The sequence below is a fragment of the Blautia sp. MSJ-36 genome, from assembly GCF_018917985.1.
Classification (GTDB): Bacteria; Bacillota; Clostridia; order Lachnospirales; family Lachnospiraceae; genus Blautia_A.
Genome location: NZ_JAHLPQ010000005.1, coordinates 1 through 168,246, shown reverse-complemented (window position 1 = coordinate 168,246; position 168,246 = coordinate 1). Strand labels below are relative to the sequence as shown.

The window sequence follows — 168,246 nt, the reverse complement described above, 5'->3', positions numbered from 1 at the left end:
GACCGCTGGTGGACCGGTTGGCTTGCCAAAGCCATGGCCGGGTAGCCAAGTCCGGAAGGGATAAACGCTGAAGGCATCTAAGCGTGAAGCCCCCCTCAAGATGAGATATCCCATTCTTAGTGAAGTAAACCCCCTTGAAGACGACGAGGTAGATAGGGCAGAGGTGGAAGTGCAGTAATGCATGGAGCTGACTGTTACTAATCGGGTGAGGGCTTGACCAACTAGCCGAGGAAGCGGGCAGGATGTAGCAGAAATGGGGCGGAGCAAGCTTGCTTGTGGAGAACCATTTATGATGCAGACTGAACATTTGCGAAGCAAATGACATCGAACGACGGAGTCGTGAGATGACCACCGCTGGAGTAGCCTAAAAAAACAGGCGATGCAGCTTTAGCTGCGAGCCCGTGAAAAAAAGGCAAATCGGCACGCAGGTAAAACTTGATTCAAAAAGATTAACCATCAACAAACATGTATGTAGTTTTGAATATACAATACCAAAGAAAGTGGCTAAAACAGCCGCTTTTTTTATTACCACAAAAAACTGTCCCCTAAAAAAACATAAAAATTGCCCCTTGTAATACACCCAAACAAGCAGTACCATAACACCCGTGTTATTACATTCATACACTAAATTATTCACACACTAAAGTAATAACAAAACACGAGAGGGGAATTATTATGAACACACAGAACAACACAGTAGTCAAACTTGCAGAAACTGCATTATTAGCAGCTTTATGCTACGTATCCTTCACATTCCTGCAGATCAAGATCCCAGTACCAGGCGGAGATGCAACATCTATCCATATCGGAAACGCATTCTGTGTACTGGCAGCACTGCTTCTGGGCGGTGTATACGGAGGCCTTTCCGGAGCAATCGGAATGGGAATCGCAGACATTATGGACCCTGTTTACATCACAGGAGCACCAAAAACTTTTGTACTGAAATTCTGTATCGGTCTGATCGTAGGTCTTGTAGCACACAAAGTTGCAAAGATCAACGAAAGTACAGATAAGAAATATGTATTCAAATGGAGCGTGATCGCATCCATCGCAGGACTGGCATTTAACGTAGTAGCAGATCCTATCGTAGGATATTTTTACAAACAGTACATTTTAGGACAGCCTCAGGAGCTTGCACAGGCACTTGCAAAAATGAGTGCGGCAGCAACCTTCATCAATGCAGTGGTATCTGTAATCCTGGTAGCAATCATCTACAACGCAGTACGTCCGGTACTGATCAAGAGCCATCTGATCACCGTTACCAACAACAAGAATCAAGTTGCATAAAACAACATAACACAAACTTATTAACAGAAAAAACATTAAACAGTGAAATGGAAACGAATATCCATTTCGCTGTTTTTTTATGCAGGCAGAGGATCATTTTATTTATACGTTTGTCCTTACGATTTTTCCTATATTTTGTGCAGACTGAAATAAAAAAAGCTCTCTTTTTTGTACAGAATTCCAACATATTTTAAAAATAATATTGACATACGCCATCAATATAGTTATAATTCTAAACGTTTGAATTATAACTATTAAAAAAGGGAGAAAGATATATGAACGATTCCTTTCACTATCTGTCCATGGCAAACCACATGATGGTCCAGAAAAAACTGATGGAACAGCTGAAAGATACAGGCCTTACCCTGGGTCAGCCCAAAGTCCTGGATTACCTGAAAGATCACGACGGCGCCAGCCAGAAGGAAATTGCGGCAGGATGCCTGATTGAAGCAGGATCCCTGACATCGATCCTGAATCGTATGGAAGAAAAAGGGTTGATCGAGAGAAAAATGCTTAACGGAAACCGTCGTACCTTTCATATTTTTATGACAGAATCCGGAAAGAAAAATCAGAAGCTGGTAGAAGAAACTTTTGAAAAGATTGAAGAAACGGCCTTAAACAATATTTCAGAAGAAGAGCAGAAAGTATTTATGGAGATATTTCACAGGATCTACAGAAATCTTGCTGAGATAAAATAAACAGGCGGAGGTCCGCTTTATGATAACCGGATAATGGCTGCATAGGCATAATTATCCGATTAAAATCTGTACAACGAGGAGGAGACAAAAAATAATGGAGAAACTAAAACGATACTTGATATTTCTGGTGGGACTGTTTGTAAACTCCCTGGGAGTCAGTCTGATCACCAAGGCAAACCTGGGAACTTCACCGATTTCATCGATTCCCTATGTGTTAAGCCTGAATTTTCCATTTACACTTGGAAACTTTACCATTTTTTTCAGTATTTTTTTGATCGTGCTGCAGCTGATCATCCTGAGAAAGAACTTTAAACTGGAGCACATCCTTCAGATTCCGGTATCCATCATATTTGGATATTTTATCGATCTCACCATGATCCTTTTTTCCTGGGTCAACCCGGAAGCGTATGTCATGAAGATCGTATACCTGCTCATCGGATGTCTGATTCTTGGTGTCGGTGTATATATGGAAGTTCTGGCAGACGTTGTTATGCTTCCTGGAGAATCCTTTGTCCGCGCCATTGTCCTCACATGGAAAACAAACTTCGGAACAACCAAGATCTGTTTTGACGTATCCATGGCAGTGATCGCTGCAGTACTTTCCTTCGTATTCGCAGGAAGACTGGACGGCGTGAGAGAAGGTACGGTTATCGCAGCCCTTCTGGTAGGCTTTATTGCCAGACTCATCGGAAAGAAACTTGCATTCCTGAAAGACATGATCTTCCTGGAAACAGCATCTGTGGAAAACGAGAGCGAAGCAAACGAGCAGACAGCAGGAACTTATGGAAAAAATGTCATCGCCATTGGAAGGCAGTTTGGAAGCGGTGGCCACGATATGGGCAAGGCACTCGCAGAAAAGCTGGGCTACGATTTCTATGATGCAGAGATCATCCAGATGACAGCAGGAACCACAGGCTACACACCGGAATTCATTAAGAAAAATGAGGAGATCATGACAAACAGCCTTCTCTACGATCTGGTCAATCAGATGTATCTGAACACAGATATGCAGGACGAAGCACCGAAGGACAAGATTTTTGAAGCAGAATGTCAGGTCGTACGTGATCTTTCGGAAAAAGGCAGTTGCGTCATCGTAGGCCGCTGTGCAGATTACGTTCTCAGAAATTCCGCAAACTGCCTGAAAGTATTCTTCTCCGCGCCACTGGAAAGTAGGATCAAAAGAGTAGCAAGGAGCCAGAACATCTCCGAGAAAGAAGCAAGAGCTGTTGTCCAGAAAAACGAAAAACTCCGCGCAGACAACTACCGTTATTACACACGCCGTATGTGGGGCGCAGCAGGAAATTTTGATCTCAGCCTGAATACAGATCTGGGTGAAGAGTATATTGAGAGCTGCATCCGCGGTGCTATGAAACTGTAAAAACATAGAAAGCCTTATTATATTTGCTGTAAATAGTATAGTTACTCAAAGACTGGCAATTTAAAAAGTCAGATTTTAGGACATATCAGACCTATCATTTACAGTAATATTATAAGGCTTTTTCTTTTCTTACATATAGAAACACATACAGGTTTTATAAGGTATTCCGGTACTCCGCAGGCGTCATATGGAACTTTTTCTCAAATATTTTGTAGAAGTGTGTAATGTTGGAATAACCGATTTCTTCCATAACAGCAGTGACGGAACGGTCCGGCTGTTTTAACAGCTCCGCCGCTCTGGACAGGCGGATATTCTGGATAAGAGAGGAAAAAGTCTGTCCTGTATAGTTTTTCAGGATTCGGGTCAGCTGCCGTTCGCTGTAATTAAAAAAAGAAGCCAGCTCCGGAAGGGTGAGCGTTGCGTAATGAAGTTCAATATATTTTAGTATAAAAATAATATTTTTTTCCTGCTTCTTTCCTGCCGGGTTTGGTACGATCATGTTTTTCTCATGGTTTCTGAGAAGACAGATAAAGAAGATTTCAAGCAGAGCGTTTATCATAGAAGGACTGTACCGTTTTTGCGCCCGGTATTCCTTCAGGATTTTTTTGAATAAATTTACAAGCTGTGGGTCCTTTCCGGATTTAAAATACAGATAAAACTGAGAACCGGGAGAATAAAGTGCACGGCTGAAAAAATCATGTAAAGTACCATATTTAGGAAGCGAATTTAAGAATACAGCTTCAAAAGTCTGGCTCTTTATCAGAAAATTATAGATCACGCAGTCATCGCTAAATGCACTTAAAGCATGGATGATGGAAGGTGCCACAATACAGATATCACCAGCCTGCATGGAAATCGTATGAGAAGTAAATATATTTTCACAGGTTCCACGAAGCACATAGATCATCTCAAAAAAAGTGTGAGAATGTAAAAACGCAGGAGAATATCGGTTGTGGCGGAAAATGATCGTATCTTCATCAGAAGGAAGAATGGTTTCATCCAGAGCATTTCCCGGATGATAAGTAAAACCGGCTGCTGCATGGGAAGATGCTTCCGGACAGAGTTTTTCTATTTCTTCCACTGTATGTGCCTGGTCCAGATGAGCCTCCGGATATTCCAGAAAAATCCGTTTATAAAATATTTCATCAGGTTCCATTTCAGGAATCAGTTCTGTTAAACTTTTGTATTCTTTCATAAAATCACCTAAATTACTTGTCGACAAGCTTCAACAGGAAACACATATATGTCCGAAAAGGATAAACTATATGTCGTTTAAAGACGTTATCCTGTTCCCTTATTTCTGATAATATCACTATCAACAGGAAAACACAAGAATGACAGAAGGTGATAAATAAAAGTAATTTTATAAGAGCAGAAAACACGGAAGATGCAGAAAACCCATCAAAAGAAAAAGGGAAAAGGAGAAAGAGATATGTTTAGTTTGGCAAGTAAACACAACGATCCCAATGCCAGCCTGGCATGGAGCGAACGTATCGGTTACGGAACAGGCGGATTTGCCTTTAATATGATCAATGGTATCATTGGTTCTTTTCTGACGATTTATTTTACCAGTACAGTAGGACTGAACGCAGGTATCATTGCCACAATTTTTGCAGTATCCAAAATCTTTGACGGAATCTCAGATGTGATCGTAGGACGTATGGTAGACCGTACAAAGTCAAAACTTGGAAAAGGCCGTTCCTGGCTGTTACGAATGTGTATTCCATTTGGAATCACCACGATGCTGTTGTTTTTTGTACCGCAGAACTTCCCGGAAATGGCACAGTATGTATATATTTTCCTGATGTATAACATTGTAAATGCTGTATGCCTTACAGGAATGCTGGTACCGTATTATTCCATGATCTCATTGATGACAGCAAATCCTTATGAGAGAGGATTTCTTGGAAATATCCAGCAGATTTTCCAGACACTTGGAAATGTAGTTGTAAACTCAACATTTGTTACCTTACTTGGAATCTTTACAAGCAGTACAGAAACCATTTATACACAGAGAGCATTTACGATCACAATGTTAATCTACTGCATCGCAATGATCGTAATTACTTTCTTCAGTGTTTTCTCAACAAAAGAGAGAATACATTCTGCTGAAAGCGCAGAGGAAGATACTCAGAAATCAGCAAGTGCAGGCAGAGAAGCAGGCACATGGGAAACTGTAAAAGCACTTTTTAAGAACAAATACTGGGTGATCGTAACAGTTGCAAGTTTTGTAGTATTTTTCGTAATCATCATGTATGCAATGGGAAATGTATATTATTGTCAGTACGTTCTCTATGATATGGGACAGTACAGCTGGGTATCCAACTCCATTTCCATTGCACAGTTTGCAGTCATGTTTGTAACACCTGCATTTATGAAAAAGTTTGGAAAAACAGCTGTTTATGAAGCTGGAATGGTAGTTATGGGACTTGGATTCCTTGGATTCGCTGTTTTCAGCGGTTCCAGCACGATCGTAATGATCATCTTCAATGTACTGAAAGGCTGCGGCGTTGGGATGGCCGGCGGTATGGCACTTGGAATGGTTGCAGATACCATTACATACGGAACAAAGAAAACAGGAATTGATACCGTTGGCCTTGGAAATGCCGGTGTTTCTGCAGCACAGAAGATCGGTCTCGGACTTGGAACAGCTGTATTTGGCTGGGTTCTCAATGGTGCAGGCTATGACGGATCTCTGGATGCACAGGGCATCGCACAGCCGGAAAGTGTTTCCACAGCAATTAACTTCCTGTACAACTGGCTGCCATTTATCATGGTAATCGCTATCTTTGTACTGATGGTAATCCTGTATCATTGCGAGAGAGATTTAAAGAAAATGGAAGCAGCTGAATAAAGCTGATAAATAAATAACTGAGAAAAAGCAGAGAAAACTGCTTGCGCCTCCGAAAATTAGACATACATTCTAGTCTTTGGGGGCGTTTCTGAAGTTGTGATCGTGGATATTCCAGAGTAAGAGGAGAAATATAAATATATGAAAGTTGCAAATATAAGAATCAACGGCATGGAAAATCCGGTGGGATTTGACTTTGAGACCGTATGTGTATCATGGAAAGTTCGTGAGACATCTGCCAGAAGACAGCAGAATGCAAAAATAGAAGTATCTTTGAAAGAAGATTTTTCAGAGATTCTCTGGGAAAAAGAAGGAAAAGATCTTAACAGCGCGGCAGAAAAACTGGAGTTTACCAGGAGTGCATATACAAGATATTATGTAAAAGTAACCGTCACAAACGATAAAGGAGAAACAGCTGTTTCAGAGCCTGCATATTTTGAAACCGGAAAGATGGATGATCCATGGATGGGAAAATGGATCACAACAAAAAAAGAAGATACTTTTCATCCTCTCTTTATAAAAAACTTTGAAGTAAAGAAAAAACCTGCTTCAGCCAGACTTTATATTTGCGGTCTTGGACTTTTTGAGGCAAAATTAAACGGAAAAAAAGTCGGAGAAGAAGTTCTGACTCCTTATTACAGCAATTATCACGATGAAGAACAGTACCTTACATTTGATGTTACAGAAGATATTAAAAATATTGATAACCATACAGAAATGCAGAAAACAGCAGAAAACCAGCTGGCCGTATCGCTGGGAAATGGCTGGTATAAGGGAAAATTCGGACTGAACAGCCAGAGTAATAATTTTGGTGATACCTTTAAACTGATCGCAGAACTTCGTCTGATCTATGAAGATGGCGAGATTCAGGTGATCGGAACAGATGAAACCTGGAACTATATTGGCTCTGATGTGGAAGATGATGGAATTTATGACGGCGAGATCATCAATCATCTGTTATGGGAAGAAAAAGAAAATCCGGCGAGACAGGCAGTTCTTACAGAAGCAGAAGGAAAACTTGTTTCCAGATACAGCCTCCCTGTAATGGAAATGGAAGATATGCCGGTAAAAGAAGTGATCCATACACCGGCAGGAGAAACAGTCCTGGATTTCGGACAGAATTTTGCCGGATATGTAACCTTTAAGAATCATCTGCCAAAAGGAACAAAGATTACATTCGACCATGGAGAAATTCTGCAGGATGGCAATTTTTATAATGAAAATTACCGTGCTGCAAAATCTCAGTTTGTATATATATCCGATGGAAGGGAAGAGCTGGTGCGTCCTTCTTTTACATATTTTGGATTCCGTTATGTACGTGTGACAGGATGGCCGGGAGAAGTAAAAGCAGAAGATTTTACCGGAAAAGCAGTTTACTCAAAAATGGACAGGACCGGATATATCGAGACAGGTCACAAAGGAGTGAACAGACTGTTCTTAAATGCGCTGTGGGGACAGAAATCAAATTTCGTAGATTTTCCTACAGACTGTCCGCAGCGAGATGAAAGGCTTGGCTGGACCGGGGATGCACAGGTATTTGCCGGAACAGCAAGTTTTAATATGGACACTACAGCTTTTTATCAGAAATTCATCCACGACCTTCGAAATGAGCAGGTAAAATACGATGGAATCCTTCCGGGAGTGATTCCGGTACTTGATCCAAACGGACCGATCTTTTCCAGTGTATGGGGAGACATTGCCACATTCCTTCCAATGGTGGTTTATGAACATTCAGGAAATATAGAAATGTTGAGATCCAGTTATCCGATGATGAAGGACTGGGTGGATAAGATCACCAGGGAAGACCAGGCAAGAGGACAGAAATATCTTTATGATTTCGGAAATCAGCTGGGTGACTGGCTTGCACTTGACGGAAGAACCGAGCAGAGCATGGAAGGTGGAACAGATGCCTATTATATTGGCTCCAACTACTATGCAATGTCTGTGCAGAAGACTGCAAAAGCAGCAGAAATTCTCGGCTATGAAGAGGATAAGCGTTATTATGATGACCTCTATCAGAAGATCAGAGAAGCGATCATCCGGGAATATTTTACAGAAACGGGACGTCTGGCAATTGATTCCCAGACTGGATATATTGTAGCTTTATATTCCGGGATCTACAGAGAAAAAGAAGCTGTTGTGGCAGGACTGAAAGCAAGATTTTACAAAGACTGCTACAAATTAAAGGGCGGATTTACAGGTGCACCGATCCTTTGCAGGGTTCTCGCCGAAAACGGATTCGAGGAAGACGCTTTTTATTTCCTTCTTCAGGAAGATTATCCGGGATGGATGCACTGCATCAATCTTGGAGCAACAACAATCTGGGAAAGATGGAATTCCGTTCTGGATGACGGTCATTTAAGTGGTACGATGATGAATTCCCTGAACCACTATTCTTATGGTTCTGTTGTAGAATATCTCTACAGAGATGTGGCTGGTTTAAAAGCCCTGGAGCCTGGCTTTAAAAAAGCTCTGATCACACCGTTGATGAACGGAAAACTGAAATATATGCATATGACTTATGACTCTGCATATGGCGAATACAAAGTAAACTGGGAAATCCTGAAGAACGGAAAAGTAACAGTAGATATCCAGGTTCCATTTGGATGCAGTGCAGTGATCGGACTTCCGTTCTATGAAGGGGAAGTGATGGAAGTGGAAGCCGGAAATTATCACTATGAATATTGTCCCACAGAAGATCTTCGCCAGCGCTATAATAACAAAACCATGTTTAAGGATATGATGCATGATCCGGAGGCTATGAAAGTGATCGAGAGAGTATCTCCAATGCTGATGTATTTCCTTTCTACCGGAAATCAGGATTATTTTTACGAGAGTATCCAGAGTCTGGAAAAACTGTTTTATATGGGATTTACCAGAGAAATCGTGGATAATCTTCGAACAGAGTTATCCAAACTTCTTGATATGGAGGAAGAATAAAATGGCCGATTTTTACAGAGCAGAAAAAGTAAACGACAGAGTCACAGCAATCCTGAGTCTCACCGGTGAGATCATGTATCTGGTAAACGGATCGGAACGCTCCCTGCTGATTGATACCTGTGTGGGAGCCGGAAACCTTCGGGATTTTGTGGAAAAACTTACGGAGAAACCTCTTACAGTACTTCTTACCCATGGTCACGTGGATCATGCAATGGGAGCTCCGGAATTCACCGGGAACGATGGAAAAAAAGAATGTGAGATCTACATGAACCATGCAGATACCCAAGTTTATCTGGGGATGAATTCCATAGAAAACAGAAAAGGATATGTACTGGCAGGACTTGGCGGCCAGATGCCGGAAGGACTGGAAGAGACCTTTCTGCCGCCTGCACCGATGATTTTTAAAAACCTGAAAGATGGTGACAGATTTGACCTGGGAGGGATTTCCGTGGAAACCTATGCCCTCCCGGGGCACACTCCAGGAACCATGGTCATGTTGATTCCGGAAGAAAAGATCCTGATCCTTGGAGATGCCTGCAATAATGCAACATTCCTTTTTGATGAGAATTCCCTTACTGTGGAAGAATACAGAGAAAATCTGATCCAGATCCAGAACAGACTGGAGGGGCGCTTTGACACAACCTGTCTCTGCCATCATGTGATCTGGGCTTCCAAAGATATGATCCACAGTGTGATCGAAGTCTGCGATACGATCATGAAAGATCAGGCAGATGATGTTCCCTTTAACTTTATGGGGCAGCAGGCCTTTGTTGCAAAAAAAGCCAATGAATATTTCAACCGTCTGGACGGCGGCGAAGGAAACATCATCTACAGCAAAGAAAAAATCCGCAAAAAAGAGGTGACACCATGAATTACTTGGCGATTGATGTAGGAGGAACATTTATCAAATATGCAGTGATCACTGAGAACTGTTCCATCCTGGAAAAAGACAAAACCCCCACAAAACAGGATTCTCTGGAAATATTTATCCAGTCTCTGACAGATATCTGTGACAGAATCAAAGGGCAGTATGAGATTGAAGGAATTGCCTTAAGCATGCCGGGGATCATTGATTCCAAAAAAGGCTTTATGTATACCGGCGGAAGTCTTTTCTGCATCAGCAATGTAAATATCGTAGAGATTCTGGAGAAAAAAGTCGGGATTCCGGTAACTGTGGAAAACGATGCCAAATGTGCAGCCTTGGCCGAAATCTGGCAGGGATCTTTAAAGGACTGCCAGAATGCTATCGTTGTTGTCTGCGGAACAGCAGTAGGCGGTGCCGTGATCGTTAACCGTGAGATCGTAAGTGGCAAAAATTTCATGGCAGGAGAATTCAGCTATGTGATCACAGACAGCAAGGATGACTACAAAATGTCCAACAGTCTTGCAGAAACAGCCGGTGCCCAGGCACTGCTTAACAGTGTATCAGAGGAAACGGGCATTCCTGTAGAAGAATTAAACGGGGAAAAAGCGTTCTCTCTTGCAAACCAGGGAAATGAAAAAGCTCTGGCAGGAATTCGGAACCATGCAAAAAAACTGGCCATCCATATCCACAACTGCCAGTATATGTTTGATCCGGAAAAGATCGCATTAGGCGGCGGGATCAGTGAACAGCCTTTGCTTCTTCAGCTGATCCGTGAAGAACTTGCAAAGATCAACGGCATGTATCCCTGGACACTTCCGGTCCCGGAGGTGACAAGCTGCCGTTTTTACAATGACGCAAACCTGATCGGTGCTGTTTATGTACATATGAAAGCAAGAGAGAAAAAGATCAGTCTTGAAAAAGTAAATGAACTCATGGAACTGCTTGAAAACAGAAGAGAGGGCGAATATTTGAGAGCTCTCCTTACAGAATAACAGGAGGTAATTATGATCCGAAAATATCCAAACTTATGCAAACCGATCCAGATTGGACGTGTAACATTTCGAAACCGTATGTTTTCTGCTCCGATGGGCGGAACAGATATTACAAACGACGGATGTATCGGCCCGAAATCTACAGCCTTTTATGAACTGAGAGGAAAAGGCGGTGCAGGTGCCGTAACAGTCAGCGAGTGTATGGTACATCCGAAAACCGATGGCTCCCATGCCTATCATCTGGACACATCCATCCTGAATTCCCTGGCATCCGCAACTTATACTGCAGACGCCATCCGCCGTCACGGTGCCATCCCGAGCATTGAACTTTCCCATTCCGGAATGTATGCAGGAACTTATATGACAGATAAATCCAGACAGAAATCCATGAACCAGTGGGGCCCGTCTGATACTGTCCGTCCGGATGGTGTGGAGGTAAAAGTCCTCACAAAAGAGCTGATCGATGAGATCGTGGCTTCCTATAAAGAGACAGCATCCCTGGCAAAAAGAGCAGGTTTTGAGATGATCATGGTCCACGGCGGACATGGCTGGCTGATCAACCAGTTCCTTTCTCCGTATTTTAACAAGCGTACCGATGAGTATGGCGGAAGCCTTGAAAACCGCTGTCGTTTTGCAGTGGAGGTTCTGAAGGCAGTCCGTGAAGGTGTGGGACCTGGATTCCCCATCGAGTTCCGTATGAGCGGTTCTGAACTTTTTGAAGGCGGCTACACACTGGAAGACGGTGTGGAGATTGCAAAAGTTCTGGAGCCATATATTGATCTTCTTCACGTTTCCGCAGGAACTTATCAGAGAGGGTTCGGTGATACCCATCCGTCCATGTTCAAAGATCACGGATGTAACGTTTACCTTGCGGCTGAGATCAAGAAACATGTGTCCATTCCGGTTGCAACCATCGGTGGCCTGAACGATCCTGCACAGATGGAGCAGATCATTGCAGAGGGAAAAGCCGATATCGTTTACATGGCGAGAGCACTTCTTGCAGATCCCTTCCTTCCAAGAAAAGTCATGGAAAACAGAGATGAGGAGATCGTAAAGTGTTTAAGATGCTTTACCTGCATGGCAGAAAGAGCAGCAACTTCCACAAGAAGATGTACCGTCAATCCGCTGATCGGACGTGAGATGGAAGGGGATGAAGTACAGCCGGCACCTGCTAAGAAAAAAGTCCTGGTAGCAGGCGGCGGCCCGGGAGGTCTGTACGCAGCTTATACAGCGGCAAGAAGAGGCCATCAGGTCATTCTCTGTGAAAAAGAGGATACTCTGGGCGGAATCCTGAAAAGCGAGCAGGCCCTGCCATTTAAGCATGAGATGTACGAGCTTGCAGGAACTTACGAGCTTCTTGCAAGAAAAGCAGGCGTGGAGATCCGTACATCTACACCGGTGACAAAAGAGTATGCGGAAAAAGAAAACGCAGATGCACTGATCATTGCGGCAGGTTCCAGACCGCTGGTACCTCCGATTCCGGGACTGAACGGAGAAAATGTGGTAATCGTAAACAACTACTATAAAGAGAAAGAAAAAGTAGGAGATGAGGTAGTTGTCTTTGGCGGCGGCCTTGCAGGATGCGAGTGTGCCATCCACCTCGGAATGGAAGGAAAGAAAGTCCGCATTGTGGAGATGAGAGATGTTCTTGCACCGGATGCCAATGTAAGACACAGACCGCTTCTTCTGAAAGAGATTGACAAATACGCAGAAGTTTATACAGGATACAAGGGCCTCGAGGTAACCGAAGAAGGCGTATGGTGTGAGGATAAAGAGGGCAAAAAAGTTCTGGTTCCTGGAAACACCATTATCTGTGCCCTGGGTCAGAGATCCAGAACCGACATTGTGGATGAGCTTCGTGACTGTGCGCCATACGTGGCTGTGATCGGTGATGTAAGCAGAGTTTCCACCATCACCAATGCAGTATACTGGGGTTATCACGCAGCGCTGGATATCTGATGTCCGGAAGGAAAGGAATGAAAAAAATGTTTCCCAAGAATTTTTTATGGGGCGGCGCAGTAGCTGCCAATCAGTGTGAAGGTGCATACAACGAGGATGGCAAAGGACTTTCCATTCAGGATGTCCTTCCTCACGGGATTAAAAGCCCGAGGACGGCAGCACCCACAGAAGACAATATGAAGCTGGTGGGAATTGATTTTTACCATCATTACAAAGAAGATATCAAGCTGTTTGCAGAGATGGGATTTAAGGTATTCCGTACTTCCATTGCCTGGAGCAGGATCTTCCCGAAGGGGGATGAGAAAACTCCCAATGAGGCAGGCCTTAAGTTCTATGATGATCTCTTTGACGAGTGCAGAAAATACGGAATCGAGCCCCTGGTAACCTTATCTCATTATGAGACTCCGCTTTATCTTACAGAGCATTATGACGGGTGGGTAAACCGTGATCTGATCGGATTTTATAAACGGTATGTGACTACAGTTTTCAACCGTTATAAAGATAAGGTAAAATACTGGCTCACATTTAATGAGATCAATTCCATTCTGGAGTCTCCATTTATGAGCGGCGGGATCAACACGCCGAAAGAAAAACTTTCCCAGAGTGATCTTTACCAGGCAGTTCACCATGAGCTTGTAGCCAGCGCCTGGGCAACCAAGATCGGTCATGAGATCAATCCGGATTTCAAGATCGGCTGTATGATCTTAAGCATGCCGGTATATCCGCTGACACCTGATCCGGCAGATGTTCTTGCTGCCATGGAGCAGGATCATAAGAACATGATGTTTGCGGATGTTCATGTCCGCGGCTGCTATCCGGGATATGCGAAACGTTATATGCGGGAAAACGGGATCAGCATTTCTGTGACAGATGAAGATATGGAGATCCTGAAAAATACCGTAGATTTTGTTTCCTTCAGTTATTATGTCAGTGTCTGTGCAACTGCAGATCCGGAAAAAAATGTCCGAGGAGAAGGAAATCTTCTGGGCGGTGTGCCAAACCCGTATCTGAAAGCCAGCGACTGGGGATGGCAGATCGATCCGAAGGGACTTCGCTATATTTTGAATACACTCTGGGACCGCTATCAGAAACCTCTGTTTATCGTGGAGAATGGCCTTGGTGCATTTGATCAGCTGATTCAGGGAGCAGATGGCGAGATGACCGTAGAAGACGATTACCGCATCGCCTATCTCAGAGATCACATCCGTCAGATGGAAGAAGCTGTCATGGATGGCGTAGATCTGATGGGATACACTACCTGGGGCTGTATCGATCTTGTCAGCGCATCCACAGCAGAGCTTCGCAAACGTTACGGATTCATCTACGTGGACCGCAATGATGATGGCAGCGGAACTATGAAGCGTTATAAGAAAAAGAGCTTCTACTGGTATAAACATGTCATTGAGACCAATGGCCAGGAACTATAGATAATAAAACTTCCGGGAGTATGTTGTCCAGCTCCCGGAAGTTTTGATATTTAAGAAAATTTATTTCTTCATATTCTCCCGTACCTTCGTAGGTGTGCACCCGAAGTGATCCTGGAACATCCGGCGGAACAGCTTATAATTGGTGAAACCATGCCGTTCCAGGATCACATGCACGGGATCTTTCGTGTTGATCAGATCTTTGTAAATAAACGAAAGTCTGTATTCATTCTGATATTCCAGAAATGTAACCCCCATCTTTTTCTTGAAAAAACGGCAGAAATATCCAGTCTGGAGATAAGCAACACCTGCAATCTCATCCAGGGAAATAGGCCGTTTGTAATTCTCAGAAATATAATTCAGCACCAGATTCAGCCGGTCCAGATCTTTTTTTTGCTGGCTTAAGTCACTTTGAAAAACTTTGACACTGAAATTGTGATACAGCTGGAACAAAAGTTCAAAGATCAGGCTGTTAAATCGCAGGATAAATCCGTCAGGGCGGATATCATCAATGATCTGCAGCTGCTCCAGAGTGGTTTTCAGCATATCCAGTTTTGTCTTTTTTACCGGATCTTTCGTTTGATAATCCCAGATGAACATGAACTGCTGAACATCCGGGATATATTTTTCTATAAAATCCAGCGGAATCTGGAGGACGATAGCTCTGTTTGGAATAATACATTTAGTGGAATGGATCACATTGGCGTTGATCAGGATACAATCTCCGGGATAAATGGTGAAGCTGGAAGATTCCACTGTAACATCCAGTTCTCCCTCCTGCATGTAAAGGATCTCAACAGCTCGGTGCCAGTGAGAAGGAATGTAGCTTCCGTTATCCGTTGACGTATAAAATTTAACATTCGTGATACCGGAATAATCTATGATCTCATAGGAAATTTCTTTTTTATACATATAGCCTCCTGAAAAAGAGAATATCGACCTATATATTAGAGCTTTTCTGACCTAATCCGTGTAGAATCATTATGATAGTATAATACCATAAAACAAAGCTCCATGGCCATGGAAAAGCGAAAGAAAAAAAGGGAGAGGTAAAAAAATATGAATAAAAAGAGCAAATTGACCTTTGGAAAAATATTTGAGCGTTTTTCTTACGGATGTGGTGATTTTGGCTGTAACATTATCTACACGGCGATGTCTGCATTTCTTCTGTTTTACTATACAGACTATGCAAACGTAAGTGCAATGGCCGTTGGAACTATTATGATGATCTCCAGGATCTTTGACGGTGTCAGTGATATCATCATGGGAGTGATCGTAGACAGGACAAAATCGAAATATGGTAAAGCAAGACCATGGATCTTACGTATGTGTATCCCATTTGCAGTGTCCGGAATTCTTCTGTTTTCTGTTCCTGCATCCTGGGCTTCCACGCCGAAACTTGTATATGTATTCATTACATACAACCTTGTTTCCACAGTGATCTATACAGCCATCAACGTGCCATATTCCGCACTGAACGCGCTGATGACACAGGATCCATATGAAAGATCTGTTTTAAGTATTTTCCGTAACCTTCTGGCAACAGCCGGAACACTGACTATCAATACCTTCACACTTCCGCTTGTAGAATATTTCGGAAACAATGCAGCAGCATGGACAAAAACATTCGTAGTATTCGGTTTCGTAGCGATTGCCGCATTTTTATGCACATTCTTTGGAACAAAAGAGCGCGTACGTGCGGCAGAAAATGAAGGCGAAGTACAGACAGAAGATGTACCGTTTGTAACAGGGATCAAAGCACTTTTCAAGAACAAATACTGGATCATGATGACAGGAATGCTTGCTCTTTTCTTCCTGATGTACTCTGTCAACGGAGGAGCAACGGTATACTATGCAAAAGACATTCTGGGTGACAAAAATCTGGTAAGCACCATCAACGGAATCTTCAATATCGTACAGATCTGCGGCATGTTTTTCATTGCCATGCTGGTAAAAAAATTCGGAAAAAGAAATGTATTTGCACTTGGCCTGGTTCTGGATATCATTGGAATGCTGGTACTGAATTTTTCCGGCGGCTCCATGGCAATCATCGTGGTTTCCAGTGTGATCCGCGGAATCGGTAACGCCTGTGGCGGCGCTACCATGTGGGCTATGGTTTCCGATACCATTGATTATGGTGAGTGGAAAACAGGCTATCGTACAGAAGGACTTGTAAACAGTGCCTGCAGCTTCGGATACAAGATCGGCAATGGAATCGGTTCTGCACTTCTTGGTCTGATTCTTGAGATCGGTGGATATGTCGGAACAGCTGCTGTACAGACAGAATCTGCGCTGACATCCATCAAAGTATGCTTCGTATGGATTCCGATCCTTGTTTATGCCTGCGGCCTTGTGATCATGAAATTCTATCATCTGGATAAAGAATTCGATGGAATCATCGCAGACCTGAAGACACGTGCACAGAAATAGAAAAGGAGATCAGAGAGTGAACATCAAAGGCGTTAATCTTGGAAACTGGCTGGTACTGGAAAAATGGATGAGTCCGGTATTATTTGAGGGAACCACCGCAGAAGATGAATATTATCTTCCCACACAGCTTTCACCGGAGGTATATGAGGCAAGGATAAAGATCCATCGTTCAGAATACATTACAGAGCGTGATTTTATAACCATAAAGAGGATGGGGATGGAGTCCATCAGGATCCCGGTGCCATACTTTATCTTCGGTGACCGGAAACCATTTATCGGATGTATCGAAGAATTGGATAAAGCCTTTAACTGGGCGGAAAAATATGGACTTACCATTCTCATCGATCTTCATTCTGTACCATTAAGCCAGAACGGTTTTGACAACGGCGGTATCAGCGGCGTATGTAAATGGGCACAGAATCCGGATGAAGTGGAATTTACTCTCAGGGTTCTGGAACGTCTTGCAAAAAGATACGGAAACAGAAAAGGCCTGTTTGGGATCCAGCCATTAAATGAGCCGATCACAGAAAATATGTGGGAGACTATGGATGTGCAGAATCGTTATGCACCGGCAGATCCGGAATTGGCAAAAGGGTCTGCACCCATCACAATGGATTTCCTGAGACAGTTTTATCTGGATGCATATGACCGCATCAGTGAGTATATGCCAAAAGATAAATATGTTGTGATACACGATGGTTTTGAACTGATGGCGTGGAAAGATTTTATGCAGGAAGAAAAATATTCCAATGTGATCCTGGATACCCACCAGTATCTCATGGTTGCGGAGGCAAGAGGTTGCAGCCAGACGGTTGAAGGATACTTAAAATATATCAAAGAAGAACTGCAGCCACAGATTACAGAGATGGAAAAATATTTCCCGGTGATCTGCGGTGAATGGTGCCTGTTCAATTCCCTTGCATGTGGCTGCGATACAAAAGGCGGCCAGAGCGTTCTTAACGGTGTAGAAGGAAGCCGGCAGGAAAGTCTTTCACCGGAAGAGAAAAAAGAGATATATGAGACGCTGGCAAAAGCACAGCTGGAACTCTGGGAAAAAGGCAGCGGATATTTTTACTGGAGCTACAAGCTTCTCACGGATACCGTAAACACTCCGGGCTGGATCGGATGGGACAGCTGGGATCTGGGAAGATGTTATGACTTTGGCTGGTTTCCGGCTGATAAAGGAGGAAAATAAAATGATCGTAAATCCAATACTTCCGGGTTTTAATCCGGACCCCTGTATCTGCAGAAAAGGCGACGATTACTATATGGCAGTTTCCACATTTGAGTGGTTTCCGGGAATCCCGGTCTACCATTCCAGAGACCTGAAAAACTGGGAGCTGTACACACATGTAATTACAGACGATGAAAAAGTAGATCTCAAAAAACTTCCAAGTGCAAAAGGAATCTGGGCTCCCTGCCTGACCTACTGCGAGGAAGAGGATATGTTCTACGTTGTCTATGGAGTGATGAATTCCATGAACGCCAGATATTTTGATGTGGATAATTTCCTGATCTGTGCAAAAGATATCCGCGGACCGTGGAGCGAGCCGGTTTACCTTCATTCCTCCGGTTTTGATGCGTCACTTTTCCATGACACCAACGGCAAAAAATACGTGGTATCCCTGGAGTGGGAAACAAGGGAAGGCTACGAGAAGCCAGGGGCTATCTGTATGGTAGAATATTCTCCTGAGAAAAAAGAGATCATCGGTTATCCGAAGCGGATCTGGAGAGGCGGTACAGACAGAGGCTGCATCGAGGCACCGCATCTCACAAAACGAGGCGAGTATTACTATATCATGTGTGCAGAGGGTGGCACCGGATATAATCACTGCGTTACCATGGGACGTTCCAAAAATGTCTGGGGCCCATATGAAAAAGATCCGAAGAATCCCATCGTTACCAGTGTTCCGGGAGAATCCTACGAGCGCCAGGATCCAGACCATCTGAAACCAAAGTACTATAATCCGGACTCTGTACTTCAGAAATCCGGTCATGGAAGCTATGTGGAACTTCCCACAGGAGAAGTTTATCTGGTCCATCTCTGCTCCAGACCTTTTGTACCGGAACTTCGCTGTACACTTGGAAGAGAGACGGCCATTCAGAAAATGATGTGGACCGAAGACAACTGGCTCCGCATGGCAGATGGAAGCAATCTGGCGAAGATCGAAGTGCCGGAAACCTCCCTTCCGGAATACCCGGTGGAAAAAACTCCGGATTTTGACGATTTTGATGGAGATGAACTTGGGAACTTCTATTATTCTCCAAGGATCATGCCCCAGCGTTTTGCAGATGTGAAAGCAAGAAAAGGTTATGTACGCCTTCGTGGACAGGAATCCAGAACCTCTCTCAACAAAGTAAGTATCCTGGCCAGAAAGCTTACAAGCGTATACGCACGGATCACCACAAAAATGGAATTCACACCGGAAGTACACCAGCACAGCGCAGGTCTGATCCTGTATTACGACAACATGAATTACATCAATCTCCGGAAATATTACAGTGAAACCCTGGGACAGAGCGCCCTGTCCATCATCCATCTGGAAAATGGAGAAAAAACAGAGTTCCTGAATACCAGAATCCCGGTAGAAGATAAACCGGTTTATCTGAGACTTTATATAGAGGGAAGAAAATCCTGGTTCGAGTGGAGCTATGACGGAGAAACTTATGAAAAGATCGGACGTATCTTTGACACTACAAGATTTTCTGATGAGTACTGTAAGTACGGAGAGTTCACAGGAACCATGGTGGGAATCACCTGTGCAGACCGCGTTCTCCACAAAAAATGTGCAGACTTCGACTTCTTCGAATACATTGCAGATGAGAGCCGGATGGTAGAGTAAAAAGATATTAAAAAAGCTATTGAAAAAAGAAAATGTTTGTAGTAATGTAGTAGCTACAACGCTTACGAAAAAGAAGACTGTTTCGGAGGAGCAGTCTTCTTTTTGTGAAGAATTTTGGATGGAGGAAAACGAAAAGAACAAGGGGGAAAATTATGGAGAAGGTAAAAGAAAAAACATCTTTTTTCCGGAAGTTCGTAGGGGATAAGAAGTTTTATCTGATGGTTTTGTCCATTGCGGTGCCGATCATGATCCAGAATGGAATCACAAATTTTGTCAGTCTTCTGGATAATATTATGATCGGGCGGATCGGTACAGAGCAGATGTCCGGTGCGGCAATCGTCAATCAGCTGATCTTTGTGTATAATCTCTGCATTTTCGGAGGGGTATCCGGTGCGGGAATTTTTACAGCCCAGTATTTCGGGCAGAAAGATCACGAGGGTGTCCGTCAGACATTTCGTTATAAACTGTGGATGGCAGTGATCCTGACAGCGGTCACCATCGTACTGTTTCTCACAGCAGGGGATTCGCTGATCAGTATGTATTTAAAAGGTGACGGAACCGCACAGGAGATCCGGGATACACTTGTCTACGGAAGACAATATTTATGGATCATGCTTCTGGGACTGCCTCCATTTATGATGGTGCAGGTCTATGCGAGTACCTTACGTGAGTGCGGTGAGACCGTGCTTCCCATGAAAGCGGGGATTGTAGCGGTGCTGATCAATCTGACATTTAACTATCTTCTGATCTATGGTAAATTTGGATTTCCGGAACTGGGAGTGAGAGGTGCTGCTGTTGCGACGGTGCTTTCTAGATATGTGGAAGCGTGCATTGTCCTGATATGGACACATAAGCATACGGAGAAGAATATTTTTGCTAAGGGATTGTACTCAACATTGAAGGTCCCTGCAAATCTGACAAAGAAGATCCTGATCAAGGGAACACCGCTGCTTCTCAATGAGACTTTATGGGCAGCAGGAGTGGCCATGCTGACGCAGTGTTATTCCGTCCGGGGATTGAATGTAGTAGCTGGATTAAATATTTCCAATACGATCAACAATGTGTTTAACATCGTATTTATTGCGCTGGGAGATTCTGTAGCCATTGTTGTAGGACAGCTTCTTGGTGCCGGTAAGATGAAGGAAGCCAGAGATACGGACAACAAGATGATCGCATTCTCGGTGTTCTGCTGTACCTGTGTGGCAGCCGTGATGTTTGTGATGGCACCACTGTTTCCAAGACTTTACAACACCAATGCCGAGGCCCGTACTCTGGCGAAATATTTTATTATGATCACAGCATTTTTCATGCCGCAGAATGCGTTCTTACATGCAGCGTATTTCACGTTGCGCTCTGGTGGAAAAACTATTATCACATTCCTGTTTGACAGTGTGTTTATCTGGGTGGTAAGTGTGACGATCGCATTTACCTTAAGCCGTTTTACAGGACTCCCTGTACTTGGGATTTACGCAATGGTCCAGGTGGCGGATATGCTGAAATGTGTCATCGGATTTATCCTTGTAAAAAAAGGCGTATGGCTTCAGAATATCGTCTCATAGAATTTTTTGAAATCTTCCGGAAGGGGTGCTTCCAGGGAGATTTCTTTTTTGGCATTTTCAGTGCAGGGCATGGAAGAGAGGGGGCTGGAAGTCGTTTCACCATTTGGAAAAGGTGGCTGAAATTTAAGTTTCCATGCGTGGAGTGCAGCACGGGAAAAAAGATTTGTTGTGTCCGATAAATGGTACAGGGAATCACCCAGAAGCGGATGCCCCAGAGATGCCATGTGGACACGGATCTGATGGGTGCGGCCGGTTTTCAGGCGGAGCATTACAAGGGATGCAGAGATCCTGGAATCGGGGGCAGTGGATTTCAGGACGGAATATAAAGTTTCTGCCGGTTTGCTGCCTGGAAGGGAACCGTCCGGAGAGATCACCATTTTCAGACGGTTCTTTGGATCTGGGGCAAGGGGAGTTGTGATCCTATGAAACGCTCCATCTGTATCTTCCGGCATGGAACCGGAAACCGCAGCCAGGTAGGTTTTCTCTGAAATTCCACTTTCCCGCTGTTTTTGTAATCTGGCAGCAGCAGTCTGATTCCTAGCAAAGAGCAGGATACCGGAAGTTTCTTTATCCAGCCGTCCAATAGAGCGGACTTTGGTAGATTCACCTTTGGAACGGAAATAGGCGGCAACCTGGTTGGAGAGGCTGTCGCTGTAGTGGGAACCGGAAGGATGGGTGACGATCCCGGCAGGTTTGTTTACTGCGAGGATATCCTGGTCTTCGTATAGGATTTCCAGTTCAGGAAGAAACTGTGGAGCTGGAGCAGATTCCAGCTGTGCAGAGTCAACATCATTCGTTTCCAGACATACCGTAATCTGATCCCCTGGATAAGCAGTTTCCGTCACCCGGCACTGCTGTCCGTTTTTTTGGACACCACCGGGACGGAACTTCGCCTGGCTGATCTGCTTTTTTGTAAGACCGGCCTGGGTGCGAAGAAAGTGGGAGACAGGTGCCGGGGCAGATGTTTCCGGGATATGGATAGTAAGATAGCGGTTCATTGTAGTTCTCCTTATCTATGCTGATAATAAAACACCGCAACCTGTGTCCGGTCCCTCAGCTGCAGTTTATCCAGAATGGAACTGAGATAATTCCGTACCGTTCCTTCGCTGAGAAAAAGTTCCGCGGCAATTTCCTTATTGCTGTATCCATTGGCGATCAGCCGGATGATATCCAGTTCCCGTTCGCTGATATTTCTGGAAGCATAATCAAATCCGTCGGAAGACTGCAGAAGCTCCGGGATCTTGGACATGATCTCTGTACCGAATACGGTCTGACCGGAATAAACTGCCTGGAGAGCCGGAAGAATGCTGGCGTAATCCTGCTTTAGGAGATAGCCCTTTGTGCCGAGGCGGAGAGCTTTTATAATATATTCATCATCAGAAAATGTAGTGAGAAGAAGAATTTTTGCCTCAGGAAATTCACCCAGGATCTTTCTGGAAGCTTCCAGTCCGTCCATTCCTTTCATACGGATATCCATCAGAATGATATCCGGAAGATATTCTTTATACAGGGAGCAGGCCTCTTCACCATCAGAGCCGGTGGCAGCCACCTGGATATCCGGATTTGCCTCAAGAATGGTTTTTAATGCACCTGCAACCAGGCAGTCATCGTCTACGATTATAATCTTCATGTTAAAATCTCCTGTTTGTCTTAATTAGAACCAGATTTCGGAATCGTCACAAAGATCCGAAAACCCTTCTCCTGTGTAATCTGGACCGTACCACCCAGCGCTTTCACACGGTCCCGGATATTGGACAGTCCCATGCCGCCAGAAACAGTTTCCATTTTATTGCTGTCCGCATCCGTTTGTATATCCGGAATTTTACTTCCCAGCGTACCATTATCCTCAATGCACAGCTGATAAAGTGCAGGATGCTCCCGGAGAAGGATATTTACGGAATCCGCATTACTATGTCGCATCACATTGGAAAGCCCCTCTTTTGTAATACTGATCAGACTGTATTTCACCTCTCTTGGAACCTGTCTGGACATATCATAAGTAAGAGTTACCGGGCAGAAGGTGAAATCTTTTACAAGTCCCTTTATGGCATCTTCCAGATTCACCGCATCATCGTGAAGATCATGGACACTGGAACGGATGCTGTTCATGGCACCGTTCAGAGATTCTTCCAGATTTCCAAGAAGCGGATCAAGTGCTTCATTTTTGTTGATGGTTTTGCAGGCCGCAGTCATAAGAATGGAGCGAGAGAGCACATGGCCTACGTTGTCGTGGATCTCTCGCGCGATCCGGTTTCGCTCCCTGAGAGTTGCAGCATAGATCTCATAATCCTGTTTTTCCAGAAGCGCCTTGTTTTTTTCGGAAAGAAGAAGTGCGTGTTCTTCGCTGTCATCACGGCTCTGGCGGAAATTCCGGGTAAGGATCTCATATTGTCTGGTATGAGACCAAAGAAAAAACGCGAGGATAAAACCAAAGATCCCGGCGAGACAGAGAAATTCCGGAAACTTATGGAAACGAAAAGCGAGGAGTCCCCAGAATGGAAATTCCACCACTGCCAGAGGAAAAAGCCCGGCAGATAAAGTCTGATACAGAAGCAGGGGGAAAAATAAAAGAAGATCCGGGATCCACAGGGAAGAGAACCCAAAGATCACATAACTTCCGGTGAGAACCAGGATCCTGTTGTCGAAGCGTTTCAGCACTGGTAAAGAATTGTGGGACCAGGATTCTGTTTCAGATGCCCTGCACAGATAAGTAACGCATCCAAGGATCACTGTAAAAAGGAGGGAGAATACAAGGGCCTGGTCTGCCGGTACATAAAAAAATGCCAGCATACTGTATAAAAGCAATATAGCGGAATCTGTAAAATAACGCATAAAAAATAAACCCTCCTTTCCCGGAATTACAGCAATGTATTTTTATTATAGTATACCAGCTCCTTCCTGCAAAGAAAAATCTACGCTCTTACAAAAGACATGACATTTGTCATCTGCAGGTAATGACATCACACACTTGGAGCATACAGAAGAATAAGTTATAATGGCATCATAAAAGAAATGTAAATTTTTGAGATAAAACAGAAAAGTCCCGTTTAACGGACTGTGAAAAAGGAGGAAAACATATGCCACAGGGTATGGTTCACATAGAAAATCTGGTAAAACGGTACGGTGATCTTACTGCACTGAATCATCTGGATCTGGATATTCGGGAAGGCGAGATCTTCGGATTACTTGGCCCAAACGGTTCTGGAAAAACAACGGCCATCAGCTGTCTGTTATCCCTGCTGAAATACGACAGAGGACAGGTGGAAATTTTCGGAGAAGAGATGAAACCGGACAGTTATAAGATCAAAGAACAGATTGGCATCGTGCTTCAGAATGTAGCCGTTTTCGAGGAGTTGACAGTACAGGAAAACATCGATTATTTCTGCGGCCTTTACATAAGAGACAAAAAACGAAGAAAAGAGCTGGTGGAGGAAGCCATTGAATTTACAGGCCTGGAAGATTTCCGGAAAATGCACCCGAAGAAACTTTCCGGAGGCCTTCTGCGCCGACTGAACATTGCCTGCGGGATCGCTCACAAACCAAGACTGATCATTATGGATGAGCCAACGGTAGCCGTGGATCCCCAGAGCAGAAACAAGATCCTGGAAGGAATCCAGACTCTGAACCGGCAGGGTTCCACGATTATCTATACTTCCCACTACATGGAAGAGGTGGAGCAGATCTGCACCAGAATCGCCATTATGGACCACGGAAGAGTCATCGCCCAGGGAACAAAAGAAGAACTGAAGCAGATGATCAAAACAGGAGAGACCATCACAGTGGAAGCCATTGCCCTGGAAGAAAAAAATCTCCAGGATATTCGCACACTGGATCATGTGTTTGATGTACAGTATGAAAAACAGGTGCTGATCGTGCGCTGTACCGATGCCAAGCATAACCTGATCCGGCTTCTCAATTATCTGCAAAGCCAGGATATTTCTTTTGGAAGAGTCTTTTCCGAGCTTCCAACACTGAACGATGTATTTCTGGAGATCACCGGAAAACAGCTGAGAGATTAGGAGGGGATCGGAGATGTTGCATTTACTGAAATACAGTTTTCTTTCTAAGATCCGGAATTTTAATATCATCTTCTGGCCGCTGGTTTTTCCACTTGTGCTTGGAACTTTTTTCTACTTTGCATTTGGAAATATCAATGAAGCAGATTTTCAGACGGTTCCGGTGGCAGTGGTGAAGGAAGATTCCGCAGATCCGTTTTTTATGACATATCTGGATGAGGTGAAAAAAAGCAGCCCGGATCTTTTAAAAGCAGAAGAAATGCCGGAAAAGGAAGCTTTGGAAGCATTACAGGATAAAAAAGTAAAAGGAATTTATTATGTAGGAAAAGAACCTTCTCTTACAGTAGCAGGAACCGGAATGGAGGAGAGCATCCTCCAGACGGTTCTCGACAGCTGCGAAAACACCAGAATGACCATCACTAACATTATGGAAAAAAATCCCCAGATGGATGTGGAAACCATGAAGACCCTGTTAAGTTCCGGCAGCCTGGTAAAAGAAGTATCACTTGGGGGCCGTACCATTGACGGAAATGTGCAGTTTTTTTACGCACTGATCGCCATGGCCTGTCTGTACGGATGTTTTATCGGCTTTGGCTCTGCTATGGGGATTCAGGCTAACATCACACCTCTGGCAGCCAGGCGTTGCGTGACGCCAACTCATAAGCTGAAACTGATTCTTACAGACCAGCTTGCATCTTTTGCCCTGGGCTATGTGGACGTGATCATTCTGATCCTGTATCTCCGGTACATTCTCAATCTGGATTTTCAGGGACAGATGGGAAAAATGCTGGTGGTATCTTTTTTCGGAAGTCTTATCGGTGTGTCCATGGGAATGTTTATCGGCAGTTTCGGAAAAATGCAGGAAGGTGCCAAGATCGGGATCATGCTTGGAATCTCCATGGTAAGCAGTTTCCTTGCGGGACTGATGAATGGAAACATGAAAGATATGGTGGAAAAAAGCGCCCCGTTTGTAAACCGGATCAATCCGGCATCACTGATCGCCGATGCGTTTTACTGTATCAATGTATATGATGATACAGCCAGATATTACAGAAGTCTGGCTACACTGGCAGTGATGTGTGTGGTGCTGGTGATGGCATCCTTTTTCATGGTCAGGAGGGAACGTTATGACAGTATTTAAAGGCTATATGAGAATTATGAAAAAAAATACAGGTCTGATCCTCCTGTATCTGGGCATCTTTTTCGGGGTGACAATGGCACTTCAGGCAGCAGCCGGTAAGGAAACCTATACCAGTTATGAAAGCGAAAAAATAAAGATTGGTGTGGTGGATAAAGATAACGGGCCACTGGCAGAAGGACTGGTAAAATGGCTTGAAAACACCCATCATGTGACCATGCTGGAAGACAGCAGGGAGAAGCTTCAGGAAGAGCTTTTTTACAGAAATGTAGAGTATATCGTGGTGATCCCTGAGAATTTTTATGAGAGCTGTATGGTAAACGGGGAAAGTATTTCCGTGACAAAAGTGCCCGGATCCTACTCAGCATATTATGTAGATCAGCAGCTTGAGAACTGCCTCAACACCATGCGGACATATCTGGAAGCCGGTTTTTCCAAAGAGGAAGCGGCAGCAGCGATCCTGGATGAAAAAAGAGGAGAAGTCACCATGCTGAATACAGACGGAAATGGCAGTACCCCAGGATGGCTCTATTATTTTCGCTATATGCCGTATCTGTTTCTTGCAGTACTCTGCTATGTCATGGGATATGTGCTGATGGCTTTCAAAAAAAATGATATTCCTGAAAGAATGCAGGCGTCAGCAGTCTCGGCAAGAAGACAAAACCTGGAAGGACTTCTGGCCATGTTTGTCATGGGCGGGGGCTTATGGGGAATCGGTATGGCAGGTGCCATTCTTATGTATGGAAAAACATTTCCGGGGTCAGAAAACTTCGGGTACTATGTACTGAACACCCTGGTGATGATGGCAGTAGCACTTTCCCTTTCCTATCTGATCGGGCTTTTTGTAAAAAACAGCAACATGTTAAGCGGGATTGCCAATATCCTGTCTCTTGGAATGTGTTTCCTGTGTGGTGTTTTTGTTCCCATGAATGTTATGGACAGAAATGTCCTGAAGGTGTCTCAGTTTCTTCCTGTATACTGGTATGAAATGGTAAATGAGACTCTTGGAAGCTACAGCCACCTCACGAGGGAGGCAGCTGTATCGGTCTGGAAAGGCATCGGTCTGGAAGCTATGTTTGCGAGTGTTTTTATCTGCATGATCCTGGCAGTGACCAGATATCAGAGGCAGAAATAACGGACGCAATTCATCTCCTCCCTTAGAGGTCGGAGTCCTCTTGTTGAAAGAGGATAAAAATATCAGACAGGATCAGTCCCAGTTTTCATCCGGGTATTTCATATTCCATTCTTTACGAAGATAGGTCATGATATCCATAACGTCTTTTGTATAATTCAGATGTAAGCCGGAGGTATCACATGTAAGAACTGCATGTTCCATATCCTCCATCTCATAAAGCAGTGCATCGGAAGTGTCACCGCAGGAAATTTCAGTTTTTTCTCCTGTCTCTGCATCCACGATCACTGCTTTATCTGCACGTGGATATTCCATGATCTCAATATAGCCTTTTTCACAGCTGATCATGGCACGTTTCGGCTGTTTGGAATGCATGGAAAGTGCAACAGTTGCCATCTGGCCGGAAGGATTTTTAAGAAGGATGGTTGCCTGCTCGTCAGAACCAGTAGGAGAGGGCTTCCACTGACTTAAGATCTCGTCCGGTTTTTCATCCATAAAGCTCCGGACAATGGAAAGGGCGTAAACACCGATATCCAGCATGGCACCGCCTGCCAGATTCATATTGAAGAAGCGGTTGTTCATGTTATATTCTTTAAAACTTCCAAAGTTCATGGTGATCATCTGGACTTTTCCAAGAGAACCACTTCTAACTGTTTCCCAGAGTTTTTTGTAAATGGGCATATGCCAGATCGTCATGGCCTCAGCAAGGATGAGATTTTTTTCCCTGGCAAGAGCGATCATTTCATCCAGCTCCCGGCTGTTAAGAGTGATGGATTTTTCCACAAAAAGATGCTTGCCGTGAAGCAGAGCTTTTTTCATAAAGGCATAATGGGTATTGTGAGGACTTGTGATATAGATAATATCCACATTTTCATCCGTAAACATTTCATCAATTTCGGAATAAACTTTCTGCACACCGTATTTCTTGGCAAAAGCAACGGCTTTCTCATAAGTACGGTTTCCAACTGCGTACAGCGGTTTTCCCATTTTCTGAAGTGCCTGCGCCATCTGATTGGCGATCACACCGGTACCGAGAACTGCCCAGTTTAAATGTTCTTTCATGATCGGATCCTCCCTGTAAATGAAAAATATAAAAAGTAGATAAAATTTCAATTGTAAAGCACGAGGTTAGTATACTAACCTTACGAAGAAAACGCAATGGGCAGATTAAACAAGATTGCAAATATACCCTTTATAAAAAGAAAAGAAGGAAAAATTCCGTACTGTTTTTCGGAATTATGACAGACGTGGGAATGTTCGATAAGATTATCGGAGCATTAATGAAAAAAGTAGGTTATAACGTGGTGGGTGTAACACTTATGACAAGTATCATTGCCATGATCGCACATCTGGATGGAGCAGGAGCGGCTACCTTCCTGATCACAGTACCGGCCATGCTTCCAATCTACAAAAAACTGAAGATATGGCCTACCACCCTTCTTCTGATCTGCGTCACATCCATGGGTGTTATGAACCTTCTTCCATGGGGCGGACCTACCATGAGAGCTGCCACAGTACTTGGGATCGAGCCAAATAAACTGTGGATGCAGATCCTTCCTATGCAGATCGTAGGTATCATTATTGCACTTGCAACGGCTGTGTTCTGGGGATTTGTGGAGAAGAAATGTGGTGCCGGAGTGGCAGACGGTGAGGAAGTTTCCGGTACCCTCCAGGAGGAAACAAGAGAGTATGCAAGACCAAAGCTTTTCTGGTTCAATCTGATCCTTACACTTGTTGTGATCGTATGCCTTATTTTCGTAAAAGTACCGGCTTATTACGTATTTATGATCGGCTGTGCTATTGCGCTACTTGTGAATTTCCACGGAGCATCTTTGCAGAATAAGATCATCAAATCCCATGCAGGTCCTGCGATCATGATGTCTTCTACGATCTTATGTGCGGGAGTATTCCTGGGAGTTATGGAAAATACAGGAATCATGAACAACATGGCAACCGTCCTTGCGGGATTTGTTCCGGAGTCCATGGGAAGATTCCTGCCGATCATCATTGGTGTTCTGGCTGTACCGCTGACACTGATGTTTGATACCGATTCCTTCTTCTTCGGACTGATGCCTGTACTGATCGAGATCGCAGGAAAGTTCGGTGTGCTTCCGGCTCATATCGCCATTGTTATGGTTGTATGCCGTAACTGTGCAACCTTCATCAGTCCGGTCGTACCGGCAACCTTCCTTGGAATCGGACTTGCAGATGTGGAGATCAAAGACCATATCAAGAGATGTTTTCCGTGGATCTGGGAAGTCAGCATTATCTGCCTGGTCGCAGGACTGGTTCTTGGAGTAGTAAGGTTTTAAGTGAATAATTGATTATAATAAAAAATATTCTTTTGATAATCGAATCAAGAATGTCTCATGTTCGATTGCATATAATTTTGTGTCGTTTATAATCGATATTATCGGCTTAAGATTTCTTCGATTTTATCTTGCATTTCCGTGATCGTATGTTTGCGGGAACGGGCGCATTCCTGTGCCTGGCAGTCACAGATCAGACACTTCCGGTACGAAGGACGGGAAAGTTTCTGTCCGTCTGTGCCGATCACATCCATATCAAACAGTCGGCCGTAGGGATGGTTTTCTTCAATCTGTGTGGTGAGATCCTTGATCTTTTCAGCAGAAGCAGAAACACATAGCAGCATCTCAGGGCCGGTGATATCATCAAAAATCCGGGATTCCAGAACTTCCAGATTTTCTTTTTCAAGAGATGCCAGAAGAGCATCTTTCCCCGATCCGAAGCCCTTCCGGATCAGTGGTGTGGTTTTGATGGGCCCTGGAATATTCATGCAAAAAGAGATCACAGGATTCTGATATTTTTCTATAAATTCATTCTGGATCTGTACGCGTCTGTCGCGGCAGTACATCATATCGGTAATGGTAACTTCCTGACCTTCCATGGTTTTCACTCCTTATCAATCATGTTAATAGTGGATTACATTTTCACTTGCCTGAATTTTGTCGATAACAGGTCTGGCATCTGGGCTTTTGAAATAGTTCAGTGTTGTTTCCGGAACCAGTTCCGCTAGAAGTGGCCAGTTTTCTTCTTTCAGAGCCTGCCTTACCGTGGAGGCACTGATGACAGCTCCCTTGTTTTCTTTACGGGGAACGATCACACATTCAATTCCGTTTTCCGGTAATTTTTCAGACATGATCTGATTGTAGATGCCGGTAACCAGGCTTGTGGGTTCTTCACCGACATAACGCCTGTTGATTCCAAGTGCTGAGGCAATTTTTGTAAAAACAGTCAGATCCAGCATGGCATGGCTCTCGATCACAGCCTGCTCATCCTTCTGGAAATAACTTGGAAAGGTGGCGTTGCTGATAATGTAAGGTCCACTGTCGTGATAACGGATGTTTTTAAGATGTGCGGTTCCCTCCATAACCAGTTTCTTACGCACGGAAAAAGGAACCAGGCTGGCATCTTCGCTGACGATAAAAAGGTGAAGGATATCATTTTCAGAAGCGGCTTTTTCCACCAGATACTGATGCCCCAGAGTAAAGGGATTGGCGTTCATCACAAGGGCAGCAACGCGGGGAGCAGATTCCTTCTGCTTCTCCAGGGAATTCAGATAACCGGAAAAGCCGGTGCGCTTATTTTCCATAAAAACGATCTGACCGTTGATCCGGGCGATTTCATAAAATCCAAGATCCCCGAAAAATCTGGCAGAATCACATTTTGTATAGAGAAAAAGATGTGTGTTCCCGCGGGAAAACTGTACTTCGATCAGGTGGCTGACAATGGAATTCATCAGTCCCTCGCCCTGATGGGTGTGGCTCACTGCCATGCAGCGGAGGGTATTTCCAAAACAGCTTCCAGTTGCGATCAGATTCATCTCATCATCATACATCCCGCAGGTATAATCCAGGTTTGCATCCCTTCGGATCCCCTCAGCAGCAAGCAGCTCATCGACCAGATGATTTCCGTATTTATCTGCCTGACGGATCTGGGTGATAATATAATCAGACATGGCAATCTCCTTAGAATTCAAAGATGTTTATACAGCAATCTTATAACAACCGGAAAAAGATGTAAAGAAAAAGTCGGATTCACAAATGGAATAAAGTGATAGAGAAAATGAGGAATCCCCGTAAGTGTTATAGTTTTACATGGACAGAAATTGTCAAAATGATTATAATAAAAGAATTAACATTATTATCGTGTGAAGAGGGTTTTTATGGAAAAATATTTTACTATTGTAAGTGACGGTTCCTGCGATCTGCCGGAAGAGATCGTGAAAGAAAAAGAAATCGGCGAGGTGCATTTCCTGGTTTCTTTTGACGGAAAAGAATATAAAAAAGAAGGTGTAGAAATCCGTCTGGAGGATTTTTACGGGAAAATGGTGGCGGAGTCCAATGTTTTTCCGCTGACAGCGGCATCGTCCCCAAATGATTATTATGAAGTTTTTAAAGAAAAGGCAAAAGAGGGAAAAGATATCCTTTGTATCTGTATTTCAACCAAGCTTAGTTCCTCCATGCAGTCCGCAGAGATCGCAGCAAAGATGCTTGCAGAGAAGTATCCGGACATTCAGGTGAAGATCATTGACTCTCTGGCCTGTACGCTGATGCAGGGGCTCTATGTGCTGGAAGCCTGCAGATTGCGTGACCTGGGTTATACTCTGAAAGACGGCATTGAAAGAATGAACCAGCTGACAGATACCCAGAGAATCTTTTTTACGGTAGGAAATCTGGAATATCTGGAGCACGGCGGACGCATTGGAAAGGTTGCCAGCATTGCAGGTAAGCTTCTCAATGTAAAACCGCTGATTACCTTAAAGGACGGTGAGATTTATTCACCGGGGCTGAAAAGGGGCAGAAAAAAATCTATGGCAGGAACCATTGACCTGCTTCTTGATTACATGGAAGAGAACGGGTATACTCCAGAGAACTGTTCCCTGGTCATTGGTTACTGCTATGGATATGAAGAAGCGGAGAGCTTCCAGAAAATGCTGATGCAGAGCCTGGAAGAAAAATTCGGAACAACAGAGACAGTTCCCATTCACCGGATCGGAGCTACCATCGGTGTGCATACAGGCCCATATGCTATTGGGATTGGAATCATCCGGCGGAGTGATATGGTATAAGTTTAAGAAAGAACAGGGCCGGCAGACGATTAATGTCTGTCGGTCCTGTTTTGGTATCTGCGGGCCGGATGATAAACAAGCACTGCGATGAGAATAAGCAACGCTGTTGTGGACAGGCTGACAGGATAAACCATCATCAGGCTGGAAAAACTGCGGTGGTTCGGGAATACGGCATATACCCATGCAATCCTGGTTCCGCAGACACCGATGGTTGTAAGTAGTGCCGGGACAAAAGAAATCCCGAAACCCCGGAGATAGCCGGACATGATCTCATAGAGCAGACTGAAAATGTATGCGGAAAAGATAATGACCAGACGGGTATAACCGATGTCAATAACCTGGGGATCACTGTTAAACAGGGAGAGCAGGAATTTTCCGCTGGAGAGGATCAGGATAGCAGCTGCAGCAGTTGTTACCAGACCTTCGGCTACACATAACAGCAGAACTTTTTTGCATCGCCGGATCTGCTTTGCGCCATAATTCTGTCCCACGAATGTTGTGCAGGCCTGGCTGAATGAATTAAATACATAATATACCAGGATCTCAATATTGAAGGCTGCACTGGATGCTGCGATCACAAGAGTTCCAAGACTGTTGATAGCAGACTGGATCACCAGATTGGCGATATTAAATACGGCACTCTGGATTCCGGCAGGAAGTCCGATCCGCAGGATCTTCAGGAGACAGGCTCTGTCAATGGATAGTTTATGTAAGTCAAGATGTACCCATTTCTCTGTTTTTGTCAGTTTGATAAAAAGAATGGAGGAGCTGACAATATTGGCGATCACTGTGGCTGTGGCAACTCCGTTCACATTCATTCCAAGGACGATTACAAAAAAGAGATTCAAAAGCACATTCAATACACCGCCGCAGAACAGGGCCAGAAGAGGTGTCCTGGTATCGCCGGTACTGCGGAAAATAGCAGCCTCAAAATTAAAGAGAAAGATCACAGGCAATCCCAGAAGATAAATACGGATATACAAAAGTGCATATGGAAAAACATCTGCCGGAACATTAAGCAGATTTAAGAAATTTCCGATCAGCCATTCTCCAAGCAAAGTAGTCAGGATACCTGCCAGAAAAGCGGCCAGAACGGAAGTGTGCACAGCTTTCTGGACTTCATGCTCATCTTTTCTCCCGATAGCATTGGCAATGACAACATTGGTTCCCAGGGAGAGACCGATGAAAAGATTCAGGATCACGCCGATCACAGGGCTGTTGGCACCTACCGCAGCAATGGCAACAGTACGGTCTGTGCTGGCAAAATTTCCTACGATCGCAATATCCGATGCGTTAAACAGCTGTTCCAGAATTCCGGTTGCTGCTACAGGGAGAGCGTACAGAGGAATCTTATTCCAGATAGAACCGTTCAGGATATCCAGCTTTGCGGTCTGTTTTTTTGATTTCATAAAGAACACCTCATTGATTTTAGTAAAATGATAATGCAAACAGAAGCTTTTTTGCCTCATACCATATACAGTATATATCCTTGGAAAAATAATAGCAAATACCTATTAACTATGATATTATATAGCTAATAAGAATGATAGGAAGATGCTTATGGAAGTTCGTGAATTACGTTATTTTCTGGCAGTGGCAAGGGAAGAGAATATCACAAGGGCAGCAGAGAGCCTGCATATTGCACAGCCTTCTCTGTCAAAGCAACTGATGGAACTGGAGAAGAAACTGGGGAAAAAACTTCTGATCCGTGGAAAACGGAAGATCACTCTGACAGAGGAGGGGGTTCTTTTGCGCAAGCGGGCAGAAGAAATCCTGGAACTGGTGGAGAAGACCCAGCAGGAAATCAGCTCAGATACGGAAGATGTCATCGGAGATATTTATATGGGTGGAGGTACGCCGCCATCGGTTCTTGGGGCAGCTGCGAAGCTTCGGGAACGATATCCGGATGTGAAGTTTCATTTTTACAGTGGAGATGCCACAGACGTGTCGGAGCGATTGAACCATGGAACACTGGATTTTGCAGTTATGCTGCAGCCCATTGACAATATGAAATACGATTTTTTTTCCCTGAAAGAGATTTCACAATGGGGAATCCTTGCAAAGAAAGACGATCCATTTTCCAGCGGAAAAGTGATAACAAAAGAAGATATCAGGACAATGCCTCTCATCATGCATCAGAGAATTGGTCTTCAGAATGAGATTGCGCACTGGGCAGAAATGGATGTGGAGGACTTAAATATTGCGGCAACCTATAATGTGGTTCATGGAAGCCCCATTTCTTTTGTACAGCAGGGGTTAGGGTATTTTCTGACAACCAGAGAGATGCTGGCACCGGAACTGGATCCGGAAGTATGTTTTCTTCCGCTGGAACCCCAGCTTCCTACCAGACAGGCTCTGGTATGGAAAAAGCATGCGGTATTCAGTAAGGCAGCAGAGATATTTAAGAGTATAATTATAGAATAGATCAGGAGGAAAAAGTAATGAAAACAAGAAGATTAGGAAAAACAGAGCTTCAGGTCAGTGAGATCGGTTTTGGAGGAGAATGGCTGGAGCGCCATCCGGAGGAGGAAAGTATTGAGCTGATCCATTATGCATCTTCAAAAGGAATCAATATCCTGGACTGCTGGATGCCGGACCCGAAATCCAGAAATATCATTGGGGAGGGAATTAAGGAGAACCGTGACAAATGGTTTATCCAGGGACATATCGGATCAACCTGGAAGGATGAGCAATATTACCGTACCAGAGAGATGGAGTATGTGCGTCCTGCATTCGAAGATCTTTTAAAAAGACTCCAGACGGATTATATTGATCTTGGAATGATCCATTACGTAGATTCTGAGGAAGAATGGGATGATCTTCAGCAGTCTGAATATATGGATTACGTAATGGAACTGAAGAGAACAGGTGTGATCCGTCATATCGGTATGAGCTCCCATAATCCGAAAGTGGCGAAGAAAGCGGCAGAATCCGGCTATGTGGAGATGATCCTTTTCAGCATCAATCCTGCTTTTGACATGCTTCCTGCAAGTGAGAACATTGATACCATGTTTGCAGAAGAGTTTGACAGCAGTCTGAAGGGAATCGATGCAGACCGTGCCCGCCTGTACAAAGCATGCGAGGAAAATGATGTGGGAATCACAGTTATGAAGGGATTTGCAGGTGGAAGACTTTTTGATGAAAAACGTTCTCCTTTCGGTGTAAGCCTGACACCGGTACAGTGCATCCATTACGCACTTACAAGGCCGGCAGTCTGTTCCATCATGTGCGGCTACGATACAAAAGAGCAGGTCAATGATGCCGTAGCATATGAAACAGCAAAGGAGGGAGAAAAAGATTACGCGTCTGTGATCGCCAATGCACCGTTCCATTCCTATAAAGGAGAGTGCACCTACTGCGGACACTGCAAGCCATGTGCGGCAGAACTGGACATTGCCATGATCAATAAATTCTACGATCTTGCCACCATGCAGCCGGAAGTCCCCGCAACCATAAGATCCCACTATGAACTTCTGGAGCACAAAGCCTCCGAATGCATCGGCTGCCAGGAATGCGAAACCCGCTGCCCGTTTGGAGTGCCGATCGCAGAGAGGATGGAGAAAACTGCGAAGTTGTTTGGGTGTTGATATCTGATACAGGAGGCCTTGGGAATGATGAAACAAAACATAGAAAAGTCAAGAGAACTGGAGTTTGCGATATTTTGTATTGAAAATATAGCAGCAAAACTGGGTGTAAGTGCAGAAAAGGTATATGATGCGCTGACAGAAAAAAGTGATATTTTGAATGATTACATCATTCCGGAATATGAGATACTTCATACCCAGGGGAAAGAATATATTGTGGATGATATTATTGAGGTTATGAAAGAGAGAGGTGTTTTGTAATGATAGTATATCATGGCTCATGGCTTGAAGTGAAAAATCCAGATTTAAAACATTCCCGGTCAGATGTTGATTTTGGTAAAGGATTTTATGTGACACCTCTCAGAGACCAGGCTGTGAAATGGTGTGGAAAATTCAAACGGCGCGGTAAACAAGGGATTGTTACAACCTTTGAGTTTGAAGAAAACGCACAGGAAAATCTGAAAATTTTGAAATTTGATTCTTATTCTGAAGAATGGCTGGATTTTATTATGAATTGCAGAAGAGAAAAGGATGATTCAGATTATGATATTGTTATGGGCGGAGTGGCCAATGATAAAGTGTTCAATACGGTTGAACTGTATTTTGATCAGTTGATTGACAAAAATGAGGCAATTAGCAGACTGAAGTATGAAAAGCCGAATATGCAAATCTGTTTTCGCACAGAGGAGTCTTTGGAGCATCTTCATTATGAGAGGAGTTTTGAAGTATGAATGCTAATCCGATTTTGTTACAAAAGAAATATGTACGGATAGTAGAATTATTTGCAGAAAAAATGGGGATTTCTGTTGAAACAGCATTGGGTATTTTTTATCATTCACAGCTGTATCAGTTGATAAGTGAGGGAATTTCAGATATGCATTGTATGAGTGATGGATATCTGGCGGAAGAGCTGGAAATAGAATATAACAAAAAACAGCCATGGAACATGGAATAAGTAACAAGGGGAAAAATTCATGCAGGTAGAACAATACGTAATGGCCTATGGCATTGAGCAGGACAGGATCAGGGCAATCATTCCGGAGGGATTTGTTTCTCTGCGTCCGGTTCTCAGAATCAATGCAGAGATCCAGGACAACAGTAATGGTTATCTGGAATTTAACACACCGGTAGAAAAAGACAATGCGGGATGTTATTTCCTGAAAGAAACACCGGAATTAAAAAAGCCGGAGACGATCGCCGAGAATAAAGAATTCTGTGACTGCACATTTCAGTGGAAGTTTACTGAAAAGGATGCCCATGGTGTCAGCATCGGAAAAACCCTTCCAGCCTATCCACAAGAGCCGGAAACGACCTATCCCAGAGATACATTTACAGCAGAAAATGCAGCAAAAATTCCATGCAGACAGGTGCTGGGAACATATAAAGTTATTTTTGAAAGATAGTAAAGTAAAGATAACGAAAAAACAGTCATAGCAGACAGAAAATAGACTAATACAGGGCAAGAGGAGGACTAGCTTATGTTTCGAAAAATGAGAAGATCCAAACAGGAATTAACCAAAGAAGAATGTATCGAAATCCTGAAAAAAGAACCAAGAGGCGTGCTTTCCGTGCAGGGAGAGGATGGATATCCCTATGGAATGCCTATGACCCACTGGTATAACGAGAAAGATGGAAAAATCTATTTCCACGGAGCAAAATCTGGTCATAAGATTGATGCCATCAAAAATTGTGACAAAGTTTCATTCTGTGTTATGGACGAGGGATATCGAAAGGAAGGAGAATGGGCACTAAACATTCGAAGTGTGATTGTGTTTGGACGCCTCCGTATAGTGGAAGAACCGGAAAAGATCGTGGAAATCTGCACAAATTTATGCAAAAAATTCACGGATGATAAAGCATACGTGGAACATGAACTGAAACATTCCGGTCCTGCAGTTCTCTGCCTGGAGCTGGAACCGGAGCATATGACCGGAAAACTGGTAAATGAGTCCTGAAAATCGCCTGCGGAGAAGAACATCATGGAAAATACAGAGAAGAAAATAAAAGTCCTGATAAAGCCACAGTGTGACGCGGAAATCCGAAACAGGTTTATAACAAAATTTGGAGAGAAATGTGAGTTTGTTTTTGAAGAAAATGAAACCAGGGACTCCATTACAACAGCAGAGGTTGTGATCGGAGAACCGGAAGAATCGGAACTTCGGAAAGCCGAAAATCTCCATTGGATCCAGCTGACCTGGGCTGGCGCAGACAAATATACAAAAATGAAAATATTCCCGGAAACTATTACATTGACCAATGCTTCCGGAGCTTTCGGAAAAATTATATCGGAATATGTGATCGGGAACATCATTGCCTTGTATCGAGGACTTCCTGTTTACTGGAAAAACAAGCAGGAATGTCTCTGGGTACAGAATAGATCATCAGACACCATATATGGAAAAAATGTTCTTATCCTGGGAACCGGTGACATCGGAAAAAACATCGCTCACAGAATGCAAGCATTTGAAACCCATGTGACTGGAATAAAAAGAACAGCAGTCTCAGAACATTCGCAGCAGCTGAAAGACTTTGATGAGGTATACGATCTGACAGCACTGGATGATAAACTGCCACAGGCGGACATTGTGATCGGCTGCCTTCCGGGAACTTTGGAAACAAAAGGACTTCTGAATTACGACCGTCTGCATTCCATGAAAAAAGATGCAGTTCTAATCAATGTAGGAAGAGGAAGCCTTATTCCAACAGAAGACCTGATCCGGGCATTACAGGAGGGCCACTTAAAAGGCGTAGTCCTGGATGTATTTGAGACAGAACCACTTCCGTTCGATTCTCCGCTGTGGGAAATGGACCAGGTTATTCTCACCCCACACATCGCAGGCCCAAGTTTCGGAGGAAACGCAGAAGTTCAGGATATGATCTGGAACATTTGCATGGAAAATCTGGAACGATATCTGAACGGAAAAGAATTAAAGAATATTGTCCGGTTAAATGAGGGATATTAACAAAGGCGATGAATATCGGTGCAAGGCTCGTACCCGGAAGTATCTCAGGAAAATTTGCCGGGAAAATTAACGGATGATTTCGCTTCAGTTCGATATTGAGAGGGAGATTTTCCTACAAGTTTTTTAAAGATCCTGCAAAAATAACTGACATTGTCATATCCGACTCTGACAGAAACGCTGGCTATTTTGTCAGAGCTTTCCCTTAATATTTTGCAGGCGATGCTGATACGATATTGAATAAGATACTCGACCGGGGATATTCCGATATTTTCCCGGAAATAGCGTAAAGCGGTGTTGGGACTGATATTCGCTGCAGCTGCAATATCTGTCAGTGATATTGGGGCGGCGTAGTGTGTCTGGATATACTCGAGCATTATTGGAATCATGCGTTCAGAGTGTGAAGGCAGAACACTTGATCTGGGAGTAAGCTGTTCCGGGGAAAGATGCTCTGTCATAATAAGCCAGATTTCACTTAAAAGGTTATGAATGAGAAGCTCCTGTCTTTCCGGTGAGGCCAGATTAAGAAACAATTGACCGCAGAGATCCAGAATATGTTTTTGCCATGTTTGCTGCTTGAAAATAACGCAGGGAAGCATGGCATTTTCTAATGGCAGAATATATTTTTTGTAAATAAGACTTTCATTTGGAGCAAGAAAAGTGGGGGAAAATACAATATTAGGCATGACGCCATAGTTTTCGGCTGTGAAATGATGCAGCATACCACTGTTGATAAAAATTCCTTCGCCGGAATGTAAGGTATAGGTTTTCTGCTCAACCTGGCAAGTAACAGTACCCTCTGAAACGCAGATGATCTCAAATTCCTTATGCCAGTGCCAATTGATATCGTTATTATAAAATTTTCGAGTATCATCTATATAAAATTCCAAAGGAAAATCAGGTCCGCCGTGTTTTGTGGTTTCCTGCAGATTGCTGTTTGTATGAATGTTCTGCATGAGATTACAAAATTCCTTTCTGTTATATATAGTGATATTGTACTATAAAATGAAAGAAAAGTGCAATTACAATTTTAAAATGTGGTGATATAATACAAAAGATTGAAAAGGAATTACAATAATATGGAGGAGGATTTCTGATGAAAGACAAATATCAGAAAACGGTATATGCCTGTTTTGTGGGTTACATCGTGCAGGCAATCGTAAATAACTTTGTGCCGCTGCTTTTTCTGACATTTGAAAAAAGCTACCATATTCCACTGAGCCAGATCACAATGCTGATCACATTCAATTTCGGGATCCAGCTGCTCATTGATCTTCTGTCTGCAAAATTTGTAGACCGGATCGGCTACCGGATTTCCATTGTTCTGGCTCATGTATTTTCAGCGGCAGGACTGATCTGCCTGGTGATCCTGCCGGATCTTTTGCCTAATGCATTTGCGGGATTATTTATTTCCGTAGTGATCTATGCAGTAGGCGGCGGATTGATCGAAGTGCTGATCAGCCCTATTGTGGAGAGCTGCCCAAGTGATAATAAAGAAAAGGCAATGAGCCTTCTTCATTCTTTTTACTGCTGGGGGCATGTTGCAGTGGTTCTGCTTTCTACGATTTTCTTCCGGATATGCGGAATTGAAAACTGGAAGATCATGGCACTGATCTGGGCGATCATTCCAGTAGTGAATGGTATCGCATTTACAAAAGTTCCTATTGCAACGCTCATCGAAGAGGGTGAGACAGGAATGACCATAAAAGAATTATGCAGAAATAAAACATTCTGGATTCTGATGTTGATGATGCTGTGTGCGGGAGCCAGCGAGCAGGGCGTCAGCCAGTGGGCATCCACATTTGCGGAGATGGGACTTGGCGTAAGTAAGACCATCGGTGATCTTGCAGGTCCTATGGCATTTGCAATCCTGATGGGAAGTTCCAGAGCTTTTTATGGAAAATTCGGAGACCGGATCGATCTGGACAAATTTATGATCGGCAGCAGCATTCTCTGTATTATTTCCTATCTGTGTATCTCCCTTGCACCATCTGCATTTGTGTCATTGATCGGCTGTTCCATCTGCGGATTTTCCGTAGGGATCATGTGGCCGGGAAGTTTCAGCAAGGCATCCATGGCACTGCGAAGAGGAGGTACATCCCTGTTTGCGCTTCTGGCACTGGCCGGAGATGTAGGATGCTCCGGAGGTCCGACTTTAGTTGGATTTGTGTCCGGGATATTATCAGACAACCTGAAAAAAGGAATCCTGGCAGGGGTTATTTTCCCTGTATTTTTGCTGGTGGGAATTCTGCTTCTGGGAAAGAGCCGGAGTGCAGAGTGAAATAATTCTTAAATTTTATAAATTGCTATTGACAATAGTACGATTTCGAACTAATATCTAACGGTACGAAATCGTACTATTTTTTATGGAGGTAAATATCATTGACAAACCGGGAAAAAATTGACCGGATCTATGAATCAGCACAGAAAATAGATCAGGTATATGATGTATGGGCTACGAAACATAAATTAACTTTATATGAAATGATGATGTTTTATGAAATTTTTCAGAAGGAAAACAGGGAGATCACACAGAAAGAGTTAAGTATGAAACTGGGAGCACCTAAGACTTCTGTTAACAGCCTTATTAAGAAACAGTTAAATGCAGGATATATCTGGATGCAGGTTAATCCACAGAACAAAAGAGAAAAGATCATATCACTGACAGAAAGTGGAGAACGTTTTGCCAGAAATCTGGTTCAGCCGCTGTTTCAGTATGAGGAAGAAGTCATAGGAATGCTGGATGACAGAGATGTGGAAACTGTTATTACAGTACAGAATAAATTTGCGGATATCTTACTGAGTAAGATGGAAGATATATAAGAGAGGAGATATTTTTTGGATACACAAGTTAAATTAGAACATGAAGTCAGTTTCCGCTGGCTGATCGTATTTGCATTGCCAACGATTTTATCCAGTATTTTTTCCAGCCTGTATTCTACGGTGGATGGGATTTTTATTGCAAGACTGGTGGATACAGATGCGTTATCTGCGATCAATATCACAATGCCAATGATCTTTCTTGCGTCGGCAATCGGAATGATGTTTGGCAGTGGTGGAAATGCACTGGTAGCAAAAAAATTAGGAGAAGGTAAGCAGAGAGAAGCACAGGAAGATTTTTCACTGGGGACTGGCAGGCGCAGCTATTGCAACAGGAATCGGATATGCATTTCCGTCCATTGCAGGAATTTTATGGTTCAGCTTCAATCGAAAACAGATTTTGCACATTGTAAGACCAAAGTGGAGAATGCGGACTATTGTGAACAGCTGTATTAATGGCGCTTCAGAGATGGTCAATGTGCTTGCATTTTCTGTAATCGCGATTCTGTTTAACCGTATTCTGATGAAGATTGGCGGATCAGATGGAGTGGCTTCTCTGACGATTATCCTGTATGCACAGGAACTGTTCGGCGGATTGTTCCGTGGTTATATAAATGGAATTTCTTCTGTTGTCAGTTATAATCTGGGACGTGGAGATAAAGAACGGCTTTCCAAGCTGTTCTGCATCAGTATATGGACTTTGGGAATTGCAGGAATTGTGGTCACTGTGCTAAGTTATCTGGCAGGCGGTGCTATAGTAGATTTTTTTGCAAAAAACAACGCCCAGGTGGAGACGATCGCACTGTATGGATTCCGGATCGTGGCAACCAGCTTCCTGATGATGGCCTACAACGTATTTGCATCCGGCTGGTTCACTGCATTAAACGATGGAAAAACATCTGCGATCTTATCTTTCTGCCGAACTGTCATTTTCATGATCGCGCCGGTACTGATACTGCCAGGGATCTTTGGCATGGATGGAGTATGGATGTCCATTACAGCTGGTGAGGTTTTGAGTATTCTTATGAGTATTTTTTATTTCAGAAAATACAGAAATATGTGGAGCGTAAAAGTATAAAATGGGACAGGGAAGCTTCCGAAATTGAGGAGGCTGCTCTGGCTTTTTTATGGTATACTGATATCAGTTTGATATAAGATAAACGAGAGGATAAATAGATGGAAAAAAAGATCGTTCAGGTTCAGGAGAGAACTCAGCAACTGATCCGGCAGTTATTAAATGTCTGGGAAAGTTCTGTACGGGCAACCCATGATTTTCTTTCGGAAGAAGAGATCATCAAGATCAGGGAATATGTTCCCATGGCAATAGAAAATGTAGAATATCTGATCATTGCGGAAAAAGAATTCGGAGAGCCTGTTGCATTTATGGAAATTGACAGTAATCGGCTGGAAATGCTCTTCCTTTCTCCGGAGGTCAGAGGAAAAGGGCTTGGAAAGCAGCTGCTTCAGTACGGTATTGAAACTTATAACATTCAGGAACTCACCGTAAACGAACAGAATCCCCAGGCAGTCGGCTTTTATGAGCATATGGGATTTCAGACATATAAAAGAACGGAGTATGATGAGGAAGGGAATCCGTATCCGCTTTTGTATATGAGGCTATCCAGATAAGCAAAAGGTTTATTTGTCTGTTAACAGGTACAGGATGCGGGATTTACCAGTGGTGTATTGATATTGTGTTGATAAAGTCGAAAGGAAAGGATAACAATGAACTGCCAGAAACTGATCAATCAGATAAAAGAATATAAGCCTTATAACGAGCAGGAGGAGAGAGATAAAATCCTGATCCTGGACTGGATCAGAAATAATGAGAATGCTTTTTCCAGAGAAAATACAGTAGCCCATATGACGGCTTCCGCCTGGGTTGTGAACAGGGAGCGAACCAGAGTTCTTATGGTATATCACAATATTTACAACTCCTGGTCCTGGCTTGGAGGACATGCGGATGGGGAGACGGATCTTCTGTCTGTTGCGATCCGGGAGGTAAAGGAAGAAGCCGGAATCTCCAATGTTCATCCGGTGTCCGAGGAGATTTTTTCTATGGAATCCCTGACTGTAGATGGTCATGTGAAAAAAGGAAAATACGTATCCAGCCATCTGCACTTTAATATCACATATTTCCTTGAGGCAGACCCGGAAGAAGCGGTTTCCATAAAAGCAGATGAAAACAGCGGCGTAGCCTGGTTTTCACCGGAAGAAGCATTGGAGAGATCTACAGAACCGTGGTTTGTGGAGCATGTTTATAGCAAACTTTTGGAAAAAATGAAGGATGTGAAGGGGAACGGTAAATGAAAATTGCACTTGTACAGATGAGTATGGGAAAGGAAATATCCGAGAATCTTGATAAAAGCCTGAAATACTGTGATATGGCAGAAAACTGTGATCTGGTCTTTTTTCCGGAAATACAGCTGACACCGTTTTTTCCGCAGTATCACAATATATGTGTGGATCATTACTGTATAGATATGGATAATGATGCACTGGTAAGATTGTGCCAGAAAGCCAGGGAGCATCGATATTATTTATCACCAAATGTCTATCTGGAATCAGAAGGAGCCAGATACGATACTTCTCTTTGGATCTCCCCGGAAGGAAAAATCCGAGATACTGCAAAAATGGTCCACATCGCACAGAATGAAAATTTTTATGAGCAGGATTATTATACACCGGCGGAGGACGGCTTTAAAGTTTTTGCCACACCATTTGGAAAGATCGGCATTGTAATCTGTTTTGACAGACATATGCCGGAAAGCATCCGTACCTGTGCAAAAAAAGGTGCAGACCTGATCATAGTCCCGACTGCAAATACAAAAGCAGAGCCAATGGAAATGTTTGAATGGGAAATGCGGGTTCAGGCCATGCAGAACCAGGTTTTCATTGCCATGTGCAACCGTGTCGGAACAGAAGATAAAATGCAGTTTGCCGGGGAATCCATCGTGATCGATCCAAGAGGGAAAGTCCTTGCAAAAGCAGATGACAGGGAGCAGTTACTGGTGTGTGATATTGATCTGCAGGAGGTAAAAAAAGTCAGAAGCAGCCTGGATTATTTATCCCTTCGAAGACCTGAGCAGTATGAGTAATAAAGGAGAAACAAAAAATGGCAAAACTATATTTCAGATACGGGGCGATGGGAAGCTCGAAATCTGCCAATATTCTGATGGTTCGTTATAATTATGAAGAACGTGGGCAGTATGCGGTGTTGCTGAAACCAAGAACAGATAACAGAGATGGAGAGCACGAGATCCAGTCCCGCATAGGTCTGGCGGCTCCGGCTGAATATGTGGACGATTTTATGAAAAAAATTTCGGAATTATGGGATACCAGGGAAGCAGAATATCTGTATCACGAAAAAAAAGTAAATGCCATTCTGGTGGATGAAGCACAGTTTCTTTCCCCGGAAGAAGTCGATACATTATCAGATATTGTGGATTTTTATGAGATTCCGGTTCTCTGCTATGGCCTTCGTACAGACTTTTTGAACCACCTGTTTCCCGGTTCCAGGCGACTGATGGAAATAGCAGATGTTATCGAAGAAGTTCCCACTGTCTGCTGGTGCGGGAAGCGTGCACAGTGCAATACCCGATATTCCAACGGAAAGATTGTGCGGGAAGGTGCCCAGATCATGTTGGGATCAAATGAGAGCTATGTGGCGCTTTGCAGAAAACATTATAAAGAAGGGAAATTGTGGAAATGAGATAACATCCTGAACACAGGTCGCGAAGCGGATTGCGAATGTCCTCTTTACGCACGGAAGAATATGATACTTCAAAGCCAGATAAGTCAAAACGTCTTATCTGGCTTTTTTGCAATGAATCCGATTGTAATAAGGATTATCGTTAACACCCATGAAATCGGGAACGCATAATACAGAATATTTAACTGATGATAATGTCTGAAAACCGTACAGATCCATACAATGCGAAAACAGCAGGTTCCAATAATAGTAGCAACAGCCGGGTACAGGGAATGTCCGGTACCTCTTAATACGCCTGCCGGGATCTCGTACAGGTTGCACAGCGGTTCGAAAAAAAGAATGCACAGGATACGAAGGCAGGCATTTTGTATCACTGTTTGATCTGCAGAAAAAAATCCTACAAAAAAATTCCGGAATATGACAAGTGGTTCAATAAGGATCAGACTGCTCACAATAGAGAAGACCAGACATATCCGCAGAATTTTTCTGCATCGGCGAAGCTGCCCGGCAGAGTAATTCTGGCTGGTAAAGGTGGTAGCTGTCTGACCGAAAGCAGTAATCACGTAATAGGTAAAATATTCAAAGTTCATGGCAATAGTACTGCCTGCAATTGAAGAAGAGCCAAAGCTGTTCACAGAGGCCTGTACAAATATATTGGCAAAGCAGAATACAGCACCCTGGATGGCCGAAGGGATTCCCACCTTAAGAATTGCACTTACAGATCCGGAATAAAGATCACATTTATGAAGTGCAAATGGAAAAGAAGAAGTATCCTTTTTCAGGCGGCAGATTATAAGGATCGCAGAACCAAAATCATAAAGCAGCAGAAAGGGATAACTGACAAAATAGATCCGAAGATAAAGCACGGAGGAATCAAGGATATCGGAAGGTGTTTTGATAAGACCCAGTAACGGTGCAGAAATACACTGACCGATAATAAGGCCGGCCACACCGATCATTACAGCCAGGGACATGGCTGTGCGGATGATAGGAACAATATTCTGTTCTTTATGCTGCCCGATCTGCTGAGCAACCAATACATTGACTCCTACAGATAATCCGGATGACAGAGCCACGATCAGGGCAATAATTTTTCCGTTGGTCCCTACGGCAGCAAGAGAAGACGATGTGTCGAATAATCCTACGATCGCAGTGTCGGCTGCATTAAATAATTGCTGCAGCATACTGCTGAGGGCAATCGGAATGGTAAAAAAAGAATACTTCTGTATAAAGAACCTGTGAGCATATCGATGTTTTTTTCTGAATAGCGCATATCTTTAAATCCTTTCCCAATAATCTTGAATCATTGTAACTCAATTATTATAATAGAAAAAGCGAATATATTTGATAAATAACATCGAAAAAAGGAATGATAATAAATGGATAAGAATTTGCTGAAATATCTTGCTTTTGTAAAAACAGTAGATACAGGGAGCTTTACGAAAGCCGCAGACAGTCTGAATTATGCACAGTCATCGATCAGCAAGATGATCGCGGATCTGGAAAAAGAGTGGGGGATTTCGTTATTGCAGCGGAATAAAAAGGGCGTCTGTCTGACTTCTTCCGGCAAACAGATCCTGCCATATGTAAGAAAAATAGTAAGCGATTTCGAGGAAATACAGCAAAAGGTGAATGAGATCAACGGAATCCAGAGCGGTACTGTCAGGATCGGAACTTTTTCCAGTGTGGCGATCAACTGGCTGCCGGATGTGTTTGCAAGGTTTCAGAAAGATTATCCGGGAATTGATTATGAAATGCTTCTGGGCGATTATGAGGAAGTGGAAAAATGGATCGATGAAGGACGTGTAGACTGCGGTTTTCTGCGGCTGCCGGCAGGTGGGGCCTTTGATGTGATAAGTCTTAAAAAAGATGAATACAAGGCTGTACTTCCGGTAGATCATCCCCTTGCAGAGAAAAAATTACTGGATTATGAAGATCTGAACGATCAGTCTTTTTTGCTTCTGGAGCACGGAGGAAAAACGGAGGTATCCGAATTGCTGGAGAAGAACCATGCACATCCCAATATCCGTTTTACCACATGGGAAGATTATGCCATCATGTCAATGGTGGAGCGGGGACTGGGAGTGGGAGTGCTTCCGGATATGATCCTGAGACGAATTCCATACCAGATCGCGATCCGATCATTCAGAAATCCATATTTCAGAGAAATTGGACTGGTAATGAAAGACAGAACAAAGCTGACTCCGGCAACCAGGAAGTTTATAGAATATCTTACGATCAATGAACGGTTGGAACGGCTGTGATCTTCAACTGTGTTATTTGGTTCAATTCATTTTTACAGGAGTTGGTCAATATATTCAGCCGATTATTGCAACAAATTACGGTGGTGGAAATTGTGGTGTTATTCATCAGTGTCATGTTTTTGAAATTTTCTCAGACATCCGAGTACTCCGAAAGAATTCAGAAGATGAAGTGACTGACAGTAAATATGTTAGTTGTATAGAACATTATAGTATGGTAAACTTCAATTAATAAGAGTTGGAGGAGTGTCTATGAAATTAAAAAACGTTTTGATAGTAGTAAAAGACATCGAAAAATCGAAACAGTTTTATCATGATCTGTTTGGCTTGGATATGATATTGGATAATGATGGAAATCTGATCGAGGTAGGAACGCCGATATAATAAAAGAATCTCTGGGCAGATAAAGGGGGAAGAAATTATGTTTTATGGACTTGACCAGGTATTTAATATTTTATTTGCAATTATATTTTTCTGTGTCTTAGGAACGATGGTTTATATTTTTGTGAAAAATATCAGCACATGGAATAAAAATAACAATTCTCCCAGGTTAACGGTCACTGCTAAGATTGTTGCAAAGCGAACGAAGGTTTTCCATAATCAGCAGTCTGATGGTTTCAGCACCACTACATCAACCAGTTACTATGTGACTTTTGAAGTAAAAAGCGGTGACCGGATGGAGCTGTCTGTCGCAGGAAAGGAATATGGTCAGATGGCAGAGGGAGATGTTGGTGAATTAAGTTTTCAGGGAACCAGATTTCTTGGATTTGAGAGGAACTGAAAAAATGACGGAATATGTGGGAATTGGAGGTAAGAAGCATGAAAGAAAAAACAAATTATGGAAACTGGGTACCAGAGAAAATGCTGTATCTGATGTTTGGGCTGGCAGCAGTCTTTCTTGTAATTACTGTAGCAGCGAAGGCTGTGTTGCATAAGCCGGTGATTGCTATAGTGCTGGGGGCGCTCTGCATACTGTCACTGCTCTATGCAGTCTACATGCTGATCTGCCATGAAATTTTCGCATTTGGAAAAGGCAATATGATGGCAGGAGTCCATGAGCATCTTGTGGATTATCTTAAATGGAACGGAGAAGGGAAGCTTCTGGATATCGGATGCGGAGCTGCTGCACTTACAGTTCGCTGTGCAAAAGCGTTTCCTGAGGCCAGGATCACCGCAGTGGATTACTGGGGAGTAGAATGGAGTTATGCAAAAGAGCAGTGTGAGAGAAATGCGCGGATCGAGGGAGTTGCAGATCAGATCACTTTCTGGAAAGGTGATGCTGCAAAACTGGATTTTCCGGACGGAACGTTTGATGCTGCAGTGAGCAACTTTGTATTTCATGAAGTGCGCTCTGCAAAAGACAAGAGAGATGTGGTAAAAGAAGCGCTCAGAGTAGTAAAAAAAGGTGGAGCTTTTTCCTTCCAGGATATGTTTTCTCAGAAAGCACTGTACGGAGATATGGATGAATTTGTCCGTATATTAAAAGCAGAGGGAATCTCAGAAGTACATTACATAGGAAACCTGGAGAAGAAGCTGGAGTTCATTCCAGGTTTTGTGACAACACCGTGGATGATAAGGGGAATGGGCATTCTGTATGGAAAAAAATAAGTCAGAGACAGAATAGATAAGAGCTGTAAAAAATAGAGTTTGCACGGTTTTTTTGAAAAGCTTGGGATCAAAGAGCCGGTTTTTATAGGTGCAAGTGATGGCGGTATGGTTGCCCAGATCTACACGCAGGCGTATCCAAAGGAAGTTGGAGGGTTTATTCTGATTTCAACAGGCGGTATGGATGCAGAGACGATAAAAAGTCTCAGGAAAAAGTATTTTTTGGCACCGCTGATGCTGTTTTATATGAAGCATTGTAATTATGAGAAACCGAAACTGATCAAAGTCGGAATGGGACACAGCCGGAACGAGAGCAAAGAAGAACTTGCATATGCCAAAGATATGTTTGAAACCATTTTCAAAGATTATACCAAAGAAAAAGATGTGCATATTTCTGGTCTGCTTGCTGATCTGATGAAGCAGACGCCGGTTACGGAAACGGATTTTAGGATGCTTAAGGGAAAAATACTTCTGATACTTCCAGACCAGGATTTCTTTTCCGGAAAGATGCAGAAAGACCTTATACAACTGATGCATGATCCTGTCATCCAGTATGTTTCAGGCGGACATCTCTCTACGATCTTGAAAGCGGATGATTATGTAAAAGTGATCCGGGATTTTCTGGAAAGTATATAGAAGTGTGCATTGGGACAGGATATAGGCTTATGCTGAAATATCAGTATTAAAAGAATTGCGGGAGGAAATGATAAAAAATCATTTCCTCGCAACAAGATGCGCGCGGAAGCCTTTCTGCTTTTCCATAGTCAGTACGGTGAATCCGGCTTTTTCTGCCATGGCGATGAATTCTGCAGGTTTGTGTATCTTTACATCGCCGTGTCCGAACAGATTAGCCAGGGGCATCTCCAGATGATTCATAAGCCAGACAACAAAGTTGGAGGAAGTATAGTCGCGCAGGATCAGGCGGCCGCCTTTACGCAGGACACGGTAGGTACTGTTAAAAAAGTCCTGGGGATTTGGATAATGATGAAAGCTGTTTGCACAGATAACGGCATCAAAAGAATCATCCTCAAAGGGCAGATTTTCACTGTCACCTACAAGAAATTCCGTGTTGGAGAGATTCTTGGCCTGGGCCACATGGATCATTTCAGGAGTAAGATCCAGACCGGTGTAGTGTTTATCCGGATATTTCTCATGAAGAAGTTCGATCATCGGGCCGGTTCCACAGCCGCAGTCCAGGACATCATGAAAAGATTCTTTTTCCAGTTCTGCCAGAATCGGAGGATAATCGTCTTTGCACATTTCGTAAATACCGGCATGGCCGCTGTCATAGATTTTGGCTGCCTGCGTAAATTCTTTGACAGAAAGTTTTTTATATTCTTCAGGGGTCATAGCAACGCCTCCTTGATATTGATTTGCTGTTAGATTCTACTAACTAACGGTATCATAAATTTCAGGAAAAGTCAAAAGGAATATGGTTGATAAAACATGACAGAGCTAATATTTGCGTAAGAAAGAAGTGTCAAGAAATAAAAACTTGACACTTCTTTCTTTTGCATGTTATAGTCAAACTGAGGTGGTTATATGAAAGTAAAAGAACCAGACTTAACGGAACAGATCAGAGAGATTTTTGGTACAACAGATGCTAAAGAATTAAGGCGAATCGCAGAAGATGCAGCATGCTACAGAAAAAAAGGAAATTCTGCAAACAGGAGTCCTGTCGGCAGAAAGAATTCTTTTACAGATCCACAGCTTGCGAATATCCTTGCGTTGCAGAAGCAGGGTGTGAAGATTACAGAAATTGCAAAAAAATACCATGTATCCAGACAGACGATCTACAGTCAGATAAAACGTGTGCATAATTTCAGTGAAGATCCAGATGTAAAAATGAGGATGTATTTTATGAACAGGGATTATCTGTGCACGATGATAGATATAGATTTTTTACACGAAAAAATTTATATTAAAAATTATACGGATCAGATACCATTAAGAGCATTTGGAGTTGTGGATAATCCAAGCTGGAATGATTTTGAGTATTTTCTGGAGGACAGATGTTTTCCCAGGACACGCGATCATGCAAAAGAAATCCTGAGAGATATGAGAATTCCTTTTTACGATCCACTTCTGATTATTGAAAAAACAGATGGATATATGGAAGGGGATCACCAATGGATCATGATGGTAAAAAAGGAGAGATGATTTTTATGGATAAAGTTGAAATTGATAAATATTCTCCTTTGCATAAGACAGGGCATATATCAAAAGGTGATCAACGTAAATGGAAGATTGAGAACCTGTGGTACAAGGCGGATTATATGGGATATGAGAGCCTGGCAGAGGTACTTGTTTCGAAGCTTCTGGGCTGACTGATTTTGAAGAAGTTACGGAAAGAATTCAGTATATGGTAGAACAGGTTGAACGTATAACTGAGATTGAAGGTTTTGGCAAGTATATTACGGCAATGTTGGAGATTGATGCTTTTTTTGTAAATGAGGACAGACATACCAATAATATTGCTGTGATCTATAATGAAAAAACACAGCGATATTCGCTCAGCCCTTTATTTGACCAGGGACTTTGCATATTTGCAGATACCAGTGTGGACTATCCACTAGAATTATCCTACGAGGCTTGCCTGGAAAAAATAGAATTAAAACCTTTTAGCATGGATTTTGACATTCAGCTTGAGGCAGCAGAAGAATTATATGGAACCCAGATAGATTTTAATTTCAACATTGAGGATGTAAATGCCATTCTGGATTCCGTTGCGGGGATATATTCTGAAGAAATCTGTAATCGAATTAGGGAATTGTTGCGTTATCAGATTCGAAAATATTCTTATCTGATAAAAAAATAATCAACATCATCAGGGAGGTGATGCCATGCCGTCATATAAAGAACAATTTAACCTGAATATTTTTGACCATAGTTCTGTAGGATATTGCGTGCTGGAACTTGTGCTGGACGATAAAGGACAGCCGGTGGACTGGATCTACCGTTACTGTAATCAGGCCTTTGCAGATATAAAAGACTACAGGCTGGAAGCGATGATCGATCGGTCCTTTCTGGATCTGTTCCCGAAAATTGATGAGAAGTGGTTATACGCCTGTTATGGGGCGGCATATGAGAACAGGTCCAGTGAAATGGTGATTCGAAAAGGAAAAAAATATCATGTGACAATCACACCTATCGGGAAGAGCGGATTCTGTTCCGGACTGATCCAGGCATGGGATAAGGACAGAAATCCAGATGACGAGATACAGGACCCGCTAAGCGATGAAGAATTTATCATAAGAAAACTATTTCCGGAGTACGTTTCCCTGTATCGGATAGAACTTAATTCCGGAAAATTTGAGATTCTCCGTCTTGCTGAAAATACAAATGCCAGAAAACTGGCGGACAGGAAAGACAAAACATTTGCCAATTTTGATGATTATGCGAAAGAATATGCGGATTCCTTTATTTTAGAACAGGACAGAGAAGAATTCCTGAACTGGCATACCTGCAGAAATATAAAGAGAAGGCTTTGTAATACGGAAAAGATTACCTATCATTACCAGAGCGTTTCAGAAACAGAAAAAAATAAATATTATGAAGCCTATGCGGTACAGGGAAAAAGCGATGAGAAAACATTTACCATATTTTTAGGATATCGCAGTATAGACAGTATTCTTTATAAGGAAAAAGCGACACAGAAACGACTGGAGAAAGCACTGGAGGAAGCGGAACTGAGAAACGAGATCATATCTTCCATTGCAAAAACATATCAGTATATATCAAGAATTGATATCCAGGCGGACTGGTTTGAAGAAATTTCAAACAAAGATAAAGAACAGTTGAATTTTATAAACTCCGGTGTTCTGTCAGTCAATAATAAAAAAGTATACAGACAATATATTGCGGAGGAATATCAGGAGGCATTTTTTAAATTTACAGATATTTCTACGCTGCCGGAACGAATGAAGAATGAAGAAACCATTGCCATGGAATACCGGATGAAGGATGGAAACTGGCATAAACTTCGTTTTATTGAAAAAAAAGGGACACAGATGGAAATCTGACACATGTGCTCTGTGCGATCCGAAGTATCAGTGCGGCAAAGAAACGGGAAGCATCGCTTCTGTATCAGGTGGCGGAAGCGAAAAAAGATGCAGCTCTTAAATCCAGGTTTTTGTCAAACATGAGTCATGATATCCGTACACCAATGAACGGGATCATCGGTATGATCGATCTTGCAAACCATTATCCAAATGATCTTGAAATGCAGCAAAAATGCAGAGATCAGGTTCTGGAATCCTCCAAACATCTGGTTTCTCTTGTAAGCAATATACTGGATATGAGTAAACTGGAATCCGGAGATATTATTGAACAGGAACTGGATTTTGATCTCACAGAGGTGTTAAGCAGAGCAAATACCGATAAGCAGATTCTGGCGGAAGAAAAAAATATTGATTATGTGGTGGACTGGAAAAGAGGAAATCTTAAGCATGTATATCTGGTAGGAAACCCGGCTTATTTGGAGCGACTTCTGACGATAGTTGCGGATAATGCGGTGAAATTTACAGAACCAGGAGGCACGATACATGTATGGTGTTGGGAAAAATCTGTGGATGACAGTCATGTGATGTATGAATTTGTATGCGAGGATAACGGAATCGGCATGAGTGAAGAGTTTATAAGCCATGCATTTGAGATGTTTTCTCAGGAAAATGAAACCAGCAGAACCAAATACGAAGGTGCGGGGCTTGGCCTTGCGATTGCTAAGAAGATTGTAGAAAGAATGGAAGGTACCATTGAGATAAAAAGTAAAAAGGGCAGTGGGACAGCTGTAACAATGACACTTCCGTTTAAGATCGGACAGCCGGAAAAAAACGAAATTTCAAAAACAGATAACGGAACCAGGCAGGAAATGTCTTTTGAGGGAATGCGCGCCCTGATAGCGGAAGATAATGAACTGAACATGGAAATTGCAAAATTTATGCTGGAAAATAACGGAATCCGCGTAGAGTGTGCGGCTGATGGGGAAGAAGCAGTGAAAAAATTTGAAAAAGCGCAGCCGGGGTATTATGATGTGATTTTCATGGATATTATGATGCCAAATATGAATGGCTGGGATGCGGCACGCAAGATCCGTTCCATGAAGAGAACAGATGCCGGAACAATACCGATCATTGCCATGAGCGCCAATGCATTTTCTGAGGATATCATTAACAGCCGTATTTCCGGGATGAACCAGCATCTTACCAAACCTCTTGAGGAGGCAAAAATTTTGGCTGAGCTTAAAGAGTGTCTGAGCAGGCAGGAAAGCGGCCCTGGCTCTGCTGGATCAGATCAGAAGAAAGGATAAAGACAGGATAATGGAAATATTAAAAGCAAAAGAAACAGATATTGACGATATCGAGAGAATTTATGAACATATTCATGATGAGGAAGAAAATGGAAGAGCTGTGATCGGATGGATCCGGAATGTATATCCGGTGAGAAGGACAGCAGAAGATGCTTTGAGCCGGAATGATCTGTTCGTTATGAAAGAGAAAAATGAAGTTGTGGCAGCAGCAATCATCAATCAGATCCAGGTTGAGGAATATAAATATGCCCGGTGGAGAGTAGAAGCAGAGGACAGTGAAGTTATGGTGCTGCATTGTCTGGCTGTAGAACCTTCAAAGAAGAATAAAGGCTATGGAAAAAAATTTGTGGCATTCTATGAAGATTATGCCAGACGTTGCGGATGCAGTTCACTGCGAATGGATACCAATGCACGGAATACCCGGGCAAGAAAGCTGTACCAGAAGCTTGGATATGAGGAAACAGGGATTGTAAAATGTACGTTTAACGGGATTCCGGATATCCAGCTTGTGTGCCTTGAAAAAGATCTGGATGCAGAGGAAGTTAAGCTGAAATGCCCCTATTGCGGAAGAGAAATGTGTGAGGGTCAGATCCATTCTTTTAACCAAATCAAGTAAGTCCCCTGCTTCAATTGCGAAAAGCAATAAGCAGTAGGTGGGGACTTGCTTGTATCAGGAGGAGTGCAAGCTCCTCCTGATAAACTGCGGAGCAGTTATTTGGTTATGAGCAAGTAGCGAAGCGGATTGCGAATATCCGCTTGACTTCCGGAATGGAATGGAGAACCAGGGGAGAGTCCATGCGGTTAAACACAGAAAAAGGTCTGTCGAAAATGATCTATGGTGACCGGATCGATGCTTATCGCTGTGAGCATTGTAAGAAGATCATTATATCTTATGAATAAACTGGACTATAATGTAAGGAAGAATGAACGATGTTATTTAAGAAGGCAAACCTGGAAGATTTTCACAGGATAAAACAGTTTTACTGGGATCTTATCGATGAGATGAGTGACCAGAATGATAAGATCGGATGGAAGAAAGGAATTTATCCCACAGATTCTTTTTTACAGGAAAGCCTTGACAGAGGAGAACTTTTTGTACTGGAAGAAGGGGGTGGGCTTTGTGCAAGCGTGATCCTGAACAGTGCCTGTAATGAAGGATATGCAGGCGTGACCTGGAGCATTGAATGTGGAGAAAATGAAATTCTTGTGCCCCATGCACTGGCTGTTTCTCCTTCCAGGCAGGGTAAAGGCATCGGCAGGTATTTCATGGAGGAAATCCTGAAACTGGCAAAAACGGAAAAGAAAAAAAGGTAAGGCTGGATATCCTGGGTACCAATACAGCTGCGGAGAGACTCTATACAGGATGTGGATTTCGTTTTGTCCAGGCAAAAGATATGTTTTATGAGGATACCGGCTGGACGGAATACAAGATGTATGAACGGGTCTTGTAAGGGATTTTTGACATAAAATAGATATTTTGGAGGTACAGGAAATGTCACTGGAAAAAGCAGAAGAATATCTGAAAAACAAAGGAATGCTGGATCATGTGATCCGGCTGGAAGATTCTACGGCGACCGTTGTGGAGGCGGCCCAGGCTCTGGGCGTGGAACCGGGGATGATCGCAAAGACCATGTCGTTTCTTCAGGATGACCAGCCGGTGCTGATCCTGACGGAAGGAACTGCCAGGATCGATAACCGGAAATATAAGGGTACCTTTCATGTAAAAGCGAAAATGATACCATTTGATGAGGTAGAAAGCCAGATTGGACATGCACCTGGAGGCGTTTGCCCGTTCGGGATCAACGAAGGCGTGAATGTATATCTGGATGAGAGCCTGCGGCAGTTTGACATTGTTTATCCGGCAGCAGGAGATGATCACAGTGCCGTGAAGCTTTCCATCGAAGAGCTGGAACAGATTTCCGGAGCTGAGGGCTGGGTGGATGTATGTAAAGAATGAAAGGAATGGACTGTATTGAGGTGCAGTCCTTTTTTTGTGCCCGAAAACATAATGTAGCAGGAAAATAGATGCAGAGAAATTGTATAAAATAACCAAAAAGAAAGATAACAAATTATAAATAACCAACGAAATATAGAAAGGACCATTAAAAAAAGACATGTGTCCTATGAAAAAGGACCAATGTCATTTATACTTTGGCCTAACAAATGCGGAAGACAGAACAAAAATCATGAAAGGAGATGCCATAATGAAACGGAAAATAATGGCAGTATTATTAGCGGCGGCGATGACTGGATCGCTTGCAGGATGTGGAAGCACACAGAACAAAAATGCGGCGGATGCTTCAGAAGAGAAAATGAAAGTAGCAATGGTAACAGACTCCGGTGATATCACAGACCAGAGCTTCAATCAGATGACTTACGAAGCATGTAAGGCATGGGGAAAGGAAAATGACATTGAGTTCAACTATTACAAACCCCAGAGCGATTCGGATGAAGCCAGAACAGCAAGTGTGGATCAGGCAGTGGCAGATGGCGCGAATGTAATTGTGCTTTCCGGCTATGTGTTTGCACCGACTGTGATCGATGAATCGGATCTGTACCCGGAGGTGAAATTCCTGGCACTGGATGTAAGTGCCGGTGATATCTGCGAAAAGGGTATCGGAGAAGGATATGACTACAATCCGGATCACTATAATGTAACGGATTATTACAATGAGGATAACGTATACTGCTGTACTTATCAGGAAGAACTTTCCGGATTTATGGCCGGTTATGCGGCAGTCATGCTTGGATACCGCCATCTGGGATTTCTGGGCGGAATGTCTGTTCCGGCAGTTAACCGCTATGGCTACGGATATGTTCAGGGAGCAGATGCAGCTGCAAAAGAGCTTGGAATCACAGATGAAGTACAGGTTGAGTATGTATGTGGCGGACAGTTCTATGGAGACGCAGATATCACGGCTTACATGGATACCTGGTATGGATCAAAAGGTGTGGAAGTTGTATTTGCCTGTGGTGGAGGAATTTATACTTCTGCGGCAGAGGCGGCAGTTAAAATCGGCGGAAAAGTTATCGGTGTTGACTCCGACCAGTCCGCAACTATTGACGATTACAAAGAAGGCCTGACTGTGACTTCTGCAATGAAAGGTCTGCAGGTTACCATTGATAATGTGCTGGATGCGATCCTGGATAATGAATGGGATAAATATGTAGGAAAAATCGAAAACCTTGGAATGGAATCCCCGGATCCGGCTGAAAATTATGTACAGCTTCCGGAAGAGACCACGCAGTGGGATGGTACTTTTACGAAAGAAGATTATCAGAAGCTGGTACAGCGAATGTATAACGGAGAATATGAAGTGTCCAGCGATAGTACAACATTTCCGGAAACAGAGATCACAGCAACCGATTACGGCAGCATTAAATAATAAAACATGAATGATGAAATAAAGGAGGAAAACAATGAGCGAGTATGTGATTGAAATGTTAAATATAACAAAACGTTTTCCGGGGATTGTAGCCAATGACAATATCACACTTCAGTTGAAAAAAGGTGAGATCCATGCACTGCTTGGAGAAAACGGTGCCGGAAAATCCACGCTGATGAGTGTTTTGTTTGGATTATATCAGCCGGAAGAGGGCGAGATCAGAAAAAACGGTAAGAAAGAGGATATCCAGGATCCTAATGATGCCAATGAACTGGGGATTGGTATGGTCCACCAGCATTTCAAACTGGTAGAATGTTTTTCTGTTCTGGATAATATCATGCTGGGTGTGGAAACCACAACAAAAGGCGGCTTTCTGAAAAAGGATGAAGCAAGAAAAAAGGTTGTGGAGCTATCTGAAAAATATGGTCTTTCTGTTGACCCGGATGCGAAGATCGAAAATATCACAGTTGGTATGCAGCAGAGAACGGAAATCCTGAAAATGCTGTATCGTGATAATGAGGTCCTGATCTTTGATGAGCCTACAGCGGTACTTACTCCCCAGGAGATCAATGAGCTTATGGTGATCATGAAGAACCTTGCAGCAGAAGGTAAAAGTATTTTGTTTATTACCCATAAACTTGCGGAGATCATGGCAGTGGCAGACCGCTGCAGCGTGCTTCGAAAAGGAAAATATATCGGAACTGTAGATATCAAAGATACAACACCGGAAAAGCTTTCTGCAATGATGGTTGGAAGAGATGTAAATTTTGTTGTAGATAAAAAACCGGCGAAAACAGGAGATGTTGTATTAAGTGTAAGGAATATGACCGTTGCATCAAAACAACACAAGAACAATGCGGTGAATCATGTATCCTTTGATGTCAGAAGAGGTGAGATCGTCTGTATCGCGGGAATTGACGGAAATGGCCAGTCGGAGCTGGTATATGGCCTTTCCGGGCTGGAACCGGTAAAGGAAGGAACGATCACAATGAATGGACAGGATATTACAAACATGCCCATCCGAAGAAGAATCACTTCCGGCATGAGCCATATCCCGGAAGACAGACATAAGCATGGTCTGGTCCTGGATTATTCTCTGGAAGATAACATTGTTCTGGAACGTTATTTTGAACCACAGTTTACAAACCATTTTGGTTTCTTAAAGAGAAAAGAGATCAGAAAATATGCAAACCGTCTGATCAAACAGTATGATATCCGCTCCGGCCAGGGACCGGTCACGAAAGTACGCTCCATGTCCGGAGGTAACCAGCAGAAAGCGATCATAGCAATTATGAAAAACTTTTTCTATTATCCGAATGCGGCAGCAACGACGAAATATTTTGGAACAACTTTAATAAAAGCGTCAGCACTTCTGATGTGTGCGTTATCAGTAATATTTGCCTACAAAGTAGGTTTGTTCAACATTGGTGCAGCAGATCAGTATGTGATCGGCGCAGGTGGATGCCTGTATATGGCCTTAAGATTTAACCTGCCGTGGTATATTTGCCTGATCGCAGGAGTACTTATTGCTGCTGCGGTGGGAGGAATTTCCGGTGCATTAAAAGCATATTTGAATGTAAACGAAGTAATTTCCTGTATTATGCTAAACTGGATTTCTCTTTACAGCGTAAATATGTTATTATCACAGGTAAAGGATGGTTCCACACCATATACAAAACTGTTATTCAGCTACAACAAAAGTGCAATGCTTCCAACAGCTGGATTAAATGAACTGTTTCATAACAAATACATGACCATTGGGGTGCCGATGGCAGTGATCGCAGCGATTATTGTATGGGTTGTGCTGCAGAAAACAAAATTTGGCTTTGAACTGAAAGCAACAGGAATCAACAAACTGGCCGCAAAATACTGTGGCATGCATGAAAAAAGAAATATTATCGTTACCATGATGATTTCCGGAGGTCTTGCCGGTTTCGGTGCGGGAATTTTCTACTTAAGCGGAATTGAACAGTGGATGGTACAGCAGACAAGTGTGCCGGGCATGGGATTTAATGGAATCGCAGCGGCATTTCTCGGTGGATTGGATCCTATCGGAACAATTTTCGCCTCCTACTTTATCCAGCATATTACCAGTGGTGGTACTTATGTGGATACAACAACATACTGTACACAGATTTCTGATCTGATCTCAGCATTTATTATTTATCTGTGTGCGTTTGTATTTTTCTTCAAGATCTGGTTTAACCGTTACCTGGATAAAAAAGAAGAAAAAAGTGTAAAGGTAAAGAAAGGAGGCCGGAAATAATATGGTATTATTAGTTCAGTATACATTAATCTTTGCATCGGTTCTGGCACTGGTTGCTCTTGGGGGCTGTTTTTCGGAGCACAGTGGAGTAATCAATATTGGTCTGGAAGGCATCATGGTCATGGGAGCCCTTGGCGGTGCCCTGGCAATGAAATTTCTTCCGGCAACCACTCCGGGAATCGTTTTGTTTATTCTGATCGTACTGGCAAGTGTTTTAGTTGGAATGGCATTTTCACTGCTTCTGGGATTTGCGGCGATCCACTTTAATGCTGATCAGACACTGGTGGGAACTGCATTAAACTTAATGGGAACTGCGGCGGCAGTTGTTATTGTAAGAGCGATCAATGTAGCGGAAAATCCGGATAATGTATCTTCTACTGTTGTATATCGTCAGGCAAAGCAGGTGTTTCTGGTAAAGATCGGAGATTTTGAGTTTAACTGGTTTATGCTGATCATTGTACTGGCAATCATTGCTTCACACATTGTATTATATAGAACAAAGTTTGGTCTTCGGCTGTGTGCATGTGGAGAGCACCCGCAGGCAGCGGATTCCGTAGGTATTTCTGTTTACCGAATGCGTTATGCAGGAGTGCTGATCTCCGGAGCACTTGGGGGCCTTGGGGGTCTGGTCTACATCACGGCGGGTGTAAGTGAGTGGAAATTTGAGAATGGGGTGGCAGGTTTTGGATTCCTGGCACTGGCGGTTATGATTTTTGGACAGTGGAGACCGGTGAATATCGGACTGGCAGCATTGTTATTTGGATTTTTCCGTGCGCTGTCAAATGTGTATACCGGATTTGCGCCGCTTGTGGCATTAAAACTTCCAAGCAGTTTGTATAATATGCTGCCATACATTATTTCTCTCGTTGTTCTTGCCTTTATTTCCCAGAAATCAAGGGCACCGAAAGCGGAAGGAATTCCTTATGATAAAGGACAAAGATAAAATGAGACCAGGTAAAAAATTAAAAGAGGATATATAAAACAAAAAAAGAGAGGATGACAGATATGAAAAATTATTCAGAAGACGCAAGCAGACAGTATCATATTCAGGTAGCAAAAGGAGAAGTGGGACGTTACGTTATTTTACCGGGAGACCCGAAACGCTGCAAAAAGATCGCACAGTATTTTGATGATCCGGTTTTTGTGGCAGATAACCGGGAATATGTAACCTATACCGGAACACTGGATGGAGTGAAGGTAAGTGTAACATCCACCGGAATCGGAGGACCGTCTGCTTCCATTGCAATGGAAGAACTTTATCGATGCGGAGCAGATACTTTTGTCCGGATCGGAACCTGTGGTGGAATGCAGCCGGAGGTAAAGAGCGGAGACATTGTTGTTGCAACCGGTGCGATCCGTATGGAAGGTACCAGTAAAGAGTATGCACCTATCGAATTCCCGGCGGTGGCAAATCTGGAAGTGATCAATGCACTTGTGGAAGGTGCGAAAAAAGAGGGCTGTGAATTTCATACAGGTGTGGTACAGTGCAAAGATGCATTCTACGGTCAGCATGAGCCGGAGACCAAGCCGGTCAGCTATGAACTGATGAATAAATGGGAAGCGTGGAAGCGCCTCGGATGCCTTGCTTCTGAGATGGAATCTGCTGCTCTTTTTGTAGTAGCAAGCCATTTAAGAGTACGTGCAGGTTCCTGCTTCCTGGTGCTTGCAAACCAGGAAAGAGAAAAACTGGGACTGGACAATCCTGTTGTGCATGATACTGATAAGGCGATCCAGGTTGCAGTACAGGCGATCCGGGAACTGATCCGTGCGGACCAGTCACAGAAAAAAGGAGAATAAAGATGAATGTAAATGAAATTTTAAAACATGTAGATCACACCCTGCTTCTGCAGGGTGCAACCTGGGAGGAAATCAGACAGATCTGTGATGACGGGATCAAATACCAGACTGCTTCTGTATGTATTCCGCCGTGCTATGTAAAACAGGCCAGCGAATATGTGCAGGGGAAGGTGGCAATTTGTACAGTGATCGGTTTTCCAAATGGAAATATGACCACAAAAACGAAGGAATTTGAAACAAAAGACGCCATCGAAAACGGGGCGGATGAAATTGATATGGTGATGAATATCGGATGGCTTAAAGATAAAAAATATCAGGATGTTGAACAGGAGATCCGTACTCTGAAAGAGGCATGCGGGGATAAAATCCTGAAAGTGATCATCGAAACCTGCCTGCTGACAGAAGAAGAAAAGATTAAAATGTGTGAGCTTGTGACAAATGCAGGGGCAGATTATATCAAAACTTCTACCGGATTTTCTACAGGAGGTGCAACTTTTGATGATATCCAGCTGTTTGCAAAACACGTAGGAGAAGGTGTGAAGATCAAAGCGGCAGGTGGTATTTCAAGCATGGACGATGCGGAGAAATTCCTTACTCTTGGAGCAGACCGTCTTGGAACCAGCAGAATTGTGAAGATCGTGAAGAAAGAAGAAGGGGCAGGATATTAAAGAGGATAAATATTGTCTGATTTTGGACTGCGGAGTATGAAGCTATAACACAGTAAAATGGAAACATTCACTTTATTCAGGAAAGGTGGGAAAATCATGGAAAAGAAACAGATTGAAGAAATGATCGATCTGGCGATCAGACAGCTGGATTATTCGTATGTGCCATATTCGCATTTTCATGTAGGCGCGGCACTTCTTGCAAAAAATGGTACCTATTATACCGGGTGTAATATAGAAAATGCTGCCTATACCCCAACGAACTGTGCAGAGAGAACTGCTTTTTTCAAAGCGGTCAGTGAGGGCGTGAGGGAATTTCAGGCAATCTGCATTGTGGGCGGCAAGGATGGCGTTCTTACAGAATATGCGGCACCGTGTGGGGTGTGCAGACAGGTTATGATGGAATTCTGTGATCCGGAAACCTTTCAGATCATACTGGCAGTCAGCAAAGATAAATATGATATTTTTACTTTAAAGGAACTTTTACCACTTGGATTTGGACCGGCTAATCTGGCCTGACAGAAAGGAATGTGCTTATGGAAACTTATAAGAGAGTATTTGTGATCGTTCTGGATTCACTTGGAATCGGGGCAATGCCGGATTCCGAAAAATTTGGTGACAAAGGTGTGGATACATTTGGACATATCCTGGATAAGATGGGAACTCTGGATATTCCAAATCTTCAGAAGCTGGGGATGCTGAACCTGCATAAAGGCGGCAGGATGGAAGGCGTGGAGAAACCGATGGGGCGTTATATGCGGATTGCGGAAACCAGCAATGGCAAGGATACCATGACCGGACACTGGGAAATGATGGGAATTAATACAAAAAAGCCGTTTATTACTTTTACAGAGACAGGATTTCCAAAGGAACTGATCCAGGAGCTGGAGAAAAGATGCGGTAAGCGTGTGATAGGAAACAAGAGTGCCAGCGGTACAGAGATCATAGAAGAACTCGGTGAGGAAGAGATAAATACAGGCGCCATGATCGTCTATACATCTGCAGATTCTGTAATGCAGATCTGCGGAAATGAGGAGACGTTTGATCTTGCAAATCTGTATCGTTGCTGTGAGATTGCCAGAGAACTGACCATGAAAGACGAGTGGAGAGTTGGAAGAGTTATTGCAAGGCCTTATGTGGGAAAGAAAAAGGGTGAGTTTAAAAGAACCAGCAACCGCCATGATTATGCACTGAAGCCCACAGGAAGAACAGCGCTCAATGCATTGAAAGATGCAGGCCTTGATGTGATCGGTGTTGGGAAGATCAACGATATTTTCTGTGGCGAGGGAATCACAAAGACTTATCACTCGGACAGCTCTGTACACGGCATGCAGCAGACCGTGGAGATCTGCAAAGAAGATTTTCATGGACTTTGTTTTGTAAACCTGGTGGATTTCGATGCTCTGTGGGGACACAGAAGAAATCCGGAAGGATATGGACATGAGATCGAGAAGTTTGATAAAGGACTTGGTAATCTTATGAATGAAATGCGGGAGGATGATCTTTTGATCCTGACTGCAGATCACGGAAATGATCCCACCTATACAGGAACGGATCATACCAGAGAATATGTTCCGTTTCTTGCATATTCAAAGAAAATGAAAGAGACGGGAGCTATTGAGGACCAGGATACATTTGCTGTGATCGGCGCCTCTGTTGCAGAGAACTTCGGGGTAAAAATGCCCGAGGGCACCATCGGGAAATCAATCCTGGAGAAGCTGAAATAAAAAAATAATATACTGGCAGAGAAATGAATATGGGAGAACGATATTTATATCAGAAATGTCCCTTTTTAAAAGAAGTAAGCCAGGAAAGAAGGGAGCAGTTTGAAACATATTTTCGAACTGCTCCTGACTGGCTTATTGATGCATTTGTTGTGGAAAAAATGAAAAAAGGGACAACATTTATCCGAGAGAATAATCCGGCAGATACGATTTATTTTATTATAGAAGGACTGATCGTGGCTACAGATTACCGGGTACTTGGGATCTGCTATGATTTTATGCAGTTTCGAAAAATGTATGCGTTTGGCGGAATGGAATTTATTATGGATCTGGATGTCTATAAGACCTCACTTCGAACGGTGACAGACAGTATTGCGGTGAAAATTTCAAGGCCAATGTTTGAGAAATGGATGTATTCAGACATAAAGGCATTGAAATATGAAAGCCAGCAGATGGGAGAATATCTGCTGGAACAGGCAAGAAATGAGCGTATCTTTCTTTTGATGAACGGGACGGATCGAAAAACAGGGGAACAAGCTCCTGGTGGGAAAACAGCAATATGAAGAAATGAAGGCGCTGATTTCGGAAAAGACGGATATGGAATAAAGAACAGGTATTGATAAAAATAAACTATGCTTTGCAGGCATGATTTACAAGCGAAAATAGGTATTAGACAGAATCCTGTGTGAAAGCTAAAATAAATGTGTAAAAAAGATTTTCCGGGAAATAAGAAGAACTGAATTGGGCAGAGCAGAATGGGAATGTCTGCTTTGCAAAACAGGAGGGCATTGTTTATGAAAAAAGCAATTGTAATGGCTGGAGTCTTGTTTGCACTGACAATGACTGCCGGGTGCGGAAGCCAGAACCAGGATCATGCAGCAACAGCGGAATCAGACGTAACAGAAAATGAAGAAGAGGCTTTGCAGGATAACGAAAACACAGAAAAATCATCGAAGGTTCTGGTTGCATATTACTCAGCAACCGGAAATACGAAAGCAGCAGCTGAAACAATTGCAGATGCAGCCGACGGAGAATTGTTTGAGTTGCAGCCGGCAGAGGCATATACTACAGAAGACCTGGATTATAATGATCCGGAAAGCCGTGTCTGCAAAGAACATGCGGATCCGGATCAGATCCAGAATTGGGTAGGAAGTCTTGATCTGTCAGAAAAATAAACAAGAGTCAAAGGAACGTGGAATTTATGAAGATTATAATTTTGCAGGGAAGTCCCAATAAAAAAGGCTCTACCAGCATCCTGGCGGAAAGTTTTGCAAAGGGAGCTGTGGAGGCTGGACATAAAGTGGAACGGTTTGACCTTGCGAAGATGAATATTCATCCATGTATCGGATGTGTTGCATGTGGTTATGAAGGTCCATGTGTTCAGAAGGATGATAATCAGCAGATCCGGGAGGCAATCCTGGGAGCGGATATGGTGGTGTTTGCAACTCCGCTGTACTATTATGGAATGTCCGCACAGCTTAAGATCGTTGTGGACAGATTTTGTGCATATAACAGTAGTCTCCATGGAAAACATATGAAATCCGCACTTCTCACTGTGGCATGGAATGCGGATAACTGGACGTTTGAAGCTCTGGAAGCTCATTATAAGACGTTGGTACGTTATTGTGGATTTAAAGATCAGGGAATGGTGCTGGGATACGGCTGCGGAAGCCCGGACATGACGAAAAGAAGTCCGTATGTAGAAGAGGCGTATCAGATGGGAAAAAATCTCTGATGCTATAATGCAGAGAGATGCAAAGCATTAAAGGATTGAAAAGTAATCACCTGGACGATGATATTACAGTTCGGGCGATTACTTTTTTGGTTACCTACAAGGAATGACAAAAATAAAAAATGCCGAAAACCCCTGAAATACAAGAATCTTCGACACTTATTAATAGCAGGGGATGAGAGAATCGAACTCCCACCAAAGGTTTTGGAGACCCCTATCATACCATTTGACCAATCCCCTATATTCGGTTGTGTTTTCATCACTGTTGAAATTATACATATAAAACATACAATTGTCAAGAGATGAAAGTGTTTTTTATACATAAAATATAAATAAAAATTCTTCCTGATATCTGGCTGATAAAAAGACAACAGTAAGCGGAGATGGAGGGATTTGAACCCTCGCGCCGGTTGCCCGACCTACCGCATTTCGAGTGCGGACCCTTCAGCCACTTGGGTACATCTCCAGGTAGTTCCAGATTTTTTTGGAATCTTTTGCGAAAACCTTTATTATTATATAAGGTATCCGGGGAAAGGTCAATCTTTTTTGAAACTTTTCTTTCTGTATTATTGACGAATCTTCCAGACTATAATAAGATAATGAGATAAAGTGTACAGACAGAAGCGGATGTGCAGAAATGGAGGGAATTATGAGCGACAAGAAATCAGCGATTCTTAAGGCTGCCAAAGGTCTTACAGAGAATTACGCTTCCGAAGAACTTTTTATGCCGAAGAGCGGCAGACGTCTGCCGAACCGTTCGGTGATCATTGATATAGTAAGAGATCTGAAATCCATTGTATTTCCGGGATATTTCAGCACAGATACCAGTGCTACCATATTTCCGGAGTATTATGTGGGACACAGACTGAATGACATTTATGACAGACTGAAGAACCAGATCGAGATTGCGCTTCTTTATCACGGAGAGGAACCGGAAGAGGCAGCAGCTCGTGCAGACAGAACCACATGTGGATTCTTTGAGCAGCTTCCGGAGATCCAGAGACTGCTTCTGACAGATGTGCAGGCCGGTTTTGACGGAGACCCTGCAGCCAAGAGTAAGGAAGAGATTATTTTTTCCTACCCGGGACTGTTTGCAATCTATGTATATCGTCTGGCTCATGTTCTTTATAAAGAAGAAATTCCGTTTATCCCACGTGTGATGTCAGAATATGCACACGGCCGTACAGGAATTGATATCAACCCGGGTGCGACCATCGGAGAGTATTTCTTTATTGATCATGGAACCGGCGTGGTTGTAGGTGAGACAACAGAGATCGGAAATAATGTGAAACTGTATCAGGGTGTGACACTGGGAGCGCTTTCCACAAGAATGGGACAGCAGCTTGCCAATGTGAAACGTCATCCGACGATCCGTGACAATGTAACGATTTATTCTAATTCTACAGTTCTTGGCGGAGAGACCGTTGTGGGAGAGAATACCATTATCGGTGGTAATACTTTCATCACAGAATCTATCCCTGCAAATACCAAAGTCAGTGCCAAGAGTCCGGAGCTTGTGATCAAGAAACCGAAGAGCCAGGTTTCCGCCACAAATGTATGGGATTATTGACGACAAATCAAATAAATAAAAAAGTTTAAAAAATTTCAAAAAACCTGTTGACAAATAAAACAGTATGCTATATACTAATCATCGTTGTAGCGGTCAAGCGATCGGTAATCACCGAAGCGACGATGCGCGGGTGTAGTTCAATGGTAGAACACCAGCCTTCCAAGCTGGATACGTGGGTTCGATTCCCATCACCCGCTTATGCGATAGTGGCGTAGTTGGTAACGCGCGACCTTGCCAAGGTCGAGACCGCGGGTTCGAGCCCCGTCTATCGCTCTCATCGAAAGATGAACTTTTATAATTTCATAACTGCGGGTGTAGTTCAATGGTAGAACACCAGCCTTCCAAGCTGGATACGTGGGTTCGATTCCCATCACCCGCTTGTGCGATAGTGGCGTAGTTGGTAACGCGCGACCTTGCCAAGGTCGAGACCGCGGGTTCGAGCCCCGTCTATCGCTCTTCGGAACTCTGAGAATGATCAGAGTTCTTTTTTTATTATTTATAATAAAAAAATCCTCTGCTGTATTTTCAATGTGGCAGAGGATTTTTTGCGTTATGTGTAGTGGCTTACCTTATTCAGTTGCTTCCCCCTGATCGATCAGAGTATAGAAAGTCAGAAGATAAAGCCCACATAAACCTACAAGCCCGTAGACGATTCGGGAGAGCCAGCTCATGCTTCCGAACAGGAACGCTATCAGATTGAAATTAAAGAAGCCGATCAGACCCCAGTTTATGGCGCCGACCACAGCAATGGTCAGAGCAAAATACTGCAGACATTTATTTGCCATAAGTCACCATCCTTTCGTTATACAGGAGATAGTTTTTCACGGAAACAGGGAAAATATACGTATGTGAAAAAAGAAAAAAACGGAAATTTCTTCCAGTCATGAAAAGATCATGAAGGAGAAATTTCCGTTTTTATTTTGGCAGGTATCTTACTGCAGTTTCAGAACCTGGGAAGTCGTCTGTCCGCCGCTTACATTCAGAGTTTCTTTTCCCTGAAGGGTTACATCACTGGTGGTATCTTTCAGAAGAAATACCTGGCATACTGTGACGGTCTTTCCGGGATCGATGGTGTTCATATAATTGTCTACAGCATCATCGTTGGCTTCCGGATAAGTTCCTTCCAGGGATTCTCCGTTCTGGGAAGCCTGGAGAGTGAAGTCCACAAATGCGCTGGACTGGGAATCACCGGAGTTTGTGTAATCGTAGTAGATCATCAGACATGGATTTCCGCCGTAATCGTTGGAGATTGCGAACTGTTTGAAACGGACAGAGAATTTGTCTGTTGTGATATCAATGGATGCACCTGTAGCCTGTGTAGAATCAGAACCTGTGGATTCGGCATCTGTGCTGGAACTGTCTGTGGTGGTATCGTCTGTAAGCTGAGATGAGATCTCATCTTTTACACTCTTGAAGTTCGCACACATAACTTTGACAGTAGTATCATCCAGAGAAACAATCTTCCAATCATTTCCGATTTTGATCAGCGGATAGGTGATATCGATTTCGCTGTATTTCTCATCCGCTGTGGAGGCGTTTTCCGCAAGAAGGGTAGCAAGCATCTCCTGAATATCATCCTGGGTCATTTCTTTTCCGGCATAGGCGGCAACCGCAACTTTACGGGTATATTCCTGAATGGTAGCTGCATAGATGTTGGTTCCGTCGATGTATTTCATGTGGACAGTTACTTTTGCGGTGCCATTCTGAATGTCGAATTTGTTTTTGGTGATCTTGTAAGTCATTTTTTTGTTGACAGTAGTGAAGAAATCTGTGTAGGCGGAATCACGGATATCCGCATCATCCAGAGCACTGAGATCATGACTCTGGAGAAGGTTTTCCATGGTGGTAAAATCCATGTTCTGCATGCCTGTGAGAAATTCTTCTGTGGCTTCTACCGGTTTATGGCGCTGAACCATATACCAGGCAATTCCGCCGGCCACCGCAGCGATCAGAAGAATGATCAGACAGATCACAAGTGGTTTTTTGCTTTTTTTCTTTTTGCGAGGAGTATCCTCTTCGAAATCATTGGAGATCAATGACCTGGAGAGCTCGTCGTCGTAAAAATCGTTATTGTCTTCTGTATTCATTATTCCTCCTTACAATAAGTCATCTAGGTTTTCGGGTAAGATAAACCAGATACAGAGTTACCGGATATGGAGTGAATCGTAACACATCTAGTTTACCGTAACGATTATAACATAGGTTTACTGTTTGAGAAACCCCCTGTGTTATGATATACTGTGAGAAACAAAAAAGCAGCAGAAAAGACGAGGTGAAAATATGATACGAACAATTCAGTACTCATTCCCTTCAAAAGCAGACGGACTGGAAATTTCCTGTCTGGCAGTGGTGCCGGAACTGGGACGTGACGAGAAGTACCGTGGGATCATCCAGATTGTTCACGGAATGAGTGAATATAAGGAACGTTATCTTCCTTTTATGGAATATATGGCAGAACGGAAATATGTAAGTGTGATCCATGATCACCGTGGCCACGGAAAGAGTGTGAGGAGCAAAGAAGACCTGGGATATATGTACGGCGGTGGAGCAGATGCCATGCTGCAGGATATCCATACAGTCAACTGCCTGATCAAGGATCATTTTCCGGAACTTCCGCTGATTCTTTTTGGACACAGTATGGGATCCCTGGCTGTTCGTGCTTATGCAGCCCATCATGATGACTGTATGGATATGCTGATCGTCTGCGGATCACCTAGTTACAATGCGCTTCGTCCGGTTGGAGTAGCCCTGGCAAAGGCGGAAAAAGCTGTTTTCGGGCCAAGACACAGCGCAGGTCTGATCGAGATGATGTCTTTTGGAAGTTACGCCATGCGGTTTAAAAAAGAGAAAAACCGTTTTTCCTGGATCTGTTCCGACCCGCAGGTTGTTAAAGATTATTCCGATTCCGAGTATTGCGGATTTACCTTTACGGATGATGCGTATCTGGCACTTTTTGACCTGATGAAAAGAGCGTACGATGTGAAACACTGGAAGTGTACGAAACCGGAGATGCCGGTGCTGTTTATCAGTGGGGCGGAAGACCCCTGTATGGGAAATGTCCGCCAGTTTGCCAAGGCTGTCCGTGCCATGCGTCAGGCAGGATACCGGGATGTCCGGGGAAAATTATATCCGGGAATGCGCCATGAGATCCTCAATGAGAAAGACAGGGAGAAGGTTTATCATGATATATTGATATATATCCACAAAAAATGCCTTTGAACGCTCTGGGATGGGGTGATATAATAAAAACCAGAGTGCTCCTGCAGACATCTGTGAGCGGGCGCAACTACTGAGAAAACAGGGGGATTCATAAATGATGAGAGCAAGTGGAATTTTGCTTCCGGTATCCAGCCTTCCATCGAAATATGGAATAGGATGTTTTTCCGCAGAGGCGTATGAGTTTGTAGACCAGCTGGTAAGGGCTGGGCAGAAATATTGGCAGATCCTTCCTCTTGGACCTACCGGATATGGAGATTCACCGTATCAGTCTTTTTCCACTTTTGCGGGAAATCCGTATTTTATTGATCTGGAAGCCTTTGTAAAAGCTGGTTATCTGGAAGAAAGTGACTGTGAGAACTGCGACTGGGGTGGAAGTGAGAGTTACGTGGATTATGAGAAGATTTATAATTCCAGATTCCGTCTCTTAAGAAAAGCCTTTGAAAATTATGACTGTGAGGGAGATCCAGAGTATCAGAAGTTTGTAGAAGAAAATGCCGCCTGGCTGGAAGATTACAGCCTGTATATGGCCATTAAGGACAGTCTGAACGGGATCAGCTGGATCGAATGGCCAAAAGAGCTTAAAAACAGAGAAAAAGACGCACTGGCTGAGGCAGGAGAAAAACTTGCGAAAGAAGTGGGATTTTACTGTTTCCAGCAGTACTGTTTTTTCAAACAGTGGACAGAGCTGAAAACTTATGCAAATGAGAAAGGCGTGGAGATCATCGGAGATGTACCGATCTACGTTGCGTTTGACAGTGCGGACGCATGGGCACAGCCGGAACTGTTCCAGTTTGATGAGAATAATCTTCCGGTTGGTGTTGCCGGATGCCCGCCAGATGCCTTTTCCGCTACCGGGCAGCTCTGGGGAAATCCTCTTTATGACTGGGAATATCATAAAAAGACAGGCTATGCATGGTGGACACGCCGGATGGCCAACTGTATGAAACTTTATGATGTGGTAAGAATTGATCATTTCAGAGGGTTTGACGAGTATTATTCCATTCCATACGGAGATAAGACTGCGGAATTCGGCCACTGGGAAAAGGGACCGGGAATGGATCTGTTCCGTACTCTCGAAAAAAATCTTGGAAAACTGGATGTGATCGCGGAGGACCTTGGTCTTCTTACAGACAGTGTTATTGAGATGGTGGAAGAATCCGGATTTCCGGGAATGAAAGTTCTTCAGTTTGCGTTTGATGAGAATGAAGACAGTCCGTATCTGACACACAGATATGAAAGAAACTGTATCGTGTATACAGGCACTCATGATAATGAAACCACAAGAGGCTGGTTCCGCAATTTAAGCCAGCATGACCGGAATTTTGCAAAGGCTTATATCGGCTGTGAGGGCAAGCATGAGACTGCAGCCGTATGGAGTCTGATCCGCGCAGCCATGTCCAGTGTGGCGGATCGCTGTGTGATCCCGGTACAGGATTATCTTTGCCTTGGAAATGAGGCAAGGATTAATGAACCGTCAACCCTTGGTGATAACTGGAAGTGGCGTATGAAAAAAGGTCAGCTCAATGAAAAAATCATTGAGAAGATTTATAAAATGACAAAACTTTATGGAAGACTTGTAAAAGAAGAGCAAGAAAAAACAGAGGCTGACGTGGAAATGATATCTGACAAATAAAAAAATGTCAGGATATCAGAAAGGATAAAAGATACATCATGGAAGAACAGAAAACAGAAAATAAGGAAGAGATGCAGCAGGAGACCACGGAAGAAAAGAATTCCAGCCAGGGAAATTCTTCCACAAGAAGCAGTCTTCTGTGGATTTTTGCAGGTGGTTATCTTGTGTATACAGGATATCGTCTCTGTGCCAATGTGATAAGCGGGGCAGAAGATTCCAGTGCGGGATTTTTGGTAGCGGGAGGTATTTTTGTTGTGATTGGAGCGGTGCTTCTGATCATGGCAGTCCGTAACCTTGCAAAAGCAGGTGCACAGAAACACGATATGGAAGAAGCAGCAGCGAAAAAAGCAGCGGAGGAAGCTGCCAAAGATCAGGAGAATGCGGCAGCTGGAAAGAAACGGATGTCTATTGCGGAACGGGCACATCTGGCAGAGAATCTGGATGATGCACCGGAGGAAGAAGCAAAATAAAATATCAGATGCAGGATAACGCCTGCCAGAATATGATACATATAAACATAAAAAACGGAACATCAGGAGGAAAAAAATATTTCTTCCGGGGATGTTCCGTTTTTGATTGAGTAAGTTGTGTGGCATATATCGGGTGCAGGACTGCCAAAGGAAAGTAGATATTTTGCCTCACTTGACTTATCTGTGTCTTTGATTTTTTCGACGTTTTTTTCGTGATTTTTTCCTGCCTGGGGTATGTAAGGTAGACCAGCAGAATGCCTGTACCAGTAAAATTCCGATCAGCGCTCCACAGCTGTCAATTCCCACATCCCTTACAGAAGGTCCGCGGGCGTCCACAAAGGACTGATGATATTCGTCCAGGCCTGCGAATCCCACACATACAAATCCTGCAAGAAGCATCAGCCAGATTCCCCGGACTCCGTAAACATAGAGCGGGAAGGAAATGGAGATGGCCAGCAGGCAGTATTCCGTCATATGGGCAGCCTTCCGGACATAAAATTCAATACCGGAAGCTTCCTGGGAAAGCTGATCCGGGCTTTTGTCCGAAGCTAATATTTCGTTTTTGGTTTCTACGATCTGATAGCTGACTTTATAACTCAGAGCACCGGAAACTTCTCCGGTCTGTGCGGAAAAAGAGTAGATCACGCACATCATCAGGATCGCAGGTGCAAAAGAAAATGGTTTTAATAATGTAATCAGTATTTTCATGGCTCTTAATATAGCACTCCTGCATGGAAAAGTCCAGAAAAATACAGAAAAAGAACAGGGGGAAACAAAAAACTGAAAGAGGAGGTTAAAGGGGGAAGTGGACAGTAAAGGCTAAAATGTGTTAGAATATAAAATAAATTTCAGGGGCATTTTTAAGAAAAAAGAAGATTCCCGGGATCGAACAGAAGAAAATTACAGGAGGAAATCAACAAATGAGTCTTGCAGACAATATATTCATTGACATGTGCAAAGATGTCATAGAAAACGGAACCAGCACAGAAGGAGAGAAGGTACGTCCGGTGTGGGAAGACGGAACTCCGGCTTATACCATCAAGAGATTTGGAGTTGTGAACCGCTATGATCTTCGTAAGGAATTTCCGGCGCTGACTTTGAGAAAGACTGCATTGAAGAGTGCCATGGATGAGATCTTATGGATCTGGCAGCAGAAATCCAACAATATCCATGATCTCCACAGCCATATCTGGGACAGCTGGGCAGATGAGAACGGCTCCATCGGAAAAGCCTACGGCTATCAGTTGGGTGTGAAACATCAGTATAAAGAGGGAATGATGGATCAGGTGGACAGGGTTCTTTTTGATCTTAAGAACAATCCTTACAGCAGAAGGATCATGACCAATATTTATGTACATCAGGATCTTCATGAGATGAATCTTTACCCATGTGCCTATTCTATGACATTTAATGTGACCAAAGAGCCGGGAAAAGATAAACTGGTCCTCAATGCTGTTCTGAATCAGAGATCTCAGGATATCCTGGCAGCAAATAACTGGAATGTGTGTCAGTATTCCCTTCTTCTGATGATGATCGCACAGGCCTGCGATATGGAAGCAGGAGAGCTGGTTCATGTAATTGCGGACTGTCATATTTATGACCGCCATATTCCGGTGATCAAAGAGCTGATCTCCAGAAAACCGTATCCTGCACCAACGGTAAAACTGAATCCGGAGATCAAAGATTTTTATAAATTTACAACCGATGATCTGATCGTGGAGAATTATGAGACATGGCCGCAGATCAAAAATATCCCGATTGCGGTATAATTGCATATAAAGAAAGGAAATCAGGATGAATATTATTGTTGCAGCAGATAAAAACTGGGGAATTGGAAGAAACAATGAACTTCTGGTAAGCATTCCGGCAGATATGAAGATGTTCCGTCAGGAAACTACAGGAAAAGTGGTTGTTATGGGAAGAAAAACGCTGGAGTCTTTTCCAAACGGACTTCCTCTTAAGAACAGAACCAACATTGTGATCACCGGAAATAAGGATTATCAGGTAAAAGGTGCGGTGGTCGTTCACAGCATCGAAGAGGCGTTAAAAGAAGTGGAAAAATATCCGGCACAGGATGTGTACTGCATCGGCGGAGACAGTATTTACAGACAGATGCTTCCTTACTGCGATGTGGCCCATGTGACCAAGATCGATTTTGCATATGAAGCAGATGCACATTTCCCGAACCTGGATGAGGATTCGGACTGGGAAGTTACAGCGGAGAGTGAAGAGCAGACGTATTTTGATCTGGAGTATACGTTTATGAAATATGAGAGAAAAAATAAATAATGCTTGCTTTGTAATTACACAGAAAAACAATATAAAACAGGCCACCGGTAAAAATCCGGCGGCCTGTTTTTGGCTCTTAATATTATGTATAAATCCCAAAATCCGGTAATTGATTACTCGATTACATGGATCCATCCTTCTGGAGCTTCGATGCGTCCCATCTGGATACCTGTCAGTGTGTCGTACAGTTTCTGGATAACCGGGCCCATCTTCTCCATTCCGCTTGGGAAGCAGATTTCTTTGCCATGGTCGTTGATCTTTCCAACTGGAGAGATAACAGCAGCAGTACCGCAAAGACCACACTCTGCGAAATCTTTCACTTCGTCGAAGTAGATCTCACGCTCCTCAGCTTCCAGTCCCAGGTACTCTTTTGCAACGTAGATCAGGGAACGACGTGTGATGGATGGAAGGATACTGTCAGACTTCGGTGTTACAACCTTGCCGTCTTTTGTAACGAAGATGAAGTTAGCTCCGCCTGTCTCCTCAACTTTTGTACGAGTCTTAGGATCAAGGTACATGTTCTCATCAAATCCCTGTTTGTGAGCATCTACGATAGCGTGAAGGCTCATTGCGTAGTTCAGGCCGGCTTTGATGTTACCTGTTCCACAAGGTGCGGCACGGTCGAAGTCACTGACACGGATTGTGATCGGTTTAGCGCCGCCTTTGAAGTACGGTCCAACCGGTGTTGTAAGGATACGGAACTGATACTCGTCAGCTGGTTTAACACCGATTACGGCATTGGAACCGAACATGTACGGACGAAGGTAAAGGGTTGCGCCTGAGCCGTATGGTGGAACCCATGCGGCATTTGCCTTAACAACCTGATTGACAGCGTCGATAAATCTCTCTTTCGGGAATACCGGCATTTCAAGTCTTGCAGCAGAAGCAGCGATACGCTCTGCGTTCAGGTCAGGACGGAAAGTAACGATATGTCCGTCTTCTGTTGTGTAAGCTTTCAGGCCTTCAAATACACTCTGAGAATACTGAAGTACACCGGCGCACTCATTAAGTACGATGTTCGGGTCTGTGCTTAAAGTACCCTCATCCCATTTTCCATCTTTAAAATTAGACACGTATCTGTAGTCGGTTGGCATGTAGCCAAATCCGATGCTGGACCAGTCAATGTTCTTTTTTTCCATAACGATTCCTCCGTTTACGAATTTTTACTTTTTACCATTGTAAAACTTTTACGTGCTGACTTCAATAGTTTTTTGCGCCTTTTTTGTATTTGCTTGTAATTTTAACGGGATTTCGCTATAATAAAAGTTATCTATGGACTGGAGGAAAAAATGGACAATCACGAATTTGAAGACCTTGGAAAAAAGATTCAGGATATTGTAGATAATGCCGTGAATTCAAACAGCTACCATGAGCTGAGCCATACTATCAACCAGACGGTAAATAAGGCAATTGATTCCGGAAGTGAGGCTCTGAAAAATGCCATGAATTCCGTATTTGAACCGGGAAATGATCCCCAGTTTCGAAAGAGAAGCTATACCTATCAGAGCCCCTATTATGGAAAAAGTAAAAAAGCGAAAGAGCAGGCCGCGAAGAAACAGACGGAGCTTCTTTATGGAAAAACAACCGGCGAAAATCTGAAAGGCATGATGATGGCAGTTTCCGGCGGAATCCTTTTAAGCGGTATGGGCCTTGGAGCCATGGTGCTTCTGATCTGGATGGGCCTTGGTCATTGTGGTGCACTAGCGGCAGGGGTTCTTGGTGTGATGTGTGCAGGCGCGGCAGGTGGCGGTGCTCTTCTGGGGGCAGGAACCAGCCGTCTTGGTAGACTGGGGCGTTTTCAGAAATATATCCGTGCACTGGGAGACCATACTTACTGTAATTTCCAGAAACTTGCCCAGGCAGCAGGAAAGACAGAGAAATTTGTAAAAAAAGATATCAGCAGGATGATCGAGAAAGGCTGGTTCCTGGAAGGCCATGTAGATGCTGAAGGCACCTGTCTGATCACCAGCAATGAGACGTATCAGCAGTATCTGGAAACGCAGAAACAGCTGGAACTCCGCAAACAGGAGGCAGATCCGAAAGTTCAGCTTGAAGAGAATATGAGCCCGGAGGCCCAGGAAGTTCTGAGAAAAGGAAATGAATTTCTGGTAAAGATTCGAAAGAGCAATGATGCCATTCCCGGAGAGGAGATTTCCGCGAAGATTTCCAGAATGGAACTGATCGTTCAGAAGATTTTTGAGCGTGCCGGAGAACATCCGGAGGTAATCCCGGATCTTAAGAAGCTGATGGATTATTATCTTCCTATGACGGTGAAACTTCTGGATGCCTACGAAGATATGGACGGACAGCCTGTACAGGGCGAGAATATCACAGCTTCCAAGAAAGAGATTGAGGAAACCATTGATACACTGAATGTTGCTTTTGAAAAACTTCTGGATTCCATATTCCGGGATACCGCCTGGGATGTATCTACGGATATTTCTGTGTTACATACGGTTCTGGCCCAGGAAGGTCTGACAGAAGATGATTTCGAAAAAATGAAACAGAATGCGGAAATGAAATAAGTACAACGAGCAGATGAGAAAACAAATCGCAGATGACTGCCGGAAGGTACAGCTGATTAAGGAGAAGATTATGGGAGAAGAATTTAAGGACTTTGAGGTGGAAGCCCCGGTGCTGACTCTGGAACCGGATCTTACAGAAGAAAAAGAAGAAATTGCGGCAAAAGAACCGGAGAAACCGCAGGAACCTGCAGTGGAGGAACCGGTGTTATCTCCTCAGGAACAGAAAATCGTAGAAGATTTTGCGGCAAAGATCGATATTGAAAATACGAACCAGATCCTCCAGTATGGAGCTGGTACGCAGAAAAAAATGGCAGATTTTTCTGATGCGGCACTGGTAAATGTGAAGACCCAGGATCTTGGAGAGGTGGGAGAGCTGCTTGCAAATGTGGTAGGAGAACTGAAAGATTTTGATGCCACAGAAGAAAAGGGACTCTTCGGTTTCTTCAAAAAACAGACGGCGAAGGTGGAAACCCTGAAAAACCGTTACACAAAAGCCGAGGGAAATGTGGCGAAGATCACAGAAGCTCTGGAGCAGCACCAGATGCGTCTGATGAAGGATTCTGCAGTACTGGATAAGATGTATGAGCAGAACCTGGCATATTTTAAAGAACTTTCCATGTATATCCTTGCGGGCAAAAAGAAACTTAAGGAAGTCCGGGAAGGAAAGCTTATGGAGCTTCATCAGAAGGCAGCGGCAAGCGGACTTCCAGAAGACGCCCAGGCAGCCAATGATCTGGAAAACAAGTGTGATCGTTTTGAGAAGAAGCTTCATGATCTGGAGCTGACAAGAACCATTTCCATGCAGACAGCACCACAGATCCGTATGATCCAGAACAATGACACCACCATGATCGAGAAGATCCAGACCACCATTGTAAATACCATTCCCCTCTGGAAAAGCCAGATGGTGCTGGCTCTCGGAATCGCACATTCCACGGAAGCCGCACAGGCACAGCGACAGGTTACAGATCTTACCAATGAACTTCTGAAGAAAAATGCGGAGACTCTTCACCTGGCATCTGTGGAAACCGCAAAGGAGTCCGAGCGTGGCATCGTAGATATTGAAACTCTGAAAAAGACCAATCAGGAGCTGATCCAGACACTGGATGATGTGATGAAGATTCAGCAGGAGGGCCGTGAGAAACGTCAGGCAGCAGAAGCAGATATGAGACGTATGGAAAATGAGCTGAAAACAAAACTGCTGGAGATCCGGCGTTAAGCGTAAGAGCGAAAAGATAGTTCAGAAAGGAAAGGCAGGGCGTTTGAAGACACCTGCCTTTCAGGATTCATAAAGGAGATTTTTATGTACAGAGATCATACAAAAGTAATAAAAATTGGAAACCGTGTTATCGGAGGAGGAAATCCGATCCTCATCCAGTCTATGACCAACACGAAAACTGAAGATGTGGAAGCAACCGTTGCACAGATCCTTTCCCTGGAAAAAGCAGGCTGCGATATTATCCGCTGTGCAGTTCCCACTATGGAAGCTGCGAAAGCTTTATCCCAGATCAAAAAACAGATCCACATTCCTCTGGTTGCGGACATTCATTTTGATTATCGTCTTGCTATTGCAGCCATGGAAAACGGCGCAGACAAGATCCGTATCAACCCGGGAAATATCGGTTCAAAAGAACGGATCCAGGCAGTTGTAGATACTGCAAAGGAACGGAATATCCCTATCCGCGTAGGGGTAAACAGCGGTTCCCTTGAAAAAGAACTGGTGGAAAAATATCACGGTGTCACAGCAGAGGGCCTTGTGGAGAGCGCCCTTGATAAAGTACGCATCATTGAAGAGATGGGTTACGATAATCTGGTGATCAGTATCAAATCTTCCGATGTCCTTATGTGTGCAAAAGCCCATGAGCTGATCGCAAAACAGACACAGTATCCGCTTCATGTGGGAATTACAGAAGCAGGAACTTTGTACTCCGGAAATATCAAATCAGCCATCGGACTTGGAATCATTCTGTATCAGGGAATCGGTGATACCATCCGTGTTTCCCTGACCGGTGCACCGCTGGAAGAAGTAAAATCAGCGAAGAGGATCCTGAAAACACTGGGATTTCGAAAAGGAGGAGTGGAAGTTGTTTCCTGCCCTACCTGCGGAAGAACCAAAATTGATCTGATCGGCCTTGCAAACCAGGTAGAAACCATGGTTCAGGATATTCCTCTTGATATCAAAGTTGCAGTTATGGGCTGCGTGGTAAATGGCCCGGGAGAGGCAAAGGAAGCAGATATCGGAATTGCGGGAGGCGATGGCGTTGGCCTTCTGATCAAACATGGAGAGGTTGTAAAGAAAGTACCGGAGACAGAACTTCTGGATACACTTCGCCAGGAACTTCTTACCTGGAATGAACAGGAGTCATAATGGAGAAAGATTTTTTTGACGTATTTCCTCATCTGAAAGTAAAAAAAGAGCTGGAAGAACTTCTGGACATGGTATTTGTGACAAAAGTTTCCATGAATCCGGGAAGAACGCATCTGAGGGTATATATCGAAAGCAGCCGCTGGATCCACAAGAAAAATATCTTTGCCCTGGAGGATGAGATTGAACGGCAGTGTTTTCCGGGAATTCCCATGACTGTTATCGTTGTGGAAAAATTTCATCTTTCCGAGCAGTACACACCGGAGAATTTCCTGGAAAGCTACCGTTCCAGTATGGAGTTGGAGCTGCGCAGCTACAATATGCTGGAGTACAATCTGTTCCGCAGAGCAAAGCTTACGTTTACCGGAAAGGATGCCATGCGTATGGAACTTCCGGATACGGTGATCTCCAGGCAGAAGAGCGAAATCCTCATCGAATACTTTCATAAAGTTTTCTGTGAACGATGTGGGATGGATCTGAAAGTAGACCTGGATTTTGTGGAGGCGAAAGAGAGTAAATACCGGAAAAATGCCGCACTTCAGATCAAACAGGAAGTGGAGAATGTTCTGAAACATGCCAAACTCGGCGGAGATCAGGAGAGTGAACCGAAGCAGGAGGAAGCAGCCAAAGAAGAGACGAAGAAAGCTTCCGGAGAGAAAAAGGGAGAAAAAGCATCGGAGAAGAAATCCTTTGACCGGAAACAGCAGAAAGGCCAGAAGGGTGATTTCCGCAGCGGGTTCGGATTCCGTAGAGACAGCAATCCAGATGTGGTTTACGGCAGGGATTTTGACGGAGAGCCGATTCCACTGGAGGGTATCACCGGAGAGATGGGAGAAGTTATCATCCGCTGCCAGGTTATGGATGTGGAAGCCCGTGAGATCCGAAATGAAAAAACGATCCTGATCTTTCCGGTGACCGATTTTACGGACAGTATTGTTGTGAAGATGTTCCTGCGTAACGAGCAGGTTCCGGAAGTGACGGAAAGTGTAAAAAAAGGTGCGTTCCTGAAACTGAAAGGTGTTACCACCATTGACCGTTTTGACAGCGAGCTTACCATCGGAAATATTACAGGTATCAAGAAAATTGCCAATTTTACCAGTTCGAGAATGGATACCAGTCCTCAGAAACGTGTGGAACTTCACTGCCATACCAAGATGAGCGACATGGATGGTGTCACCGATGCCAAGGCGCTGGTAAAACGTGCCTATGAGTGGGGCCATAAGGCTATCGCTATCACCGATCATGGTGTGGTGCAGTCTTTCCCTGAGGCAAACCATTGCTTTGATGCCTGGGGAGGCTGTGTTCCCAAAGAGTCTGATTTCAAGGTGCTCTATGGCATGGAGGCTTATCTTGTGGATGACCTGAAAGGTATGGTCACCAATTCCAAAGGACAGCGGCTGGACGGTGATTTTGTTGTTTTTGATATTGAGACAACGGGATTCTCGGCACTGACCTGCAAGATTATTGAGATCGGTGCGGTAAAAGTGGAGAAGGGACAGATCACGGACCGTTTTTCCACCTTTGTAAATCCGGAAGTGCCCATTCCGTTCCGTATTGAACAGCTGACAAGCATCAATGATTCCATGGTTCTGGATGCGCCTACCATAGAGGAAGTGCTGCCGAAATTCCTGGAATTCTGTGAGGGCTGCGTGATGGTGGCCCATAATGCGGACTTTGATATGAGCTTTATCATTGAAAACTGCAAACGACAGGGAATCCCGGATGATTTTACCTATGTGGATACAGTAGGTATGGCCAGATTCCTTCTTCCTGCCCTGAACCGTTTTAAGCTGGATACCGTAGCCAAGGCAGTAGGTGTTTCCCTGGATCATCACCACAGAGCTGTGGATGATGCGGCATGTACCGCGGAGATTTTTGTGCGGTTTGTAAAGATGCTGGAAGAAAGAGATATTTTTGACGTGGATGAGATGAACAGCCAGGGTGCGGTTTCACCGGATACCATCCGGAAACTGCCCACCTATCATGCCATTGTTTTTGCAAGGAACGAAACAGGAAGGATCAATTTGTACAAACTGGTAAGCCAGTCCCATTTAAAGTACTATCACAGACGACCCAGAGTCCCAAAAAGCGTACTGGAAAAGTACAGAGATGGCCTTCTGGTGGGAAGTGCCTGCGAGGCAGGAGAACTTTATCAGGCACTTCTTCGCAATGCACCGGATCAGGAGATCGCCAGACTGGTGAACTTCTATGATTATCTGGAGATCCAGCCACTGGGAAACAATGCGTTCATGCTTGCAGATGAGAAGCACGATATGATCAATTCCGAGGAAGATTTAAAAGAGATAAACCGGAAGATCGTAAAACTTGGCGAACAGTTCAAAAAGCCGGTAGTTGCCACCTGCGATGTGCATTTCATGGATCCTCAGGATGAGGTTTACCGCCGGATTATCATGGCAGGAAACGGATTTTCCGATGCAGATAACCAGGCACCGCTTTACCTTCGTACAACGGAGGAAATGCTGGAGGAATTTTCCTATCTGGGAAGTGAAAAAGCAGAAGAGGTGGTCATTACCAATACCAACAAGATCGCGGATATGATCGAGAAGATCTCGCCGATCCATCCGGATAAATTTCCGCCGGTCATTGAAAACTCCGAGCAGGATCTTAAGAATATCTGTTTCACAAAAGCCCACGAAATGTACGGAGATCCGCTTCCGAAGATCGTGGAGGACCGTCTGGACCGGGAGCTGAACTCCATTATCTCCAATGGTTATGCGGTGATGTATATCATTGCACAGAAACTGGTATGGAAATCCAATGAGGATGGTTATCTGGTAGGTTCCCGAGGTTCGGTAGGTTCTTCCCTGGCAGCGACTATGTCCGGTATCACGGAGGTAAATCCTCTGCCGCCGCATTATCTCTGTCCGAATCCGGACTGTAAATACAGCGATTTTGATTCTCCGGAGGTAAAAAAATACGCAGGTATGGCAGGGTGTGACATGCCGGATAAGATCTGCCCGAAATGTGGCACCAAGATGAACAAAGAAGGATTTGATATCCCGTTTGAGACATTCCTTGGTTTCAAAGGAGATAAGGAGCCGGATATCGACCTGAACTTTTCCGGAGAATACCAGGCCAATGCTCACCGGTATACGGAGGTTATCTTCGGAAAAGGCCAGACATTCAAGGCAGGAACCATTGGTACCCTTGCGGAAAAGACCGCATTTGGTTATGTGAAGAATTATTATGAAGAGCGGGGACAGCACAAGCGTTACTGTGAGATCAACCGTATTGTGCAGGGTTGCACCGGCGTCCGTCGTACTACGGGCCAGCATCCGGGAGGAATCATCGTACTGCCCATGGGTGAGGAGATCGAGAAATTTACGCCTGTGCAGCATCCGGCCAATGATGTAAACAGCGATATCATTACCACACATTTTGATTACCATTCTATTGACGGAAACCTTCTGAAGCTTGATATACTGGGACACGATGATCCGACCATGATTCGTATGCTGGAGGATCTTACTGGCATCAGTGCGAGAACGGTTCCACTGGATCAGAGAGATGTCATGTCCCTGTTTGCAGGAACTCAGGCCCTGGGGATCAGCCCGGAAGATATTGGCGGCTGTAAGCTTGGATGCCTGGGGATCCCGGAGTTTGGTACGGATTTTGCCATGCAGATGTTAATTGATACCAAGCCGAAATATTTTTCCGACCTGGTACGTATTGCGGGACTTTCTCATGGTACGGACGTATGGCTTGGAAATGCCCAGGTACTGATTCAGAACGGAACGGCGACCATTTCCACCGCGATCTGTACACGAGATGATATTATGATCTACCTTATTGGAAAAGGGGTGGAAAGTGGTCTGGCATTTACCATCATGGAGAGTGTCCGTAAAGGAAAAGGTCTCCGTGACGAATGGATCCAGACTATGAAAGATCATGATGTTCCGGACTGGTATATCTGGTCCTGCAAGCTGATCAAGTATATGTTCCCGAAGGCCCATGCGGCGGCCTACGTTATGATGGCCTACCGTATCGCCTGGTATAAAGTGTTTCATCCGCTGGCATATTATGCGGCATTTTTCAGTATCCGTGCCACATCTTTTTCCTATGAACTGATGTGTATGGGAAAAGAACGCCTGGAATATTATATGGCAGAGATCCGCAAAAAAGGCGATGAGGCATCCAAGAAGGAGCAGGATACACTGAAGGATATGAGAATCGTACAGGAGATGTACGCCAGAGGTTTTGATTTTGTGCCCATTGACCTTTATAAAGCAAAGGCCCACCGGTTCCAGATCATTGGAAATAAACTGATGCCTGCGCTGGATACCATAGAGGGTCTTGGAGATAAGGCGGCAGAGGCTGTGGTAGATGCAGCTGCGAAGGGAAAATTTCTTTCCAAGGATGATTTCCGCGACCGCACCAAAGTCAGCAAGACCGTTATCGATCTGATGGATGATCTGGATCTGTTCGGAGACATTCCACAGTCCAATCAGATGTCACTGTTTGATTTTACGGGTTGATATATGACACCGGAAGGGCTTACAATAAATAAAAATGTTGCCATTTCTCTTAACGGGAGATATGGCAGCGAGAACTCCCAGGAGGATATCAAAATAATATGAAAAAAGAAGAATTAAGATACCTGCAGCGACTTGCGGAGCTGTATCCTACCATAGCAAAAGCTTCAACAGAGATTATCAATCTGCAGTCTATATTAAACCTCCCGAAAGGTACCGAACATTTCATGTCGGACATCCACGGAGAGTATGATGCATTTTCCCATGTTCTTCGAAATGGTTCCGGCGCTGTGCGGAAAAAGATTGATGATGTGTTCGGACATACCTTAAGTAACAGCGACAAACGTTCTCTTGCCACACTGATCTATTATCCCAAGGAAAAGATGGAAGTTGTGAAAAAGCATGAAGAAGATATGGAGAACTGGTACAAGATCACCCTTTATCGTCTGATCGAAGTGTGCAAGACAACGGCATCCAAATATACCCGATCCAAGGTGCGTAAAGCACTCCCGGCGGATTATGCCTATGTGATCGAGGAGCTGATCACAGAAAAAGCGGAAGTCCTGGACAAAGAGGCATATTACGATGCTATCGTCAACACCATCATTGAGATCGGCAGGGCAGAGAATTTTATCATTGCCCTGGCAGAACTGATCCAGCGTCTGGTTGTGGATCATCTTCATGTTTTGGGAGATATTTATGATCGAGGTCCGGGCCCGCATTTTATCATGGACCGTCTGATGAAATACCACTCTCTGGATATCCAGTGGGGAAATCATGATGTAGTCTGGATGGGCGCTGCCACAGGCCAGAAAGCCTGCATTGCAACCGTGATCCGAAACAGTATCCGCTACCGGAACATGGATATCTTGGAGGACGGATATGGAATCAATCTCATGCCGCTGGCAACCTTTGCAATGGAAGCTTATAAAGATGATCCCTGCACTGTTTTTGAGATGAAGGGAGATGCCAATAATTACAGCATTCTGGAAGAAGAGCTTGGTAGGAAGATGCACAAAGCTATCGCTATTATCCAGTTTAAACTGGAAGGCCAGCTGATCCGCCGGCACAAAGAGTTCCATATGGAAAACCGGTGCCTGCTTCAGAGGATCGATCCGAAAAAGGGAACGATCACACTTCCGGACGGAAAAGAATATCCGTTGACCGATACATATTTTCCTACGATCGACTGGAAAAAGCCATATGAACTTACCCCAGAGGAAAAAGATGTGATGGAACGCCTGGATTCCGCGTTCCGTAACTGCGAGAAACTGCAGAACCATGTGCGTCTTCTTCTGGATAAGGGAGGCCTTTACAAGACTTACAACGGAAATCTTCTGTTTCACGGAAGCATTCCTCTCAATGAAGACGGAAGCCTGAAGGAAGTCCAGATCTATGGAAAAACCTACAAGGGAAAAGAGCTCTACGATGTGCTGGAGACCTATGTGCGCCGGGCATTTTTCTCTGTCAATGAAGACGAAAAGCGTAAAGGCAGGGATATCATGTGGTATATCTGGGCTGCCCCCAATTCACCTCTTTTCGGAAAAGACAAGATGACGACTTTTGAGCGTTATTTTATTAAAGATAAGGAAACACATAAGGAAACAAAGAATGCCTACTATCATCTTCTGGAAAACGAGGAAGTGGTAGACAATCTTCTCCGTGAGTTCGGGCTGGACCCGGAGAAAGGCCATATCATCAACGGACATGTGCCGGTTCACCAGAGCGAGGGAGAGAGTCCCGTAAAATGCAACGGCAAAGTTCTTGTGATCGACGGCGGTTTTTCCAGACCGTATCAGAAAGTTACGGGAATTGCCGGTTATACACTGGTTTATAACTCCTATGGACTGATCCTGTCCGCCCATGAACCTTTTACTTCCGCAGAAGAAGCGGTAGCCAAAGAGCAGGATATTGTCTCCAACAGGGTGGCCGTTCATTATAATAACAAACGTACTCTGGTAGGAGATACTGACACAGGAGCTGCTCTGAAGGAGAGGATCGGGGAGTTGATCCAGCTTTTGGAAGCTTACAGAAAAGGTATCATCAAAGAGAAAAAATAAGTGAAAATGCGAAGTACACAGACAGTTTATCCTATGCTATAGTAAACAGAGGTGATGCAGATGAGAAGAAACAAAAGAAGAAAACAGCGGCTGAAGTCAGCGCTAGTCCTGCTGATCGTTCTGTTTATCCTGGCGGGACTTGGTGGTATGCTGTTTATCTCACACAAGAATAAAGTAGAAAAACAACAGAGGAAAGAGGCGGCACTGGCAGCTCTGGAGAGTATTCCGGAAGTGACAGCCACCCCTGTAGCGACGGCGACACCGGTTCCAACAGCGACACCGACACCATCAGTAACTCCGATTCCTACCATACTGCCGGCTTTTGAACCGGAAAATTATCAGGGAATCTGGTACAGCGAAGATGGACTGACAACGATTAATATTTACGATATCAGTCTGAAGTCCGTTTCGTTTACCTATAAGCGTATAAATGGAAGAAATCATTCCCTGAGTGCGGAGGCAGATGTAACTGCGGAAGTGGCAGGAAATGCCACACAGTTTCGGTTTAAGGATTCGGAAGGGAACAAGGCAAAAGGAGAGTTTGTTTTTGATAAAAGCGGAGAGCTTTATGTAAAAGTCAAAACTTATAAAAGGGCAGACGGATCAAAGACCTATCCAAAAACAGAATCTATTATGAGAAGAGAAGCTCCGGTAGAGGAGGACTCATCACAGGAACAGACGGCTGATAATAATGCAGCAGAAGGATCTTCGGAAACATCGGAGGAAGGAACAGTGTCCTATGATGAAAATACTTACAGTGAAGATACCTATTATAATGGAAGTAATGATACGTCATCTCAGGAAGATGCCGATATTTATCAGATTCCATATGGTGAGGAAGAAACTTATTACACGGAGTAGGAAGCGGGATAGCACAGCTGCCGGTCTGACATAAAAAATAAAGAATCCCCGGATTTGTGGCATTTGGAAATTTTCTGTACAGAAAGTTTCCTAGCTGCTTCAAATTCCGGGGATTTCTTTATTTGATCATTTTTTTTCGGTCTGTACGGCCGACGAGATAGTCAATGCTGGTGTCGTAATAATTTGCCAGCCGGATAAGCATTTCGATAGGAATATTACGGGATCCCGTCTCATAATGGGAATAAGAACGCTGACTGATATGAAGAATCTCACTTAATTCTTTCTGGGACAGATCTGCGTCTGTACGTAAATCCTGAATACGCTGAAATTTCATTGTGCTCACCTCTTCTTTCTATAGGAAGTATAAAACAGAACGAATTGCACTCTTGCAAAAGAGAGCAAAATGGACTATACTAAATTCATTATCTTCTTTTATTCAGAAAATGTCTATCTGAAATTTCCCATTTATAAATGAAAAAGACGAAAAAACTGAAGATCGGGTTCGGATTTTATCGCAGAAAGGAAAAGATTTGTTTGCAAGTGTTTTATCGGCGGCGATTTTTGGCATGGAAGTGCGGGAAATCCAGGTTGAAGCAGATGTCAGTGACGGACTTCCTTCTTTTACTATGGTTGGTTTTCCATCTGCACAGGTGAGAGAAGCACAAGAGCGAGTGCGGACAGCATTCAAAAATAACCGGCTCAGTCTGCCACCCAAAAGAGTGACCGTGAATTTTGCGCCGGCAGATATGAAGAAGGAAGGTGCAGGCTTTGACCTGCCGGTAGCTGCGGCAGTGATGGCAGCAGCCGGAATACTGGAACCGGAGCTTCTAAAAGAGGTTCTGATTGTAGGCGAAATCAGTCTGAATGGAGAAATTCATGGAGTTTCCGGGGTTCTGCCGCGGGTGATCCGGGCAAGAGAACTTGGACTTCGATTTTGTATTATTCCTCAGGAAAACCTGAGAGAGGGAAGGCTGGTACGGGATATGCAGGTGGTTGGTGTGAAGACACTGACAGATATGATTTGCTGCCTGAAGGAACCACAGATGTATACATATCCGGAACCGGAAGTAGAAAAAAGAGAAAGCCAAGAAGAAAAAGGTGTCGATTTTGCGGATATCTGTGGTCAGGAAGCGGCAAGACGAGCAGCGGAAATCGCAGTCAGCGGGTTTCACAATATCCTTTTTATTGGCCCACCGGGTTCCGGGAAAACCATGCTTGCAAGGCGTCTGCCGACAGTTATGCCGAAACTTACTTTTGAGGAGAGTCTGGAGATAACAAAAGTATACAGTGTGGCAGGACTTCTCACAGAAAAAGATCCACTGATCAGGAAAAGGCCATTTCGCAGTCCCCATCATACCAGTTCTCCACAGGCATTGGCAGGAGGAGGCAGGATTCCAGGCCCGGGGGAAATTACTCTGGCACACAGGGGCGTACTTTTTCTGGATGAAATGCCGGAATTTTCCAGGAAAAGTCTGGAGATTCTTCGACAGCCTCTGGAAGATAAAGAAATTCATCTGTCCAGGGCAGCAGGAACTTATACATTTCCTGCGAGTTTTATGCTGGCAGCGGCGATGAACCCCTGCCCGTGTGGATTTTATCCGGATATGAACCGCTGTCGTTGCACACCTGGAGAAATTACACATTATCTGGGCAAAATCAGCCAGCCTCTTCTGGAGCGGATTGATATCTGCACAGAAGTTCCGGCCGTGAGTTTTTCAAAAATGAAAAAAAGAATACAGGGGGAATCTTCGGCGAAAATCAGAGAAAGAGTAGAGGCGGTACAGGAGATTCAGAGAAAGCGTTATCAGAAAGAAGAAATCTGTTTTAACGGAGAGCTTGACGGAAGAATGCTGGAGAAGTACTGTGTGTTGACGAGGGCAGCAGAAGAAATACTGGAACAGGCATACGGGCAGTTCCAGTTCAGCACCAGGGCATATCACAAGATACTGAAAGTAGCCAGAACCATTGCGGATATGGAAAAATCAGAAAAGATTCAATCGGAACATATCTGTGAGGCACTGACATACCGGGCATATGATAAAAAATATTGGTCATAAAACAGCAGAAAGGAAGGTACTTTATAATGGAAGAAATACAGAAAAAGATTCGCTGTGCGGAAAAAAACAGTCGTATTTATCCGGCAAAACTCCGGGAAATTTCCGGTATGCCGGAGAGACTGTATTATATTGGAAGGTTTCCTGAAAATGACCGTCCTTCCGCTGCGATTGTGGGAGCCAGACTGTGCAGTACCTACGGTCGGATACAGGCTTTTCGTTATGGGAAGTTTTTGAGTGAGCATGGTGTACAGGTGATCAGCGGTATGGCAGCCGGGATTGATGCAGAAAGCCATAAAGGAGCACTGGAAGGAGGAACGCCGACGTTTGCAGTGCTTGGAAACGGCGTCGATATCTGTTATCCGTCATCCAGCAGAAGTATTTACCGGAGGATTCCTCAGGAAAATGGTGGAATTATCAGCGAATATGAACCAGGAACCAGAGGCAGGGCCTATCATTTTCCGGCCAGGAACCGGATCATCAGCGGACTTGCGGATCTGGTACTTGTGGTGGAAGCAAAAGAAAAGAGTGGATCGCTGATTACTGCAGCCTGTGCACTGGAGCAGGGAAAAATGGTATATGCCATTCCAGGAGCGGTAAATGATGCGTTAAGCCGTGGATGCCACAAACTGATTTACGATGGAGCGGGGATTGCCTATTCCCCGGAAATTCTTCTGGATGAGTGGGGTTTGTCTGTGAAAAAAAAGACAAATTTGTCGGGAAAAACCAAGATAGGACTTGCAACGGATTTGGATTTGGTGTATAGTTGTCTCGATTTACGACCAAAAAATCTGGATCAGATTATCAGAAAAACCGGTTTTTCACCGGGAAAAACAGCCGGTATCCTGGGACAGCTCATGCTGATGGGACTGGTGAAGGAAACTGGAAGACAGTATTATATCAGACTTGAATAACAGCCTTTTTACCGGGAGCAGTGAGGCTTTTTTTGCACCGGATGGAAGGCAGAATAAGATTAGGAGAGGTAAAATGGCCAAAAATCTGGTGATAGTAGAGTCACCTGCTAAAATGAAAACAGTAAAAAAATTTCTTGGGGCAAATTATGCGGTGGAAGCGTCGAACGGTCATGTGCGGGATTTCCCGAAAAGCCAGTTTGGTATTGATGTGGATAATGATTTTGAACCCAAGTATATTACGATAAGGGGAAAAGGGGAGCTTCTTGCGAAACTTCGTAAAGAAGCAAAAAAAGCAGATAAGATTTATCTCGCAACGGACCCCGACCGTGAGGGAGAAGCGATTTCCTGGCATCTGATGCAGGCTCTGAAAACAGACACTGCAAAGATGCACAGAATTACATTTAATGAAGTAACAAAAACAGCAGTCAAGGCTTCCATCAAGCAGGCAAGAGAGCTGGACATGAATCTGGTGGACGCACAGCAGGCAAGGCGTATGCTGGACCGTATGGTAGGTTATACCATCAGCCCGCTTCTCTGGGCTAAAGTAAAAAGAGGCTTAAGTGCAGGCCGTGTACAGTCTGTGGCACTTCGTATCATCTGCGACAGAGAAGATGAGATTAATGCTTTTATTCCGGAAGAATACTGGAGCCTGGAAGGCGAGTTCCAGGTAAAAGGAGAGAAGAAGCCATTAACAGCCAAGTTCTATGGAACGGATAAGAAACTTCCAATCAAAAACCGTCAGGAGATGGATGAGATCCTGAAGAAGCTCGAGAACTGTAAATATGAGATTACGGAAGTAAAGAAAGGTGAGAGAATCAAGAATGCTCCTCTTCCTTTTACAACCAGTACTCTGCAGCAAGAAGCTGCCAAGACACTGAATTTTTCCACACAGAAGACCATGCGTCTGGCACAGCAGTTATATGAGGGCGTTGATGTTAAAGGAAGCGGCACAGTAGGTCTGATTTCCTATCTGCGTACAGATTCTACCCGAATTTCCGAAGAAGCAGATGCAGCAGCGAGAACTTATATTTCTGAACAGTATGGACAGAATTATGTTTCTCAGACAGAAAAGACAGTCAAAAACGGACAGAAGATCCAGGATGCCCATGAGGCCATCCGTCCGACAGACATCGCAAGGACACCGGTTCTTGTGAAAGAATCTCTTACCAGAGATCAGTTCCGTCTGTATCAGCTGATCTGGAAACGTTTTGCCGCCAGCAGAATGGCACCGGCACGTTATGAGACCACATCTGTCAAAATCGGAGCTGGAGAGTATGTATTTACGGTTGCAGCATCCAAGGTTGCCTTTGATGGTTTCATGTCTGTGTACACCGAAGAGGGCGATGACAAAAAAGGCAATGTTTTAAGCCAGAGCCTGGAAAAAGGTATGGAACTGAAACTGAAGGAACTGAAACCGGAGCAGCATTTTACACAGCCACCTGCACATTATACAGAGGCGTCACTTGTAAAAACCATGGAAGAACTGGGAATCGGGCGCCCAAGTACTTATGCACCGACCATTACCACCATCATCAGCAGACGTTATGTATCCAAGGAGCAGAAAAATCTTTACGTTACAGAGCTTGGTGAGGTTGTCAATAATATTATGAAACAGGCATTCCCGAGTATTGTGGATGTAAACTTTACAGCTACTATGGAGGGACTTCTGGACTGTGTGGAGGCAGGTACCGTACAGTGGAAGACGGTTGTACGTAATTTCTATCCTGATCTGAAACATGATGTGGATGAGGCAGAGAAGGAACTGGAGAAAGTTGATATCCAGGATGAGGTTACCGATGTGATTTGCGACAACTGTGGCCGCAACATGGTAATTAAGTATGGACCACACGGAAGATTTCTTGCATGCCCGGGATTCCCGGACTGCCGCAATACGAAACCGTATTATGAGAAGATCGGCGTTGCATGTCCGAAGTGTGGCGGCGAAATTGTCATGAAAAAGACGAAAAAAGGCAGAAAATATTACGGATGTGAGAATAATCCGGAATGTGATTTCATGTCCTGGCAGAAGCCATCCGCAAAAAAATGTCCGAAATGTGGCAATTATATGCTCGAAAAGGGAAATAAGCTGGTTTGCAGTCAGGAAACCTGCGGATATGTGGAACAAAAACCAAAAGATGAAGATTGATGGAATAAATGCTTTTCTACCAATTTTCAGAAAATCCCGTTAAAAATAAAAAAAATATAAAAATGTCTTGTAAATTTCCAGAATAACGTGTAATATTAGACTAGAAAAACGATTTCTTTCAAGGTACGAAAGTGAAAGGAGGAAAAAATGAGCGTTCAGTTGCTAGATAAAACTAGAAAAATCAATAAGCTTCTGCATAACAGCAGCTCAAGCAAGGTAGTGTTTAACGACATTTGCCAGGTGCTCATGGAAACCTTAAGTTCCAACATCCTGGTACTCAGTAAGAAAGGTAAGGTTCTGGGAGTCAGTATCTGTCCGGGTGTAGATGAGATCACAGAGTTGATCGATGACAAGATCGGAGGGCATATTGATCCGTTATTGAACGAGAGATTTCTTGGCGTTCTTTCCACAAAGGAGAATGTCAATCTCCAGACACTTGGCTTTGAGCATGTACCAGGAAATTATCAGGGAATCGTAAACCCGATCGATATTGCAGGTGAGAGACTGGGAACATTGTTTATGTATCGCAACGATCATCCGTATGATATTGAAGATATTATTGTCAGTGAATACGGCACAACCGTTGTAGGACTGGAAATGATGCGTGCGGTTCATGATGAGAATGCAGAGGAAGACAGAAAGCAGCAGATTGTGAAATCTGCGTTCAGTACCCTGTCCTTCTCAGAACTTGAGGCAATTATTCATATCTTTGATGAACTGGATGGAGATGAAGGTATTCTTGTTGCCAGCAAGATTGCTGACCGCGTAGGTATTACCAGATCTGTGATCGTAAATGCATTGCGTAAATTTGAGAGTGCAGGCGTGATTGAGTCCCGTTCTTCCGGTATGAAAGGAACTTACATTAAGGTTCTTAATGAAGTGATTTTCGATGAGCTTGAGGAGATCAAAGCACAGAGAAACAAAAAGGCATAATGCAAAGCTGCATTGTCTGTTGATAATATAAGATAAAGAACGTGACGAAAGAGACTACCCGTTATTGTGGGCAGTCTCTTTTTTATGGAAATTTTTTTGAGAAATAGGATAAAAAGAAAGAGTACGTTTTTAGAAAAAATCAAAATAAATAATGAAATTAAGAAAATAAGAGAAAACAAGAGTATAAAAGAGATATAAAGAGAATAAACTAGAAATAGTATATCTTAAAAGAGTTGCGAAAAAACGTGAAATTCACTAATATAGCCATAGTGATTAGCACTCGTAGAAAGTGAGTGCTAGCAAGCGAAAATGGAACTGATAAGGAGGAACATAGATCATGAAGTTAGTACCTTTAGGCGACAGAGTAGTATTAAAACAGGTTGAGGCAGAAGAGACAACTGCATCCGGAATCGTACTTCCGGGACAGGCACAGGAGAAGCCACAGCAGGCAGAAGTTATCGCAGTTGGCCCTGGTGGAGTTGTAAACGGTAAAGAAGTAAAGATGGAAGTAGAAGTTGGAAATACCGTTATTTACTCCAAATATGCAGGAACAGAAGTTAAGATGGATGGAACGGATTACATCATTGTAAAACAGGAAGATATCCTGGCAGTTATTAAATAATATAAACATCTTATCGTATATCAATATAAATAGGAGGTCATTTTATCATGGCAAAAGAAATTAAATACGGCGCAGAAGCAAGAGCAGCACTTGAAGCTGGTGTAAATAAACTTGCAGATACAGTAAGAGTAACACTTGGACCGAAAGGAAGAAACGTAGTACTTGACAAATCTTTCGGTGCTCCGCTTATCACAAACGACGGTGTTTCCATCGCAAAAGAGATCGAGCTTGAGGATGGATTTGAGAACATGGGTGCTCAGATCATCAAGGAAGTTGCATCCAAAACAAATGATGTAGCCGGTGATGGTACTACAACAGCAACTGTACTTGCTCAGGCAATGGTTCATGAGGGAATGAAGAACCTGGCAGCAGGTGCTAACCCGATCATCCTCAGAAAAGGTATGAAGAAAGCAACAGATGTTGCAGTAGAAGCAATCAAGAACATGAGCCAGGCAATCAATGGTAAAGAGCAGATCGCCAACGTAGCAGCAATTTCTGCAAGTGATGAGCAGGTTGGACAGCTTGTTGCAGATGCTATGGAGAAAGTTTCCAAAGATGGTGTTATCACTGTTGAGGAGTCCAAGACTATGCATACAGAGCTTGACCTTGTAGAAGGTATGCAGTTTGACCGTGGATATATTTCCGCATACATGTCTACAGATATGGAGAAAATGGAGGCAACTCTTGATGACCCATATATCCTGATCACAGACAAGAAGATCAGCAATATCCAGGAGATCCTTCCACTTCTTGAGCAGGTTGTTCAGGCTGGCGCAAAACTTCTCATCATTGCTGAGGATGTTGAGGGTGAGGCTCTTACAACTCTGATCGTTAACAAACTGAGAGGAACCTTCCAGGTAGTAGCTGTAAAAGCTCCTGGCTATGGCGACAGAAGAAAAGAGATGCTTCAGGATATCGCAATTCTGACAGGCGGACAGGTAATCTCCGATGAGCTTGGTCTTGACCTGAAAGAAGCTAAGATGGAGCAGCTTGGACGTGCAAAATCTGTTAAAGTTGCAAAAGAGAATACCGTTATCGTTGATGGTCTTGGTGACAAAGATGCAATTGCAAAACGTGTTGCACAGATCCGTGCTCAGATCGAGGAGACAAAATCTGAGTTCGATAAAGAGAAACTTCAGGAGAGACTTGCAAAACTGGCTGGCGGCGTAGCTGTTATCCGTGTAGGTGCTGCAACTGAGACAGAGATGAAAGAAGCAAAACTTCGTCTTGAGGATGCTCTTGCAGCAACAAGAGCAGCTGTTGAGGAAGGTATTATTGCAGGTGGCGGATCTGCTTACATCCACGCTTCAAAAGAAGTTGCAAAACTTGCAACAACACTTGAGGGAGATGAGAAGACAGGAGCTTATGTAATCCTGAAAGCTCTTGAGGCACCACTGTTCCACATCGCTGCAAACGCAGGACTGGAAGGCGCTGTTATCATCAACAAAGTAAGAGAGTCTGAGGTTGGTACAGGATTCGATGCTCTCAATGAGAAATATGTAAACATGGTTGAGAACGGAATTCTTGACCCGGCCAAGGTTACAAGAAGTGCTCTTCAGAATGCTACAAGCGTTGCATCTACACTCCTTACAACAGAGGCTGTAGTTTCCACAATCAAAGAAGATACTCCTGCTCCGGCAGCAAACCCGGGAATGGGAATGATGTAATAATCAGCTAAGCAGGTGAAATTGTTCACAAAATAAGAGGGCCTGCGTCATGGACGCGGCCCTCTTTTTGTGTTATAATCAAAAAAATCAGTAAATTACGAAAGGAAGAAGCAAATGAGTGACTTATATTCAGAACTTCTGGTAAAGAAGAAACAGACAGCAAAGGATATGGTTGTGAAATACGGTCTTATTGTACTGACAGTGATCATGGCTATAGGAGGCCTTTTAGTGAACGGTCTTTTACTGGTGCCGGCTGTTGCGCTCGGTGTTGCCTGTTATTTTGTAATACCGAAAACAGATCTGGAATACGAGTATCTGTTTGTAAATGGTGAGCTGGATATTGATATGATTATGTCCAAGTCCAAGAGAAAAAGAGTAAAATCCATCCAGCTTGCGGAAGCAGATCTTGTAGCACCTCTGAAATCCCACAGAATGGACTATTACAACGGAAATCAGAAAATGAAAGTGATGGATTTTTCCTCCGGTATTGAGGATCATAAACGTTATGCCATGATCACAAGAGACGGTGGTGAAACATGCAAAGTGATTCTCGAATTAGATGACGCCCTGGCAAACACCATGAAAAATTCTGCACCAAGTAAAGTTTTTTTGGATTGACATGAAACTTGTTTTTTGTTACACTAGTTCACAAATTTAAAATATCTTACACAAGGGAGGAAATGCAATGGGTACTATTATTGGTGAAGGCATTACGTTTGATGACGTTCTTCTGGTTCCAGCTTATTCTAAAGTAATTCCGAATCAGGTAGATGTTTCAACGTATTTAACCAAGAAAGTAAAGCTGAATATCCCCATGATGAGTGCGGGAATGGACACAGTTACAGAGCACAGAATGGCAATTGCCATGGCCAGACAGGGTGGTATCGGTATCATCCACAAGAATATGTCCATTGAAGCACAGGCAGAAGAGGTTGATAAGGTTAAACGTTCTGAGAACGGTGTTATTACAGATCCATTTTATCTTTCACCGGAGCATACACTGAAAGATGCCAATGATCTGATGGCGAAATACCGTATTTCCGGTGTTCCGATTACAGAAGGCAGAAAACTTGTAGGTATTATCACAAACCGTGATCTTAAATTTGAGACAGATTTCAGCAGAAAGATCAAGGAGTGCATGACTTCTGAAGGACTGATCACAGCCAAGGAAGGAATCACACTTGAGGATGCCAAGAAGATCCTTGCGAAATCCCGTAAGGAGAAATTACCCATTGTAGATGACGACTTTAATTTAAAAGGACTCATTACCATCAAGGATATCGAGAAACAGATTAAATATCCGCTTGCAGCCAAGGATGCACAGGGACGTCTTCTCTGCGGTGCGGCAGTTGGTATCACAGCTAATGTACTTGCTCGTGTGGATGCACTTGTTAAGGCTAACGTAGATGTTATCGTTATCGATTCCGCACATGGTCATTCCGAGAATATCTTAAAAGCAGTTCGTGAGATCAAGGCTGCATATCCGGAACTTCAGGTTATCGCAGGTAACGTTGCAACAGGTGCTGCTACCAAGGCTCTGATCGAGGCTGGTGTAGATGCAGTTAAGGTTGGTATCGGACCTGGATCTATCTGTACCACACGTGTTGTTGCAGGTATCGGTGTTCCGCAGGTTACAGCAGTTATGGATTGCTATGAAGTAGCCAACAGCTATGGAATCCCGATCATCGCAGATGGTGGAATCAAGTATTCCGGAGACATCACCAAGGCTATCGCAGCCGGAGCCAATGTCTGCATGATGGGAAGCATGTTCGCAGGATGTGATGAGAGCCCGGGAACATTCGAGCTTTATCAGGGAAGAAAATATAAAGTATACCGTGGAATGGGATCTATTGCAGCTATGGAGAATGGCAGCAAGGATCGTTATTTCCAGGAGAATGCGAAGAAGCTTGTACCGGAAGGTGTTGAAGGACGTGTTGCATATAAGGGACATGTTGAAGATACCGTATTCCAGTTAATTGGTGGTTTAAGATCCGGTATGGGTTACTGTGGAGCAGAGAACATTGAGAAGCTGAAAACAACAGGCAGATTTATTAAAATCTCCGCTGCATCTCTTAAGGAGTCACATCCGCATGATATCCATATCACAAAAGAGGCTCCAAACTACAGTGTAGATGAGTAATACAGGAAAAAAAGGTAAGACAGGTAAGAAGTCACCCAGGCCGTCCCATAGCGGGCGGCCTGTTTCCGTAAAAAAAACTTCTTCAGAACCTGCCGCAAATTCCGTAAAAAAGAAGAAAAGGAAAACCTCCCGCAAAAATAAACCGCTGAAATTTCTTCGAAAAACAGTGATGATTCTGATTTTTGTAATTGTTATATCTGCGGTATGTGCATTAGGATATGGATTTTTTGAGATGCGTATGGAAGAGGACAGAATTTATTCTGATGAGACAGGTTCCGTTCAGGAAAACGATGGCAACAGTGGGCCAGAACAGTGGCAGGAAGAGGGTGCCCCCTATATTGACGTGGAACTTCTGACGCCGAATTCGTATTCTAGGCCTCAGATTCCCATTGAACAGGTGAATTATATTGCCATTCACTATACTGCCAATCCAGGATCTACAGCAATGTCCAACCGGAATTATTTCGAAAATCTTGCAACAACACAGGAAAACAAAGTCAGCAGTCATTTTGTAATAGGTCTGGATGGCGAAGTGGTACAGTGCATTCCTACCTCAGAAATGTCCTATGCTACGAATTCCAGAAATGTGGACACCTTATCTATTGAATGTTGTCACTTGGATGATACAGGACAGTTTAATGAGGCAACATATAGTTCGGCAGTGAAGCTGACAGCCTGGCTCTGTACACGGTTTGGACTGACGGCGGATCAGGTGATCCGGCATTATGATGTTACAGGAAAAGACTGTCCGAAATATTATGTGGAAAATCCGGATGCATGGATTCAGATGAAATCAGATATTGCCGCACAGATTCAGGCAGATTATGAACTGCAGGGAAAATAGACAGTATGAAAAAATAATTTCTGAAAATTGGGACTTGAAAATTCAGAAGAAGTATTGTAATATAACAACAGAAGCTGCATGACTGGCGGAAAGTAGGATTACCTACAGGGAGTGCAGTGAAATGAGAAGCCGACCGCCTGGGCAGCCTGATAAAGGGGTGTCCAGGCGGTTTTTTGTTACCTGCTGATACCTGGAATGATCCCCGGGCCTTACATTAGACAAGGAGGACTGTGAAAAATGACTACATTTTCACTTGAAAAAGAACTGAAAGAGAATTCCTACCCAGGAAGAGGAATTGTGATTGGACGTTCCGCTGACGGAAAGCACGCTGTTACCGCATATTTTATCATGGGAAGAAGTGAGAACAGCAGAAACCGTATTTTTGTTGAGGATGGTGAGGGAATCCGCACACAGGCATTTGACCCGTCCAAACTTACAGACCCGAGCCTGATTATTTATGCACCGGTACGTGTCCTTGGAAACAAGACGATCGTAACAAATGGGGATCAGACAGATACCATCTATGAAGGCATGGACAGACAGCTTACTTTTGAGCAGTCACTCCGCAGCAGAGAATTTGAGCCAGATGCACCGAATTACACACCTCGTATTTCCAGTGTTCTTCATGTGGAAAACGGAAAATTCAGCTATGCAATGTCTATCTTAAAGAGCAATAATGGAAATCCAGATTCCTGCCTCCGTTATACATTCGCTTATGAGAATGCGGCAGCAGGACAGGGACGCTTCATTCATACTTATAAATGCGACGGAAACCCGCTTCCAAGTTTTGAGGGAGAGCCGAAGCCGGTAGAGATTCCGGATGATATTGATGATTTTACAAACCTTCTCTGGGAGAGCCTGAACCAGGACAATAAAGTTTCTCTGTTTGTCCGTTTCATTGACATTGAAACAGGTAAATATGAATCCAGAATTGTAAACAAGAATAAATAATCGATATTGTAGAGAACGGAGGATTTTTCCATGAAAGAATTACAGTTAAAATACGGATGCAACCCAAACCAGAAACCATCCAAGATTTATATGGCAGACGGAAGTGAACTTCCGATCCAGGTACTTTCCGGAAGACCGGGATATATCAACTTCCTGGATGCATTTAACGGCTGGCAGCTGGTACGTGACCTTAAGAAAGCAACCGGACTTCCGGCAGCAACTTCTTTTAAACATGTATCTCCGGCAGGTGCTTCCATCGGACTTCCGCTGAATGAGACCCTGGCTAAGATTTACTGGGTAGATGATATGGACTGGAAGAATTTTTCCCCGCTTGCATGTGCGTATGCAAGAGCAAGAGGTGCAGACCGTATGTCATCTTTCGGTGATTTCATTTCTCTTTCTGATGTCTGCGACAAAGATACCGCAATGCTGATCAAAAGAGAGATTTCGGATGGTGTGATCGCACCGGGATATACAGAGGAAGCGCTGGAAATCCTGAAACAGAAGAAAAAAGGCAACTACAATGTAATCCAGATCGATGAAAATTATGTTCCGGAGCCGCTGGAACACAAGCAGGTATTTGGTGTTACTTTTGAGCAGGGACGTCAGGAACTTGCAATTGATGATGAACTGATCTCTAATATTGTAACAGAAAATAAAGAGCTTACAGAGGAAGCAAAGAGGGATCTGAAGGTTTCTCTGATCGTTTTGAAATATACGCAGTCCAATTCCGTATGCTTCGTAAAAGACGGACAGGCGATCGGTGTTGGTGCTGGTCAGCAGTCACGTGTTCACTGTACACGTCTTGCAGGCCAGAAGGCAGATAACTGGTATCTCCGTCAGTGCCCGAAGGTGCTGAATCTTCCATTTAAAGATACCATTACACGTGCAGAGAGAGACAATGCCATTGATGTTTATATTGGTGAGGAGTATATGGATGTTCTTGCAGATGGCGCATGGGAGAAAACATTTACCGAGAAGCCGGAAGTGTTCACAAGAGAAGAGAAGCGTGCATGGCTGGATGGTCTTACAGATGTGACTCTTGGTTCAGATGCATTCTTCCCGTTCAGTGATAATATTGAGCGCGCACATAAGAGTGGCGTGAAATATATTGCAGAGCCGGGCGGATCTGTCCGCGATGACGCAGTTATCGATACCTGCAATAAGTATGGAATGGTAATGGCATTTACAGGAATCAGACTTTTCCATCACTAAAATATCATGAACATATAATGGGGCAGAATATGAATGTCTGTCTTACATAAAAGATCCCGGATCTGGATTTCTATCAGGAAATTCCGGATCTGGGATTTTTTGCGCCATTTTGTGCTTGTTTTTTGTGAAATAAAAAAAGAACTCTGAATCATTCAGAGTTCCGAAGAGCGATAGACGGGGCTCGAACCCGCGGTCTCGACCTTGGCAAGGTCGCGCGTTACCAACTACGCCACTATCGCATTTGTCTTATCTTATGAGGTGTTTCCCTCATCGACAAGACATATATTAGCACAGATTTTAAAGCATGTCAAATCTTTTTTTGCATTTTTTTGAAAAATTGAAAAAAAGAAGACATTTCCGGATCAAGACGTTTCAGATTCACTGCTTATGTGATAATAGCGAAGTACATGATCCGGGTAATACTGGTCACCGTAATCCCATGGACCTGCCGGATCGTGAAGGGGATCGTCTTCATCACGCTGCTTGCCACCACTTGCCATCTGGGCAAATGCCTGGGCGCTTTCGGTTGTCCAGGAGGTTTCTCCGTTTTTGGCAAGATAAGAGAAATAAGAGTCTGTACCAAAATTATAGGCCTGCAGGGCAAGACGGATATGGGGCAGATCAGCAGGTCCTGTGCATCCGGATTTATCCAGGGCATATTTCAGCTCCTGGATTCCACAGGAGATAGAATAGGAAGGATCTGTGATTCCGTTAGGCTGCTGGGGATACTGCGTATTATAAGCGCCTTCGGATGACTGCATGGGATCGGTTCCCTGGCCGGAGCTTTCCTGCATCATAACCGCCAGGATCAGATCTACATAGTCAGACATGCCATATTGGGCGGCTTCCGTGGTAACTTCATCCCGGTAGGCTTCACAGGATGCATTGATCTGATACGTATTTGTCTGCTTTCCGGAAAATCTGGATAAACGCAGAAAAATGCATCCGAGGACCAGTAAAAAGATCAAGCCCAGAAAGAACTTCTGTCTGCGAACCTGGCGTACGCGGAGACGCTGGCGTTGTTTTTTTGTAAGTTTAGGGGTTTTTCGTTTTGTATTCATAAGCTTATTTTACCCGTCGGATGGTGATTTGACCAGTTAAGAAATGTGATCTTTTTGTTAAAATTTTCTGAAGACTGACCTACAAAATTGCAAAATACGATCTGATATGCTATGATAGTCGGGACAAACCGCAGAATGCCGGAAAAAAGGAGGCAAGATTTCATGCGTAAAAGGCTTCTTGCAGTTATTTTGTGTGCTTCCATGATATTCCCTGTATCAGCATCTGCAGAGGTACTTGGATATGAAGCAACACTGAATACATATACACAGGAGAAAAAATCCCCTCAGCAGTTTCAGATTGATGATGGGGAAGGAAATACAGTAAATGCACTGGCGAAGACGGACACCCTTTATGTCACTGCGAAGAATACCGCAATTCGGTCCAATCCCGGAGAGAGTGGATCAGAACTTCGATCCGTTCTTCTGGGAACGAAACTTGAGAGAGTTGCCGTATGTGACAACGGATGGAGTAAAGTTACGTTTCAGAAAGACGGAGAGGACAAGATTATCGGTTATGTTCAGGATAGCGTGCTCAATGATACGGAAACCGTGAATAAATTTACGGATACAGTCACGGCAGCCAAAGACAGCGATATTCTTGATTATCCGGGAAAAAAAGACGGAGAAGTAGTAGGAGAAGTTCTTCAGGATGATGAGCTGAAGAGGACTGGTACTGTAGATGATATCTGGAGCCGGATCGTTTACACCGATGACAGCGGTGCACAGCAGACTGGATATATTCCTACCAGCTGTCTGGAAGGATATCAGGAGAACGAAGTAGCCAAAGCAGAGCAGGAAAAGAAAACAAAAGCAGGTTCCCTTACCAAGAGTTCCGGAGAAGGTATTTTTGCAGACGCTGTGGACGGCGTAACGTCTACGGGTGGTTCCGGAACATCTGCCAATGGTGTAAAAGTCGGAACTCCGGTATCAGTTTCTTCCGATGCCACACTGAAATCTTTGGGAACTTTCCGTATTACCCATTACTGCCCATGCAGTATCTGCTGTGGTCCATGGTCAAATGGAATCACATCTACAGGTGTAACGGCAACAACCAATCACACCATAGCAGTAGACCCCAGCCAGATTCCATATGGTTCCAAGGTGGTGATCAATGGACAGGTTTACGTGGCGGAGGATTGCGGAGGTGCGATCCGTACCAACTGTATTGATGTTTATGTTGCCACACATTCAGAGGCAGAGGAGAAAGGTGTATTTTATACAGAAGTTTATCTGCTTCAGTAAAAACGCCGTATAACAAAAAATACTGCATCAGACTTAATGTATAAATCGGAATATAAATATCCGCTTTATCAGAAAATGTCGAATGCAGTATTTTTTATTTATAAAAAGAAAAACTCTGTTCAACAGGAAACAGGAACTGTGAACAGAGCAAAAAAATAATGCCCAGAGCCGGAATCGAACCAGCGACACGAGGATTTTCAGTCCTCTGCTCTACCAACTGAGCTATCTGGGCATGTCTCTTTCGAGCACTTTGTTACTTTAACACATTTATGTAGAGAATGCAAGGGGAAAATGAAAAAAAGCAGATGTTTTTCTGAAAAATCCGATTTTCAAAAAAACATCTGCAATATTATATGCGGCAAATTCAGCGGGCAGCCAGATAAATTTTTTCCATATCTTTCATATTTAACTGTTTGAAGACACCGATGGTACGGGTATCTTCATAACTGCACTTAAATGCCAGATCGTGGATATCTTTTTCTGTAAGATCAAGACCAAGCTCATGAAGGCTGGTAGGCATCTGAATGGAACGGAAATAATCTTCCATGGCTTCAATACCGGCAAGTGCGGTTTTGTTGAAATCGATGCTGCATGGGATTTCAAATACGTTGGTAGCAAACTGGGCAAAACGTTCTGGATTTGCGTCATAGACATAACGGGCCCAGCTTCCCCACAGTGCGGCCAGACCGGCACCGTGAGCTACATCGTAAGTTCCGCCAAGTTCATGTTCCAGCTGGTGACATGCCCAGTCACCGCCGCCGGTTCCACAGCCGGTGAGGCCGTTGTGGGAGAGACTTCCTGCCCACATGATTTCTGCCCTGGCAGTGTAATTATCCGGCTCATTCAGCAAGATACGGGAATTGTAGATTACCGTCTGCATCAGAGATTCGCTGATGCTGTCTGTAATTTCCATAGTTTCGATATTTACAAAATACCGTTCCATGGTATGCATCAGGATATCCACACAGCCGCTTTCTGTCTGATACTGAGGTAAGGTGTATGTAAGCCGTGGATTTAAAATGGCAAAACGTGGCCTGCACAGGTCATTTCGGGCAGTACTGCGCTTCAGCCAGCCCTCTTCATTTGTGATGACACAGGAATTGCTCATTTCACTTCCGGAAGCTGCGATGGTAAGGATTACACCAACTGGAAGACATGCTTTCGGAGTTTCTGTGCGGAGGAAAAAGTTCCATACGTCTGTTTCCGAATTTGCAAGACCGTAACCGATGGCCTTACAGGAATCAATAACACTTCCGCCTCCTACGGCAAGAAGAAAATCCACATTTTCTCTGCGACAGAGTTCGATTCCTTCCCGGACTTTGGAAAGACGCGGATTGGGAACGACGCCGCCAAGAGTTACATAGGCAATCCCTGCCTCGTCAAGTACGGATCTGATCTCATTAATAAGACCGGATTTGACGGCACTGTGTCCACCATAGTGGATCAGAACTTTTTTACAGTTCTGTTCTTTCAGAAGTGTGGCAATTTTAAGATGTGTATCTTTTCCAAAAACCACCCGTGTGGGGGTAAAATATTCAAAACTTCTCATAATAAACAACTCTCCCTTATTTCATAATTGATCTATTCGAAATCACGAAAATTAATTAAAAGCAAAAATGGATGATTTGCATCAGCAAACCGTTATAATAATAGCATAGAAGAGGGCCGGGTGCAAGATTTCGGAAAACGTTTGCGACAGGAAAAACAGGGAAGATAAAGGTGATAAAGGGGATGTAATTCCAAAAGGATGTGGTATAATAGTTTTTGTGAGAAAGTAAAAGTGACTTAATCACAGAAACAGACCGATGCAGAGCGTATATTATAAAACAGATTTCAAAGAAGCAGAAGAAAGCAGGTGTCTGAAATGGAAAATATCATTATCGTAGGAGCAGGCCCGGCAGGAATTTCCGCAGCTCTTTATGCAGCGAGAGGAAATATGGACCCGCTGATCATCAATACAGGAATTGGTTCACTGGAAAAAGCAGAGAAGATCGAGAATTATTACGGACTTGAGAGACCTCTTTCCGGAAAAGAACTTTTTGAAAGAGGACTTGAGCAGGCCAGGGCACTTGGCGTCAGGATTCTGGATGCACAGGTTGTGGGAATGGGAGGCTTTGATACCTTTGAGGTAAAAACAACCGAAGGCGATTTTGAAGCCCGCAGTGTGATCCTGGCAACCGGAAGCAAAAGAGCCTCCGCGAAAATTCCGGGAGTGAAGGAATTTGAAGGAAAAGGAGTCAGCTATTGTGCAGTATGCGATGCATTTTTCTACCGTGGAAAAGATGTAGCAGTTCTTGGAAACAGTGATTTTGCTCTTCATGAAGCTGAGGAACTTTCTCATACAGCTTCCCATGTGACGATTTTTACAGATGGAAAGAAACCGGAATTTTCAAAAGAGAATGCAATTGACGTGAATACCATGAAAATTCAGGCAATTGAGGGAGATGAGCGTGTTCAGGGACTTCGCCTGAAAGGAGATGTATCCTTACAGGAAGCAGGCGAACCGCAAACGTCATTTGCACCTGCAGAAGGTGTTTTTGTGGCATTGGGTACAGCCGGAAGTTCAGAGATGGCCCGTCAGATTGGTGCGGAACTGAATGAAAAAGGAAATATCAGGGTGAATGAAGAGATGGAGACAACGGTTCCCGGACTGTACGCGGCAGGGGATTGTACCGGAGGTCTTCTTCAGGTGGCAAAGGCCGTACATGATGGAGCACAGGCAGGACTTTCTGCCTGTCAGTATGTGCGGAAACTTCTGAAAGGGAAGGCATAGAGTGAAGACAGCATAAATTCAGAAGAACGGCAGACACTGATAACGATCAGGATTATGATCGGATTTTCATAACATATAAATTTAAGGAGGAATTTTATCATGGCAAAAGTTTTTACAACAGACAATTTTGAAACTGAGGTATTAAATGCAGAGAAACCGGTACTGGTAGATTTCTGGGCAACCTGGTGCGGACCGTGCAGACGTCAGGCTCCGGTTGTGGAAGAGCTGGCAGAAGCAGAATACGAAGTAGGGAAAGTAGACGTAGATAAAGAACCGTCTCTTGCACAGCAGTATAAGATTATGAGTATTCCTACACTGCTTGTGTTTAAGGGTGGAAAAGAGACAGCACGTTTTGTGGGACTGACATCAAAAGCGGAGCTTGAGGCAGCACTTCAGTAAGATCAGAAAGTATTCATCATTTCATAAAGACGGCTTTTATCCAGAATGCGGATCGATCCCCGTGAAATCTGGATAGAGCCGTCTTTATTCATTTTTTTGAGGCTGCGGCTGACTGCCTCCCTGGCGCTTCCGATGGAGCGGGCGATGGCTTCTTGGGTGAGCGTGAGTTCATCGGAACCGGTATCTGCAGCTTCGTCCAGAAGGAAGGCTGCAATCCTCTGAGGTAACGTCATAAAAAATGTCCGTTCGATTCCTGCGATCACATCCGAGAAATGTTCGGTTGTCCGTTTATAAATGAAATTTTCCAGATAGATATTGTTTTTCATCAGCCGGGAAAAAGGAACTGCCGGAAGCAGAAGCAGATCACAGTCTGTTTCCGCATCGATCTGCACATCAAATGTGATGGCAGAAAGCATGCAGGAAGCGGAAAGGGTGCAGATATCACTGTCCCTTAAACGGTACAGTGTGGCTTCTTTTCCCTGAGAGGACAGAAGGTACACGCGGAGAACGCCCTTCAGAAGAAAAAGAGTTCCCAGGCACTGGCGTTCTTCTGACTGTATGGCAGCACCTGCCGGGTAATGGAGTTCGCGGATATTATCAAGAAGAAAATCCTGGTCTTCTTCGGTCATATGTTCCCAGAAGGGAAAAGCCTGAAAATAGTTCAGGCAGCTGTTTCGGTCCATAAAAAGGTACTCCTTTATAAAAGATGTAGTATCCATTTTAACGCTGTTTGAATGGAAATACAACAGAAACGGAATCTTTATGCATACCGGGAATCCCTGTTTTTCTATTTACATCCGGGGGCTGGAACGTTATAATCATAAAGCGAAAAGAATCAGACAGAGAAAGAATGAAAACTGCCGGATGTAGAAGTCTGTCACCCGGCAGAAGTTAGGAGAATAGTAATTTTGAAGATCTTACTTGCAGCGTGCAACGCAAAATATATCCATTCCAATCTTGCAGTATACAACTTGAAATCCTGCTCCGGAAAGTACAGTCCCAATGTAGTGATCAAAGAGTATACGATCAACCAGATCCGGGATGACATTTTAAAGGACATTTATCTGGAACAGCCGGATGTGATCTGTTTTTCCTGCTATATCTGGAATATTTCCTTTGTAAAAGAACTGGTACCGGATCTTAAGAAAATCCTTCCACATGTGGATTTCTGGGCAGGCGGTCCGGAAGTATCTTACGATGCGGTGGAATTTCTGAAAAAGAATCCCGCGTTTTTTGGTGTGATGGTAGGAGAGGGAGAGGAAACTTTCCATGAACTGGCAGGATATTATATAGAAAGAAAGCCGGAAAACCTGAAAGAAATCCGAGGTGTGGCTTTTCATGACGAAACCAAAGTCCCGGATATTGTACACACAGGCTGGCGGGAACTGATGGATTTAAGTAAAGTTCCGTTTGCATACAGCAATCTTACAGAGTTTAAAAACCGTATCATCTATTATGAGAGTAGCAGAGGGTGCCCGTTTTCCTGCAGCTACTGTCTTTCTTCCATAGACAAGAAGCTTCGGTTCCGTGATATCGAACTTGTAAAAAACGAATTGCAGTTTTTTATTGACAATAAGGTTCCACAGGTCAAATTTGTAGACCGTACCTTTAACTGCAAACATGATCACGCCATGGCAATCTGGCGGTATATTACAGAGCATGACAACGGGATCACGAACTTCCATTTTGAAATTTCCGCGGACCTTCTCCGTGAGGAGGAACTGGCTCTGATGAAAACCATGCGCCCGGGCCTGATCCAGCTGGAGATCGGGGTACAGTCCACCAATCCGCAGACCATCAAAGCTATTCGGAGAACCATGGATTTTGAAAAACTGAAAGGAATCGTAGAGCAGATCCACGGCTTTGGAAATATCCACCAGCATCTGGATCTGATCGCAGGACTTCCATATGAGGGATATGACAGCTTCCATAAGTCGTTCTGCGACGTCTATGCACTGCGTCCGGAGCAGTTTCAGCTTGGTTTTCTGAAGGTGCTGAAGGGTTCCCATATGATGGAGATGACCGGAGAATATCAGATCCTTTACAAAGACCGGGAACCTTATGAGGTGCTTTCCACAGCCTGGCTGACCTACGGGGAGATTTTGAGGCTGAAAATGGTGGAAAGTATGGTGGAAGTGTATTATAATAGTGGTCAGTTCAAACACACCCTTGTATTTCTGGAACAGTATTTTGAAGATCCTTTCCGGATGTATGAGGCACTTGGCAGATTTTATGAGAAAAAAGGATACTCGGAGATTTCTCATTCCAGGATGAGACGCTATGAGATCCTGATGGAATTTGCCGGAGAACAGAAAGAGATCCCGCTGGAAGTTCTTTCCGATGTGATGCTTCTGGATCTTTATCTTCGTGAGAATTTAAAGAGCAGGCCATCCTTTGCATCCGATCAGAAGCCCTATGAGAGGATGATCTGGGATTACCGGAAAGCGGAAAAAATCCCGAAGACCGCCCATATCGAGGTATTCCGAGATGGAAAGAAGATTCTTTTTGATTATACAGACAGGGATCCTTTGACCAACAATGCGCGATTAACGGATATTACAGATGAGGTGAATAAAAATTATGGGAATGTTTGATCCGAAAAAAAGAAAAGTGATCACAGCGATCATCGCAGTTATTCTGGTTCTTGCAATGGTAGTTCCGACTGTACTTTCGCTGATCATTTATTAAGGCGGCAGTTATGAAACTTGGGAAAAAAGCACTGGAGGCACTTCAGGCGGAAATAGATGGACAGCTGAAACCCGGAGATGAACTGATCGTGGCAGGCCCTGTGGCAGCTGAAGGTACGGCATGGATCACGGAGAACTACCATGACAGGCTGCGGGAAGTTTTTGCGGAACGTTTCCTTGAGGATGCCAGAAAACTTCCGGAAGTTTACGGAACAGGAACAGAGAAAGAGAACAATAAGGTCTGGAAGATGGCGGAAGAAGCCGGAGCCAGTGCCAGGTATCTGATGGGAGAAGGCGGTTTTCTGTCTGCCCTCTGGAAAATGGCGGAAGCATCCGGGGTGGGACTCAGCGCAGATCTTCGAAGTGTACCGATCCGTCAGGAAACCATAGAGATCTGTGAAATCTTTGATATAAATCCCTACAAACTTCTTTCCGGTGGAAGCGTTCTTCTGGGAATCCAGGGTGGCGATGCGTTTGTGCAGGAACTGCGAAGAGAAGGGATCATGGCAGCAGTGATCGGGCAGACCAATTCCGGAAATGACCGGCTTCTCTACAGCGGCGGAAATGCCAGATATCTGGAGCGGCCGGCGGAAGACGAGATTAAAATACTGAAAAGAGGATAAATAATGGGAGTTTTAAACATTGTACTCCATGAGCCGGAGATTCCGGCAAATACAGGAAATATTGGAAGAACCTGCGTGGCAACAGGAACCAGGTTACATCTGATCGAGCCGCTTGGATTTCGGCTCAATGAAAAGGCGATCAAGCGTGCAGGAATGGATTACTGGGAACATCTGGATGTGACCAGATATCTGGATTATGAGGACTTTCTCAAGAAGAATCCGGGAGCGAAGATCTATTACGCAACCACCAAAGCACCCCAGACATATACAGATGTAAAGTATGAGGATGACTGTTTCATTATGTTTGGCAAGGAAAGCGCGGGAATTCCAGAGGATATCCTGGTAAAAAATCAGGAAACCTGCGTGAGGATCCCCATGATCGGGGATATCCGTTCCCTGAATCTGAGCAATTCCGTTGCCATTGTTCTTTATGAGGCACTGCGCCAGCATAATTTTGCACATATGAATCTGGAAGGGCACCTGAGAAATTACGACTGGAAATAAGATTGTGAACGGATTGAAAGATTGAAAGTGCATGTCTGCTTTACATACTGAATAGCAAGCCGAAGAAGATTTATAGAGTAAATAAAAGAACCTCTGATCTGGAAAGATTGTAGGAAATATTAAGGAATATTTCTTTTACAGCTTTTCGGATCAGAGGTTCTTTTATGTTTTATTTTGCTTTTTCCAGAGTGAAGATAAATTCCGTTCCCACACCAACAGTGCTGATCACATTGATATTCTGCTTGTGGGCGTTGATGATCTCTTTTACAATGGCAAGCCCAAGGCCGGTACCTTTGCGGTCTTTTCCACGGGAGGCATCGATCTTGTAGAAGCGATCCCAGATTTTGGAAAGGCTTTCCTTTGGGATTCCGGTTCCCCGGTCTTTGACAGAGACAAAAACTTTGCCATGGTTGACGGTTGTTTCCAGTGTAATGGAAGAATTGTCACTGCTGAATTTTACTGCATTATCCAATAAATTGTACAGTACCTGCTGGATCTGCTCCATATCCGCGCGGACGAACAGCTCTTTGCCTGCCAGAAGGAGTTCCAGCCGGATGTTCCGTTCCGAACAGGTTCCCTCGAAGGTGGCGGCTGTGGTACGGATCGTTTCATTGATATCAAAGCGCCGCAAATGCATCATACGCTTTTTGACATCCAGCTCGTTTAAGGTAAGGAGACTTCGGGTAAGCTTCTCCAGACGGGTGGATTCAAAAGCAATGACCTTCAGATAACGTTCCTGCATTTCCGGTGGGATGGTACCGTCCAGCATGGCTTCCACATAGCCTTTGATGGAGGTCAGAGGCGAGCGGAAATCATGGGACACGTTGGAAATGAACTGCCGTTGATATTCTCCGTTTTTGTTCAGCTTGTCTGCCATGTAATTCAGGGAGTGGGAAAGATATCCCATCTCATCTTCGGAATCTACTGGGATCGTGTAGGAAAGATTTCCGTTGGCAAATTCCAGGGCACCCTTCAGGATCTCTTTTAACGGTTTGTGCACCCGGTAGAAATAAATCAGCAGGAAACTGAAAAACAAAGCGTAAATAATAATAAAGATTAGGATCATGACCTCTACGATATTGCTGCGGCTTTCGTAGAGGTTTTTCATAGGGTAGTGGACTGCCAGATAACCGATCACCTGGTCTGTATCTTTTATGGGAACGACGGTGCTTAACTGCGTGGTTTTGAATGTCCCATAAAACGTACCGGAAGAATAACAGATATTTTCGTAATCTGCAGGCCAGAAATTTTTGACAGTGATCTCACCGGAGCCGGAAGACTGTTCATCTGTGTTTATCAGAACGGTTCCGTCCGTGTCCATGACCCAGAAGTCTGCATTCTGAAAAGCCGCTGCAGAGGAAAGAGCCAGGGAAAGGGAGTCGTTTTCCGGGTCTTTTACAGCCTGACGGAGTTCATTTCCGGAAACCATCTGGCTGGCTGTGCGGTAAAGGGACTCTCCGGTGGAGCGTTCAAGCCTTTTTTCTACCAGGTAGGAGCCGCCGGAGGAAAGCAGCAGAAAGCAGATTCCCCCCAACACAAAATACAGGATCAGCAGTTTGGTATAAAGATGCTGCTTCATGAATCTTTTACCTCAAATTTGTAACCGATGCCCCAGACTGTGGAAAGAGCCCAGTTTGGATTATCCTTGATCTTCTCACGGAGACGCTTGATGTGAACGTCTACAGTCCTGGTATCCCCGATGTATTCATAGCCCCAGATGTGATCCAGGAGCTGTTCCCTTGTAAAAACCTGATTGGGAGAAGCTGCCAGGAAATAGAGAAGCTCCAGTTCCTTTGGCGGCATATCGATCTGATGTCCCATATATGTCACAGAATAGTTGGTCAGGTTGATCACCAGATCCGGATAGGATACACATTTTTCCTTTGGTGCGGCAGATGGTGATTTTACATGGAATCTGCGAAGCACTGCACGGACACGTGCAACCAGTTCTTTGGAGTCGAAAGGTTTGATGATGTAATCGTCTGCTCCAAGTTCCAGTCCCAGGACTTTGTCAAAGGTTTCTCCTTTGGCGGAAAGCATGATGATCGGTACATCGGAAGTATGACGGATCTCACGACATACCTGGTATCCGTCAATACCCGGGAGCATCAGATCCAGAAGGATCAGATCCGGGTGAAAAATATGGAACTGCTTCAGGGCTTCCTCGCCGTCATTTACGATCTTGGTCTCAAAGCATTCTTTTGTGAGATAGAGAGCTACCAGCTCTGCAATGTTGTTGTCATCGTCAACAATGAGGATTTTCTGTTTTGTAGCCATGGTTTCCGCTCCTTTTTTATTTCTTGAATTCTACGATGGTTACGCCGGCATCGCCTTCTCCGAATTCTCCAAGACGGAAGGAAGCTACATGTTTCTGGCGTTTCAGGTAATTGTGGACACCTTTTCTGAGGGCGCCGGTGCCTTTTCCGTGAACAATGCGGACGGATTTCATGTGTGCGATGTAGGCGTCATCCAGATATTTGTCCAGCTCTGCAACTGCCTCATCCACGGTTTTTCCCAGAAGATTGATCTCTGTGGAAATGCTGGCCGCTTTTGACATGCGGATCTTTCCGGCGCCAGTACGCTGCATGGACGGGGTGGTGATTACCGGCTCGTCCACAAGCTCCAGATCGGAGATATGTACTTTGGAACGGATGATTCCCATCTGCACAAAGAGATATCCCTTGGAATCCGGATGGCTGGAAACGGTTCCTTTCAGATTCAGGCTGAGAACTTTTACAGTATCGCCAAGAGAAAGATCGGATGGTTTCAGCTGCTTCTTTGGTTTTTGCTTCTGCTGTTTGGAAGACATGCCTTTCTCGGCCTTTGACATACGTTTCTTCAGGTTCTGGCGCTCTTTTTCCACAGAAGCGGTATCTACGTGATCCTTCTGGAATTTATGGAAAAGTTTCATGGTCTGGTCTGCGTATTCCTTGGTATCACGGAGAATCGCATGTGCCTGTTCATTGGCTTCTCTGAGAATGCGCTCTTTTCGTTCGTCCAGTTTTTCCTCTTTTTCCTGGAGAGATTTTTTCAGTTCTTCTACCTGCTCTTTGTAACGGGCAATTTCTGCACGTTCGTTTTCGATGGTGACACGGCTCTGCTCCAGGGATGTCAGAACGTCTTCAAAAGATTCATCCTGCTCACTGATCTGTTCTTTTGCTTTGTCGATGATGAAATCCGGAAGTCCCAGTTTGGAAGAAATAGCGAATGCGTTACTTTTTCCGGGAACACCGATCAGGAGACGGTAGGTGGGGCGTAAGGTTTCCACATCGAATTCGCAGCAGGCATTTTCCACACCTGGAGTGGAAAGGGCATAGATCTTCAGTTCGCTGTAATGGGTGGTTGCCATGGTGCGGATACCCTGTTCGTGAAGATGGGACAGGATCGCAATGGCAAGAGCGGCACCCTCGGTAGGGTCAGTACCTGCACCAAGCTCATCGAAGAGGACCAGGGAATCCTGATCTGCGGATTTCAGGAAGGAAACCACGTTTGTCATATGAGAGGAGAAGGTACTTAAGGACTGCTCAATGCTTTGCTCATCTCCGATATCTGCATAGACTTCGCGGAAAAGTGCAAGTTCAGAACGATCCAGTGCCGGAATATGAAGGCCTGCCTGGCCCATAAGGGTAAGAAGTCCCACGGTTTTCAGGGAGACAGTTTTACCACCGGTGTTTGGTCCTGTGACAACCAGGAGGTCAAAATCATCTCCAAGGCGGATGTCAATAGGAACGGCTTTTTTCTTGTCGATCAGCGGGTGACGGGCCTGGCGCAGGCGAATCCGTCCTTCAGTATTGAAGATCGGTTCGCTGGCATTCATGTCCATGGCAAGAGCGGCGCGAGCAAAAATAAAGTCCAGCTGTACCATGATGGAAAGATCTGCGTGGATGGCTTCCAGCTCTGCGGCTACCTGCTGGCTTAAAGACGCAAGGATCACTTCGATCTCTTTCTGTTCTTTCAGCTCCAGCTCGCGGATGTCGTTGTTCAGTTTGACAACAGCCATAGGCTCAATGAAAAGAGTGGAACCTGTGGCGGACTGGTCGTGGATCATACCGGCTACCTGACCTTTGTACTCGGCTTTTACCGGGATACAGTAGCGGCCGTCACGCATGGTGATGACAGAATCCTGAAGATAATTCCGGGCGCTTCCTGCAACCAGAGAAGAAAGCTGAGTGTGGATCCGGTCGTTGGTGGCCTTGATGCTGCGGCGGATCTGACGAAGGGTGCTGCTGGCATCGTCACTGATCTCATCCTCGGAAAGGATACAGCGGCGGATCTCTGTGCTCAGAGGTGTGAGAGGTTCCAGTGCCGCAAACATTCCGTCAAGTGAATCGGTCATTCCATCGTCACGGTCATTTCTGGAATAGGCTTTGACATGGCCGGTATTTTCCAGAAGACTGCAGACGGAAAGCAGCTCCGGCGCGTTCAGGGCGCTGCCTACAGTAAGACGTTTCAGTGTGCCCCGGATATCCTTGACACTTCCAAAGGAAATGCCGCCTTTTTTGAACAGGCGTGCAAGGGCATCGTGGGTCTGCAGCTGCATGGACCGGATTTCCTCGATATCTGTGGAAGGGGTAAGCTTCCGGCAGAGATCTTTTCCCATGGGGGAGGAAGCCTTGTCTGTCAGCAGATCTATGATTTTATAGTATTCAAGTGCTTTGTATGCTTTTTTGTTCATTGTTGCTGTAGTTACTCCTTTTTGTTACTTCTGTTGATCTCGTGTTTTTCTGCGTAACACAGGATATGCAAAAAAACACTTCGTTTCCTATTTTACATGATTTCCATAGCAAAGGAAAGTAAAATGTGTTATGATACTGAATAAAGCCCGGATATAAGGGGAGACTGTGCGAAAATGCAGGGAAAGACCGGACCGGGATGCAGCCAGAGATCGTAGAGAAAGGCTGGCGGTGAATGCAAAGTGTGAAGTGGACGGGGAAGTGAGTATGTCCGCTTTAAAAGTAAAAAAGAACAGAAAGGCAAGAATTTTATGCGTTTTTTAAATGAATTACATGAGGGAGACAGAGTAAACGGGATCTATCTCTGCAAACAGAAACAGGCAGCTACAACAAAGAACGGAAAGCCCTATGAAAATCTGATCCTTCAGGATAAAACAGGTGTGATCGATGGTAAGATCTGGGACCCTAATTCTCTGGGAATCGATGATTTTGATGCTCTGGATTACATTGAGATAATGGGAGATGTGACAAGTTTTGCAGGTGCCATGCAGCTGAACATCAAGAGAGCACGCAAGGCAGGAGAAGGGGAGTATGATCCGGCAGATTATCTTCCTACCAGTGAGAACAGTGTGGACGATATGCAGAGCCAGCTGTGCGACCTGATCAACAGTGTGAAAAATCCTTATCTTTCTCAGCTTTTGAAGAAGCTTTTTGTGGAAGATCAGGAATTTATGAAAGTGTTTGAAGGTCATTCCGCAGCCAAGACCGTACATCATGGATTTATTGGCGGGCTGATGGAGCACACCCTTGGAGTGACACGTCTCTGTGATTACATGGCAAATGCCTATCCGCTTTTGAACCGTGATCTTCTGATCACAACCGCTCTTCTTCATGACGTGGGCAAGACCAAGGAGCTTTCAGCTTTTCCGATGAATGATTATACAGACGAGGGACAGCTTCTGGGACACATTGTGATCGGGGCACAGATGGTACACGATCTGGTAAAAGAAATTCCGGACTTTCCGGAGAAGCTTGAGAATCAGGTGATTCACTGTATTCTTGCCCATCACGGTGAGTTGGAGTACGGTTCTCCCAAGAAACCGGCACTTGCAGAGGCAGTAGCTCTGAATCTGGCAGACAATACCGATGCAAGAATGGAGACATTGACAGAAATTTTCCACGCAGACAAGGGCAAAAAAGAATGGCTCGGTTACAACCGTCTTTTTGAGTCCAATTTAAGAAGAACAGGAGATATTTGATAGATGGAATTCCGTAAAAACGATATACTGACTTTGGATATAGAGGATTGCGGAGTTGACGGTGAAGGTATCGGGAAAGCCGATGGCTTCACCGTTTTTGTGAAAGACGCCGTGATTGGAGACCGGATCAGCGCCAAGATCATCAAGGCAAAAAAGAACTATGGCTATGGCCGTCTGATGGAGGTGATCACACCGTCCCCGTATCGTGTGAAACCGGCCTGCTCCATTGCCCGCCAGTGCGGAGGATGCCAGCTTCAGGCATTATCCTATGAGCAGCAGCTGAAATTCAAGGAGAAAAAAGTCCGTGGCCATCTGGAGCGGATCGGCGGTTTTAAGGATTTCCCGATGGAGACGATCATGGGAATGGATGAGCCTTACCATTACCGCAACAAGGCACAGTTCCCGGTAGGAAAAAATAAAGACGGAAAGATCATCACCGGTTTTTATGCAGGAAGAACCCACTCTATTATTGACAACCGGGACTGCATTCTGGGTGTGAAGCAGAATAAAGAGGTTTTGGACCGTGTGATCGGACATATGGAGAAATATCATGTACAGCCTTATGATGAGACAACAGGAAAGGGTCTTGTACGCCATATTATGATCCGCTATGGTTTCCATACGGATGAGATGATGGTCTGTCTGATTTTAAACGGAGATAAGATCCCGGCAGAAAAAACTCTGGTGGAGTCGTTGTGTGAAATTCCGGGAATGACCAGTATTACCATCAATGTAAATAAAAAACGGAACAACGTGATCCTGGGTGATCAGCTTCGTCTTCTCTGGGGACAGTCCTATATAACGGACAGTATCGGAAATATTTCCTATCAGATTTCACCACTGTCCTTTTTTCAGGTCAATCCCATCCAGACCGAAAAACTGTACGGAAAAGCCCTGGAGTACGCCGGCCTCACCGGAAACGAAACAGTCTGGGATCTGTACTGCGGAATCGGAACCATCTCCCTGTTCCTGGCCCAGAAAGCAAAATTCGTCCGCGGTGTGGAGATCGTACCACCGGCCATTGACAATGCGAGAGAAAATGCAAAGCTTAATGGTATTGAGAACGTGGAGTTCTTTGTTGGAAAAGCGGAAGAAGTACTGCCGAGGGAGTATGAGAAGAATGGCGTCTACGCAGATGTCATTGTAGTAGATCCGCCGAGAAAAGGTTGCGATGAGGTACTGCTGAATACGATCCTTAAGATGAAACCGGAGAGGGTTGTGTATGTGAGCTGCGACAGTGCTACTCTGGCCAGGGATCTGAAGGTGCTTTGTGCGGAGGATTATGAATTGACGCGGGTTTCTACTACGGATATGTTTCCGCAGAGTACGCATGTGGAGACTGTGTGCCTTTTGGGCAAACGAAAACCAGATACCACGGTAAAAATAGGCATTGATATGGATGATTATTACCGTATCAGGGAGAATGCTGAAAGCAAATAAACCTTTACAAAACTGAATAATACACTGAAACAAAGCAAGACAGAAGCTGTTGATGCGTTAGAAGATAACGTGTCAGCAGCTTTTTCTTTTTATCTGAAAATCTATTAGTCAAGTCTGAAAGGAGTCAATTCTATGGCAAAGAAAAATGTAAGAAATATGAAGGTTTGTGGACAGAGCGGTTATAAATATGAGACAGTTCCGGCGATTACATTAAAAGGAAAGTGGCTGGAGGAACTGGGATTTCATCTTGGGGATTATGTACAGGTGAAATGTGAAAATGGTCAGCTGATTATCACGCCGGATGTGAATAAAGCACAGGAGCAGGAAGCAAAAACGGCATTTATGGATGAGGAGATTAAGAAACTGAAAATCAGATACCAGAATGAAAAGGAAGAAATTACTGCAAAATATGTGGCAGAGCAGAGTGCAGGCTGTTATGGAAAGAAAGCATGAGAGGGGGAGAAAGTATGGCAAGGATTATAATGTGCGGATCATTTAAAGGGGGAGTTGGCAAAACTGCCAGCTCCTGGAACCTGGCTTATTCACTGGCTGAGATGGGAAAAAGGGTTCTGGCTGTTGATTTTGACAGCCAGGCAAATCTGACTACCTGTTTCGGAATTGAAGATCCTGCGGCTGTGCCGGTGACGATTGGACATCTGATGATGAATCGGCTGGAAGATGAGGAAATGCTGGATCCGTCAGAGTTTGTTCAGAGCAGAAATGGCGTGGACTTTATTCCGTCATCCATGATGCTTTCAGCAGTGGACAGTAAGCTGCGGATGGAGATGGGTTCAGAGAAGATGCTGACCGGCATTCTGGAGCCGCTGAGAGGGCTGTATGACTATATTATTGTAGATACCTGTCCATCGCTCGGAACGTTGACGATTAACGCACTGACGGCAGCTGATGAGGTGATTATTGCCGTCAATCCGCAGCTTCTGGCAATGATGGGATTGCAGGATTTTATCCGGACAGTGAAGAAAGTTAGAAGCAGACTGAATGAACGCCTGCAGATTGCAGGGATCCTGCTGACTATGTGTGATGCCAGAACAAATCTCTGCAAGGTAATCACAGAACAGCTGACGGATACTTTTGATGGACAGATCCGGATTTTTAAGAGCATCATACCAAACACAGTAAAGGTGGGAGAATCAATTTATTACAGTGAGCCGCTTCTGGAGTATGCACCGGAGAATAAGGCTTGTAAAGCATACCGGAATCTGGCGGAGGAGGTGGCTGGGGATGAAAGCTAATGCACCAAAAAGAAAAGTATTTCAGGACGCACTGGATCTTCTTGCTGAGGATCCAGTGAAGGATACGCCAGTGGCTGTGAACGGGATTGTCTCTATTCCTGTTGAGGAAATCCATCCTTTTCATGATCATCCGTTCCGGCTGTATGAGGGAGACCGTCTGGAAGATATGGTACAGAGCATCAGGGAGTACGGTGTGCTGAATCCGGTGATCGTAAGGAAGGCTGCAAGGGGGTATGAGATGCTTGCAGGGCATAACAGAACCAATGCGGCGAAGATAGCAGGATTGACGGAGGTACCAGCGATAGTGAAGACGGATCTGTCTGATGAGGATGCTTATGTGTACGTGATCGAGACAAACTTGTTGCAGAGATCTTTTGCGGAAATGCTTCCATCAGAGAAGGCGGCAGTGCTGGTGGCACGTTATGAGAAGATAAGCAGTCAGGGAAAACGAAATGATATCCAACAGGAAATCGAGGCTCTGGAAGAAACCTGTGGACACGATGTCCACAAGTCCAGAAAGAAAACCTGTGGACATGATGTCCACAAGTCACAGAAAAGCCGTGATGGGCTTGGTGAGGAATATGGAATGACTGGAAGGAATATTGCCAGATACATGCGGCTGGACCGGCTGATTCCGGAGTTTAAGGATGCTGTAGATAAAGGGACGCTGGCAATGGTGGCCGCTGTGGATTTATCTTATCTGAATGTGAAGATGCAGAAGCTGATCCAGCAGGTGGCAGAGGCTGAGGGAAAGAAACTGAAACCGAAGCAGGCAGTGGAACTGCGGAAGATGGGAAAGGAGATTACGAAAGAGGCGGTTGAGAGTGTTCTGGCAGGGAAAGAGCAGAACAAGCCGCAGAGCGTGTCTGTGAAGCTGCCGGTGGAATTGTATGAGAAGTATTTTGGACAGATGGATGCCGGAGCAGTGCAGGAAATCATGGAGAAAGCACTGGAAGGGTATTTTGGAAAGGAGGCAGCAGGTGTTTAGCAGAGAAGATCTTGAATGTCTGGATCCGGGGTATTTTGAGATTATTTATATGGATGACCGGGATGTGACCATTATGTCTCGGAATACCAGACATATGTGGTATATACATAATCCGGAATATCCGTTGATGGGATCCTGTATTATATTTCATAAGCATAAGGTGTCCCATCCGTATCATCAGCATGGTCGCAGTAATACGCTGCGGCAGGCTGTGCGGAGCATTAAGAGCCATGATAACTGGCAGTTGGGTGGGAGAAAAACTGCAAATTAGTATAAGTGTGGGAGACGTTATCAGAAATGGTAGCGTCTTTTTGCTTCAAATAGAAAGAAAATTATGCAATTCAAAATATATTGTCTGAGTTTGTCTTTGGTAGTATACTAACCATAAATAGAAAACAATGAATGGGTAAAACTGATAAGGGATGATATATATGGGAGATAGAAATGCATCACCATCAGCTTTTGGATGGGATTTTCAAGCAAATGCAGCAATTTTGTTAATGATAGAAAATATTAAACAAGCAGAAAAAATACGGGTTGAAGGTGCGGATGAAGACATAGAAATTACTCTGCTTAATAAGGAAAAAATTTATGCTCAAGTTAAGGCTGTGGAACGACCTGAAAATTATACCCATGTCATAGATAAATTGACAGCAGCACTTGAAACATTGAACTTGGCGGCAAAAAATGGTGATGGAAAACTATTTACTTATGTAACAAATTCGCCTAATCCTTTTAACAATCAAAAGATAATGCATTATTTTACTGGAAATACCCATTTGGACTTTGATGAACTTCCCTCACAAGCACAGAAAAGAGTTCTGGATCTATTAAAAGAGAAAAATTATGATTATCTTGATGTTAATAAAATGGATATTAGAGTAATCCCTTTTTATGGAAGGGATTTAAAAAATCGATATAAAGAAATTCTGTCTTCAATAGATAATTTATTGGCAGATGCTTCGATAGACGTAGTGGGTGTAAATAGAGAAATATTGCGGATTTGGCAAAGAGATTTTTTTCAAAATGCAACAATTCCAGATACTGAAATTTCTATTACAAAAGAAAAAATGATGTGGCCATTGATTGTTTTAGTGGTAGATAGAGTCGCTGCAAATGACTATAAAAAAGATTTCGATGATGATGAAGTGGATGAAATTGAAAATAATTATAAAATGGTAATAAACCAACAGACTTTATTGTATGAATTTGTAACAAAGGTTATTTGCGATTTTATTCAAGCAAAATTATCAGTTAAAAAATTTATCAATGCTAATTGGGAAAATTATGTTGAAACAATATCAATGGTGAAGGCAGATGATCATACGAGGGAAATACTGATAAAAATTATATTACACAGAATTTTGACACAAAGAAATAATATTAGTAATTTGAAAAAGGAGATCGGCCTATGAAGTTTTTAGAAATAACAATAAAGGATGGCTTCTTTAAAAAAACGGTTCTTTTTTCAGATGGAATAAACATGATATATAGCCAAAATAATTCGGCTGGTAAAACAACGTTTATAAGATGCATATTATACGCATTGGGTTATCCGATTCCGAGTACAAAAGGTCTTAAATTTGAAAATATGGAATTTGAGTTGATTTTGACTAATAATGAAAAAATGTATAAGTTACAACGTAGAAATATGGATATGACTGTTGAAGTGGAAAATGAACAGTTAGATTATTTGCTTCCTACGGACTTTTATGAAATAATGGAGAAACTTACTTCTTGTAATAATGCAGATATTATAGATAATATGCTAGGTGCTTGTTATATGGATCAGGAAAAAGGATGGACGCTGCTTAATCGAGGAAAAGTAATTGGAAACATTGCATTTAATATAGAGGAATTAGCTAGAGGTTTAGCTGGAAAAAAGTGTGATGACCAGTTGAGAGAACTGGAGGCAGTAAAGAAGCAATTAAAAAAATATGAGTATATGTATTCCGTGGCAAGATATCAGACGGAAATCAATCAAGAAGCCAATAATATTGTGTATGATTCTTCTGATGAAATTATTGATAAAAAGATTGAGATTTTGCGGTTGCAAAAAATGCCTCTTGAAGAAGAGTTGAAGCAAGTTAAAGATATATTGAGAAAGAACAAGCTTTTAGTAGATTATATTAATGATTTGAAGTTAATAGTACAAAGTGATTCAGGAGAACAAATACCTGTAACATATAAGAATTTGCTCGGATTTACAGATAATATGAATTTTTTATCAGCCAGAAGAAAACTCCTTTCTGGGGATGTAGAGCATATTAATAGAGAAATTAATCGTTTGATTGAAAAAAAGGAAAAAGAAATAGGACTGGTTAAGGTTCAAACGATTATAGAAAAATTTGATTCCAATATTAGTAAAATTAAGATTGATCAAATTGCAACTCAGAATGTTATTGATAATTTAAAGAAAAAGAAGAAACAGCTGCAAGACGAGATTAAAAATTTTACAAAGATGGACAACCCAGTTGTTCCAGAATTGCATGAATATATTAATAAATATGCAAAAGAATTAGGAATTGATGAAACGTATATTTCGCCAAATAAAGATTACATATTTACAAATGATTTAAAATCTCTGACGGGCACAATTTTGCACAAAATAGTTTTCTCATTTAAATTGGCATATATTAAAATGATAAAGGAGAAGGCTGGTATAATATTACCGATTATATTAGATTCTCCGAGTGGGAGAGAAGTAAAAAAAGAGACAGTAAATGAAATGTTGGAAATATTACAGAGGGATTTTTCAGAACATCAGATTATAATTGCTTCAATATATAATTTTGATATATGTATTCAGAAAACGATTAATTTTAAAAATAGGTTGTTTGAAGATGAGGATTTTGTGAGTAATATGCAATAATTTAAAGCAGGCTTAAGCAAAAGAGGCAAATATTACATTGTGCACTCCATCTGCAGAAATTTTTTCTTCAGATGGAGTGCGTTTTTTATATATAATCGGCAGTTTGCATATATTCTTTAAAAACCGGGCGTAGAGTCTGTACCCAGCCATAAAGAGTACGCTGTGGTCTGTTCAAGATGGTAGCCGCTTCTTTTAATGTAAATTCGTTCCCCAAAAGATTGATTAATTCGACATATCTGTTATACTGAGGATAGTTCTTTTGAATGAAGCTGATCCAGCCAGTGAGAAGTTCCTGGTAGTGATCGGTGAAATTGATGTCACGGGCGGACTGGGGTTCATAGGGATCCTGATTGCCGTCTTTGTCTGTGACGGAAAGTGTGGAAAAAAAGGCTTTTCCTTTCATCAGATTGAAAATTTTGTTGTGTGGACAGGTGGTGCAGCTGTTGGCTAAAGTTTTGGGCTGGCCGTTGTCCGGAGTGTATTCAGGATTAGGGATTCTGATGGGGCAGAATCTGGATTTTCCATTTTGACCGCTGATGATGCAGCGGTTTTCTATTCTGTAGTGGTGCTCCTGCATCCATTGTTCTCGTTTGAAAATTTCATAGGCGTTTTTATCGACTTCCAGTTTGAGGGCAGGAACCATTCTGCCTTCTATGCACATCTTAGACAGCATAGTGCCAGATCTGTCCTGATCAGAACAGGACTGGAATTGGCGGATGCCTTCTTCATCAGTTTCAAAGAGTACAAAATATTTCTTTTCGCTGGCTGTTTCCGGGACTTTTTTGTTCATGGGGATTCTCCTTTCGTGGCGATTGCCGGAAGGAGGATGCACATGGCTGTACAGGATCTCGGATGGCGGATGCGAAAAAGCACGCAAAGAAAGAGGTCAGGCACAGGAATCTTGATAAGTCTGTAGGACATATCAGAAATTATGTGCATCCTCCTGCTTTTGCGCGCTTGGATCAAAGCAATCAGATTTATTTGTTGTAGAGAGTATTGAGTTTATTTAGTTGCAGTTCAACGTTTACCGCAGTTTATTCAGATAAGCTGAGTTAATAATTACGTGAGAGAAGGTATATGGATGGGGAGTGAAGTTGCATTACATCTTTCAGGCGGGATTTTCTTTAATCTGATGCTGGCGGCAAGAAAGAAGCCGGTGGCAAATCAGAAAGAGTGCCTGAAAGAACTGCTTTATATTTTTGACAGGTCTGCAAGGGGGATGTCCGGGAATAGCCTGGTGACGATTGCGTCACGGTTCAGAAACTGTGATCCGGATTTGCACAGCGAGTACATAAGATTTGGGGATCCTGTTGTTGTAGAAGAATTTAATGGAAGAATGCGGGATGATTATGCTTCAGTTGTAGGGGAAGTGAAGAATTATGCAGATCACTATCTGGATTTGGAAGTGAATGGGAAGTGGTTGGCCCGGGCACTGATGGAACTGGTTGAGAAAGACAGTTTGATTCAGGATAATGCAAAGTTTATGGCGATTCCGGGAGGGATTCCGGCGTATAAGCAGGAGTTTCCGGAGATGCAGGTGGTGTATATTTATAATCTGTTGCTGAGTGTGTGGCATTATATTTGCTGTACGCAGGGAATGTCTGAAAACGGGCAGGAAACGTATTTTGCTTTGGCTGATTCTATGGGAGAAAGCAGGCCGAGAAAGTTTGACAGGAGCAGGATTGGTTTTGAGAGCCATGAAGATGTGCAGGTGTCATATGATACGGAGATAAAACCGGTTAAAACACATTTTGTTGCTCCAGTAGATGCATACGCACAGGCGATTACAGGAAAAGCGGTACAGGCGGAGATGATGCCAGATGTTTATGAAGCAGGGCTGCAAAGGATCTTTACCAGACCGGAGGATATTATGTTATTAGATTTTGAAATATCCCCAGTGGTTGGAAGAAAAGATATGCTCAATAAATATAAAACTTATCTGTGCCGGGCTTATGATAAGCATAGTAAAAAGAAAACTTTCCTGTACGAGATGCAAAGAGAGTTTTATGGATTTTTTGTGTGTAATGATGTAAAACAGCGTGAGAATGCCTGCAGGAGTGAGCTGAGAACGGCTAAAGAAAATGAAAATGTGATTAAAAATGCTTGTGTAGATTCCTTTCTGGAGGAACGGCGTTTCATCGTTTTATCTGGGACTGGCGGTATGGGAAAATCTATGATGATGACACATTTCATGCTGGATACAATCGGGAAGTATAGAAAGACAGGGAGAGTACCGGTGTTTGTTGTACTCAGGGATTATAATCCTGCATCTGGGGATTTGCTGGACTTTATTTTTCAGGAACTGAAAAGACATGATGTGAACCTGCATTTATCAGATTTGGTGGAACTGCTTCAAAGTGGAAAGGGAGTGATCCTTTTTGATGGTCTGGATGAGATTAAGAGTGAGAATAGCAGGTATTTCTATAAAGAAATAGAAACACTCGCAGATAGTTATCCGGATGCTACCTATATTGTTTCATCAAGACCGACCATGAATTTCAGAGGGCTGAGCCGTTTTACCGTGTATGACCTGCAGCCTTTCAGCAAGGATCAGGCAATAGAGATGGTAGAAAAGCTGGATCAGAGCGTTGTGGATCCAGTGATTCAGAAGGATTTTATCCAGGATTTGAAAGACAACAGATTCGGATTTGGATGGAAGGAGCGTATGGATTTTCTGGGAAATCCGCTGTTCCTGACAATTCTTCTGCTGACTTATGAGGGGAATCATGATATCCCGACTGAGAGGTACCTGTTTTATGAGCAAGCATATGAAGCATTGGCAAAGAAGCATGATGCAGCAAAGGCTCTGACAAGGGAGTTTGCAACTGGTTTGAACAGCAGGGAGTTCCAGAACTATTTTGGAGAGTTCTGCACGATTACCTATGAGCAGGAAAAGTATGATTTTACACCGGAAGAAATCAGTGCATATTTTCAGGAAGTGATTGAGGCGAATGAACTTGAGACTACACCGGAAGCATTTATTGAGGATGTGACGGGGAAAATCTGTCTGATTTATAAGGATGGCGGAAAGTATTATTTTGTGCATCGGTCTTTTCAGGAGTATTTTGTGGCATATTTCTTTTCAAGACAGCTGGAGCAGAGGTTTGGTGCTGTACTGGATATTTTTCAGAACAGGGATACCCTGGATCATGACAGTGTGGTTCTGCCGATGCTGTTTGATATGGAACAGCATAAAACTGAATTGTGTATAGTTATTCCTTTCTTGGAACAGGTGTTTAAGGACAGGGAAGATGATGATGCGTATGAATATTTTCTGGAGCATTTTTATTCCATCATCTGTTATGAGCAGGGAGATGTGAGTGAAGTGTCCACGGGTACATCAGAATCATCCATTTATGAATTTATTGCAGATAAGTATCGGTTCAAAGAAATGATTGATGGGGATGAGCTACCAGAAATGGATTGCTGGGTGGATCGGGAATATGTTTATTATGACCGGAACTGGGATAAGGAAACAAACCAGATTGGCACGGAACTGATTGCACGGATTGACCTTCCTCATGGATATGAGCAGATGCATATGGATTGGACAGATGAAGAAATAGAAGTTGTGGGAAAGAGTTATGAAATCTGTGTTGTAGATGTTTACCGGCGTCCTATATATGAAGATACATTGAAAATGTTGACAGATGATTCATTTCCACTTAAGCAGGAATTTTATGCTGCAAAAGCACTGTATATGAGATTAAAGGATAAATATAAGCAGAAGAAGGACAGAAAAAGTTTTAGGTCAAGGTTTCATTAAATGAAAAGACCACCGAATAAATGATGCAAGAGTCATTTATCTGGTGGTCTTTATGTCTGTCTAGTCATGAAATGTTGCTGATAAACCGTTGCCTTATTTGCTGTTGACGAGTATCCTAAAAGCATACTAAGGAGGAACCATATGGAAACAGAATACCTTAAAAAATTTGGAAACAGAATCCGTGAACTTAGACAGGAAACAGGGTTGAGTCAGGAAAAATTTGCGCTTAAAATAGGAATGGATAGAACGTATTTTGCTTCCGTGGAAACTGGTAAGCGTAATGTATCTTTATTGAACATAAAAAAGATCGCAGATGGGTTATCGGTATCAATGGCAACTCTATTTGAAGGTGTAGAAAAATAAGGAGGGGTTGTCATGGATACAAAATATCGTGAATTGATAGCTAATGAGTTTCGGAATTGTGTACAAGGTACAATTTATCGTATTACCAGAAATGAGCAGACGTATCGTCCATTTCATACAGCACTTCTTTCAGAAGAGGTTATTTTTTGGAGTGCGTTTGAACGTTCTTTCAGTACATCTTTTGGACAAAGGGTGATTGAAGAACTGGCCAAGTTGGTAGCATTTGCAAATGGAGCAGATGCGGCTGAAAGACAAAGAGAAACTTATATTGAGCTTGACGAAGCTGTGGATAATGCCATTCATAATCACATACAGGAGTTAAGAAACAATACTTGTCTAGATCGTGACTGGAATACAACAGTGCAAAGAATAAATACTGTACCGAGAATGGGAAAAACACATACAGTAAGAGTGATATCTGATTTATGGTGGCATAAAAATGGACAAGACAATTTTATTAGCCTTAAAACTGTAAAACCGAATATTGATCAGACTGCTGTTGCAAAAGAAGACTGCTTACACTTGACTTTTGGTGTGAAAAATTGTAATGCGTATTTTGGTCTTCCTTATAATCCATTTGGAGAAAAACGTGAATTGTATAATTTTCATCCACCAATGGGAATATTTGATTTCAGACATGATCCGGTTGTTTTGATTGGACGTGATATGTGGGATACCATCGGAGGGCAGGGATGCTATGATGAATTACTTGAAATTGCATCTCAAGTTGGAAAGGAAACCAGAGAAAGCATTCGTGGATTAAGGTAGAGGACAAGAATATGGCAAAGATTTCTATTTCAGAAATTTCAGAAAAAGAATTAACTAATTCAGAATTAGAAAAATATTATAATAAGGCTAAAGAAGAAATATCATCTCAAAAAGGGGAATATCCTGATTTTGATTTTAATGATCTAAATTATATTTTTAATGTTGCTTGCCAAAGTAGAACGTTATTTCCTAATATTAATATGGAAAAAGGATCAACCCCTGAAGAATATATACATCGTTGGGTTTTGACATATTGCAATGCGATTAATAATTTGGCAAGTGAGAAAAAAGCTAATCCGAAAACATCATGTTCAGATCCACTTATTAAAGAGATGGTTAAGAAAGCAAAGAATATAGAAGATGATAGTAATTTAGATGGTCAAGAAAAAAGCCATATACTTTTTATGTCAGCAGAAAATGTACTTGGAAATCTTTTAGAGGAATATATAGCCAAAACCATTAAACCATACGGATGGATTTGGTGTGCAGGCGAAACTTTAAGAGCGATTGATTTTTGTAATATAAAAGGAACTGAGTTATTGCAGGTGAAAAATAAGAGTAATTCGGAAAACAGTTCTTCAAAAAACATACGCGAAGGAACAACCATTAAAAAATGGTATAGGTTAGGAACATCAAAAAAAGGTGGAATACCAAAACCATCATATAAATGGCCGAAATTGAATAAGATTGTAAATACTTATGGAACAAAATTAGTATCAAAAGAATGTGATATGGATGAAGATAAATTTAAAGAATTTATACAAGCGGTAATTAAAAAAAATCCGGAGATTATTACTGAAAAATGATAAGGGTAATTACAATACAAGAGCCATGGGCTAGTCTTATTGGAGAAAAAATAAAGATTATTGAGACGAGAAGTTGGCCATGCAAACAGTATGGAGAACTTTATATTCATGCGGGCTTGAGTAAAATATCAAAATCTAACACTAAGGCCACAGAAGCAGCTGCTTTATTAAAGGGAGAGTTGCATTATGGTTCGATTTTTGTAAAATGCACTCTCTCTGATTGTGTGCTTATAACAGAAGAATTTACACAGAAAATCAAAGAGAGTGATCCAAATTGTTTTTTATGTGGCAATTTTACACCGGGACGTTATGCATGGATGCTTACAGACATTGAACCCGTGGAACCAATTATCACAAAGGGAAAATTGGGTATTTGGTATTATAATAAGGATTAATCAAAAGAAAGTGAGAGTTGTTCGTTTTCCTGTTCAGCTCTTGCTTTTTTTAATTTTTCATCCATTGAGATACGCCATGAAATATCACTGGTACTTTTATATCTCGAATAGGAATAGCCAGGAATTTGAGGTAATACTTCACCGTTCATGTCAGCTAAAATAGTTTTTGCAATAGCCTCACCAAGTTTGATAGGAACGGCATTTCCAATTTGGCGATACTGTTCTTTTATTGGCCCGCATATTTTCCAATCATCAGGAAAACCTTGAATACGGGCATATTCTTCAACACTTAAAGGACGGTCTGCTGTTGGATGGCAAAGATCGGTTGCGGGCATAGTCGGATCCGTTACCAAAGTAGGAGATGGACGATTGAAACTTAATCTTCGGAAAAAACCAGTTTTTCCACCACCCAGTTTTAATTTGGCACCCATTGCTTCTTTTTGTGCCTCTGGTGGAAGGTCTTTCCAATATTGTCCTTCTGTTAGCATTCGGTAAAACTTTAAGCGCTTTTCTGGAAATTCAATATAGTGCTGCTCTTTATCTTCAATGTCATTTACGGCATCTCTTAGTGTCTGCCAAGGCGCTAATTCATAATCTCCGTTTTCATCATGAGTAGGACTTAGGTAAGACACTTTTTCATTTCCAAGTTTACCAATCATTACAACACGTTCACGAATCTGCGGAGCACCGAAGTTTGCTGCGTTGTAAAGTTCAAAAGAAATTGTATAACCTGCTGCTTTAAGTCGGTCAAGTATAACGCAAAGAGCACCACCTTTTATGGGCGTGGTTACATCATTATAAGGGTATGGTGCAGATAAAAGTCCTCGGACGTTCTCAATAACAACATAGGTAGGGCGTATTTTTTCTACAATTTTAACATATCTAAGAAATACGTTGCCGCGTTCATCATCCAAGGCACGTCTTGCACCAGCTGTACTGAATGCTTGGCATGGAGGTCCACCGAAAATTACGTCTACCTTGCGGTTATGCGGAAGCTTAGCCATTTCTAAAATTTGTTCAGGTTCATATTTGTTTATGTCACCAATAAGCGCCATATCCGGTTCATTTTCAGCAATAGTCATTCTGCAATATTTATTAAATTCACATGCAAGAATGGCAGGAATGCCTCCCTTACGCATACCAATATCGAGTCCCATTGCACCAGAAAAAAAACTAAGTGCAACGATATCTGGGATGGTATCACTTATGCGTGCATGATCATCTGGCTCAATAGAAACATCGTATTTAGAAATATACGTGTCTAAATCATCTGGTTTAATAACCCATTGTGTTCCAATTCTTGTTGCAATTAATTTTTCTTCTTTGATTAGTTTTCGGGCATATTGAGGGGTGACTTTTAACCTATTTGCAACTTCTTGTATTGTTAGTAAATCATTGATGTTGTTCATGGGTATATCATTCCTTTCTTTCACGAAACTTTTAAACGACCATTATCATATCATAATTAAGATGCCGCTGCAACAAGATATTATATAGCAACAATCAATCTTTTTTGTAGAATGGCGTTTCATATCCGTCACCGCGGATCAGGACATCGGGCATCCAGTCGGGGGTGCGGCTCATGATGGAGCAGATGCTTTCCACGGAGGCATCCTGGCGGCATTCTATGATGAGTTCGTCATGGACATGGCCTACGATGAAGCAGAAGGACAGGTCCTGCATGGCGAAGCACAGGAGATCCCTGGAGACTGCCTGGACGATGTTTTCCACGAATTTTGGACCGTAGGATTCTATGCGCTGCCATTTTTTGTCTGTTCCGGTGCCTTCGTAGGTGACGGATTCCCCGCCGAAACAGTTTTCTCCGATGCGGGGCTTGACGTAGGAGAGCAGGCGTCCGGATGGGAGACGGATGAAGAGAAGTCCGCTTTTATAGAAGAACTGGATGCCGCGGACTTCTGCAGGTGTGCGGGTGCGGATTACGTTTTTGACTGCGGTATCGATATCCCACCAGAACTGTACGATGTTCGGGTTGGATGTGCGCCAGGCATTGACCAGGGGCTGCAGTTCTTCTTCCGTCAGGCCCATGTCAAGGGCACCCATGGATTTCAGGGCACCGACGGATCCGCCATAGCCTAAGGCAAGTTCTGCGATCTTTCCTTTCTGGCGGAGATGTCCGTTGACTCCGTGTTTTTCAACAGGGACGTGGAACATCTGGCTGGCGGATGCACAGTAGATGTCTTTTCCTTCTGCGAATACTTTTGTGCGCCAGGTTTCTCCTGCAAGATGAGAGAGCACCCGGGCTTCAATGGCCGAGTAGTCGCTGACGATGAATTTATAGCCGGGGCGGGCGATAAAGGCGGTACGGATCAGCTGGGACAGGGTATCCGGGATGTCATCATAAAGCAGATCCATCATGTCATAGCTGCCGGTCCGCACCAGTTCGCGGGCTTCCGCAAGGTCTTCCATGTGGTTCTGGGGAAGGTTCTGCAGCTGGATCAGCCTGCCCGCCCAGCGTCCAGAGCGGCTGGCTCCGTAGAACTGGAACATGCCGTGTGCGCGTCCGTCCCTGCAGACTGCGTTTTCCATTGCCTGGTATTTTTTGACGGAGGATTTTGCAATCTGCAGGCGGAGCTTTAATGCCTGCCGGATGTCTCCGTCCGTGTTCTGGATGAGTTTTGCCACGTCTTTCTTTCCCAGGGATTCTGCTTCCAGTCCGTTTTCGGAGAGCCAGGTTTTCAGCTGCTGGACGCTGTTGGGATTATCCAGGAGGGTGATGGACTGCATGGCGGACAGGAGGTCTGCTTTTGATTTTTCGTCAAAGGCAAGGGCATTTCTGACCATTTCCATGTCCAGCAGGATGCCGCGGTCATTGATTTCCTGATCCAGATGATATTCGTTCCATATCTGATCTGGGACTGGAAAGCGGGACAGGCGTTTCTGGATGGACATTTCAACTTCCACGTCCCGTTTATTGTACGCTTTGAAGCGAATCCATTTCTCGCTGTCGTGCTGTGGAAGGTTGCGGGTTCTGCCGCCGTTTGTTTTGGTCGCCCTGCAGGGTGTGCAGAAGAAGCGGATCAGTTCTTTTCCTTCTTTTAATTTCTGTTCCTGCAGGCCGAGGACAGCACCGGCTCCGGCAAGGGAGAGAGGAAGTCCAAGATAGGCAGACCAGACCATGCTGCATTTCCAGGATGACGGGTCCAGGTAGTTTCCGGCAGGATCTTCCGGTATGCCGTACCCTTTAAAGTACTCCGGATAATGGCGGCGGAGCCAGATGGAAAGACAGATCCGCTCAAAGGAAGCGTTGAATGCCCATTTGGTGACAGATTCGTCTGTCAGGGCTTTAAGGATTTCTTCCGGGATGGTATCGCCGCAGGCAAGGTCATAGATGGTAACAGGTCCGCTGTTTATGGATACACCGAACAGCAGGATCTCAAACTGATCCGATTCCGCATATTTGTAGACACCGCATTTCTGGATATCCCGGTCACTGTAAGTTTCAAGGTCAATCGACATTTCTTTTATTTCCATGTATTTTCCTTTCTGGTATAAAAAGCGGCAGCAGTGAGCATGAAGGGCACTGCCGCCGCTGTCTGTTATGCCTGTTCTTCCGGATTGATGACTGCATAGACAGAATCCAGTGGGTTGATGGCTGACTGGAGCCAGACTGCCGTGTCGGTTCCGTCCTGGTTTCCGGTTTCCAGAAAGTAATATCCTGTTTCCGGTGCGGGGATTCCGCTTCTGTTCAGGTGGAAGAGGGCATCCATCAGGCGTTCTTCCCTGCTGGATTTTTCTATGTGCATTAATTCCGGGAATAAGGATCCTTTTTTGAAGAAACGCATGATCCCGTAGGTGCGCTTTTGCGGATCAGCTGGATTCTCACAGACGAAAAGGTCTGTGCCTTCCGGCGGCTGTTTTTCTGTAAATGCTCTGAGACTGCATAATAAACACATGATAGTTCCTCCGTTTCTTTTAAAAGAGGGATGGAGCATTGTCCATCCCTGTGGTGATGTCTGTCAGGATCAGTTCAGGAAGTCGTCATCTTCCTCTGTGGCAAAGTCGTCCTCTGCGCGGGATTTTCCGCCAAGGGGTTCGCCGTCGCGGATCTTCTGCAGGTTGTTTAAGCCGCAGGCAATGCCTTTGTTTCCATTGGAGTTGAAGGCGTACATGTTGATGGATGCCCTGCCGTACACTCCGGAATAAACTTCCGAGCGGTCAAGGATTGGCTGTCTGTCTGCATCCACGATGCCAGGGGCGGTGCCGGAGTTTGCGTTGATGAAGTAAGCGTTCTTGTATGCCTCGTCATCCGGGCGTTCCAGGTCTCCGTCCCTGAGAGGGGTCTTGAGGATGGAGAGGGCAGGTACGGTTTTTCCGTTTCCTTTCAGCTTGGCTTCCCCTTCCTCGTAGGCTGCCTGGATGGCGGCTTTGATTTTGTTCACGGTTGCGGTATCGGATTTGGGGATGATCAGGCTGACGCTGTATTTCGGGGCGCCGCCGTTGATGCTTTTCGGATCCCATACGTTTGCGTAGGACCATCTGGTGTTAACTCCTGTGATTACTTTTGTCGGGTTTACAAATTTTGACATGGTATGTCCTCCTTATTCTTCTTTGAAATCGTCACTGGCAGTGTTCATTGCCGGACGTTTATCTGTTTCCGGTACAAGCACCGGTTTTCCGGGCGGCTTTGCGATCAGTCCGCCAAGGATCTTTTCAAATTTCTTTTTTCCCAGAAGGGAAGTCATGGCTGTGATTCCCAGCAGTTTTTTCTCATAGGGATCAAATCCGTTTGTTTCTACTGCACTGGCTACGGCGGCTTCATCCGTGTATTTCCGGGTGGATCTGCCTTCCACGACTTTGTAGCCGGGGTAGTCCGTGCCGCTGAGTGCGGACTGCAGGGCATAGTCTTTGATGTCGCCGGCCCATGAAACCAGTTCGTCAATGCGGGGCAGGATGGCAGAGATTTCTGCAGGTTCCAGATGCTCCGGCATTTCGAAGTCGTATCTGGCGAGTTCCAGATTGTACTCTGCACGTTTCCGGCAGGTGGCCTTGACTGCACAGAACTGGCAGTGTGTGCCGGCTTTGAAGTCTCCTTCACCTTTGATGGCAAGGTCTGCTGCAGGTTTCAGGGTATTTTCCGCCCATGACAGCAGGTCTTCTTTTTTCATGGTGAAGGTGCTGATGTTGCTGCGGCGTGGCTGGAAGATGGTCATGCGGACAGCTTTGATGTCGTAGATGCCGTCATAGGTATCCAGTGCCCCGAGTGCATAACACATCATCTGCGGATTGTTTTCTGCTTCCACAAGGATGCCGAGTCCGTATTTGAAGTCGATGATGTGCAGGATCTGGTCTGCAACGATCAGGCAGTCGCCAGTTCCGAAAGCATCCGGAACCCATCTGGAGAAGTCCAGGCGCTGTTCCACAAGAACCTGCGGGTCGCCGCAGAGCTTCTTTGCTTCCTGCAGCTGTTCCATGACATAGGTGCAGTACTGGTCCGTGCAGTCTGCCATTTCCTCATCATAGTAAGAGAGGGATTCTGTGGGATCCCTGGAAGCCTGTCCCAGTGCAGCCAGGACTTTGTGTTCGCATAAGCTGTGTGCATCGGTTCCCTGCTGTGCATAGGGACTGCTTTTATTCGGCTCCTTTGCACAGAGTGCTGCGCTTGGAGGGCAGTTTATCCAGCGGTGGCTGGACGATGCAGAGAGAAAGGCGTGTTTATCAGGCATGTCCGATTCCCTCCGCTTCTTCTGCAAGTGCGGCATAGTCCTCCGGCTTTACGTCTGTAAGGCTGCCGCCGTTTCCGTATTTCTGGACCAGTGCCTTGACCTGGGCTTTGTAGATGCCCTCTGCCTCGTTTGCTTTTGCGGCAAGGATTCTGCGGACATTTTCCTTGGAATATTCTTTTGCAGGTTCTGGCTGCGGTGCCGGATCCGGTGTCTGTGCAGGGGCTTCCTGCTTCTTTGATGTTTTTTTGCCGGACGTCTTTTTGTCGGGAGCCGGCTGTTCCTGTTCATCCGAAGAATAAAATTCTTTCAGTGCCCTGGCGGTTTCTGCCAGTTTTGTCCCGCAGGCGATCAGGTCATCCAGCATCATGGACAGTTCACTCATTTTACTCATATGTCAGTTCTCCTTTCTGTGAATTTGGGGAGCAGTCATGTGCTTCCTAATGGTTCATGGAGTTTTGGGAACGGATTTTTTGAGCAGTTTTTAATTTTTTTTCAGAAAAGTGGAAATCAGGTCAAAAAATCGGGGAAGAAGACTCCTTGGATCAGTAGAAGGCGGAAGTCTGCCTTACTGACAGGAAAGGAGAAATATCTGATGGGCATAGGTTACAGAAATTCAGAAGGGTACTGGGATCCGGTGCCGTTTGCGGCGGCTGCGAATGTGGACAGGGAAGCGAAGAAGTACCGTCCGCTGGTTTATATCTGTTCGCCGTACCGGGGAGATCCGGAACGGAATGCAGAGAGGGCACGCAGATACAGCAGGTTTGCCGTGGATCAGGGGATGATCCCGCTGGCACCGCATCTTCTGCATCCACAGTACATGAAAGAGGAAAAGGAACGGGATCTGATCCTGTTCATGGATCTGGTGCTTCTGGGAAAATGTTCGGAGGTCTGGGTGTTTGGCTCAGAGATCACGGACGGGATGAAACAGGAGATCGGAAAGGCGAAGAAGAGAAGGATGACGGTGCGTTATTTTACGGAAGACCTGAAGGAGGCGTAAGAAGATGAAGTTTGTTTTGCAGACAGCGGATGCTGCAGGGGATGCAAGGAACTGCTTTTATCCGAACAGGATGGAAGTGAGATGTGCAGAAGACCTGCAGGAAGCAGTGAAGAAGGATCATGTGTGCGGGAGCTACAGGAAGGATTACCGCAGTGTGGGAAATTTTCTTGGTTCGGATGTGCTGGTCATGGACTGTGACAATGACCATACGGAGAATCAGGGGGAGTGGATAACGGCGGAAAAGCTGGATGAGCTGATGCCGGATCTGTGCTATGCCATTGCGTTCAGCAGGAACCATATGAAGGTGAAGGACGGCAGGAAGGAAAGACCGAAGTTCCATGTGTATTTTCCCATTGAAAGGACTTCGGATGCCGGATATTATGCGGCACTGAAAATGGCAGTGAAAGAGGCTTATCCGTTTTTTGACGGGAATGCACTGGATGCAGCCAGGTTTATCTTTGGCGCGGATGCTGGGGAATGTATCTGGCATGAGGGATGGACGAACATTGATGAGGAAGTGGATGCAGGGGAGCTGCCGTCAGGTGCGGATCTGGGAGCCGGTCCGATTCTGGAAGGAAGCAGGAATAATTCCATGAGCCATTTTGCAGGGCGTGTGCTCAAGAAATATGGAATCTGCCAGAAAGCAAAGGATGCTTTTCTGGAACATTCCAGACGGTGTGATCCGCCGCTTCCGGAAGAGGAACTGAATACCATATGGGGGAGTGCAGTGCGTTTTTACCGGAATACCGTCATGTTACAGCCTGGATATGTGCCGCCGGATGAATATAATGCGGAATTTGGTTCGCTGAAGCCGGAGGACTATTCCGATATTGGTGAGGCAAAGGTGCTGGTGCAGGAGTATAAGGGAGAACTGCTTTATACGGATGCAACGGATTTCCTGAGTTATGACGGCGTGTGCTGGCGTGAGAATAAGCAGAAGGCTGTGGGTGCAGTTGAGGAATTTCTGGACATGCAGCTGGCTGATGCAAGGGAACAGCTGGCGGCAGCGACAAAGGCACTGACGGAGAATGGGATTGAGGAATCTGCCGTGCGGACTGGCGGGAAGACGCTGGAGAAGCAGATCGGGGCGGAGCTGATGGATGCTTATAAGGAGTTTCTGTCTGCGAAATCTTATTATGCCTTTGTCATGAAGTACCGGAATTATAAGAACATCGTGAATACCCAGAATGCGGCAAAGCCTATGGTGTCGGCGGATATCAGCATGTTTGATGCGCAGGAGAACTATCTGAATACGCCGGATGCGGCTTATGACCTGGAAAAAGGTGTGGCAGGCGTGATGCACCACAGGTCTTCGGATCTGATGACAAAGATCACCAATGCTTCCCCGGGTGAGAAGGGAAAGGAAATCTGGGAAGATGCCCTGAATACGTTTTTCTGCGGTGACCAGGAACTGATGGAGTACGTGCAGGAGACTGTGGGACTGGCGGCGATCGGCAAGGTTTATGAGGAAGCTCTCATCATTGCCTATGGCGAAGGACGGAACGGAAAGTCCACGTTCTGGAATGCCATTTCCAGGGTGATGGGGACTTATGCAGGAACGATCTCTGCGGATGCCCTGACTGTGGGATGCCGGAGAAATGTGAAGCCGGAGATTGCGGAGCTGAAAGGCAAGCGTCTGATTATTGCAGCAGAGTTAGAAGAGGGCGTGCGCCTGTCAACGTCTATCCTGAAACAGCTGTGTTCCACGGACCAGGTGCGGGGTGAAAAGAAGTTCAAGGATCCTTTTGACTTTACGCCTTCCCATACGGTTGTGCTCTACACAAACCATCTGCCGAAGGTCGGGGCATCGGATGACGGTACCTGGAGGCGTCTGATCGTCATTCCGTTTCATGCAAGGATTGAGGGCAGTTCGGATGTGAAGAACTATGCAGATTATCTTTATGAACATGCCGCGCCTTCCATCATGGCCTGGATCATCGAAGGAGCCAGAAAGGTGATCGCAGCAAACCACAAGCTGAAAAAGCCTGCGGTGGTTGAGACGGCCATTGAACAGTACAGGGGAATGAATGACTGGATGGGGATTTTTCTGGAGGAATGCTGTGACGTGGGTGACGGGCTGGAACAGAAGGCAGGGGAGTTTTATCAGGAGTACCGGAACTTCTGCCAGAGGACCGGGGAATATACCCGCCACAATTCGGATTTTTCTGCGGAGCTGGAAAAGAGGGGATTCCTGAAAAAGAAAACGCGGAAAGGTGCTTTTGTGATGGGTGTGACGCTTAAAGACGAGGCTGTCCTTGATTTTGAGGACTGATGTGACGGCTGTGACAGACAGATACAAAGGTGTGGAAGAATCTTTTTGACCTGAGTGTGACGGCTGTGATGCCTGTATACATATTACGCGTATAGGGATTTTTTTAATGAAAATTCTCTATATAGAAGGTATAGACCCAGTCATCACAGCCGTCACAGCAGAAATTTATGATGGAGGGATGGCTATGAAGTTTTATACATGGATGATGAGGAAACATTTAAGGACAAAGGCACCGGTGGGGGATCTTGCCAGGGACATGGAACGGGACAGGCAGTTTCCGAAGGATGGGGACAGGGCATCCATCCGGAAGTATCTGGAAGACAATGATGCATGCAGCGGATGCCTGGCTGCATTTGAAAAAGCATGGAGGAAGTATGAGAGAGAAACAGGTGGAGCAGAAGCTGGTGGCAGAAGTAAGGAAAAGGGGCGGCATCTGCCCAAAGTTCGTGTCACCCGGATTTGACGGGATGCCGGACAGGATAGTGCTTCTTCCGGAAAGGCATTTCGGGTTTGTGGAGGTCAAGGCACCGGGTGAGGTGCCGAGGCCTCTGCAGGCTTCCAGGCACAGGCTGATGGGAAGGCTTGGATTTAAGGTTTTTGTCCTGGATGATCCGGGACAGATTGGAGGGATTCTGGATGAAATACAGTCCGCATGAATATCAGGAGTATGCGGTCCGGTTTATTGAGGAGAACCCGGTGGCGGCAGTCCTTCTGGATATGGGAATGGGAAAGACCAGCATTGTGCTGACTGCCATTGTGGAGCTGATGTATGAGCGCTTTGAAGTGAACCGGGTTCTGATCATCGGTCCTTTAAGGGTTGCACGCACTACATGGCCGGAGGAGATTAAAAAGTGGGACCACTTAAAAGGCATCCGGTATTCCGTGATGGTGGGAAGTGCCGCGGAACGAAAGGCGGCACTGGATGCGGATGCTGATATTTACATCATCAACAGGGAGAATGTTCCGTGGCTGGTGGACCAGTGCGGATCTGCATTTGGTTTTGACATGGTTGTGATTGATGAGCTTTCCAGTTTTAAGTCCTGGCAGACAAAACGTTTTAAGGCACTGATGAAGGTGAGGCCATTTGTGAAACGGATCGTGGGGCTGACCGGCACGCCTTCCAGCAACGGGCTGATGGATCTGTTTGCGGAGTTTAAGGTGCTGGATATGGGGAAACGCCTGGGAAGGTTTATCGGGCAGTACCGGGAATGTTATTTCCGGCCAGACAGGATGAACGGACCGGTGGTTTACAGTTACCGGCTGGTTCCGGGAGCAGAGGAAGCCATTTATGAGAAGATCTCGGATATCACGATTTCCATGAAAGCGGCAGATTACCTGAACATGCCGGAACTGGTCAGCACGGAGCATAAGGTTTATCTGGATGAAAAAGAAAAACAGCAGTACAGGGAAATGAAAGAGCAGCTGGTGATGCAGCTTCCTGAGGGGGAGATCACTGCGGCGAATGCGGCAAGCCTTTCCGGAAAACTGTCACAGCTGGCAAACGGTGCAGTCTATGGTGATGACGGAGATGTGAATGCGTTTCACGGAAAAAAGCTGGATGCACTGGAAGACCTGGTGGAATCTGCAAATGGCAGGCCGGTGCTTGTGGCGTATTGGTTTAAGCATGACCTGACACGGATCATGGAGCAGCTTAAGAAGCTGAAAGTGGACTGCCGGAAACTGGATTCGGATGAGAGCATCCGGGAATGGAATGCAGGGAAGATCCTGGTGGGGCTGATCCATCCGGCAAGTGCAGGACATGGACTGAACCTGCAGTCCGGAGGGAATATCCTTGTATGGTTCGGGCTGACGTGGAGCCTGGAACTGTACCAGCAGACAGTGGCAAGGCTGTGGAGGCAGGGACAGGAATCCGGGACGGTTTCCGTGATACATATTGTGGCAGACGGGACTGTGGATGAGCGGATCATGAAGGCACTGGAAATGAAGGACGGGACACAGGCGGCACTGATCGAGGCGGTGAAGGCTGAGATCGGGATGGATGCCTGAACGGAGGTAGATATGAACAGACAGCAGACAGCATCAAAAGAATATCTGATGAAGGCATACCGGATGGATATGCGGATCAGCAGCAAGCTGCGTCAGGTGGATTCCCTGAATGACCTGGCAGTCAGGGCAACGGCTACGATCAGTGACATGCCGGGGAATCCCAGCAAGGATCCGCACAAGATGGAGAACATCATTGTCATGATCGTGGACCTGCAGCAGGAGATTGGAAAAGACATTGAGGATCTTCTGAGCATGAAACGGGACATCATGGAACGGATCGGGAAACTGGAAGATCCGGAGCAGCAGATGGTCCTGGAACTGCGGTATATTGACTGCAGGGCATGGGAACAGATTGCGGATGACATGGATTTCAGCATGAACAATGTATTTGTCCTGCACCGGAAAGCACTGGAAAATTTTGAGATTCCGGAATCCTGATAGTAAATATTATAGAATTGCAGTAAGCTCCTGTGATATTGTTAGAATGCGTAAAGCAGAATGAGACGGAAGCCTTGGAAGATGAATTTCTTTCAGGGCTTTTGTCATGTCCGGAGGTGGGAAAGATGCCGAGGAAACCAGATGTGCCGTGCAGGTATCCGGGATGCAGCAGGCTTGTACCTGCGGGGGAACGGTACTGTGACGAGCATAGGAGCAAAGTGAACAGTGACTATGAGAAGTATGGCAGGGATAAGGCTGCCAAAAGAAAGTACGGGCGTGCATGGAAACGGATCCGTGACAGGTATGCGGCAGAGCATCCTTTCTGTGAGATGTGTTATGCGAAGGGTGTGATGGCTAAAACCGAACAGATCCACCACAAACTTCCGCTGAGTGAAGGCGGGACGCATGACAGGAACAATCTGATCGCACTGTGCAGGCCGTGCCATTCGAGGATTCACGCACAGAGAGGAGACCGCTGGAACCGCAGGTGAGATTTTCCTGTGAGGGGGAGGGGCGGTGCAAATCCCTGTGACGGCTGTGACGCTAGAACGGCGGGTGGGTGTCACGCACAAAATTCAGTATTCAAACGGGGAATTGTCCCTGTGACAGAAAAGAGGTGGGAAATATGGCGAAGGACGGGACTGCCAGGGGCGGTGCAAGACCGGGAAGCGGACCGAAAAGGAAGGCTCTGACGGAGAAAATCTCTGCGGGCAAAACTGCAATGGTCTGTGACCTTCCGGAACCTTCTGACCTGGAAGGATCAGAGATGCCTCCGGTCAAAGAGTTCCTGAAAGCAAAACAGAAAAATGGGAAAGACCTGTGTGCGGAAGAAGTTTATACGGAAACATGGAAGTGGCTGAAAGAAAGAGGCTGTGAACGCTGGGTCAGTGTGCAGCTGATGGAACAGTATGCCATGAGCGTTGCCAGATGGGTGCAGTGCGAAGAAGCCATTTCGGAATATGGAATGCTTGCAAAGCATCCGACAACGAAAAATGCGATTGCATCCCCGTATGTTTCCATGTCGCAGCAGTACATGAAACAGGTTAACCAGATCTGGTATCAGATTTTCCAGATCGTGAAAGAAAACTGTTCTGTGGAATGGCAGGGAAACACGCCGCAGGATGACGTGATGGAACGTCTGCTCAGGACAAGAAACGGAGGTTAGGCAGAATGGAGATTAAGGTTGTAAAAGATTTTCAGCTGGTGGAAGTGGAGAAGCTGGTGCCATACATCAACAATGCAAGGACACATTCCCCGGCACAGATCAATAAGCTGAGGGCAAGCATCCGGGAGTTTGGATTTATCAGTCCCCTGGTCATTGACAGGGATTTTAATGTGCTGGTGGGTCATGGAAGACTGGAAGCTGCAAAGGAAGAAGAATATACGAAAGTGCCCTGTGTGTTTGCGGATAATCTGACAGAGGCACAGAAGAAAGCATATATTCTGGCAGACAACCGTATGGCAATGGATGCCGGATGGGATGAGGAACTTCTGAAAATTGAGATGGAAGAACTGCAGGCTGCTGATTTTGACATGGGACTGACGGGCTTCAGGGAAGATGAGATTGCGGATCTGTTTGCAGTGAAAGAAGATCCGGATGATACCGGAAGCAACAAAGAGTTTGATGAGGGGGAATTTGGGGATGAAGAGTTCAGGCATGAATGTCCGAGATGCGGCTTCAGGTACAACTGACCATAAATTCTCGTGGAAGTGGCAGCTGTCTGATCTGGCAGACGTGCCGAAGAATGGAAAGACGGTATTCAGCTGTTTTTCCTGCGGGGGTGGATCCTCTATGGGATATAAACTGGCCGGATATAAGGTGCTGGGCAACTGTGAGATTGATGAAGCCATGATGAAACTTTACCGGGAAAACCATCATCCCCAGTATTCGTATCTGATGGATATCAGGGATTTTAATGAGCGGAAGGATTATCCGGAAGAGCTGAAAAATATTGATATCCTGGATGGATCGCCGCCATGCTCAGTATTCAGTGTTGCCGGTGACAGGGAGAAAGCATGGGGAAAAGAAAAGGTATTCCGTGAAGGACAGAAGAAACAGAGACTGGATGATCTGTTCCTGCATTTCATCCGGACTGCTGAAATCCTGAGACCAAAAGTTGTGATTGCGGAAAATGTGGCAGGGCTTTTGAAAGGCAATGCCAGGGGATATGTAAATGAACTGCTGAAAGCATTTAAGGAAGCTGGTTATGTGACACAGATTTTTCTGCTGGATGCCCGGACAATGGGAGTGCCGCAGAAAAGGAACCGTGTCTTTTTTATTGCGCACAGGAATGATCTGGATCTGCCGAAACTGAAACTGGAATTTCATGAGAAGCCGATCCGGTTCGGGGAAGTCCGCAGTGAACACGGGATTCCGTTTCAGAAGGCACTGATGGCAGAACTGATCGGCAAGAGAAAAAAGGGAGATACCTGTTTTGCGGATATTTCCCTGAGGGAGCGTGGGAAACTGTCCATGTTCAACAATGCGATTGTGGATGACAGCAGGGTGGCACCGACCAATGTTGCGAATGCAACACTGGCAAGATTCTGTGACGGGAAGAAGTATTCCGATGCGGATTATGTTGCCACACAGACATTTCCACAGGATTACGATTTTATTGACCAGTCTGCTGCGTATGTCTGCGGGATGAGTGTGCCGCCGGTGATGATGGCACAGATTTCCGGTGCAGTTTATGAGCAGTGGCTGAAATGGCTGTAAGGGGCTGGTTTTATGGCAATGAGAAAACTGAAAAAGTATAAACCGACGAAGTTCCGGGCAAGGGGAAGCAAATATAATAAGGATGCTGCTGATTTTGCAGTGGCGTTTATTGAGAGCCTTTGCCATACGAAAGGAACCTGGGCAGGGAAGAAGTTTGAGCTGATCGACTGGCAGGAACAGATCATCCGGGATCTGTTCGGGACTTTGAAACCGAATGGGTACCGGCAGTTTAATACGGCGTACATTGAGATTCCGAAGAAACAGGGAAAGTCAGAGCTTGCGGCAGCAGTTGCACTTCTGCTGACCTGCGGTGATGGGGAGGAACGTGCAGAAGTTTATGGATGTGCGGCAGACCGGCAGCAGGCGTCCATTGTGTTTGAGGTGGCTGCCGATATGGTCAGGATGTGTCCGGCTCTGAACAAGCGTGTGAAGATTCTGGCATCCCAGAAGAGGATCATTTATCTGCCGACCAATTCCTTTTATCAGGTACTGTCTGCGGAGGCGTACAGCAAGCATGGATTCAACATTCATGGAGTTGTGTTTGATGAACTGCATACCCAGCCGAACCGGAAACTGTTTGATGTTATGACAAAGGGATCCGGTGACGCCAGAATGCAGCCGTTGTATTTCCTGATTACGACTGCCGGGACAGATACCAATTCCATCTGTTATGAAACGCACCAGAAGGCAAAGGACATTCTGGAGGGAAGGAAGATCGATCCGACTTTTTATCCGGTGATTTATGGTGCGGATGAGGCAGATGACTGGACGGATCCGAAGGTCTGGAAGAAGGCGAACCCAAGCCTTGGAATTACAGTCGGGCTGGATAAGGTTAAGGCAGCCTGTGAGTCTGCAAAGCAGAATCCGGGTGAGGAGAACAGTTTCCGGCAGCTGAGACTGAACCAGTGGGTGAAGCAGGCAGTACGATGGATGCCGATGGAAAAGTGGGATAAATGTTCGTTTGTGGTGAATGAGGAAGAACTGGAAGGACGTGTCTGTTATGGCGGTCTGGATCTTTCTTCCACTACGGATATTACAGCCTTTGTACTGGTGTTTCCTCCGCAGGATGAGGATGATAAGTTTCAGGTTCTGCCGTATTTCTGGATTCCGGAAGAAACACTGGATTTAAGGGTAAGGCGTGACCATGTGCCCTATGATGTCTGGGAGAGGCAGGGCTTTTTGCAGACGACAGAGGGAAATGTGGTGCATTACGGGTATATTGAGAAGTTCATTGAAAGACTGGGTGAAAGGTTCAATATCCGGGAGATTGCTTTTGACCGGTGGGGTGCCGTGCAGATGGTCCAGAACCTGGAAGGCATGGGATTTACGGTGGTTCCGTTCGGACAGGGATTTAAGGATATGAGCCCGCCGACAAAGGAACTGATGAAACTGACACTGGAACAGAAACTGGCACATGGCGGGCATCCGGTTCTGCGGTGGATGATGGATAATATTTTTATCCGGACAGATCCGGCGGGGAATATCAAAGCCGATAAGGAAAAGTCCACGGAGAAGATTGACGGTGCCATTGCAACGATCATGGGACTGGACAGGGCAATCCGGTGCGGAAATGATACCAGTGAATCTGTTTATGATACAAGGGGACTTCTGGTGTTTTGAGAATGGAGATTGTGTGCAGGGGTTTTCAGAAGAAAAGGCTGTGAGGCAAAGAGTTCAGTTTGTTTGAAACAGGTGAAAGTGATGATTGGTGTATGGATATTTGCAGGTATTGGATTTTTGATTCTGTTCGGAGTGTGTCTGTGTTTATTGAGGGCAGGATCTGAAGCAGATGACAGAGTTTGTATGATGCAGAAGAAAGATGATGAGAAAAATTCCGAAAATATTAAAAAAGATATTGACTCTGACGCTATGTAATAGCTTATGCTATGATTACCACAGGGAAAGAGGTGATCAAAGATGATGACAGTACATGAGGTCAGTAAGATATCGGGAGTGAGCATACGTGCCCTGCATCATTATGATAAGATTGGACTTCTGCCGGCCACGGAAGTTACCAGTGCAGGATACCGGCTGTATGACGATACGGCATTGGAAAGGCTTCAGCATATTTTGCTGTTCAAGGCATTGGAATTTTCACTGAAAGAGATTAAGGACATTCTGGACAGTCCGGATTTTGACAGGGATAAGGCTCTGGAACAGCAGATTCATCTGCTGGAACTTCGGAAAGAGCACATAGAAAATCTGATTGATCTTGCCCGTGGAATAAAGATGATTGGAGTGAAAGAGATGAGTTTTGAGGCTTTTGATACAAGAAAGATTGATGAGTATGCAGAACAGGCAAAGGCATCCTGGGGGAAAACAGATGCCTATAAGGAATATGAACAAAAGGCGGCGGGACGGAGTATAGAAGAACAGCATTCAATCAATGCCAGGTTGATGGGGATTTTTGCTGAATTTGGAAAAATCAGAAATCAGGATTCGGAAAGTGCGGAAGCAGTTGAACTTGCTAAGAAACTGCAGGATTTTATTACGGAGCATTTTTATAAATGTACAGATGAAATTCTGATGGGGCTTGGCTCTATGTACGCAGGAGGCGGGGAGTTTACAATTAATATTGATAAAGTCGGGGGAGAAGGAACCGCAGTGTTTGCAGACAAGGCGATCCGGGCATTGTGCAGGAAATAAATTATATTAGGAATGGCATCTATCGTAATGATAGGTGCTTTTCTTATGCTCTTTTTTGAAAGGATGATGAAAATGAGGTTGTTTGGGAAGCTGTTTCGGGGAAGGGATGCTCCTTCTAACAGCACAGCTGGAAGCGGGTATGGATTTTTTATGGGGAGCACGGCTTCCGGGAAGAGAGTGAATGCGCGGAGCGCCATGCAGATGACTGCAGTGTATTCCTGTGTGAGGATTCTTTCTGAGGCGGTGGCGGGTCTGCCATTGCAGTTTTACAGGTATAACGATAATGGCGGTAAGGAAAAGGCAGTGGATCATCCACTCTATTTTCTGCTACATGATGAACCGAATCCGGAGATGACTTCTTTTGTATTTCGGGAGACTTTGATGACGCATTTGCTTTTGTGGGGAAATGCGTACAGTCAGATCATCCGGAATGGAAAGGGCGAGATTGTTGCACTTTATCCGCTGATGCCTGACCGGATGACGGTGGACAGGGATGAGCATGGCAGGCTTTATTATGAGTACCTGGTGTATGACGGGGATGATGTGGATGGCAGAACCGGCACGGATCCGAAAGCAAATGGGAAGATTGTGCGCCTGCATCCGGCGGATGTGCTGCATATTCCGGGACTTGGTTTTGACGGGCTGGTTGGATATTCACCTATCGCCATGGCGAAGAATGCGATCGGGCTTGCCATTGCTGCGGAGGAGTATGGAAGCAAGTTTTATGCCAACGGTGCCGCTCCGTCAGGAGTGCTGGAGCATCCGGGGACTTTGAAGGATCCGGGCAGGGTGCGTGAGAGCTGGCAGTCCACTTTCGGGGGAAGCAGCAATGCCAATAAGGTTGCTGTCCTGGAAGAGGGGATGAAGTACACGCCGATTTCCATTGCACCGAATGAGGCACAGTTTCTGGAAACAAGGAAGTTTCAGATTGATGAGATTGCCAGGATTTTCAGGGTGCCGCCCCATATGGTGGGGGATCTGGACAAGTCCAGCTTCAGTAACATTGAGCAGCAGTCCCTGGAGTTTGTGAAGTATACGCTGGATCCCTGGGTGAGCCGGTGGGAACAGGCAATGGTCAGGGCTCTGCTGTCCGCGAAGGAAAAGAAGAAGTATTTCTTTAAGTTTAATGTGGATGGTCTGCTCAGGGGAGATTACCAGTCAAGGATGACCGGTTATGCCACGGCAAGGCAGAACGGATGGATGAGTGCCAATGACATCCGGGAACTGGAAAATATGGACCGGATCCCGGAGGAGCTTGGCGGTGATCTGTATCTGATCAATGGAAATATGACGAAATTGCAGGATGCCGGACTGTTTGGCGGAGCCGGTGGAAAGGAGAAGGGAGCCAGTGAAGAAGTTTTGGAACTGGAAGAAAACAAAAACAGTGAATCAGGAGAGCGGACAGGAAGCTGAAGAACGAACCCTGTTCATGAACGGAGTTATTGCTGAGGACAGCTGGTTTGACGATGATGTCACGCCGGCTCTTTTTAAGGATGAGCTGAATGCCGGGACAGGGGACATTACCCTGTGGATCAACAGTCCTGGCGGGGACTGTGTTGCCGCAGCGCAGATTTTTAACATGCTGTCGGAGTATCCGGGGAAGGTTACGGTGAAGATTGACGGGCTTGCGGCATCTGCGGCATCTGTCATTGCAATGGCCGGAACTGAGGTATGGATGAGTCCGGTGAGCATGATGATGATCCATAATCCGGCAACGGTTGCGTGGGGTGACCATGCAGAGATGAAGAAGGCTATGGAACTTCTGGATGCCGTGAAGGAATCTATTATCAATGCTTATGTACGGAAAACGGGACAGAGCAGGGCGAAGCTGTCACATCTGATGGATGCGGAAACGTGGATGGATGCAAATAAAGCTGTGGAGCTTGGCTTTGCGGATGACATCCTGTTCCAGAAAGAGGAACAGGGCAGTGAAGGTGAAAATGGAGATTCAGGTGCTGGCCGTACTGAAAACGGGACGTCTGATTCCGTAATGTTTTCCAGACGGGCAGTAAATAATGCCCTGATGAATAAGCTGGAGAGGCATTATGGAAAGACCGGAAAATCCGTGAAAGACCAGGCGGGAATTGGCTTGAATGGAAATGGTGCTGGTATGCAGGGAACTGGAATAAGCGGAAGTGCCGGTGCTGATGGGGACGATTCCTGTAATGGATGTTTCGGGGCGGCAGAGAATGCCTGCCAGAAGTGTGAAAAGAAGAAAGTGAATACGAATGTTACAGGGCGTTCTGCGGATGATCTGCGTGAACGCTTAAATTTTATCAAAAAGTATATCTGAGGAGGATACGGATTATGACGATTCAGGAATTAATGGAGAAGAGAGCTAAGGTTTGGGAAGCTGCAAAAAATTTTGTGGATACCCATGAGAATGAAAACGGGGTGCTGTCTGCGGAGGACAGTGCAACCTATGAGAGGATGGAAGCGGAGATTGAGGATCTGACAAAGGCGATTGACCGCCACCGTAAGGCTGAGGAAATGGAAAAGAACCTGAACCAGCCTGTAAACCAGCCGCTGACCGGGAAGCCTTATGCAGGCGGTCAGGGTGAGCCAAAGACAGGACGTGCTTCCGATGAATACCGCAGGGCAATGCTGAATGCACTGAGAAGCAACTTCCGCCAGGTTTCCAATACCCTTCAGGAGGGTGTGGATGCTGATGGCGGTTATCTGGTTCCGGAGGAGTATGACAGAAGACTGGTTGATGTTCTGAATGAAGAGAATATCATGCGCCGTCTTGCCACAAGGATCGTGACTTCCGGGGAGCATAAGATCAATATTGCAGCTACCAAGCCGGCGGCAAGCTGGATCGAGGAAGGCGGGGCGCTGACTTTCGGGGATGCGACCTTTGACCAGAAGATCCTGGATGCACATAAGCTTCATGTGGCAATCAAGGTAACGGAGGAACTGCTTTATGACAATGCCTTTAATCTGGAGAATTACATCATTGTCCAGTTTGGAAAGGCACTTGCCAATGCGGAAGAGGATGCCTTCCTGAACGGAAACGGAACAGGGAAACCGACCGGTATTTTTGACAGAACAGGCGGAGGGCATCTGCTGAATACACTGGCTGCAGCTTTGAAATCAGATGACATGCTGGATCTGGTGTATGGCCTGAAACGTCCGTACCGTAAAAATGCATCCTTTATCATGAATGATGCAACACTGCCTTCCCTTAGAAAGCTGAAGGACAATAACGGTGCTTATATCTGGCAGCCGGCTTACCAGGCAGGGGAACCGGACAGGATCCTGGGTTACAAGGTGGAGACTTCTGCCTATGCACCGAAGGACGGCATCGCTTTTGGGGATTACAGCTATTACAACATTGGCGATCGTGGAAACAGATCCTTCAAGCAGCTTAATGAACTGTTTGCAGGCAACGGAATGATCGGTTTTGTTGCAAAGGAACGTGTGGACGGAAAACTGGTTCTTCCGGAAGCTGTGCAGATCATGAAACTGAAAGCTGACTAATGTGCAGGAATGACAGGGGATGGCGTAAGCTATCCCCTGCTTTGACCGAATCAGGGAAGGTTTTAAGTTTGAAGAATGTTCGTTGGTTTGAAAATCAGATCAGCCAGGCGGCGGGCATGAAGAATGATGAACGGAATGGAAACAGGAAAATCTGCGGGAGGTGACGGGATGTCCTGGGTGGTTCATGAGGATATGAAGATTGAGATGACAAAAGGGGATACGCCTTCTTTTGCGTTCCAGGCATTTCTGCCTGATGGGACGGAGTATCAGTTTGAGGAAGGGGATTCCGTGGTCTTTGCGGCGAAGCGGAATAAGGCGGATCCGGAACCGGCGGTACGGATCGAGGCTGATGTGAAGGAGAAGGTGATCCGGTTTGCCGAGGAAGATACAAAACATCTGGAACTGGGAAAATATATCTGGGAGCTGTCCTTAAACAAGAGCAGCGGTTACCGGTGTACTTTTATTGCAAATAAGGTTTTGAAACTGACGGTGGAGGTGGCGTGATGGAGCAGCTGACAGGGACCATGAGCAGTGTTCCTGATTCAAATAATTATGAAAATATGAGCCATAAGCCGCAGATCAATGGTGTGGAGCTGACCGGAAATAAAACTTCGGAAGAGCTGGGGCTTGGCGGCGGTGAGGTGACCAGGCAGGAACTGGAAGATGCCTTAAGGAATAAGGTGGATCAGGAAACTGGGAAAGGACTTTCCAGTAATGATTTTGGGAACAGTGAAAAATCCAAGCTGGAGGGTATTGAGGAAGGCGCACAGAAGAATGTGCCGGTACCGTCAAAGGTAAGTGAACTGGAAAATGACAGTAAATTCCAGACCGAGGAACAGGTACAGGAGATAAGGAAGACAGTGGAGGAACTGGGAAGGCGGATGGATGAACTGACGGATGGAAATGAGGTGGCGTACTGATGGCAAATGTGCTTGTAAATGAGAAAACACTGAAAGCTATTGCAGATGCAGTGCGTGCCAGGGGCGGTACTTCTGCCCTGATGAAACCGGGGGAGATCCCGGATGCAGTGAGCAGGATCCCGTCAGGCGGAAGCACTGCGGATATGTCCCTGCCGGTCCGCTTCTTTGATTATGAGGGAACCCTGCTGTACAGTTTTTCGCTGGAAGAGTTTGCCGGTATGGAACACCTGCCGGAGCTTCCGTTTCATGAAGGACTGGTCTGTACTGGCTGGAACTGGTCGCTGGAGGATCTGAAAAAGACAAACCGGGAGATGAATGTGGCAGCTCAGTATGTCACGGATGACGGGGCAACGAAAATCTATGTAAGTCTGGATAAGGATATGCTGGAGCCGCAGGTTTCTTTTGGTCAGAGCGAGGATCATGGCGTAAAGGTGGACTGGGGCGATGGAAGTGAACTGGAAACAGCAGAAGGATGGAATTACACGAAGATCACGCTGACACACAGGTACAGGGAACCGGGAGAGTATGTGATACGTTTCCTGCCCCAGGGGGAAAACCAGGTCTGTTTCTTTGGAAACTATAATGCTGGTTCATACCTTTTTTCATCAGGGAAAAGCAGTGTGCGGGAAAATATGAAATACCTGTCAGCTGTGCGGAAAATAGAAGTGGGAAGCCAGGTCAGGGAACTGGGGGATTACTGTTTCTGCAGCTTTTCCAGGATGGAAAGCATTACGATGGGAAATGCCGTTGAATGGGGAAATGGTGTTGTAAAAGAATGCTGCAGTCTGAAATTTCTCGGGCTTCCGGAAGGAAAAGGGATGCTGCCCGGCTATTTTTGTGACGGCTGCGTACAGCTGGAACATATATCTGTTCCGAATACAGTCACCCGGCTTTGGGATTATGTTTTTGATAAATGCACTACCTTACAGGAAGTAACTCTGCCGGATGGTGTAACAGATATCGGAAGGCATGTGTTCGAGTCCTGCTGCTGTATAACAGAAATGATTTCTCCGAAAGGACTCAGAAAGATCGGTAACGGGGCTTTTCAGGGATGCCGGATGCTGGAGAAAGCAGTCCTTCCGGATGGAATTGATGAGGTTGTGGATTCCTTGTTTTCAGGCTGTTATACATTAACAGAGATTGTGATCCCCAAAAGTGTGACGACGGTTTCCAGATATAGTTTTGAGAACTGCCAGTGCATGAAAAGATATTATTTTCTTCCGGATTCGCCGCCGGAGCTTACAACGACAGGTACTTTTCTTGGGCTTCCAAAGGACTGTAAATTCTATGTCCCGAAGGGAAGGCTGGATGTTTACCAGACTGCGGAAAGCTGGAGCAACTATGCTTCTTATATGGTGGAAATGGAAGGTGATGTCCTGTGATCGTGACAGTAAAGGAAATGAAGAATTACCTGCGGGTGGATTTTGACGATGATGATGTGCTGCTTTCTGATCTGATCGAGCAGGGGCAGCAGATCTGCATGGACGTGGCAAGGATCACGGATGAGGATGAGTTTGAAGACCTGCAGGGGACGAAGATTGCCGTGCAGTATGCGGCTGCCTATCTGTATGAACACAGGGAAGAAGCGGATCACCATCAGCTGGTGATGGATCTGCGGAGTCTGCTGTTTGGAGTAAGGAAGCCGGGGTTCTGAGGTGGTTGGTTTGAATATTGGATTGATGAATGAAAAGGTGATTTTTCAGAAATGTTCTGTTGTAAAGGACGGGATCGGGAATCACAGGAATGAGTGGACGGAGGATTACTGCTGTTTTGCTACGATAGGCGGTGAGGGGCTTGCCAGTTCCAGGGAAGCGGAAGCTGCAGGGACTGTGGTGGAAGATGTGGGAATGACTGTGACGGTGCGTTACTGTAAAAAGACTGCAGGTATCCGGTCTGTGACTCACAGGATCCTGTTTCGGGAACAGGTGTATGACATTGTGAGTGTGGATCATCTGAATTATAAGAAAAAGTGTCTGAAATTCACATGCAGGAAGGTCCGGAGGTGAGATTATGGCAGGAGACAGATGTACAGTCAGCCAGATGGCAGATGTGATCATGGAAGGGCTGGAAGAGTACGCACAGCTTGCGGCGGATGATATGAAAAAAGCAGTGAAGAAGGCAGGGGCACAGGCAAGGAAGGATATCCAGGAGAATGCCCCTGTGAAGACCGGTGCCTATGCAAAGAGCTGGGCGGCGAAGACCACGAAGGAAACTGCCAATGCAATGGAGATCGTGGTGTATTCCAGGAACAGGTACCAGCTGGCTCATCTGCTGGAGTTCGGCCATGCGCTGAGAAAAGGCGGCAGGACAAGGGCTTTTCCCCATATTGCACCTGCGGAGGAAAGGGCTGCGCAGACTCTGGAACGGGAAGTGGAGAAGGCACTGAGGTGATGGCGGGAGGTGAAAGCATATGACACTGGAAGAACTGGCAGGGATGCTGGAAGAGACTGGATTTCCTTTTGCCTATGACCATTTTGCGGAAGGGGAAAGCCCGGATCCGCCGTTTATCTGTTACCTGCTTCCCGGCAGTGATAATTTTGCGGCAGACGGGCGGGTGTATTTCCGGATCAGTGAAGTAAGGATAGAACTTTACACGGACCGGAAGGATCCAGGGGCAGAAGCCCTGGTGGAAACGGTTCTGGATGATGCCAGGATTTTTTATAATAAGTCGGAGGTCTGGATTCAGAGCGAAAAGCTGTATGAGGTGCTGTACAGCATGGAATTGTAATGATTTGTTTAATGATGGAGGGATATTATGTCTGATAAGAATAACAAGGTGAAGTATAACCTGAAAAATGCGCATTACGCTTTACTGACGGTCGGGGAGGACGGGGCGGTGTCCTATGCAGCACCGGTGCCGCTTCCGGGATCTGTATCACTGTCCCTGGATGCTAACGGGGAGCCGGAGAATTTTTATGCGGATGGCATTGCGTACTATGTGATCAACAATAATATGGGCTATGACGGGGATCTGGAGCTGGCACTGATTCCGGAGAGCTTCCGGACGGATGTACTGAGGGAGAAGCTGGATTCCAAGGGTGTCCTGATTGAAAACTCGGATGCAGAACTGGCACTGTTTGCCCTGCTTTTTGAGTTTGACGGGGATGTGCGCCATATCCGACATGTGATGTATAATTGTTCGGCTTCCCGTCCGAAGATTGAGGGCAAGACCAACGAGGAGAAGAAGGAAGTGCAGACGGAAACGCTGACCATTAAAGCCACGCCATTGTCGGATGGAAAGGTGAAGGCAAAGACAGGGAATACTACGGATGCAACTGTTTATGCAGACTGGTATAAGTCAGTGTATCTGCCGGCTGCGGATCCGGCTTCTTTGCAGGCTGATAATGGTGGAAAGTCTGTTGTGGATGCTGCAGGAAATGGAAAAGCACTGAGCTGAGGGGGATTCGGATATGAGCATGATGAAGAAGATTGAGATTGACGGGAAGGCGGTTGCTTTTAAGGCATCTGCCGCCATTCCGCGTATTTACAGGATTAAGTTCCAGAGGGATATCTACAAGGATTTATCTGTACTGGAAAAGAGTATCGGGGACGGGGATCCGGAAAAGTCTTCCCTGGATCTGTTTTCCCTTGAGATGTTCGAGAACATTGCGTATGTGATGGCGAAGCATGCGGATCCGTCTATTCCGGATAATCCGGAGGACTGGCTGGATGAGTTTAACACATTCAGTATTTATCAGGTTCTGCCGAAGCTGATCGAGCTGTGGGGGATGAACATCAGGACGGATGTGGAGGTTAAAAAAAACTTCATGCAACAGACCGTGAAATGACAACTCCCCTGTTTCTTCTCCGGTGTGTGCAGCTGGGGATTTCCATCCGGGATCTGGATCTGTTGACTATCGGAATGGTGAATGATATGTTTGTGGAGAGCAGGAATGACGAGTACAAAGGATGGAGAAAGGTTGCCACACAGGAGGATTTTGATAGGTTCTGATCTGATGAAATGTGGTGACAGGATGATTCAGAAAGGGTATAATGGGTTTATCAAATCAATATTTACTGAATTAAGTTAATCGTGCCATATGGCTTGATTATAAATACAAGGATAAAAACGCAATGTACATTAAAAATGTATTAGAGCTGGTAGGTAGCCCAGCCGTCCTATGTCAATAGGGTAAGTAACCTGCCCCTCCGGGTTGTCCATTCTTTGTTCATTTTATTTTAGGAGGGATTCTTATGGACAAAGTAAATGGAAAACTGACGGTATATTTTGAAGAACCATTTTGGGTAGGTGTATTTGAGCGTATTGAAGATGGTAAACTATCTGTGGCGAAGGCAACATTTGGTGCAGAACCAAAAGATTACGAAGTACAGGAATATATTCAAAAATACTATTTCAGTTTGAAATTCAGTCCGGCTGTTGAAACTATTGTAAAGGATATCAAAAGAAATCCGAAACGGATGCAGCGAGAAGCAAAAAAGCAGATGCTGGAAACCGGCATTGGTACAAAATCGCAGCAGGCATTGAAATTACAGCAGGAACAGAACAGACAGGAGCATAAAGAGAGAAGCCGCAAGAAAAAAGAGGCGGAAGAACAGCGAATGTTTGAGTTGAAACAGCAAAAGAAAAGAGAAAAGCATAAGGGACATTAAAGTCCCTTGGGCTTTTCCTTAAATCGGGATTTGCGGAGGAAAGTTTAATGAAAGATAAAAATGATTTGAAATTATTAGATATCATGTGTAAGTGGTATATATGGGCTGTTGTTGGATTGGTTATTGGAAATTGGTTAAGTGATACTTTAGGAAGTCTTATCGGCTTGGCAATGGGAAGCCTTATCGGTTGGTATATACAAAAAAATTACAATAAAAATGATAATGGATAACTTCAAGCTTGGAGAATTGAGAAAATCGTGAATTGTTGAATGAATTTTTGAGGATTATCGAGGAAACAGTATGAAAAAATGTAAATATTGTGGAAAAAAACTAAATGACAATTTTGAATTTTGTAACAGTAAATGTGAAAATTGTTATGAAAAGATGGTGGATAAAGACAGCCATAAAATCAAGTATTTTATATTAGGCATTATTTTGGGCTTCTTAGTTATGTTTTATGGCATTATTTCTAACAATAATGTCTTCATAATAGGAATTGGAATTATAGTAATGGGTATAGATGTTGTTTTATTGCCATTTACAACTCCCGAAACAATAAATTTTCTAGGATATAAAAAGTCGAAATTTGCAGGAAGAATATCAGGTATATTGCTTATAGTAGTTGGAGTATGGATGTGGTTTATTCAATGATAAATCCCAGCCTGCAAAGTTGAAAATAAATTGAAAGTCACGAAATCGGAGGAGTTAATGATTATGTGGAATGAATTAGGTATAAGCGGAGGAACCGCAATTGTTATTTTGATTGCGCTGTATTTCGTTATCAAATGGGCAGTGAAAAATGGAATCAAAGAAGCCTACAGTGCCATCACTGGAAAGAAAACTGATGAAGATGTCAGAAACGAAAAAGAACTGAAAGAACTCGGATTTGAGTTAGAAGATAAATAAAAGTTTTCAGGGGGGTTCTATGAAGAAAAAAGTACTTGCAATTATGTTAGTTGCCGTGTCAATAATGTTGATTTCGGCGTGTGGAAAAAAAGAAAAACTGTACGAAATTCCTGACCTGTCGCAGTATAAGACAGATTATGTAGGAGATTCTTCGAATGTTATAAATATTGTAAGTAGTCAAGAGTATCCGGAGGGATATTCATATGACAGTATAGAGATACAGTCTGAAACAGAGCCTTATGGATTAACAGTTTTTCTAAAAGATGAGCCGTCTGCATCCAGGATTGAAGATGAATTGCAGGTTAATGCAGATATGACATTTAATTTGATTGGTAATTTAGGAACACTTGATTATAGAATTGCAGACAGCAAAGAAATCATTGCATCGTATGAACGGTAGAGAGATTGTTCTTCAACTTTCAGTTTTATTGATTTAATAAAAAAAGATATGGAAAGCATTTGTCAGGAATGGCAGATGCTTTTTTTGTGCCTGGAGTGATCCGGGTATTTTTGTGCCTTTTTTATGGAATTTAGGGGGTGAGCCGTATGGCAGGGAACAGAATCAGGGGGATCACTGTCGAGATTGGCGGCGATACCACGAAATTGCAGACTGCCCTGAAAGGGGTTAATACTGAGATCAGGAATACGCAGAGCCAGCTGAAAGACGTGGAGAAGCTTCTGAAGCTGGATCCTGGGAATACGGAGTTGATCGCGCAGAAGCACAGGCTGCTGGCACAGGCAGTTTCTGAAACAAGGGAAAAGCTGGAGACTTTGAAGACTGCGCAGCAGCAGGCGGATGAGGCACTGCGGAACGGGACGATTTCCCAGGACCAGTATGATGCCCTCCAGAGGGAGATTGTTGAGACGGAGCAGAGACTGCGGAGTCTGGAAGAGCAGGCGAACCAGTCTGCGACTGCCCTGCAGAAAATCGGGGCAACCGGTGAGAAGCTGCAGACGGTTGGAAACAAGATTTCTTCTGTGGGACAGAAGCTGCTTCCGGTGACAGGAGTGGTGACAGGGCTTGGAACGGCGGCGGTGAAAACTGCCGCTGATTTTGATTCTGCAATGAGCAGGGTGGCGGCTGTGTCCGGGGCAACGGGATCGGATTTTGACAGCCTACGGGATAAGGCCAGGGAGATGGGTGCCAAGACGAAGTTCTCCGCGACTGAGGCGGCGGATGCCATGAACTATATGGCAATGGCCGGATGGAAGACGGAGGATATGCTGTCCGGTATTGAAGGCGTTATGTATCTGGCTGCGGCATCCGGGGAAGACCTTGCAACGACTTCTGATATTGTGACGGATGCGCTGACGGCTTTTGGGCTGACTGCAGCGGATTCGGGACATTTTGCAGATGTGCTGGCGGCTGCTTCCAGTAATGCCAATACCAATGTGTCCATGATGGGCGAGACGTTCAAGTATTGTGCGCCGGTTGCGGGGGCGCTGGGATTCTCGGTTGAGGATACGGCGGAAGCGATCGGCCTGATGGGGAATGCGGGTATCAAGGCGTCCCAGGCTGGTACTTCCATGCGTTCCATCATGACGAACCTGACGGGGGATGTGAAGCTGTCTGGTGCGGCGATCGGGGATGTGACCATTGCTACGACCAATGCGGATGGTTCCATGAGAAGCCTGTCTGCGATCCTGGCTGACTGCAGGGGAGCTTTTGCAAGAATGACGGAAGCTGAGAAGGCGAACAATGCGGAGGCTCTGGTTGGAAAGAATGCCATGTCCGGGTTCCTTGCACTGATGAATGCTGCTCCGGAGGATATTGCAAAGGTGTCCGGGGCAGTGAATAACTGTAAGGATGCGGCAAAGAACATGGCGGATACCATGCAGGATAATCTGGAAGGACAGCTGACTATTCTGAAGTCACAGCTTCAGGAACTGGCGATCTCTTTTGGGGATCTGCTGATGCCTGCGGTGCGGAGTATTGTTTCCGGGCTGCAGGGAATGGTGGACGTGCTGAATGCCATGCCGGACGGGGTGAAACGTGTGATCATGATCGTTGCACTTCTGGCAGCGGCTCTGGGACCTGTGCTGATCATCATAGGCAAGACCCTTTCGGCCATTGGAACGATCATGACATGGGCACCGAAGCTTGCCGGTGCGATCAGTGCGGTGAAGGGTGCTTTTGCGGCACTGAGTGCCACGATGATGGCAAATCCGATCGCTATTGTGATCGCTGCCATTGCAGCTTTAGTGGCGGCATTTATTTATCTCTGGAATACCAATGAGGATTTCCGGCAGTTCTGGATCAGGCTGTGGAATGAGATTAAGGAAGTAGCTGTCCAGGTATGGACAGCGGTTTCCCAGTTTCTGGTTTCTGCATGGAACAGTATCCGGAATACGGCGGTGGCTGTATGGAATGGCATCCGTGATTTCTTTTCCGGTCTGTGGGCTGGGATTAAGACACTGTTTACAACGGTTGTCACTGCAATTTCTACTTTCCTTGTGGGAGCGTGGAATGGGATCCGGGCAACGGTCATGGCGGTGTGGAATGCGATTTCAGCATTTCTTGGTTCTGTCTGGAATGGGATTAAGTCTGTCATTACGAATGTGGTGAACGGGATCCGGACGTTTTTGCAGAGTGCATGGAACGGGATCCGCACAGTCATTACTACGGTGATGAATGCGATCCGGACGGTGATCTCTACGGTCTGGAATGGAATCCGGACAATTATTTCTACGGTGCTGAATGGAATCAGGGGTACTGTCAATTCCGTGTGGAACGGGATCAGGAACACGATTTCTTCTGTGATGAACGGGATTAAGAATACAGTTTCCAGTGCCTTTCATGCCATGTGGTCCGGAATCCGGAGCACGATTTCCGGAATTTATAATACGATCAGGGACGGTCTGGGAAATGCGGTGAATTATATTACGGGTCTTGCATCTGCCGGATGGCGGTGGGGCGCGGATATCATCAACGGCATTGTGAATGGTATCCGGAGCTGTATTGGTGCAGTTGCAAATGCGGTGACGGATGTGGCAAATACGATCCGTTCCCATCTGCATTTCTCTGTACCGGATGAAGGTCCTCTGACGGATTTCGAGAGCTGGATGCCGGACTTTATGAGCGGTCTGGCTGAGGGCATTGAGAAGAGCAGGGGAATGGTAAAGGCGGCTGTGAACAGTGTGGCTGCGGATATGGTGGTTTCGCCGCAGATGGCTGTGGCAGACAGTGGTGTGATGACCAGTACAGGAACGTCTGGTGGTGCGGATCTGACGGCTGGCATTGTGGCGGCACTGAAGGATGTGCTGGGTGATCAGAAGGGACAGCAGGGGGATCTGGTGATTCCGGTTTATCTGGGGAACCAGCTGCTGGATGAGGTGATTGTGACGGCACAGCAGAGAATGAGTCTGAGGAGCGGAGGTAGATAGGATGGCTTTTTTTCAGTATCTTGTGTTTGACGGGGAGAACCTGCCGCTTCCGGATTCCTATGAAGTGGAGCTGGAGGATGTGGAAGCGGATTCCGGCGGTGAGACGGAGGCGGGGACGACACAGAGGGATGTGGTGCGGCATGGTGTTGCGCGGATTCCGGTGTCGTTTTCTGTTACGGCGAAGTGGCTTAAGAAGCTGGCAGGGTATGCGAAGATGGATAAGATTAGTGTGCAGTATTTTGATGCGGAGACAGCTGAGCTGAAACTGGCAGAGATGTATGTGACGGGATATAAGGCGAAGCTGAAAAAGGATACCAGTTATAAGGGGCTATGGACAGTGAGCTTTACGTTGAAGGAGATGTAGGGAGATGGTATAATGGGAGCATCAAATCGGAAGTTGTAAGGAGTTGATATTTTGAAAGGATTTGAACGAAAAAATCAACTATTTTCCCTTTGTGGATTGAATTGTGGGTTATGTCCTATGTTTTTAGGAAATCATTGTGGTGGTTGTGGTAACGGTAATCAATCGTGCAAAATTGCTAAGTGTAGTCTTGAGCATGGAAAAATGGAATACTGTTTTGAATGTAAAAACTATCCATGTGAAAAGTATTCTCACATTGATGAATATGACTCTTTTATTACTCATAAACGTCAGAAAGCAGATTTGGAAAGAGTGCAGAACATAGGTATTAAACAGTATAATCTTGAACAACAAGAAAAAATACAAATTCTTTCTCATTTACTTGCTAACTATAATGACGGTCGCAGAAAAAATTTCTTCTGTGTAGCAGTCAATTTATTAGAGCTTTCAGAACTACAAGAAGCTATGAAGCAAATAAAACAAAATGATGAATTATCTGTCTTGTCCGTCAAAGAACAATGTTCATATATAGTTGATATACTTCAAAAAATTGCTGATAGAAGAAATATAAAGCTAAAACTTGTTAAAAAGTAGTTTGTAAATTCAAGTTTGCAGGGCAGGCGGCTGTCATGGAGATGAAGAAGAATGGATGAGAAGAAAGCTTATTGGTTTGAACAGCCATATATGCCGCGGATGAAAAATATTGCGGTGGCTCCTGTTATTCTGGAAGATGGAAGGCTGTCCTTCTGTGTTCCGGGGGATGGTGGTCCTCCGTGGTCAGGGATATGGAATCTGACGGGAAAGGCTGTTCTGGACGGGGATGATTATTTTGAGTTCCAGTGTGATGATGAAGTGATGCACAGACGGGGTGGAACATACAAGTTTTATGCATTGGATATTGCTACATTCAGACAGGAAACCTGCCGGTGGATATCACATGGAGAAGAAATTGCAGACTGCTGTAAAACAACAGAAGAACTGCATGAGTGGTATCTGAAACACTGGACTTATAACAGATAGGATGATTATTTTTACGAAAGCATCGGTCACCTGGTTGGCTGGTGCTTTTTTCGTGGGGAAATGGAGGTGGCGGGATGTATCCTGTGTCGGATGCTTTTTTAAGGGCAGTCAGAAGTAATACAAGGAAATATTTCTGGACGGGTACGATCGTTACCAGGGGCGGAATGACGTATGAGTTCGGGGCGAAGGAGATTGTGAAGGGTTCCGGGTATATTTCCAGACAGTGCTGCGGAAGTACGGAAATTGAACTGGGGACGGTGTATGCAGCGGAGATGGGGATCACGCTTCTGAGTGATATTGACAGGTACACGCTGGAGAATGCTCAGGTGACGCTGGTGTTTCATCTGGTGCTGGCGGATGGTTCGGTGGAAGATGTGCCGATGGGAGTTTTTGAGGTCAGTGAGGCGAACCGGCTGGCGAAGTGCCTGGAACTGAAAGCGTATGATTTTATGCTGCGGTTTGATAAGAGTTTCAATGGATTTGAGACTGTGGGGACTGCTTATGATTTTATTGCTTTGTGCTGTAAGCGGTGCAAGGTGGAGTTTGCGAATAAGAGGGCGGAGATTGATGCCATGCCGAATGGCGGGGTGACGCTTTCTGTTTATACTGAAAATGATATTGAGACCTGCCGGGACGTGCTGTTTTATGTGGCACAGGTTCTGGGAGGTTTCTTTATTATCAACAGGGAGGGGAAGCTGGAACTGAGAAAGTACGGGAAGGATCCTGTGATGAAGGTGGAGCAGAGGCACCGGTTTTCTTCCAGCTTTTCGGATTTTATTACCAGGTACACGGCAGTGAGTTCCACGAATAAGCAGACGCAGATTGCAGAGTATTATGCGCTGGATCCGGATAACGGGCTGACCATGAATCTGGGAGTGAACCCGCTTCTGCAGTTTGGGTTAAAGGAGACCAGGGAGATGCTGTGCAGGAATATCCTGGCAGATCTGTCCGTGATCCGGTATGTGCCCTTTGATTCGGATACCATTGGGAACCCTGCACTGGATCCGGGGGATGTGCTGACATTTGCGGGAGGACAGGCGGATGAGGGACAGATCACCTGTATCACTTCCATCAGACAGAAGATCGGGGGAAAGCAGAGCCTGAAATGTGTGGGAAAGAATCCGAGGCTGGCTCAGGCGAAGTCGAGGAATGACAAGAATATTTCAGGGCTGCTGAATCAGATTGAAGATAATGCGAAGACTGGGAAGATCGGAATCCATACGTTTACCAATGCTTCCGCGCATGAGATCGGGCAGACGAAGGTGAAGCTGATCAGTATCCAGTTTGCTTCTTCTGAGGAAAACCATATGCAGTTTTTTGCACAGGTTGTTGTGGATGTGGCTGCGGATCCGGTGGAACGGTCTGCGGAGGCTTCCGGGACAGTGGTGATTCCGTTTCCGGGCGGAAGCGGCAGTGGAACTGGAAATGGTATGGAAGGTTCTGATGGAACCGGGGAGGCATTGGATGGAGGAAACTCTGAAAATGATGTAACAGGGAATGTGGCTGGAAATGTTTCTGGGAATGAGAATGCAGGAAGTGGCGATGATGCTTCCGGTGGATCAGATGCAGGATCTGGTGGTGGTTCTGAAATTTCTGTGGATGTGAGCCTGCCGGTGAAGTGGCAGGAGGATGGGCAGGCGGTCTGCCATGCGGTCTTTGAATTTAATAATGAGGAGATTGTGGAGCATTGTCCGGTGGAGACCTGGCATTCAGGAAAACATATTTTGTCGCTGTATTATCCCATTGAGAAGATTGTTGCCAATTATACGAATACGTTCAATGTGTATCTCTGGATGGAGAATGGCAGTGGGACGGTTGATGTGGGAGACTGCATTGCTTCTGTCAGCGGACAGGCTATGGCTGCAGGGGAAGCCTGGGACGGAAAGCTTGAGGTGGAAGATTATACCACGAGATTTGCCATTGGCGGAGGCCTGAATGTAAATGGCTTCCGGGAATTACTGTCCATGCAGATGAAGGAGACGGTGAACAGAGGCTTTGAGGTGTATTTTGCTGAGAGAGCGGGAATCAGCGGTTTCAGCAGGCCGGTAGAAATGGAGGATGTGTGATGAAGTTAAAAGGTGAGATGGTCATTGAACTGACCGATACGAATACGGGTGCGGTGGAAACCGTGCAGGAGACGAACATGATCACGGAGGCGGTGAATAATATTCTGGGGCTGAATCCCATGGGGATTTATCTGAAAGCCAGCGGGGAATATGACAATTCTGTTCTGTGGAACGGGACGCTGCTTCCCATCTGCCCGAACATGATCGGCGGGATCCTGCTGTTTCCGGCAGTGCTGGAAGAAAAGGCGGAGCATATTTACGAGCAGGGGAAGAACCTGCCGGTGGCTTATGCTTCCAACAATGTAAATTCCGGTTCCAATGTGGCGAGGGGAAGCCTGAACCAGACGGAGAGCAAGAAGCTGGATAATGGGTATAAATTTGTGTGGGAATTTACTCCCAGCCAGGGGAATGGAAATATTGCAGCGGTGGCACTGACCAGTGCCCTGGGCGGGCAGAATGCTTTTGGCAGTGCGGCAGGGGATGCCAGCACGTTCCTGCTTCTGAAAAAGGTGGATCTCGGGGATATCCCGAAGGCGAGGCAGATGACACTGTTTGAGGCAGTGGAGCTGGACTTTGAAAAGAACCTGCTGTATTCCATCACCTTTGGGACTTCCAGTGTGACCATTACGAAGATCAGGATCCCGGTGTTTAACATCGGGCTGAATGAGAAATTGGATGATACCACTTATACCGTACTGGAGGAACAGACACTGACAACGGAAAGCTTTACGTTCCTGGGGGATTATACAAAGTACGGGGAATTTATGGACGGGCATGACGGATACTGGTATGGATTTTCTAATGAACCGAATTCGTCCGGGGATGCGAAGATGGTGTGGATCCGGATCTCCAAAAAGGATTATTCCTTTACGGAGGGAAGCTGGACACTGTCCAAGGCGAAGCTTTCGGAAGTAGGCACAAGGGCAAAGGACGGTTCCTATCCGGAGCGGAATGTAAAATGCTGTGTGAGGAAGGGGTATCTGTATGTGCCTTCTTACGATAAGAAGGGAGTTTATAAGATCAATACTGCCAATTCAGCGGATGTGACGCTGATCCCGCTGGGCTTTACTTCCAAGCTGAAATCCCTTGGGGAGGCTGGTTCCTGTGAGGTGTATATGACGCTTCTCGGTGACATGATCGTGGCCGGGGATTTCCAGATCACGGCGGATGACAGGGTGATCAAGACACAGGGGAGCGCAAGGTTTGAAGCCATGGCAACGCCTTTGTTCCAGTATAAGAACTTTGTGTTTATGTGGGGCGGCAGTTACGGAAAGGAGCACAGGTGTGCTTACCTTCTGACGCCTTATCTGGCAAGTATCAATAATCTTTCATCAGCGGTGGTGAAGAATACGGACAAGACCATGAAGATCACGTATACGCTGACGGAGGAAACAATGTAGGTCTTTCTGCCGCAGGGCATGAAGATAGAAAACTTATTTACGGCAGTTCTCAGAAATGGGAGCTGCTTTTTTCATGGGAGGAGGATTCTGGCATGAAGGAATTTTGGAACTTTATTCAGATGGTTTTTATGGCTGTAGGCGGATGGCTGGGCTGGTTTATGGGAGGCTGTGACGGGCTTCTGTATGCCCTGATCGCTTTTGTGGTGATCGATTACCTGACCGGGGTGATGTGTGCTTTTGCGGACCATACACTTTCCAGTGAGGTGGGATTCCGGGGAATCTGCAGGAAGGTGCTGATCTTTTTGCTGGTGGGAATGGCAAACATTCTGGATGTGGCTGTGATCGGGAACGGATCCGTGCTGAGGACAGCGGTGATCTTTTTCTATATTTCCAATGAGGGTGTGAGTTTGTTGGAGAATGCAGGGCATCTGGGACTGCCGATCCCGCAGAAGATGAAGGATGTGCTGGAACAGCTGCATGACAGAGGGGAAGGAAGTGATGGGGAATGAGGATTGCAAGGGAGAAATTTATCGCAGATATTGCGGGATATGTGAAGAAGTATGCAGACCTGTATGGGATTCTGGTGTACTCGCCTGTGATCGCACAGGCAGTGCTGGAATCCGGATGGGGTGAGAGCAGGCTGGCCAGTCAGTATCACAACTATTTTGGACTGAAATGTGGCACCAGATGGAATGGCAGGTCTGTAAATATGCGTACACAGGAAGAATACAGGGAAGGGACGCTGACTTCCATCCGTGATAATTTCCGGGTGTTTGATTCCATGGAAGAGGGTGTGAAGGGTTATTTTGAGTTTATCCAGCTGGAACGGTACCGGAACCTGCAGGGAATCCGGGATCCGCAGGAGTATCTGGAAACCATCCGTGCGGATGGGTATGCCACTTCTTTTTCCTATGTAGAGAACTGCATGAAGGTGATCCGTCAGTATGAGCTGACAAGATTTGATGAAGGGGGATGCGAGACTATGGCAAAGACTGCTGAGAGTATTCTGGATGTGATGAGAGGCTGGCTGGGGTTCAGTGAGGCCAATGGAAAGTTTAAGGAGATTATTGACCTGTATAACAGTGTGAAGCCGCTTCCCAGAGGATATGCGGTGCAGTATTCGGATGAATGGTGCGATACTTGTGTGTCTGCTGCAGGGATCAAGGCAGGATGCAGTGAGCTGATCGGCAGGGAGTGCGGTGTTGAGGAGCATGTGAAGATTTTTAAAAAGATGGGAATCTGGATTGAGGATGGCACCATCACACCGGAGCCGGGGTATGTGATTGTCTATAACTGGGATAAGGCAGCACAGCCGAATGACGGGTACAGTGACCATATTGGTTTTGTGGAGAAGGTTTCCGGTGGAATGATTACTGCTATTGAAGGTAACCGTGGTGAAAAGGTTGACAGAAGGGTGATCCCACTGGGATGGGGATTTATCCGCGGATATGCAGCTCCGCGGTATGCGAAGGCTGTGAATGGAACTGGCGGGAATCCTGGTACAGGAAAGAAGAGTGTGGAAGCTGTGGCGAAGGAAGCGCTTGCCGGAAAATGGGGAAACGGTGAGGACAGAAAGAAGAGACTGCAGGCTGCAGGGTATGATTATCCGGCAGTGCAGGCGAAGGTGAATGAGCTGGTGAAAGGCAGCAATAAAAAGAGTGTGGAAGCTGTGGCAAAGGAAGTCATTGCCGGAAAGTGGGGGAACGGTGAGGACAGGAAGAAGAGACTGCAGGCTGCGGGATATGATTATGGGGCAGTGCAGAGAAAAGTGAATGCGTTGATGAGATAAGTGAACGATAAAGTAAGGTAATGTCTGCTGGAAAAATAAAAATTTCTAGCAGACATTATTGATGTGTTTACAATTTATTGAAAATGCGAATTAATCGGCAGCATTTTTGTATACATCAATACACATTAGTATTTCATGAGTTACCCACATTTGATAGATGCTACTGTTAATAGGAAAACTCCACATGCCATTTTTTCGTGATGAAATGATGGAGAGTAATTGATTGACAATGAGCGGATCTTTTTTATTATGTCCTAATGTTAATAAGGCGATAATACATTCTGGTGCAGTGTATTGAGAAAATTGAGTAATATCGTTTATAGTATGGCCATTGAAAGTGCAGCTTCTATGATAAATTTCAAAAGAATCTTCCCAGTTGGAAGAACAAATCCATTTTTCACAAGCGTGCAATCTGGGAATGATTAGATTTTCTTCATTACGCAGGCGATATGAGTTTACTAAAGCTGTAATAGCACAAGCGGTATTAGCTAAAGATTTTTCTGTCATCTCATACTGAGTCCAGTACTGAATTTCTTTTTTTTCGTTTAGTATTGCTCTTTTTAGAATCATCTCTTCAATTTCTTTAACTTCAGGGCCTTTATATTCAAAAAGTGTCATTGTATTTAAGACATAACATAGAATGGATAGAGGGATCTTTTTATTGTTGTAAGTATAATTCTGACGATTTTTCCACAGATACAATAAATCATCAAAAATTTCTTTTGCTTTAATAAATTCTCTTTCCATAAAAAATGCCTTTGCGACTAAACTGGTAGCACTTAAAGAAGGATACATTTGATTATCTGATTTAAATCCCCTAAAATCTAAATCTCTTTTTTGCCATAATGATTCTAATATGGAACCACGATATTTCAGATAGGTAGTATTTTTGCAATTAGTATAAACAGCAATGCAAAGTCCATCTGCAGTAGACCATTCTCCGGGAGTTGTTTTGTTTTTTTGCAGTCGGTTCCAACCATAATAGGTACTTGTACTGTTATTCGGATTTGGAGTAATCAAATAGCTAAAAATAGCATCGCTAATTTCGTTGTAAAAACTTTTTTGATATAGAGTCTTTAATGGAAGAACATTATTTTTATCTATTAACTGAGAAAATTCAATAGTATCAGAAATAGGAGACTTAATGTCTGCTTTAAGAGAGACTAATCCCATAAGGTTAGCTGTGAATATTTTACGGATATCACTTTGAGAATTAAATCGTTGCAAAGAAGGAAACCATTCTTTGAGGATTGTATAAAATTTTGTTTCATTGCCTTTGTAAAGCGTTTTTATCATAGAGTCTATCAACCAATCAACATCTTTTTGATAAATTTTAGCAGTACCGTTTGCTTTTCGGCGAAATGTTCGTTCGTCCCGATGAATAAAGTCACCGAGATCTTGTTTGGCATAGTCATAGTTTATGCAGATTAAATCGCCTATACGAGAAAGGGTTAAATCCTCAATCAGTGGAATTTCATGTGAATTCATTTATTCAGCTCCTAAGTAGAATTAAAATTATTAGTTTAGTATAACATTTGTGATTGCTTACATCAATGAAAACGACCAAAAAAGTCCAAGATGTCCGATGGAGATATAGTTGGACATCTTGGACTTTTTTGTTTTGTTGATGTGTCAGGGATAAGTCCGAGTTGGTATAGTATGTCCAGGAAAAGCTGGCTATAATTGAAGCATAGAAAAACACAAGAGTTTTTCTTAAAAAGAAATATTCACCTGACCAAGGAATATTTCCTTAAAACTCTGAGAACTGGTCAATCTCAGAGAATAAAGATTGACAGGAGGATATAAAGATGGGATTTGGAACAATGGTAGGAATTGGTCTTGCTGGTGCATTCGCAAATATCATCTCTGGTGGACATCTGCTTGGCTGGTGGTAAAAGACTTGTAATTAATCATTAAAAAACAGGGGATGGGGTACTTATTGAATTTCATCCCCGCCAACAAGAGAAACATAAAATACTGAAAAAATTCGGTAGTATTTTACTTACAGCCAAAAATATAAAAGGGGGATGATATCATGGGTTGGATGGTAGGAACTGGTCTGTTCTTCAGTTTTTTAAACATCTGGTCAGGATGGAACTCATTGCATTAATTTAAAAATGTGAAGAGCCAAGTGATCTTATACAAGTAAAAAAGTACTATAAGTCCAGCTAATAAATGTCAATAGTTAAATGAAAAAAATTGCTCTTATTTTCTGGCTAAAAAAGGGTAGACGTCCCCCTTGGTGAAAATATCGTTCTTTTGAAAGATATTGATTCGTT

168 protein-coding genes, 8 tRNA genes, 1 rRNA gene, 3 pseudogenes and 1 riboswitch are annotated in these 168,246 nt (G+C 44.6%); of the genes and pseudogenes, 145 read left to right on the top strand and 35 right to left on the bottom strand.

The genetic code is table 11. The annotated features are described in order from the left end of the window. From KQI39_RS06190 to KQI39_RS06175, 4 genes are all read left to right on the top strand, one after another. Positions 1-221: ribosomal RNA gene (locus KQI39_RS06190) — 23S ribosomal RNA — on the top strand; the annotation flags it as partial. A 454-nt stretch (positions 222-675) separates the two neighbouring features. Then, positions 676-1,287: an ECF transporter S component gene (locus KQI39_RS06185; RefSeq protein WP_148448061.1), complete on the top strand. Its 612-nt coding sequence runs from the start codon at positions 676-678 to the stop codon at positions 1,285-1,287. Positions 1,288-1,562: 275 nt separating this feature from the next. Next, on the top strand, positions 1,563-1,985 hold the full coding sequence (locus KQI39_RS06180) for a MarR family winged helix-turn-helix transcriptional regulator (RefSeq protein WP_148448063.1): 423 nt from the start codon (positions 1,563-1,565) through the stop codon (positions 1,983-1,985). A 94-nt stretch (positions 1,986-2,079) separates the two neighbouring features. Beyond that, entirely contained in the window at positions 2,080-3,363 is a 1,284-nt protein-coding gene (locus KQI39_RS06175; protein ID WP_216417237.1) for a cytidylate kinase family protein, read from the top strand. A gap of 154 nt (positions 3,364-3,517) precedes the next feature. On the opposite strand, the gene KQI39_RS06170 is transcribed toward KQI39_RS06175, so the two are convergent. Next, positions 3,518-4,558 carry an AraC family transcriptional regulator gene (locus KQI39_RS06170; RefSeq protein WP_148448067.1) on the bottom strand — a complete coding sequence of 347 codons (1,041 nt, stop codon included), beginning with the start codon at positions 4,556-4,558 and terminating at the stop codon, positions 3,518-3,520. A 237-nt stretch (positions 4,559-4,795) separates the two neighbouring features. Here KQI39_RS06170 and KQI39_RS06165 point away from each other — a divergent pair, with 237 nt between their 5' ends. The 6 genes from KQI39_RS06165 to KQI39_RS06140 all read left to right on the top strand — a co-directional run bounded on the left by KQI39_RS06165 (position 4,796) and on the right by KQI39_RS06140 (position 14,397). Then, positions 4,796-6,217: an MFS transporter gene (locus tag KQI39_RS06165; protein ID WP_216417235.1), complete on the top strand. Its 1,422-nt coding sequence runs from the start codon at positions 4,796-4,798 to the stop codon at positions 6,215-6,217. Positions 6,218-6,355: 138 nt separating this feature from the next. Continuing rightward, positions 6,356-9,154 (top strand): alpha-L-rhamnosidase, encoded by a 2,799-nt coding sequence (locus KQI39_RS06160; RefSeq protein ID WP_216417233.1) that lies wholly within the window; start codon positions 6,356-6,358, stop codon positions 9,152-9,154. A gap of 1 nt (position 9,155) precedes the next feature. After that, positions 9,156-10,025, top strand: coding sequence for an MBL fold metallo-hydrolase (locus KQI39_RS06155; protein WP_173762777.1), 870 nt, complete (start codon positions 9,156-9,158; stop codon positions 10,023-10,025). Further along, positions 10,022-11,011: an ROK family protein gene (locus tag KQI39_RS06150; RefSeq protein WP_216417231.1), complete on the top strand. Its 990-nt coding sequence runs from the start codon at positions 10,022-10,024 to the stop codon at positions 11,009-11,011. The genes KQI39_RS06155 and KQI39_RS06150 overlap by 4 nt, the downstream gene beginning before the upstream one ends. Positions 11,012-11,023: 12 nt before the next feature. Further along, positions 11,024-12,970: an oxidoreductase gene (locus KQI39_RS06145; RefSeq protein ID WP_216417229.1), complete on the top strand. Its 1,947-nt coding sequence runs from the start codon at positions 11,024-11,026 to the stop codon at positions 12,968-12,970. Between the two features lie 26 nt (positions 12,971-12,996). Continuing rightward, positions 12,997-14,397, top strand: coding sequence for a glycoside hydrolase family 1 protein (locus KQI39_RS06140; protein ID WP_334300790.1), 1,401 nt, complete (start codon positions 12,997-12,999; stop codon positions 14,395-14,397). Positions 14,398-14,457: 60 nt separating this feature from the next. On the opposite strand, the gene KQI39_RS06135 is transcribed toward KQI39_RS06140, so the two are convergent. Then, positions 14,458-15,306: a helix-turn-helix transcriptional regulator gene (locus KQI39_RS06135; protein WP_216417225.1), complete on the bottom strand. Its 849-nt coding sequence runs from the start codon at positions 15,304-15,306 to the stop codon at positions 14,458-14,460. 147 nt (positions 15,307-15,453) lie between these two features. Here KQI39_RS06135 and KQI39_RS06130 point away from each other — a divergent pair, with 147 nt between their 5' ends. The 4 genes from KQI39_RS06130 to KQI39_RS06115 all read left to right on the top strand — a co-directional run bounded on the left by KQI39_RS06130 (position 15,454) and on the right by KQI39_RS06115 (position 21,226). Beyond that, the gene (locus KQI39_RS06130; protein ID WP_195567550.1) at positions 15,454-16,824 is read left to right on the top strand and encodes an MFS transporter; all 1,371 of its coding nucleotides are present in this window, start codon (positions 15,454-15,456) and stop codon (positions 16,822-16,824) included. Positions 16,825-16,840: 16 nt separating this feature from the next. Next, a complete protein-coding gene (locus KQI39_RS06125) occupies positions 16,841-18,019 on the top strand; it encodes a glycoside hydrolase family 5 protein (RefSeq protein ID WP_216417223.1) in 1,179 nt (392 codons plus the stop codon). Between the two features lies 1 nt (position 18,020). After that, entirely contained in the window at positions 18,021-19,667 is a 1,647-nt protein-coding gene (locus tag KQI39_RS06120; protein WP_216417221.1) for a glycoside hydrolase family 43 protein, read from the top strand. A 152-nt stretch (positions 19,668-19,819) separates the two neighbouring features. Beyond that, entirely contained in the window at positions 19,820-21,226 is a 1,407-nt protein-coding gene (locus KQI39_RS06115) for an MATE family efflux transporter (RefSeq protein ID WP_216417219.1), read from the top strand. On the opposite strand, the gene KQI39_RS06110 is transcribed toward KQI39_RS06115, so the two are convergent. From KQI39_RS06110 to KQI39_RS06100, 3 genes are read right to left on the bottom strand one after another with little or no spacing between them, the layout of a single operon-like run. After that, positions 21,208-22,224, bottom strand: coding sequence for an RluA family pseudouridine synthase (locus tag KQI39_RS06110; protein ID WP_216417217.1), 1,017 nt, complete (start codon positions 22,222-22,224; stop codon positions 21,208-21,210). The two genes, KQI39_RS06115 and KQI39_RS06110, sit on opposite strands and share 19 nt — an antisense overlap. Before the next feature lie 11 nt (positions 22,225-22,235). Beyond that, positions 22,236-22,856 (bottom strand): response regulator, encoded by a 621-nt coding sequence (locus tag KQI39_RS06105; protein WP_216417215.1) that lies wholly within the window; start codon positions 22,854-22,856, stop codon positions 22,236-22,238. A 20-nt stretch (positions 22,857-22,876) separates the two neighbouring features. Then, a complete protein-coding gene (locus tag KQI39_RS06100; protein WP_216417213.1) occupies positions 22,877-24,058 on the bottom strand; it encodes a sensor histidine kinase in 1,182 nt (393 codons plus the stop codon). Positions 24,059-24,315: 257 nt separating this feature from the next. Here KQI39_RS06100 and KQI39_RS06095 point away from each other — a divergent pair, with 257 nt between their 5' ends. Genes KQI39_RS06095 through KQI39_RS06085 form a run of 3 tightly spaced genes read left to right on the top strand, consistent with a single transcriptional unit; the run spans position 24,316 to position 27,515 of the window. Beyond that, positions 24,316-25,245 carry an ABC transporter ATP-binding protein gene (locus KQI39_RS06095; protein WP_216417243.1) on the top strand — a complete coding sequence of 310 codons (930 nt, stop codon included), beginning with the start codon at positions 24,316-24,318 and terminating at the stop codon, positions 25,243-25,245. A gap of 13 nt (positions 25,246-25,258) precedes the next feature. Continuing rightward, the gene (locus tag KQI39_RS06090) at positions 25,259-26,383 is read left to right on the top strand and encodes an ABC transporter permease (protein ID WP_216417211.1); all 1,125 of its coding nucleotides are present in this window, start codon (positions 25,259-25,261) and stop codon (positions 26,381-26,383) included. Then, the gene (locus KQI39_RS06085; protein ID WP_216417209.1) at positions 26,370-27,515 is read left to right on the top strand and encodes an ABC transporter permease; all 1,146 of its coding nucleotides are present in this window, start codon (positions 26,370-26,372) and stop codon (positions 27,513-27,515) included. Before KQI39_RS06090 ends, KQI39_RS06085 begins: the two co-directional genes overlap by 14 nt. Before the next feature lie 72 nt (positions 27,516-27,587). Here the strand turns inward: KQI39_RS06085 and KQI39_RS06080 are convergent, their stop codons facing one another. Beyond that, entirely contained in the window at positions 27,588-28,574 is a 987-nt protein-coding gene (locus tag KQI39_RS06080; protein WP_216417207.1) for a Gfo/Idh/MocA family protein, read from the bottom strand. Between the two features lie 44 nt (positions 28,575-28,618). Between KQI39_RS06080 and KQI39_RS06075 the strand changes: the two genes are divergently transcribed. Continuing rightward, entirely contained in the window at positions 28,619-29,824 is a 1,206-nt protein-coding gene (locus tag KQI39_RS06075) for a CitMHS family transporter (RefSeq protein ID WP_330653960.1), read from the top strand. A gap of 98 nt (positions 29,825-29,922) precedes the next feature. On the opposite strand, the gene citX is transcribed toward KQI39_RS06075, so the two are convergent. Both citX and citC read right to left on the bottom strand, forming a co-directional pair. Further along, a complete protein-coding gene (citX, locus tag KQI39_RS06070; RefSeq protein WP_216417204.1) occupies positions 29,923-30,420 on the bottom strand; it encodes a citrate lyase holo-[acyl-carrier protein] synthase in 498 nt (165 codons plus the stop codon). A gap of 24 nt (positions 30,421-30,444) precedes the next feature. Next, on the bottom strand, positions 30,445-31,491 hold the full coding sequence (gene citC, locus KQI39_RS06065; RefSeq protein ID WP_216417202.1) for a [citrate (pro-3S)-lyase] ligase: 1,047 nt from the start codon (positions 31,489-31,491) through the stop codon (positions 30,445-30,447). A gap of 207 nt (positions 31,492-31,698) precedes the next feature. Between citC and KQI39_RS06060 the strand changes: the two genes are divergently transcribed. After that, a complete protein-coding gene (locus KQI39_RS06060) occupies positions 31,699-32,604 on the top strand; it encodes a DegV family protein (RefSeq protein ID WP_216417200.1) in 906 nt (301 codons plus the stop codon). Between the two features lie 29 nt (positions 32,605-32,633). On the opposite strand, the gene KQI39_RS06055 is transcribed toward KQI39_RS06060, so the two are convergent. After that, entirely contained in the window at positions 32,634-34,013 is a 1,380-nt protein-coding gene (locus KQI39_RS06055) for an MATE family efflux transporter (protein ID WP_118071657.1), read from the bottom strand. Positions 34,014-34,164: 151 nt separating this feature from the next. Between KQI39_RS06055 and KQI39_RS06050 the strand changes: the two genes are divergently transcribed. The 8 genes from KQI39_RS06050 (at position 34,165) to KQI39_RS06015 (ending at position 39,151) form a co-directional block, all read left to right on the top strand. Further along, the gene (locus KQI39_RS06050) at positions 34,165-35,028 is read left to right on the top strand and encodes a LysR family transcriptional regulator (RefSeq protein ID WP_118071658.1); all 864 of its coding nucleotides are present in this window, start codon (positions 34,165-34,167) and stop codon (positions 35,026-35,028) included. 17 nt (positions 35,029-35,045) lie between these two features. After that, positions 35,046-36,191, top strand: a complete 1,146-nt coding sequence (locus tag KQI39_RS06045) for an aldo/keto reductase (RefSeq protein WP_216417198.1) — start codon at positions 35,046-35,048, stop codon at positions 36,189-36,191. Between the two features lie 24 nt (positions 36,192-36,215). Further along, the gene (locus KQI39_RS06040; RefSeq protein WP_021976137.1) at positions 36,216-36,449 is read left to right on the top strand and encodes a DUF3791 domain-containing protein; all 234 of its coding nucleotides are present in this window, start codon (positions 36,216-36,218) and stop codon (positions 36,447-36,449) included. Further along, a complete protein-coding gene (locus KQI39_RS06035) occupies positions 36,449-36,919 on the top strand; it encodes a DUF3990 domain-containing protein (protein ID WP_118063129.1) in 471 nt (156 codons plus the stop codon). The genes KQI39_RS06040 and KQI39_RS06035 overlap by 1 nt, the downstream gene beginning before the upstream one ends. Next, positions 36,916-37,143 (top strand): DUF3791 domain-containing protein, encoded by a 228-nt coding sequence (locus tag KQI39_RS06030; RefSeq protein WP_021976135.1) that lies wholly within the window; start codon positions 36,916-36,918, stop codon positions 37,141-37,143. The genes KQI39_RS06035 and KQI39_RS06030 overlap by 4 nt, the downstream gene beginning before the upstream one ends. Before the next feature lie 19 nt (positions 37,144-37,162). Next, positions 37,163-37,591: a hypothetical protein gene (locus KQI39_RS06025; RefSeq protein ID WP_021976134.1), complete on the top strand. Its 429-nt coding sequence runs from the start codon at positions 37,163-37,165 to the stop codon at positions 37,589-37,591. A 75-nt stretch (positions 37,592-37,666) separates the two neighbouring features. Then, positions 37,667-38,143, top strand: coding sequence for a pyridoxamine 5'-phosphate oxidase family protein (locus KQI39_RS06020; RefSeq protein ID WP_216417196.1), 477 nt, complete (start codon positions 37,667-37,669; stop codon positions 38,141-38,143). A 24-nt stretch (positions 38,144-38,167) separates the two neighbouring features. Further along, a complete protein-coding gene (locus tag KQI39_RS06015) occupies positions 38,168-39,151 on the top strand; it encodes a D-2-hydroxyacid dehydrogenase (RefSeq protein ID WP_216417194.1) in 984 nt (327 codons plus the stop codon). A gap of 44 nt (positions 39,152-39,195) precedes the next feature. Here the strand turns inward: KQI39_RS06015 and KQI39_RS06010 are convergent, their stop codons facing one another. Further along, positions 39,196-40,104 (bottom strand): AraC family transcriptional regulator, encoded by a 909-nt coding sequence (locus KQI39_RS06010; RefSeq protein WP_216417192.1) that lies wholly within the window; start codon positions 40,102-40,104, stop codon positions 39,196-39,198. Between the two features lie 140 nt (positions 40,105-40,244). On the opposite strand from KQI39_RS06010, the gene KQI39_RS06005 reads away from it, so the two are divergent. The 8 genes from KQI39_RS06005 to KQI39_RS05970 all read left to right on the top strand — a co-directional run bounded on the left by KQI39_RS06005 (position 40,245) and on the right by KQI39_RS05970 (position 45,680). After that, entirely contained in the window at positions 40,245-41,429 is a 1,185-nt protein-coding gene (locus tag KQI39_RS06005) for an MFS transporter (protein WP_148448106.1), read from the top strand. 101 nt (positions 41,430-41,530) lie between these two features. Further along, complete coding sequence (locus KQI39_RS06000) at positions 41,531-41,971, top strand: MarR family winged helix-turn-helix transcriptional regulator (protein WP_021976129.1); 441 nt, start codon at positions 41,531-41,533, stop codon at positions 41,969-41,971. Between the two features lie 15 nt (positions 41,972-41,986). Next, positions 41,987-42,424: an MATE family efflux transporter gene (locus KQI39_RS05995; RefSeq protein WP_148448108.1), complete on the top strand. Its 438-nt coding sequence runs from the start codon at positions 41,987-41,989 to the stop codon at positions 42,422-42,424. Then, positions 42,408-43,046 (top strand): MATE family efflux transporter, encoded by a 639-nt coding sequence (locus tag KQI39_RS05990; protein ID WP_216417189.1) that lies wholly within the window; start codon positions 42,408-42,410, stop codon positions 43,044-43,046. Before KQI39_RS05995 ends, KQI39_RS05990 begins: the two co-directional genes overlap by 17 nt. A gap of 98 nt (positions 43,047-43,144) precedes the next feature. Continuing rightward, positions 43,145-43,597, top strand: coding sequence for a GNAT family N-acetyltransferase (locus KQI39_RS05985; RefSeq protein WP_216417187.1), 453 nt, complete (start codon positions 43,145-43,147; stop codon positions 43,595-43,597). Between the two features lie 96 nt (positions 43,598-43,693). Continuing rightward, positions 43,694-44,278, top strand: coding sequence for an NUDIX hydrolase (locus KQI39_RS05980; protein WP_118063144.1), 585 nt, complete (start codon positions 43,694-43,696; stop codon positions 44,276-44,278). Continuing rightward, positions 44,275-45,066, top strand: a complete 792-nt coding sequence (locus KQI39_RS05975) for a carbon-nitrogen hydrolase family protein (RefSeq protein ID WP_118071669.1) — start codon at positions 44,275-44,277, stop codon at positions 45,064-45,066. Before KQI39_RS05980 ends, KQI39_RS05975 begins: the two co-directional genes overlap by 4 nt. A gap of 17 nt (positions 45,067-45,083) precedes the next feature. Further along, a complete protein-coding gene (locus tag KQI39_RS05970; RefSeq protein ID WP_216417185.1) occupies positions 45,084-45,680 on the top strand; it encodes a thymidine kinase in 597 nt (198 codons plus the stop codon). Positions 45,681-45,766: 86 nt separating this feature from the next. On the opposite strand, the gene KQI39_RS17660 is transcribed toward KQI39_RS05970, so the two are convergent. Continuing rightward, a complete protein-coding gene (locus tag KQI39_RS17660) occupies positions 45,767-46,879 on the bottom strand; it encodes an MATE family efflux transporter (RefSeq protein WP_330653958.1) in 1,113 nt (370 codons plus the stop codon). 180 nt (positions 46,880-47,059) lie between these two features. Between KQI39_RS17660 and KQI39_RS05960 the strand changes: the two genes are divergently transcribed. The 5 genes and pseudogenes from KQI39_RS05960 to KQI39_RS05940 all read left to right on the top strand — a co-directional run bounded on the left by KQI39_RS05960 (position 47,060) and on the right by KQI39_RS05940 (position 50,182). Then, positions 47,060-47,944, top strand: coding sequence for a LysR family transcriptional regulator (locus KQI39_RS05960; RefSeq protein ID WP_215707980.1), 885 nt, complete (start codon positions 47,060-47,062; stop codon positions 47,942-47,944). Positions 47,945-48,193: 249 nt separating this feature from the next. Next, positions 48,194-48,304 (top strand): annotated as a pseudogene (locus KQI39_RS05955) (VOC family protein); the annotation flags it as partial. A gap of 58 nt (positions 48,305-48,362) precedes the next feature. Continuing rightward, the gene (locus tag KQI39_RS05950) at positions 48,363-48,722 is read left to right on the top strand and encodes a DUF2500 domain-containing protein (RefSeq protein WP_148448121.1); all 360 of its coding nucleotides are present in this window, start codon (positions 48,363-48,365) and stop codon (positions 48,720-48,722) included. 38 nt (positions 48,723-48,760) lie between these two features. Further along, positions 48,761-49,549, top strand: coding sequence for a class I SAM-dependent methyltransferase (locus tag KQI39_RS05945; protein WP_195567171.1), 789 nt, complete (start codon positions 48,761-48,763; stop codon positions 49,547-49,549). Positions 49,550-49,588: 39 nt separating this feature from the next. Continuing rightward, positions 49,589-50,182, top strand: coding sequence for an alpha/beta fold hydrolase (locus KQI39_RS05940; RefSeq protein ID WP_215707981.1), 594 nt, complete (start codon positions 49,589-49,591; stop codon positions 50,180-50,182). Between the two features lie 78 nt (positions 50,183-50,260). Here KQI39_RS05940 and KQI39_RS05935 read toward each other — a convergent pair whose 3' ends face one another. Further along, entirely contained in the window at positions 50,261-50,896 is a 636-nt protein-coding gene (locus tag KQI39_RS05935; protein WP_148448127.1) for a class I SAM-dependent methyltransferase, read from the bottom strand. Between the two features lie 192 nt (positions 50,897-51,088). Between KQI39_RS05935 and KQI39_RS05930 the strand changes: the two genes are divergently transcribed. The 20 genes and pseudogenes from KQI39_RS05930 to KQI39_RS05850 all read left to right on the top strand — a co-directional run bounded on the left by KQI39_RS05930 (position 51,089) and on the right by KQI39_RS05850 (position 66,427). Then, positions 51,089-51,706 carry a helix-turn-helix domain-containing protein gene (locus KQI39_RS05930; RefSeq protein WP_148448129.1) on the top strand — a complete coding sequence of 206 codons (618 nt, stop codon included), beginning with the start codon at positions 51,089-51,091 and terminating at the stop codon, positions 51,704-51,706. A gap of 5 nt (positions 51,707-51,711) precedes the next feature. Next, on the top strand, positions 51,712-51,873 hold the full coding sequence (locus KQI39_RS17300) for a hypothetical protein (protein ID WP_244092664.1): 162 nt from the start codon (positions 51,712-51,714) through the stop codon (positions 51,871-51,873). A 35-nt stretch (positions 51,874-51,908) separates the two neighbouring features. Further along, complete coding sequence (locus KQI39_RS05925) at positions 51,909-52,364, top strand: hypothetical protein (RefSeq protein WP_253293080.1); 456 nt, start codon at positions 51,909-51,911, stop codon at positions 52,362-52,364. A gap of 25 nt (positions 52,365-52,389) precedes the next feature. Beyond that, the gene (locus KQI39_RS05920; RefSeq protein WP_216417181.1) at positions 52,390-53,568 is read left to right on the top strand and encodes a hypothetical protein; all 1,179 of its coding nucleotides are present in this window, start codon (positions 52,390-52,392) and stop codon (positions 53,566-53,568) included. 5 nt (positions 53,569-53,573) lie between these two features. Further along, on the top strand, positions 53,574-54,854 hold the full coding sequence (locus KQI39_RS05915) for an ATP-binding response regulator (protein WP_216417179.1): 1,281 nt from the start codon (positions 53,574-53,576) through the stop codon (positions 54,852-54,854). A 10-nt stretch (positions 54,855-54,864) separates the two neighbouring features. Beyond that, positions 54,865-55,470 (top strand): GNAT family N-acetyltransferase, encoded by a 606-nt coding sequence (locus KQI39_RS05910; protein ID WP_215706749.1) that lies wholly within the window; start codon positions 54,865-54,867, stop codon positions 55,468-55,470. A gap of 152 nt (positions 55,471-55,622) precedes the next feature. Beyond that, positions 55,623-55,754 carry a PF20097 family protein gene (locus tag KQI39_RS17295; protein WP_256443721.1) on the top strand — a complete coding sequence of 44 codons (132 nt, stop codon included), beginning with the start codon at positions 55,623-55,625 and terminating at the stop codon, positions 55,752-55,754. Between the two features lie 30 nt (positions 55,755-55,784). Beyond that, the gene (locus KQI39_RS05905) at positions 55,785-56,168 is read left to right on the top strand and encodes a GNAT family N-acetyltransferase (RefSeq protein ID WP_021976111.1); all 384 of its coding nucleotides are present in this window, start codon (positions 55,785-55,787) and stop codon (positions 56,166-56,168) included. 178 nt (positions 56,169-56,346) lie between these two features. Beyond that, positions 56,347-56,811 carry a YbaK/EbsC family protein gene (locus KQI39_RS05900; RefSeq protein ID WP_215706751.1) on the top strand — a complete coding sequence of 155 codons (465 nt, stop codon included), beginning with the start codon at positions 56,347-56,349 and terminating at the stop codon, positions 56,809-56,811. A gap of 247 nt (positions 56,812-57,058) precedes the next feature. Then, complete coding sequence (locus KQI39_RS05895) at positions 57,059-58,240, top strand: BMP family lipoprotein (protein ID WP_216417177.1); 1,182 nt, start codon at positions 57,059-57,061, stop codon at positions 58,238-58,240. A 34-nt stretch (positions 58,241-58,274) separates the two neighbouring features. Then, positions 58,275-59,528: pseudogene (locus tag KQI39_RS17860) on the top strand (ABC transporter ATP-binding protein); the annotation flags it as partial. Between the two features lie 3 nt (positions 59,529-59,531). Then, positions 59,532-60,506 (top strand): ABC transporter permease, encoded by a 975-nt coding sequence (locus tag KQI39_RS17855; protein ID WP_256443723.1) that lies wholly within the window; start codon positions 59,532-59,534, stop codon positions 60,504-60,506. A gap of 1 nt (position 60,507) precedes the next feature. Continuing rightward, positions 60,508-61,449 carry an ABC transporter permease gene (locus KQI39_RS05885; protein WP_021976106.1) on the top strand — a complete coding sequence of 314 codons (942 nt, stop codon included), beginning with the start codon at positions 60,508-60,510 and terminating at the stop codon, positions 61,447-61,449. Positions 61,450-61,511: 62 nt separating this feature from the next. Further along, on the top strand, positions 61,512-62,303 hold the full coding sequence (udp, locus tag KQI39_RS05880) for a uridine phosphorylase (protein WP_173772529.1): 792 nt from the start codon (positions 61,512-61,514) through the stop codon (positions 62,301-62,303). 2 nt (positions 62,304-62,305) lie between these two features. Further along, a complete protein-coding gene (deoC, locus tag KQI39_RS05875) occupies positions 62,306-62,971 on the top strand; it encodes a deoxyribose-phosphate aldolase (RefSeq protein WP_148448143.1) in 666 nt (221 codons plus the stop codon). 96 nt (positions 62,972-63,067) lie between these two features. Then, on the top strand, positions 63,068-63,487 hold the full coding sequence (locus tag KQI39_RS05870; RefSeq protein ID WP_148448145.1) for a cytidine deaminase: 420 nt from the start codon (positions 63,068-63,070) through the stop codon (positions 63,485-63,487). 17 nt (positions 63,488-63,504) lie between these two features. Beyond that, complete coding sequence (locus KQI39_RS05865; RefSeq protein WP_148448147.1) at positions 63,505-64,695, top strand: phosphopentomutase; 1,191 nt, start codon at positions 63,505-63,507, stop codon at positions 64,693-64,695. A 29-nt stretch (positions 64,696-64,724) separates the two neighbouring features. Beyond that, positions 64,725-65,255, top strand: coding sequence for a cyclic nucleotide-binding domain-containing protein (locus tag KQI39_RS05860; RefSeq protein WP_253293079.1), 531 nt, complete (start codon positions 64,725-64,727; stop codon positions 65,253-65,255). Between the two features lie 231 nt (positions 65,256-65,486). After that, positions 65,487-65,867 (top strand): flavodoxin, encoded by a 381-nt coding sequence (locus tag KQI39_RS05855; RefSeq protein WP_243279028.1) that lies wholly within the window; start codon positions 65,487-65,489, stop codon positions 65,865-65,867. 26 nt (positions 65,868-65,893) lie between these two features. After that, positions 65,894-66,427, top strand: coding sequence for a flavodoxin family protein (locus KQI39_RS05850; RefSeq protein ID WP_173772531.1), 534 nt, complete (start codon positions 65,894-65,896; stop codon positions 66,425-66,427). A gap of 166 nt (positions 66,428-66,593) precedes the next feature. Here the strand turns inward: KQI39_RS05850 and KQI39_RS05845 are convergent. Then, a tRNA-Trp gene (locus KQI39_RS05845) sits at positions 66,594-66,664 on the bottom strand. Positions 66,665-66,802: 138 nt separating this feature from the next. Next, positions 66,803-66,890, bottom strand: a tRNA-Ser gene (locus KQI39_RS05840). Positions 66,891-67,073: 183 nt separating this feature from the next. On the opposite strand from KQI39_RS05840, the gene epsC reads away from it, so the two are divergent. From epsC to KQI39_RS05815, 5 genes are all read left to right on the top strand, one after another. Continuing rightward, positions 67,074-67,994, top strand: coding sequence for a serine O-acetyltransferase EpsC (gene epsC / locus KQI39_RS05835; protein WP_118063184.1), 921 nt, complete (start codon positions 67,074-67,076; stop codon positions 67,992-67,994). Between the two features lie 126 nt (positions 67,995-68,120). After that, a tRNA-Gly gene (locus tag KQI39_RS05830) sits at positions 68,121-68,191 on the top strand. 3 nt (positions 68,192-68,194) lie between these two features. Continuing rightward, positions 68,195-68,267, top strand: a tRNA-Gly gene (locus tag KQI39_RS05825). A gap of 35 nt (positions 68,268-68,302) precedes the next feature. Beyond that, positions 68,303-68,373 (top strand) — tRNA-Gly (locus tag KQI39_RS05820). Positions 68,374-68,376: 3 nt separating this feature from the next. Further along, positions 68,377-68,449: transfer RNA gene (locus tag KQI39_RS05815), tRNA-Gly, on the top strand. 114 nt (positions 68,450-68,563) lie between these two features. Here KQI39_RS05815 and KQI39_RS05810 read toward each other — a convergent pair. Continuing rightward, the gene (locus KQI39_RS05810; protein ID WP_148448156.1) at positions 68,564-68,779 is read right to left on the bottom strand and encodes a DUF378 domain-containing protein; all 216 of its coding nucleotides are present in this window, start codon (positions 68,777-68,779) and stop codon (positions 68,564-68,566) included. 147 nt (positions 68,780-68,926) lie between these two features. Next, the gene (locus KQI39_RS05805) at positions 68,927-70,081 is read right to left on the bottom strand and encodes a DUF5067 domain-containing protein (protein WP_243279029.1); all 1,155 of its coding nucleotides are present in this window, start codon (positions 70,079-70,081) and stop codon (positions 68,927-68,929) included. Positions 70,082-70,274: 193 nt separating this feature from the next. On the opposite strand from KQI39_RS05805, the gene KQI39_RS05800 reads away from it, so the two are divergent. From KQI39_RS05800 to KQI39_RS05790, 3 genes are all read left to right on the top strand, one after another. Then, positions 70,275-71,213, top strand: a complete 939-nt coding sequence (locus tag KQI39_RS05800) for an alpha/beta fold hydrolase (RefSeq protein WP_148448158.1) — start codon at positions 70,275-70,277, stop codon at positions 71,211-71,213. 97 nt (positions 71,214-71,310) lie between these two features. After that, on the top strand, positions 71,311-72,846 hold the full coding sequence (malQ, locus tag KQI39_RS05795) for a 4-alpha-glucanotransferase (RefSeq protein ID WP_148448240.1): 1,536 nt from the start codon (positions 71,311-71,313) through the stop codon (positions 72,844-72,846). A 38-nt stretch (positions 72,847-72,884) separates the two neighbouring features. Further along, a complete protein-coding gene (locus tag KQI39_RS05790) occupies positions 72,885-73,316 on the top strand; it encodes a hypothetical protein (RefSeq protein WP_216417174.1) in 432 nt (143 codons plus the stop codon). Between the two features lie 177 nt (positions 73,317-73,493). Here the strand turns inward: KQI39_RS05790 and KQI39_RS05785 are convergent, their stop codons facing one another. Next, positions 73,494-74,024 (bottom strand): VanZ family protein, encoded by a 531-nt coding sequence (locus tag KQI39_RS05785; RefSeq protein WP_216417172.1) that lies wholly within the window; start codon positions 74,022-74,024, stop codon positions 73,494-73,496. 212 nt (positions 74,025-74,236) lie between these two features. Between KQI39_RS05785 and thyA the strand changes: the two genes are divergently transcribed. Together thyA and KQI39_RS05775 are read left to right on the top strand one after the other, a co-directional pair. Further along, positions 74,237-75,085: a thymidylate synthase gene (gene thyA, locus KQI39_RS05780; RefSeq protein WP_015524333.1), complete on the top strand. Its 849-nt coding sequence runs from the start codon at positions 74,237-74,239 to the stop codon at positions 75,083-75,085. A 25-nt stretch (positions 75,086-75,110) separates the two neighbouring features. Next, the gene (locus KQI39_RS05775) at positions 75,111-75,605 is read left to right on the top strand and encodes a dihydrofolate reductase (RefSeq protein WP_148448164.1); all 495 of its coding nucleotides are present in this window, start codon (positions 75,111-75,113) and stop codon (positions 75,603-75,605) included. A 113-nt stretch (positions 75,606-75,718) separates the two neighbouring features. On the opposite strand, the gene KQI39_RS05770 is transcribed toward KQI39_RS05775, so the two are convergent. Then, a complete protein-coding gene (locus KQI39_RS05770) occupies positions 75,719-76,744 on the bottom strand; it encodes a branched-chain amino acid aminotransferase (RefSeq protein WP_148448166.1) in 1,026 nt (341 codons plus the stop codon). A gap of 150 nt (positions 76,745-76,894) precedes the next feature. Here KQI39_RS05770 and KQI39_RS05765 point away from each other — a divergent pair, with 150 nt between their 5' ends. The 6 genes from KQI39_RS05765 to KQI39_RS05740 all read left to right on the top strand — a co-directional run bounded on the left by KQI39_RS05765 (position 76,895) and on the right by KQI39_RS05740 (position 87,909). Further along, on the top strand, positions 76,895-78,130 hold the full coding sequence (locus tag KQI39_RS05765) for a 5-bromo-4-chloroindolyl phosphate hydrolysis family protein (protein ID WP_173761890.1): 1,236 nt from the start codon (positions 76,895-76,897) through the stop codon (positions 78,128-78,130). 70 nt (positions 78,131-78,200) lie between these two features. Beyond that, complete coding sequence (locus tag KQI39_RS05760) at positions 78,201-79,349, top strand: toxic anion resistance protein (RefSeq protein ID WP_216417170.1); 1,149 nt, start codon at positions 78,201-78,203, stop codon at positions 79,347-79,349. 84 nt (positions 79,350-79,433) lie between these two features. Further along, complete coding sequence (gene ispG, locus KQI39_RS05755) at positions 79,434-80,498, top strand: flavodoxin-dependent (E)-4-hydroxy-3-methylbut-2-enyl-diphosphate synthase (RefSeq protein ID WP_216417168.1); 1,065 nt, start codon at positions 79,434-79,436, stop codon at positions 80,496-80,498. Further along, positions 80,498-84,991 carry a PolC-type DNA polymerase III gene (locus KQI39_RS05750; protein ID WP_216417166.1) on the top strand — a complete coding sequence of 1,498 codons (4,494 nt, stop codon included), beginning with the start codon at positions 80,498-80,500 and terminating at the stop codon, positions 84,989-84,991. Before ispG ends, KQI39_RS05750 begins: the two co-directional genes overlap by 1 nt. A 98-nt stretch (positions 84,992-85,089) precedes the next feature. Beyond that, positions 85,090-87,048 carry a fructose-1,6-bisphosphatase gene (locus KQI39_RS05745; RefSeq protein WP_148448175.1) on the top strand — a complete coding sequence of 653 codons (1,959 nt, stop codon included), beginning with the start codon at positions 85,090-85,092 and terminating at the stop codon, positions 87,046-87,048. Positions 87,049-87,108: 60 nt separating this feature from the next. Then, positions 87,109-87,909 (top strand): hypothetical protein, encoded by an 801-nt coding sequence (locus tag KQI39_RS05740; protein WP_173761892.1) that lies wholly within the window; start codon positions 87,109-87,111, stop codon positions 87,907-87,909. Positions 87,910-88,027: 118 nt separating this feature from the next. Here the strand turns inward: KQI39_RS05740 and KQI39_RS05735 are convergent, their stop codons facing one another. Continuing rightward, positions 88,028-88,243 carry a helix-turn-helix domain-containing protein gene (locus KQI39_RS05735; protein ID WP_148448181.1) on the bottom strand — a complete coding sequence of 72 codons (216 nt, stop codon included), beginning with the start codon at positions 88,241-88,243 and terminating at the stop codon, positions 88,028-88,030. Between the two features lie 196 nt (positions 88,244-88,439). On the opposite strand from KQI39_RS05735, the gene KQI39_RS05730 reads away from it, so the two are divergent. The 11 genes from KQI39_RS05730 (at position 88,440) to KQI39_RS05680 (ending at position 101,395) form a co-directional block, all read left to right on the top strand. Beyond that, the gene (locus KQI39_RS05730) at positions 88,440-89,966 is read left to right on the top strand and encodes a YifB family Mg chelatase-like AAA ATPase (protein WP_148448183.1); all 1,527 of its coding nucleotides are present in this window, start codon (positions 88,440-88,442) and stop codon (positions 89,964-89,966) included. A 26-nt stretch (positions 89,967-89,992) separates the two neighbouring features. Beyond that, on the top strand, positions 89,993-90,877 hold the full coding sequence (gene dprA / locus KQI39_RS05725) for a DNA-processing protein DprA (RefSeq protein WP_148448185.1): 885 nt from the start codon (positions 89,993-89,995) through the stop codon (positions 90,875-90,877). Between the two features lie 73 nt (positions 90,878-90,950). Further along, positions 90,951-93,023, top strand: a complete 2,073-nt coding sequence (topA, locus tag KQI39_RS05720) for a type I DNA topoisomerase (protein WP_148448187.1) — start codon at positions 90,951-90,953, stop codon at positions 93,021-93,023. A gap of 147 nt (positions 93,024-93,170) precedes the next feature. Continuing rightward, positions 93,171-93,956 (top strand): GTP-sensing pleiotropic transcriptional regulator CodY, encoded by a 786-nt coding sequence (codY, locus tag KQI39_RS05715; RefSeq protein WP_021975897.1) that lies wholly within the window; start codon positions 93,171-93,173, stop codon positions 93,954-93,956. A 337-nt stretch (positions 93,957-94,293) separates the two neighbouring features. Further along, a complete protein-coding gene (gene groES, locus KQI39_RS05710) occupies positions 94,294-94,578 on the top strand; it encodes a co-chaperone GroES (RefSeq protein WP_021651813.1) in 285 nt (94 codons plus the stop codon). Between the two features lie 47 nt (positions 94,579-94,625). Continuing rightward, positions 94,626-96,245, top strand: coding sequence for a chaperonin GroEL (gene groL / locus KQI39_RS05705; protein ID WP_148448189.1), 1,620 nt, complete (start codon positions 94,626-94,628; stop codon positions 96,243-96,245). A gap of 114 nt (positions 96,246-96,359) precedes the next feature. Next, positions 96,360-96,863, top strand: a complete 504-nt coding sequence (locus KQI39_RS05700; protein WP_148448191.1) for a DUF6106 family protein — start codon at positions 96,360-96,362, stop codon at positions 96,861-96,863. A 67-nt stretch (positions 96,864-96,930) separates the two neighbouring features. Further along, positions 96,931-98,385: an IMP dehydrogenase gene (gene guaB, locus KQI39_RS05695; RefSeq protein WP_021975900.1), complete on the top strand. Its 1,455-nt coding sequence runs from the start codon at positions 96,931-96,933 to the stop codon at positions 98,383-98,385. Between the two features lie 169 nt (positions 98,386-98,554). After that, positions 98,555-99,229, top strand: coding sequence for a peptidoglycan recognition protein family protein (locus KQI39_RS05690; protein ID WP_148448193.1), 675 nt, complete (start codon positions 98,555-98,557; stop codon positions 99,227-99,229). 68 nt (positions 99,230-99,297) lie between these two features. Then, positions 99,298-99,379: riboswitch (ZMP/ZTP riboswitch) on the top strand. Positions 99,380-99,466: 87 nt separating this feature from the next. Then, the gene (locus KQI39_RS05685) at positions 99,467-100,180 is read left to right on the top strand and encodes an IMP cyclohydrolase (protein WP_216417164.1); all 714 of its coding nucleotides are present in this window, start codon (positions 99,467-99,469) and stop codon (positions 100,178-100,180) included. Between the two features lie 30 nt (positions 100,181-100,210). Continuing rightward, positions 100,211-101,395, top strand: coding sequence for a phosphoribosylaminoimidazolecarboxamide formyltransferase (locus KQI39_RS05680; RefSeq protein ID WP_216417162.1), 1,185 nt, complete (start codon positions 100,211-100,213; stop codon positions 101,393-101,395). Positions 101,396-101,561: 166 nt separating this feature from the next. Here KQI39_RS05680 and KQI39_RS05675 read toward each other — a convergent pair. After that, positions 101,562-101,634 (bottom strand) — tRNA-Gly (locus tag KQI39_RS05675). 123 nt (positions 101,635-101,757) lie between these two features. Further along, positions 101,758-102,456, bottom strand: coding sequence for a lysozyme family protein (locus KQI39_RS05670; RefSeq protein WP_148448199.1), 699 nt, complete (start codon positions 102,454-102,456; stop codon positions 101,758-101,760). Positions 102,457-102,618: 162 nt separating this feature from the next. Here KQI39_RS05670 and KQI39_RS05665 point away from each other — a divergent pair, with 162 nt between their 5' ends. Further along, positions 102,619-103,698, top strand: a complete 1,080-nt coding sequence (locus tag KQI39_RS05665) for a 3D domain-containing protein (RefSeq protein WP_216417160.1) — start codon at positions 102,619-102,621, stop codon at positions 103,696-103,698. 159 nt (positions 103,699-103,857) lie between these two features. Here KQI39_RS05665 and KQI39_RS05660 read toward each other — a convergent pair. Then, a tRNA-Phe gene (locus KQI39_RS05660) sits at positions 103,858-103,930 on the bottom strand. 132 nt (positions 103,931-104,062) lie between these two features. After that, positions 104,063-105,247 carry an iron-containing alcohol dehydrogenase gene (locus tag KQI39_RS05655; protein ID WP_216417158.1) on the bottom strand — a complete coding sequence of 395 codons (1,185 nt, stop codon included), beginning with the start codon at positions 105,245-105,247 and terminating at the stop codon, positions 104,063-104,065. 315 nt (positions 105,248-105,562) lie between these two features. On the opposite strand from KQI39_RS05655, the gene KQI39_RS05650 reads away from it, so the two are divergent. After that, positions 105,563-106,471: an NAD(P)/FAD-dependent oxidoreductase gene (locus KQI39_RS05650; protein ID WP_216417156.1), complete on the top strand. Its 909-nt coding sequence runs from the start codon at positions 105,563-105,565 to the stop codon at positions 106,469-106,471. 99 nt (positions 106,472-106,570) lie between these two features. After that, positions 106,571-106,870 carry a thioredoxin gene (gene trxA / locus KQI39_RS05645; RefSeq protein ID WP_173761898.1) on the top strand — a complete coding sequence of 100 codons (300 nt, stop codon included), beginning with the start codon at positions 106,571-106,573 and terminating at the stop codon, positions 106,868-106,870. A 2-nt stretch (positions 106,871-106,872) separates the two neighbouring features. Here trxA and KQI39_RS05640 read toward each other — a convergent pair whose 3' ends face one another. After that, a complete protein-coding gene (locus KQI39_RS05640) occupies positions 106,873-107,553 on the bottom strand; it encodes a Crp/Fnr family transcriptional regulator (RefSeq protein WP_021975908.1) in 681 nt (226 codons plus the stop codon). A 225-nt stretch (positions 107,554-107,778) separates the two neighbouring features. On the opposite strand from KQI39_RS05640, the gene KQI39_RS05635 reads away from it, so the two are divergent. The 3 genes from KQI39_RS05635 to KQI39_RS05625 all read left to right on the top strand — a co-directional run bounded on the left by KQI39_RS05635 (position 107,779) and on the right by KQI39_RS05625 (position 110,684). Then, on the top strand, positions 107,779-109,464 hold the full coding sequence (locus KQI39_RS05635) for a B12-binding domain-containing radical SAM protein (RefSeq protein WP_216417154.1): 1,686 nt from the start codon (positions 107,779-107,781) through the stop codon (positions 109,462-109,464). A gap of 104 nt (positions 109,465-109,568) precedes the next feature. Next, positions 109,569-110,180, top strand: coding sequence for an AIR synthase-related protein (locus tag KQI39_RS05630; RefSeq protein ID WP_216417152.1), 612 nt, complete (start codon positions 109,569-109,571; stop codon positions 110,178-110,180). Positions 110,181-110,183: 3 nt separating this feature from the next. Next, positions 110,184-110,684, top strand: coding sequence for a tRNA (cytidine(34)-2'-O)-methyltransferase (locus KQI39_RS05625; protein ID WP_021975912.1), 501 nt, complete (start codon positions 110,184-110,186; stop codon positions 110,682-110,684). A 169-nt stretch (positions 110,685-110,853) separates the two neighbouring features. Here the strand turns inward: KQI39_RS05625 and KQI39_RS05620 are convergent, their stop codons facing one another. Genes KQI39_RS05620 through KQI39_RS05610 form a run of 3 tightly spaced genes read right to left on the bottom strand, consistent with a single transcriptional unit; the run spans position 110,854 to position 115,359 of the window. Further along, positions 110,854-112,263, bottom strand: coding sequence for a sensor histidine kinase (locus KQI39_RS05620; RefSeq protein WP_216417150.1), 1,410 nt, complete (start codon positions 112,261-112,263; stop codon positions 110,854-110,856). Beyond that, positions 112,260-112,961, bottom strand: coding sequence for a response regulator transcription factor (locus tag KQI39_RS05615; protein ID WP_015524367.1), 702 nt, complete (start codon positions 112,959-112,961; stop codon positions 112,260-112,262). Before KQI39_RS05615 ends, KQI39_RS05620 begins: the two co-directional genes overlap by 4 nt. Positions 112,962-112,977: 16 nt before the next feature. Beyond that, positions 112,978-115,359 carry an endonuclease MutS2 gene (locus tag KQI39_RS05610; protein WP_216417148.1) on the bottom strand — a complete coding sequence of 794 codons (2,382 nt, stop codon included), beginning with the start codon at positions 115,357-115,359 and terminating at the stop codon, positions 112,978-112,980. A 309-nt stretch (positions 115,360-115,668) separates the two neighbouring features. On the opposite strand from KQI39_RS05610, the gene KQI39_RS05605 reads away from it, so the two are divergent. The 8 genes from KQI39_RS05605 to KQI39_RS05570 all read left to right on the top strand — a co-directional run bounded on the left by KQI39_RS05605 (position 115,669) and on the right by KQI39_RS05570 (position 123,169). Beyond that, positions 115,669-116,616 carry a 3'-5' exoribonuclease YhaM family protein gene (locus KQI39_RS05605; RefSeq protein WP_148448211.1) on the top strand — a complete coding sequence of 316 codons (948 nt, stop codon included), beginning with the start codon at positions 115,669-115,671 and terminating at the stop codon, positions 116,614-116,616. 3 nt (positions 116,617-116,619) lie between these two features. Continuing rightward, on the top strand, positions 116,620-118,056 hold the full coding sequence (rlmD, locus tag KQI39_RS05600; RefSeq protein WP_216417146.1) for a 23S rRNA (uracil(1939)-C(5))-methyltransferase RlmD: 1,437 nt from the start codon (positions 116,620-116,622) through the stop codon (positions 118,054-118,056). 132 nt (positions 118,057-118,188) lie between these two features. Continuing rightward, complete coding sequence (locus tag KQI39_RS05595; RefSeq protein ID WP_118688389.1) at positions 118,189-118,509, top strand: SymE family type I addiction module toxin; 321 nt, start codon at positions 118,189-118,191, stop codon at positions 118,507-118,509. A 14-nt stretch (positions 118,510-118,523) separates the two neighbouring features. After that, positions 118,524-119,309 (top strand): ParA family protein, encoded by a 786-nt coding sequence (locus KQI39_RS05590; protein WP_216417144.1) that lies wholly within the window; start codon positions 118,524-118,526, stop codon positions 119,307-119,309. After that, positions 119,299-120,297, top strand: coding sequence for a ParB N-terminal domain-containing protein (locus KQI39_RS05585; protein WP_216417143.1), 999 nt, complete (start codon positions 119,299-119,301; stop codon positions 120,295-120,297). Before KQI39_RS05590 ends, KQI39_RS05585 begins: the two co-directional genes overlap by 11 nt. Next, positions 120,290-120,568 (top strand): hypothetical protein, encoded by a 279-nt coding sequence (locus KQI39_RS05580; protein ID WP_216417141.1) that lies wholly within the window; start codon positions 120,290-120,292, stop codon positions 120,566-120,568. The genes KQI39_RS05585 and KQI39_RS05580 overlap by 8 nt, the downstream gene beginning before the upstream one ends. A gap of 160 nt (positions 120,569-120,728) precedes the next feature. Then, positions 120,729-121,712: a hypothetical protein gene (locus KQI39_RS05575; protein ID WP_216417139.1), complete on the top strand. Its 984-nt coding sequence runs from the start codon at positions 120,729-120,731 to the stop codon at positions 121,710-121,712. Next, a complete protein-coding gene (locus KQI39_RS05570; protein ID WP_216417137.1) occupies positions 121,709-123,169 on the top strand; it encodes an ATP-binding protein in 1,461 nt (486 codons plus the stop codon). Before KQI39_RS05575 ends, KQI39_RS05570 begins: the two co-directional genes overlap by 4 nt. An 85-nt stretch (positions 123,170-123,254) precedes the next feature. On the opposite strand, the gene KQI39_RS05565 is transcribed toward KQI39_RS05570, so the two are convergent. Then, the gene (locus tag KQI39_RS05565; RefSeq protein WP_216417135.1) at positions 123,255-123,959 is read right to left on the bottom strand and encodes a hypothetical protein; all 705 of its coding nucleotides are present in this window, start codon (positions 123,957-123,959) and stop codon (positions 123,255-123,257) included. A 291-nt stretch (positions 123,960-124,250) separates the two neighbouring features. Here KQI39_RS05565 and KQI39_RS05560 point away from each other — a divergent pair, with 291 nt between their 5' ends. The 5 genes from KQI39_RS05560 to KQI39_RS05540 all read left to right on the top strand — a co-directional run bounded on the left by KQI39_RS05560 (position 124,251) and on the right by KQI39_RS05540 (position 129,267). Continuing rightward, the gene (locus tag KQI39_RS05560) at positions 124,251-126,935 is read left to right on the top strand and encodes an NACHT domain-containing protein (protein WP_216417133.1); all 2,685 of its coding nucleotides are present in this window, start codon (positions 124,251-124,253) and stop codon (positions 126,933-126,935) included. Between the two features lie 141 nt (positions 126,936-127,076). Then, the gene (locus KQI39_RS05555) at positions 127,077-127,298 is read left to right on the top strand and encodes a helix-turn-helix domain-containing protein (protein WP_216417131.1); all 222 of its coding nucleotides are present in this window, start codon (positions 127,077-127,079) and stop codon (positions 127,296-127,298) included. A gap of 12 nt (positions 127,299-127,310) precedes the next feature. Then, complete coding sequence (locus KQI39_RS05550) at positions 127,311-128,066, top strand: TdeIII family type II restriction endonuclease (RefSeq protein WP_216417129.1); 756 nt, start codon at positions 127,311-127,313, stop codon at positions 128,064-128,066. Between the two features lie 11 nt (positions 128,067-128,077). Beyond that, entirely contained in the window at positions 128,078-128,872 is a 795-nt protein-coding gene (locus tag KQI39_RS05545) for a SinI family restriction endonuclease (protein WP_216417127.1), read from the top strand. Further along, on the top strand, positions 128,869-129,267 hold the full coding sequence (locus KQI39_RS05540) for a hypothetical protein (RefSeq protein ID WP_216417125.1): 399 nt from the start codon (positions 128,869-128,871) through the stop codon (positions 129,265-129,267). Before KQI39_RS05545 ends, KQI39_RS05540 begins: the two co-directional genes overlap by 4 nt. Here the strand turns inward: KQI39_RS05540 and KQI39_RS05535 are convergent. The 6 genes from KQI39_RS05535 to KQI39_RS05510 form a co-directional block, all read right to left on the bottom strand. Next, positions 129,264-130,676 carry a DNA cytosine methyltransferase gene (locus tag KQI39_RS05535; RefSeq protein WP_216417123.1) on the bottom strand — a complete coding sequence of 471 codons (1,413 nt, stop codon included), beginning with the start codon at positions 130,674-130,676 and terminating at the stop codon, positions 129,264-129,266. The genes KQI39_RS05540 and KQI39_RS05535 overlap by 4 nt on opposite strands. 94 nt (positions 130,677-130,770) lie before the next feature. Further along, positions 130,771-132,759 (bottom strand): DNA polymerase, encoded by a 1,989-nt coding sequence (locus tag KQI39_RS05530; protein WP_253293078.1) that lies wholly within the window; start codon positions 132,757-132,759, stop codon positions 130,771-130,773. Positions 132,760-132,824: 65 nt separating this feature from the next. After that, a complete protein-coding gene (locus tag KQI39_RS05525) occupies positions 132,825-133,181 on the bottom strand; it encodes a hypothetical protein (RefSeq protein WP_216417121.1) in 357 nt (118 codons plus the stop codon). Positions 133,182-133,250: 69 nt separating this feature from the next. Next, positions 133,251-133,814 (bottom strand): DUF2815 family protein, encoded by a 564-nt coding sequence (locus tag KQI39_RS05520; protein ID WP_195344074.1) that lies wholly within the window; start codon positions 133,812-133,814, stop codon positions 133,251-133,253. A 12-nt stretch (positions 133,815-133,826) separates the two neighbouring features. Next, positions 133,827-134,951, bottom strand: a complete 1,125-nt coding sequence (locus KQI39_RS05515; protein WP_216417119.1) for a DUF2800 domain-containing protein — start codon at positions 134,949-134,951, stop codon at positions 133,827-133,829. Further along, positions 134,944-135,342, bottom strand: a complete 399-nt coding sequence (locus KQI39_RS05510) for a hypothetical protein (RefSeq protein ID WP_216417117.1) — start codon at positions 135,340-135,342, stop codon at positions 134,944-134,946. Before KQI39_RS05510 ends, KQI39_RS05515 begins: the two co-directional genes overlap by 8 nt. A gap of 201 nt (positions 135,343-135,543) precedes the next feature. Here KQI39_RS05510 and KQI39_RS05505 point away from each other — a divergent pair, with 201 nt between their 5' ends. The 39 genes and pseudogenes from KQI39_RS05505 (at position 135,544) to KQI39_RS05315 (ending at position 165,967) form a co-directional block, all read left to right on the top strand. After that, entirely contained in the window at positions 135,544-135,948 is a 405-nt protein-coding gene (locus tag KQI39_RS05505; RefSeq protein WP_216417115.1) for a DUF7768 domain-containing protein, read from the top strand. Positions 135,949-135,952: 4 nt separating this feature from the next. Next, positions 135,953-138,220 carry a phage/plasmid primase, P4 family gene (locus KQI39_RS05500; RefSeq protein WP_216417113.1) on the top strand — a complete coding sequence of 756 codons (2,268 nt, stop codon included), beginning with the start codon at positions 135,953-135,955 and terminating at the stop codon, positions 138,218-138,220. A gap of 184 nt (positions 138,221-138,404) precedes the next feature. Then, positions 138,405-138,683, top strand: coding sequence for a sterile alpha motif-like domain-containing protein (locus tag KQI39_RS05495; protein WP_195344079.1), 279 nt, complete (start codon positions 138,405-138,407; stop codon positions 138,681-138,683). Further along, positions 138,595-138,876: a VRR-NUC domain-containing protein gene (locus KQI39_RS05490; protein ID WP_216417111.1), complete on the top strand. Its 282-nt coding sequence runs from the start codon at positions 138,595-138,597 to the stop codon at positions 138,874-138,876. Before KQI39_RS05495 ends, KQI39_RS05490 begins: the two co-directional genes overlap by 89 nt. Continuing rightward, on the top strand, positions 138,857-140,227 hold the full coding sequence (locus KQI39_RS05485) for a DEAD/DEAH box helicase (RefSeq protein ID WP_216417109.1): 1,371 nt from the start codon (positions 138,857-138,859) through the stop codon (positions 140,225-140,227). Before KQI39_RS05490 ends, KQI39_RS05485 begins: the two co-directional genes overlap by 20 nt. A 12-nt stretch (positions 140,228-140,239) precedes the next feature. Further along, positions 140,240-140,665: a DUF1492 domain-containing protein gene (locus KQI39_RS05480; protein WP_216417107.1), complete on the top strand. Its 426-nt coding sequence runs from the start codon at positions 140,240-140,242 to the stop codon at positions 140,663-140,665. A gap of 125 nt (positions 140,666-140,790) precedes the next feature. Then, positions 140,791-141,156 carry an HNH endonuclease signature motif containing protein gene (locus tag KQI39_RS05475; protein WP_216417105.1) on the top strand — a complete coding sequence of 122 codons (366 nt, stop codon included), beginning with the start codon at positions 140,791-140,793 and terminating at the stop codon, positions 141,154-141,156. A 134-nt stretch (positions 141,157-141,290) separates the two neighbouring features. Beyond that, positions 141,291-141,830 (top strand): P27 family phage terminase small subunit, encoded by a 540-nt coding sequence (locus tag KQI39_RS05470; RefSeq protein WP_195344082.1) that lies wholly within the window; start codon positions 141,291-141,293, stop codon positions 141,828-141,830. Positions 141,831-141,835: 5 nt separating this feature from the next. Then, positions 141,836-142,264, top strand: a pseudogene (locus KQI39_RS05465) (ParB/Srx family N-terminal domain-containing protein); the annotation flags it as partial. Between the two features lie 43 nt (positions 142,265-142,307). After that, on the top strand, positions 142,308-143,384 hold the full coding sequence (locus KQI39_RS05460; RefSeq protein WP_216417100.1) for a DNA cytosine methyltransferase: 1,077 nt from the start codon (positions 142,308-142,310) through the stop codon (positions 143,382-143,384). 12 nt (positions 143,385-143,396) lie between these two features. After that, the gene (locus KQI39_RS05455; protein ID WP_216417098.1) at positions 143,397-145,004 is read left to right on the top strand and encodes a terminase TerL endonuclease subunit; all 1,608 of its coding nucleotides are present in this window, start codon (positions 143,397-143,399) and stop codon (positions 145,002-145,004) included. A gap of 63 nt (positions 145,005-145,067) precedes the next feature. Then, positions 145,068-145,259 carry a hypothetical protein gene (locus KQI39_RS05450; RefSeq protein ID WP_216417096.1) on the top strand — a complete coding sequence of 64 codons (192 nt, stop codon included), beginning with the start codon at positions 145,068-145,070 and terminating at the stop codon, positions 145,257-145,259. Between the two features lie 42 nt (positions 145,260-145,301). Then, a complete protein-coding gene (locus KQI39_RS05445; RefSeq protein WP_216417094.1) occupies positions 145,302-146,030 on the top strand; it encodes a MerR family transcriptional regulator in 729 nt (242 codons plus the stop codon). 72 nt (positions 146,031-146,102) lie between these two features. Next, entirely contained in the window at positions 146,103-147,443 is a 1,341-nt protein-coding gene (locus KQI39_RS05440; protein ID WP_216417092.1) for a phage portal protein, read from the top strand. After that, complete coding sequence (locus KQI39_RS18010; RefSeq protein WP_216417090.1) at positions 147,379-148,323, top strand: head maturation protease, ClpP-related; 945 nt, start codon at positions 147,379-147,381, stop codon at positions 148,321-148,323. The genes KQI39_RS05440 and KQI39_RS18010 overlap by 65 nt, the downstream gene beginning before the upstream one ends. Before the next feature lie 14 nt (positions 148,324-148,337). Continuing rightward, positions 148,338-149,510: a phage major capsid protein gene (locus KQI39_RS05430; RefSeq protein ID WP_216417088.1), complete on the top strand. Its 1,173-nt coding sequence runs from the start codon at positions 148,338-148,340 to the stop codon at positions 149,508-149,510. Positions 149,511-149,633: 123 nt separating this feature from the next. After that, entirely contained in the window at positions 149,634-150,014 is a 381-nt protein-coding gene (locus KQI39_RS05425) for a hypothetical protein (RefSeq protein ID WP_216417086.1), read from the top strand. Then, complete coding sequence (locus KQI39_RS05420) at positions 150,014-150,430, top strand: hypothetical protein (protein WP_216417084.1); 417 nt, start codon at positions 150,014-150,016, stop codon at positions 150,428-150,430. Before KQI39_RS05425 ends, KQI39_RS05420 begins: the two co-directional genes overlap by 1 nt. Further along, complete coding sequence (locus KQI39_RS05415; RefSeq protein ID WP_216417082.1) at positions 150,430-151,812, top strand: leucine-rich repeat domain-containing protein; 1,383 nt, start codon at positions 150,430-150,432, stop codon at positions 151,810-151,812. The genes KQI39_RS05420 and KQI39_RS05415 overlap by 1 nt, the downstream gene beginning before the upstream one ends. After that, positions 151,809-152,084: a head-tail connector protein gene (locus KQI39_RS05410; RefSeq protein WP_216417080.1), complete on the top strand. Its 276-nt coding sequence runs from the start codon at positions 151,809-151,811 to the stop codon at positions 152,082-152,084. Before KQI39_RS05415 ends, KQI39_RS05410 begins: the two co-directional genes overlap by 4 nt. A gap of 1 nt (position 152,085) precedes the next feature. Beyond that, positions 152,086-152,436, top strand: coding sequence for a phage head closure protein (locus tag KQI39_RS05405; protein WP_334300789.1), 351 nt, complete (start codon positions 152,086-152,088; stop codon positions 152,434-152,436). Positions 152,437-152,440: 4 nt separating this feature from the next. Next, entirely contained in the window at positions 152,441-152,821 is a 381-nt protein-coding gene (locus KQI39_RS05400) for an HK97 gp10 family phage protein (RefSeq protein WP_005612501.1), read from the top strand. Between the two features lie 19 nt (positions 152,822-152,840). After that, entirely contained in the window at positions 152,841-153,158 is a 318-nt protein-coding gene (locus KQI39_RS05395; protein ID WP_216417078.1) for a hypothetical protein, read from the top strand. Between the two features lie 27 nt (positions 153,159-153,185). Continuing rightward, positions 153,186-153,827 (top strand): major tail protein, encoded by a 642-nt coding sequence (locus KQI39_RS05390; protein WP_216417075.1) that lies wholly within the window; start codon positions 153,186-153,188, stop codon positions 153,825-153,827. Positions 153,828-153,840: 13 nt separating this feature from the next. Beyond that, on the top strand, positions 153,841-154,218 hold the full coding sequence (locus KQI39_RS05385; RefSeq protein WP_216417073.1) for a hypothetical protein: 378 nt from the start codon (positions 153,841-153,843) through the stop codon (positions 154,216-154,218). Then, positions 154,215-154,382 (top strand): hypothetical protein, encoded by a 168-nt coding sequence (locus KQI39_RS05380; protein WP_216417071.1) that lies wholly within the window; start codon positions 154,215-154,217, stop codon positions 154,380-154,382. The genes KQI39_RS05385 and KQI39_RS05380 overlap by 4 nt, the downstream gene beginning before the upstream one ends. 242 nt (positions 154,383-154,624) lie before the next feature. Continuing rightward, entirely contained in the window at positions 154,625-155,041 is a 417-nt protein-coding gene (locus KQI39_RS05375) for a YjdF family protein (protein WP_216417069.1), read from the top strand. A gap of 47 nt (positions 155,042-155,088) precedes the next feature. Further along, the gene (locus KQI39_RS05370; RefSeq protein ID WP_216417245.1) at positions 155,089-155,271 is read left to right on the top strand and encodes a hypothetical protein; all 183 of its coding nucleotides are present in this window, start codon (positions 155,089-155,091) and stop codon (positions 155,269-155,271) included. A 70-nt stretch (positions 155,272-155,341) separates the two neighbouring features. Further along, positions 155,342-155,692 carry a DUF2116 family Zn-ribbon domain-containing protein gene (locus KQI39_RS05365; protein ID WP_138343401.1) on the top strand — a complete coding sequence of 117 codons (351 nt, stop codon included), beginning with the start codon at positions 155,342-155,344 and terminating at the stop codon, positions 155,690-155,692. Positions 155,693-155,755: 63 nt separating this feature from the next. Beyond that, the gene (locus KQI39_RS05360) at positions 155,756-155,947 is read left to right on the top strand and encodes a DUF6019 family protein (protein WP_110102982.1); all 192 of its coding nucleotides are present in this window, start codon (positions 155,756-155,758) and stop codon (positions 155,945-155,947) included. Between the two features lie 19 nt (positions 155,948-155,966). Then, positions 155,967-156,347, top strand: a complete 381-nt coding sequence (locus KQI39_RS05355; protein WP_216417067.1) for a DUF4825 domain-containing protein — start codon at positions 155,967-155,969, stop codon at positions 156,345-156,347. A gap of 146 nt (positions 156,348-156,493) precedes the next feature. Continuing rightward, positions 156,494-159,331, top strand: coding sequence for a phage tail tape measure protein (locus KQI39_RS05350; protein ID WP_216417065.1), 2,838 nt, complete (start codon positions 156,494-156,496; stop codon positions 159,329-159,331). 1 nt (position 159,332) lies between these two features. Further along, positions 159,333-159,695, top strand: coding sequence for a hypothetical protein (locus KQI39_RS05345; RefSeq protein ID WP_216417063.1), 363 nt, complete (start codon positions 159,333-159,335; stop codon positions 159,693-159,695). Between the two features lie 51 nt (positions 159,696-159,746). Then, a complete protein-coding gene (locus tag KQI39_RS05340; RefSeq protein ID WP_216417061.1) occupies positions 159,747-160,286 on the top strand; it encodes a DUF3795 domain-containing protein in 540 nt (179 codons plus the stop codon). A 51-nt stretch (positions 160,287-160,337) separates the two neighbouring features. Further along, positions 160,338-160,712 carry a hypothetical protein gene (locus KQI39_RS05335; RefSeq protein ID WP_216417059.1) on the top strand — a complete coding sequence of 125 codons (375 nt, stop codon included), beginning with the start codon at positions 160,338-160,340 and terminating at the stop codon, positions 160,710-160,712. A 74-nt stretch (positions 160,713-160,786) separates the two neighbouring features. Then, positions 160,787-162,778: a hypothetical protein gene (locus KQI39_RS05330; protein ID WP_216417057.1), complete on the top strand. Its 1,992-nt coding sequence runs from the start codon at positions 160,787-160,789 to the stop codon at positions 162,776-162,778. Further along, a complete protein-coding gene (locus KQI39_RS05325) occupies positions 162,778-164,178 on the top strand; it encodes a hypothetical protein (RefSeq protein WP_216417055.1) in 1,401 nt (466 codons plus the stop codon). Before KQI39_RS05330 ends, KQI39_RS05325 begins: the two co-directional genes overlap by 1 nt. Positions 164,179-164,270: 92 nt before the next feature. Next, positions 164,271-164,687 (top strand): phage holin family protein, encoded by a 417-nt coding sequence (locus KQI39_RS05320; protein ID WP_118253355.1) that lies wholly within the window; start codon positions 164,271-164,273, stop codon positions 164,685-164,687. Beyond that, positions 164,684-165,967: a glucosaminidase domain-containing protein gene (locus KQI39_RS05315; protein ID WP_216417053.1), complete on the top strand. Its 1,284-nt coding sequence runs from the start codon at positions 164,684-164,686 to the stop codon at positions 165,965-165,967. Before KQI39_RS05320 ends, KQI39_RS05315 begins: the two co-directional genes overlap by 4 nt. Before the next feature lie 90 nt (positions 165,968-166,057). Here the strand turns inward: KQI39_RS05315 and KQI39_RS05310 are convergent, their stop codons facing one another. Further along, the gene (locus KQI39_RS05310) at positions 166,058-167,455 is read right to left on the bottom strand and encodes a hypothetical protein (RefSeq protein ID WP_216417051.1); all 1,398 of its coding nucleotides are present in this window, start codon (positions 167,453-167,455) and stop codon (positions 166,058-166,060) included. Positions 167,456-168,246 lie beyond the last annotated feature (791 nt).

Bases quoted from the DNA above. Each gene is read 5' to 3' on its own strand.
- KQI39_RS06185 (WP_148448061.1), top strand. From the start codon at position 676: ATGAACACACAGAACAACACAGTAGTCAAACTTGCAGAAACTGCATTA.
- KQI39_RS06180 (WP_148448063.1), top strand. From the start codon at position 1,563: ATGAACGATTCCTTTCACTATCTGTCCATGGCAAACCACATGATGGTC.
- KQI39_RS06175 (WP_216417237.1), top strand. From the start codon at position 2,080: ATGGAGAAACTAAAACGATACTTGATATTTCTGGTGGGACTGTTTGTA.
- KQI39_RS06170 (WP_148448067.1), bottom strand. From the start codon at position 4,558: ATGAAAGAATACAAAAGTTTAACAGAACTGATTCCTGAAATGGAACCT.
- KQI39_RS06165 (WP_216417235.1), top strand. From the start codon at position 4,796: ATGTTTAGTTTGGCAAGTAAACACAACGATCCCAATGCCAGCCTGGCA.
- KQI39_RS06160 (WP_216417233.1), top strand. From the start codon at position 6,356: ATGAAAGTTGCAAATATAAGAATCAACGGCATGGAAAATCCGGTGGGA.
- KQI39_RS06155 (WP_173762777.1), top strand. From the start codon at position 9,156: ATGGCCGATTTTTACAGAGCAGAAAAAGTAAACGACAGAGTCACAGCA.
- KQI39_RS06150 (WP_216417231.1), top strand. From the start codon at position 10,022: ATGAATTACTTGGCGATTGATGTAGGAGGAACATTTATCAAATATGCA.
- KQI39_RS06145 (WP_216417229.1), top strand. From the start codon at position 11,024: ATGATCCGAAAATATCCAAACTTATGCAAACCGATCCAGATTGGACGT.
- KQI39_RS06140 (WP_334300790.1), top strand. From the start codon at position 12,997: ATGTTTCCCAAGAATTTTTTATGGGGCGGCGCAGTAGCTGCCAATCAG.
- KQI39_RS06135 (WP_216417225.1), bottom strand. From the start codon at position 15,306: ATGTATAAAAAAGAAATTTCCTATGAGATCATAGATTATTCCGGTATC.
- KQI39_RS06130 (WP_195567550.1), top strand. From the start codon at position 15,454: ATGAATAAAAAGAGCAAATTGACCTTTGGAAAAATATTTGAGCGTTTT.
- KQI39_RS06120 (WP_216417221.1), top strand. From the start codon at position 18,021: ATGATCGTAAATCCAATACTTCCGGGTTTTAATCCGGACCCCTGTATC.
- KQI39_RS06115 (WP_216417219.1), top strand. From the start codon at position 19,820: ATGGAGAAGGTAAAAGAAAAAACATCTTTTTTCCGGAAGTTCGTAGGG.
- KQI39_RS06110 (WP_216417217.1), bottom strand. From the start codon at position 22,224: ATGAACCGCTATCTTACTATCCATATCCCGGAAACATCTGCCCCGGCA.
- KQI39_RS06105 (WP_216417215.1), bottom strand. From the start codon at position 22,856: ATGAAGATTATAATCGTAGACGATGACTGCCTGGTTGCAGGTGCATTA.
- KQI39_RS06100 (WP_216417213.1), bottom strand. From the start codon at position 24,058: ATGCGTTATTTTACAGATTCCGCTATATTGCTTTTATACAGTATGCTG.
- KQI39_RS06095 (WP_216417243.1), top strand. From the start codon at position 24,316: ATGGTTCACATAGAAAATCTGGTAAAACGGTACGGTGATCTTACTGCA.
- KQI39_RS06090 (WP_216417211.1), top strand. From the start codon at position 25,259: ATGTTGCATTTACTGAAATACAGTTTTCTTTCTAAGATCCGGAATTTT.
- KQI39_RS06085 (WP_216417209.1), top strand. From the start codon at position 26,370: ATGACAGTATTTAAAGGCTATATGAGAATTATGAAAAAAAATACAGGT.
- KQI39_RS06080 (WP_216417207.1), bottom strand. From the start codon at position 28,574: ATGAAAGAACATTTAAACTGGGCAGTTCTCGGTACCGGTGTGATCGCC.
- citX (WP_216417204.1), bottom strand. From the start codon at position 30,420: ATGGAAGGTCAGGAAGTTACCATTACCGATATGATGTACTGCCGCGAC.
- citC (WP_216417202.1), bottom strand. From the start codon at position 31,491: ATGTCTGATTATATTATCACCCAGATCCGTCAGGCAGATAAATACGGA.
- KQI39_RS06060 (WP_216417200.1), top strand. From the start codon at position 31,699: ATGGAAAAATATTTTACTATTGTAAGTGACGGTTCCTGCGATCTGCCG.
- KQI39_RS06055 (WP_118071657.1), bottom strand. From the start codon at position 34,013: ATGAAATCAAAAAAACAGACCGCAAAGCTGGATATCCTGAACGGTTCT.
- KQI39_RS06050 (WP_118071658.1), top strand. From the start codon at position 34,165: ATGGAAGTTCGTGAATTACGTTATTTTCTGGCAGTGGCAAGGGAAGAG.
- KQI39_RS06045 (WP_216417198.1), top strand. From the start codon at position 35,046: ATGAAAACAAGAAGATTAGGAAAAACAGAGCTTCAGGTCAGTGAGATC.
- KQI39_RS06040 (WP_021976137.1), top strand. From the start codon at position 36,216: ATGATGAAACAAAACATAGAAAAGTCAAGAGAACTGGAGTTTGCGATA.
- KQI39_RS06035 (WP_118063129.1), top strand. From the start codon at position 36,449: ATGATAGTATATCATGGCTCATGGCTTGAAGTGAAAAATCCAGATTTA.
- KQI39_RS06030 (WP_021976135.1), top strand. From the start codon at position 36,916: ATGAATGCTAATCCGATTTTGTTACAAAAGAAATATGTACGGATAGTA.
- KQI39_RS06025 (WP_021976134.1), top strand. From the start codon at position 37,163: ATGCAGGTAGAACAATACGTAATGGCCTATGGCATTGAGCAGGACAGG.
- KQI39_RS06020 (WP_216417196.1), top strand. From the start codon at position 37,667: ATGTTTCGAAAAATGAGAAGATCCAAACAGGAATTAACCAAAGAAGAA.
- KQI39_RS06015 (WP_216417194.1), top strand. From the start codon at position 38,168: ATGGAAAATACAGAGAAGAAAATAAAAGTCCTGATAAAGCCACAGTGT.
- KQI39_RS06010 (WP_216417192.1), bottom strand. From the start codon at position 40,104: ATGCAGAACATTCATACAAACAGCAATCTGCAGGAAACCACAAAACAC.
- KQI39_RS06005 (WP_148448106.1), top strand. From the start codon at position 40,245: ATGAAAGACAAATATCAGAAAACGGTATATGCCTGTTTTGTGGGTTAC.
- KQI39_RS05985 (WP_216417187.1), top strand. From the start codon at position 43,145: ATGGAAAAAAAGATCGTTCAGGTTCAGGAGAGAACTCAGCAACTGATC.
- KQI39_RS05980 (WP_118063144.1), top strand. From the start codon at position 43,694: ATGAACTGCCAGAAACTGATCAATCAGATAAAAGAATATAAGCCTTAT.
- KQI39_RS05975 (WP_118071669.1), top strand. From the start codon at position 44,275: ATGAAAATTGCACTTGTACAGATGAGTATGGGAAAGGAAATATCCGAG.
- KQI39_RS05970 (WP_216417185.1), top strand. From the start codon at position 45,084: ATGGCAAAACTATATTTCAGATACGGGGCGATGGGAAGCTCGAAATCT.
- KQI39_RS05960 (WP_215707980.1), top strand. From the start codon at position 47,060: ATGGATAAGAATTTGCTGAAATATCTTGCTTTTGTAAAAACAGTAGAT.
- KQI39_RS05950 (WP_148448121.1), top strand. From the start codon at position 48,363: ATGTTTTATGGACTTGACCAGGTATTTAATATTTTATTTGCAATTATA.
- KQI39_RS05945 (WP_195567171.1), top strand. From the start codon at position 48,761: ATGAAAGAAAAAACAAATTATGGAAACTGGGTACCAGAGAAAATGCTG.
- KQI39_RS05935 (WP_148448127.1), bottom strand. From the start codon at position 50,896: ATGACCCCTGAAGAATATAAAAAACTTTCTGTCAAAGAATTTACGCAG.
- KQI39_RS05930 (WP_148448129.1), top strand. From the start codon at position 51,089: ATGAAAGTAAAAGAACCAGACTTAACGGAACAGATCAGAGAGATTTTT.
- KQI39_RS17300 (WP_244092664.1), top strand. From the start codon at position 51,712: ATGGATAAAGTTGAAATTGATAAATATTCTCCTTTGCATAAGACAGGG.
- KQI39_RS05925 (WP_253293080.1), top strand. From the start codon at position 51,909: ATGGTAGAACAGGTTGAACGTATAACTGAGATTGAAGGTTTTGGCAAG.
- KQI39_RS05920 (WP_216417181.1), top strand. From the start codon at position 52,390: ATGCCGTCATATAAAGAACAATTTAACCTGAATATTTTTGACCATAGT.
- KQI39_RS05910 (WP_215706749.1), top strand. From the start codon at position 54,865: ATGGAAATATTAAAAGCAAAAGAAACAGATATTGACGATATCGAGAGA.
- KQI39_RS17295 (WP_256443721.1), top strand. From the start codon at position 55,623: ATGGAATGGAGAACCAGGGGAGAGTCCATGCGGTTAAACACAGAAAAA.
- KQI39_RS05905 (WP_021976111.1), top strand. From the start codon at position 55,785: ATGTTATTTAAGAAGGCAAACCTGGAAGATTTTCACAGGATAAAACAG.
- KQI39_RS05900 (WP_215706751.1), top strand. From the start codon at position 56,347: ATGTCACTGGAAAAAGCAGAAGAATATCTGAAAAACAAAGGAATGCTG.
- KQI39_RS05895 (WP_216417177.1), top strand. From the start codon at position 57,059: ATGAAACGGAAAATAATGGCAGTATTATTAGCGGCGGCGATGACTGGA.
- KQI39_RS17855 (WP_256443723.1), top strand. From the start codon at position 59,532: ATGAAAAACTTTTTCTATTATCCGAATGCGGCAGCAACGACGAAATAT.
- KQI39_RS05885 (WP_021976106.1), top strand. From the start codon at position 60,508: ATGGTATTATTAGTTCAGTATACATTAATCTTTGCATCGGTTCTGGCA.
- udp (WP_173772529.1), top strand. From the start codon at position 61,512: ATGAAAAATTATTCAGAAGACGCAAGCAGACAGTATCATATTCAGGTA.
- deoC (WP_148448143.1), top strand. From the start codon at position 62,306: ATGAATGTAAATGAAATTTTAAAACATGTAGATCACACCCTGCTTCTG.
- KQI39_RS05870 (WP_148448145.1), top strand. From the start codon at position 63,068: ATGGAAAAGAAACAGATTGAAGAAATGATCGATCTGGCGATCAGACAG.
- KQI39_RS05865 (WP_148448147.1), top strand. From the start codon at position 63,505: ATGGAAACTTATAAGAGAGTATTTGTGATCGTTCTGGATTCACTTGGA.
- KQI39_RS05860 (WP_253293079.1), top strand. From the start codon at position 64,725: ATGGGAGAACGATATTTATATCAGAAATGTCCCTTTTTAAAAGAAGTA.
- KQI39_RS05855 (WP_243279028.1), top strand. From the start codon at position 65,487: ATGAAAAAAGCAATTGTAATGGCTGGAGTCTTGTTTGCACTGACAATG.
- KQI39_RS05850 (WP_173772531.1), top strand. From the start codon at position 65,894: ATGAAGATTATAATTTTGCAGGGAAGTCCCAATAAAAAAGGCTCTACC.
- epsC (WP_118063184.1), top strand. From the start codon at position 67,074: ATGAGCGACAAGAAATCAGCGATTCTTAAGGCTGCCAAAGGTCTTACA.
- KQI39_RS05810 (WP_148448156.1), bottom strand. From the start codon at position 68,779: ATGGCAAATAAATGTCTGCAGTATTTTGCTCTGACCATTGCTGTGGTC.
- KQI39_RS05805 (WP_243279029.1), bottom strand. From the start codon at position 70,081: ATGAATACAGAAGACAATAACGATTTTTACGACGACGAGCTCTCCAGG.
- KQI39_RS05800 (WP_148448158.1), top strand. From the start codon at position 70,275: ATGATACGAACAATTCAGTACTCATTCCCTTCAAAAGCAGACGGACTG.
- malQ (WP_148448240.1), top strand. From the start codon at position 71,311: ATGAGAGCAAGTGGAATTTTGCTTCCGGTATCCAGCCTTCCATCGAAA.
- KQI39_RS05790 (WP_216417174.1), top strand. From the start codon at position 72,885: ATGGAAGAACAGAAAACAGAAAATAAGGAAGAGATGCAGCAGGAGACC.
- KQI39_RS05785 (WP_216417172.1), bottom strand. From the start codon at position 74,024: ATGAAAATACTGATTACATTATTAAAACCATTTTCTTTTGCACCTGCG.
- thyA (WP_015524333.1), top strand. From the start codon at position 74,237: ATGAGTCTTGCAGACAATATATTCATTGACATGTGCAAAGATGTCATA.
- KQI39_RS05775 (WP_148448164.1), top strand. From the start codon at position 75,111: ATGAATATTATTGTTGCAGCAGATAAAAACTGGGGAATTGGAAGAAAC.
- KQI39_RS05770 (WP_148448166.1), bottom strand. From the start codon at position 76,744: ATGGAAAAAAAGAACATTGACTGGTCCAGCATCGGATTTGGCTACATG.
- KQI39_RS05765 (WP_173761890.1), top strand. From the start codon at position 76,895: ATGGACAATCACGAATTTGAAGACCTTGGAAAAAAGATTCAGGATATT.
- KQI39_RS05760 (WP_216417170.1), top strand. From the start codon at position 78,201: ATGGGAGAAGAATTTAAGGACTTTGAGGTGGAAGCCCCGGTGCTGACT.
- ispG (WP_216417168.1), top strand. From the start codon at position 79,434: ATGTACAGAGATCATACAAAAGTAATAAAAATTGGAAACCGTGTTATC.
- KQI39_RS05750 (WP_216417166.1), top strand. From the start codon at position 80,498: ATGGAGAAAGATTTTTTTGACGTATTTCCTCATCTGAAAGTAAAAAAA.
- KQI39_RS05745 (WP_148448175.1), top strand. From the start codon at position 85,090: ATGAAAAAAGAAGAATTAAGATACCTGCAGCGACTTGCGGAGCTGTAT.
- KQI39_RS05740 (WP_173761892.1), top strand. From the start codon at position 87,109: ATGAGAAGAAACAAAAGAAGAAAACAGCGGCTGAAGTCAGCGCTAGTC.
- KQI39_RS05735 (WP_148448181.1), bottom strand. From the start codon at position 88,243: ATGAAATTTCAGCGTATTCAGGATTTACGTACAGACGCAGATCTGTCC.
- dprA (WP_148448185.1), top strand. From the start codon at position 89,993: ATGGAAGAAATACAGAAAAAGATTCGCTGTGCGGAAAAAAACAGTCGT.
- topA (WP_148448187.1), top strand. From the start codon at position 90,951: ATGGCCAAAAATCTGGTGATAGTAGAGTCACCTGCTAAAATGAAAACA.
- codY (WP_021975897.1), top strand. From the start codon at position 93,171: ATGAGCGTTCAGTTGCTAGATAAAACTAGAAAAATCAATAAGCTTCTG.
- groES (WP_021651813.1), top strand. From the start codon at position 94,294: ATGAAGTTAGTACCTTTAGGCGACAGAGTAGTATTAAAACAGGTTGAG.
- groL (WP_148448189.1), top strand. From the start codon at position 94,626: ATGGCAAAAGAAATTAAATACGGCGCAGAAGCAAGAGCAGCACTTGAA.
- KQI39_RS05700 (WP_148448191.1), top strand. From the start codon at position 96,360: ATGAGTGACTTATATTCAGAACTTCTGGTAAAGAAGAAACAGACAGCA.
- guaB (WP_021975900.1), top strand. From the start codon at position 96,931: ATGGGTACTATTATTGGTGAAGGCATTACGTTTGATGACGTTCTTCTG.
- KQI39_RS05690 (WP_148448193.1), top strand. From the start codon at position 98,555: ATGATTCTGATTTTTGTAATTGTTATATCTGCGGTATGTGCATTAGGA.
- KQI39_RS05685 (WP_216417164.1), top strand. From the start codon at position 99,467: ATGACTACATTTTCACTTGAAAAAGAACTGAAAGAGAATTCCTACCCA.
- KQI39_RS05680 (WP_216417162.1), top strand. From the start codon at position 100,211: ATGAAAGAATTACAGTTAAAATACGGATGCAACCCAAACCAGAAACCA.
- KQI39_RS05670 (WP_148448199.1), bottom strand. From the start codon at position 102,456: ATGAATACAAAACGAAAAACCCCTAAACTTACAAAAAAACAACGCCAG.
- KQI39_RS05665 (WP_216417160.1), top strand. From the start codon at position 102,619: ATGCGTAAAAGGCTTCTTGCAGTTATTTTGTGTGCTTCCATGATATTC.
- KQI39_RS05655 (WP_216417158.1), bottom strand. From the start codon at position 105,247: ATGAGAAGTTTTGAATATTTTACCCCCACACGGGTGGTTTTTGGAAAA.
- KQI39_RS05650 (WP_216417156.1), top strand. From the start codon at position 105,563: ATGGAAAATATCATTATCGTAGGAGCAGGCCCGGCAGGAATTTCCGCA.
- trxA (WP_173761898.1), top strand. From the start codon at position 106,571: ATGGCAAAAGTTTTTACAACAGACAATTTTGAAACTGAGGTATTAAAT.
- KQI39_RS05640 (WP_021975908.1), bottom strand. From the start codon at position 107,553: ATGGACCGAAACAGCTGCCTGAACTATTTTCAGGCTTTTCCCTTCTGG.
- KQI39_RS05630 (WP_216417152.1), top strand. From the start codon at position 109,569: ATGAAACTTGGGAAAAAAGCACTGGAGGCACTTCAGGCGGAAATAGAT.
- KQI39_RS05625 (WP_021975912.1), top strand. From the start codon at position 110,184: ATGGGAGTTTTAAACATTGTACTCCATGAGCCGGAGATTCCGGCAAAT.
- KQI39_RS05620 (WP_216417150.1), bottom strand. From the start codon at position 112,263: ATGAAGCAGCATCTTTATACCAAACTGCTGATCCTGTATTTTGTGTTG.
- KQI39_RS05615 (WP_015524367.1), bottom strand. From the start codon at position 112,961: ATGGCTACAAAACAGAAAATCCTCATTGTTGACGATGACAACAACATT.
- KQI39_RS05610 (WP_216417148.1), bottom strand. From the start codon at position 115,359: ATGAACAAAAAAGCATACAAAGCACTTGAATACTATAAAATCATAGAT.
- KQI39_RS05605 (WP_148448211.1), top strand. From the start codon at position 115,669: ATGCGTTTTTTAAATGAATTACATGAGGGAGACAGAGTAAACGGGATC.
- rlmD (WP_216417146.1), top strand. From the start codon at position 116,620: ATGGAATTCCGTAAAAACGATATACTGACTTTGGATATAGAGGATTGC.
- KQI39_RS05595 (WP_118688389.1), top strand. From the start codon at position 118,189: ATGGCAAAGAAAAATGTAAGAAATATGAAGGTTTGTGGACAGAGCGGT.
- KQI39_RS05590 (WP_216417144.1), top strand. From the start codon at position 118,524: ATGGCAAGGATTATAATGTGCGGATCATTTAAAGGGGGAGTTGGCAAA.
- KQI39_RS05585 (WP_216417143.1), top strand. From the start codon at position 119,299: ATGAAAGCTAATGCACCAAAAAGAAAAGTATTTCAGGACGCACTGGAT.
- KQI39_RS05575 (WP_216417139.1), top strand. From the start codon at position 120,729: ATGGGAGATAGAAATGCATCACCATCAGCTTTTGGATGGGATTTTCAA.
- KQI39_RS05570 (WP_216417137.1), top strand. From the start codon at position 121,709: ATGAAGTTTTTAGAAATAACAATAAAGGATGGCTTCTTTAAAAAAACG.
- KQI39_RS05565 (WP_216417135.1), bottom strand. From the start codon at position 123,959: ATGAACAAAAAAGTCCCGGAAACAGCCAGCGAAAAGAAATATTTTGTA.
- KQI39_RS05560 (WP_216417133.1), top strand. From the start codon at position 124,251: ATGGGGAGTGAAGTTGCATTACATCTTTCAGGCGGGATTTTCTTTAAT.
- KQI39_RS05555 (WP_216417131.1), top strand. From the start codon at position 127,077: ATGGAAACAGAATACCTTAAAAAATTTGGAAACAGAATCCGTGAACTT.
- KQI39_RS05550 (WP_216417129.1), top strand. From the start codon at position 127,311: ATGGATACAAAATATCGTGAATTGATAGCTAATGAGTTTCGGAATTGT.
- KQI39_RS05545 (WP_216417127.1), top strand. From the start codon at position 128,078: ATGGCAAAGATTTCTATTTCAGAAATTTCAGAAAAAGAATTAACTAAT.
- KQI39_RS05540 (WP_216417125.1), top strand. From the start codon at position 128,869: ATGATAAGGGTAATTACAATACAAGAGCCATGGGCTAGTCTTATTGGA.
- KQI39_RS05535 (WP_216417123.1), bottom strand. From the start codon at position 130,676: ATGAACAACATCAATGATTTACTAACAATACAAGAAGTTGCAAATAGG.
- KQI39_RS05530 (WP_253293078.1), bottom strand. From the start codon at position 132,759: ATGGAAATAAAAGAAATGTCGATTGACCTTGAAACTTACAGTGACCGG.
- KQI39_RS05525 (WP_216417121.1), bottom strand. From the start codon at position 133,181: ATGTGTTTATTATGCAGTCTCAGAGCATTTACAGAAAAACAGCCGCCG.
- KQI39_RS05520 (WP_195344074.1), bottom strand. From the start codon at position 133,814: ATGTCAAAATTTGTAAACCCGACAAAAGTAATCACAGGAGTTAACACC.
- KQI39_RS05515 (WP_216417119.1), bottom strand. From the start codon at position 134,951: ATGCCTGATAAACACGCCTTTCTCTCTGCATCGTCCAGCCACCGCTGG.
- KQI39_RS05510 (WP_216417117.1), bottom strand. From the start codon at position 135,342: ATGAGTAAAATGAGTGAACTGTCCATGATGCTGGATGACCTGATCGCC.
- KQI39_RS05505 (WP_216417115.1), top strand. From the start codon at position 135,544: ATGGGCATAGGTTACAGAAATTCAGAAGGGTACTGGGATCCGGTGCCG.
- KQI39_RS05500 (WP_216417113.1), top strand. From the start codon at position 135,953: ATGAAGTTTGTTTTGCAGACAGCGGATGCTGCAGGGGATGCAAGGAAC.
- KQI39_RS05495 (WP_195344079.1), top strand. From the start codon at position 138,405: ATGAAGTTTTATACATGGATGATGAGGAAACATTTAAGGACAAAGGCA.
- KQI39_RS05490 (WP_216417111.1), top strand. From the start codon at position 138,595: ATGAGAGAGAAACAGGTGGAGCAGAAGCTGGTGGCAGAAGTAAGGAAA.
- KQI39_RS05485 (WP_216417109.1), top strand. From the start codon at position 138,857: ATGAAATACAGTCCGCATGAATATCAGGAGTATGCGGTCCGGTTTATT.
- KQI39_RS05480 (WP_216417107.1), top strand. From the start codon at position 140,240: ATGAACAGACAGCAGACAGCATCAAAAGAATATCTGATGAAGGCATAC.
- KQI39_RS05475 (WP_216417105.1), top strand. From the start codon at position 140,791: ATGCCGAGGAAACCAGATGTGCCGTGCAGGTATCCGGGATGCAGCAGG.
- KQI39_RS05470 (WP_195344082.1), top strand. From the start codon at position 141,291: ATGGCGAAGGACGGGACTGCCAGGGGCGGTGCAAGACCGGGAAGCGGA.
- KQI39_RS05460 (WP_216417100.1), top strand. From the start codon at position 142,308: ATGAAGAGTTCAGGCATGAATGTCCGAGATGCGGCTTCAGGTACAACT.
- KQI39_RS05455 (WP_216417098.1), top strand. From the start codon at position 143,397: ATGGCAATGAGAAAACTGAAAAAGTATAAACCGACGAAGTTCCGGGCA.
- KQI39_RS05445 (WP_216417094.1), top strand. From the start codon at position 145,302: ATGATGACAGTACATGAGGTCAGTAAGATATCGGGAGTGAGCATACGT.
- KQI39_RS05440 (WP_216417092.1), top strand. From the start codon at position 146,103: ATGAGGTTGTTTGGGAAGCTGTTTCGGGGAAGGGATGCTCCTTCTAAC.
- KQI39_RS05430 (WP_216417088.1), top strand. From the start codon at position 148,338: ATGACGATTCAGGAATTAATGGAGAAGAGAGCTAAGGTTTGGGAAGCT.
- KQI39_RS05425 (WP_216417086.1), top strand. From the start codon at position 149,634: ATGATGAACGGAATGGAAACAGGAAAATCTGCGGGAGGTGACGGGATG.
- KQI39_RS05420 (WP_216417084.1), top strand. From the start codon at position 150,014: ATGGAGCAGCTGACAGGGACCATGAGCAGTGTTCCTGATTCAAATAAT.
- KQI39_RS05415 (WP_216417082.1), top strand. From the start codon at position 150,430: ATGGCAAATGTGCTTGTAAATGAGAAAACACTGAAAGCTATTGCAGAT.
- KQI39_RS05400 (WP_005612501.1), top strand. From the start codon at position 152,441: ATGGCAGGAGACAGATGTACAGTCAGCCAGATGGCAGATGTGATCATG.
- KQI39_RS05395 (WP_216417078.1), top strand. From the start codon at position 152,841: ATGACACTGGAAGAACTGGCAGGGATGCTGGAAGAGACTGGATTTCCT.
- KQI39_RS05390 (WP_216417075.1), top strand. From the start codon at position 153,186: ATGTCTGATAAGAATAACAAGGTGAAGTATAACCTGAAAAATGCGCAT.
- KQI39_RS05385 (WP_216417073.1), top strand. From the start codon at position 153,841: ATGAGCATGATGAAGAAGATTGAGATTGACGGGAAGGCGGTTGCTTTT.
- KQI39_RS05380 (WP_216417071.1), top strand. From the start codon at position 154,215: ATGACAACTCCCCTGTTTCTTCTCCGGTGTGTGCAGCTGGGGATTTCC.
- KQI39_RS05375 (WP_216417069.1), top strand. From the start codon at position 154,625: ATGGACAAAGTAAATGGAAAACTGACGGTATATTTTGAAGAACCATTT.
- KQI39_RS05370 (WP_216417245.1), top strand. From the start codon at position 155,089: ATGAAAGATAAAAATGATTTGAAATTATTAGATATCATGTGTAAGTGG.
- KQI39_RS05365 (WP_138343401.1), top strand. From the start codon at position 155,342: ATGAAAAAATGTAAATATTGTGGAAAAAAACTAAATGACAATTTTGAA.
- KQI39_RS05360 (WP_110102982.1), top strand. From the start codon at position 155,756: ATGTGGAATGAATTAGGTATAAGCGGAGGAACCGCAATTGTTATTTTG.
- KQI39_RS05355 (WP_216417067.1), top strand. From the start codon at position 155,967: ATGAAGAAAAAAGTACTTGCAATTATGTTAGTTGCCGTGTCAATAATG.
- KQI39_RS05350 (WP_216417065.1), top strand. From the start codon at position 156,494: ATGGCAGGGAACAGAATCAGGGGGATCACTGTCGAGATTGGCGGCGAT.
- KQI39_RS05345 (WP_216417063.1), top strand. From the start codon at position 159,333: ATGGCTTTTTTTCAGTATCTTGTGTTTGACGGGGAGAACCTGCCGCTT.
- KQI39_RS05335 (WP_216417059.1), top strand. From the start codon at position 160,338: ATGGATGAGAAGAAAGCTTATTGGTTTGAACAGCCATATATGCCGCGG.
- KQI39_RS05330 (WP_216417057.1), top strand. From the start codon at position 160,787: ATGTATCCTGTGTCGGATGCTTTTTTAAGGGCAGTCAGAAGTAATACA.
- KQI39_RS05325 (WP_216417055.1), top strand. From the start codon at position 162,778: ATGAAGTTAAAAGGTGAGATGGTCATTGAACTGACCGATACGAATACG.
- KQI39_RS05320 (WP_118253355.1), top strand. From the start codon at position 164,271: ATGAAGGAATTTTGGAACTTTATTCAGATGGTTTTTATGGCTGTAGGC.
- KQI39_RS05315 (WP_216417053.1), top strand. From the start codon at position 164,684: ATGAGGATTGCAAGGGAGAAATTTATCGCAGATATTGCGGGATATGTG.
- KQI39_RS05310 (WP_216417051.1), bottom strand. From the start codon at position 167,455: ATGAATTCACATGAAATTCCACTGATTGAGGATTTAACCCTTTCTCGT.